At 60.3% G+C, this 230,686-nt stretch carries 198 protein-coding genes, 7 pseudogenes and 1 riboswitch (2 of these 206 cut by a window edge); of the genes and pseudogenes, 79 read left to right on the top strand and 126 right to left on the bottom strand.

The features are described from left to right. From truB to rimP, 5 genes are all read right to left on the bottom strand, one after another. Positions 1-429, bottom strand: partial view of a tRNA pseudouridine(55) synthase TruB gene (gene truB, locus PQR27_RS06920; RefSeq protein ID WP_408522969.1) — the 5' portion only. It extends 507 nt beyond the left edge of the window; the window shows 429 of its 936 coding nt (coding positions 1-429); its start codon is at positions 427-429; the stop codon falls past the left edge of the window. Between the two features lie 69 nt (positions 430-498). Next, positions 499-864, bottom strand: coding sequence for a 30S ribosome-binding factor RbfA (rbfA, locus tag PQR27_RS06915; RefSeq protein WP_408498823.1), 366 nt, complete (start codon positions 862-864; stop codon positions 499-501). A 203-nt stretch (positions 865-1,067) separates the two neighbouring features. Further along, positions 1,068-4,031, bottom strand: a complete 2,964-nt coding sequence (gene infB, locus PQR27_RS06910) for a translation initiation factor IF-2 (RefSeq protein WP_408522968.1) — start codon at positions 4,029-4,031, stop codon at positions 1,068-1,070. A gap of 94 nt (positions 4,032-4,125) precedes the next feature. After that, positions 4,126-5,601 carry a transcription termination factor NusA gene (gene nusA / locus PQR27_RS06905; RefSeq protein WP_408522967.1) on the bottom strand — a complete coding sequence of 492 codons (1,476 nt, stop codon included), beginning with the start codon at positions 5,599-5,601 and terminating at the stop codon, positions 4,126-4,128. Next, positions 5,598-6,056: a ribosome maturation factor RimP gene (rimP, locus tag PQR27_RS06900; RefSeq protein ID WP_028199738.1), complete on the bottom strand. Its 459-nt coding sequence runs from the start codon at positions 6,054-6,056 to the stop codon at positions 5,598-5,600. Before rimP ends, nusA begins: the two co-directional genes overlap by 4 nt. Positions 6,057-6,242: 186 nt before the next feature. Here rimP and PQR27_RS06895 point away from each other — a divergent pair, with 186 nt between their 5' ends. Further along, positions 6,243-6,590, top strand: a complete 348-nt coding sequence (locus PQR27_RS06895; protein WP_408522965.1) for a hypothetical protein — start codon at positions 6,243-6,245, stop codon at positions 6,588-6,590. Here PQR27_RS06895 and rluB read toward each other — a convergent pair. From rluB to PQR27_RS06875, 4 genes are all read right to left on the bottom strand, one after another. After that, positions 6,587-8,479, bottom strand: a complete 1,893-nt coding sequence (gene rluB, locus PQR27_RS06890) for a 23S rRNA pseudouridine(2605) synthase RluB (RefSeq protein ID WP_408522964.1) — start codon at positions 8,477-8,479, stop codon at positions 6,587-6,589. The two genes, PQR27_RS06895 and rluB, sit on opposite strands and share 4 nt — an antisense overlap. Positions 8,480-8,543: 64 nt before the next feature. Then, positions 8,544-9,584 carry an SMC-Scp complex subunit ScpB gene (scpB, locus tag PQR27_RS06885; protein WP_408522963.1) on the bottom strand — a complete coding sequence of 347 codons (1,041 nt, stop codon included), beginning with the start codon at positions 9,582-9,584 and terminating at the stop codon, positions 8,544-8,546. A 348-nt stretch (positions 9,585-9,932) separates the two neighbouring features. Beyond that, entirely contained in the window at positions 9,933-11,156 is a 1,224-nt protein-coding gene (locus tag PQR27_RS06880) for a pyridoxal phosphate-dependent aminotransferase (RefSeq protein ID WP_408522962.1), read from the bottom strand. A gap of 128 nt (positions 11,157-11,284) precedes the next feature. Further along, a complete protein-coding gene (locus tag PQR27_RS06875; protein ID WP_408522961.1) occupies positions 11,285-12,187 on the bottom strand; it encodes a LysR family transcriptional regulator in 903 nt (300 codons plus the stop codon). A 411-nt stretch (positions 12,188-12,598) separates the two neighbouring features. Here PQR27_RS06875 and PQR27_RS06870 point away from each other — a divergent pair. Continuing rightward, positions 12,599-12,994, top strand: a pseudogene (locus tag PQR27_RS06870) (transposase); the annotation flags it as partial. A gap of 296 nt (positions 12,995-13,290) precedes the next feature. After that, positions 13,291-13,542 carry a hypothetical protein gene (locus tag PQR27_RS06865; protein ID WP_408522960.1) on the top strand — a complete coding sequence of 84 codons (252 nt, stop codon included), beginning with the start codon at positions 13,291-13,293 and terminating at the stop codon, positions 13,540-13,542. Positions 13,543-13,874: 332 nt separating this feature from the next. Here PQR27_RS06865 and PQR27_RS06860 read toward each other — a convergent pair whose 3' ends face one another. Then, positions 13,875-14,198 carry a hypothetical protein gene (locus PQR27_RS06860; protein ID WP_408522959.1) on the bottom strand — a complete coding sequence of 108 codons (324 nt, stop codon included), beginning with the start codon at positions 14,196-14,198 and terminating at the stop codon, positions 13,875-13,877. A gap of 267 nt (positions 14,199-14,465) precedes the next feature. Here PQR27_RS06860 and PQR27_RS06855 point away from each other — a divergent pair, with 267 nt between their 5' ends. From PQR27_RS06855 to PQR27_RS06845, 3 genes are all read left to right on the top strand, one after another. After that, complete coding sequence (locus PQR27_RS06855) at positions 14,466-15,188, top strand: YdcF family protein (RefSeq protein ID WP_408522958.1); 723 nt, start codon at positions 14,466-14,468, stop codon at positions 15,186-15,188. 248 nt (positions 15,189-15,436) lie between these two features. After that, on the top strand, positions 15,437-15,676 hold the full coding sequence (locus PQR27_RS06850; protein ID WP_408522957.1) for a hypothetical protein: 240 nt from the start codon (positions 15,437-15,439) through the stop codon (positions 15,674-15,676). A gap of 233 nt (positions 15,677-15,909) precedes the next feature. Then, entirely contained in the window at positions 15,910-16,167 is a 258-nt protein-coding gene (locus tag PQR27_RS06845; RefSeq protein WP_007182306.1) for a hypothetical protein, read from the top strand. A gap of 164 nt (positions 16,168-16,331) precedes the next feature. Here the strand turns inward: PQR27_RS06845 and PQR27_RS06840 are convergent, their stop codons facing one another. Then, positions 16,332-16,622: a putative quinol monooxygenase gene (locus PQR27_RS06840; RefSeq protein ID WP_408522956.1), complete on the bottom strand. Its 291-nt coding sequence runs from the start codon at positions 16,620-16,622 to the stop codon at positions 16,332-16,334. A 578-nt stretch (positions 16,623-17,200) separates the two neighbouring features. On the opposite strand from PQR27_RS06840, the gene PQR27_RS06835 reads away from it, so the two are divergent. Next, positions 17,201-18,496, top strand: coding sequence for an EAL domain-containing protein (locus tag PQR27_RS06835; protein ID WP_408525430.1), 1,296 nt, complete (start codon positions 17,201-17,203; stop codon positions 18,494-18,496). Positions 18,497-18,547: 51 nt separating this feature from the next. On the opposite strand, the gene arfB is transcribed toward PQR27_RS06835, so the two are convergent. Next, a complete protein-coding gene (arfB, locus tag PQR27_RS06830; RefSeq protein WP_408522955.1) occupies positions 18,548-18,952 on the bottom strand; it encodes an alternative ribosome rescue aminoacyl-tRNA hydrolase ArfB in 405 nt (134 codons plus the stop codon). A 140-nt stretch (positions 18,953-19,092) separates the two neighbouring features. Here arfB and PQR27_RS06825 point away from each other — a divergent pair, with 140 nt between their 5' ends. After that, positions 19,093-19,752: a VC0807 family protein gene (locus PQR27_RS06825; protein ID WP_408522954.1), complete on the top strand. Its 660-nt coding sequence runs from the start codon at positions 19,093-19,095 to the stop codon at positions 19,750-19,752. 62 nt (positions 19,753-19,814) lie between these two features. Here the strand turns inward: PQR27_RS06825 and PQR27_RS06820 are convergent, their stop codons facing one another. Genes PQR27_RS06820 through recC form a run of 3 tightly spaced genes read right to left on the bottom strand, consistent with a single transcriptional unit; the run spans position 19,815 to position 28,992 of the window. Beyond that, positions 19,815-21,926, bottom strand: coding sequence for an AAA family ATPase (locus PQR27_RS06820; RefSeq protein ID WP_408522953.1), 2,112 nt, complete (start codon positions 21,924-21,926; stop codon positions 19,815-19,817). Then, positions 21,923-25,621, bottom strand: a complete 3,699-nt coding sequence (gene recB, locus PQR27_RS06815) for an exodeoxyribonuclease V subunit beta (protein WP_408522952.1) — start codon at positions 25,619-25,621, stop codon at positions 21,923-21,925. Before recB ends, PQR27_RS06820 begins: the two co-directional genes overlap by 4 nt. After that, the gene (gene recC, locus PQR27_RS06810) at positions 25,618-28,992 is read right to left on the bottom strand and encodes an exodeoxyribonuclease V subunit gamma (RefSeq protein ID WP_408522951.1); all 3,375 of its coding nucleotides are present in this window, start codon (positions 28,990-28,992) and stop codon (positions 25,618-25,620) included. Before recC ends, recB begins: the two co-directional genes overlap by 4 nt. A 201-nt stretch (positions 28,993-29,193) precedes the next feature. Here recC and PQR27_RS06805 point away from each other — a divergent pair, with 201 nt between their 5' ends. After that, positions 29,194-31,644 (top strand): FUSC family protein, encoded by a 2,451-nt coding sequence (locus PQR27_RS06805; protein ID WP_408522950.1) that lies wholly within the window; start codon positions 29,194-29,196, stop codon positions 31,642-31,644. Positions 31,645-31,685: 41 nt separating this feature from the next. Here PQR27_RS06805 and PQR27_RS06800 read toward each other — a convergent pair whose 3' ends face one another. Next, entirely contained in the window at positions 31,686-31,895 is a 210-nt protein-coding gene (locus tag PQR27_RS06800) for a hypothetical protein (RefSeq protein WP_408522949.1), read from the bottom strand. Positions 31,896-32,092: 197 nt separating this feature from the next. Next, complete coding sequence (locus PQR27_RS06795; protein ID WP_408522948.1) at positions 32,093-32,575, bottom strand: Lrp/AsnC family transcriptional regulator; 483 nt, start codon at positions 32,573-32,575, stop codon at positions 32,093-32,095. A gap of 137 nt (positions 32,576-32,712) precedes the next feature. On the opposite strand from PQR27_RS06795, the gene PQR27_RS06790 reads away from it, so the two are divergent. After that, positions 32,713-33,357, top strand: a complete 645-nt coding sequence (locus PQR27_RS06790) for a cysteine dioxygenase family protein (RefSeq protein ID WP_408522947.1) — start codon at positions 32,713-32,715, stop codon at positions 33,355-33,357. 69 nt (positions 33,358-33,426) lie between these two features. On the opposite strand, the gene PQR27_RS06785 is transcribed toward PQR27_RS06790, so the two are convergent. The 5 genes from PQR27_RS06785 to PQR27_RS06765 form a co-directional block, all read right to left on the bottom strand. Continuing rightward, positions 33,427-36,048, bottom strand: coding sequence for a mechanosensitive ion channel family protein (locus PQR27_RS06785; RefSeq protein WP_408522946.1), 2,622 nt, complete (start codon positions 36,046-36,048; stop codon positions 33,427-33,429). 189 nt (positions 36,049-36,237) lie between these two features. Continuing rightward, entirely contained in the window at positions 36,238-36,885 is a 648-nt protein-coding gene (locus PQR27_RS06780; protein WP_408522945.1) for an NAD(P)-dependent oxidoreductase, read from the bottom strand. Between the two features lie 164 nt (positions 36,886-37,049). Continuing rightward, positions 37,050-37,505 (bottom strand): Rrf2 family transcriptional regulator, encoded by a 456-nt coding sequence (locus PQR27_RS06775; RefSeq protein ID WP_408522944.1) that lies wholly within the window; start codon positions 37,503-37,505, stop codon positions 37,050-37,052. 86 nt (positions 37,506-37,591) lie between these two features. Further along, positions 37,592-38,071: a BCAL1086 family glycoprotein gene (locus PQR27_RS06770; RefSeq protein ID WP_408522943.1), complete on the bottom strand. Its 480-nt coding sequence runs from the start codon at positions 38,069-38,071 to the stop codon at positions 37,592-37,594. Continuing rightward, the gene (locus PQR27_RS06765) at positions 38,068-38,559 is read right to left on the bottom strand and encodes a GNAT family N-acetyltransferase (RefSeq protein ID WP_408522942.1); all 492 of its coding nucleotides are present in this window, start codon (positions 38,557-38,559) and stop codon (positions 38,068-38,070) included. Before PQR27_RS06765 ends, PQR27_RS06770 begins: the two co-directional genes overlap by 4 nt. A gap of 86 nt (positions 38,560-38,645) precedes the next feature. On the opposite strand from PQR27_RS06765, the gene PQR27_RS06760 reads away from it, so the two are divergent. Next, on the top strand, positions 38,646-39,227 hold the full coding sequence (locus tag PQR27_RS06760; protein ID WP_408522941.1) for a DJ-1/PfpI family protein: 582 nt from the start codon (positions 38,646-38,648) through the stop codon (positions 39,225-39,227). Between the two features lie 128 nt (positions 39,228-39,355). Beyond that, entirely contained in the window at positions 39,356-39,682 is a 327-nt protein-coding gene (locus tag PQR27_RS06755) for a hypothetical protein (RefSeq protein ID WP_408522940.1), read from the top strand. A gap of 14 nt (positions 39,683-39,696) precedes the next feature. On the opposite strand, the gene PQR27_RS06750 is transcribed toward PQR27_RS06755, so the two are convergent. After that, complete coding sequence (locus tag PQR27_RS06750; RefSeq protein ID WP_408522939.1) at positions 39,697-41,445, bottom strand: sensor histidine kinase; 1,749 nt, start codon at positions 41,443-41,445, stop codon at positions 39,697-39,699. 412 nt (positions 41,446-41,857) lie between these two features. Here PQR27_RS06750 and PQR27_RS06745 point away from each other — a divergent pair, with 412 nt between their 5' ends. Further along, a complete protein-coding gene (locus PQR27_RS06745; RefSeq protein ID WP_408522938.1) occupies positions 41,858-43,060 on the top strand; it encodes an ammonium transporter in 1,203 nt (400 codons plus the stop codon). Positions 43,061-43,084: 24 nt separating this feature from the next. On the opposite strand, the gene PQR27_RS06740 is transcribed toward PQR27_RS06745, so the two are convergent. Further along, positions 43,085-43,432 carry a putative PII-like signaling protein gene (locus PQR27_RS06740; protein WP_408522937.1) on the bottom strand — a complete coding sequence of 116 codons (348 nt, stop codon included), beginning with the start codon at positions 43,430-43,432 and terminating at the stop codon, positions 43,085-43,087. Positions 43,433-43,575: 143 nt separating this feature from the next. After that, positions 43,576-43,637: riboswitch (Fluoride riboswitch) on the top strand. Between the two features lie 77 nt (positions 43,638-43,714). Here PQR27_RS06740 and crcB point away from each other — a divergent pair. Beyond that, positions 43,715-44,095: a fluoride efflux transporter CrcB gene (crcB, locus tag PQR27_RS06735; protein ID WP_408522936.1), complete on the top strand. Its 381-nt coding sequence runs from the start codon at positions 43,715-43,717 to the stop codon at positions 44,093-44,095. A gap of 101 nt (positions 44,096-44,196) precedes the next feature. On the opposite strand, the gene PQR27_RS06730 is transcribed toward crcB, so the two are convergent. Further along, positions 44,197-45,063 carry an oxidoreductase gene (locus tag PQR27_RS06730; protein ID WP_408522935.1) on the bottom strand — a complete coding sequence of 289 codons (867 nt, stop codon included), beginning with the start codon at positions 45,061-45,063 and terminating at the stop codon, positions 44,197-44,199. 120 nt (positions 45,064-45,183) lie between these two features. Here PQR27_RS06730 and PQR27_RS06725 point away from each other — a divergent pair, with 120 nt between their 5' ends. Together PQR27_RS06725 and PQR27_RS06720 are read left to right on the top strand one after the other, a co-directional pair. Continuing rightward, positions 45,184-46,155: a LysR family transcriptional regulator gene (locus PQR27_RS06725; protein WP_408522934.1), complete on the top strand. Its 972-nt coding sequence runs from the start codon at positions 45,184-45,186 to the stop codon at positions 46,153-46,155. A 60-nt stretch (positions 46,156-46,215) separates the two neighbouring features. Continuing rightward, a complete protein-coding gene (locus PQR27_RS06720) occupies positions 46,216-47,409 on the top strand; it encodes a phytanoyl-CoA dioxygenase family protein (protein WP_408525429.1) in 1,194 nt (397 codons plus the stop codon). 4 nt (positions 47,410-47,413) lie between these two features. Here PQR27_RS06720 and PQR27_RS06715 read toward each other — a convergent pair whose 3' ends face one another. Together PQR27_RS06715 and PQR27_RS06710 are read right to left on the bottom strand one after the other, a co-directional pair. Then, the gene (locus PQR27_RS06715; RefSeq protein WP_408522933.1) at positions 47,414-47,698 is read right to left on the bottom strand and encodes a hypothetical protein; all 285 of its coding nucleotides are present in this window, start codon (positions 47,696-47,698) and stop codon (positions 47,414-47,416) included. A gap of 140 nt (positions 47,699-47,838) precedes the next feature. Beyond that, positions 47,839-48,177: a hypothetical protein gene (locus PQR27_RS06710; protein ID WP_408522932.1), complete on the bottom strand. Its 339-nt coding sequence runs from the start codon at positions 48,175-48,177 to the stop codon at positions 47,839-47,841. Between the two features lie 181 nt (positions 48,178-48,358). Between PQR27_RS06710 and PQR27_RS06705 the strand changes: the two genes are divergently transcribed. The 3 genes and pseudogenes from PQR27_RS06705 to PQR27_RS06695 all read left to right on the top strand — a co-directional run. Beyond that, positions 48,359-48,913, top strand: coding sequence for a fasciclin domain-containing protein (locus tag PQR27_RS06705; RefSeq protein ID WP_408525427.1), 555 nt, complete (start codon positions 48,359-48,361; stop codon positions 48,911-48,913). 225 nt (positions 48,914-49,138) lie between these two features. After that, complete coding sequence (locus PQR27_RS06700; protein WP_408522930.1) at positions 49,139-49,423, top strand: hypothetical protein; 285 nt, start codon at positions 49,139-49,141, stop codon at positions 49,421-49,423. An 18-nt stretch (positions 49,424-49,441) separates the two neighbouring features. Next, positions 49,442-49,600, top strand: a pseudogene (locus PQR27_RS06695) (DNA polymerase Y family protein); the annotation flags it as partial. A 25-nt stretch (positions 49,601-49,625) separates the two neighbouring features. Here PQR27_RS06695 and PQR27_RS06690 read toward each other — a convergent pair. From PQR27_RS06690 to pdxR, 4 genes and pseudogenes are all read right to left on the bottom strand, one after another. After that, positions 49,626-50,015, bottom strand: a pseudogene (locus PQR27_RS06690) (porin); the annotation flags it as partial. A 325-nt stretch (positions 50,016-50,340) separates the two neighbouring features. Continuing rightward, complete coding sequence (locus tag PQR27_RS06685) at positions 50,341-50,802, bottom strand: carboxymuconolactone decarboxylase family protein (RefSeq protein WP_408522929.1); 462 nt, start codon at positions 50,800-50,802, stop codon at positions 50,341-50,343. A gap of 9 nt (positions 50,803-50,811) precedes the next feature. Beyond that, positions 50,812-51,231, bottom strand: coding sequence for a cupin domain-containing protein (locus tag PQR27_RS06680; RefSeq protein WP_408522928.1), 420 nt, complete (start codon positions 51,229-51,231; stop codon positions 50,812-50,814). Positions 51,232-51,388: 157 nt separating this feature from the next. Next, positions 51,389-52,792 carry a MocR-like pyridoxine biosynthesis transcription factor PdxR gene (gene pdxR / locus PQR27_RS06675; RefSeq protein ID WP_408522927.1) on the bottom strand — a complete coding sequence of 468 codons (1,404 nt, stop codon included), beginning with the start codon at positions 52,790-52,792 and terminating at the stop codon, positions 51,389-51,391. A gap of 296 nt (positions 52,793-53,088) precedes the next feature. On the opposite strand from pdxR, the gene PQR27_RS06670 reads away from it, so the two are divergent. The 6 genes and pseudogenes from PQR27_RS06670 to PQR27_RS06645 all read left to right on the top strand — a co-directional run bounded on the left by PQR27_RS06670 (position 53,089) and on the right by PQR27_RS06645 (position 57,611). After that, positions 53,089-53,733, top strand: coding sequence for an HD domain-containing protein (locus tag PQR27_RS06670; RefSeq protein WP_408522926.1), 645 nt, complete (start codon positions 53,089-53,091; stop codon positions 53,731-53,733). A gap of 50 nt (positions 53,734-53,783) precedes the next feature. Further along, entirely contained in the window at positions 53,784-54,185 is a 402-nt protein-coding gene (locus PQR27_RS06665) for a LysR family transcriptional regulator (RefSeq protein WP_408522925.1), read from the top strand. Then, positions 54,109-54,297 (top strand): annotated as a pseudogene (locus PQR27_RS06660) (nitroreductase family protein); the annotation flags it as partial. The gene PQR27_RS06665 and the pseudogene PQR27_RS06660, both read left to right, overlap by 77 nt. A gap of 146 nt (positions 54,298-54,443) precedes the next feature. Then, the gene (locus PQR27_RS06655; protein ID WP_046564875.1) at positions 54,444-55,685 is read left to right on the top strand and encodes a tyrosine-type recombinase/integrase; all 1,242 of its coding nucleotides are present in this window, start codon (positions 54,444-54,446) and stop codon (positions 55,683-55,685) included. Next, on the top strand, positions 55,682-56,623 hold the full coding sequence (locus PQR27_RS06650) for a tyrosine-type recombinase/integrase (protein ID WP_408522924.1): 942 nt from the start codon (positions 55,682-55,684) through the stop codon (positions 56,621-56,623). Before PQR27_RS06655 ends, PQR27_RS06650 begins: the two co-directional genes overlap by 4 nt. Continuing rightward, the gene (locus PQR27_RS06645; protein WP_063500947.1) at positions 56,616-57,611 is read left to right on the top strand and encodes a tyrosine-type recombinase/integrase; all 996 of its coding nucleotides are present in this window, start codon (positions 56,616-56,618) and stop codon (positions 57,609-57,611) included. The genes PQR27_RS06650 and PQR27_RS06645 overlap by 8 nt, the downstream gene beginning before the upstream one ends. Positions 57,612-58,108: 497 nt before the next feature. Here PQR27_RS06645 and PQR27_RS06640 read toward each other — a convergent pair whose 3' ends face one another. The 3 genes from PQR27_RS06640 to PQR27_RS06630 all read right to left on the bottom strand — a co-directional run bounded on the left by PQR27_RS06640 (position 58,109) and on the right by PQR27_RS06630 (position 62,382). Continuing rightward, positions 58,109-59,236: a porin gene (locus PQR27_RS06640; protein WP_408522923.1), complete on the bottom strand. Its 1,128-nt coding sequence runs from the start codon at positions 59,234-59,236 to the stop codon at positions 58,109-58,111. A gap of 100 nt (positions 59,237-59,336) precedes the next feature. After that, positions 59,337-60,716, bottom strand: coding sequence for an MFS transporter (locus PQR27_RS06635; protein ID WP_408522922.1), 1,380 nt, complete (start codon positions 60,714-60,716; stop codon positions 59,337-59,339). A gap of 199 nt (positions 60,717-60,915) precedes the next feature. After that, positions 60,916-62,382 (bottom strand): amidase, encoded by a 1,467-nt coding sequence (locus PQR27_RS06630; RefSeq protein ID WP_408522920.1) that lies wholly within the window; start codon positions 62,380-62,382, stop codon positions 60,916-60,918. 313 nt (positions 62,383-62,695) lie between these two features. Between PQR27_RS06630 and PQR27_RS06625 the strand changes: the two genes are divergently transcribed. Next, the gene (locus PQR27_RS06625) at positions 62,696-63,613 is read left to right on the top strand and encodes a LysR family transcriptional regulator (protein WP_408522919.1); all 918 of its coding nucleotides are present in this window, start codon (positions 62,696-62,698) and stop codon (positions 63,611-63,613) included. A 152-nt stretch (positions 63,614-63,765) separates the two neighbouring features. Here the strand turns inward: PQR27_RS06625 and PQR27_RS06620 are convergent, their stop codons facing one another. The 9 genes from PQR27_RS06620 to catA all read right to left on the bottom strand — a co-directional run bounded on the left by PQR27_RS06620 (position 63,766) and on the right by catA (position 72,324). Further along, the gene (locus PQR27_RS06620; RefSeq protein WP_408522918.1) at positions 63,766-64,302 is read right to left on the bottom strand and encodes a carboxymuconolactone decarboxylase family protein; all 537 of its coding nucleotides are present in this window, start codon (positions 64,300-64,302) and stop codon (positions 63,766-63,768) included. Positions 64,303-64,487: 185 nt separating this feature from the next. Further along, positions 64,488-65,498: an MBL fold metallo-hydrolase gene (locus PQR27_RS06615; RefSeq protein WP_408522917.1), complete on the bottom strand. Its 1,011-nt coding sequence runs from the start codon at positions 65,496-65,498 to the stop codon at positions 64,488-64,490. Positions 65,499-65,606: 108 nt separating this feature from the next. Beyond that, on the bottom strand, positions 65,607-66,803 hold the full coding sequence (locus tag PQR27_RS06610) for an MFS transporter (RefSeq protein WP_408522916.1): 1,197 nt from the start codon (positions 66,801-66,803) through the stop codon (positions 65,607-65,609). Between the two features lie 269 nt (positions 66,804-67,072). Next, complete coding sequence (locus PQR27_RS06605; protein ID WP_408522915.1) at positions 67,073-67,471, bottom strand: RidA family protein; 399 nt, start codon at positions 67,469-67,471, stop codon at positions 67,073-67,075. Between the two features lie 118 nt (positions 67,472-67,589). Beyond that, positions 67,590-68,366, bottom strand: a complete 777-nt coding sequence (gene benD / locus PQR27_RS06600; RefSeq protein ID WP_408522914.1) for a benzoate diol dehydrogenase BenD — start codon at positions 68,364-68,366, stop codon at positions 67,590-67,592. After that, positions 68,363-69,385, bottom strand: coding sequence for a benzoate 1,2-dioxygenase electron transfer component BenC (gene benC, locus PQR27_RS06595; RefSeq protein WP_408522913.1), 1,023 nt, complete (start codon positions 69,383-69,385; stop codon positions 68,363-68,365). Before benC ends, benD begins: the two co-directional genes overlap by 4 nt. 39 nt (positions 69,386-69,424) lie before the next feature. After that, the gene (gene benB / locus PQR27_RS06590) at positions 69,425-69,913 is read right to left on the bottom strand and encodes a benzoate 1,2-dioxygenase small subunit (protein WP_408522912.1); all 489 of its coding nucleotides are present in this window, start codon (positions 69,911-69,913) and stop codon (positions 69,425-69,427) included. Further along, positions 69,910-71,268 carry a Rieske 2Fe-2S domain-containing protein gene (locus PQR27_RS06585; protein WP_408522911.1) on the bottom strand — a complete coding sequence of 453 codons (1,359 nt, stop codon included), beginning with the start codon at positions 71,266-71,268 and terminating at the stop codon, positions 69,910-69,912. Before PQR27_RS06585 ends, benB begins: the two co-directional genes overlap by 4 nt. 120 nt (positions 71,269-71,388) lie before the next feature. Beyond that, positions 71,389-72,324 carry a catechol 1,2-dioxygenase gene (gene catA, locus PQR27_RS06580; RefSeq protein WP_408522909.1) on the bottom strand — a complete coding sequence of 312 codons (936 nt, stop codon included), beginning with the start codon at positions 72,322-72,324 and terminating at the stop codon, positions 71,389-71,391. 175 nt (positions 72,325-72,499) lie between these two features. Between catA and PQR27_RS06575 the strand changes: the two genes are divergently transcribed. Beyond that, complete coding sequence (locus tag PQR27_RS06575) at positions 72,500-73,423, top strand: LysR family transcriptional regulator (protein ID WP_408522908.1); 924 nt, start codon at positions 72,500-72,502, stop codon at positions 73,421-73,423. Between the two features lie 50 nt (positions 73,424-73,473). Here the strand turns inward: PQR27_RS06575 and PQR27_RS06570 are convergent, their stop codons facing one another. The 3 genes from PQR27_RS06570 to PQR27_RS06560 are packed head-to-tail and all read right to left on the bottom strand — an operon-like array spanning position 73,474 to position 76,770. Further along, positions 73,474-74,136: a MarC family protein gene (locus PQR27_RS06570; RefSeq protein ID WP_408522907.1), complete on the bottom strand. Its 663-nt coding sequence runs from the start codon at positions 74,134-74,136 to the stop codon at positions 73,474-73,476. A gap of 25 nt (positions 74,137-74,161) precedes the next feature. Beyond that, a complete protein-coding gene (locus tag PQR27_RS06565) occupies positions 74,162-75,154 on the bottom strand; it encodes a CobW family GTP-binding protein (RefSeq protein WP_408522906.1) in 993 nt (330 codons plus the stop codon). Further along, positions 75,151-76,770: an amidohydrolase family protein gene (locus tag PQR27_RS06560; protein WP_408522905.1), complete on the bottom strand. Its 1,620-nt coding sequence runs from the start codon at positions 76,768-76,770 to the stop codon at positions 75,151-75,153. The genes PQR27_RS06565 and PQR27_RS06560 overlap by 4 nt, the downstream gene beginning before the upstream one ends. Positions 76,771-77,336: 566 nt before the next feature. Here PQR27_RS06560 and PQR27_RS06555 point away from each other — a divergent pair. From PQR27_RS06555 to PQR27_RS06545, 3 genes are all read left to right on the top strand, one after another. Continuing rightward, positions 77,337-78,626, top strand: a complete 1,290-nt coding sequence (locus PQR27_RS06555) for an MFS transporter (protein ID WP_408522904.1) — start codon at positions 77,337-77,339, stop codon at positions 78,624-78,626. 52 nt (positions 78,627-78,678) lie between these two features. Beyond that, positions 78,679-80,247 (top strand): PucR family transcriptional regulator, encoded by a 1,569-nt coding sequence (locus PQR27_RS06550; protein WP_408522903.1) that lies wholly within the window; start codon positions 78,679-78,681, stop codon positions 80,245-80,247. Positions 80,248-80,514: 267 nt separating this feature from the next. Then, entirely contained in the window at positions 80,515-81,933 is a 1,419-nt protein-coding gene (locus PQR27_RS06545; RefSeq protein ID WP_408522902.1) for an aspartate aminotransferase family protein, read from the top strand. Positions 81,934-81,975: 42 nt separating this feature from the next. Here PQR27_RS06545 and PQR27_RS06540 read toward each other — a convergent pair whose 3' ends face one another. The 4 genes from PQR27_RS06540 to PQR27_RS06525 form a co-directional block, all read right to left on the bottom strand. Then, positions 81,976-82,470 carry an Lrp/AsnC family transcriptional regulator gene (locus PQR27_RS06540; RefSeq protein WP_408522901.1) on the bottom strand — a complete coding sequence of 165 codons (495 nt, stop codon included), beginning with the start codon at positions 82,468-82,470 and terminating at the stop codon, positions 81,976-81,978. A gap of 48 nt (positions 82,471-82,518) precedes the next feature. Continuing rightward, on the bottom strand, positions 82,519-83,244 hold the full coding sequence (locus PQR27_RS06535; RefSeq protein WP_408522900.1) for a haloacid dehalogenase type II: 726 nt from the start codon (positions 83,242-83,244) through the stop codon (positions 82,519-82,521). Between the two features lie 100 nt (positions 83,245-83,344). After that, positions 83,345-84,070: a haloacid dehalogenase type II gene (locus PQR27_RS06530; protein ID WP_408522899.1), complete on the bottom strand. Its 726-nt coding sequence runs from the start codon at positions 84,068-84,070 to the stop codon at positions 83,345-83,347. Positions 84,071-84,453: 383 nt separating this feature from the next. Then, positions 84,454-84,951, bottom strand: coding sequence for a winged helix-turn-helix transcriptional regulator (locus PQR27_RS06525; protein WP_408522898.1), 498 nt, complete (start codon positions 84,949-84,951; stop codon positions 84,454-84,456). Positions 84,952-85,649: 698 nt separating this feature from the next. Here PQR27_RS06525 and PQR27_RS06520 point away from each other — a divergent pair. Next, positions 85,650-86,444, top strand: coding sequence for a cache domain-containing protein (locus PQR27_RS06520; protein ID WP_408522897.1), 795 nt, complete (start codon positions 85,650-85,652; stop codon positions 86,442-86,444). A gap of 278 nt (positions 86,445-86,722) precedes the next feature. Here the strand turns inward: PQR27_RS06520 and PQR27_RS06515 are convergent, their stop codons facing one another. From PQR27_RS06515 to andAc, 4 genes are read right to left on the bottom strand one after another with little or no spacing between them, the layout of a single operon-like run. After that, on the bottom strand, positions 86,723-87,925 hold the full coding sequence (locus PQR27_RS06515; protein ID WP_408522896.1) for an NAD(P)/FAD-dependent oxidoreductase: 1,203 nt from the start codon (positions 87,923-87,925) through the stop codon (positions 86,723-86,725). 3 nt (positions 87,926-87,928) lie between these two features. Continuing rightward, positions 87,929-88,255 (bottom strand): anthranilate 1,2-dioxygenase ferredoxin subunit AndAb, encoded by a 327-nt coding sequence (gene andAb / locus PQR27_RS06510; RefSeq protein WP_408522895.1) that lies wholly within the window; start codon positions 88,253-88,255, stop codon positions 87,929-87,931. A 12-nt stretch (positions 88,256-88,267) separates the two neighbouring features. Continuing rightward, complete coding sequence (gene andAd / locus PQR27_RS06505; RefSeq protein ID WP_408522894.1) at positions 88,268-88,741, bottom strand: anthranilate 1,2-dioxygenase small subunit AndAd; 474 nt, start codon at positions 88,739-88,741, stop codon at positions 88,268-88,270. An 18-nt stretch (positions 88,742-88,759) separates the two neighbouring features. Next, complete coding sequence (gene andAc, locus PQR27_RS06500; RefSeq protein ID WP_408522892.1) at positions 88,760-90,031, bottom strand: anthranilate 1,2-dioxygenase large subunit AndAc; 1,272 nt, start codon at positions 90,029-90,031, stop codon at positions 88,760-88,762. Between the two features lie 222 nt (positions 90,032-90,253). Between andAc and andR the strand changes: the two genes are divergently transcribed. Continuing rightward, on the top strand, positions 90,254-91,210 hold the full coding sequence (andR, locus tag PQR27_RS06495) for an anthranilate 1,2-dioxygenase regulatory protein AndR (RefSeq protein WP_408522890.1): 957 nt from the start codon (positions 90,254-90,256) through the stop codon (positions 91,208-91,210). Between the two features lie 130 nt (positions 91,211-91,340). Here andR and PQR27_RS06490 read toward each other — a convergent pair whose 3' ends face one another. After that, on the bottom strand, positions 91,341-91,841 hold the full coding sequence (locus PQR27_RS06490) for an Ohr family peroxiredoxin (protein ID WP_408522889.1): 501 nt from the start codon (positions 91,839-91,841) through the stop codon (positions 91,341-91,343). Between the two features lie 324 nt (positions 91,842-92,165). Between PQR27_RS06490 and PQR27_RS06485 the strand changes: the two genes are divergently transcribed. Further along, positions 92,166-93,440 carry an MFS transporter gene (locus PQR27_RS06485; protein ID WP_408522888.1) on the top strand — a complete coding sequence of 425 codons (1,275 nt, stop codon included), beginning with the start codon at positions 92,166-92,168 and terminating at the stop codon, positions 93,438-93,440. Positions 93,441-93,559: 119 nt separating this feature from the next. Further along, entirely contained in the window at positions 93,560-93,934 is a 375-nt protein-coding gene (locus tag PQR27_RS06480) for a cupin domain-containing protein (protein WP_408522887.1), read from the top strand. Positions 93,935-94,263: 329 nt separating this feature from the next. Here the strand turns inward: PQR27_RS06480 and PQR27_RS06475 are convergent, their stop codons facing one another. Next, entirely contained in the window at positions 94,264-95,142 is an 879-nt protein-coding gene (locus PQR27_RS06475; RefSeq protein ID WP_408522885.1) for a LysR family transcriptional regulator, read from the bottom strand. A gap of 318 nt (positions 95,143-95,460) precedes the next feature. Between PQR27_RS06475 and PQR27_RS06470 the strand changes: the two genes are divergently transcribed. From PQR27_RS06470 to PQR27_RS06460, 3 genes are read left to right on the top strand one after another with little or no spacing between them, the layout of a single operon-like run. After that, on the top strand, positions 95,461-95,979 hold the full coding sequence (locus tag PQR27_RS06470; RefSeq protein WP_408522884.1) for a flavin reductase family protein: 519 nt from the start codon (positions 95,461-95,463) through the stop codon (positions 95,977-95,979). A gap of 46 nt (positions 95,980-96,025) precedes the next feature. Next, a complete protein-coding gene (locus PQR27_RS06465) occupies positions 96,026-96,280 on the top strand; it encodes a CDGSH iron-sulfur domain-containing protein (protein ID WP_408522883.1) in 255 nt (84 codons plus the stop codon). Beyond that, positions 96,174-96,569 carry a CDGSH iron-sulfur domain-containing protein gene (locus PQR27_RS06460; RefSeq protein WP_408522882.1) on the top strand — a complete coding sequence of 132 codons (396 nt, stop codon included), beginning with the start codon at positions 96,174-96,176 and terminating at the stop codon, positions 96,567-96,569. Before PQR27_RS06465 ends, PQR27_RS06460 begins: the two co-directional genes overlap by 107 nt. A gap of 518 nt (positions 96,570-97,087) precedes the next feature. Here PQR27_RS06460 and PQR27_RS06455 read toward each other — a convergent pair. The 13 genes from PQR27_RS06455 to PQR27_RS06395 form a co-directional block, all read right to left on the bottom strand. Further along, positions 97,088-97,663 (bottom strand): NADPH-dependent FMN reductase, encoded by a 576-nt coding sequence (locus PQR27_RS06455; protein ID WP_408522881.1) that lies wholly within the window; start codon positions 97,661-97,663, stop codon positions 97,088-97,090. 27 nt (positions 97,664-97,690) lie between these two features. Continuing rightward, the gene (locus tag PQR27_RS06450; protein WP_408522880.1) at positions 97,691-98,266 is read right to left on the bottom strand and encodes a 4-hydroxylaminobenzoate lyase; all 576 of its coding nucleotides are present in this window, start codon (positions 98,264-98,266) and stop codon (positions 97,691-97,693) included. Continuing rightward, entirely contained in the window at positions 98,217-99,239 is a 1,023-nt protein-coding gene (locus tag PQR27_RS06445; protein WP_408522879.1) for an amidohydrolase family protein, read from the bottom strand. Before PQR27_RS06445 ends, PQR27_RS06450 begins: the two co-directional genes overlap by 50 nt. Positions 99,240-99,277: 38 nt before the next feature. Further along, positions 99,278-100,048: a 2-keto-4-pentenoate hydratase gene (locus PQR27_RS06440; protein ID WP_408522877.1), complete on the bottom strand. Its 771-nt coding sequence runs from the start codon at positions 100,046-100,048 to the stop codon at positions 99,278-99,280. Then, on the bottom strand, positions 100,045-101,088 hold the full coding sequence (gene dmpG / locus PQR27_RS06435; RefSeq protein WP_408522876.1) for a 4-hydroxy-2-oxovalerate aldolase: 1,044 nt from the start codon (positions 101,086-101,088) through the stop codon (positions 100,045-100,047). The genes PQR27_RS06440 and dmpG overlap by 4 nt, the downstream gene beginning before the upstream one ends. Before the next feature lie 12 nt (positions 101,089-101,100). Continuing rightward, the gene (locus tag PQR27_RS06430; RefSeq protein ID WP_408522875.1) at positions 101,101-102,042 is read right to left on the bottom strand and encodes an acetaldehyde dehydrogenase (acetylating); all 942 of its coding nucleotides are present in this window, start codon (positions 102,040-102,042) and stop codon (positions 101,101-101,103) included. Next, positions 102,042-102,863: a 2-keto-4-pentenoate hydratase gene (locus tag PQR27_RS06425; RefSeq protein WP_408522873.1), complete on the bottom strand. Its 822-nt coding sequence runs from the start codon at positions 102,861-102,863 to the stop codon at positions 102,042-102,044. The genes PQR27_RS06430 and PQR27_RS06425 overlap by 1 nt, the downstream gene beginning before the upstream one ends. Next, positions 102,863-104,353 carry a 2-hydroxymuconic semialdehyde dehydrogenase gene (locus tag PQR27_RS06420; protein WP_408522872.1) on the bottom strand — a complete coding sequence of 497 codons (1,491 nt, stop codon included), beginning with the start codon at positions 104,351-104,353 and terminating at the stop codon, positions 102,863-102,865. Before PQR27_RS06420 ends, PQR27_RS06425 begins: the two co-directional genes overlap by 1 nt. Before the next feature lie 123 nt (positions 104,354-104,476). Beyond that, a complete protein-coding gene (locus PQR27_RS06415) occupies positions 104,477-105,427 on the bottom strand; it encodes a LysR family transcriptional regulator (RefSeq protein ID WP_408522871.1) in 951 nt (316 codons plus the stop codon). Positions 105,428-105,592: 165 nt separating this feature from the next. Next, entirely contained in the window at positions 105,593-106,243 is a 651-nt protein-coding gene (locus PQR27_RS06410; protein WP_408522870.1) for a flavin reductase family protein, read from the bottom strand. 90 nt (positions 106,244-106,333) lie between these two features. After that, the gene (locus PQR27_RS06405; RefSeq protein ID WP_408522869.1) at positions 106,334-107,935 is read right to left on the bottom strand and encodes an MFS transporter; all 1,602 of its coding nucleotides are present in this window, start codon (positions 107,933-107,935) and stop codon (positions 106,334-106,336) included. A gap of 331 nt (positions 107,936-108,266) precedes the next feature. Beyond that, positions 108,267-108,818: a 3-hydroxyanthranilate 3,4-dioxygenase gene (locus PQR27_RS06400; RefSeq protein ID WP_408522868.1), complete on the bottom strand. Its 552-nt coding sequence runs from the start codon at positions 108,816-108,818 to the stop codon at positions 108,267-108,269. A gap of 38 nt (positions 108,819-108,856) precedes the next feature. Continuing rightward, the gene (locus tag PQR27_RS06395) at positions 108,857-109,282 is read right to left on the bottom strand and encodes a RidA family protein (protein ID WP_408525425.1); all 426 of its coding nucleotides are present in this window, start codon (positions 109,280-109,282) and stop codon (positions 108,857-108,859) included. Between the two features lie 444 nt (positions 109,283-109,726). On the opposite strand from PQR27_RS06395, the gene PQR27_RS06390 reads away from it, so the two are divergent. From PQR27_RS06390 to PQR27_RS06375, 4 genes are all read left to right on the top strand, one after another. Beyond that, on the top strand, positions 109,727-110,965 hold the full coding sequence (locus PQR27_RS06390; protein WP_408522867.1) for an MFS transporter: 1,239 nt from the start codon (positions 109,727-109,729) through the stop codon (positions 110,963-110,965). A 52-nt stretch (positions 110,966-111,017) separates the two neighbouring features. Further along, positions 111,018-112,097 (top strand): porin, encoded by a 1,080-nt coding sequence (locus tag PQR27_RS06385; RefSeq protein WP_408522866.1) that lies wholly within the window; start codon positions 111,018-111,020, stop codon positions 112,095-112,097. 191 nt (positions 112,098-112,288) lie between these two features. Then, positions 112,289-114,019: a GMC family oxidoreductase gene (locus tag PQR27_RS06380; RefSeq protein ID WP_408522865.1), complete on the top strand. Its 1,731-nt coding sequence runs from the start codon at positions 112,289-112,291 to the stop codon at positions 114,017-114,019. Between the two features lie 49 nt (positions 114,020-114,068). Beyond that, a complete protein-coding gene (locus PQR27_RS06375; RefSeq protein ID WP_408522864.1) occupies positions 114,069-115,544 on the top strand; it encodes an aldehyde dehydrogenase family protein in 1,476 nt (491 codons plus the stop codon). A gap of 516 nt (positions 115,545-116,060) precedes the next feature. Here the strand turns inward: PQR27_RS06375 and PQR27_RS06370 are convergent. The 3 genes from PQR27_RS06370 to PQR27_RS06360 all read right to left on the bottom strand — a co-directional run bounded on the left by PQR27_RS06370 (position 116,061) and on the right by PQR27_RS06360 (position 118,856). Further along, positions 116,061-116,204 carry an aldehyde dehydrogenase family protein gene (locus tag PQR27_RS06370; protein ID WP_408525424.1) on the bottom strand — a complete coding sequence of 48 codons (144 nt, stop codon included), beginning with the start codon at positions 116,202-116,204 and terminating at the stop codon, positions 116,061-116,063. A gap of 53 nt (positions 116,205-116,257) precedes the next feature. Then, a complete protein-coding gene (locus PQR27_RS06365) occupies positions 116,258-117,511 on the bottom strand; it encodes a serine hydrolase domain-containing protein (RefSeq protein WP_408522863.1) in 1,254 nt (417 codons plus the stop codon). A 421-nt stretch (positions 117,512-117,932) separates the two neighbouring features. Beyond that, positions 117,933-118,856 carry a LysR family transcriptional regulator gene (locus PQR27_RS06360; protein ID WP_408522862.1) on the bottom strand — a complete coding sequence of 308 codons (924 nt, stop codon included), beginning with the start codon at positions 118,854-118,856 and terminating at the stop codon, positions 117,933-117,935. A 432-nt stretch (positions 118,857-119,288) separates the two neighbouring features. On the opposite strand from PQR27_RS06360, the gene PQR27_RS06355 reads away from it, so the two are divergent. Together PQR27_RS06355 and PQR27_RS06350 are read left to right on the top strand one after the other, a co-directional pair. Next, entirely contained in the window at positions 119,289-119,999 is a 711-nt protein-coding gene (locus PQR27_RS06355; protein ID WP_408522861.1) for an SDR family NAD(P)-dependent oxidoreductase, read from the top strand. 202 nt (positions 120,000-120,201) lie between these two features. Further along, positions 120,202-121,608, top strand: coding sequence for an MFS transporter (locus tag PQR27_RS06350; RefSeq protein WP_408522860.1), 1,407 nt, complete (start codon positions 120,202-120,204; stop codon positions 121,606-121,608). Between the two features lie 471 nt (positions 121,609-122,079). Here PQR27_RS06350 and PQR27_RS06345 read toward each other — a convergent pair whose 3' ends face one another. After that, entirely contained in the window at positions 122,080-123,933 is a 1,854-nt protein-coding gene (locus tag PQR27_RS06345; RefSeq protein WP_408522859.1) for an ABC transporter transmembrane domain-containing protein, read from the bottom strand. Positions 123,934-124,167: 234 nt separating this feature from the next. Between PQR27_RS06345 and PQR27_RS06340 the strand changes: the two genes are divergently transcribed. Then, entirely contained in the window at positions 124,168-124,359 is a 192-nt protein-coding gene (locus PQR27_RS06340) for a hypothetical protein (RefSeq protein ID WP_408522858.1), read from the top strand. A 115-nt stretch (positions 124,360-124,474) separates the two neighbouring features. Here the strand turns inward: PQR27_RS06340 and PQR27_RS06335 are convergent, their stop codons facing one another. The 4 genes from PQR27_RS06335 to PQR27_RS06320 form a co-directional block, all read right to left on the bottom strand. Beyond that, complete coding sequence (locus tag PQR27_RS06335; protein ID WP_408522857.1) at positions 124,475-125,290, bottom strand: class I SAM-dependent methyltransferase; 816 nt, start codon at positions 125,288-125,290, stop codon at positions 124,475-124,477. Positions 125,291-125,781: 491 nt separating this feature from the next. Next, entirely contained in the window at positions 125,782-126,171 is a 390-nt protein-coding gene (locus PQR27_RS06330; RefSeq protein ID WP_408522856.1) for a VOC family protein, read from the bottom strand. 143 nt (positions 126,172-126,314) lie between these two features. Beyond that, positions 126,315-126,767, bottom strand: coding sequence for a GNAT family N-acetyltransferase (locus PQR27_RS06325; protein ID WP_408522855.1), 453 nt, complete (start codon positions 126,765-126,767; stop codon positions 126,315-126,317). Between the two features lie 1,316 nt (positions 126,768-128,083). Further along, positions 128,084-129,106 carry a LysR family transcriptional regulator gene (locus PQR27_RS06320; protein WP_408522854.1) on the bottom strand — a complete coding sequence of 341 codons (1,023 nt, stop codon included), beginning with the start codon at positions 129,104-129,106 and terminating at the stop codon, positions 128,084-128,086. Positions 129,107-129,128: 22 nt separating this feature from the next. Between PQR27_RS06320 and PQR27_RS06315 the strand changes: the two are divergent. The 3 genes and pseudogenes from PQR27_RS06315 to PQR27_RS06305 all read left to right on the top strand — a co-directional run bounded on the left by PQR27_RS06315 (position 129,129) and on the right by PQR27_RS06305 (position 132,699). Then, positions 129,129-129,839, top strand: a pseudogene (locus PQR27_RS06315) (SDR family NAD(P)-dependent oxidoreductase). A gap of 159 nt (positions 129,840-129,998) precedes the next feature. Next, entirely contained in the window at positions 129,999-130,406 is a 408-nt protein-coding gene (locus PQR27_RS06310) for a nuclear transport factor 2 family protein (protein WP_408522853.1), read from the top strand. A 535-nt stretch (positions 130,407-130,941) separates the two neighbouring features. Further along, positions 130,942-132,699: an FAD-dependent oxidoreductase gene (locus tag PQR27_RS06305; protein WP_408522852.1), complete on the top strand. Its 1,758-nt coding sequence runs from the start codon at positions 130,942-130,944 to the stop codon at positions 132,697-132,699. A 207-nt stretch (positions 132,700-132,906) separates the two neighbouring features. Here the strand turns inward: PQR27_RS06305 and PQR27_RS06300 are convergent, their stop codons facing one another. The 6 genes from PQR27_RS06300 to PQR27_RS06275 all read right to left on the bottom strand — a co-directional run bounded on the left by PQR27_RS06300 (position 132,907) and on the right by PQR27_RS06275 (position 137,724). Further along, complete coding sequence (locus PQR27_RS06300; protein WP_408522851.1) at positions 132,907-133,824, bottom strand: VOC family protein; 918 nt, start codon at positions 133,822-133,824, stop codon at positions 132,907-132,909. Further along, positions 133,817-134,293, bottom strand: a complete 477-nt coding sequence (locus PQR27_RS06295) for a DoxX family protein (protein WP_408522850.1) — start codon at positions 134,291-134,293, stop codon at positions 133,817-133,819. Before PQR27_RS06295 ends, PQR27_RS06300 begins: the two co-directional genes overlap by 8 nt. Position 134,294: 1 nt before the next feature. Then, positions 134,295-136,187, bottom strand: coding sequence for an amidohydrolase (locus tag PQR27_RS06290; protein WP_408522849.1), 1,893 nt, complete (start codon positions 136,185-136,187; stop codon positions 134,295-134,297). Beyond that, the gene (locus tag PQR27_RS06285; protein ID WP_408522848.1) at positions 136,184-136,474 is read right to left on the bottom strand and encodes a DUF1427 family protein; all 291 of its coding nucleotides are present in this window, start codon (positions 136,472-136,474) and stop codon (positions 136,184-136,186) included. Before PQR27_RS06285 ends, PQR27_RS06290 begins: the two co-directional genes overlap by 4 nt. A 192-nt stretch (positions 136,475-136,666) precedes the next feature. After that, positions 136,667-137,353 carry a hydrolase gene (locus tag PQR27_RS06280; RefSeq protein ID WP_408522847.1) on the bottom strand — a complete coding sequence of 229 codons (687 nt, stop codon included), beginning with the start codon at positions 137,351-137,353 and terminating at the stop codon, positions 136,667-136,669. A 29-nt stretch (positions 137,354-137,382) separates the two neighbouring features. Beyond that, complete coding sequence (locus PQR27_RS06275; RefSeq protein WP_408522846.1) at positions 137,383-137,724, bottom strand: carboxymuconolactone decarboxylase family protein; 342 nt, start codon at positions 137,722-137,724, stop codon at positions 137,383-137,385. A gap of 294 nt (positions 137,725-138,018) precedes the next feature. Here PQR27_RS06275 and PQR27_RS06270 point away from each other — a divergent pair, with 294 nt between their 5' ends. Continuing rightward, positions 138,019-138,774 (top strand): TrmB family transcriptional regulator, encoded by a 756-nt coding sequence (locus tag PQR27_RS06270; RefSeq protein WP_408522845.1) that lies wholly within the window; start codon positions 138,019-138,021, stop codon positions 138,772-138,774. 118 nt (positions 138,775-138,892) lie between these two features. Beyond that, entirely contained in the window at positions 138,893-139,192 is a 300-nt protein-coding gene (locus PQR27_RS06265; protein WP_408525423.1) for an AMP-binding enzyme, read from the top strand. Between the two features lie 138 nt (positions 139,193-139,330). On the opposite strand, the gene PQR27_RS06260 is transcribed toward PQR27_RS06265, so the two are convergent. Together PQR27_RS06260 and PQR27_RS06255 are read right to left on the bottom strand one after the other, a co-directional pair. Then, the gene (locus PQR27_RS06260; protein WP_408525422.1) at positions 139,331-139,855 is read right to left on the bottom strand and encodes a YceI family protein; all 525 of its coding nucleotides are present in this window, start codon (positions 139,853-139,855) and stop codon (positions 139,331-139,333) included. A 524-nt stretch (positions 139,856-140,379) separates the two neighbouring features. Continuing rightward, a complete protein-coding gene (locus PQR27_RS06255; protein WP_408522844.1) occupies positions 140,380-141,621 on the bottom strand; it encodes an MFS transporter in 1,242 nt (413 codons plus the stop codon). Between the two features lie 140 nt (positions 141,622-141,761). Here PQR27_RS06255 and PQR27_RS06250 point away from each other — a divergent pair. Further along, positions 141,762-142,043: pseudogene (locus PQR27_RS06250) on the top strand (LysR family transcriptional regulator); the annotation flags it as partial. A gap of 33 nt (positions 142,044-142,076) precedes the next feature. On the opposite strand, the gene PQR27_RS06245 reads toward PQR27_RS06250, so the two are convergent. From PQR27_RS06245 to PQR27_RS06220, 6 genes are all read right to left on the bottom strand, one after another. After that, on the bottom strand, positions 142,077-142,919 hold the full coding sequence (locus PQR27_RS06245) for an oxidoreductase (protein WP_408522843.1): 843 nt from the start codon (positions 142,917-142,919) through the stop codon (positions 142,077-142,079). 583 nt (positions 142,920-143,502) lie between these two features. Continuing rightward, positions 143,503-144,390, bottom strand: coding sequence for a LysR substrate-binding domain-containing protein (locus PQR27_RS06240; RefSeq protein WP_408522842.1), 888 nt, complete (start codon positions 144,388-144,390; stop codon positions 143,503-143,505). Positions 144,391-144,465: 75 nt separating this feature from the next. Beyond that, on the bottom strand, positions 144,466-145,443 hold the full coding sequence (locus tag PQR27_RS06235) for an LLM class oxidoreductase (RefSeq protein WP_408522841.1): 978 nt from the start codon (positions 145,441-145,443) through the stop codon (positions 144,466-144,468). A gap of 578 nt (positions 145,444-146,021) precedes the next feature. Continuing rightward, positions 146,022-147,125: a mandelate racemase/muconate lactonizing enzyme family protein gene (locus PQR27_RS06230; protein ID WP_408522840.1), complete on the bottom strand. Its 1,104-nt coding sequence runs from the start codon at positions 147,123-147,125 to the stop codon at positions 146,022-146,024. Between the two features lie 108 nt (positions 147,126-147,233). Next, on the bottom strand, positions 147,234-148,160 hold the full coding sequence (locus tag PQR27_RS06225) for a ketopantoate reductase family protein (protein WP_408522839.1): 927 nt from the start codon (positions 148,158-148,160) through the stop codon (positions 147,234-147,236). A 138-nt stretch (positions 148,161-148,298) separates the two neighbouring features. Beyond that, positions 148,299-148,979, bottom strand: coding sequence for a FadR/GntR family transcriptional regulator (locus tag PQR27_RS06220; protein ID WP_408522838.1), 681 nt, complete (start codon positions 148,977-148,979; stop codon positions 148,299-148,301). A gap of 181 nt (positions 148,980-149,160) precedes the next feature. Between PQR27_RS06220 and PQR27_RS06215 the strand changes: the two genes are divergently transcribed. Then, positions 149,161-150,276, top strand: coding sequence for an enolase C-terminal domain-like protein (locus PQR27_RS06215; protein ID WP_408522837.1), 1,116 nt, complete (start codon positions 149,161-149,163; stop codon positions 150,274-150,276). Positions 150,277-150,683: 407 nt separating this feature from the next. Further along, positions 150,684-152,027, top strand: coding sequence for an MFS transporter (locus PQR27_RS06210; RefSeq protein WP_408522836.1), 1,344 nt, complete (start codon positions 150,684-150,686; stop codon positions 152,025-152,027). 83 nt (positions 152,028-152,110) lie between these two features. Here the strand turns inward: PQR27_RS06210 and PQR27_RS06205 are convergent, their stop codons facing one another. From PQR27_RS06205 to PQR27_RS06180, 6 genes are all read right to left on the bottom strand, one after another. Continuing rightward, complete coding sequence (locus tag PQR27_RS06205) at positions 152,111-153,823, bottom strand: FAD-dependent oxidoreductase (RefSeq protein WP_408522835.1); 1,713 nt, start codon at positions 153,821-153,823, stop codon at positions 152,111-152,113. Between the two features lie 595 nt (positions 153,824-154,418). Next, positions 154,419-154,859, bottom strand: coding sequence for a DUF3331 domain-containing protein (locus tag PQR27_RS06200; protein ID WP_408525421.1), 441 nt, complete (start codon positions 154,857-154,859; stop codon positions 154,419-154,421). Between the two features lie 213 nt (positions 154,860-155,072). After that, the gene (locus PQR27_RS06195; RefSeq protein WP_408522834.1) at positions 155,073-156,128 is read right to left on the bottom strand and encodes a LysR family transcriptional regulator; all 1,056 of its coding nucleotides are present in this window, start codon (positions 156,126-156,128) and stop codon (positions 155,073-155,075) included. Positions 156,129-156,657: 529 nt separating this feature from the next. After that, entirely contained in the window at positions 156,658-158,313 is a 1,656-nt protein-coding gene (locus PQR27_RS06190; protein WP_408525420.1) for an MFS transporter, read from the bottom strand. A 260-nt stretch (positions 158,314-158,573) separates the two neighbouring features. Further along, positions 158,574-160,241, bottom strand: a complete 1,668-nt coding sequence (locus tag PQR27_RS06185) for a GMC family oxidoreductase (RefSeq protein ID WP_408522832.1) — start codon at positions 160,239-160,241, stop codon at positions 158,574-158,576. Between the two features lie 625 nt (positions 160,242-160,866). Further along, the gene (locus tag PQR27_RS06180; protein ID WP_408522831.1) at positions 160,867-161,784 is read right to left on the bottom strand and encodes a LysR family transcriptional regulator; all 918 of its coding nucleotides are present in this window, start codon (positions 161,782-161,784) and stop codon (positions 160,867-160,869) included. Between the two features lie 81 nt (positions 161,785-161,865). Here PQR27_RS06180 and PQR27_RS06175 point away from each other — a divergent pair, with 81 nt between their 5' ends. Continuing rightward, complete coding sequence (locus PQR27_RS06175) at positions 161,866-162,789, top strand: carbon-nitrogen hydrolase family protein (RefSeq protein ID WP_408522830.1); 924 nt, start codon at positions 161,866-161,868, stop codon at positions 162,787-162,789. A gap of 91 nt (positions 162,790-162,880) precedes the next feature. Further along, a complete protein-coding gene (locus PQR27_RS06170) occupies positions 162,881-163,264 on the top strand; it encodes a nuclear transport factor 2 family protein (RefSeq protein ID WP_408522829.1) in 384 nt (127 codons plus the stop codon). Between the two features lie 408 nt (positions 163,265-163,672). On the opposite strand, the gene PQR27_RS06165 is transcribed toward PQR27_RS06170, so the two are convergent. The 3 genes from PQR27_RS06165 to PQR27_RS06155 form a co-directional block, all read right to left on the bottom strand. Then, the gene (locus PQR27_RS06165; protein WP_408522828.1) at positions 163,673-164,098 is read right to left on the bottom strand and encodes an organic hydroperoxide resistance protein; all 426 of its coding nucleotides are present in this window, start codon (positions 164,096-164,098) and stop codon (positions 163,673-163,675) included. Between the two features lie 61 nt (positions 164,099-164,159). Continuing rightward, positions 164,160-164,870 carry an SDR family NAD(P)-dependent oxidoreductase gene (locus tag PQR27_RS06160; protein ID WP_408522827.1) on the bottom strand — a complete coding sequence of 237 codons (711 nt, stop codon included), beginning with the start codon at positions 164,868-164,870 and terminating at the stop codon, positions 164,160-164,162. Positions 164,871-165,097: 227 nt separating this feature from the next. After that, positions 165,098-165,949: a LysR substrate-binding domain-containing protein gene (locus tag PQR27_RS06155; RefSeq protein ID WP_408522826.1), complete on the bottom strand. Its 852-nt coding sequence runs from the start codon at positions 165,947-165,949 to the stop codon at positions 165,098-165,100. 114 nt (positions 165,950-166,063) lie between these two features. Here PQR27_RS06155 and PQR27_RS06150 point away from each other — a divergent pair, with 114 nt between their 5' ends. After that, on the top strand, positions 166,064-166,696 hold the full coding sequence (locus PQR27_RS06150) for an FMN-dependent NADH-azoreductase (protein ID WP_408522825.1): 633 nt from the start codon (positions 166,064-166,066) through the stop codon (positions 166,694-166,696). Between the two features lie 124 nt (positions 166,697-166,820). Next, on the top strand, positions 166,821-167,600 hold the full coding sequence (locus PQR27_RS06145) for an alpha/beta fold hydrolase (RefSeq protein ID WP_408522824.1): 780 nt from the start codon (positions 166,821-166,823) through the stop codon (positions 167,598-167,600). A 92-nt stretch (positions 167,601-167,692) separates the two neighbouring features. Here the strand turns inward: PQR27_RS06145 and PQR27_RS06140 are convergent, their stop codons facing one another. Further along, positions 167,693-168,652, bottom strand: coding sequence for a GlxA family transcriptional regulator (locus tag PQR27_RS06140; protein WP_408522823.1), 960 nt, complete (start codon positions 168,650-168,652; stop codon positions 167,693-167,695). Positions 168,653-168,760: 108 nt separating this feature from the next. Between PQR27_RS06140 and PQR27_RS06135 the strand changes: the two genes are divergently transcribed. From PQR27_RS06135 to PQR27_RS06090, 10 genes are all read left to right on the top strand, one after another. After that, positions 168,761-169,066: a putative quinol monooxygenase gene (locus PQR27_RS06135; RefSeq protein WP_408522822.1), complete on the top strand. Its 306-nt coding sequence runs from the start codon at positions 168,761-168,763 to the stop codon at positions 169,064-169,066. A 118-nt stretch (positions 169,067-169,184) separates the two neighbouring features. Next, complete coding sequence (locus tag PQR27_RS06130; protein WP_408522820.1) at positions 169,185-169,799, top strand: hypothetical protein; 615 nt, start codon at positions 169,185-169,187, stop codon at positions 169,797-169,799. A gap of 216 nt (positions 169,800-170,015) precedes the next feature. Next, positions 170,016-170,789 (top strand): alpha/beta fold hydrolase, encoded by a 774-nt coding sequence (locus tag PQR27_RS06125; RefSeq protein ID WP_408525419.1) that lies wholly within the window; start codon positions 170,016-170,018, stop codon positions 170,787-170,789. A gap of 57 nt (positions 170,790-170,846) precedes the next feature. Next, positions 170,847-171,440, top strand: coding sequence for a cytochrome b/b6 domain-containing protein (locus tag PQR27_RS06120; RefSeq protein ID WP_408522819.1), 594 nt, complete (start codon positions 170,847-170,849; stop codon positions 171,438-171,440). Positions 171,441-171,442: 2 nt separating this feature from the next. Further along, positions 171,443-172,234 carry a molybdopterin-dependent oxidoreductase gene (locus tag PQR27_RS06115; RefSeq protein WP_408522818.1) on the top strand — a complete coding sequence of 264 codons (792 nt, stop codon included), beginning with the start codon at positions 171,443-171,445 and terminating at the stop codon, positions 172,232-172,234. 595 nt (positions 172,235-172,829) lie between these two features. Then, entirely contained in the window at positions 172,830-173,711 is an 882-nt protein-coding gene (locus PQR27_RS06110; protein ID WP_408522817.1) for an alpha/beta fold hydrolase, read from the top strand. An 832-nt stretch (positions 173,712-174,543) separates the two neighbouring features. Further along, positions 174,544-175,380, top strand: coding sequence for an IclR family transcriptional regulator (locus tag PQR27_RS06105; protein ID WP_408522816.1), 837 nt, complete (start codon positions 174,544-174,546; stop codon positions 175,378-175,380). A gap of 356 nt (positions 175,381-175,736) precedes the next feature. After that, a complete protein-coding gene (locus PQR27_RS06100) occupies positions 175,737-177,146 on the top strand; it encodes an MdtA/MuxA family multidrug efflux RND transporter periplasmic adaptor subunit (protein ID WP_408522815.1) in 1,410 nt (469 codons plus the stop codon). Between the two features lie 18 nt (positions 177,147-177,164). After that, on the top strand, positions 177,165-180,314 hold the full coding sequence (locus PQR27_RS06095; protein WP_408522814.1) for an MdtB/MuxB family multidrug efflux RND transporter permease subunit: 3,150 nt from the start codon (positions 177,165-177,167) through the stop codon (positions 180,312-180,314). Between the two features lie 3 nt (positions 180,315-180,317). Further along, positions 180,318-183,638 (top strand): efflux RND transporter permease subunit, encoded by a 3,321-nt coding sequence (locus PQR27_RS06090; RefSeq protein WP_408522813.1) that lies wholly within the window; start codon positions 180,318-180,320, stop codon positions 183,636-183,638. Between the two features lie 748 nt (positions 183,639-184,386). On the opposite strand, the gene PQR27_RS06085 is transcribed toward PQR27_RS06090, so the two are convergent. From PQR27_RS06085 to PQR27_RS06075, 3 genes are all read right to left on the bottom strand, one after another. After that, on the bottom strand, positions 184,387-184,851 hold the full coding sequence (locus PQR27_RS06085) for a hypothetical protein (protein ID WP_408522812.1): 465 nt from the start codon (positions 184,849-184,851) through the stop codon (positions 184,387-184,389). An 88-nt stretch (positions 184,852-184,939) separates the two neighbouring features. Next, positions 184,940-185,503, bottom strand: coding sequence for a peroxiredoxin (locus PQR27_RS06080; RefSeq protein ID WP_408522811.1), 564 nt, complete (start codon positions 185,501-185,503; stop codon positions 184,940-184,942). 237 nt (positions 185,504-185,740) lie between these two features. Continuing rightward, positions 185,741-187,078, bottom strand: coding sequence for an EAL and HDOD domain-containing protein (locus tag PQR27_RS06075; RefSeq protein ID WP_408522810.1), 1,338 nt, complete (start codon positions 187,076-187,078; stop codon positions 185,741-185,743). Positions 187,079-187,377: 299 nt separating this feature from the next. On the opposite strand from PQR27_RS06075, the gene PQR27_RS06070 reads away from it, so the two are divergent. Further along, entirely contained in the window at positions 187,378-189,192 is a 1,815-nt protein-coding gene (locus PQR27_RS06070) for a putative bifunctional diguanylate cyclase/phosphodiesterase (protein WP_408522809.1), read from the top strand. Positions 189,193-189,283: 91 nt separating this feature from the next. After that, on the top strand, positions 189,284-190,741 hold the full coding sequence (locus PQR27_RS06065) for an HDOD domain-containing protein (RefSeq protein ID WP_408522808.1): 1,458 nt from the start codon (positions 189,284-189,286) through the stop codon (positions 190,739-190,741). 115 nt (positions 190,742-190,856) lie between these two features. Here the strand turns inward: PQR27_RS06065 and PQR27_RS06060 are convergent, their stop codons facing one another. Then, positions 190,857-192,227 (bottom strand): EAL and HDOD domain-containing protein, encoded by a 1,371-nt coding sequence (locus PQR27_RS06060; protein WP_408522807.1) that lies wholly within the window; start codon positions 192,225-192,227, stop codon positions 190,857-190,859. 293 nt (positions 192,228-192,520) lie between these two features. On the opposite strand from PQR27_RS06060, the gene PQR27_RS06055 reads away from it, so the two are divergent. Continuing rightward, entirely contained in the window at positions 192,521-193,279 is a 759-nt protein-coding gene (locus PQR27_RS06055) for an acetoacetate decarboxylase (RefSeq protein ID WP_408522806.1), read from the top strand. A gap of 76 nt (positions 193,280-193,355) precedes the next feature. Here PQR27_RS06055 and PQR27_RS06050 read toward each other — a convergent pair. The 11 genes and pseudogenes from PQR27_RS06050 to PQR27_RS06000 form a co-directional block, all read right to left on the bottom strand. Further along, positions 193,356-193,532, bottom strand: a pseudogene (locus PQR27_RS06050) (transporter substrate-binding domain-containing protein); the annotation flags it as partial. A gap of 159 nt (positions 193,533-193,691) precedes the next feature. Continuing rightward, complete coding sequence (gene astE / locus PQR27_RS06045) at positions 193,692-194,744, bottom strand: succinylglutamate desuccinylase (RefSeq protein ID WP_408522805.1); 1,053 nt, start codon at positions 194,742-194,744, stop codon at positions 193,692-193,694. Then, entirely contained in the window at positions 194,728-196,068 is a 1,341-nt protein-coding gene (gene astB / locus PQR27_RS06040; RefSeq protein ID WP_408522804.1) for an N-succinylarginine dihydrolase, read from the bottom strand. The genes astE and astB overlap by 17 nt, the downstream gene beginning before the upstream one ends. A 9-nt stretch (positions 196,069-196,077) precedes the next feature. After that, complete coding sequence (gene astD / locus PQR27_RS06035) at positions 196,078-197,541, bottom strand: succinylglutamate-semialdehyde dehydrogenase (RefSeq protein ID WP_408522803.1); 1,464 nt, start codon at positions 197,539-197,541, stop codon at positions 196,078-196,080. 2 nt (positions 197,542-197,543) lie between these two features. Continuing rightward, positions 197,544-198,575 carry an arginine N-succinyltransferase gene (gene astA / locus PQR27_RS06030; RefSeq protein ID WP_408522802.1) on the bottom strand — a complete coding sequence of 344 codons (1,032 nt, stop codon included), beginning with the start codon at positions 198,573-198,575 and terminating at the stop codon, positions 197,544-197,546. Continuing rightward, positions 198,572-199,630: an arginine/ornithine succinyltransferase subunit alpha gene (aruF, locus tag PQR27_RS06025; protein ID WP_408525418.1), complete on the bottom strand. Its 1,059-nt coding sequence runs from the start codon at positions 199,628-199,630 to the stop codon at positions 198,572-198,574. Before aruF ends, astA begins: the two co-directional genes overlap by 4 nt. A gap of 55 nt (positions 199,631-199,685) precedes the next feature. Next, positions 199,686-200,921 (bottom strand): aspartate aminotransferase family protein, encoded by a 1,236-nt coding sequence (locus PQR27_RS06020; RefSeq protein WP_408522801.1) that lies wholly within the window; start codon positions 200,919-200,921, stop codon positions 199,686-199,688. Between the two features lie 161 nt (positions 200,922-201,082). Further along, a complete protein-coding gene (locus PQR27_RS06015; RefSeq protein ID WP_408522800.1) occupies positions 201,083-202,132 on the bottom strand; it encodes a GlxA family transcriptional regulator in 1,050 nt (349 codons plus the stop codon). A gap of 34 nt (positions 202,133-202,166) precedes the next feature. Next, on the bottom strand, positions 202,167-202,958 hold the full coding sequence (locus PQR27_RS06010; protein ID WP_408522799.1) for an ABC transporter ATP-binding protein: 792 nt from the start codon (positions 202,956-202,958) through the stop codon (positions 202,167-202,169). A 78-nt stretch (positions 202,959-203,036) separates the two neighbouring features. Continuing rightward, entirely contained in the window at positions 203,037-203,750 is a 714-nt protein-coding gene (locus PQR27_RS06005) for an ABC transporter permease (RefSeq protein ID WP_408522798.1), read from the bottom strand. A gap of 6 nt (positions 203,751-203,756) precedes the next feature. Further along, positions 203,757-204,446: an ABC transporter permease gene (locus PQR27_RS06000; RefSeq protein ID WP_408522797.1), complete on the bottom strand. Its 690-nt coding sequence runs from the start codon at positions 204,444-204,446 to the stop codon at positions 203,757-203,759. Between the two features lie 659 nt (positions 204,447-205,105). Between PQR27_RS06000 and tnpA the strand changes: the two genes are divergently transcribed. The 3 genes from tnpA (at position 205,106) to tnpC (ending at position 207,450) form a co-directional block, all read left to right on the top strand. Beyond that, on the top strand, positions 205,106-205,498 hold the full coding sequence (tnpA, locus tag PQR27_RS05995) for an IS66-like element accessory protein TnpA (RefSeq protein ID WP_408522639.1): 393 nt from the start codon (positions 205,106-205,108) through the stop codon (positions 205,496-205,498). Continuing rightward, positions 205,495-205,830, top strand: a complete 336-nt coding sequence (gene tnpB, locus PQR27_RS05990; RefSeq protein WP_408522638.1) for an IS66 family insertion sequence element accessory protein TnpB — start codon at positions 205,495-205,497, stop codon at positions 205,828-205,830. The genes tnpA and tnpB overlap by 4 nt, the downstream gene beginning before the upstream one ends. A gap of 63 nt (positions 205,831-205,893) precedes the next feature. Further along, the gene (gene tnpC / locus PQR27_RS05985; protein ID WP_408522637.1) at positions 205,894-207,450 is read left to right on the top strand and encodes an IS66 family transposase; all 1,557 of its coding nucleotides are present in this window, start codon (positions 205,894-205,896) and stop codon (positions 207,448-207,450) included. A gap of 444 nt (positions 207,451-207,894) precedes the next feature. On the opposite strand, the gene PQR27_RS05980 is transcribed toward tnpC, so the two are convergent. The 3 genes from PQR27_RS05980 to PQR27_RS05970 all read right to left on the bottom strand — a co-directional run bounded on the left by PQR27_RS05980 (position 207,895) and on the right by PQR27_RS05970 (position 211,547). Continuing rightward, positions 207,895-208,848 (bottom strand): patatin-like phospholipase family protein, encoded by a 954-nt coding sequence (locus PQR27_RS05980; RefSeq protein ID WP_408522796.1) that lies wholly within the window; start codon positions 208,846-208,848, stop codon positions 207,895-207,897. A 21-nt stretch (positions 208,849-208,869) separates the two neighbouring features. Continuing rightward, on the bottom strand, positions 208,870-209,421 hold the full coding sequence (bamE, locus tag PQR27_RS05975) for an outer membrane protein assembly factor BamE domain-containing protein (protein WP_408522795.1): 552 nt from the start codon (positions 209,419-209,421) through the stop codon (positions 208,870-208,872). A gap of 524 nt (positions 209,422-209,945) precedes the next feature. Next, positions 209,946-211,547: a rhodanese-related sulfurtransferase gene (locus tag PQR27_RS05970; protein WP_408522794.1), complete on the bottom strand. Its 1,602-nt coding sequence runs from the start codon at positions 211,545-211,547 to the stop codon at positions 209,946-209,948. A gap of 940 nt (positions 211,548-212,487) precedes the next feature. Here PQR27_RS05970 and PQR27_RS05965 point away from each other — a divergent pair. Next, a complete protein-coding gene (locus PQR27_RS05965) occupies positions 212,488-213,483 on the top strand; it encodes an LLM class flavin-dependent oxidoreductase (protein WP_408522793.1) in 996 nt (331 codons plus the stop codon). Between the two features lie 50 nt (positions 213,484-213,533). Here PQR27_RS05965 and PQR27_RS05960 read toward each other — a convergent pair whose 3' ends face one another. Then, on the bottom strand, positions 213,534-214,604 hold the full coding sequence (locus PQR27_RS05960) for an alpha/beta fold hydrolase (RefSeq protein WP_408522792.1): 1,071 nt from the start codon (positions 214,602-214,604) through the stop codon (positions 213,534-213,536). A gap of 456 nt (positions 214,605-215,060) precedes the next feature. Between PQR27_RS05960 and glgC the strand changes: the two genes are divergently transcribed. From glgC to PQR27_RS05935, 5 genes are all read left to right on the top strand, one after another. Beyond that, a complete protein-coding gene (gene glgC, locus PQR27_RS05955; RefSeq protein ID WP_408522791.1) occupies positions 215,061-216,320 on the top strand; it encodes a glucose-1-phosphate adenylyltransferase in 1,260 nt (419 codons plus the stop codon). A 104-nt stretch (positions 216,321-216,424) separates the two neighbouring features. After that, a complete protein-coding gene (glgA, locus tag PQR27_RS05950; protein WP_408522790.1) occupies positions 216,425-217,885 on the top strand; it encodes a glycogen synthase GlgA in 1,461 nt (486 codons plus the stop codon). Between the two features lie 330 nt (positions 217,886-218,215). Then, entirely contained in the window at positions 218,216-219,082 is an 867-nt protein-coding gene (pdxY, locus tag PQR27_RS05945; RefSeq protein ID WP_408522789.1) for a pyridoxal kinase PdxY, read from the top strand. Between the two features lie 146 nt (positions 219,083-219,228). Continuing rightward, a complete protein-coding gene (locus PQR27_RS05940) occupies positions 219,229-219,690 on the top strand; it encodes a hypothetical protein (protein WP_408522788.1) in 462 nt (153 codons plus the stop codon). 555 nt (positions 219,691-220,245) lie between these two features. Beyond that, on the top strand, positions 220,246-221,397 hold the full coding sequence (locus PQR27_RS05935; protein WP_408522787.1) for a branched-chain amino acid ABC transporter substrate-binding protein: 1,152 nt from the start codon (positions 220,246-220,248) through the stop codon (positions 221,395-221,397). A 684-nt stretch (positions 221,398-222,081) separates the two neighbouring features. Here PQR27_RS05935 and PQR27_RS05930 read toward each other — a convergent pair. The 3 genes from PQR27_RS05930 to PQR27_RS05920 all read right to left on the bottom strand — a co-directional run bounded on the left by PQR27_RS05930 (position 222,082) and on the right by PQR27_RS05920 (position 226,942). After that, positions 222,082-223,968, bottom strand: a complete 1,887-nt coding sequence (locus PQR27_RS05930; protein ID WP_408522786.1) for a DUF3857 domain-containing transglutaminase family protein — start codon at positions 223,966-223,968, stop codon at positions 222,082-222,084. Between the two features lie 350 nt (positions 223,969-224,318). Further along, a protein-coding gene (locus PQR27_RS05925) for an IS3 family transposase (RefSeq protein ID WP_408522330.1) occupies positions 224,319-225,682 on the bottom strand; the annotation gives its coding sequence in 2 pieces (ribosomal slippage) (positions 224,319-225,220 and positions 225,220-225,682; 1,365 coding nt in all). Positions 225,683-226,276: 594 nt separating this feature from the next. Then, positions 226,277-226,942 carry a hypothetical protein gene (locus PQR27_RS05920; protein ID WP_408522785.1) on the bottom strand — a complete coding sequence of 222 codons (666 nt, stop codon included), beginning with the start codon at positions 226,940-226,942 and terminating at the stop codon, positions 226,277-226,279. 315 nt (positions 226,943-227,257) lie between these two features. On the opposite strand from PQR27_RS05920, the gene PQR27_RS05915 reads away from it, so the two are divergent. Continuing rightward, on the top strand, positions 227,258-227,395 hold the full coding sequence (locus tag PQR27_RS05915) for a hypothetical protein (protein ID WP_408522784.1): 138 nt from the start codon (positions 227,258-227,260) through the stop codon (positions 227,393-227,395). Between the two features lie 795 nt (positions 227,396-228,190). On the opposite strand, the gene hutG is transcribed toward PQR27_RS05915, so the two are convergent. The 3 genes in view from hutG to hutI are tightly spaced (at most 29 nt apart) and all read right to left on the bottom strand, a layout consistent with a single transcriptional unit that may run on beyond the window. Next, on the bottom strand, positions 228,191-229,012 hold the full coding sequence (hutG, locus tag PQR27_RS05910; RefSeq protein ID WP_408522783.1) for an N-formylglutamate deformylase: 822 nt from the start codon (positions 229,010-229,012) through the stop codon (positions 228,191-228,193). Between the two features lie 29 nt (positions 229,013-229,041). Continuing rightward, positions 229,042-230,439 carry a formimidoylglutamate deiminase gene (locus tag PQR27_RS05905; protein ID WP_408522782.1) on the bottom strand — a complete coding sequence of 466 codons (1,398 nt, stop codon included), beginning with the start codon at positions 230,437-230,439 and terminating at the stop codon, positions 229,042-229,044. Positions 230,440-230,448: 9 nt separating this feature from the next. Continuing rightward, on the bottom strand, positions 230,449-230,686 hold the final stretch of the coding sequence (gene hutI, locus PQR27_RS05900; RefSeq protein WP_408522781.1) for an imidazolonepropionase. It continues 986 nt past the right edge of the window; 238 of the gene's 1,224 nt are visible here — the last part of the coding sequence; its start codon lies beyond the right edge, outside the window — the gene reads right to left on this strand; it ends in the stop codon at positions 230,449-230,451.

Raw genomic sequence — 230,686 nt, 5'->3', positions numbered from 1 at the left:
CGCATACTCGTAGAGCGGCTTGCCGTCGCGCTTGAGCGCCGAATACATCGGCGGAATCTGGACGATGTCGCCGAGAAACTTCGCCAATGCCGCCTCGACGGCCATCTGATCGCACGTCACGTCGCGCGTATCGATCGCTTCACCTTCGGCGTCGCCCGTGGTCGTGCGAATGCCGAGGCGCATGGTCGCCTCGTAGGTCTTGTCGGCTTCGAGCAGGTCTTGCGAAAACTTGGTGGCTTCGCCGAAACACAGCGGCAGCAGGCCGGTGGCAAGCGGATCGAGCGTGCCCGTGTGGCCGGCCTTTTTAGCCAGATAGAGGCGCTTCGCGCGGATCAGTGCGTCGTTGCTCGACAGGCCAAGCGGCTTGTCGAGCAGCAGCACGCCGTCGAGCGCGCGACGCGGCACGCGGGGGCGTTGAGGTGCGGTCATGTCGGAAAGACAGTGTCTTCGATAGGTACGGAAAAGCGCGCGAGGAATGACGCAGTCAACAGCGCGCGCTCAGTCTTCTTTCGCGCGATTGGCGTTCGCCTCGTCGATCAGGCGCGACATTTCGACGGCACGTTCGATCGTCTGATCGTAATGGAAATGCAGCGTCGGCACGGTATGGATATGCAGGCGCTTGAACAGCTGATTGTGCAGATGGCCGGCAGCATGCTGAAGCGCTTCCAGCGTCTGTTGCGGGTCGCCGGTCAGCGTCGTGAAATAGACCTTCGCGTGCGCGTAGTCCGGCGTCAGTTCGACGCTCTGGATCGTGACGATGCCGATGCGCGGATCCTTGACCTCGCGCAGCAGCTCGGACAGGTCGCGCTGGATCTGATCGGCGATCTGCACGTTGCGGTTGGGAGAAGTACGTTTTTTAGGCATGGTGAATGGTGATCCGTTATGACGGATGGCAAAAGGTTGTGCGCAGGGTTGTGCGCCCGGCGCCGCGGCTCGCGTTATCGGAGCGGCATTAAAGCGGCTCGCTGACGGCGAGCGGAGCGTGACAAATACGCCGGCCAAAAAAACAACGGGCGGAGTGGGCGTTTAAGCCCGCTCCGCCCCTTATTCAAGCCGTGCCGCGTGTATTACAGCGAACGCGCGACTTCGGTGACCTCGAAGACTTCGAACTGATCGCCTTCGACGATATCGTTGAAGTTCTTGATCGACATACCGCACTCGAAGCCCTGACGGACTTCCTTGACGTCGTCCTTGAAGCGCTTGAGCGAATCGAGCTCGCCCGTGAAGATGACGACGTTGTTGCGCAGCACGCGCACCGACGACGAGCGCTTGACGAAACCGTCCGTGACCATACAGCCGGCCACCGCGCCGATCTTCGGTACCTTGAAGACCTGACGCACTTCGACCGTACCCGTCACGATTTCGCGCTTCTCCGGTGCCAGCATGCCCGACATCGCGGCCTTCACCTCATCCACTGCGTCATAGATGATGTTGTAGTAGCGAATATCGACGCCGTTGCTTTCCGCCAGCTTGCGAGCCTGGGCATCCGCACGGGTGTTGAAGCCGATGATGACCGCCTTCGAAGCCGTAGCCAGGTTGACGTCCGACTCGCTGATGCCACCCACGGCGCCGTGCACGATCTGCACGCGGACTTCGTCGGTCGACAGCTTGAGCAGCGATTGCACCAGAGCTTCCTGCGAACCTTGCACGTCGGCCTTGACGATGAGCGGCATGTACTGCACTTCGCCTTCGCCCATCTGTTCCAGCATATTCTCGAGCTTCGCGGCCTGTTGTTTGGCCAGCTTGACGTCGCGGAACTTGCCTTGACGGAACAACGCGACTTCACGCGCCTTGCGGTCGTCCGGCATGACGATGACTTCTTCGCCTGCTTGCGGGACTTCCGACAGACCTTGAATCTCAACCGGGATCGACGGGCCTGCCGACTTGGTCGGCTTGCCGGTTTCGTCGAGCATGGCTCGCACGCGACCGTAAGCGCTACCTGCCAGCACCACGTCGCCGCGATTCAACGTACCCGACTGGACCAGGATCGTTGCAACCGGACCCTTACCCTTATCGAGCTTCGCTTCGATGACCAGACCCTTGGCCGGCGCGTCGACCGGTGCCTTCAGTTCCAGCACTTCGGCTTGCAGCAGCACGTTTTCCAGCAGGTCGTCGATGCCCGCGCCGGTTTTAGCCGACACCGACACAAACGGCGAATCGCCACCGTATTCTTCCGGCACGACGCCTTCCGCGACGAGTTCCTGCTTCACGCGGTCCGGATTCGCATCCGGCTTGTCGATCTTGTTGATCGCAACGACGAGCGGCACGCCGCCTGCCTTCGCGTGGGCAATCGCTTCCTTCGTTTGCGGCATCACGCCGTCGTCGGCTGCGACCACCAGAATCACGATGTCGGTTGCCTTCGCACCGCGGGCACGCATGGCCGTAAAGGCCTCGTGACCCGGCGTGTCGAGGAACGTAATGACGCCGCGCGGCGTTTCGACGTGGTACGCGCCGATATGCTGCGTAATCCCGCCCGCTTCACCCGCTGCGACCTTGGCGCGGCGGATGTAGTCGAGCAGCGAGGTCTTGCCGTGGTCGACGTGGCCCATGACCGTGACGACCGGCGGACGCGGCAGCGCTTCTGCGTCGGAGATTTCGCCTTCGACCAGCATTGCTTCCGGATCGTCCAGCTTGGCCGCAACCGCGTGGTGACCCAGTTCCTCGACGATAATCATCGCCGTTTCCTGGTCCAGCATCTGGTTGATCGTGACCATCTGGCCGAGCTTCATCATCGACTTGATGACTTCCGAGGCCTTCACCGCCATCTTGTGCGCCAGATCGGCAACCGTAATGGTTTCCGGCACGTGCACTTCACGCACGATCGGTTCGGTCGGTGCCTGGAACGTGGTGTTCTGATCCTGATGCTTGCCGCGACCTTTCGGGCCACCGCGCCAGCCGCGATCGACACCGCCGCTCGTATCGCCACGCGTCTTGATGCCGCGGCGCTTCGCTGCGTCGTCCTGCCAGCCGCCCTTGCCACCGCCCGGCTTCTTCTTGTCACCAGCCGACGGCGCCGTGGTAGCAGCCGGAGCCGCAGCAGCCGGCTTCTTGGCTGCCGGACGTGCCGGTGCTTCACCCGCCGGACGCGCCGGCTTGTGCAGCGTGCCCTTGGCTTCTGCGGCCTTGGCCGGCTCGACGGGCTTCGGTGCCGGTTCCGGCGCTTTGACCTGCGCCTTGCGCGGCGTGTTCATCATTTCGCGAATCGCGCGTGCTTCGGCTTCAGCCGCCGCACGGCGCTTGCTGATTTCTGCCTGCTCGGCGCGCGTTTTCTCGGCAGCCTGACGCGCTGCGTCTTCCGCTTTCTTCGCGGCTTCGCGTTGCGCGGCGCGCTCTGCTGCCGCGCGCTCGTCGTCCTGCTCGCTTTCCTTGGCAACCGCCGGTTCCGCAGCCTTGGCGACGGCCGGTGCAGCCTTCGCAGCTGACGGTTGCGCAGCTTGCGCCGGTTTCGCAGCCTGAGCCTGCTCGCGAGCCGCTTCAGCCGCAGCTGCTGCGCGCTTCTTCGCCGCTTCTTCTTCCGCACGACGGCGCTCGGCTTCAGCAGCCTGCTCGCGCGCCTGACGTTCGGCTTCTTCGCGTTCGAGTTGTTCCTGGCGCGCCTTCAGCTCCTGAGCCTGCTTTTCGAGCAGCTCGGCCTCGTGACGAGCTTCCTCTTCACGGCGCTGCAGTTCGAGGTCGTCGACATCGGCCTCGGCCACATGATTCGATGCTTCCGCGCCTTCACCAACCGTTTCGTCGCGGCGGACGAAGGTGCGCTTCTTACGCACTTCGACCTGAATGGTGCGAGCTTTGCCCGTCGCGTCGGATTGCTTGATCTCCGACGTATGCCGTTTCGTCAGCGTGATCTTGCGCTTGTCCGCATCAGTCGAGCCGTGAGACTTGCGCAAGTGGTCGAGCAGACGCGCCTTGTCCGTTTCGGACAGGGTGTCGTCTTCGCTCGCTTTGGTGACGCCCGCCGCCTGCAGCTGCTCGAGCAGCACGCCTGCAGGCATTTTCAGTTCCGCGGCAAATTGGGCTACGTTGTTACTCGCCATTCATTCCTCTTAATGCAAGGACCGATTCCTTGCGGTTAGCATCGGGTCATGCGGCCTGACGGCCGCGTTCAATTTAGTGCGCCATGGTCATTTCTCACTGGAACCAGTGTTCACGTGCTTTCATGATCAACGCCTTAGCGGCATCCTCTTCCATTCCGGTCATCTCGACCAGTTCATCCACAGCCAGCTCGGCGAGTTCGTCGCGCGTCTGGATCTGATGTTCGGCAAGCCTGGCGAGCAGGTCGGCATCCATACCGTCCAGGCTCTTCAGGTCGAGTGCAACATTCTCGACCTTTTCTTCATTCGCGATCGCCAACGTCAACAACGCATCGCGCGAGCGATTACGCAGTTCGTGAACGGTGTCTTCGTCGAATGCCTCGATTTCGAGCATCTCGTTGAGCGGCACATAAGCGATCTCTTCGAGGCTCGTAAAGCCTTCGTCGATCAGGATGTCGGCAACTTCTTCATCGACATCGAGACGCGCCATGAACAGGTCACGCAGTACGCCGCGCTCCTGATTCTGCTTCTGCGCAGATTCGTCCGGCGTCATGATGTTGATCTGCCAGCCGGTCAACTCGCTGGCAAGACGCACGTTCTGGCCGCTGCGGCCGATCGCGACCGCCAGTTCGTTTTCGTCTACGACGACGTCCATCGAATGCTTTTCTTCATCGACGACGATCGACTGGACGGCTGCCGGCGCGAGCGCGCCGATCACAAACTGAGCGGGATCTTCCGACCATAGCACGATGTCGACGTTTTCGCCACCGAGCTCGTTACGCACTGCCTGCACGCGCGAACCGCGAATGCCGACGCAAGTGCCGATCGGATCGATGCGCTTGTCGTAAGCGACCACGCCGATCTTGGCGCGTACGCCCGGATCGCGCGCCGCTGCCTTGATTTCCAGCAGACCCTGTTCGATTTCCGGCACTTCCATTTCGAACAGCTTCATCAGGAATTCGGGCGCCGTACGCGACAGTTCGATCTGCGGACCGCGAGCGGTGCGATCGACCTTCGCAATATAGGCGCGCACGCGGTCGCCCACGCGCAGATTTTCCTTCGGAATCAGCTGGTCGCGGCGCAGCAGCGCTTCGACACGGCCGGTTTCGACGATGAAGTTGCCCTTGTCCAGGCGCTTCACCGAGCCGGTCATGATGTGCTCGCCGCGCTCGAGGAAGTCGTTCAGGATCTGCTCGCGTTCAGCGTCGCGCACCTTCTGCAGGATCACCTGCTTGGCGGCCTGCGCGCCGATACGGCCGAATTCGATCGACGGCACCGGTTCCTCGATGAACTCGTCGAGCTGGATTTCCGGCTTCTGCTCCCGCGCTTCGAACAGCAGGATTTCCTGATCCGGCTCTTGCAGGCCAGCTTCGTCCGGCACCACTTTCCAGCGGCGAAACGTTTCGTGCTCGCCGCTTTCACGGTCGATCTGGACGCGGATGTCCGCGTCTTCTTCGAAGAGTTTCTTGGAGGCCGAAGCGAGGGCCGCCTCGAGCGCGGCAAATACCACGTCTTTATCGACGTTCTTCTCGCGTGCCAGCGCATCCACCAGCATCAACACTTCGCGACTCATTGTTTGCGACTCCTAAAGTCAACTTTCGGAACGAGGCGTGCCTTATCGATATCCGCGACGGTGAAATCGAGCATCGCGGCGCCTTCCTTCCCTTCAAATTCCAGACCGATCGTCTCGCCTTGCGGAGCATGCAGAATGCCCCGGTACGATTTTCGTCCGTCCAATGGCTTTTTCAATGTGATTACCACTTCGCTGCCTGCGAAGCGTTCGAAATCCGCCAGTTTTTTCAGCGGGCGGTCGAGACCCGGCGACGATACTTCAAGCCGCTCGTAATCGATATTTTCGACCGTCAGAACGTGCTGGAGCTGACGCGTGACTTTCTCGCAGTCTTCGATCGCGATGCCGGCCGGCTGGTCGATATAAATACACAACATGCCGCGCCCAGTGCGCTCGAGATCGACGAGCTCGTAGCCGAGTCCCACGACCGTGGTTTCAATCAGTTCCGTCAGTTGCACAGTGCCCTCTAAGATGTTCGCGCGGCGAGACCTGCCGGGTTTGTCTGCAAACACCAATGCGGGCCGCGCGCCAAGCCGGCGCACGTTCGTGCTACCCGAGATGCCGAACCACTGAGAACTGAGCGGCAAAAAAAAATGGGCTAAACGCCCATCATCTTATTACCGGTGGTCGCACCTGAGCCGCACATGAAAAGCCGCACGCCCAGCGACTCCGCGATTGTAGCCATTTTTCGGGGCAAACGCAAACCGCAGAACGCCGTACGAAGCGCATTTCCGCTTGATTTCATGGGAATCTTCAACGATATGGCGGCGGTTTGGGCCTTTTGCAAGTCGGCTCGCGCCGCCTCCGACCCGCGCCGGACAAGCGGGACCAAGAACTTCTGCCCCTACTTTTTGCGCACGCCGCGGTTTATGCGTTACATGAAACCAGCGGCGCTCGTTAATCGATTCGATTCCAATGGCGGCCTCGCTGGCTCGTTCAAGAACGATCAGCGGGCAGATGTCACGCTGGCAAAGCCAGCCACAGCCGCTTAACGACCTCGGGAACGGCCACGTGGCGCGCCGCTGCCGCGATTGGCGCCGCCCGCATTCGGGGTGCCGCCACCGGCGCGGTTGGCATTGGCGCCGCGATTGCCGCCCGGCCCGCGGTTGCCGCCGCCGCTGCCCGGATTGGCGCCACTGCCGCCGACGCGCTTACCGCCGCCAGCCGCGCGATTTCCATTGCCCGACGGCGCACGATTGCCGTCGACGTCGCCACGGCCGCCGCGCGGACCACCCGCGCCGCCGGCGCCGCCGCCCATCGGGCCGCTGAAGCCGCCGCCGGCGCCACGGGCAGCGCCGCGATTGCCGTAGCCGCCACCAAAGCCGCCGCCCGAACCGCCGCCGCCGAAACCACCAGCGCCCGCCGCACCGCGTCGGCCTTGGCCGCGTGGCTGCTGCTGGTCGAAACGGCCGTGCGACATCAGCACCGGTTCACGGCTGATAAAGCCCATCGACGTCTGCATCGGGTCTGGCTGCTTACGCTCCGGCGCCTCTCTGCGGCCACCCTTCTCTTCTGTCGGCGCCTTCAGGCCGACCGACGCCATCAGCGCGCGCACCTGATTGTCTTCGAGTTCTTCCCAGCGGCCGCGCTTCAAGCCCTTCGGCAGGGAAATCGCGCCATGACGCGTACGGATCAGGCGGCTGACCATCAGGCCCGCCGCTTCAAACATACGACGCACTTCGCGATTACGCCCTTCGGCGAGTGCGACGTGATACCAATGATTGGTGCCTTCGCCGCCGCCGTCGCGGATACGCAGAAAATTCGCCGGGCCGTCTTCCAGCTCGACGCCGTGCAACAGTTTCTGGCGCATCCCTTCGGCCAGCTCACCGACCACGCGCACCGCGTATTCACGCTCGACGCTATAACGCGGATGCATGAAACGGTTGGCCAGATCGCCGGAGGTGGTCAGCATCAGCAGACCTTCCGTGTTGAAGTCGAGGCGGCCGACTGCGAGCCACTTCGCGGTCTTCATAGGCGGCAGCTTGTCGAACACCGACGGGCGGCCTTCCGGGTCAGCGTGGCTGACGATTTCGCCGGTCGGTTTGTGGTACAGCAGCACGCGCGGCGGTTTGTTGGCCAGCTTGCGCTTGACCGGCTTGCCGTTGATGCGAACCTGGTCGGTCGGCATGATGCGCTGGCCGATGTGAGCCGGCTCGCCATTCACCGACACCCGGCCGGCCACGATCAGCTCTTCCATATCACGGCGCGAGCCCATGCCGGCTTCGGCCAGCACCTTGTGCAGCTTCGGCGCGTCGTCGTCCGCTGCCAGCACGCGCTTGGGCGCCGCCGGCTTGCCACGGCGCAGCATCGGGGCGCGCACGCCGCCGGTGGTGCTGTTGTCCGCATCGAATGCGGGCGACGTGACGTAGGAAAACAGATCGTCCGGAGCCGCCTCAGTTGCAACAGCCACCGGCGCTTCGCCGCCGCGGCGATTCTGACGCTGCCCGCCTTCGCGCGGCTGACGCTCGCCACGCGCGCCGTCGCGCTGGCCTTCACGTTGGCCTTCACGCTGACCACCCTCGCGCTTCGCGCCGCCCGCATTGCGACGCGGCCCTTGGCCCTTGGCACCCGCGTCCTTGCGCGGCGTGCGCACCTGCGCGGCCACCTCGCCGTCCGGCGGCGTCTCGGTGACAACCGGCGCGCCCTGCGCTGGTGCGCCTTCCGCGCCCTTCGTCTTCGCTCCGGAACGGCGCCGCGCGATCAGGCTGCGCGGACCGCGACGCAGGCCGCGGCGCGGACGGTCTTCACCGTCTGCTTCCGTGGTCTGCGCCGGGCGCTCGCTCTCGCCTCCCGACGCTTGCGTGGTGCGCGCTTCGTCGGCGCGCGCCGACGGCACGGCGCGCTCGGATTCGGACGAATCGGTGTCGTGGGTATGTGTCAAAACAACCTCAAAATGTCAGGTCGCGCGCGCCCATTGCGGGCGCGGCAAAAAAAGTTCGGTTACGTCAGGCGCTGCGCGACTCGGGTTCGTCGTCGGTCAGAATGCCTGCGTCCTGAGCGGCATCGCGGCGATCTTCGTGATCGCCGTGCGCCGCCATGGTCGGGTTCGGCTCGGCGGCGTGCTCCGTATCGCGGAGTACGCCCGAGTCGTGCGCGGGTGTTGCCAGATCGGCCTGGGAGGCCGGATCTTGATTCATTGCAGGCTCGGCGGCGCCGACTTGCGGTTCAACGTGCTGCGGGTGGGCCGGTGCCGGCGCTGCATCTTCTTCAGCGATTTCCGTTCCTGCCGCCGCGTCGAACTCAACTCGGTTGCTATCGGCGTGACTCGCTGCATTCGCGAACTCGCCCGGCTCACCCTCGTCTGCCGCGGGCCCGACTTCCGGCCCCTCGCCATTCGCGCTTGCGGCGACGGATTCCACCGCCGCGGCATCTGCCTCGAGCGTGCCGCCTTCGTCCGCTATCAACGCCTGCACGGCCTCGACGTCGGCGAATTCGATCGCATGCTGGCCGAGCAACTCCGCATTCAGCTGCGCCGACGGATCGGCCAGCGGCGGCAATTCGTCGAGCGCCCTCAAACCGAGGTCGTCGAGAAACTGCCGGGTGGTCGCGTAAAGCGCCGGACGACCCGGCACGTCACGATGGCCGATCACTTCGATCCAGCCCCGATCCTCGAGTTGCTTCACGACCTGCGTGTTCACCGTGACGCCGCGAATCTCTTCGATATCGCCGCGTGTGACCGGTTGCCGGTACGCAATGATCGCCAGCGTCTCGAGCACCGCGCGCGAATATTTCGGCGGTTTCTCAGGATGCAAACGATCCAGGTACGAACGCATCGCGGGCTTGCTTTGAAAGCGCCAGCCCGACGCCAGCCCAACCAGTTCCACACCACGCCCGGACCAGTCCTGCTTAAGGTCTTCGAGCAATGTGCGTACAGTGTCTGCCGACACGCCGTCGGCAAAGAGCTTGCGCAGCTCGCCGAGCTTTAACGGCTCCTGCGCGCAGATCAAGGCAGTCTCGAGGACGATCTTCGCCTCTTGGGTATTCATGCAGCCAGGTCGACCTTATGAGTTAGGGTCAAAGAACCGGATCAAACAGACGATGTGGAACTGAAGACGCGCTCGCCCGATTCTGATCGGTCATATTGATGGGAGCACGCACCGGGGGGAGGCGAAACAGGCAATCGAGCCAAACCCAGCCGGACGGAGCAGCGATATTCCTGAAAGGAATCGCGTGACTGAGCGCCATATTACGCAAAAACAATCGGTGCGTAAAGTTGAAATCCCCGGCGCATTTTCCAGCCATGCCTTGACACGCCTGCCCAGGCACAAAAGCGGACGAAATCCGACCTTGATCCGCTCCTGTCAATCCGCCTTTGCCAGCCGCGCCACGTCGGTTCAACGCGCGCCGTGCTGTGCCAGGAACCGTTTCAGCCGCTCGACACCCGCGTCCAGCCGCGCCGTGTCGCAGGCGTAGCACCAACGCACGAAGCCTTCGCCCTGCGGGCCGAACGCGCTGCCCGGCGCCACGCCGAGACCCACTTCCCGCACCATCGCCTTGCAAAGTTCGAGACTGCGCGTCGCACCCGGCATCGAGAAAAACAGATACATCGCGCCGGGCGGCGCCTTCACGTCGATCCCCGGCAGCGCGGACAGCGCCCTCACCAGATGGTCGCGTGACGCCTTCAGATCGAGCACCAGTTCCTGCGTGAAGCGCTCGCCCTGCTCGACGGCCACAATGCCCGCCTGCTGCACGAATGCCGGCGCACACGAGGTGTTGTACTCCACCAGCTTGCCAAGATCGTCCATCAATCCGGCCGGCGCGACGATCCAGCCGAGGCGCCAGCCGGTCATCAGCCATGCCTTCGAGAACGAATTCACGCAGATCACGTGCTCATCGCGCGCGGCCAGATCGAGAAACGACGGTGCCGTGCGCGCTTGCGCGCCGCTCGTGGCGGGACTGGCGTCCGCATAATACAGGCGCTCGTAAACCTCGTCGGCGACGATCCAGATGCCGTGGCGGCGGCAATGCGCCAACACAGCGCGCTGCTCGTCGCGGCTCATCACCCAGCCGGTCGGATTGTTCGGCGAGTTGACGAGCAGCATTTTCGTGTCAGGCGTCAGCGCCGCCAGCAATTGCTCGAGATCGAGTTGCCAGCCGAGTTCACCATAGCCCAGCGCGATGGTTTCGACATGCGCACCGAGAATCTTCGGGATTTCGACCAGGTTGGGCCACAACGGCGTCACGGCAACGACGCGGTCGCCCGCGCCCACCACCAGTTGCGCCGCCAGCATCAACGCATTGACGCCCGCGCTCGTCACGGCGATCTGGTCCGGCGAGGTCGCCCCGTGCAGTCCGCTGACGTAGCCCGCAAGCGCCGCGCGCAACGGCGCAATGCCCAGGTTGTGGGTATAGAAGGTTGCGCCGGCGGCCAGCGCGGCGCTGGCCGCGTCGCGGATAAAAGCCGGCGTGACCCGGTCGGACTCGCCGAACCAGAACGGCAGCACGTCGTCGACGCCAAAGCCGGCATTGGCAACTTCACGAATCTGCGAAGGACGCAGCGCACGCACGGCATCGCGCGCATTCGGGACGGACGGCACAGGCAGATCCAATTCGCTCATCGAGATATCCACACGGGTGACGAGTCACAAAGGTGACGCAGGAAATCGCGACAGTTTAGCGTGCCGCCTGGTTCGGGGACGGCGAAGCTGCCGCCGACGCCCCCGCGCTGCCTGACAGCAAAGGGCGCTCAGTTCAGATCTTCGGCGCGTGCCGGCAATTGGCGGATCAGGCCCCACACCGCCTCCGCCGCCGGCGACAGCGAGCGGTCGCGCCGCCGCACCAGTTCGACCGTGCGCTCCGCGCGCGGCACCAGCGGCCGCGCCACCAGCGAGGCGTCCGCCGGCAAAGGCAACGCCAGCCAAGGCAGCACGCTCACGCCGACGCCCGCTTCGACGAGCCCAAAAACGGTCGCCGAATGCCCCAACTCCTGCACCACCGTGGCGCTTACGCCATGCTCCTGCATCACGGCGTCGATGATCGGCCGGCTGCCGGACGCATAGTCGAGCATGACGAGCCGCTGGCCCTCGAGATCCGTCCATGCAACCTGATCCCGCGCCGCCAGCGGGTGGTCGTCGCGCGAGACCACGCAAAACGAGTCGGTCATCAGCGACTCGCTGAGCAGGTCATCCGCTGAAAACGGGCCGATGATCACGCCAAAGTCGACTTCGCCCGACTTGACCTTGCGCACCACGTCGCTTTGCACGTCATCGCGCAAAACCATCGTGATGAATGGGAACTGCCGCCCGCACGCCGCCACCACGCCGGGCATCAGCCGGCAGGCGACGGTGGGGCTGGCGGCCACCACCACGCGTCCGCGGCGTTGCTCGCCGATTTCGCGGATCTCGCGCAACGCGTCGTCCAGATCCGTCAGCAGACGCGACACGCTCGACACCAGATTGCCCCCGACGTCCGTGAGTTGCACCTCGCGTGTGGTGCGGTCGATTAGCTTGAGACCGATTTCGCCTTCCAGTTCACGCACGCAACGGCTGACCGCCGATTGTGTCAGGCCGATTTCATCGCCTGCCCGGCTGAAGCTCTGTAGACGGGCAACCTCAATGAAAACCCTTAGCTGACGCAGCGTCACATTCATTTACCAGCCTCATCAATAACCGCATTTGATGCGCATTGTAGGGCTAAATGCCGCACCGAAGTGGTTTTCGATCAGCTCGCTGCAATGCAGCAATAAGGCGCAAACGCACGTTGGTCGGGCCTGATTGCACAAGATTGGTGATTGTCCCGATTTGCGAGATGGGTTTTTTGGATTCTTATACGCCCCTAGCTAGCGCCCGCGCTGGCCCGCTGTCATGGGGCTTTCTGGCGGTTGGACTTAACTTGGCACACTTCCTGCATTTAGATGCACACAAGGGTCGGCGCCATGACTTCTGACTGCATAGCAGAACCGTGGCAAGCCCGACCCTCCTTGGCACTCGCCTATCGAGTGCATGGAGAGTGCGCGGCGCGGGGCAGCGCACCGGAGTTAGCTTCGCTGAGGTGAAACATGATGCTGTTCGACGATTTGAGAGACAACGAGTGGGCGCTGGTCGAGGCGTTGTTCTGTGCGGAGCCAGCACGGAGCGAACGGCGCGGTCGGCCACGCGTGGAAGCACGCGCGGTTGTCAATGCCGTGCTTTGGGTGCTGTCGACCGGCGAAGGCTGGTCCAAGCTGCCCGGCCGCTATCCGTCACCGCCGACTTGCCGCCGTCGTTTCGACGAATGGCAAGCCGATGGTACGCTCGCCGAAATAGTTAAGCGACTGGGCACGAGCGGCCGCGAAATTTCGCTGCGCGGACGCATTGGCGCGACTGCCGCGAAGCCGCCGGCACCGCCGAGCCGCGACCGCCTGCGCGGCGCGTTCTGGACCAATCCGGAATCGTGGCGCGCGCCGGTCAAAATGGCCTGACGCAAATTGCTTTACTTCCGGGCGCCTGCGGGCGCCCGGCGTGTATCAGGGCCACCGTGCGCCGTCACTCGACGCCTGCCGGACCCGTTATGGGCACCGCATTCCCGCGCGCCCATCGTAGTCGTCCCGTTCCGCTTCCTTCACTGGACTGGCCCGCCCCGCTTCGGACAACCGGAGCGGCCGGCGGTTGGGATGAAACATCCATTTACCATTACTTACAGCGTGCTTTCGCTACTCGGCATACCGTATGAGTATGCAAACAGGCCGTGAATCCGGCTTGACGGGAGCTCAGCATGAAACCAATGTCACTGCTTCTGTGCGGCATTGTCGTTTCATTAATGGCCGCACCGGCGCTCGCTCAGGAGCGCCCGCAGGGCTGGAACTGGCGGCCAGATCGCACGGCCTCGGTTCAAGCCTCGCAAAGCGAAACGCGTAGACGCGACTTCACACCGCCAACGCCGCGCGGCGACTTGCGTGGCGATATTGCCAGTAACGTGCGTGCGCGGCCAGATCCGCAGCGCGAAGATCCGACCCGGCGACGCTAGATGTCAAGCACGCCGGGCATGCCTGGTGGACGCACGGCCGCATGCGCCGAGCCGCCCAGCGCGGCGAAAGTACGCATTGCGGTGCAAATTGAAGATCATTGAACGAATGGCCGCGATCCGGGGAACCACCTGCCATTGCATCAGTCTGATTTACGCCATTAGCACAGCGTGGCAGTAGTAATTCCGGTACGCCCGTATCCTCGTGATACGGGCTTTTTTTTGCGCGGACGGCAACCCCGGCACGCGCAGTACCCACGCGCGTTAGCGCGAGCGAAAAAATCACCACCGGCCGCATGAGGCGGCTGGAAAATCGGCGTGTCCGTCCAGCGAACCTACGGCCGCGCTTCGAGAGCGGCGGCAGGCCGCGCTTCGGCTGTAGCAACGACGTAGTCGTTCATTCGCTGCGCCGTCCAGCTCAACAGACGTTCGTCATGTGCAAGGCGGGCGAATTCGGCCCTACCTCGATCAGTCAGGACGGCGATGTCGACAGGTGCATGAAAACCCGGAGCCGGCGCGACAGTGCGCTGCCGAACGGTGTCCATCAAGCCGAGCGCGCGAAGATATTGGAATACGCCCGGACGTCTGGCCCATGGGACCTGGCGATATTGCGCCCGCCTCAGCGCTTCAAGTACCGCTTCGTTGGAATACGTGGTCATCTCACTTCTTTCTTAAAGTGCAGCCATGACACATCTCTGCCCAACACGTCACCGCGCCACCAGTGACGCGCGTAGCACCCGCCCGTGGCTGGAAGCCGGCTGCTGGAGTGCGGCCGTTTTCCGCCAGGTGCTGCCTGGTCTCTTTTTCCGGAACCCCCGTCTGAACGGCATGGTAGCGTTCTGTCTGCGAGCCCGACGATGCAACCGCTGCGGCGCGATAGCAAGCCCGTAGATTTGTCCCGAAAGACATACGTTACCCCATTTAAATTGATTCTATTCACTTTATTAGCGCTTTTTTTTGCAGTAATCGTGCTATGGAAGCGCGCCCGCCGCCCCCTGGTGATAGGCACGCTTGCCCTGTTCTGGCTACTCGCCGCCGGCTGGCTCACCGCGCCGTTGCTTGAACTGGCACAGCCATCCCGGCAGATCAGTACACCCCCCGCAATTTTCGCGCCGCGCACCGCGATCGTCATGCTGGGCGGGGGCACCGAATTTAACGACCAGGACATGCTCGTCCCGCCGCGCGATGTGATTGCACGCATCGACGCGAGCGCGCACTCCTATGCCGCCTGCAAACGCGCGGCGGCAACGTGCGAAGTGATCGTGAGCGGCGGCAATCCGCAGCGGCATCCCGCGACCGAAGCCGACACCTATCTGCCCTACCTGTTGCGCGAACAGGTGCCGCGCGCGGATATCGTGCTGGAAAATCGCAGCCGCACGACTTATGAGAACGCGCGCAATGTTTCAGCCATTGTCGGGGGCTCACGTTACGACTCCGTGATACTCGTCACTTCCGCGTATCACATGCCGCGTGCGCTGCTCGACTTCCACCGCTTCGGTATGGCGCCGCAACCGCTTATCTCGAGCGCGCGGCGCGCACGCCTTGGAATCCTGCCACGCTACGAGAATCTGAAGAGTGCGGAGGTCGCGCTGCACGAACTGATTGGGATTGCACAATTTCATGTCTATTGTGCACTCGGGTGGTTCTGACACTGCCGCGCGATGCCGATCGCGATTTATTTAGAGATGCGAATGTTTGCGGCACTACCCGCAACTCGCTCGAAGGTTATCCACGCGGCCACGAATGGCCGCGGTGGCGGCCACGCGTAACAAGATGTAACTAATTGTCATTGCGGTTACAAAAGATCCGCTGGAGCGGATATTGCTGGCTAGAATGCATTGTCTTTCCGACTGGACAGGCAAATACTCGGGTCCACAACCACTCTGCGGAGGTAACGATGAAGAAAGTGTCCCTGGCGATCCTGGTTTCCCTCAGTGCCGTAACGGGCGCGGCTTATGCGCAGGACAACGGCGTCATGATGAGCACCGATCCGGCCAAGGCCGCCGACGTCGAGCAACGTGCGCAAGATTTGCAAAACCGGCAACAGGCAATGGAAAGCGCGCCGGCCATGCCCGCCCACCATCACAAGGCAGCGCCGCACAAGAAGGCCGCCAAGCCGATGGCTGCCAGCTCGTAAGCTGCAGGCGCGCTCAGGTGCATCATCACCCCGCGCTTGGGGTGAAAAGCCGAAGCCGGCACCGCCGGTTTCGGCTTTTTTGTCGTCTAATGGATTCGCAGCGGATCGGCGAGGGGCGCGCAGAGGCGGCGCCCAAGGCACGCTGCGTCAGCCTGACGGTATGCTAAAGTCGCGCACCGACCGGCCCCGCCGGAATCCCCCTAACCCGTGCGCACCTTGGTGCGGAGGACAGCATGAGCAATATCCAGCTTGATATCGAATGGACTGAAGCAGCATCTCGCAAAATCGAAAAACTGATGCCGCGCGGCGGTCAGGAAGCGTTCCTTGCGCTGCCGCCCGTCGAGTGTCTGCCGATGGAAGGTGACGTGCTGTTTCTTGGCCCTGATGGCAAGCAGCAGCCATTCATTGTTGCGGAGCGCCAATATCATCATGATGGCGACGCCGACTGGACCATCATCCTGATTCTCGACGTGCCGCAAGCGACTCACTAAAGCTGGACGGCGAGCGCCGCGCTGATCGGATCCGGCCGGACGCTTCGCTCGCCTTTAGTGGCCTTTAAGTCGCCTTTCGTCACCCTTACTCGCCACTGCCCACCCTCGCGCGCCTCTGCGACGCGCCCAGAAGCGCAAGCAAAGACGCCTCGCCCCGTCACGAATCACGAAATCTTCGCCACGACGCGAATTTCCGCGTGCTCGATCCAGTCCACCGCCGCCTTCCTGTACGCCGCGATATGCGCGGACCGGGCGTGCGTCGCCAGCGCCTCCTGGCTTTCCCAACGCTCGACAAACACGAACCGGCGCGGCTCCTGAACGTCGCGATGCAGGTCGTACTGAAGCGCGCCCTGTTCCTTGCGTGTCGGCCCGACGATGCCTTCGAGCGCTTCACGCAATTGCTCTTCATAACCCGGCTTCGCGACCGAGATTGCCACCACCGCGATTTCCGCCATGCTTTGACCTCTGTTTTCAGGAAAAGCAGCAGCATACCTGCGGCCCGCCGGCCCTGCTGGCAGGCACGCGCGGGAGGAGAGAATCCGCGTCCGCCCGCGCCCGTCGCCCGATAAAAAACATGCTGCGACTGCGCAAAACGTCTGAGCACCGTCCTTGCCTGGAGTTTGGCGGGCGGCCACTTGCCGCCCTGCTACGCTCGGCTTCATACGGGCGATTGATTCCATCGGTTGCGCGTGAGGCCATCGCGTGCCAGAACAAGGCAAACCACGACGCGCGACGCCCCAGGCGCATTGTCCGATCGGCGCGCCGCCGTGGTTTTCCGCGCACCGAACCCTTGCCCGCGTCTGTGATAACCCGCACATTCATGCGAAGTCCGAACTGCTAGACTGGTTTTGACTCATTCGCCGGAGCCCAGCATGGCTGGCATTGCTCTCCGCGTTCCCGGGCTTTGCCCGCATCACCCTGCCGAGGTCTGGGTTGTGTACCCGTCGCGCGCAAAGTCTCGCGCAAAGTCTGTTTGCGCGCCCCGTCACCCGCTTGCTGTGATGCCCCTATGCCCGCTCTCATGCCCGCCCTTATGCCGACCGTCAGCGAATTGACCCTGAACGGTCTGCTCCCGCATCTGGTCCGGGACGAGTCCGGATGGACGGCGACGTGGCGCGCGCTGACGCTGCACAGCGTGTTCCAGCCGGTGCTGTCGGTCACGCATCAGTGCGTGGTCGGCTACGAGGGACTGTTGCGGGCATTCGATCCGGTTGGCTTGCCGGTGTCGCCCGAGGTGCTCTTCTCGGGCACCCGCTCGGCGGCCGACGCGCGCGAACTCGACCGCATCGCGCGTTGCCTGCATGTGGCGAATTTCATGGAGCAAGGCATCAGCACCGGCTGGCTATTTCTGAACACCCGCCCGCAGGTGTTCGAAACCGGCTGGCCGCAGCGCACCTTTATCGACGAATTGTCGGCGCACTTCGGCCTGCCGCAGGAGCGCATTGTGATCGAGGTGCTCGAGCAGCCCGCCGACGATGAATCCGCCGTCGCCAGCATGCTTGCGGCGTCTCAACCGCGCGACTTCCTGATCGCGATCGACGACTTCGGCACCGGCTTTTCGAATTTCGACCGGGTGTGGCGCTTTCGCCCCGACATCGTCAAGCTCGACCGCTCGCTGGTCGCGCGCGCCGGCAAGCGCGAAGGCGACGACTCGATGATCGGCCACCTGATCGCGATGCTGCATCAGTCCGGCACGCTGGTGCTGGCCGAAGGTGTTGAAACCGATGAAGAACTGATGATCCTGATGCAGGCCGACGTCGATTTCGTACAGGGTTTCTGGCTCGGCCAACCGAAGGGATCGGTCCAGGAAGCGTGCGCCAAAGTGCCGGCGATGGTCGAGTCGATGTGGAGCAGGTTCGCCGACTACGAACGCGCCCATGCGAGCCACGGCCGACTAGGCTTCGAAGGTTTCGCTGAAGCGGTGCTCGCCGCTGTGGAAACGTTCAGGACCACCGGCGATCTGCGCCAGGCCGCGCAGAACGTGTGGCATCTGCGCGAAGCGCGCCGGGTGTTCATCACCGACGGTCAGGGCGAACAGACCCAGCCGTCCGTGGCGGCCGCCTCGTTGCCGCCGCCGCCGTTGCGGCTCGCGCCGCTCTATTCCAACGCGCACAGCAACTGGTCGAGGCGTGCCTATTTCAAGCATGCGCTGGCCGCACCGGGCCGCGTTGCGATGATGGGGCCGCACTATTCGCTGGCCGACGGCGAAGACTGCTACACGGCCGCGATCGCGTTCGAGCATGGCGGTACGCATGTCCTGTGTGTCGACTTCGTGCCGACCCCAGCGCCGCCAACTGCGCGTCCGGCCGGCCGGGGCAGCAAGCGCTGAATCCGTAAGGCTCACCTGAGCGTGCTGACGTGTTGAGCCGTTGCCGCGCCTTTAATCGTCCACCCGGCCGCGGCCGGATTTGATCTCGCTGCGTCTGGCCTTGCCATCGAGCCGGCGCCGATTCGACGCACGCGTCGGCCGGGTTGCGACACGCGGCTTACGGGTGACGCTCACGCTTTCGATCAGTTCATCGAGCCGCGCCAGCGCCGCCGCGCGGTTCATCTCCTGCGTGCGATGTTCCTGTGCCTTGATGATCACGACCCCGTCGCGTGTAAGCCTGTGATCGGAAAGCGCGAGCAGGCGCATCTTCAACACCTCCGGCAACGACGAAGCCTGCACGTCGAAACGCAAATGAATAGCGCTTGAAACCTTGTTGACGTTCTGACCGCCCGCTCCTTGCGCGCGCACTGCTGTCAGTTCGATTTCGTTCGGCGGGATTGGATAACGGGATGTCATGACGCGGTAAAGGTCCAGGAAACGAAAGTGTACACAGAGCGCAACCGACTATCGGGCGCCTCCGCCGATGCGAAAAACTATTTGCAAACGTACGCTCAGTTCATCGATACTGCCGTTTTCCGCTTACAGCGTAAATTCAAATGAAGCTCCGCCCGGGTTTTGTGCTGGAACTGGCCGTCAACTTTCTGCTGCCGTGGCTCGCTTACCGGCTCGCGCTGCCTCACCTGGGCGAGACCGGCGCATTGATCGCCTCGGCCGTGCCGCCGATCATCTGGAGCCTGATCGAACTGGCACGTTTTCGCCGCGTCGACGCGCTGAGCGTGCTGGTGGTCGGCGGCATCGTACTCTCGGTCGCGGCGATGGCGTTGGGCGGCAGTCCGCGCATGCTGTTGCTGCGCGAATCGCTGGTGTCCGGCGCGGTGGGCGTGGTGTTTCTGCTCTCACTGCCCATGCGTCGTCCACTGATCTTCTATCTCGCGCGCGCCACGGTCGCCCGCGAAATGGAAGGCGGCGCTGCGCATTTCGAAGCGCTGTGGCGCGAACGTCCTGGCCTCGTCAGCGCGATGCGGATGATGACGCTGGTGTGGGGCGTCGGCCTGACTGGCGAAACGGCGCTGCGCGCGTGGATGGCTCTCACCTGGCCGATCGAGCGCTTCCTGGTTGTTTCGCCGTTCGTCGGCTACGGCATCTACGGCGGCTTGACGCTATGGACGCTGTGGTATCGCAAAACCATGCGCGGCCGGGTCGAGGCACGCGAACAGGCGGCCGCCGGCGCGGCACCCGCTCAGCAACCGGAATGACGCGGGCGGGCCGTGCGCGCGCCGTATGCGGACCGTATGCGCGCCACGCCGCCGCTACCCTCCTAATCGCCTCGCCACGCCAGGGCAATTCGCGCAGCCAGTCCTGAATCGCGCTGCGTGGGCGTTGCAATGGCCTGTGCCAGCACGCTGCGCGCGCCGATCACTTCGACGCGTTCGCGCGCGCGCGTAATCGCCGTGTACACGAGTTCACGCGATAAGACGCGGCTGAACGTCGACGGCAGCATCAACACGGCGTGCTCGAATTCCGAGCCTTGCGATTTGTGCACCGTCAGCGCGAACGCCGTGTCGTGTGGCGGGAGCGCCGCCGGCGACACCGCGCGCAGACCACCGTCGCCGGTACGGAAATACACTCGCAACGCGCCGCCCGCGCCCGGCAGCGCAATGCCAATGTCGCCATTGAACAGACCCAGCGCGTAATCGTTGCGCGTCACCATCACAGGACGGCCGGCGAACCACTGCGCGCCGACCGGCAGCGTCACGCCCGCCGAGCGACGCACCTGCGCAGCCATCAAGGTATTGAGCTGGTCGACACCACGCGGCCCGGAACGCGTTGCACACAGAACACGAAACCGGTTGAGCGCGTCGAATAACGGCAGCGGGTCAGGCGTCGCGGCCGCGAGCGCCGTGGCAAGCGCGTCGGCATACGGCGCGAAGCCCGTGGCAAGACGCGCGACGGTGCGCTCGGCGAGGCTCGCATGGGTGTCTTCGCGCAACGCCGCGGCGCAGGGTTCGGCGGGGTCGATGCGTAGAACGTCGAGCGCCGACTCGGCTGAGCCGTTGCGGATTGCGAGCGACAGGCGGCCGATTGGCGATTCGAGGCCGAAGCGATAGTTGCGTTCGAGCCAGACAACGCAATCGGCCAGCGGACTGCGGCGCACTTCCGCCGCCGCGCTTGTAGAGCGCTCATCGTCCGGCATGCCCATCAAGTCATCCGGCTCGCCGGCCTGCGCGAACAGATCGTCGGGCGGTGCGTCGTAATCTTGCGGCGCGTCAGCATACGCGAACAGGTCGTCAGGACGCTCGTCGAAGCCGCTCGCCGCACCCGGCAACGCTCGCGCGAGACGCGCCGCTTCGGTGCCGAGCGCGGCGGCAATCCGCTTCAATCCTGTTTGCGTGAAAGCCGGTTGCGCGCTGAGTTCGGCGAACACCGCGCCGGCCTCCACGGCCGCCAGTTGATCCTTGTCGCCCAGCATCACGAGACGCGTATGCGGTGCAATGGCGTCGAGCAGATGCGCGGCCATCGCGACGTCGATCATCGACGCCTCGTCGATCACGACGACGTCATACGGCAACGGATTGTCGCGGTGATGCCGGAAGCGGCCGCCCGGCCCGGAGCCAAGCAGACGATGCAACGTGTACGAGGTCTGCGGCAGCCGGGCGGCGAGTGCCGGCGGCAAGTCACCGGCGCGCGCGAGCAGCGCTTCCTGCATCCGCTGCGCCGCTTTGCCAGTGGGCGCCGCCAGTGCAATGCGCAAATCGGCGCGCGCATCCAGCAGGCAGGCCAGCACGCCCACCACCGTGGTGGTCTTGCCGGTGCCAGGACCGCCGCTGACGATCGTGAGCCGCCCCGACAACGCCATGACGGCCGCGACGCGTTGCCAGTCGATCTCGTCGTCTCGCGGCGGTCCGAAGTAGCGCAGCAGGCGCTCGTGCAGCGTGTGGGCATCGGCTTGGTCCGTATCTGGTGCGTGGCTGTCCGCCTGCCGCGTATCCGCACCCGTACTTGAACCTGCATGCGCGACCAGCGAGCGCGCGAGACGCCGCTCGTAGTCGTAATAGCGCGCAAGATAGAGCCGGCCTTGCCCATCGATCACCAGCGGCCGCAACGCGGCAGCGCTTTGCGAACCATCGCTCGCCATGCCGCTCGCGAACAGCACCGCGCGCACCTCGGCGGCCGACACATCGAAGCGTCGCGCCAGCGCGCGAAGCGGTATGCACACGTGGCCTTCCGCGGTTGCGCGACTCGCAGCGAAAGCAGCGCGCGAGGCCCATTTCACCGCTTCTGCCGACGCGCCGCCCCGCCGCGCCAGCGTACCGATGCGGCGCGCGAAACCTTCCGCGAGCGCGGTGCTGAAATCAGCCGGCGCGGGCGCGTTCACCTCGATTTCATCGAGTTCCGGCGGCATGGCCGGGATCTGATCGAACGTGCTCATGCCGCCCCTCCGATCATCGCGGCGTCGAGCAGCGCGACCAGTTCGAATGCCGGCCGGCGCATATGCACGCCAGCGGGGCCATCCGCGTCGCGCCACTGCGGACGCACGCCGCGCACGAACAGGTACAGATAGCCGCCAATGTGCGTGTCGTACGCATAATCGCGCACCCGTGTTTTCAGATAGCGATGCAGCGCGACCGTGTAGAGCAGCGCTTGCAGGTGATACGCGTGGCTCGCCATGGCCGCTTCCAGTGGCGCCGCGGCATAGTCGGCGGCGCCATCGCCCAAGTGGTTCGATTTCCAGTCGACGATCCAGAAACGTCCGTCGTGTTCGACGATCATGTCGATAAATCCTTTGACGAAACCACGCAACACGCCCGGTTCCAGCGCGACGTCGGGATAGCCGTGGTCCATCAGCAATTCGCGCAACGCCGGGAAATCGAGCGACGGCGCGGAGAACAGAAACTCGAGTTCGTTCAGCCGCCGCTGCGGATTCAGATTCGCGAGCGCCATGCCGGGCTGGAGTTCGGTTGTCACGACGTCCGCGATCAGGTTATGCATCATCGCCGGCAAGCGTGCCGCGAGCTCGGGCGCAGCCGGCGCCGGACGCTCGCGCAACGCGCCCCGGATGGCCTCCGGCCACGTAGCAGGATCGGTGAAATCCGCCAGCTCGAACATGCGGTGCAGACAGTCGCCCGCCGCGGCGCCGCGCGGAAACGCGAGAATGTCGTCCGCTGCGTAGGACGGCGCCTGCGGTGTCGGCAACGGCGCGGGGACGAGCGCGTCGGCGATCTCGTCGTGATCGGGCCGGACCTCTTCCACCGGCGTGTAAGCCTCTTCGGCTTTGCTGCCGGCGGCGATCAGGCCGCTGAAACTCGCCATGCGCCACTGGTCGCGCAATGGACGGCGATTGACCCGCGGTTGCATGCGCGCGCCGCTGTCCTGGAGACTTTCCAGCGGCACGCGCCGCCCGCTTTCCGGCAACGCATGCAATGCCACCGGGCCGCCCGCCAGCGCCTGCCAGCGCGCGGACAAGACGGCTTCGTCGGGCGGCTCGGTGAGCCACTCGTCGAAGCTGTGGCCGCTGCCGGCGACCAGCCAGTTCAGCACGCTGCGGCGCGACTCCCTGGTAGAGCGCGACGATAGATAGGTGCCCGCCACCAGATAGCAGCGATAGACCGCGCGCGTGAGCGCCACATACACGAGCCGCGCCCGCTCGGCCGCCTGTTCGCGCGCCGCGTAGCGCGACGCACGCTCGGCTTCGTCGTCATCGCAACCGTAGTGCAATACTGCCTCGCCCGTTTCATCGTGATATTCACGGGCATCCGGCAAACCGGACGATGGCGGCTCGCGCAGCGCGCCGTCGTTCAGGAACGGACAGAACACGACCGCGTATTCGAGCCCTTTCGATTTGTGGACGGTCACGATCTGCACCAGGTTGCGATCCGACTCGAGCCGCAGCTGCGCGTCTTCACCGCCGCCTTGCGTGCGTTGCGCGGCCAGCCAGCGCAAAGTGGGCGCAATCCCCGGTTGGGTGGCCGCGCGCGCCTGGACGAGTTCGGCCAGATGATTCACGTTGGTCAGACGACGCTCGCCGTCCACGCCCGCCACCAGCCGTTGGGCGACGCGCAGCTCGCGCATCAGCGTGCGCCACATCACGGCGAAGCCACGCTCGTGCCACAGCGTGCGATAGCGGGAAAAACGCTCGACCCAGCCCATTGCGTCAGCGGCGTGCGCGGGATCGTCAGTCGGCGACGGTGCGTCCGCGACCTGTTCGAGACGCCACAGCGCGGCGGCATCCATACCGAGCCAATCGGTGGCGAGCGCGGCGCGCAGGCGGCGCAGATCGCCCGGTGTATCGACCGCCGCCAGCACGCGCTCGATCTGCTCGGCGTCGAGCGTGGCGAACACCGAAGCCTGCGCGAGCTCGACACTGCCGACGCCCCACGCCGCCAGCACGCGTTTGATCAGGCTGCCCTGCTTATGCGTCTGCACGAGCACCGCGATATTGCCCGGCGCAAGCGGCGCGTCGCCGATCGTCACCGTGCCCTCGCGAGCGCCGCGCAACAGCCGCACGATCTCGGCGGCACACGCTTCGCTGGCGGCACGCTGCGCCTCGCGCCTGGTCAAGGCGGCGTCGCCTTGTGGCAAAGTCCAGATACGGAAATCGCCCGCACCGGCACCCGCATCGAGATCGACGAGTGGCGGGCGGCGCCGCTCTCCGGCACGCACCGGTTGATAGTCGAGTCCGTCGAGCACGAACGCCTGCGGGTTGGCTTCGAACAGCCGGTTGCAGGCCTCGACGATAGACGTGGTTGAGCGTTGATTGACGGCCAGCGTGTAACAGGCGGAAGCCGCCTCGCGCGCGGCCAGGTAGGTATGCAGATCTGCCGCGCGAAAACTGTAGATCGCCTGCTTCGGATCGCCGACCAGAAACAGCGGTCCGGCCGGCGCGAAGATGCGGCTGAAGATCGCGAACTGCAGCGGATCGGTATCCTGAAACTCGTCGATCAGCGCGGCCGGATAGCGCGTGCGCAACGCATCGGCAAGCCAGGGATTCGCCTCCAGCGCACGATACAGATTGGATAGCAGATCATCGAACGACACCACCCGGCGTGTGCGTTTGCGCGCCACCAGTTCGGCGGGCGCGTAGTCGAGCCAGGTCTCTACGAGCGCGAGCCAGCGCGCGCGTTGGGCGGCTTCCGCCGCGATCACTGCCGCCGCGAGTTCTTCGGCGTAGGCGAAGAACAGATGCTCGGGCGGTTCGAACTTGACCTTGGTCGCTTTCTTCAATGCCGAAGCGGTCAACTTCAACGCCGCGCGCGGTGGCGGCGCATGGCAATCGCCCTGAGCGAAATAAGCCGTCCACGCAGCGATCGCGGCGCTCACGTGATCCGGCTTGTGCGAGGTCTTGCTCAAACGGTCTTGCGCTTGCGCGAGCAGGCTGACGATCGCCTCGCGCTCCTTGTACCAGAGCTCACAGGCAGCGTCGAAACCCGCCTGCGGATCGGCGTTATTTCCACTCGCGTCGACACTGCCCCAGCGCAATTGCGCCAGCGGCTTTTTCAGGCGCCGCGCGAGTTGCGCGTCCAGCGACGCCGGACCGGCCCGTTTGGCAACCAGCCACGCAGCGAACGCGGGATGCGCGTGGGCCACCGGCTCTACCTGCTCACGCCAGAAATCGGCGGCCATTTCAAAGCGCAAGGCAGCGTCGTCGGCTTCCATTTCGAAGGCGAACGGCATGGCCGCCGCGAACGGCGCCTCCTGCAAGGCGCGCTGACAGAACGCGTGAATGGTGTGAATCGCAGCCTGGTCGAAAGTGCGCAGCGCGCGGCGCACCACCTTCAACGCGTCCGCCCGGTCGATACCCCGCTCCGGTGCGAGGGTCGTTTCGAAAAGGCGCTGGATGAACGGATCGCCGCCGTCGTCATCCATTTCAATGGCGCGGTGCAATTCGGCGAGTCGGCCGCGGATGCGCTCGTGCAACTCCGCGGTGGCGGCCTTCGTGAAGGTGACCACCAGAATCTGGTCCGCGTTCAGATTCTTTTCGAGCAACAGCCGCACGTACAGCGCGCAGATATTCCAGGTCTTGCCGGTTCCCGCCGACGCTTCGATCTGATTGACGCCGTCGAGCGAACAGGCGAAAACGTCAAGCTCCTCGGCGACGAGCGCGCGATGCTGAATGGCGCCGCTCATGGTGCACTCCGCAGATGCTGGACGAGCGGTTTGAAGACGATCGCGGCGAGGCTGCCGAACGGTTCGTCGAGCGTGAGCGGCGTGCCGCGCAGCGCGATGCGCAAGGCCGGGTCGTCGGACTCGCCGCGCACCCGGTCATTGATCCAGACACCTTGCGCAGCGGAGTCACTCTCACTGACTTTGGCCCACGCGCTCTTCGGGAAAAAGCGCAGCGGCAACCGGCGCCCCGCCCGGAACAGCGCGGCGAGCGGCGCGAGTTCATCGAGCGGCGCGGCGACCGGCGCGAGCTCGAAGCTCTCGCCGCTGCCATGCCAGACGGTGCGGCGCGAACCGTTCGGCTGCGCCGCGCAATAGACCAGGTGCGCGAGCCATGCGGACAGATAATCGCGTGCGGTAGGTTTGGCGTAGCGGAAAATCACCTGCCCCGTTTCGGTCAGCAAATTCAGGGTGCCGTGCAGTTGCAGCGGTGTTTCAGCCGCTTTGCGAAGCGCTGTGTCGTGCGTACCGAACAGCGTATCCGCGATTTCGGCACGATCGGGCCAGCGCGGCACGATATCAAGTACAAACGGCAAGCGCTCGACGCCCGAGGCCACTTCGCGGCGCACGCTATCCGCGAGCTGGCGCAGCGCGCCCAGTTCGCGCGCACGCCACACTGCCCCCGTCGCGCCGCCCGGCAGTTCGGGACTGGCGGCGGCAAGCCGGCGCACGCGCTCGAACATGTGGTCGTCGCCGATATCGCTGTCGAGCAGTACTGGCAGGAGACGCTCCGCTAGCGCATCGCGCCCCGCGTAGTCGAGCTCGAACGGCTCGGTATCGAGCAATTCGCCTTGCGCATCCGACAGCACGATCCCCAGGCGGTCGCGCAACAAAGCGCGCGCCGGGTGGCGCCAGAAGCGCACGAATTCGTCGAAGGCAACCGGCGCGGCGTCTTCAGCCGGCAACGGTTGATCGAAGAACGGCGCGGCCGGCGCATGCTGTGGCGCGGCCAGCAGGCTGGCCAGTTCCGCGCGATCGACGTCGTAGGTAAACAGATCTCGCTGCGACGAAAAATAGTCCGACGCGAATGCCTGCAACGGATGATCGACGACAAACGCGTGACGCGCCGTTTCGATCTCCGCGGGACTCGCCCCCTCGCCCGCCGACACCTGCGCGAGATAGTCGAGCAATTCGTCTACCAGCGCGGCCGGCGGCAGCGGTGCGTTGTCGCGGATACTGCGGCCCGTGTAGGCGATGAAGAGACGATCGCGCGCGGCCAGCAACAGGTCGAGGAACAGATTGCGCTCGTCGTCGCGGCGCTGCCGGTCGCCGGCTTTGCCGAACGCGGCCATCAGATCGAATTCGTCGGCGCGCGCGAGACTCGGCAGCACGCCGTCGTCCATGCCAAGCAGGCAGACGACACGATACGGCAGGCCGCGCAGACTGGTCAGCGAAGAAAACGTCACGCTGCCCCATGGCACGCCGCCACGCGCCGGATCGTCGAGCGCTTCGGTGAGCGCGCCGCGCACCACGGCGGCCGGCAGCACGACGTCCTGCGCGCCGGCGCGCATGGCGTCGCCCATCTTGTCGATTGCGTCACGCACGGCAGCCAGCGCATCGGCGAATTCGACGCCGCCATCGAAACACTGCGCGAGCGTGTCGAGCAACAACAATGTCCATTCGGACGGCGTTTGTTCGACCGCGCAGCGCTGCGCGAAGGACTCGATGTCGTCGACGAAACGCGACAGGCGGCCGAGCAATTCAGCACCGGAGCCGTCGGCACCTTCCACCGGCAGCCATGCGTCGACCGGCTCGCCGCCGTCCGGCATCGCGTAGCCAAGGTACAGGCGCGTGAGCGCATCGGCGAATGTATGACGCGCAACCGGCACGTGCTCGCCGAGCGGCTCGACCGGTGCCAGGCCGCGACGGGCGCCCGCTGCCGCGAGCCATTCCTGCGCGGCCTCGAGCGCGCTGGCGTCGATCCCGTAGCGCGCGGCAATTGCGTCGACACGCAGCCATTCGATCAGATCCGGCGCGCCCACGCTGCGCTCGGGCAACGCCAGCCAGTCGAGCAACAGACGCGCGACCGGATTGGCCTGCGACGGCGGCAAGCCGGTGATCCGATACGGAATGCGGCGCGTATCGCCAAACGGCGCAGTGCCGAATACCGCATCGATCAAAGGGCCGGCCGCCGCGAGATCGGACACGGCGACCAGCACGTCGGACGGCTGCAGATCGTCGAACTCGTCGAACCAGCCGAGCAGGCGGTCGTGCAGCACTTCGAGCTGCCGCGACAGGCTGTGGCACACGTGTACTTCGATACCGCGCTCGGTCGGCAGTTCGTCAGCTTCCGTTTCCGTGCGCAGATCGAGAATGCCGTTCTGCACGGCGGCGAGCCAGCTTGGCTCAGGGTTCCCGGTGAAGTCGCCGGTTTCGCCCGATGCAGCGCTCTCCGTCAACTCATGCAGCATATGCAGTTGCGCCTGGGTTTGACGGCCCCACTCGGCGAGCAGCGGATGACCGACCTCCTGATAGTCCCGTTGCCCTGCTGCATCAAGCGCTTCGACGCGCCCTTCGCTGACGATATCGAACCAGAACTCGCGGCACGGGTTCATCACATACAGGCGCACGTCGACCCAACGCGACAACTCGCGCAGCAGAGCGACATGCAGCGGCGGCATGGTCGGCAAGGCGAACACGCTGACCGCTTCGGGCCAATCTGCTTTGGCAATCGCCTCGAGATCGAGCGTGCGGATTTCTTCCAGAAAGCGGTACGCGGGCGGCAAGGCGGCAGCGGGCGTTTGCGCGTTGCCCGCCACTTCGGCGAGCACGCCGCGCCACAGCGCGGCTTGCCAACGCTCGTCTTCACGCGCGGCTTCGCTCGCCCCGATCAGGCGCGGACCGTTGTCGTCAACCGCGCCGCCTGCGAAGATCGAGCCGCCCTTCTGCCATTGCAGCAGCCATTCCGGGCGATACGTCAGATAGTGGTCGAGCACGGTGGCCACGCGCCGGGCCAGTTCGTAGCGCATCGACGCATCCGCCGCGTCGAGATACGTACGCAGACGCGCCGATGCATTCCACGGTAGCGCCGGGTCTTCATCTCCAAGCAGCCGGTAGCAGCGCCACACCAACCGGTCGGGTGCGAACGGCGAATGCTTCGGCACCTCGATCACACCGCCGATCTGCGCCCACAACCATTGCGCGAGGTAACCAAAATTGACATTCGCACAGATGCCCTGGCGCGCCGCGATATCGAGCTCGAGCCGGCGCCGCACCGCCGCGCTCGGGACGATGACAGGCTGCGCGCTCCAGGGGTTGGACGGCGCCTGCGCCAGGTCGTCAAGCAGCGCGCCGACAAGCGTTTCGTAGCGGTTCGAGTAGAAAAGTTGGAGCATGGGTCCCGGGAAAGCGTGCGGCGCGGGCGGAACGCTCAGGCCACGACAGACATTGAAGCGACAGCATAACAAACGCGCTCATCGCGCAGAACCTGGCCGAACGGATGAGGTCTGATCGGCCACAAAATCAGTTAGACTCGACGGCAGTTTGGGTCTGTCCCTTCACCGCGATTTTCCTTGTGAATAGAATCCAGGCAGTCGATGCGCTATTCGGTTGAGATAAAAAAATTCCTCTACAGCCAGTACTTTTATGGCGGCCTGCGCATCGCAGTCGGCGTGTCATTACCTGCCGTACTGTGCCTGATCGTGTTTCACGACCGGGAGCTCGGCTTCACGATCGCCACCGGCGCGCTCGGCGCGTGCGTGGTCGACATGCCGGGGCCGCTCAAGTACAAGCACAACGAAATGCTGGCCTGTACGGTCATCGGCTTCCTGTCCGCGCTCGCTACCGGCCTCGCCACGGTCAACGCGGTGACGCTATGGTGCACGGTCGTACCGCTGACCTTCCTGCTCTCGCTGATTGTCGTGTATGGCAACCGCTGGCCGCAGATCAGCTTCGCAACGCTGTTCATGATGATCGTGACGCTCGAGGAGCATTTCACGCCCATGCAGGCGCTCGTCAACGCGTCGTGGATTCTGGTGGGCGGCCTCTGGTACACCTACTGGTCGACCCTCGTGAGCCGCTGGATGATGCACCGCATCGAACAGCAGGCGCTGGCCGAAAGCGTGTTCGCGTGCGCCGACTATCTGCTCGCGCGCGCCTCGTTCTACGACCTCGATAACGATCTCGACGAGTGCTACCGCAATCTGGTCGACAAGCAGATCGCCGCCGTCGAGCGCCAGGACGCCGCCCGCGATATCGTGCTGCGCAATCTGCCGAAGCTGAAAACCGGCCGGCTCGAACCGCGCCGCGCCATGCTGTTCAACCTGTTCATCAATACGGTCGATCTACACGAACTGTTTGTCGGCGCGCATACCGATTACCCGCTGGTGCGCACCACGTTTGGCGGCTCCGACCTGCTGGTGTTCTATCGTGATCTGATTCGCAAATCCGCCGCCGATCTCGAGGAGATCGGACTCGCGGTGCTGCAGAACCAGGCGCCGCGTACGCGCGTCAACGTGAAGGCTGAATTGCGCGCTATCGAGTTCGAGATCGAGGTGATGCGCAAGCAGGACCTGCCGGTCAAAAACCCCGAGGCGTATTCGGCAATATCGGCTACGTTTCGCCGCATCTGGAGCGCGACGCGGCTCATCGACAAGATGCGCAAAAGTCTGTCCAGCGACGCCCGCGTCACAGAAACCGAACTGCGCCTCGATCAGGCGCTCAGCCGCTTTGTGTCGAGCCGGCGCGTGCCGTTCGGACAGATTTTTTCGAATCTGACCATGGCCTCGCCGAGTTTCCGCCACGCGCTGCGCGTGACGATCGCGGTCGCGGTCGGCTTCTGGCTCGGCCGTCTGCTGCCGCTCACCAACGCGTACTGGATCGTGATGACCACCGTCATCATTCTGAAGCCCGGCTATTCGCTAACCAAGCAGCGCAATGGGCAGCGGATTATCGGCACGCTGATCGGCTGCGCGGCAAGTATCGCGCTGATGATCTTCGTCAAGGAACCACACATCCTGCTGGTGGTGATGTTCGCTTCGATGGTGATGAGCTACAGCCTGCTGCTGTTCAATTACACGGCGAGCGTGGTGTTCACCTCGTCGTATGTGCTGCTGATGTTCCATCTGCTCGCGCCGGGCAGCATGCGCATCATCGGCGAGCGCGCGATCGACACGGTAGTGGGATGCGCGATAGCGATTGCGGCGAGCCATCTGTTCCCGTACTGGGAATACCGGTTGATGGGCAAGCTCGTCAACAACATGATCAACGCGACGCGGCAGTATCTGGAAGCGAGCTGGTGGTGGAGCGGCAAACCGGCCGCGGCGGTGGTCGCCACCGTGACCGAAGCCGGGGCGCGTGCGCCTGCCGCGGCCATGGCCGACCCGGCGATCGAATTCGCCACGCCGGCGCTTGCCGTGGCGAACGCAGGTGTCAACTCAAGTGTCACCTCAGGCGTCACCTCAGGCGCTGGCATCGCCGGCACCACCACCGTCAGCAACCCTACGGCCAAGCCGTCAGCCGGTACGTCCGCCGCGGCCGCAGCCGCCGCCACGGCCCTCGATCGCGACTACCGCTACCGGCTTGCGCGCAAGAACGTCCACGTGGCGTTCGCCAATCTGGGCCAGGCGTTTCAGCGCATGATGCTGGAACCGAGGGCGGCGCAAAAGTTCGTGCCGGAACTGAATGGTCTGCTGGTGCGAAGCCACTCGCTTGCCTCCCAGATTACGGCGGCCGCGCCATTGCTGCGCACATCCGCGCAACAGGGCGAAGGCGTCTCGCTGCAGGCGCTGCAACGCACGTTGACCGTGATCCGCGACAATCTCACCGAAGCCGAAGCCGGCAACGCGCCACCCGCCGACCACGGCGAGCAGGTCAAACAACTGACGCGCGAGCTGGATGCAATGGTGGTCGAAACGGAAAAGTCGCCCGACTATTCCGCGGACGCCGTGCACGACATGAAATTGCTCTCACACCAGTGCAAGCAGATGCTGACGGCGTCGGCGCAGATTCGCAAAGATGCGAGCGTGATCCGGCTACCGGAAGAATGACATCGCCAAGGCCGCAATAGGACCGCGACCTCTGACGCGTCTTATTGCGAAGCGCCGCTAGCAGGCGCTGCCGCGGTTGCCGCTGCGGCTGCGTCCGATGAAATCGACGGCGCTGGCGCATTCTGGCTGTCGAAATCGTGCTTTTCCTTGATGGCGTTATAGAAGAGCGTGGCGATGACCAGCAGCACCGCGACCACGATGAAAACGGCAATGCCAAAGGTCGGGTTCTTCTTGCGCGGCGGTTTGTTCATGAGGCGGGCCCGGTTCGCGAGGCAGTCGCGGATTGTGTCTGAAGGAAGGCGGCATTCTACGCTGAGTGAGCTTGCACACGGCTTGCAGTCAGCAGGAGGAGCGGTCATCGCCGAGGCGTAGCGGCACCCATGGCGGCTCCAATCAGCAAATGATCCGGCAGCAAATGCAACAAATGCCGCACCCGCCGCACCCGCCGTTAGCGCCCGTCCGCCACCGCCGCCGGCCGCACCGGCAGCGCCGTCGAATACTTGATCTGCTCCATCGCGAAGCTCGAACTCACGTCGTACAACGGCACGGCGCCGATCAACAGCTTGTAGACGCGATCGTAGTCGTCGATATCGGACACCACCACACGCAGCAGGTAGTCGGTCTCGCCGCTCATCCGGTACACCTCCACCACTTCCGGAATCTCCTGCACCGCGCGCGTAAAGGTCTGCGCCCACGCCTCGGTGTGCTGGTTGGTGCGCACGGCGACGAACACGGTTGTGCCCACACCGAGCTTGCGCGCGTCGCACAGTGCCACCTGGGCGCGAATCACGCCGGTCTCTTTCAGACGCTGAAGCCGCTTCCAGCAAGGTGTCTGCGACAGATTCACGCGTTGCGCCAGCTCGGCGATCGGCATGGTTGCGTCTTCCTGCAGCAATTCAAGCAGCTTCCGATCGATGATATCCATTCCCATCAGCCCACCCCCATAGGAAATTATTCTACTTTTTGCGACCTGAGGGGAATTATATGGAAACTCTTTCTCCAGGCAAACAGGTATAAATGTGGCTATCGAAAAATATCCAGAACGCAGTTACGTGCTGCGCAGCGACCATGAGCCAAGATCTCCGTTCAACCGCCCTCGACCGCTCCTTCGCCCAAGGCGCACACCCGGTTTGCCCGCACGAAGCGGCGTCGCACGCGTCACACAGCGCGCCCCTCGAACGCCTATGCAACACGCTCGACGCCATCTTCGAAGCCTGCGCGAAATTCCCCGAGCCGTCGGATTCCACCTTCTTCGCGCGCACCATGCGCGTCGCGCTCGCTGAAGCCGCGGCGAACCCCACGCTGCTGAGCGCGGCACAACGTGAAGGTTCAACCGAGAATTACCGGCGACATCTGCTGGCCGCCGACCCGCAGGGCCGCTACGCGATCGCCGCACTCGTCTGGCTGCCACACCAGGCGAGCCCCGTGCATGCGCACCATACGTGGTGCGGCTATGCCGTGCTGGACGGCACGCTGAGCGAAACGGTATTCGAATGGAATGACGCGCAGCGCTGCGCGAGCGCCACGCGCACGCAGGCGCGCAATGCCGGCGCGGTATCGTTTGTGCGCGGCGGCCGCAGCGGCATTCATCGGCTGGGCAATAGCAGCCAGCAGCCCGCCGTCTCGCTGCATATTTACGGCGTCCCGGGCGCACAGATCTCTACCCATGTGAATGACATCGTTCGCGCGGCCAACGCGCCCGCGCTCGCCTGAAATTCAATCGTCCGGCATGACCGTGCTCGCAAGGCCAATGGTCACTGCGCGTGTCGGCCGTTCGTTCAATCAGCTCTTGCCACCCGATTCGCCTGCCGTAGGAATCTGCGGCGGGATCGGCGCGGTTTGCCCGGTCGGCGGCGGCGCCGGACGCGGTTCGTGCGACACATCGCGCGCCACTGCGACGGCGGCCTGCGCGGCCCGCAACGAGGAGGCCGACCCGCCGCCATGCGCAGGCGTGGGGCCATGCGGGCTGAACCCCGGCAGGTCCTCGTCCGGTAAAGGCTCGCCTTCACTATCTTTCGACGACGTGTACACGCGCATCTGCGGCACCGGAATCTCGATGCCGGCTTCGTCCATCTTGCGCTTGAGCCGCAAATTGAAGGCCCGCGCCACGCTCCATTGCTGCAACGGCCGGGTCTTGATCTGCCCTTTCACGACCATCCAGTTCGGATCGAAACGGTCCAGCCCCCACACTTCGATCGGTCCGAGCATTTCGCGCTGGTAACGGAAGTCGGCCATCAGATCGGCGCCGACTTCGCGGATCAGTTGCGTAATCTGATCGACGTCGGTCGAGAACGACATCCGCACTTCGAACACCGCATACGCGAAATCGCGCGACAGGTTCTTGACGATCTTGATCTGCGAGAACGGAATGGCGTGGATGGCGCCCTGCCCGTCACGCAGCCGCACTGTGCGAATCGACAGATGTTCGACCGTGCCCGCATGCCCGCCGTCGACATCGATCCAGTCGCCGACCGAAATCGTATCTTCGATGATGATGAATAGGCCCGTGATCAGATCGGTCACGAGCGATTGCGCGCCGAAACCGATCGCGAGACCGATCACGCCCGCGCCGGCGAGCAGCGGCGTCACATTGATGCCGAGGTTCGCGGCGGTGACGATGCCCGCAATCGTCATGATCGTCACGAGCAACACGTTGCGCAGCAGCGGCAGCATCGTACGCGCGCGCATGCTCGGGCTGCGCGACTTGTTACGCGGGCCGCCCGGGTTGAGCGCCTCGGTGATCGCTGTGTCGACCAGAATCCACAGCAGCCAGGCAATGAATACCGTTGCGATGATCGCCGTCACCGCGTGGGCGATACCGCGCGCCGCGACGTTTTCTTCGACCACGGCCGCGAGCGACACCCCCCACAGGCGCGCCGCCAGTTCGAAGAAGAAGAGCCAGATAAAGAGCGTCAGCAAGGTGCCGCAAAAGCGCAGCAGGCGCGTGAGATACGGCGAACGGCGGCGTGCCCGCGCACTGCGTGGACGCGTCACGCGCAGCACGACGGCGGACAGGAAGAAAGCCAGCACCAGCAGCAGCGCGGTCACCACCGAAATCTGCAGCACGTTTTCGCTGGTGCCCGAACCGCCGAGCGTGGCAACGACCGATGCCGTGGCGAGCACCAGCACCGGCACGTGCCAGAGGGATGCGAGCACGTCGAAGGCGTCGGTCGCGGCCTTGTGGTTGGTGCGCTGCTCGTACGGCCGGTTGCGGATCAGGTGCGCGATGGGCCGGCGGAACGCCAATGCGAAATAGCCGGTGAGCACGGCCGCCGTCATGTTCGCCGCCGTCGAAATCAGCGCGGCGAGGTTCGATCCGAGTTGATGCGCGACGTCGTAATTCACGGCTGCATCGCCCAGTGCCCCGCATACGCCGACCACGAACAGCAGGCGCCGCGCGTAATCGATCAGCAGACGCACCGCGATCCGCCGATGGCCCGAGCCGAACAGCGAAAACATGATCAGGCAGATCGCCGAAAACACCGCGCCCGCGACGATCGCATAAGCCACCACCATGCCGAGCGTGCGGCCGAGCGCATCGGGCATGGCGCGCACGAACAGCAGCGCCGCGAGAAACGCGATGATCCACGGCCCGACCCGGCGCAGCGCGAAAATCAGCAATTCGCGCGTGGTGGGATTCGGGTGCAGTCCCATGACGATGCCAAAGCGCCGGTACAGCCGGTGTTGCAGGTAGATCAGCGCGCCGGCGCAGGCGCCCCAGCCGGCCAGCATGGCGAACATCGAGAAGAGGATGCGGCCGAAACTCTCGTGTCCCTGCCCCGAAATGATCGTGTAGAGCTCATTGCCGGCCGCGTTGAAGCGGCCGCCCCAATAGCGCACCGGCGTGCGGCCCTGATGCACGTCGGATTCGAACGACGCAATGCCCGACGCGATCGCGCCGAGCAGCCCCGGGCTCGGTTGCGCCGGCGCGGGGGGCGCCACGTTTTGCGAGACGTCGCGCAGCTTTTTCAGTTGGGCGACGAGCGCGGTGCGCTGCCGGTCGTTGTCCAGCGTGGCAATCACGCTGTCGAGTGAGCGCGCGAGTTCCGCCTGACTGGCCGGCGACGGCGCTGACGCCGCCTCGGCCGCCGAGGCGCCGGAGGCCGAAGCGGCAGGCGTCGCCGTGGCGCTGTTGATCAGGCTCTGTAATGCCGGGATGACCGGTGTGCCGGCGGCTTGCGCATTGGCCGGCAGCCATGCCGTGCCCACCAGCAGCACGAGGCAGAGGGTGGCCGCCCACGCGCCGAGCCACGCCGCGACGTGAGCGCGAACGGTGCGCCGGGCGTTGCGCCGGGCAGTGCATCCGGCATGATCAAAAGGAAGCTGAAAGGCGGCGCGAGTCGCCGGCTGCCCGCCGTTGAACGGCGCGGCCCCGGACTCACGCCGCAACGGGCATGACTGCATGGCGATCCGTGAGAAAACGGGAGACGCCAGTGTAGCCGCACTTGCACCGCAAGCGACCGAACATGCGTAACCGAATGTTAGGACGCTTGCGCACGCCGTGCGCTGCGAGACCGGCCCTCACACGCCGCAGCGCCCGCCAGGCGGCACGCGCCAGATGGCAGGCGCCACGCCAATCCGCCGCGCTCAAGCTCAATACGCGACCGTCGCGATCTGGCGGATGAAACGGCCCTGCTCGAGTTCGTCGACGAAGGCGATCGCGTAATCTTCGGCGGAAATACGGCTGTTGCCCCCGGCGTCGGCCAGCAGCGCGTTCGCGCCGGTGCGGAACGTGCCGGCGCGCTCGCCCGGCGCGATCAGCGCGGCCGGCGCAAAGCACGTCCAGTCGAGGTCGGTCACGCGGCGGTAGTCGTTGAACGCCTCGCGGTGCGCGAGCGCGATTGCCCTGTAGGCGTCAGGGAATCCCTCCGAGTCGACCAGTTGCCTGCCTGGCGCCACTTCGAGCGAACCCGCGCCGCCCACCACCACGAGGCGCTTCAGGCCTGCGGCGCGCACGCCGTCGATCAGCGCATGAGTGGCCGTGGCGAGCGCCGCGAGATCGTCCTGCGGCGGCGCGTAGGCGCTGGCCACCACATCGTGACCGCGCACCGCGGCGCTGACGCTCGCGGCGTCGAGCACGTCTGCCTTCGCCGCTTTCAGATTCGCCACATCGGTCGGCACGCGCGCCGGATTGCGCGCCAGCGCCGTCACCTGATGACCGCGCCGGGCCGCTTCCGTGGCGATGCGCGAGCCGATCATACCGGTAGCGCCGAACAAGGCGATTTTCAACTGTTTGCTCATTTCACTGCTCCTGTCATAGGCTTATATGTAACCGCATCGATTACATATAACGTGGAAAAAAGAGGGGCTAGGCCCCCGTCCGTTCGTTCGTTCGTTCGTTCATTATCTGGCGCATGTGTCGTCATGACTCCGCACACGCCTGCCATCCTGTTTTGTTTGCCGGCTTACCCGTGCGGACGCCGCTTGCGTTTGCGAGCCCGTTCCGCGCGCTCCAGATCCGCGGTGGCATCGGCAAGGGTGCGTGCAGCCAGCGACGCCTCCATAGCCTGTTGCGCCTCGTCGATGATACCGCGCAGCACGGTTTGAATATTACGCCCGACCATGCACGCCGGATTCGGCTCCTCGCGATGCAGCGCGAATAACTGCGCGTCATCCACTGCGTGATACACCTCGAGCAAGGTGATGGTATCCGGCGCCCGGGCAAGCAGCGCGCCGCCGCCCGCGCCGAGTTGCGAGGTGGTGAGGCCAGCCTCGGCCAGCATGGTCAATAGGCGCCGGATCAATGCGGGATTGGTGTTCACGCTCCCCGCGATCATCTCCGACGACAACGGCATGCCCTCCTGCAACGACAGCAGCGCGAGCACATGCACCGCAAACGCAAACCGGCTACTCGTATTCACAGCGAACCTGGCAACGACAATATGTAACCATGGTAATTACATTTAATCCGACTGTCAAACGACGGAACAGCAGACTGGCTGCTACATCACTTGTCCATCTGCTTTTGCGCGTCGCTGGACTCGCTCGATGTCGATGACGAAGTCGAAGCGTTGGCGGCCGACGCCGAATTCTGCGCAGACCACTCCTGCAGCTTGCGGCCCGCCGTCTCCAGGCTCTGCCCGGTCAGCGAAGCCGCCTTGCCGAGCTGCGCGTTGGTGGCGCTTGCCGCGCCTTGCAGATTGGCCTGGGCGGTCGAAGCGAGCGAGGCCGGGTCGATCGTAATCGACGGCCCCGAGGCAGCCGATTCGAGGTTCTGCTGCGCGGCGGCCTTGGTCGCATCGACCTGCTGGCCGACGTAGCTGGCCGCCTGATCGAGCTTCTGACCGGCAACTTGCGCGGCGTCGTTGAGCTTGCCGGCAACCTGCCCTGCCGACGCATCATTCTTCTGACATGCCGCAAGGCCGCCGAACACAAAGACGACCACAGCGGCACGGCGCAATAAAGGTGAACGGATAGATGAAATCATGATTGAGTGTGAGCCGCGCCAAGCGGCTTCCGCATACGAAAACGCGCCAATGATACGCCGTTGCGACACACGCTCTCCTCGGCGAGCTTCTGGAAGCCCGCGGACTCGAAGCTGCGGCGCGCGCTACGGCTGACCTCGGCGCTTAGCGCAGTGGCCCCGCCCAGCCGCGCCGCCGCTTCGAGCCGCGCCAGCAGTCCGGCCGCCAAGCCTTGCCGTGCATGGCCAGGAGCCACGTATAGCATCTCGACGTGATCGGCCGGATAGAGTTGCCCAAAGGCTACCGGCATGCCCTCGCACACCGCCACCAGCGTGAGGCCGCGCGCGAGCCGCGCAGCAAAGGCCTGCTCGTCGTCGGCGGCCGACGCCCATGCGGCGCGCGCCGCGGCGTCATAGTCAGCGGCTGCCAGCTGCGTGACGGCGGCTCGAAACAGCGCTGCAAGCGGCGCTGCATCGCCCGCTTCCATCCTGCGCCATGCAATACAGCTCATCGGTCCTCCGTCGCGGTTCTGTCAAACGCATTGGAGTAGACTGACTGGCCGTTCGATGTGTTCCGTTGATCAATTGGAGGCATGCGATGGCAGCAAAGAAGATCCTGTTCCTGACCGGCGACTTCGCCGAGGATTACGAAACAATGGTGCCGTTTCAGGCATTGCAGGCGGTCGGCCATGTGGTCGACGCGGTCTGCCCGAACAAGAAAGCCGGCGAGCGGATCAAGACCGCGATCCATGATTTCGAGGGCGACCAGACCTACACCGAAAAGCCCGGCCATCAATTCGAGCTCAATGCGTCTTTCGACAACGCCGATCCGCGCCAATACGACGCCCTGGCGATCGCTGGCGGCCGCGCGCCGGAATATCTGCGGCTGAACCCCAAGGTCATTGACCTCGTGCGGCAGTTCGCCGAAGCCGGCAAGCCGATCGCCGCAATCTGCCATGCCGCGCAACTGCTGGCCGCCGCCGATGTAATCCGCGGCAAGCGTATTTCCGCCTACCCGGCGTGCGCGCCCGAAGTGAAGCTGGCCGGTGGTGAGTACGCCGACATTCCAGTCGATGCCGCGATCACCGACGCCAATTTCGTCACGGCGCCCGCGTGGCCTGCTCATCCCGAATGGCTGCGGCAATTCCTCGTGCTGCTCGGCACCCGCATCGAACTCTGATCCGCCGGCGAGCGTCGTGTCCTCGCGACAATGCGCGCTCGCCCATTCCATCAGCATTTGAGAATAGTCCGATAGTTTGCTACGGAAGGCTTTCCTATAGTCGCAGGTTGACTTTGGAGCCTTTTTCGATGGAACTGACCGATTGGATCGTCATTCTCGCCGTCACGCTGATGGCCATTGCTTTTTTCTGTGCACGCACGCCGGTTAGCTGGTTGCGGGAAAACCGCGCGCGGCGTCGTGCGGGCACCCGTCTGCTGGTCCAGGCGGCCTGCGCCCTGTGGGCAGCGCTGCTGATTCTTGCGCGCGGCCTGTTCGGGTTCGAGGGCCTGCTAGGCCTGCGCCCGGGCCCAACGGAAGCGCTCACGGGCGTTGCGATTCTGATCGGTTGCGGCTGCTACTGGTCGGTTCGCGGAAGCAAGCTGCTCAAACCGCGGCGGCTCTTTAGGACTCACTGATTGCCACGCCGTGATTACCGCGCACTGATCCCGTGCGCCGCAGGGGCGGCATGCGCAGCCGCGTCGGCGTCCCGCTCAGATCCCGCTTCGCCGTCGCGCTGCTTGCGCGATTCATGAAGCGCGCGCACATCGCCCGATCCCGGCGCGGCATGCGTCTGAATGGCCGGTTGAGGCTTCAACACCCCGGCCTCGGGCAACGACAAATAGAACGTCGTGCCCACACCCTCTTTCGATTCTGCCCACACGCGCCCGCCATGCCGTTCCACCACGCGACGCACGAGCGCGAGACCGATTCCCTCGCCTGCCGCCACATTGCCATGCAGCCGCTGGAACGCGTTGAATAGCCGCGGCATGGCGACCGCCGGAATGCCCAGGCCGTTGTCCCGCACATAGAAAATCCGCAGCGAGTGCACACCGGGCGGCGCGGGCGTGGTGCCGATCTCGATCCGGCCTTCGCGCGAGGGGTCCAGATAATTGAGCGCGTTGCCGATCAGGTTCGCGAACACCTGCTCGAGCGCGGTCGGATCGCCCCACACCGCCGGCAGTTCATTGACAATGACGCGCGCGTGGCGCGCCCGGATCGAAACCTGCATCGCATCGACGACCCGCGGCACGATATCGTGCACTTCGACCTTCTGCTGCCGGTATTCGACGTGCCCCACGCGCGACAGGCGCAGCAACGCGTCGATGATGTGCGAAGCGCGCAACACGGCCGTCTGCAGATAATGCAGCGCCTCGCCGATATCCTCGTCGACCACCCGTTCGATGCGCTGCCGGGGCTCGGCCCCGAGCGACGACTGGCGCAACGCCACACGCAGTTCGTCGCAGGCACGATTCAGTTCTTTCGAAAACCCCTGCAGGTTCACCAGTGGCGCGCGCAGATCGTGCGACACGCTGTAGATGAACATTTCGTTTTCCTGGGTCTGTTGCCGCAAGGTCTCGTTGATACGCGCGAGTTCGCCGGCGCGGCGCGCGAGATCTGCCTGGAAGCGTGCCTGAATGCGTTCGGCCTCGAGCAGACGCCGGCTGGTGTCGTGCAAGGTCAGATCGAGCCGCGCGATTTCGTCGCGGCCGGCACCAATCGGCGCAAGCGGCTCATTGCCCGCGAGACGCCCGGCATTGTCCGACAGCAGTGCGAGACGACCCCGCACGCCGCGGGTAAATAACCAGACCGCGAACGCGACAAACAGCAAGGAGCCGAGCACCGCCGCGACCACCAGCATCTGTTGCCGTTCGCGGGCGATGTCCGCGGCATGTGTGCGCAGCGTATCGAGGCGCCGCTCTTCGGTCTGGAACGCCACCACCTGCTGCCGGAAGCGATCGAGCACGTCGGCGCCCGCCTGATCGCGAAAGCGCTCGACCAGGTCGCGCCGCCGGCCCGAATGCAACAGGTCCTGCACCCGGTCCGACCATTGGCGATACGCCTGCACCGCCTGGCGCACCTGCACCACGCGCTCGACCTGTGCGGGGTTATCCGCGACCAGTTCGGCGAGTTGATCGATACGCCGATCGACGTCCACCCATAACGCCAACGGCGTTGCGAAGTGCGTATCGTGGGCAAGTACCGCACCGCGCAGCCGCACGGTCTCACCCAGCACTGGTTCGAGAATCGCGGTGGTCTGGTGCAGCACGTCTTCGCTGTGAATGGCCCAATGCTCCGCTTGCGCCGCATCGGACTGCGCCTTGACCAGTCCGGACAGCAACGCCAGCTCGAAGAGCGCCGGTATGGCGATCAGCAAAAGCCCTTTGGTGGTCAGTCTCATGCGTGCGCGCTGGAGGTCGATGGCCCGGTGGATGAGGCATGGGGACGGCACATTATGTCGGCGTTTGCGCGGGAAGACAAAGACGGCGCACGGTGCGACGCAGCGATACCGTCGGAAGCAGGCAACATGCATCGTCAATGCGCATAGTCGTCAGGCTTTTGAATTTGAACGTAATTCAAATTTAATATTTCGCCCGAAATTGGACCGTCTATACCGACATGGGGCTCATATGCACTTTTATTGTGCTTGTACGAGCCGTTCGCGGTGCACAGGCGGCGGTTCATTCGCCCGATAACCCATTCGAAATATCCCATTCCGGTGCGACTTTGCACCTGATCAACGCGAGTCGGCACAACTTTGGCCCACTTCTTGCATTCACTGCCCGCTTTTTTGGCCTAAGCGGGAAACATTGATGGATAGCTTGAAAACCGGCACGGATACCCTCTTCCTCTTGCTGGGGGCCGCCATGGTGCTGGCCATGCACGCAGGCTTCGCGTTCCTTGAACTCGGCACGGTCCGTAAAAAGAATCAGGTCAACGCGCTGGTCAAGATTCTGGTGGACTTCTCCGTCTCCACGATCGCGTATTTCTTCATTGGCTACACCATCGCCTATGGCGTGCAATTCTTCGGCAATGCTGAATCGCTTGCCGCGCACAACGGCTATGCGCTGGTGCGCTTCTTCTTCCTGCTGACCTTTGCAGCAGCGATTCCGGCGATCGTCTCGGGCGGCATCGCCGAGCGCTCGAAATTCAATCCGCAGCTGTTCGCGACCTTCGTGCTGGTGGGCTTCATCTATCCGTTCTTCGAAGGGATCGCGTGGAACGACCGCTTCGGTATCCAGACATGGCTCGCGCACGTGTTCGGCGTCCCCTTTCACGACTTCGCCGGCTCGGTGGTGGTGCATGCGTTCGGCGGCTGGGTGGCATTGCCGGCCGTGCTGCTGCTCGGCGCGCGCCATGGCCGCTATCACCGCGACGGCGGCATCGCCGCGCATCCGCCGTCGAATATTCCGTTCCTCGCGCTGGGTGCGTGGGTGCTGGCGGTCGGCTGGTTTGGCTTTAACGTGATGAGCGCGCAGACCATCGACAAGATCAGCGGTCTCGTCGCCGTCAATTCGCTGATGGCGATGGTCGGCGGCACGCTGACGGCGTGGCTCGCGGGCCGCAACGACCCGGGCTTCACGTACAACGGCCCGCTCGCCGGACTGGTCGCGGTGTGCGCCGGCTCCGACGTGATGCATCCGCTCGGCGCGCTGGTGACGGGCGGCATCGCGGGCGCGCTGTTCGTCTACATGTTCACCTGCGTACAGAACCGCTGGCGCATCGACGACGTGCTCGGCGTGTGGCCCCTGCACGGTCTGTGCGGTGCATGGGGTGGACTGGCTGCGGGTATTTTCGGCGTGCGCGCGCTCGGCGGGCTGGGCGGCGTGTCGTTCGGCGCGCAGCTGGTCGGCACGCTGGGCGGCATCGCGGTGGCGTTGCTCGGCGGCACGCTGGTGTATGGGGCGATTCGCCTGACGGTGGGATTGCGGCTCGACCAGGAAGACGAATACAACGGCGCCGACCTGTCGATTCACAGGATTTCGGCGACGCCGGAGCGCGAAAGCATCGGTTGAGGCGTCAGCAGCAGAAACGCAGAATCAGCGCCGGGTAGGCGGTTTCGCGTCCCCTTCGCCGCCGAGCATGCCGAATTCGATGGGGCAACGCGTGCAGAACACCGGCACGCCGCCCTGTCGTACGGCTTCCATGAGCGCGTCGGCTTCCGCCTCGGTGACCGCAAAAATCACCTGCTGCGGTTGATCCGCCAGTTCGAAAAAGCGCGCCGCATGGTGCTCGCCCGCATGGCCAACGCCTTCGGCCGCCGCCACGACGGTCGCGCCGTGAATGCCCGCGTGCTTCGCGATCGACAACAACCACTCCACGACCAGTTGATGGCCATGGCGCCGGTTCTGCTCGGTATAGAAGGTGATCTGGTAACCCTTTAGCATGGCGGGCCTCCCGCGAAAACGGCAGCGAATCATCGCAGGCACTGTATTCAGTCTAGATCACGCCGGAACAGATGCAGAGCGCCGCAGGTCCGTTCGCGCGGCCCGCGCCCACCTGTCCCCACATGTGCTCGCCGGTGATAGACTTGTCAGTTGGAGATGGCATTCTCCATTAACCGCCCTTGTGGCTGATGATGCCTGCTTCGCCCGGATGACTGCGGACGCGGCGGCGCGTCCCGACTCAGCCCGGTTTGTCGATCTTTAGGCCTTGCAAGGGCACTTCGCATGTATCTGTCCATTCTTGCCGTCGGCATCGGCGGCGCCCTCGGTTCGCTATTCCGCTGGGTCCTCGGTATCCGTCTGAACGGCCTCTTCGCCGGCCTGCCGCTCGGCACCTTCGCTGCTAACGTCATTGCCGGCTACGTCATCGGCGTGGCGGTCGCGGGGTTCGCACGAGCGCCGCAAATCGCGCCCGAATGGCGGCTCTTCGTCATCACCGGCTTAATGGGCGGTCTGTCCACCTTCTCGACTTTTTCAGCGGAAGTCGTGCAACGCCTGCAGGACGGCCGGCTCGGCTGGGCGGCCGGCGAAATCGTCATTCACGTGGCGGCGTCGCTTCTCATGACCGTATTGGGGATTGCGACCGTCTCGTTGCTGTCGCGCTGAGTTTGCGGCCGTCCAGCCGCGACCAAACGAGCCGTCTGTTCGAGCAGACGAAGCAGTTCGATCCGCGCGTGTTCCAGACGGCCACTGTCTGATAAGCGGCTTCAGGACTGCTGCTCGGCGAAATCCGTCGATGCCGCCAACTTCCGCCAGGCTTCCGTTTCCTCGGTCACATAGGTGTTTTTCGCAGCGATGGCGGCCAGCGTGTCCGTGCCGAGCGGCAGGCGCAACGGCGGGGTCGGCGCATCGACCAGCGTAACCATCGCGGCCGCGAGCTTCTTCGGGTCGCCGGGCTGGTTGTGATTCATTTGCGCGGCGACGCGCCGAACCGCACCCGAGGTTTCGTCGTAGTCGTCGATCACGTCCGGCGCCACGATCAGCGACGACCCATCCAGAAAGTCCGTGCGGAAATAGCCGGGCTCGACCACCGTCGCATGAATGCCGAGCGGCTTCAGCTCCACTTGCAGCGCTTCGGTGATGCCTTCGACGGCGAACTTGGTCGACGAGTACACCCCAAATCCCGCCCCAGCGCGATAGCCGCCAATCGACGAAATGTTGATCACGTGGCCCGAGCGGTTCGCGCGCATCACCGGCAACACGGCACGCGTGACGTTCAGCAAGCCGAACACGTTCGTGTCGTACATGCGCCGGACGTCCTTGTCGGCCGATTCCTCCACCGCGCCCAGAAGGCCGAAGCCCGCGTTGTTGATCAGCACGTCGATGCGGCCGAATTTTTCCACCGCGGTCTCGACCGCCGCCCTGGCCTGTGCCTCGTCAGTCACGTCTAGCTCGACCGGTAGCAGAGCGGGCGAGTTGCCGAGACGCTCGATGATCGCCCCGACGTTGCGCCCCGCTGCCACGACCGCGTTACCGTCCGCGAGCGCTGCCTCGGCGATCAGCGCGCCAATGCCCCGCGACGCACCGGTGATGAACCATACCCGCCTGAAGCCGCCGTTCCGGATGTCAGCCATGATGTATCTCCTACGTGTGCTGTGAAAGTGATGCCATGGTACGAGGAGCGATTGACGCAAACTAGCCGTCCATTGCTAGACTAATAATCAATCTTTATTTGCGAATCAGAGGCGCCGTCGATGAACGAAATCCGTGCAATCGCCACTTTCGTACGCGCCGCGACGCTTGGGAGCCTGCGGCGCGCGGCAGTCGACCAGGGCATCTCGCCACAGGCCGCGAGCCATGCGGTGATGCAGCTGGAGAAGGAACTGGGCGTGCGGCTCTTTCATCGGACCACGCGCAAGCTGAGCCTGACAGAAGAAGGTCAGCGGCTTTTCGACAGCGTGAAGCCGGCGCTCGCCGTTTTCTCGTCCGCCCTCAACGAGGCCCGGCGCTCAAAGGAAGAGGTGGGCGGCCTGCTTCGCGTGAGCGCGCCGCGAGCGTTGGGGCTCCCGGTCCTGTGGCCCTACTTCGAGGAATTCGCGCGGTTGCACCCGGATGTGCAACTCGAAGCGCAATTCGACGACCACTTTACCGATCTCGTGACTGAACGCTCCGATGTGGGTTTCCGCGGCGGGCCGCCGCCTTCGGGCGGCTCGATTGCCCGCCGGCTCGTCCCCATTCAGCTGATCATTTGCGCATCGCCGGAATATATCGAGCGGCACGGCGCGCCGCGCACCATTGAGGAACTGAATCAGCACCGCTGCACGGGGTATCGGCGAGCCAACACCGGCAAGCTCGCATCGTGGCAGTTCCGGGTGGGCGACGAAATCGTCTATCGCGATGTGCCTCCCACGATCTGCGTGAACGACACGGAGATGGAAACGCAGGCGGTGCTATCGGGCCTCGGCATCGGCCAGCTGGGCAGCTTCAACGCCACGCCTCACATCAGAAGCGGCCGGCTCGTGCCGTTGCTGACGCAGCACGTCACCGAATACGGCACCATCTACATTTACTACGGACATCGAACTGAGCAGTCGCTACGCGTGAGAACTTTCATCGACTTCATGATCGAACGCGTAGCCGACAACAGGAACTTCTTCCTCGATCTGGCCGAGCTTCGCGTCGCGCGGCCGCCGCAACGCGGTCGCGCGGGAAGCAGACGCGCCTGACGTAGATTGTTGCGCACCCGCTGGAGGATTATTGTTGCGGTATCACTAGAAGGAGACGCCATGAGTGCTATTGAGCCGCGTCACGAAGATCGGGTACGTAATGGGTACCGCGAGCAGGATTGTTCGCTGCGGGAATTCGTCGCGGCACTTGAGCCTCGTCCGGAACGTGGCGGGCTGCGGTTTTCCAGTAATACAGTCGAGCATGTTCCGCTGTACGACTGCCGCGAACTGGGTGACGCCTTAGAAAATGCATCGCAGCGCGCGGACCTGCAGGCCGAATGGGCAAACGTATTGAACGCGGGCGCGGGGGTGCTGGTACTGAAGTGGGCTTACGCCGACACCGCACCGCTCGACGAGGCGACCAAGGTGTTTGAGTGGATCATCCGCGAGGAGCGGGAAGCAGGCGGCGCCGCGGCGGATCACTTCGCGAAGGCAGGCGCGAACGACCGGATCTGGAATGCGCAGGAAAAGCTTTGCCTGCGCGCTCCCGCGGTGTTCGCCAGCTACTTCGCGAATACCGCGCTTTGCGCCATCGCTGAAGCGTGGCTGGGTCCGCATTTCCAGATGACGTCGCAGGTCAACGTCGTCCGTCCCGGCGGACAGGCGCAACAGGCACACCGCGATTACCACCTTGGATTTCAAACCGTGGCGCAAGCCGAGCGCTATCCGGCACACGTTCACGCGATGTCCCCTTTCCTCACGCTGCAAGGCGCGATTGCTCACAGTGACATGCCAGTGGAAAGCGGGCCGACCAAGCTGCTACCTTTCTCGCAGCGCTATGCGGAGGGTTACCTTGCATGGCGTCGTCAGGACTTTCGCGACTACTTTGAAACGCATTATGTACAACTGCCGCTCGAAAAAGGCGATGCGCTGTTCTTCAATCCCGCGCTCTTTCACGCAGCCGGCTCGAACCGGACGGCCTCTGTTCAGCGCATGGCCAATCTCCTGCAGATTTCCTCGGCCTATGGCCGCGCGATGGAGTCGCTGAACCGCACGAAGATGTGCGAAGCGCTCTATCCGGTCCTGCTGGAACGAATGCGGTCGGAGAGCATCACGCGAGAAAATGCCGACGCGGTGATTGCATCGTGTGCCGAAGGCTATCCGTTTCCGACGAACCTCGACAGAGACCCGCCGCAGGGCGGCCTTGCACCGGAGAGCCAGCAGGATTTATTCCGTCGGGCGCTGACAGAATGGTGGAGCGCGGACAGATTCGTAGCCGCAATACGTGAGCAGGCTGCGCGGCGCGAGGCGTAGCGACTTACATCCGCGCGGGCAACAGCGACAGCGCCTGCTTGAGAAGCGCATGTGAGGCTGCAAACTCATTGCGTCCAGCCATGGTCAGAGCGGCGTGGCCCGTGCGCACGAACAGTTCGTCGTCGGATGTCGCTGCGACGTTCAAACCGGGACCAGGGTGGTCGTACCTGCGAAAGAACGCCAGCATCTCGAACGCGTCGAATCGCGAATCCTCGGGACCCGCCTTCGCCAGGATCTCGGCGGCTGCAGCCAGTTGTCGCGTGGTCTGGAGAAATTCAGAGCGGTTCATGACACCTGCCTCATAAGTCACCGTCGCCGAATGTTCGGGGGTTTGGCGCAAGGCATTTCCAATGCCGCCAACGGCGGTGATTGGACGAGGCGATTACGCTCCCGCGCGGGTGCCCCACTGCCCCACGCGATACTGTTCCGCTAAGTGGAAGAAAATACGACCGCCGCAACGTCGTCGATGTGCGCAAAGCTGCGAAAGAAGCGGTACGTTCGGCCGTCAATTTCGATCAGGTTCGCCCCGGCTCGCGTCACGTCGAGGATTTCGCTGGCAAGCGCTGCTGTAACCGTTCCACGCCGCTTCAGATCCTCTCGCGGCCCCGTTGCGTCGCCTATATACAGGGTGGCGGTCTCGCTGGTGTGACGCATGACCACCAGGCTCGCACCTGCGTCGAGCGACAACTCAAGATACTCTGCCAAAACGCGTAGCGCCTCCGACAAAGGTGCCTGCTGGCTGGCGTTCGCCCCGGATGCGTTTGTCATGTCTTTCTCCGTCGCGTTGAATGGCTCCTGACAGATAGTCTATCTGACAACGCCGCCTCCACCCTAGGTGGGGCGACTCGAAATTATCGTGGGCATCCAGCTTCGAATCCAGTCGCGCGTATTCCCCGTATATGCGGTCAGGGCCACGCAATCACGCATGGCAACTCAGGAGGAGTACGCAATGAAATACAGGACTCTCTTGGTGGCTGCCGCATTGTCGGCAGCTGTTTCGGGCGCCTTTGCCGCCGGCGGCACCGTCATGGTAGGCGGTCAGGCCATGTACCCGGCCAAAGACATCGTGGATAACGCGGTGAACTCGGCCGACCACACCACGCTCGTTACCGCGGTCAAAGCTGCAGGTCTCGTGGATACGTTAAAGAGCCCGGGCCCGTTCACCGTGTTTGCGCCGACGAATGAGGCCTTTGCCGCATTGCCGGCGGGCACGGTCGATACACTCGTGAAGCCTGAAAACAAGGCGATGTTGACCAGCATCCTGACGTACCACGTCATTCCCGGGCGCTACGACTTCCGCAAGCTCGACGAGGCCATCAAGGCGGGTGGCGGCAAGGCAGAACTGAAAACAGTCAATGGAGAGCCGCTGACGTTCACTGAAAACGGTCCGCACAACATCGTTGTAATGGACGCTGCTGGCCACACTGCCGACATATCGACCTACGACGTCACCCAGAGCAATGGCGTCATCATGGTAGTCGACAAGGTTCTGATGCCGAAATAGCCGAGCCGGCGCGCACCGTCAGCTGTTCGAATTCAGTCCGGCGGTGTCATTTTCGGTGACATGCCACGACTTACCAACATGCCTCGTGCCTGAATGCAGCATATGGCTGTCTGTTCAGGCCCCAGCAACTGATTGCGCTTCGCCGCTGCGCAATCAGCCAGCCGTTAGCGGTATATGAGAGTTCGACGCAGCTACGCCATGCGCCGAAATCGCTGGAGAAATAACATGGAAAAGTTAGCGTTAAAAGTTCTGATCGCCCGTGTCGCTGTCGCCTCACTCTGCGCCTGCGCTGCGACGTTTGCACAGGCTGGTGGCAATGGCAACGGTGGAAGTGGCGGTGGCGGCGCTCACGGTGCCGCGACCGCCGGGATGACGTACCACAGCGAACCTGTCTCGAGCCCATGGAACCGGGTTCCTGGTGACATGAGCAAGAGCGCCAACACGGCTCGCATGGATATGCCCAATATGACGCCTGACGACACCAATATGCCTGCAAAAACTGTGCAGTAAATGCCTGAAAGTTCGCTCACTGCGATTGCCATCGCAGTGAGCGAGCCGACATGGCGGGAAGAACATCTTGTGCGGCTCGTCGCGTTGCTCGTTGCACGACTCGGTGAAGAAAACGTTCTCCGGCCCGCACCCACCGCAGATTACCGCCCTGAGATTGCTAATCGATGGGTACCGGTCCAGTTCACCGGCCGGCGATTTCGCCTTAGAACATCTGCTTGATACCAGCCGTCACGCCAAACTGGTTCCCGCCTGCGACGGAATTCGCGCCCGTCGCGCCGCCGCTGACCGACAGATTGAGCTGCCCACCGTTGTCGATATAGCCGGCAGTCAGGTAGATCGAGGTACGCTTGGACAACTGGTAGATTCCGCGCACTGCTCCGAGCCACGCCTTGTTGTCACTGTGGCGGTAGTCCAGATAGTAGCCCTCGGCTGCCAGGTTCAAGGCCGGGCTATTGTCGTAGGAGACCCCTGCGAAATACTGGTTGCTACGCGGGGTTGCGAGCGCTCCATTGCGACGCGCCAGAACACCTGCGCCGATCCTGGCGCGGTCATCCTTCAGGTCGCTACTGGTAAGACATCCAAAGGCACCCGGCCACCACTCATTTCAAGGAGATCTGGGCCGCCACGACGAACCTAACACGCATAATGCAATATATTGCCGCATAAGTCGCCATATTATGCGGTTGTCCGGAAGGCGCGCCGGCATTTATGCCTTATATTGCATTTCTCGACACTTCAGAAACACGGATCGGCGCCGCAGCCATGTCGGCGCTGACATTGCCGATGGCGGTGTCCGCTAACCTCGCCGTCGCCTCGCTCCCCCGCTCATGCAGATCTTCCACACCCAGCTCGACTCAGGAACGCAAACGGTGAGCGCGGTCCCGAGATGAGTTCGACCTTCCTTAGCTCTTCCCCAATTAGTCGCTTTTTGCACGAGCGGCTTCAGGCGTGTTGCGGAAGCTGATGGCCAAGCGGTTGTAGGCGTTCATCAAGCCAATAGCCATTGTCAGGTCAGCCAGTTCCTTTTCGCTGAATACGTCGATTGCTACCTGAAAGGCTTGGTCCGACACGCCGGATTGGGCCACCCGCGTCACGGACTCGGTCCATGCCAGTGCCGCCTTTTCCTGATCGCTAAAGAGCGCTTGCGCCTCGTGCCACACCGGAACCAGAACGATCTTGTCGACCTTGACTCCCCTTCTAATCAAATCGCGAGTGTGCATGTCGATGCAATAGGCGCATCCATTGATCTGACTAACGCGCAGATAGACCAGATCGACGAGAACCTCGTCGAGTCCGGACCTCATGATGTAGCCATAGACACTTCCGAATGCTGCAACTCCGCCAGGCGAAGCTTTCTCATAGTTCAGTCGCTGTGTCATTTCGGACTCTTATTTGTCGGTAGTTGTAAGAGCCTTGTCATTGCTATCAACGACGAAGACTGCGAGTAATTTCGCCGGCTCAGTCTGGCTCGCATTGCTGCTGACCTGATGATGGGCTCCCGGTGCTTCAAAGAAGGATTCACCTGCGCTGTAGGTACGCGCCGGTTGCCCATTCACCTGGCTCACTACGCGGCCTGAAACGACGTAGGCATAGATGAAGGCCGAGTGAGCATGACGGTGCGGCAACGAAGCACCGCCCGGCGGATACGAAACCTCCACGGCAACGAGAGACTTGCCGGGAATGTTCGGAATGGCGTGTGAAAAATTGGGCTTCACGCTGTCGCCGGCGTTGTCTGCGGCAACAGACACATCAGCAAATGTGAGCCCGACGGCTACCAGCAAGGGCAGCAAAATGCGTGCGGTCTTCATAAGGAACTCCTTGATTGAACTGCGCAATTCTGCGCCTAACAAGGGTCACTAAAAAGAACCGAAAACGCACATTCGGAATGTACCATTAGCTTGCCGTTCATGCCGTTCATGGCCCGGTGCATGGTCCGGACGATATCGCCGGTGAACAAGCTAAGTACTATCGTGTCAATTCCACCAGCCGACGACAGTCGGCAGGCAGGCTGCGTTCATTCAGATTGGTCACGCCGAGCAGTAGTCCCTGCTGTCGGGGAGACTTCATGTACCACGGCGAGAGGGGGGCCGGCGCCAGGCCGAATCGCAGGGCTCGCGAAGCGATATCGATGTCTGATGCAGACTCAGGCAGCAAGGTCACGATGGCCATACCGGCAGTCGCCTGCACTTTCATTGAGTCCGACGCTGCCGCCTCCAGGCAACGAAGCAGAGCCTCCCGTCGCGCGGCATAGAGACGCTTCATACGGCGGAGATGACGAAGATAATGCCCCTCGCGCAGAAACTCGGTCACAGCGTGCTGCATGGAAGCCGCTGGGGCGGGCGTCAGGCACGCTGTGATGTCGCCGAATCGACGCGCCATTTCTAACGGGACCACCAGGAAGCCTAAACGAAGCGTCGGGCTGATGGTTTTGCTAAAACTGCCGATGTGCAATACCCGTCCGTCCTGATCGAGCGATGCAAGAGCGGGCGCTGCCCGCCCTTTCAACTGGAGCTCACTTAAGTAATCGTCCTCAATGATCCAGGCGTCGTTTCGTCGGGCCCAGGCGAGCAGCGCAAGCCGCCGGGGGAGCGACATTGCCACCCCGAGTGGAGCCTGCTGACCTGGTGTCACGACTGCGAGGGCTGCTCCTGCCGCACGCCGAATACCCGCATCGATATCGAGCCCATCCGCGTCGACTGGCACTGCTGTCACAGTCATGCCGGCCAGGCTGAGTGCGGTACGCGTGAGCGGAAAGCCGGGGTCCTCCATCCATGCTTCCATGCCTTCAAGGCGAAGCCCACGGATCGCGAGGTCGAGAGCACCAGAGAACCCTGCCGTTACAAAAACCTGGGAGGGATTGCATCGAAGGCCTCGTGCTACGCCAAGATAAGCCGCAATCTCCTTTCGCAAGTCCGGATCGCCACGGGGATCCGGGTATCCGACCGGAGCGGCCGCAGCTTGCCGAGCCCCACGCGTCAGGATGCGCGACCAAAGTTTGAAAGGAAAGGCGTCCTGGGCGGGCACGCCCAGTTGAAACGTTAAAGGAACCGTGCCGAAGTCATGGAAGAGATCCGGAAGAGGCGGTGCATCCGGTGACCATCTGGGTTCCGCAGGCAGGCTCGGGCGTTCGGCTACGCGAGTACCCGCCGCCCCCAAACCGATCGCGAATTGCTCGTCGATCAGACGCTCATAGGCCACACGCACGGTGCCCCGTGAAACGCCGAGCTGGGCGGCCAGATCCACCCAGGAAGGAAGTCGCGCGCCGGAGACAAGCTGCCCTGTCTCAATCGCATCTCGGATAGCGCAGTAGATCTGTGCGGACAGCGATGTGCTTCCGGAACGGTCGAGGCCAATGGGGAGGGTCGTCATATCTCCAATGGTACGTTCAAAATAACCAATCTTGGCACTGTTTTGTGACCCGAGAGAAGCGTATTTTTCTCCATGTGAATGGGCCGAACTGATCTGATGCGAGTTCTAGATGGTGCAGCCGTTCCAGATTGGAACAGCGCTCAGATTCGCTAGCTGGCATTTCCCGGCCTCGAATGAGTGGCATCATCAAAGTCAGTCTTCGGACGTGTGCTGCTCAACGGAGAGGACACGGGCGAAGCGGACGCCGGCCTGCTGCTGATAGAGTGACCACAAGCCAGATAACGGAGGATAAAGCCGTGGCAACGAGCGACATTTTCAACGTAAAGATCCCCGACAGCAAATTGGCACGCGAGGTGACGCAACTCATTCGCGACACCGAAAGCGAATTGCTGTTTTCCCACTCTACTCGCGTCTACTTTTGGGGAGCCCTGCTTGGGCAACGTAAAGGTCTGACGTTCGATCCGGAGTTACTCTACGTCGCAGCCATGTTCCATGATCTCGGCCTCACCTCGATCTATCAGGAAAGCCAGCTGCGCTTCGAGGTGGATGGCGCAAATGCCGCGCGCGATTTCCTGCGAAGCCATCAGATCTCCGAGGCAGACATAGAGAAAGTTTGGGCCGCCGTCGCTCTCCATACGACTCCGGGCATCCCAGAACACATGCATTCAGAGATCGCCCTGGTGCAGGCCGGAGCGGGAATGGACGTGGCCGGACGTGGCTTTGAGCAATTCACAGACAAACAACGCGAAGCGGTAATCTCCGCCTATCCTCGTGACACCGATTTTGCCCATCAGATGATCGATGCGTTTTATCACGGGATGAAGCATCGGCCTGGCAGCACATTTGGTACTTTCAACGATGATTTCCTTGCCTACAAGGATCAGAGCTTCCAGCGAGTGAACCTTTGCAGCATCATCCTGGACTCAAATTGGGAACGGTGATTTTTTCAGTGCAAATGGACCTGCCGGCGTCAAGACCGTAGTCATTCGCAATGAGAAATCTGGATTTGAATCTGCTCCGGGTATTTGACGCCATTATTCGAGAGCGGAATGTGCTTCGTGCCGGCGAAGTGATCTGCCTTAGTCCGTCAGCAGTCAGTCATGCGCTCTCGCGACTGCAGGCGTTGCTCAATGATGAGCTGTTTGTGCGGACGGTTGCAGGGATGGAGCCGACGATCCGGGCGCTGGAGATGGCGCCACTCGTGCGGGATGCGCTGGTCACGATCGAGCCTGCGGTCGAGCCAAAGCAATTCGACCCAGGTGTCACCGAGCGTCAATTCTGTATCGCCGCGACCGACTATATGACGGCGGTGGTATGCGGAACAGACCGCACGAAACTGCCGGTTATTCGACGCGCCCGTCGGTTTGATCTTCACGATCGATCGACGGCTTGAGAAGGGAAGCTGGCTTGATCTCGGCATGTTCATTCAGAACATAATGCTTGCGGCAAAAGCGCGAGGACTTGACACCTGCACTCAAGGGTTCCTTTCTCGTTTTTATGGGCTCGAGCCCATAATCACGAGTATGGTGTGGTAAAAAAAATGTCGCGGTGCCTCTTAATGACCCTGTATTGCCTGTCAGGTTGACGCGTCTATGGCGACATAATTTCAGGCTGATACTGATATTCCACTGATCAACATTGGGGGAATATCATGTTTGAGACTCTCTTTACGCGTCCGCATGTTCTTGCTGCCCACACGCTCGCACCCTGCGTGGAATCCAGGAAACGCTTCCTCGTACATTGTCAGGAACTGGGTTATCCGCCTAAGTCGATCCGCAAGATCGCGTGGGTCCTGCTGGTTTTTTCGCAGAGCATGGATCTGTCCCGCCCGCGGTTAATAACGCACGAGGAAATCGCGTTTGCGGTTGACCACCGGATTCGTCTCGTTCGAAGTGAGCGCACGAACGAGTCCCGCAGCTCGCGGCTTCTGTTCATCCATACCGCCACGGCCTGGCTGTGTTTTCTGGGGCGTCTGGAGGAACGGCATCCCACGAGAGAACCATTTGTTTGCTATGTCGAACACTACGTCGATTTCATGCGCGACCAGCGAGGACTCTCTCCTGCTACGATTTCAAACTGTCGTGATGAGATCGGTCATTTTCTGGCGATGGTCTGCCGCCCTGACAGGGCAATTGATGCTCTCACTATCCACGACGTCGACACCTACCTCGCGTACCAGGGCAACCATGGCTGGTCCAGAGTGTCATTGCACGCGCTTGCGAGCACGCTGCGCAATTTCTTCCGGTATGCAGAAGGACAAGGCTGGGCCACCAACGTTGCGTGCGGCATTGAAGCACCCGTGGTGTATAGGGAGGAGGGTTTGCCGCTCGGGCCAGATTGGGATGACGTGCAAAGATTCGTCGCCAGTTTTGTCGGCGACAGTGCGATCGATCTACGCAACCGTGCGATGATCATGCTGCTGGTTGTCTACGGACTGAGGCGCGGCGAGGTGGTACTGCTCCGTCTGGAGGATATAGACTGGTGCGGCGAGATCCTTCATGTCCATCGTCCCAAGCAGCGTTGCACACAGCAATATCCGCTGGTGGCAACAGTTGGGAATGCCATTCTGCGTTACTTGAAGGAGGCGCGTCCACGAAGCGCTCATCGTGAGCTGTTCCTGTCGGTTGAGGCGCCGATCCGACCGTTGTCACCTGCGCGCGTAAGCGACATTGTCCGATCGCGTCTCGCAGTGCTTGGCATCGACATCCCGCGGCGTGGCGCACATTGCCTGAGGCATGCCAATGCCCGGCACTTACTCGATGCTGGTTTTGCCCTGAAGGAGATCGGCGATCATCTCGGCCATCGCAGCGCTTCGTCGACGAGAACCTATGCGAAGGTTGACCTGAGCGGACTGAGGCGTGTGGCCGAAATCGATCTGGGGAGTTTGCTATGACGCTCTCCGAAGTTGTCGCCCAATACGTGAGCCACAAACGGGCGTTGGGCATGCGCTTTGATTCCGAAGCGGCCACGCTTGCCTCATTCTGCCGCCGGGTTGATGGCAACATTGATGTGACGTCGGTCACGCTCAGGCATGTACATGACTTCCTGACTGGCAACAGGCCGCTGACTAACCATTGGCGCAAGAGAAGGTCGGTACTTGACTGCCTGTTTCGTTTTGCCCTCTCGCGTGGGCATGTCTCGGCTTCTCCACTTTCTCCCTACAGTCCGGAATTGCCGCCACCGCTGATACCCTATATCTATTCGCAGCAGGAATTAAAGCACCTGCTCGACGTGGCTCCGGCGGCATGCAGTCCATACGGTCTGCTGGATGCATATGTTTTGCGTGCACTCATTCTGATTCTGTATGGCGCTTGCCTGCGCCATGGCGAAGCCTTGCGGCTAACCATGCAGGACGTCAATCTCGACGAAGCCGTCCTGCATGTGCACGAGAGCAAATTCTATAAATCGAGGCTGGTTCCGCTAGGCGCAGATCTGAATAGTGCGATGCGAACCTATGCCCGGCAACGCAACCAGAGATTTGGGCAGGCACCGGCTGCGCCGTTCTTCTGTTTCCGCGATGGTCGCCCTGTGACCCAGAAAGCTGTGTGCAAGGCCTTTCAGCGACAGCGCGCCCTGGCAAACATCCAACGCGAAGGCTGTGCGTCCTGCCAGCCGAGGCTGCATGATTTGCGGCACTCAGGCGCAGTGCACCGGCTAATCGCCTGGTATCGCGGTGGCGTGGAGTTGCAACTGTTGTTACCGCAACTGGCCACCTATCTCGGCCACATCGATCTCGCGAGCACCCAGCGCTACCTCACTCTGACGCCCGAGTTGCTGAATGAAGCGGGCACGCGCTTTGAAACTTACTTCCTTGAGGTGCATCATGAATAACTCATCTCTGCTGGGTCCGTGGATCCGGCGGTTCCTGATCGAGTATCTGGTGGGCGAACGTAACCTTGCCATCAATACGCAAAAAAGTTACCGCGACATGCTCATGCTGTTGCTTCCGTATCTGGCCGCCAAGGTCGACAAACGGATCGACCGCCTGAGCGTTGATGATCTCTCCGCGCAAATGGTCCGCCTGTTCCTGACGCACATGGAAGAACAGCGCCACTGTATGGTCAGCACACGAAATCAGCGGCTCGGCGGCATCCATGCGCTGGCTCGTTTCATCGGCGAACATGCACCGGAATACGTCGAATGGTGGGCACAGATTCATCTGATTCCCGTCAAGAGAACCAGTCGGCCGGAGATCAGCTACCTTAGCAGGCAGGAAATGGACGCCCTGCTCGCAGCCTCTGACATGAATACAGCACAGGGGCAGCGCGAACATGCGTTACTGCTCTTCATGTTTAATTCAGGAGCGCGTGCAAGCGAAGCCGCGCAGCTCAGGATTGGCGACATTGACTGGCACACGCGTTCGGCCAGCATCGTCGGCAAGGGGAACAAACATCGCCGCTGCCCGCTCTGGAAATCCACAATCGAGGCGTTGCGCTCACAGACTGAAGGCAGGGCCGCCGCCGAACCTGTGTTCCTCAACCGGTTCCACCAGACGATGACGCGCTCCGGCATTCATGCTCTGGTGAAGCGCTGCGCTATTCGTGCTGCAGCCAGCGCGCCGTCACTCGCCGGCAAGAATGTGCACCCACATGTGATTCGGCATACAACCGCTTCGCTACTACTGCAGGCCGGTGTCGACATCAATACGATACGCGGCTGGCTTGGGCACGTGTCGTTGGAGACGACCAACATCTATGCCGAGATCAACCTGGAAACAAAGGCGCGGGCGCTGGCGACATGCGAAGTGCAAGGCAATGCCGAAGTACAAAAACAATGGCGTGATCAGCCCGACCTGATGGCCTTCCTCCGCACCCTGTAGCCGAATAATATGTGCTGTTCGATTTCCGCAAAGACGCTGCCTTGGCCTCGTTGGTTATCGACCAGCACATTTTTTTTACCACACCATACTCGCTACCACGCTGTTATCCGTGCCAATCTGCCTCTCGCTCCGGAGGAGTTGGTGGTCTGCAGTATGGCCATGGGGTTCGGTGATCCGGATTGGGCAAAACGCCGCCCGCAAATGCCGAAGGCTTCCATCGAAGAGTTCGCCTCGCTCCACGGCTTCTGACCTTCTTGGCTGATGTATGGCAAGACGTCAACACCTGCGAAGGATCTCCATCGCAAGGTAAAGCGCCCGCTTAGAGAACAGCGTCACGCAAAGCGCGACGGTGGTCGTAAAGATCAGTCAGGCGGCAAGGCTGCCGGGCAACAATGGCAGCAGACAAACCACGGCTGACGGACGAGGTGCCGAGCGGATTATCCGCCAACGCGACAGCATTTATGAGCGGATGAATTCAACACCGCCGCCGTCGAGCCTTAGAAGAATTGCCGCATCCCTATCATGGCGCCAAGTTGATTCGCGCCACGATGTGGTGTCGTACCACCGCCCCCCGCACTAACCGTGTACGCGGCTTCCGCGCTATTCCAGAGGTAGCCGGCTTGCGCATACAGTGCCGTACGTTTGGAAAGCAAGTAGATACCGCGCACCGTGGATAGCGTTGCGCGAGTATCGTGTTGCGCATTGACAACCCGGATGACCTCGCCTTCAGCAATCACCGCAGGCGTGACCTGAAACGACACGCCACTGAAAAAGATATCGGAGCGAATATCCGGAGTTGGAGAATGAGCTTCAGTATTGCGATGAAGCCATCCGCCTTCGACTTTTATCTTGCCGACAATGACGTGAGCCGCAAGCAGCAGCCGGGAGTCGACATCAGTTGGCTGGTTGATTTGCTCAGGAGCCACACCATCAAAAAAGTTTGCGGCTGCTCCAGTACCCCCTCTCTGTTCGTCATACGATATCCCACCGCCGAACGTTGGCCCATCGTACTTGACCATCGCTGTCCACTGACGACATTGCGTAAATGCTCCGGGAACCGAGCCGGCGCATAGGCCTTGTCCAGGCGAATTACCCCCGACAGCGTCTCTGCCAAAAGAATAGGTCGCCCCGAGGGTGACGTCGTGAAACGTACCTTTGTATCCGATCGCATTGTCGCTACGCGCATTGGGAACATATGCATCCACGGACCCGACTCCATAGATAGCGGGACCCATGACATCGTTATCAAGAATCGTGTATAGGGTCGCTGTATTCTGACGCCCGAAAAACCAGGATCCCGTCGGGCCCGACAATCCAACCCACGCCTGGCGGCCAAATAGGCGTCCACCTTGATTGAGGTCCCCTGCTCTGGGATTGAACGAGTTCTCGAGATTGAACGTCGCCGAATAACCGTTACCCAGCGGTTCGGACCCACGCAATCCCCAGCGCGACGGAGTCGATCCCGTAATTGCCGGCATCCTTACAACGCTGCTGCCAGTGGCATTAGCATGCGTGACGTATTCCACACCCGTATCGACAATTCCATATAGCTGCACGCTTTGCGCAAAGCCCGAACAACTTACTAGACTCAACCCGCCAGCGAGCGTCGCCATCATTTTTTTCATTTCGTCTCCAACAACATACCCGGTCACTAATTAGCTATCCAAAGTATTTTTCACTTTAAATTGACAACCGGCACGATGCTTCAATCGGACGGATAGTTAGCTATTCAGAATCCGGCGTGAGTCTTTGCATGACTACATCTGAACTTATTTGTCGCTGTGCGATGTAATCTTTCAACAGTAGTGCCGCAGCGGCGATGAAGGCAGGAATCGCGAGCATGCCAAGAATCGATCCCAAGCCGCGTCCTGCCAGGGGCAGCGTTGCTCCGGCCATCGAACCGACGATGCCGCCGATGCGGCCTGTTCCTAACATCCATGCAACGCCGGACGCTCGTCCGTTGGTCGGATAGAATGCGGCGGCGATTGCCGGCATAGAAACCTGCGCACCGTTCAAACAGATACCTGCAATGAATATCAGCATGCCAATGTAGAAGACACCACTGCTAAGCTGCCCGATGCTCCAGAGGAAAACGCCGGTCAGCACGTAAGTCGCTGCGACAACTCGATGAGCATTGACGCGGTCCATCAGGTAGCCGCAGGCAACCGAACCAAGCCCGCCTCCAAGGGGAAACAGCGCAGTTATCAAGGATGCCTGTTTTAAGGTCATCCCACTGTCTTTCAACAAGGTCGGAAGCCAGTTGGTCAGCAGGAAGTAGACGAGTAGTCCCATAAAGTACGTAAGCCACAACAATAAGGTTCCTGCACGGAAATGTTTCGACAGGATCAACGCGACAGACGTGGATTTTTCACCGCCGGATTGTTCATGAAGTGTGAAGCGTTGCCCCGCCACCGTCGTGCCGGCGATCCGGCTGAGCACCGAATTGATGCGCGTGGCGGGCCATGACTTCGCAACCATGAATCGAACAGACTCCGGCAGAAAAACAAGGAGTGCAGCTGCAAGTACCAACGGTGTAACGCCGCCAACGAAAAATACACTTCTCCAGCCGGCTTCCGGAATGAGCAAAGCCGCTGCGAATCCGCCAGCGGAAGCTCCTACCGTAAATCCGCAAAACATCACGTTGACTAGAAGCCCTCTATGCTTTGCCGGCACATATTCTGAAATCATTGTCGTCGCATTCGGCATAGCCGCACCCAACCCAATGCCGCTAAAAAGACGTAACGTGGCAAGCACTTCGATCGAATGAGCCTGCATACAAGCAAGACTAAGTGCGCCAAACGCGAAAACCGCACCGACCAGAACACGTTTTCGACCGATCCGGTCCGCAAGGGGGCCAGCGATAAGCGCACCGATTACAGAGCCGATGAGGGCGGCACTCAATACAGGCCCGAGTTCGAGTCGAGTCAACCCCCACTCTTTGGCAAGCGCGGGTGCAACGAATCCGGCTGCTGCCGTATCGAAACCGTCAGCAGCAACGATAAGGAAACATAGCGCGAGAATGAGCCACTGATATGGAGAGAATTTTTGCCGGTCGATGAAATCTCGAACATCGAGCACTTCGGATAAAGAGGTTGACGACTGCATGATTAAGTCTCCTGATTGCTTGACAGTGTGTGCGTTGCCGATTGTGGGTACGTTGCCCACACTTAAACGCTTGTCAATGGCTGTGCACGAACCGAAGCACGACAGTCGTGCCTATCGGGCGCAATTGTGATTGCTGGCCGTTTGGTAGTCGCGGCCTAACGGCGGTTCAAACGTTTCAGCTAGTGCTTTGGCTGGATACTCAGGCAGCCTCGTAGTCGAGAGCGGATCGCATCTCGACATTGCGTTCGATGACTGACGCGGCTGTGATTAGTCGAAGTTCCCGAAAACTGTCGGCCACCAGTTGCACGCCTACGGGTAGCCCACCAGACAGACCGGTTGGGACACTGATTCCAGGAAGGCCGAGCGCCGCAGTCGCGATCATGGGACTCTGAGCGGCCACGAGCGCACGCATCTCATCGAGCGTTCCCAAGTCCGCACCCCACGGCTGTGGGAGGCTGCACGACACGGGCAGAAGCACAATTGGAAAGCGGCTGAGGAATTCGTTCCACTTGCGACGCAATTCATCGCGCCGTGCGATAGCCCAGACGTAGCCGCTGAGGTCGATTGTGGGCCCGCAATCCGCCATGTTATGGACCGACCGTTTGATATCGGGATCTCCGATCGCATCCACCGCCGCAATCATGCCAAAGCGGGACTCCGTCATTACAATTGACTGCCACACCTCGACGCACTGCTCAATTTCCGGGGGTAACGCCCATTCGACGATATAGCCAGCAGTTGCGAGCGCGGCGGCTGCCTGCTGGAGTGCTTCCTTAACTTCGGCACAAACCGTGGTTCCCGGGATCTCATCAACCAGGGCGACCTTAACCCGAACAGCATCGTCGGAGTGCTCCAGACGCGCCTGGACCCATGCTGGATCACGAGTATCACCGGCTACCATCGCCCGTAGTCCGAGCGCCACATCCCCTACCGAACGAGCGAGTGGGCCCTGTGCGGACATGGACTGAAGGCCATAAAATCGATGGCTGGTGGTCGGATGATAGGACGAGATACGGCCGGGAGTCGTGCGAAGGCCGACCACACCGTTGACGTACGCGGGATAGCGAATAGACCCGGCGATGTCGGTCCCATGCGCTATGGCACACATGCCTGTTGCTACCGATACACCGGCACCGCCGCTCGAGCCGCCCGAAGTAATGTCCGCGCGCCACGGGTTGAGCGTCCTACCGTGTAGTGGATTGTCGGTGAACCACCTGAAAGAAAAAGGTGGCACGTTCGTGCGGCCGATGATGTTTGCGCCCGCATTGCGAAGGCTCGTGACAACTGCGCTGTCCGCTGGCGCGACGCGTTCGGCGTAAGCGGGAACACCGTTCGTCGTTGCTTCACCGGCAACATCGACGTTGAGCTTTATTGTCAACGGCACGCCGTGCAGGATTCCAACCTTATGGGGCGCACTTCGGAGCAACTCGTCGCCCCGGTGCGCGGCCTCGAGCGCCCTCTTTCGGTCCGCATGGACGATGGCATTCAGTCGCGGGTTGATCAGGTCAATGCGCTGGTAAAAGGCCTGTACCACTTCGGCGCAGGAAACAGAACCTGCGCGAACCTGGGCAGCGATGTCGACAGCGCTCCAACGCCAGATCTCGCTTGGCAGCGCAGTAGTCGATGCCTCGGCTTGCATGGAAGTGTCGTTGTGGCTGGTTGACATGTTTTATCCAGTTTTACTTCGTTATACAGATTGATCTAAAAATGCCTTGCAACGTGGATTTCAATCGTATGAAGGTCAGCTTCAGGCGGAAGCGCCCTCCTCTTTGGCCCAACGCTTGCGAGTTGGAGGCTGTCGTTGCAAGCAACAAACCCATGTCCTGCAGAAGGTGCAGCTTGCCATCTACGAGTCCTGATACACGTCGGCTTTAGGAGCAAGTGATAAGTGCGTGTATTCTTGCACTCGCTAACTATCCACACAACAGGACGGCGGGATAAGGTATATCGAAATTCTTGATATCACTTGGAACAGGACTATGAGTACGCTCGATGCTGAATGGATTTGCGTTTTCGACGAGATATACAAGACGCTGAGCGTCACGAACGCCGCAGACAAGCTGGGCATGACCCAAGGCGCGGCCAGTACCGCGCTCAATCGCCTGCGCGCCTATTACGACGATCAGCTCTTTATCCGTACCTCGCGCGGCATGCTGCCGACCCCTCGCGCTGACGCGCTGCACCCCGTGCTGCACCGCGTGCGCGAAGACCTGGAGATCGCCCGCACAGGCGCGCCGGTTTTCGACCCGGCCATAGCCCACCGTACATTCCGGTTGTGCATGACGGACCTTGGTGAAATATCTCTGCTACCGCGGCTACTCAGCCGCCTGCAATCTTGCGCGCCTGGCATTTATATCGAAGCCGAGAAGATCAATTCCGAGAGTCCTCGACGGCTGGAAGACGGCACAGTCGACCTGGCGGTGGGTTACATGCCTCAACTGGATGCGGGCTTCTACCAACAATCGCTGTTCGAACAGGATTTCCAATGCATTGCGAGTCTTTCGCACCCCCGCATCGGAAAGCGACTTGGCAAGACGGCCTACAGCACCGAACGGCACGTAGAGGTCTCGAATCCGGGGACGGGGCACACCGCGATGGTCGACAAGGCGCTCGCGTCTGCTGGCGTTACGCGTGACGTTGTACTGCGGGTGCCAAGCTTTCTGGGGGTTGCCCAGATTGTGAGTGAGACAGAGCTTCTCGCGACGGTGCCGCGCTATTACGCACTGGCCATGTTATCGCGCGAAGCAATCCGTCATTTGGCGGTGCCATACGATCTGCCGCGCTACAGCGTGAAGCAGCATTGGCATGCGCGCTTCCATCGCGATCCCGGCAATGTCTGGCTGAGGCAAACCATCGCCGACCTTATGCCCTCTGCCGTGATGAGGTCGCCGGTATGATCTGCCGCCCGAAAGAATTCGCACCTGCGGCTTTGAGAGTCTTCGTTAAACTCTTCACGTCGCGCCTGGTTTCCGGCGCGAACTGAGGAAGGGACTTTTGATGAATCCCTTCACGGGTGCCTCCAGCCCCGTAGCGAGGGCTGCCTCTTGTATTAATCTGCGGCAGGGAAATCGAGGGTCGTGTCGTTGATACGATTGAACAGGTTGGTGAAAGCAATGCTTGCTACCGCCATTGTGACGTCGACAATTTGCGCATCGGTGACACCTGCTTCTTTGACTGCCGCCACCACATCGGCAGGAACCGTGCCGCTGGTGGTGATTAGATGTAACGTAAATCTGGCCAATGCATCATTGCGCGCATCGCCCGACGGCTGCGCCTGACGCAACGCCACCATGGCTTCGCGGCCCAGACCTATTTTCTTTCCCATCAGCGTGTGTGCGGCCAGACAATAGTCGCAGCCGGTAGTCTGGCTCACGACCAGCTTGACGACTTCGATATCCATAGCACTCAAGCTGCTTTTTTTTAGCGAGGCTTCCAGGTTCAATACCGCTTCCAGCGCGACCGGGCTATTGCCACCAATTCCAACATATGAATTGGGTACCTTTCCGACCGTACTCTTAACGGCGCTGAATAATTCGGCTGCACGACCTGTGGCTTCGGACAATGCAATCGTGTGGAGACGAGTCATGATGATTTCCTATACGTATTACGTCGGTTAAAATGAATCCGTGTCAATGTTTTGTTGTCGTGAGGGCAGCGATTTACGCATCGCCGTATCGGCGATCCGCGCCTCTACTCTGCAGAAACCAGCCAGTTGTTCGTTGGTAACGACAGCAAGCCGCCGAACATAACCAAGGGCTTCAGCGTTTTCTATTACAGGCCTTCGTAGACCATCTTGGTGAATTGACTGCCGTTGAACACAAAGTTTCCCCATTTGGCGTCGAAGGCTGCCGTCGGCTTGGCGGCGATAATTTCGTCCAGTGATTTGCCCTGCGATTTCAAGGTCGCGACGTTGTTGCGCACTGTGACCAACATGTCGCGGAATTCGATCAGTTGGGCGCGCGTACCCACTGCACCGTGGCCGGGAACGACGATGGTGTGGTCTGTCGTAAACGCGACCGCCTTGTTGGCCCATTGGATCGCCCCGTCGATGTTGCCGCCATCTTCATTGTCGATATACGGATAGATCCCGTTCCAGAACGTGTCGCCCAGCGCCAGCACATCCGCCTTTTTAAAGTAGACCCACAGATCACCGTCGGTATGTCCATGACCGAAGTTTTCCACTTCGATCTGCGTTCCCGCGAAGGTGAAGGTCCTTTTATTAGTGACAATCAGGGTCGGGCGCGCGCCTGCCGGCACCGGTTCGAAGGTCCAATTCCAGGCATTGACATGCGTGGTCTCGGTCAGATGCCTCAAGGTATTCTTGTGCGCAATGATGGTGGCGCCAGCTGCGTGCATCCATGCATTGCCATCGGTATGGTCCCAATGCCAATGCGTGTTCACCACGTATTTCAGCGGCGCGGGACTGATCCCGTTGAGAGCGGCTTGCAGTTTTTCTTGCGACTTACCAATGCCTGCATCAACCAGAAACATGCCTTCCTCGCCCGACAGAACGGTAATGTTGCCGCCGGAACCCATTAGCACGGTGATGTTTCCGCGCAGGGGTTCCACGACGATTTCCCCGTCGGCACGGCGTAAATAGCGGGCGCCTGCACCAGTATGAAAATAGTCGTCTGGCGTGGCGTCCTTTCCTGGCGAAGACTGACTGCCGGTGTCGGCGAAGGTTGCTGTAGAGGTCAACGGTGAACCGGCAGCAAGAGCGATCGATACAAACAACAGTCTGAAAACTACGCCAGATCTTGTTAGCTTCGCAAACGTATTCATGGTTATTCACTTCCGTTGAGCAGACTGAATCATCTGCATATATGGTCAAGTACGGGGACAGCAGGTGAACAGGCGGCAGGCTTCACGACTCCTGCCATCTGCCCAACCTCATCGAAGGCAGAGCCTGCAGGATTGCTGTCGATGTGCCACCAGCCAGCTACCGATCAATAGGGTCGAAAACAAGGCACCCGCAATGCAGACTCCTGCCCAGCCTGCCTTGTAATAAGCCACACTGGCCGTGCCTGAACCGATTGCGCCGCCAAAGAAATAGCAGGTCAGATAGATGGTCGTGATTCGGCTCCGCGCGTCCGGAGCGAGTGCGTAGACAACACCCTGGTTGGAGATGTGCATACCCTGCACGCCCACGTCCAAAAGCAGAACGCCAATTAGCAATAACGTCAGCGAGTGCGCGCCAAGGTAAATGAACACGAACGACGCCAGAATCGTGCTGCTAAAAAGTCCGGTCGCACGATGCTCGTGCCCGCGATCTGCCATACGCCCCGCCGAGCCGGCGGCAAGCGCACCGGCTGCACCGGCCAGACCAAACAGCCCGATCCTCGCCGCGGAGTAGTGGTACGGAGCGGCACTGAGAAGAAACGTCAATGCAGTCCAGAAGATGCTGAAGCAGGCGTAACCCAGAGCGCCATACAGCGAGCGCAGGCCGATCGTGGGATGTTGGCGCAGCAGCGTCAGCAGAGACCAAAGCAGCTGACGATAGCGCCAGGGTTGATTACTTCTTGGGTCTTGCGGCAATGCGCGCACAAGGCACAAGGTCAGAAGCAGGATCAAAACTGCAGCGACACCATAAACGATGCGCCAGCCCGCCAGTTGCGCGATGGTTCCGGAGGCTGTCCGCGCCAGCAGGATGCCGAGAAGCAAGCCGCTCATTACGGTGCCTACTACGCGTCCACGCTCGTTGTCGGATGCGAGCGAAGCGGCGAACGGAATCTGCAACTGTGCAGCGCACGAGGTGATACCGAGCAGCATACTTGCCGCAGCAAACAGCTTGAAGTCAGGACTCACCGCTACGGCGAGCAACGCGATCACCGTGAGCAGAAGCAAAGATACGATGAGTGTGCGCCGATTCAACACGTCGCCGAGTGGCACGATCAATAGCAGTCCACACGCGTAGCCGAGTTGGGTGAGCGTAACCAGGAAGCCAAGCCGGGTCGGACTATAACCGAAGCTACTCGCAATAGCGGCCAATAGCGGCTGTGAATAGTAGATGTTGGCGACAATGACGCCGGAGGCAAGCGCAAACAGTAGCGTCAACCCCCTCGTCAGGTCAGGCGTTCGGGCTGACATGAGCGTCCTTGTCACGAGTAGGATCCGCGTCAGGTGTGGCGGCGACTCTCACGCATTGGAACGGCCTCGATGCGCTTCGGAAAGGTACTCTTTTGAAACTAAGAAAACCATCGATTAGCTCTTGCACCGTCATCTCCTCAAGCCGGGGGTCGAGGAGATAGTGATTCTATTTGGCCTTAGCGTCCAAGACCGGTTTACTACTCAACCGATAAGCATTTCCTATAGTTGAGGCGTCATGCCACCGCGGCCGGCGCGCGCGGTCTCATGGGCTAATCAGGCAATACGGCAACCGCCTTGATTTCAACAATGTAGCCTGCCGAACCGCCAAGCATGTGCGCGCCCACCGCTGTCCAGGCCGGCAACGGGTGCGTAGTCAGGTATTGATCACGCACCTTCATGAACAATGGCAGGTCGCGCATGTCAGTGTGGTACGTGGTCAGGTCAACCACGTCGTTCAATGATGCACCTGCAGCCGCCAGAACCAGTTTGAGGTTTTCGAATGCCTGGATTATTTGTGCTTCGCGGCCCTCGACCAGTTGCATTGCCGTATCGCGTCCAATCTGGCCGGACACGTAAATCGTCTTGCCGACTTTGACTGCGGGGGCGTAATGAATTTTGTCGTACACCGCTTCCATGCCTGCAGGAATGATGGCTTCGCGTTTGGTCATGCGGACGTCTCCTGGGAAAGCGCAACGGGTGGCCCTTGCCCGTGCACAACGTACAAAGGCTCTTCCCGCCGCCGGTCTACTAATGTTTGTGAGTCAGTTGGCCGGCCAGAACTACGAATCAGCCTGTGTCGCCACCCGCTACGGGCAATACAGTGCCGGTGATATAACCTGCCTCATCCGACGCTAGAAACAGAATCGGTGCAGCCTGCTCGTCGATGCTGCCGTAGCGTTTGAGGAAGGTCGATTCGGTGACCTGCTTCACCGCTTCGCCCATCCAGACTTTTTCCTGCTCGCTGTCACCAGCGGTATTGCGCGGCACACGTCGCGGCGGCGCATCGGTCCCGCCCGGCGCTGTGGCAACCACGCGGATGTTGTGTTCTGCGTACTCCATCGCGAGCGATTGCGTAATCGCGTTGACACCGCCCTTGGCCGCCGAATACGGTACGCGCCGGATACCGCGTGTGGCATTCGAAGATACGTTGACGATGGTCCCGCCGCCGCGTTTAAGCAGGTACGGCAGGACTGCATGGCAGGCATACAGTGTCGGCATGAGGGAACGACGGATTTCCGCATCAATCTGTGCAGGCTCGAACTCGACGAAAGGACGCATACGAATCGCGCCGCCCACGCCATTGACCAGAATGTCGATGCCCCCAAAGGTGCGCGCGGCGAAGGCCATTGCCGACGCGGCGCCATCGTACGTCTCAAGGTCAGCGACAAACCCCGCCGTGTCCGCGCCGTGCGCTTCGGCAGCGACTTCCGACACGAAGTCGGCGCGGTCTACGAACAGCACCTTGCCGCCTTCCGCGGCTGCACGAAGCGCTACCGCGCGACCGATGCCCTGTGCTGCGCCGGTGACAACCATGACCTTGCCAGCAAATCGTTGCGTGCTCATGCGGTCCTCGGTGCTGCGTTAGGAGTGAACTTCTCGTAGTGGAAGCTGTTGGGCTTCACACCGTTGTCGTCGAAATGCTTACGCACTGCATCGACCATCGGTGGTGGCCCGCACAGGTACACGTCCACGTCACCATCATTGACGGCCTCCGCCGGCATGTGCTGCGTCACCCAACCCTTGCGGGGATGGGTCGAATCCGTGTCGGCCACGACGGTGCTGTAAGTGAAATTCGGCAACTTCGCGACGTAGGCTTCGATTGCGTCGACCTGCACGAGGTCGAGGTCTCGCGTTACGCCGTAAATCAGATGAACTTTTTGCCGCGAATTCGTGCGAGCCAGCACTTCAAGCATCGACAGGAACGGTGCCAGGCCTGTGCCGCCAGCGAGGAACAGCAACGGTCGCTCAACAGCGCGCAGATAGAAGCTGCCGAGCGGTCCGGTCAGTTCCACCTTGTTGCCTGCCTGTGCGGATTCGAGCCACGTGCTCATCACGCCACCAGAAATCTTCTTGATCAGAAAACTGATTTTCAATTCGCCCGGTGCTGACGAAAAAGAATATGAACGGTGCTGACCGCTGCCAGGAACGTCAATGTTGACGTACTGGCCCGGCAGGAATACTGGCGCGGTCGCCTCCACATCCAGTTCGAGCACGATGGCCGCGTCGTTGTGCGCTTCTACCTTTGATACGGTCGCGGCGAACTTGCTTTGCTCAGTCTTGCATGCAGTGGAAGATGCCGGCACCGCAATGACACAGTCGCTTTCTGGCACCATCTGGCAGGTGAGTACGAGACCGCCTTCCTTCTCATCCTCGGTCAGCGCATCTTCGATGTAATCGTCGCCAAGGTCGTAACTTCCGCTCTCGGCGCGGCACTTGCAGGTACCGCATACGCCGTCAGAGCAATCCATCGGCAGGTTGATTTTTGCGCGAAAGGCGGCATCGAGCACCTTTTCGCCCGCCTTGCATGTCACAAAACGGGTCACGCCGTCTTCAAAATTCAGTGCAATGTTGTAGCTGGACATCTTGCCTCCTGTACTTCCCATTTCCGCAGATGAGTGCACTCAAACGTGATAAATGTCGAGCACCTGGCGGATGTAGTCGTCCTTCAACACGATGCGCTTGTAGCAAATCAACAGCTCATCGTTGACTTTGCGCAGAGTGACGAACATCGTGCCGAAAAACTGATCGGTGGTTTTGTAGCGGTGGCTGAGCGTGTTGAAGTTGTAGCGCACGTCCACTTCGTTCTCGCGCTCGGCCAGCACTTCCACATTGGTGATGTTGTGACTGGTTCGCGGTTCAGGCATCGAGGCACTACTGCGTTCGGTCTTGATGCGGAACACACGGTCTTCCAGGCCACCACGGTCCGGGTAGTACATCAGCGAAATCTGACTCTCGTGGTCGTCGGTGAGCTGGTCGTCGTCATCCCACGCGGGCATCCAATAAGTGACGTCCTCGGTATAGCAGGCAAGCCAGTCGTCCCATGTTCGGTCGTCGAGCAGGCGCGCTTCGCGAAACAGCACGGCGCAAATTTTCTGGTAATCGAAGCTCATACCAGGGCCTCCCCTTGTTCCTTTTTGAGTGCGTCGCGCATCTGGTGCACCCAATATTCGTGTTGACACACAAACAGGCCTTCGTCTTCGCTTCGCTCGCCTGAGATGCGCGGCTTCAGACCCATACTTTTCGCGTTCGCATCGGGACCATCGACCCACAACGGCGCTCCGCGCGAAAGGTCGTTCCACATCGCAGTGGTACCGGCATAGCCAGCCTGGCAGGCGCGAAACTCTTCGAGGTCATCCGCGGTGCCCATACCCGAGACGTTAAAGAAGTCTTCGTACTGGCGGATGCGGGTAGCGCGGTCAGTTGCGCTCTCGCCCTTCGGAGCGAAACAGAAGATGCTGACTTCGGTCTTGTCCACGCTGATTGGACGTACGACGCGAATCTGCGTGCTGAACTGGTCCATCAGGAACACGTTTGGATACAGACAAAGATTCCGGGTCTGGTTGACGATGAAGTCCGCCTTCACGTCGCCAACGCGTGCCTTGATTTCGTCGCGGTATTGATAGACCGGCCGGACTTCCGGGTTCATCGTCTTGGTCCACAGCAGGATGTGGCCGTGGTCGAACCCGTACACGCCGGCTACCGATTTGCTCCAGCTGTTCGCATCCACGGCCTTGGTGCCCTCGACCTTGCGCCGGTCCATCGTCGCAGCGTAGTTCCAGTGCACGGTGCTGACGTGGTAGCCGTCGCAACCGTTCTCCATCTGCATCTTCCAGTTACCGTCGTAGATATATGATGAATTGCCGCGCAACACTTCCAACCCGTCCGGGGCCTGGTCGACAATCTGGTCGATGATGACCTTGGTCTCGCCGAGGTAGTCCTCCAGCGAAATCGCGTCCGCGTTGAGGCTGCCGAACAGGAAGCCGCGATAGCTCTGGAAGCGCGCGACTTTTTTCAGGTCGTGCGAACCGTTGGTATTGAATTGCACCGGGTATTCGGTAGTCTTCACATCTTTCACTTTCAACAGCTTGCCGGTGTTGGCGAAGCTCCAGCCGTGGAAAGGACACGTGAAGGTGCCTTTGTTGCCGTGCTTTTTACGGCACAGCATCGCGCCTTTGTGTGCGCAGGCGTTGATGACCGCGTGCAGTTCGCCGCTTTTGTCGCGAGTAATCACGACAGGCTGGCGGCCAATCCAGGTGGTGTAGTAGTCGTTGTTGTTGGGGATCTGGCTTTCATGCGCGAGATAGACCCAGTTGCTCTCGAAAATTTGGTTCATTTCGAGCTCGAACAAATCGGCATTCGTGAAGATGTCGCGGCGGCAACGGAATACACCGTTTTGCTTGTCGTCCTGAACGGCGGTGTGCAGCAGTTCATCAAGTTGCGAGGCTTTGTCGATAATGGCAGACATGAGTGCTCCCCCTACGCGTGCTCCAGGTTATGGGGCACGCGTATCGGTGTCGAAAGATTCTTGCGAAGGATTGAGCGGCAGCAGTGGTAGGACGTAGCGGCCGCGGTTAGCGTTTGGCGGCTAGGCGGCAGCAGACGCACGCAGGCGATGGACAAGCTGGTTATCCTTGCCCTGAATCAGCGGAGTCAACTGAATGTCGAACTCGATTTCCTTATACGTATCGGCCTTCATGCCCAGCGCGGTGCCGCCGGTCTTTTCGACCACGTGAGGAATCAGATCTTCGCGGGTGGCGTAGGCAAAGTCGTCCCAAATCAACGGGTCGCCCTCAATGTTGATTTGCGTCGTCAGCTTGCGGTACTTGTCGGTTGTGACGAAGAAGTGCACGTGCGCCGGACGATCGCCATGGCGGGCAAGCACATTTAACAACTGTTGAGTCGCACCATCCGGCGGACAGCCGTAGCCGACCGGCATGAGCGTACGGAACTCGTACTTGCCGTTGACATCGGTGCTGACCGCTCCGCGCAGGTTGAACTCGCTCTGCGCGCCGGTCGGGTCGAAGTGCGAATAAAAGCCTTTCGAGTTGGCGTGCCAACATTCGACCACTGCCCCTGCAACCGGCTTGCCATCTGGACCGGTTACCGTGCCGCGGATGACCAATGGGCCGGCATCCTCGTCCGGATTGATATCGATCTTCGATACGCCATCGCGCAACGGCGCACCGGCGACATACAGCGGACCTTCGATGGTACGCGGCGTACCGCCGGTGATTTCAGCCGCCTTGTCCTCCGCGTCCATGCGGATGTCGAGGTATTTCTCCAGACCAAGACCAGCAGCAAGCAGCGCGGCTTCGCCGTCCTGGCCGAGCTTGTTGAAGTAGTGAACGCCAGCCCAGATTTCGTCGGGCGTCATGTCGAGGTCGTCGATGGCCTTGAACAGGTCGCCCAGCAGGCGATTGACAATCTCCTTTGCGCGAGCACTGCCGTCCTGACTACCCACGTTGGCAGCAGCCCTCAGCAGGTCTTGCACTTCCTTCGTATCGAACACTTTGACGCTCATGTCTGCTCCTGAATCTCTATATTTTCTCTGGGGTAAACCCTTGATTTAGCGCCCAGTTGAATATGCCCGAGAGGTATAATGGGTGCTGAAACAGAGTGTGAATGCAGAATAATGGACGTCGGAAGGCCCCGTCCAACACTGATTTAGTATCGGTCTATATCCGCGAGGTATTGAAATGGAACTGCGGCATCTTCGCTATTTCGTCGCTGTAGCCGAGGAACGCAATTTCACGCGCGCGGCACAGCGGCTGAACATGGCCCAACCGCCGTTGAGCCGTCAGATACAGCAGCTTGAAGAGATTCTCGAGGTGCAGCTATTCCAGCGCGACTCGCGCCCGTTGAAGCTCACCGAGACAGGTAAGTTCTTCTATGCGCATGCCGTCCAGTTGCTGGCTCAAACGTCCGAACTCGAATCCATGACGCGGCGCGTGGGCAACATCGAGCGCAGCCTCTCTATCGGTTTCGTGGGCTCGACGTTGTACGGAATGCTGCCCAAAATTATCCGGCGCTTCCGCGATGAGAACACGACAGTCGAACTCAGCCTCCACGAGATGTCGACGATGGACCAGATTCGAGCGCTGAAGGACGGTCAGATTGATGTCGGGTTCGGCCGTATTCGGCACGAAGACGCAAACATTCGTCGGGTGATTCTGCGAGAGGAGAAGATGATTGTTGCCTTTCCGGAGGGCCATCCACTCTCACTGCTCAAGCCCGTGCTTGCTCTGAGCGACCTGGTCAACGAAACCCTGATTATTTTCCCTAAGGCGCCGCGCCCCAGTTTTGCAGACCAGGTGCTGTCGGCATTCGAAGACCGCGGTCTTAAGCCTCGCCGGATATATGAAGTACGGGAGTTGCAGATTGCGCTAGGCCTCGTAGCGGCGGGAGAAGGAATTTCGGTTGTTCCGAGTAGTGTGTACGGCCTGAAGCGAGACGACGTGAGTTACAAGGAACTGGACGATCCCACTCTGGTTTCTCCAATCATCATGAGCATGCGTGCGCTCGACGAATCGCGGGATATTCGAGAGATGCTTGAACTCATCTATCGGCTGTACGAGGAGGAAAGGATTCTTTATGCGCCTCGTAACGAGTTTGGGCGCTGATACCGGCTATACACCGGAGGGATGGCAGACTGCACCACACCGAAACCATCTCAATGCAGGTGAATGCTCTCGATCAATTCGGACACGCCCAGCCACAAAAGTTGGACCCCGATACAAAACAGCACAAAAGAAAAAAGACGCATGGCAATCTGCGTGCCGACTGTCCCGAGCAATCTCTCCACCCGTCCTGCATATCGTACGCAAAGAAAGATGCTTGAGCAAAGCAGCACAAGTCCAACACCCACGCCAACCAGATGAATCGGCTGAATCCCGGCGTGTGGCGAACCCGTTCCCAGGGCGACGGCAACGGCGATGGATCCAGGTCCAACAGTGATTGGCAGAGTGAGTGGATAAAACGCTTTCGCACGCAGAGACACGATACGTTCTGAATCGGCATCAGCCGTCGCACTTTCTTCCGATGGTGCCTGTAGCAGGGACCAACCTGCCATTGCGATCACGAAGCCTCCCGCGACCCGCAATACCGACTCCGATATGCCGAAGAACGACAACACGTATGCGCCAATTGACAGCGACGCAAGCAGAATCACGAAACCATTGATCGCGATGCGGCGGCCGAGCTCTGCGAGTTCCTGATCGCTCGCACCCCGCACCATGCTCAATATTATTAACGCCACAGCCGGCGGGTTGATAATCGGGAATAGCGTGCTCACGATTAACAGAACCGCCTTGACAAACTCGTTCAGCATTGACATGGTATTTATTGATTAAGGTATCAGACTACCGTTGCAGCGAACTCCAGCGTACAGGAGTATCCATCTGCACTTCTTCGAGTTCGTACATTGCACAGTCCCTGACTATGAAGATGGCGGCAAAATCCGCTGCATTCTGGCCCACGAGGCGACGCGGCGCCGCGAAAGTCGTGCCAACGCTTTGCAACAGGACGCGGTCATCGCCAGCAGGTCCCGCGACGATTGCTTTCATCCGTAGCAGCCGATCGCCCATCGCGCCCGAAATGTTCTCAAGCCAGTCGAGTGTTTCCTCCCAGTTCGGCTGGTGCGAAAATCGTGCGCAAAAGATTCTAATACGAGGATGGAGAAGCGCGCGTCGCTCAATCCCAGGGGTGATCGTCAATGACCCGTCGAGCGGCCTATCAACCTCCATCTCGCGAAACGCTTCGCGAGCGCGAGCGTCTATCGTTTCGGTATCCACAATACGCGCAAACGGATTGAGTTTCGTCACAATGGCCGCAGCGAGCTTCGTTCGTTGCGCATCGACGAGATCCGTCTTCGTAAGCACGATGGTATGTGCTGCACCCAGTTGGGCGGCGACGTTATTGAACTCTTCGGTTCCCAACGGCGGACGGCTGCAATCGTAGGTCGCAACAATGTGTACGCGCAAGCCCATGGCCGACAACGGATTCAATGCCTGAATGACCTGACCGGGTTTGGAGAGTCCGCTGCATTCCAGCACGATGCGTTCGAATGGCGGCATCGCGGCCTGCGCACGCGTCGCAACCAGGTCCTCGACTGTGGTCACAAGATCGTCGTTAAGTGAGCAGCACACGCAGCCGTTGCTTAGGGTCGCCATTTGCGTGCCGCGGGCCGACTCCGACAGCACCGCTCCGTCGATATTGATCGCGCCAACCTCATTGACGACGATGGCAGTCGACGCAGACGCGTCCGCCTCACGAAGCCATGCTTCGAGAAGCGAGGTTTTCCCGCTGCCGAGCATGCCAGCGAGCACCACAAATTGGGCAGGTTGTGCTTTCATGCCGACACCACCTTCGTTTTAGGGAACGGAGTCTCGCCGTTCTGCCAGGTTGCGGCGACCATCTCGCGAACATCCTCCAGCAATTGGGCAGTATCGAACACGACGCCCGACTTGATGGTCATCTCGAGTGAGCGCTGCTGTTCGAGTGAGCCTAGCTCGTCGTTCAGACGCATCGCACCTGTACCGTACAACAGTTTGAAATCGGTAAGAGGATTCTGGCCATGGACGAGAAGATCCGCGCGTCGTCCGACTTCGAGTACACCCGTATCCTGCTCGATACCCAGTAGTTCGGCAGCGTGTGATGTTCCCGCGCGCAACACTTCCAATGGCAAAAAGCCAGCCTCCTGAAGAAGCTCGAGTTCGCGCACGTAACCGAACCCATATATCTGGAACATGAAACCGGAATCGCTTCCGGCACAAACGCGGCCGCCGCGGTTCTTGTAGTCATTCAGGAAGTGCATCCAGATCCTGAAACTATCGCGCCATTCGACTTCGTTCCTGACCGACCAGCGATAGAAGTACGCGCCGTGCCCGCCGCGTTGCGGCTGGAAATATTCCCATGTGGTACGGTCCGTGTAGACGTCGTGCCATTCCGCGCGGCGCGCTCGCATCACATCGCGATTGCCGTCATAAACATTCATCGTTGGCACGAAAGTGTGCCCTGCTTCGAGGAAAGCATCGAGTACTTCGTCCCACTTCGCTGAGCCTGGCCGTGCGGCTTGAAGAAAGGTCTGGCCCGCCGTTGAGAAGCGAAGATATTCATCATTGTAGTTGTATTCGTCGGCGAAGGATTGCAGCGAGCGTCCATCGAACAACGCTTCCGGCAGACCATAGGAGTGCTCGGTGCTGGTCAGTCCCCAGCGTGCTGTCTTCAGCGCGTTCATGCTGCCTACTGACAACTGTGCGTGATGGCAACACGTACGCAGACCAAGCTTCTTGCATTCGTCGAGCGCGGCCTCCATGATCGCCGGCGGGGCGCCGAAGAATTTGACACCTTCTGCACCTTTGTCACGCGCTTTCCTTAGCCACTCACGGCCGTCTTCAGGACGGTAGATCGTCTTCAGATAATCATTGACTGCGGGAAAATAGACGTAGGGATACAGATTGGGCGCAGCTATCCGGTTCGCCTGCGCAGCGTCCTTCTGTTCGCGTGTCCAGGCAAGCCCGTTCATGCAACCCGCTTCCCTCACAGAAGTCACACCGTGTGCCAGCCAGAGCTTATAGATATAGTCCGCCGGCAACATCTCACCGTTCTCGCCATGAAACGGTGTACCAATATGCGCATGGCTGTCGATAAAGCCAGGCGTCACAAATTTTCCGACACAATCGAGTTCCAGCTCTCCCTGCGGAGGACGACCCTCATTGCTCAATGGCTTGCCGGGTACGCCAACCACTCTGATCTCGGCGATCCGGTCCCCTTCTATGACAATGTCAACCGGCCCAAACGGCGGTGCGCCTGTGCCATCTATTAGCGTGGCGCCGCGCAGCACGAGTCTGCGGAACGGACCGTCGCCGCGGTCTCGCGACGTCGATGCCCGCAATTGCTTTAATCCCTTCTTTGCGAAACCCGCGACCATTTCCTCGCCGACTTCGATATTCATCTCTGACGTGTTCATCTCGTATCCTCGCTGCAACGGCATCGTAGATGCCCAGACCTGATTCAAAACATCTGTTTTGCGCGTGCTGGCACGCCCGCGAAGCGGGCGTGCCACAGACGTATGCCACCAACGCAGTTTTGAGCCGCGTTCATCGTTTAGCCACTCGGCTTCGCGCGACACCGCGCGGCACGTAGGCATTCTGCAAAGCGACCAGATCGCTGGCCGAGGTCTGTTCTTTACTCACGAGGTCACCTCCAAAGGACGTGCCAATGGTAGGAACCCAGAAATCGGACTGATACCTACCTGAAGCAGGAAAAACTGAACAATTTTTCGTTGCAAACGACGAATAAGCCCGTCGCGGCAGTGGGCTTGCCTGAACATTTCCTCTGATGAAACGGGTCGCGGCAATTTAAATCAGATCGGACCGTTATCCTACTTCTGATACTAATATGACTGGTGTCTTTCCATTCTTAGGTAGATAGCCATGCGATTTGTGGCCGGGTTCAATGACCTCATGGACGCTCGTGATATCACGGCGCGCCTGAAACGATTGATGAAGCCAACAGAAAGCGTCAGGAGTGGAGATGAACACAGTAAATTTGACTTCAACATACCAGGAGCAACGCAGCGCACGGCGACGTGCAATCGTCGCGACCGTTCTCGGCAATGGCTTCGAGTGGTTCGATTTCATGGTGTATGGCTTTTTTGCCATCCACATCGCGAAGCTTTTCTTTCCCACTGGCGACGATCTATCGTCACTGATGCTCTCGGTGGCAACCTTCGGCGTTGGATTTCTGGTGCGCCCGTTCGGCGGCATCCTGATTGGAATCTACTCCGATCGCGCGGGCCGGAAAGCGGCGTTGTCGCTGACCATCCTCCTTATGTGTGCCGGGACCGCTCTCATTGGTCTCGCGCCAACGTACTCGCAGATCGGCGTCGCGGCGCCCTGTCTGATCGTCTTTGCACGGCTGCTGCAGGGCTTCTCGGCGGGCGGGGAAATGGGTACCGCAACCGCGTACCTGACGGAGCACGCGCCGAAGGGCAAGAAGGCCTATTACTCGAGCTGGATCCAGACCAGCATCGGCTTCGCGGTATTGCTCGGCGCGTGTTTCGGCACCGGCATCACGCTCGGTCTGTCGACTGCGGATGTCGAAAGCTGGGGTTGGCGCATTCCGTTTCTCTCGGGCCTGCTGATTGGACCGATTGGCTTCTACATTCGCCGCAATCTCGAGGAAACACCTGTTTTCCTGCACGCAACCGACAAGTCAAAGACACCTCTCGCAGATGTATTGCGCGATTACCCGTGGCAGGCGTTTGCAAGCTTCGCCATGGTCGTGCTCTGGACCGTGTGTATCTACGTGATCCTGTTTTACATGCCGACCTTTTCCGTGAAGGTGCTCAAGCTACAGCACTCCGCGTCCTTCATCGCTGCGATGGTTGGCGGCGGCGTAATTACGGTGTGCTCTCCTCTTACGGGTTGGCTGTCCGACAAAATCGGCCGCAAATTCCTGCTCGCTGGCTCCTCGGCAGCCATGCTTCTGCTCGCATGGCCGCTGTTCGGCATGATCGTCTCCGCTCCGTCGCTCGCCACTCTCTGCATCTTTCAGGCGGTCTTCGGCGTACTGATCGCAATCTACACCGGGCCGATTCTGGCCGCGCTGTCCGAGACCTTTCCGACAAAGGTCCTGTCGACCGGGCTCTCGGTCGCTTACAACCTCGCCGTGATGACCTTCGGTGGCTTCGCATCGCTGATCCTGACCTGGCTTATCAACAAGACGGGAACTGCAATGGCACCGGCCTTCTACGTCATCTTCGCTGCTGCCGTCAGCCTGCTCGGCGTCCTGTTTGGCTACCGCCAACCCGCCAATACATGACCCTGCGGCGGGACGACCTGGCGGCACGGCGTATCGTGCCGTTGGAGGCGTGATGAAACTCGACACCGCAATACGTGAAACGGTACTCCGCGAGGCCAGCGTCGTGGCCGGTGAGCGCGACCTCGATCGGGAGATTTCGTGGGTTCACATGGTGGACCATCCGGACATTGCCGACTGGGTGAAACCGGGCGAACTGCTGTTGACGACGGGATACAACTGGCCCAATGAAGAGGCCGCTTCTCGCGAACTGGTCAAAAAACTCAGCGAAATCGGACTGGCGGGCGTCGTGCTCGCTGTTCCTAATTTCAGGGAGCACTTCTCTGCTGAAGCCATTGCGGAAGCTGACCGTGTTGGACTCCCTTTGCTTGAGCTGCCTTGGGCCGTACAGTTCAGTCAGGTTACGCACGAGATCCTCGCCAAGATCATCAACTTCCAGAGCGAAATCATTGAGCGGTCGGAGCAGCTTCATCGAGCCTTGACCAATGCCGCAGTGTCGGCAAGCAGCCTGTCCGATATAGCGACTGCGCTCTGCAATCTTCTCGGGCGTGCAGTCACCTTCAGCGACACGTCGGGGCATGTACTTGGCGGCTCTGGCACCGCCGAAGATCTCGCGGCACTGGAACCTCAGTTACTGAGCGCCGTACGCGACGGCAACACGTCGGTTGAGCTCGCCAGTGCGGGGCGGCCGACCAGAGTCGCATTTCACGAAGCGGGCAGCGCTCTGCTCAGATTATGTCTTCCAGTACGACTGCACGACCATGCCGTTGCACTGATCTGGCTCGATCTCGACGATTCCGAACCGGACGAACTGGACTCGCGCGCCATCGAACATGCGAGCGTGGTTGCGGCACTCCATCTGATGCACCAGCAGCAATTGACCCAGCAGGAAGACAGGCTCGGCTATGCGCTGGTAGCAGGCCTGCTCGATGGCGAGTTCGACCCGTCGACCAGCGCGCTCGAAAGAGCAAGAGTGTCGGGATGGAGTCAATCGAAGCAGTATCGCGTCTGCCTCGTTCTGCTCGACGAGCCCATTCCGTTGACAGAAGAAGGGCTCGAGCGTCGGGAGCGGTTCGTCGATAACCTGAAGCGACAACTGCGCGCAAAACAGCTCCCTGTATTGCTCGCACTGTGGCTGAACCAGATCAAGTTCATTGTCCCGTCGGAAGCATCGCTTGACGCCCTGTGGGTCTCTGTATCTGACCGCCGCGCCGCCATGGCCGTCAGTCGCGTCCATAGCGGCGTAGCTGGCATGGCAGTTGGGGCTAAAGACGTCGACGCCCTGGTGTCGACTCTGCGACCCGGACGCCTTCATCACTTCGATGAAATTCTTTTTCCCCGAGCATTGATGGGCGATGCCGATGCACGGGACATGCTGGTGGAGCGGCTTGTCACCCCGCTGGCAGGCAACCGCCGCGGAGAGTCGCTGCTCGAAACTGTGTGCACGCTTGCCGACGAAGGCTTCCAGCTTGCCAACACTGCGAGAGCCCTCGGCATACACATCAGCACCCTGCGCTATCGGCTTGAACGAATAGAAACCATCCTGTCAGTTTCACTCGAAGACCCCAGTCTGCGATTCCAGTTGCAGGTCGCTTTGGCCTTGTACCGTCTCCGGGAAGATTGACCCGTCTTTTTCCTATGTCCAGGAGGAAGACAGTGTTTTTGCTTCAAGGTTAAATACGGAACGTGGGAGCGCAACAGCTCTTCCCCAGCACGATCTCAACGCTCTGCTAACGCTTCCTGTCGCGATGCTACCGACCGCAGAAAGTGCTGCAACGCCCAAATAATCAACACCGTTCTGCTTGCACATGTCCAGATTCGGCCGTGATTCTACTGCGTTCATTGCGTAGCATGACGTGCATAACGGTTCCATTTTCCAGGGAGGTACATCATGTCGATTGCGTCACTTATCGAGGCAGACCGCAAGCATTTGATTCATCCGGTAGTCAATTATCGCGCTCATGAAGAGCGTGGGGTCACCATTCTCGAGTCCGGTCGCGGCGCATGGCTTCGCGACGCGAACGGTAACGAACTGCTCGACGTGTTCGCCGGATTGTGGTGTGTCAATACCGGTTACGGGCAGGAAAGTATTGTCAAGGCTGCGGCGGAACAGATGAGCCGACTTCCGTATGCCACCGGATATTTTCACTTCGGTTCGGCGCCCGCTATCCAGCTGGCGGAACAACTCGTGGAACTTGCTCCCGCATCGCTGCAGCACGTTTACTTCTCCCTGGGAGGTTCGGACGCAGTCGATTCGGCGATCCGATTCATAACCCACTATTTCAACGCCACCGGCCGACCGTCGAAAAAACACATCATCGCATTGGAGCGCGGGTATCACGGTTCCTCCTCGACCGGGGCTGGTCTGACGGCCATCTCCAGCTTCCATCGCAACTTTGATGTCCCGTTGCGCATGCAACATCACATCTCCTCGCCCTACCCTTATCGAAGTGCAACGCCGAATGATCCCCTGGCGATTATCGCGGCATCGGTAGCAGCGCTCGAAGCAAAGGTAAGCGAACTAGGCGCAGAAAACGTCGCCGCATTTTTCTGCGAACCTGTCCAAGGTTCAGGCGGCGTCATTGTCCCGCCCAAGGGCTGGCTAAAGGCCATGCGCGAAGCATGCCGCAAGCTCGACATCCTGTTTGTCGCTGACGAGGTAATTACCGCCTTCGGTCGTACTGGACCGATGTTCGCCTGCGAATCGGAAGGTGTTGAACCCGATTTGATGACGGTCGCGAAGGGACTCACAGCAGGCTATGCGCCAATGGGTGCGGTTCTGATGTCCGACGAGGTGTATCAGGGTATTGCCGATGGTGGATCGCGCGCTGATGCGGTCGGACATGGTCAAACGTACTCGGCGCATCCGGTGAGCGCGGCGATCGGCCTCGAAGTTCTGCGCCTTTATCAAGAAGGGGGGTTGCTTGCGAACGGTGTCGCTCAGGCGGAGCACTTCGCGGCCGGCCTCGACGGCCTACTCGATCACCCTCTTGTCGGCGACTCACGTCATCGCGGTCTGCTCGGCGCGTTGGAACTCGTTTCCAACAAGGAGCACCGCACGCCATTCAATCCCTCACTGAATCTTGCGAACCGGATTTTCGAGGCAGCCTACCAGAACAAGATCATCTTCCGGGCCTTCGGCGACAACATTCTGGGATTTGCCCCTGCACTTTGCTATTCCCGGGACGAGGTCGACCTCATGACCGACCGGGTGCGCAAGACGCTTGACGACATCCTGGCGCAGGACGACGTGCGCGCGGCTCTGCGCAGCGCAGAGAAAGGGCGGGTTGGATTAACCAGAGAGCCATGAGGTGCACACATATCGAATCGACTTCATTTGTGTGGCCATGATCTAATCATCATCCGAAAGCAGTTTGTCGAGCGGCACAGCATGTTTGACGAAGGGCGTGCGGATAACGATGTAGCTAAAGTACTTCTCGATCCCAATGTTGCGGTCGAGGAGCTTTTCAACGACCTCCTGATAGTGCCCGATGTCCTTAACAAGGAATTTGAGCAAATAATCGTAGCCGCCGCTCACCAGATGACACTCGGTTATCTCGTCGAAGTCACGAAGGTTTGCCTCGAAACGCACGAAGTCTTCGCGGCGGTGGTCACGGAGCATGATCTCCGTGAAAACCGTGACCGTGGCGGTCAGTTTGGCTAGATTGACATAGGCACCATAGCCCGAAATGACACCCGCTGCCTCAAGACGCTTCACACGCTGCAAACAGGGGCTGGCTGAAAGCCCGACTGAAATGGCAAGGTTCGCATTCGTCATGTTGCCGTTCTTTTGCAATTCGGCAAGGATCTTGACATCGATCCGGTCGAGTTTCTGTCGATTGCTCATATCGTGCTTCGTCGGTGTCGGCTGCGATGTCAATCGAAGACCATCGTGCTATCCATTTGACAGCTGCTCATGGTGCGCTTTGACCAGCTGGGCCATACTCGTGAACTTAAACTCTACGGACGGTTCGACAAGCGTCCTTAATGTCGCGCCAAACCCGCGCTGCTCGAACCGTCGATGAATCCAGCAGGACCGAAGCCCGAGCTGCTGAGCAGGCTGATGATCATGATAGATGCTATCTGCGATGTGCAGGGTCTCGTCACTCTTTACGCCAATTGAAGACAGCACATCAAACAGATACTCGAAACTTCTGTGCGATGGCTTGTATGCGCCGACGTCCTCCGCGGTTACGATGGCATCGAATTCCACCGCGAGCCTGGCGTTGCTGGCTTTGAAACTCTCGTTATCGACGTTGGAGAGGATGACAAGCTTAAAGTATTTCTTCAGGTACTGAAGCGTACTCGCCGAATCCGGGAACGCCGGCCAGTCGCGTATTGAATGTCCGTAGGCAACGGCCTCGTCCCACGAATATCTGATGCCCCACTCTTCAGCCAATCTCTTGTAGACCACCTGCAAGAGCTGGTTATACGGCAGTTCCGGCGTTACCACCTGCTGATACGACTCATGCTGGGCGTGCGCTTCGAGGATCTGATCGCGCGTGAGGGGTTGCTCGAGACGCGTCGTGAGTTTTGACAGACCGGAGATTATCCCGGATTCCCAATCAATTAACGTGCCATAACAATCAAACGTCAGCGCCTTGAAATCGGTCAACTGCACAGCATCCTCCTTTAGATTTGCAACCCACCGAAGTCGCCAACGGAGAAAGCAACTGACGTGGCGGTTTCGTGTGCACCACGCCAGCGGCGTAACCAACCCTTTACTTGTTCAACAGCGCCTCCTGATGCGCCTTCGCGAGGTCCGCCATGCTGTCGAACCGGAAGTCGATCTTCGGCTGCAAGCCCGGGTTCATCGTAGCGCCAAAACCTGGCTGCGAGTGGCGGCGATAGATCCAGCACGATGCCAGACCAAAGTCGTTGGCAGGCTTGTGATCGTGAAAGAGGCTTTCCGCCGTGTGCAGGATCTTGTCTTTGCCGATGCCACGGTCGCCAAGCTTCTCGATCATATACTCGAAGTTACGCGGCGAGGGCTTGTACGAGCCAACGTCTTCCGCCGTGATGATCGCATCAAATTCGACCTGAAGCTTTGCGTTGCTGTAGGTGAAACTTTCGTTGTCGATGTTCGACAGGATGACCAGCTTGTAATATTTCTTGAGATATTGCAGTGCGCCCACGGTGTCCTCGAACGCAGGCCAGTTGCGAACAGATCGCCCGTACGCCACGCACTCTTCGTGCGTGAACGAAACGCCCCACTCTTCCGCCAGACGTTTGTACACGATGGGAAGCAAGTCCTGATATCGCTTCGCCGGGGTGTACTTCTGTTGCGACGACTCGTGACGGGCGTGAGCCTCCAGCACCTGATCGCGCGTCAGCGCCGGCTTCACGCGATCCAGCAGAGGGCGCAGCCCCTCAAAAATACCCGTTTCCCAGTCAATCAGCGTGCCGTAGCAGTCGAAAGTCAGTGTGTTGAAGTCGGTCAGTTCCACAGTCACTCCTGTCAATTGTTGGTGATGGAGAGCACAGTGTAGTCAGGCGTCCCAGCATCCAGAACCGATGTTTGTGTCTGCATCAGCAGCTTTTGTTGCGTTGCCACGAATCGGCGGCAGATTCTACTGGCTGCCGTCCGGCCGCGCCGAAGCCGCCGGAGTGGCTCGTCTCGCCCACGCTCGCAGCGGCAAGGCGGTGCGCCGCGTGAAGCCGGCAAGCACGGGCGCATCACGACCGCCTGTGCCTGCCGGGTAGTTCAGGCAGTGAGTCGACCCGCTCCCGTCTATCCTGGCGCCTGGATTGTGCCTTGGTCACTTTGCTGAGACCGTTCATTTCTAGCAGAGAACGGCTCAGCAGACTCAAGGAGCTCGAGATCATCAGCCTAACGTCGTCCGCTCCCCCGGACAGGCGGATCGCAGTCCGAAGAGACTGGCCCGACATCGTGACCACGTCTATGAGAAAGCCGCCAGCGGACCACATCGTCTGCGCCGGGCCCCTCCCTCACCCTCACGTCTGCGCCGCTTACCGCCTCGCCCGTCTCCCGATCGACAAAGCTCGATCGCACGGTGGCTCCCGTGCTGCGGTTCACGAATAACAGCGGCGGCCTGGAGGCACCCGAGACGCCCCATCGATCGCCGAGTTCGGCGAGCACAGGCATCAAGGCAGCCATGTCCTGCCCCTTCGCGGTCAGCGTATATTCGTATCGGTCCGGGCCTGACTGATAGAGTCGCCGCTCGAGGAGACCGACTCCCTCCAGATGCTTCAGCCGGTCGCTGAGCGCCGCGTTGGTCACGCCAACGGATCGACGGAAATCATCGTAGTGGCAGATACCAGCGAGAAGGTCGCGCAAAATCAGGAGCGCCCAGCGATCACCGATCACCGATCACTGAGAGCGCCCCGGCTATCGGGCATACCATCCCTTCGAAACTTTTTAAACGCATGAGTCGTTCTCTCTGCTTGGCTCTAATAATAAGAGTTAAGTACGATCCTGCATAGACTTTAGATTCGCTACAAGCGAACTACCGTCACGAACTGTCGATCGCCGACATCTATCCCTCTGGCGACATCAAGGCCGCTGGCTCTGGGCGAGCCGATGGTGCATTTCGGCGCCGGCACACGCTTACGGCTTTCGGTAACGATGACCGGTCGTTCGCAGAACGTAATCCCTATGAGAGGTAGCGTCGCGTGATGAGAGGACTGTAGCTGTCTTCCTCCGCAAGGCTAATGCAACAAAATCTCTGTTGCTGCGTTAGCCCGATTCCGTTTCGCCTCAATCGACGATTTCGACGCGAACAATTACCCTCGTCGCTCACCGCGGCATGAAGGGAACGGTCTAATGCTAGACACCAACGCAGCGCCGCCGCTATCACGTGACGACTATTTCCCATAGAGCGCCTGCTCGATTTGCATGAATACGCATAGGCGACTCGTATCGCTTGACGGGTATGGCCGGATGCCCGAGCCGTTCGCGGGGCGCTATACGCAGTCTATCTCTGCCTTTGGTATTCAATAATCGAATACACGTGCATCAACTTTTGATTTAGCGCCCCTGCCGCGCGCACTTAGAATTGTGCCCACTTGTGGGAGACCCTTGAAACACTGCACACAGTCAATAATCGGACTAACCAGAATCGTCAGCCAACCGTCACCCAGTTGACCTTTTTGCCGGATCGCCGTGGTGGTGAGTGGGAGATCTGGGACGCTTACCAGACCAGAGAAACGCGTCTCGACGAACGCAAGGCCGATCTGATACACGCGTCGGAGATTGCCTTGAGTGTCGTCAAAACCTTTGGTGATCAGGCGGCTTCCGGTTCAATTACGAAAGCGGAGGCCCAAACGCACGCAATGGATAACATCCGCAACATGAGGTACGGCGAAAATGGCTATTTCGTCATCCTCAATTCGGATCCGACCGTCCTGATGCATCCAACGCATCCGGAGATAAACGGCAATGCCGTCGCTGATGTCAAGGATCCGAATGGCACCCATCTGTACAAGGATATAGTCGCTGTCATCAAACGCGACAGCATGGGCTTTACAGCATTCGCGTTTCCGAGGCCGGGGGCGACTGACGCTTCGCCGAAAATCGGGTACAGCGTGAGCTATCAGCCGTGGGACTGGATTCTGAGCACGGCCGTCTATGTCGATGATATTGATGAGCAGGCGAACGAGCTGAAAGCTTCCGTTTCGATCTTCACGTTGGGCGCGTCCCGCGACGTCGGTGCAATAGAGCCTGTCGAGCAGACTCACACCGTGTCTGCCGTGTCTGCAAAACGTGCCAGCGGGACGACTACGCCAGTCCAGAAGCGGTCCGCACGGGCGCCCGCTCCAGTAACCAGGACCGCCGAGGCTAACGAATGGAGTAGCCTTTAGGCGCCCATCCTTATCGCAGGTAGTTGCGCGTTGCCAGTAGTGCACAACTAGCTGCAGCTCGCATCGGAACGCTGTGTCGTCAGGCCGATTGCAATACCCGCTCCCTCGCCCTCCGAATTCCCTACGCCACGCGTCAAGGCGTTGATCCCTCGGCGTGATCTGTTCGATGATCGTTGAATACCGCTTCAAGTACCGAATGAAGTTGATCCGGCTTTCAGCGTGGACTTTGAGTCGACGATTAGAGCCGGATCACTGTCGGGAGAACCACCGCTTACGAGCTATCGCGGGATCAGGGACCGCAACGACACGGACGGATCCGCCAGTTGCTGCACATCGAGCGAGCCGGCTTCGACGAGGCGCTTCAACGCCGCCATGTCGCGCCCGCTATTGACGGTGACGGCGGATTTCAGGTGCCCTTGAGGATCGAGTCCGAGCACAGCAAACGAACCTGCCGCGATATTGCCGCGGTGGACTATGGTGTAAGCCGGCTCGAAGAAGCCAAGCGATTGCACGTTGCAGTCGTACTGATCGGACCAGAGCCACGGGATCTCGCCATAGCGCTCGGACCCGCCAAGCATGTTGGCTGCCGCTATGGCCGGTTGCTTCTCCGCGACCTGCCACGATTCGACCCGCACATGTCGACCGAGACGAGGGATGAAATGCTGTGTCACTTCACCGGCGGCAAAAATGTCGGCATCGGATGTGCGGCAATATTCGTCCACGACGATGCCGTCAGCGACCTCGAGGCCCGCCGACTCCGCCAGCTCGGTATTCGGTACAACGCCGATCCCCGCCACAACCAGATCGGCCAGGACCGGGCCGCTGCTGGTATCCACAACCACACGCCCATCGTTGCGTTGCTGCACGCGTTCCACCTGCGCACCCAGGCGCAAATCGAGCCCGTGGTGTGTATGCAGCACACGCATGAATGCACTGACGACCGCCGGCATCGAACGTTTCAGCAGGCGGTCAGCCGGCTCCATCAACGTGACGCGGCATCCGCGACTGACTGCCGTCGCTGCAACTTCCAGCCCGATAAATCCTCCACCGATGATTACCACCTCCGCTTCCGGCACAAGACGTGCGCGCAGTGCGCGAGCGTCATCGAGCGTGCGCAGATAGTGCACCGCGGATCCTTCCAACCGTCGCACCCGCGAGCCGGTCGAGAGCAGCAGACGGTCATAGGTGATCTGCGAACCGTCGTCCAACCTCAATGTCTTTTCCTGGCGGTTAATCGACATTGCGCATACACCAAGCCGCATGTCGATTCGCTGGCTGTCGTAGTAATTCGCATCGCGCACGAACGCGTTCCGCTCATGTTGCTCGTCGAACAATGCATCCTTCGATAGCGACGGCCGGTCATAAGGTAAATGCGACTCCTCGCCTACGATGCTGATGCGTGCATCAGGCGCACGTTCACGCAGCGCCTCCGCGGCACGGCGCCCCGCTTGCCCTGCGCCGACAATCACGAAATTGTCCATGAGTCAGTGATCCCCCCGCGCGCCGATCTCCACTCGTCCGTTCGTCACACGAATCGGATACGTCCGCACGGGTTCGGTGATCGGTGCCGAACAGGGCCCGCCGGTGCGCAAATCGATCAAGCCCTGGTGAAGCGGGCATTCTATACACCCGTTTTCCACAAAACCTTCCGACAGGCGCGCGTGGCCATGCGAGCACAGATCGTGCAGTGCAAACCACTCACCGTCGACGCGAAACACCGCTACCGGTTGTTGATCAACGACCACCTGTGCCGGTTCGGCTTCGCTAAAATCCTCTTCGGTACCTACGTCCTGCCATCGAATGTCGCTCATTGCGGCCTCCCCTTAAATCGGCGTCGCGAGCAGGGTCTGCACGCGCGACGTGTCGTAAATCACCCGCTTGGCCGCATAGCGCCAGCCGCTGTCCGTGCGCACCACGTGGTCGAGATAACGACCCGCCTGATACACGAACGATTCGCCGTTCGTGAGGGTTTGGACGACTACGTAACTGCTTTCGGTCTGGACCTCGTCCGGCGATCCGCCGACAATCGTGAGACCCGACGTCATGTGCCGGTAACTGTGTTCTTCAAAAATGTTCGCGTTGCGCAGCGACACTACGCGATCGCGCAGCATCCGCTGGTTATTGCAATAGATGATGCCGACCGGCAGACCTGCATCTTCATTCTCGCGCGGCACTATTTCGTACAGGCACTCCTCGGTGAAAAATGTCGGCCACTCTTCAAGCCGGTCGTTGTCGAGGGCGTTGACATAGCGGCTCTGCAGCATGTGCAATTCAAACCACAGTTTCATTTGTTCCATTACCTGACACATCCTTCTTTAATAGCCCATCAGTTTCTGATAGCCGACCCAAAACTTACGGATCAGGCTTTCGGTGATCACCGTGTCCTGCTGGTCCGGATTCCCACGCGACATCTCGATCACCGAGGTCGCGTCCGCATCGCGCACTGTCCCGCGCTGCACCAGTTCGGTCGCCTCGGTATCTTCCATCGAGATATAACCGGCCGGCCCGACGAGATTTGCCTGCTTGATTCGCAGCGCGCGCATTTCGGGTGTGTCGTCCGTATAGCCAAAGAAATGGAAAATGAGCTCGAAACTGCCCGGCCCTTTAGGCAACAACTGCCGTGCAACGAGTGTGTTGTGAATCTGCTGGATCACCAGTTGCGGGAATATGGGCTGAATATGGTTTGTGGTGTCTTCCTCGAACTCCGACACCAGCGCGAGAATCGAATCGTCTTCGAGCGCGAAGCCTTCGTCGAACGATCGGATGTTCTGCTGCTTGTACGCAGCGGAGGTGTCCTCGCCAGTCTTTGTCACCGTGATGATGCTATGCAGGCCATGAGTCGCGTCCGGAATCGAGCGCGCTTTCATACCGACACGGAAGATGTTGAACGTCGTATGGAAAAGATGCAGCATACTCGCGTGATACGGGTCCTTTACGTTCTCGAAATACAGCTTCCAGTTCGATTTCGAGAACTGCCGGGTGCAACCAAGATACTCAATCGGCTTATAGAAGATGCGGTCGATCCACGGACGCATTTCCTTGCCGAGATATTCCGGCAAGGGAACGACCGCATCGCTGAAAGTGGCAAACACCAGGCCGCGGTAGCTCTCCACGCGCAGTTGCTTCAGGCTGTGCGCCTTAGGATCGAAATCAGCGGGCATACCAGCCATGTGCTTCTGGCCGCGCCGGAACGGCACGCCGAGCAAGTTGCCGTTCGTGTCGAAACTCCATTGGTGATACACGCAGGTATGCGAACTCGCATTGCCGCGCGCCTTGCGACACACAGAAGCGCCGCGATGCGCGCAGCGGTTGACCCACGCCGCAAGCTCGCCCTTGTCGGTGCGCGTGACGACTACCGGCGTGTCGCCCACAAAGGTACTTTTGTAATCGCCGGGGTTCGGTATTTCGGCTTCGAGGGCGACAAAATTCCACGTAGGACCGCGAAAGATGCGCGCCTGCTCGCGCTCATAGACGGCCTTCGAGCTAAAGACCTTGTACGGCACGCGCGAGCCGTCGTCGTGCGGAAAACTGACCCTGTCGTCGTCCCGCTGATTCATCGGACGCAGTGGCGCTTCAATGTGTTCCATGGCAGTCCCTCCATTGGTGGGTGTTTCGATGTAGACTGATTTTTGGAGCGTCAAAATAGTGCGTCTATCCGATACCTGCACGCAACCAGCAGCGCTATCCAATTTCGGCACTTTTTTTGCAAGACCCACAGTTCATACGGATAGCAGGCGCCGATCTGATGCAAACTCCGATGTCGTATCAGCAATCGCGTTATCCCTGGTTCTCCTTGAAGTGATGCATTCATGACTCCATTTGCATTTCGTGCAGACGCTTTACGCGCTTATCGGCTATTCGAGTCGAACGATCTTGACGAAACCCGTGAGCGGATTTCACGTGTGATGCAGCCTCACTTGCTGGTGCCGGCAGGTAGCCGGGTTGGACGCTCACACATGGACTTCGTAAAGCTGGGCGGCCTGGGACTGGGAACCATTGCGTTTGGTAGCGCGATGCGGGTCAACGTAGAAGCGGTCGACGGCTATCACCTGATGATGTTTTGTGTGGCCGGCCATGCCAAGGTACGCGTGAAGCGAGACATCGTGCACGTCGATCAGGACAACGGGATTCTCTGCGCGCCAGGACATCCCTTCGACGCGGTACTTTCACCGGATTGCGAGCAGTTTGTCCTGCGCATTGATCCCGCTGCGCTCAGTTTGTACACAGGTTCATCGAAATCCGTCTTCGCGCCCCATGTCCGCATCGACAGTCAGCTGTTGCGCAGTTGGCTGCAGCAACTCCACCTGGTGGCCAGCTCGCCCGATCTGCTCGAATCCGCGCGCAACAACCCGCGCGTCGCGACACAACTGGAGTGCTTGCTGCTGGAGCTCCTCGCGTCAGGCCACGCAAAGATGGAAGGGGATGTCGGCCGGTCGCGCCTGTCGCCCTTCTTTATTAAGCGCGTAGAGGAGTTCATCAACGAAAGTAGCGCCGAACCGCTTCGGCTCGCTGACATTGCGAACGCTGTGGGTCTGCCGGAGCGCACGCTTAGAGACGGCTTTCAGAAATTCCATGGTACAAGTCCGATGCAATATCTGCGGCAGGTTCGGCTTGAGCGCGCGCGCGAAGCACTGCGCAACGCGCCGCTCGATGCACGCGTATCCGATATCGCACTGGATTGCGGCTTCATGCATTTAGGCCGCTTTGCCATCGAATACAGGAACAAGTTCGGCGAATCACCATCGGAGACACTTAGAGACCGCTGACTGCCCGATCATTGGCAAACCGCCGGCACGAGAATAGCCGCATCAGCTCATCCTCATGGATATGCAACCTCGGTACGCGAGCTCAGAATTTTTTTTGCTCAAACTGCCCAAAATGGACAGCTGTGCACCCTCAGTCCTGCACAATAACAATGTGCTGTTCAATGCCTGTTCGCCCCATCTTTGCATACGGACAGATCGCCTCGGTGTCGGCCACGAGTTCTTTCGCGTCCGCCAGCGGAATACCCGGCAGCGTGACACGGAGCTCAAACACGATCTCAAAGAGCCCACCCCTGGGATCACGTCCAAACGTAACGTTAGCCACAATGCTTAGGTCGGCAGGCAGTCGAACGCGACGCTTCATGGCGACAAGGTTCAAAGCACCATGGAAACATGCGGCATATCCCGCGGCGAACAATTGCTCCGGGTTTGTGCCGCCGCCCCGTCCCCCGAGTTCTTTCGGCAAGCGAAGTTGCAGATCAAGCTCCCCGTCTGCGGAATGCGCATGTCCGGACGAACGTGCGTGCGATGCGTCACCGCCATATACGGTGACGGAGGTCGAATAAAGCGGGAGAAATTCACTGCCTTCATAAAGGTCAAGCAAAGACACGGCCGGCGCGCTGATTCGTTCCATTTCATCTCCTGATAGAGTTCGGGACACGTGCCTGGAACCACTGCAAACTACCTCAGGCCCGCAGCCGATGAACTGCTGAGTGGTAGCGTATTTTGAGCCGATACTTGCGTGCGCGCTATCCGATTTCGGCGCGCAAGTCGAACTGCCGTGGATAGTGCTTTCACGGCTCAATGTGTGTAACGAGACGCCAGAGTAGCCGGCCACCGTTCCGCGCTGGGAACATGGTGTTGCAGTAGATGGATTTTGTTCTCCAGCTTTTCGCATGATCATAGACACTATTCCAGCTCGCTGAAACGAGCCGACTATCGTAGCAAGGAGACAGGTGTGCAAACGGCCATCCCAACGCCAACTGGCTTTAACGACGCAGCAGAACTCGCCAGATTCCGGTGGGTGATTCTGTTTTTCGCGTGGGCTGGATTGATGCTTAGCACAGTCTGCCGCCTCGCCTGGGGTACGCTGGCACTGCCAGCCGGACAGTCACTGGGACTTCCCATTGCCGCCCTCGGCGTATTTGTCACGGCGTTTTATGCGGGCTACGTTCTCTCCAATGTCGTTGGTGGTGTCACGACCGATCGGATCGGTGGCCGCACGACGCTGTCAGTCTCCCTCCTCGGCCTCTCAGTCGCGACGTTCTGCTTCGGGTACACCCCCTCGCTAGCGGTGGGGCTCATTTTGCAATGCCTCATGGGACTCACTGCGGGCGCTGACTACGCGGCCGGGGTCAAGCTGGTTTCGACGTGGTTTGCGAGGCGCGAGCGCGGAAGAGCTGTCGGTCTGCTAATGAGCGCATCTTCCAGTGCGGTTATCGTGACCAACGCGGTGTTGCCTGGCGTTGTCGCAAACTTCGGCTGGCGCAACACCTATCAAGGACTGGGTATGTGTGCGCTGATACTTGCAATCCTCACTGCTGCGATCGTCCGCGACCATTCCGCGCCTCCAGATGCACAACTGCCGAAACGTGCTCCAGAGAGATCGCGGCTGACAAGCCTCTTCACCCGCAACTTCGTCTTGCTTTCGCTAGCCGGCTGCGGTGGGTTCTGGGGCACGCTCGGCTTTGCGTCATGGGCAATTTCGCTCATGGTGAAGGGGCACCATCTCGTTCCTGTGCAGGCGGGATACATTGTGGCGATCGCAGGGATTGCTGGACTTGTCAGCAAACCTTCGGTCGGCTGGCTCTCCGACAAACTGGGTGGACGCCGCAAGGCATTGACGGTCGCCTCGTTCCTCCTCTTCTTTGTAACCCTGCTGGCGTTTGGACAGCTTTCAGGCATTGACGCATTTCGACTCGCCGCTCCGTTTGTCGGCATTGGAGCGTTCGTCTATAGCCCGTTGCTGGTAACTCTGGTCGCCGAGCAGAGTGGCGTCAATCGAGCTGGATCGGCCGCCGGCATTGCGAATGCGATTTGGCAGTCGGGTTCGGCGCTGTCGCCGGCTGTCGTGGGTATTGTGTTTCAGGCTAGCCACTCTTTCCAGATGGCTTTCGCCACACTCGCCCTAGGCCCGCTGCTAGGCGCGATCTGCATGTTGTTTGTGAAAGAGCACGCCGGCGAACAATCGCCCGCCGGCCCGCATCGTACAGAGGGAATCGTCGCCGAATGAGTCCGCTTCGGCAGGTCATCGAAGCTCCCGCATAGTGCCTTCAGGTGCGACGTTTATGGTTCGGCGTCTAACCACCGCACATAGGAAAAAGACGCCACCATCATTAAGAGAGGACGGAAATGAACCACATTACCCATACCTTCGATACTCCGTGGAGATCGCATCAGATTGAAGGATCAAGCGGCTACGAATTCATCTTCAACATCCTGGGCACCGAATACACCGACGCCTACAACATCGATATTGCGAAGGTTGCTCCTGGTGGATATTCGCCACTGCATATTGATCAGGACAATCACGCGTTCTATATTCTCGAAGGCGAAGGCGAAATTGACATCGCCGACAGGTGTTATCAGGTCAAGACAGGCTCCGTCGTCCGGATTCCGCGTGGCGTGGTGCACGCTATCCGGAATGCTGGCGATAGCTGGCTGATGCTGCTCAGCATTTATGATCCGCCACGCATTCGCAAACAGAAAGCAGTGGAAGCCCCCTGAGACAATCAGTACGAGTCTTGTCAGTGCACGCGTGCGATACCAGTGGGTTGTCACACGCTTGCGCTGGGTATGTACATATGTCTCTCGAGACCGGCAGCGCTGGTCTCGCTTTAGCGCGCAGCAGCAAGTTCAGGCCAATACTTTGCGAACGGGCCCCCGCGGTCTTCGGTCTGCAGCGGCCACCACGTCTGGAAGGAATGGCGCAGGCCGATTGCGGCGACGCCCTGCGCGTTCCTCGGCAAGACGTCGGTCTGTCTTCTGGTATGGAGTGAGGAGGCAAGTGGACGGGCCCTGTCGAGGAACTGGGACCGCGCAAAGAAAATCCGGCGTTATTTATTCAAATGTGCGGCCAGAAAGTCGACGAAGGACCGTACTTTTGGCGACAGCGTTCGGTGCCGCGGAAAGACGGCGTTTATCTCCCGCTCCCCTCTCTCCCAATCTGGCATCACCCGGACCAATCTGCCATCGGCTATTTCTTGACGACACAGATAGTCAGGCAACCACGCCAATCCCGACCCCGCCAGCAAGACTGTCCGGAGCGTACCCGTGTCATTGGCAAAGAAGCGCGGATGGACGCCGACGGTCGACCACTCCTCAGCTCGACACAAACGCCACTCGCCCGGGCCATCGGCAATGTCGAGGAGAAAATGGGCCGGGAGGTCGTCCGGCGACTTGGGTGTGCCGCTTTCCCGGAGATACGCTGGAGTTGAAACCAGCATCAGCCGGGCGCTTCCCAGTCTCTTCGCAACCAGTCTGGAGTCTTCCAGAGCACCTGTGCGAATGACAACGTCCATTTCGTCCGTTAATGGCTCTATCTTGCTGCTGGTGAGCTCAAGGGATACCTGGACCTCCGGATAGGCAGCGAGATATTCGGGGACAAGCGGCGCGATCATAAACTGCCCGGGCGTCACCGGAGAGCTGACCCGCAGAAGGCCGCGTGGGGTCAGGCGCACCTGTCCGACCTTTTCCTCCGCTTCTTCTACCTCGCTGAGTATCTTCTTTGCAGACTCGGCAAACAGCAGGCCGGTATCCGTCAACGCCAACTTGCGATTGGAGCGGATAATCAGTGCTACCCCCAAATGCTCCTCAAGCCGCGACAGAGATCGGCTGACTGAAGATTTCGGCATCGCCAGCACGCGGGCTACCGAACTAAAGCTCATCAACTCGGAAAGTTTCGAAAATACGCGAATATCGATGAGTTCAATCATATGTCTCTGGATGCTCAACCGTTAAAGTCGACGTCGTTCCCGATTGCAACAAAATGCCTTTCGGTCGGCAAACCGCAGCTCATTACTTGTATATTGACTTGTAACGGTGACAATAAAATCTGTCAAACCAGCATCCCCAGCACTCTTTTGGAGCGCTGCCCCGTCGCTCGTATTCGTGTTCACTCACCCTGTTGTTCCCACCAGGGAACATGACGTTTCACGGATTCGTCTTGATATCCGGACTGGCGAGTGCAACGATAGGACTTAACCTGCGCATGCCAGTGCGCCCCCCCACAAACCGAACCCGCGAGGTTAGTGTTGAAGATCGATCCCGAAGAGTTCCGCAAAGGACTCCGAGCCTTCACGACGGGTGTCACCGTCGTTTCTATGCCTGACGGCCAAGGTGGCATGCACGCGATGACCGCAAGTTCCTTTGCGGCTGTTTCAGTCGACCCTCAACTAGTAGCGGTCAGCATCGCGAAGACCGCGAAATCGCACGCGCTTCTGTCAAGCGATAACTATTATGCAATTAACATCCTTGCTGAAAACCAGGGCTTTCACGGCCATTACTTCGCCGACAGAATACCCGAACGTTGGGATCCCCCGCATGAATGGATCGCGGACACACCCATACTCACCGGAACAATGGGCTGGTTTATATGCCGCCGCTGGGCTGCATACGAAGGCGGCGACCACACGATTCTGGTTGGCGAAGCACAGCACATTCACCGCACAGATGATCGACCGCTAGTCTGCAATCGGGGGACTTTCTATTCGCTGGGTCAGCCGGTGGAGACCGTCCATCCCGATCTGCAAGGCGACGGGAAATCCGCCTGATAACGGTCAAGAGACGTCATTTACCACGATAGAGCAAACATTCTCCATGACAAACAGGGTTCAGATAGTAGACAACGGTCCAATGCAACTGACGGGCGAATTCGAACTTGTCGATGACAACGGGCAGATCGTGCGCGCTCGCAAGATCTACACGTTGTGCCGATGTGGCCTATCAACGCGGCTACCGTTCTGTGATGCATCGCACGAAGCCGCGGGATTCTCAAGCGCCCCGCGAGCACCGCAAAGCGAAGTTGGACTCGATGCAGCGCCAACTTCGAATACGACCACTACTCCGCAATAATCAATTCTTACCTTGCACTATTATGTCAATCGTAAAAGGTCAAATCATGGACTCCGGTCCGCTTCACCTAGTCGGTGAGTTTGAAATCGTCGACGCGCTCGGCAACAGCTTCCCGACCAGTGGCATCTTTAGTCTCTGCCGATGCGGGCACTCGGAGAGCAAACCCTATTGCGACGGCAGACATCGGGCGCAACGATGGGCGGGATGCGCCGCTCCCACTGCGCTGCGTAGTACACAAGCTAACCCAACGGCTCCGAACGAACAGGCGGGCGATTCGACGCCAGGCTGAGGCCTTCCTGTACTCATTATCCGCAATCCGGTCGATGCAAACATAGAAAAAAGGCCCAGGGTGCACTGCTTTCTACGCCGCCGGATATCTTCCCCACATTTTCTCACTCGACAGACCGAACTCTTTCCAATGGCTTAACTTCAGAATATGCGGATTTTTGTTTGCGTTGCAGAACGCTGCAGACCACCGAAGTGCTAGCTCGAAACAGCGCGCCTGAAAGATCAGGAGTTAATTTGACTCTGCGTTGATACGACGACCCGAGGCCGACTTAAGATGTGAATTCACGATGTCTCCTCGCGCTCAATGCTAAAACGTGTGTCGAATTCCGACACTCACACCAGGTTGCTTGTCGGTTGCAGACGGACTGAATTTATTTGCCTTTAACTATTCCACCCGAAACCGCGCCAGGCAGACGACAATGTCCATGCACTGTCGGATCTCGCCTTTTTACCGTCCTGAAGTCTGCGCGATAGATTTGAAAAAAGGCGTGGCGAACTAACCGCCAAACGTCGTAGTGTCTATGTCAGGCGTGACGCCGTGCCTGCCAGCGCCTTGCCGACGGCCAGGAGCAGTCCTTCAGCGTTGGCATCTTTCATCCCGCCATTCTCCGTGAAAGCCTCGTGAGCCACGCTTAATGCGAAGGACTGCGGGATGACCAGCACGCCAAGTTTCTCGAGTACCGTGCGCATGCCCGTCTGGGATCTAACACCACCGAGCTGCCCCGGGGACGCCGAGACTAGTGCGGCAGCCTTTCCGGCAAACAGTGCCGTGCCCGGAGAACCGTCCGCACGGGGTCGGCTCACCCAGTCAATCGCATTCTTGAGTAGCGCCGTGTATCCACCGTTGTATTCTGGCGTCGCAATCAACAGTGCATCATGTTCCGCAACCAACTCCTGCAAACCCAGTACACCATCGGGAGACCCATGCTCCGTCTCTTCGTCCGCATCATAAAGCGGAAGTTTAAAGTCCGCGAGACGAATTGACTTGACGTCGGCTCCTGCTTCAATTGCGCCGCGAGTAGAAATATCAAGCACTTTCTGATTGAAAGAACCTCGGCGGCTGCTTCCGCTGAGGGCAAGGATCTTGATTGTCATTGATATTCGTTCCGTATTCCGTTGAGTTCACTGGCTGAGCAACGATGGAGGGGGTGCCTTATATTCAATCTTGCCGTCGGGTAGGAAGAACAGCATCAATGCCTTACCCTGCACGGTAGGGAAGTGCTCGCTGAGCGGCGGATAAACCACCCACCCGGCGCTGGCACCGCAAAAATTCGCGCCAGGATCGAGCGGAATGATCATGTCGATCTCTCCTGTCGTGTGACAGTGGTACTGCCCTTTTACGTCGCGCAACATGCCGCTCTCGACACTCATGTTTGCGGTGTCGAAGCCAGGTTCTGAAATACGGCCGCGCCGGTACTCGGGCCCTTCGATCTCCACGTAGGCAACCCAGCCCTCCTCCACACCAAGCTGCATCAGACTGGACAATCTCTCGAAGTTTTGCGTGCCTGCCCCGTAGTGTTTGTTCAGATACGTTGCCAGGTCTTCGTCGAGGGGCATTCCACGGATGGCGCCGCAGAGCCCATGGACGATGGTCAAAAACGCTTCCTTGTTCTCACCTTTGGGTAACATCACTGTCCCTCCATCAAAGTCAGGCAGCGGCAATGGTTTCATCTTCCAGATTAAAGAAATCTCGTGCATTTGCACTCGAAAGCCGGTGTTTTGCGTATTCGCCCAACCCGGCGTGCCTGTCGATCAGACGACCGATCTGCTGTTCGCCAAGCGGGAATGGGTAATCAGAGCCCAGCATCACACGCTCCGTGCCCATGACTTCGACAAGCATTCGCAACGCACCCTCGTCGAACACTGCACTATCGACCGAGAATCGGTCGATGTACGAAGAAGGCAGGTTCGGGCAATCTTCTCTAACGATGTCACGCTCACGCCACGCGTTGTCCACGCGGCCAAGCAGGAACGCAAAGCTGCCGCCCCCATGAGCGAAGCACAGCTTCAAAGTGCGCGGAATGCGCTCAAATGCACCTGACATGATCAGCGAGAGAATGCTCAGTTGCGTTTCCGCAGGCATTGCCACTAGCCACGGAAGCATCCATTTCTTCATACGGCCGTCAGTCATCATGTCCCACGGGTGAACGAGGACGGGGATTCCTTCATTTGCGCAGTGCGTAAGGAACTGAACGAGATCTTCGTCATCGAGGTCCCGTGGCCCGACGTGATTTCCGATCTGGACACCATGGTGGCCGGCCGCACGCGCCCGTGACGCCTCAGCGCAGGCGAGCTCAACGTCCTGCAGAGGCACCTGTGCAAGGGTCTTCAGTCGACGCGGCGAAAACGCGCAGAGTTCGAGCGCCCGGTCGTTCATGCGCCGAACCCAATCGAGCGCCACTTTCGCAGGATACCGATAAGCGAACATCACCGGAGTCGCGCACATGACCTGGATATCCAGTTCGAGCTTGTCCATCTCTTCGATGCGTCGCGCAGGATCCCACAGTGGCCGTGTTACAGGCCTGAATGGTCGATTGCCCACCATTATCATGCCGACCTCACCGTCCGCAGAGGGTGCGAGCCAAGGCGCATTGTTGGCGTCAAGCTTCGCGGCTTCTTCCTGAGTAATCAGCGGAAAAAAATGGGAATGTATGTCAATTCGTTTTGTCATAGTCTGGGTCCTCTAAACCGACTGTTCCGCTAAGCCAGTCACGCATTTCCGCGCGTCGTGAACTCTACGCGCCCCAACCCGGAAACCGAGCACTGAACATGTAAGCCGCTGGTGAGCGCCTCGGCCGCCGTCGCCGCCCCCGCCATCACGAGCGTTCCCGCTGGCAGCACGATTTCCGCATCGGCCGCCAGCCGGGAAGCCTGAACGATCGAGCGAAGCGGATTACCGAGAATGGCCCCCGTCGAGCCAATCTGCACTTGACGGCCGTCAAAGCGCATCAATACCCCCGCATTTCGCAGGTTGTCGAACCGGGTCGACCATGTTCCAACCACCAGACCAGAGGACGAACAGTTATCGGCGATGACGTCCTCAAGTGAGAACCTGAAGTTGCGGTATCTGGAATCGATGATCTCCATCGCTGGGGCCACCGCGTCCAGATAGGACAGTGCTTCGAGCGCGGTCAGTGGACCGGTGATATCGCGTCTCGTCAGGAAGCAGACTTCCGGCTCGACACGCGGGTGAATGAAGCGTCCGAGGTCGACCGGCGCCCCATCCTCCTCAAGCATCGAATCCGTTAGCCAACCCCAGATCAGGCTATCGACGCCCATCTGGACCATTTTTGCCCTGCTGGTGAAGCCCAGCTTCAGACCAATCGTGCGTTCACCACGTTGCCGCCGGCGTTCAATCGACGCACGTTGAATCTCGTAGGCCTCCTGCACGGAGAATGGCTCGTTTGCGCTTATCTGCTCGATTGCGATTGCGTTCAGTGCCGCGCTGTCAACTCGCTCCGCGGCCGATGCAATATTCATTGCTGCACCTCCGTAGCCTCTTCGCCCTGTCGAAGAAGATCAAGCGCGACGTCGACAATCATGTCTTCCTGCCCGCCTACCATGCGTCGCTTGCCTAGCTCGACCATGATGTCGAACGCCGAGAGGCCGTATTTCGCCGCAGCCGCTTCGGTGTGCCGCAGAAAGCTCGAGTACACGCCGGCGTAGCCAAGCGCCAGTGTTTCGCGGTCAACCCGAACCGGCCGTTCCTGAAGCGGACGGACGATATCGTCGGCCGCGTCGATCAGCTTCTTGACATCGCAGCCATGGTTCAGGCCCATCCGGTCCACCGCAGCGACGAACACCTCGAGCGGTGCGTTGCCCGCACCGGCACCCATGCCCGTCAACGACGCGTCGACGCGATCGCAGCCCTCTTCGAGCGCAACGATAGAATTCGCAACGCCTAGCGAAAGGTTGTGGTGGGCGTGAATACCTGTTTGAGTCGCTGGATCAAGCGTGTCCTTGAAAGCGCGGAAACGCTCGGCCACTTCGGTCATATTCAGAGCGCCGCCGGAATCGACCACGTAGACGCACTGAGCACCGTATCCTTCCATCAGCTTCGCCTGCCTTGCGAGAGAAACCGGATCGGTGCGGTGGGACATCATCAGGAAGCCGACGGTATCCATCCCGAGCTTGCGGGCATACTCAATATGTTGCTTCGAGATATCCGCCTCGGTGCAATGGGTTGCAATCCGGACGATGCGCGCACCGGCATCATATGCAGCCTGCAGATCGTGAATCGTGCCGATACCCGGAATGAGGAGTGTTGCTACCTTGGCGCGCCTGACTGCTCCTGCAACCGCTGCGATCCACTCCAGATCGGAATGGGCACCGAACCCATAATTGAAGCTGGAACCCGATAAACCATCACCGTGCGCAACTTCAATGCTGTCGACACCCGCATCGTCGAGCGCAGCGGCAATCGCAACTGCCTGTGCGATTGAATATTGATGACGGATAGCATGCATGCCATCACGAAGGGTCACGTCGGAAATGTATATTTTCTGATCATTGGTCGTCATGCTCTTCTCCGATCACGCGGCAAGCCGAGTGGCCGCGATCTGTTCCGCAGCACGCACTGCGGCTGATGTCATGATGTCGAGGTTTCCGGCATAGGACGGCAGGTAGTGCGCAGCGCCTTCAACTTCGATAAACACACTGACCTTCAAACCGAATTCCTGCGCTTGCCGCTCGCCGGCAAATTGAACGGGCAGCCTCACGCGGTCAAACTGCACCGTCTGCTTGAGGCGGTATCCTGGAACATAGGCCGCGACATCCTTGACCATCGCGTGCACCGATGCCTCAATCTCTTCACGATTCGCATCCTCGTCGACCAGGCAGTAGACCGTGTCGCGCATCATGAGCGGGGGTTCTGCAGGATTCAGAATAATGATTGCCTTACCAATCATTGCGCCGCCGACTGTTTCGATTGCGCGGGACGTCGTTTCCGTGAATTCGTCGATGTTGGCGCGTGTCCCGGGTCCGGCGGAACGGCTCGAAATCGAAGCGACGATTTCTGCGTAGGGTACGGACGTGACGCGTGATACTGCCTTCACGATCGGGATCGTCGCCTGTCCGCCACACGTCACCATATTGATGTTCGGTGCATCCAGATGTTCGTCGAGGTTCACTACCGGTACGACGAAAGGACCGATTGCCGCCGGCGTCAGATCGATGACCGTCACACCGTGCTTCGCGAGCACTTCAAAATGGCGATGATGCGCGCCTGCGGAAGTCGCATCGAAGGCGATCTTGATGCCCCTGAATTGCGGCATGGCAACGAGGCCGTCAATGCCCTCTGCCGTCGTCGCGACCTCAAGGCGAGCGGCACGCGCCAGGCCGTCTGAAGCAGGATCGATCCCCACCATGGCCGACATCCTGAGATGCTTTGCATGACGCAGAATCTTGATCATCAGGTCGGTACCGATGTTCCCCGAACCGATAACGGCGACGGGAATACGAGCGTTGTCTTTCATCAAAGAGCCTCTGACTGATTAGAGAACATGGCGCGGACCACACCGAGGCCTTCAATGTGTGCCGTGAACACGTCGCGAGGTTGAACAGTGACCATTGGACCGAGTGCGCCAGTCAAAACAATGTCTCCGGCGCGCAGCGGCGCACCAAAGCGGACCATTGTGTCCGCGAGCCAGATTGCCGCGTTCAGCGGATTTCCGAGGCACGCAGCACCGGCGCCGACGCTAACCTGTTCGCCCTTGCGCTCCATCAACATCCCGCATTCCACAATATCGAAGTCGCCCAGCTTCACCGGAGAAATTCCGAGAACGAACAATCCGCTGGAGGCGTTGTCGGCCACCGTATCGGCAAGACGAATGTGCCAATTCTCGATGCGACTGCCGACCACTTCAATCGCGGGCAGTGCATAAGCTGTCGCGCGCAGAACGTCCGCAACAGTGTGATGTTCCTGTAGCAGATCATGCTCGAGCACCAGGGCGATCTCGGCTTCCACCTTCGGCTGCTGCGTGAGCGCGAACGGGATCTCCTCACCATCGACGTACGCCATATTGTCGAACAGTGCGCCAAAGTCCGGCCGATCGACGCCGAGTTGTGCCTGCACCGCCTTCGAAGTCAAGCCGATTTTTCGGCCGACGATGCGCGAACCCGCTTGAACCTGCCGCTGAGTGTTGATCTGCTGAACGCGGTAAGCGTTCTCGAGCACATCACCGCCGAGTTCCTCGATTACGCCACGGATAGGCGCGACCGGTTGAAAAGGGTTGCTCCTCTGTGCATTCCAGAGCTTGTCGGCAACGGACTGCAATACATTGGCCGGGTTAGTCATCAGATCACCTTGATGCAAACATTGGTCAACTCAGAATAGAAGTCCATCGAATGACGCCCGCCTTCACGGCCGAATCCTGAGAGCTTGGCGCCCCCAAATGGCGTGCGTAGATCCCGAACGAACCATGCATTGACCCATACGATGCCGGTTTCGATCCGGCGTGCAACGCGATGCCCGCGCGCAAGATGTGAAGTCCACACGCTCGCGGCTAAACCGTATGCGCTGTTGTTCACTCTCTCGACAACCTCATCTTCACTATCGAACGGTGCGATGTGGCAGACCGGACCGAAGATTTCTTCCGTAACGGAGCGTGCGGTGTCTGCGAGCCCAGTCCAGATGGTCGGTTGGACAAAGGCGCCATCATCGCAGGCGTTGCCAAAAGCAGGCACGCCGCCGCCCGTGACAACCGTCGCGCCCTCTTCGACAGCAAGCCTGAAATAGCCGAGAACCTTGTCGCGATGTCCTTTTGAAATCAGTGGACCGGTCGTCGTTCCTTCCTCGTAGGGAGAACCGAGCTTGAGCGCCTCGGCTTTCTCCTTCAAGGCTGCAACAAAGCGGTCGAAGATCGGCCGCTCAACATACACTCGCTCCGAGCAGAGACAAACCTGTCCCGCGTTAGTGAAGCTGGAACGCATGACGCCATCCACCGCAGCGTCAAAATCCGCATCCGCAAAAACCACCGCCGCGTTCTTCCCCCCGAGCTCGAACGAGACGTTTTTTACGCCGTCCGCAACCGCCTTCATGATTGCGCTACCCGTCTTCGATTCGCCGGTGAACGTTATGGCGTCGATGTCGGGGTTACGCGTTAGCCACTCGCCGGCTGCATCGGCCCCGTGACCATGAATGAGATTGAACACGCCAGCCGGCAACTCGATGTCGCGCATGACTTCCGCGAGCAACGTCGCGGAGGTGGGCGTCTCTTCAGAAGGCTTCGCGACGACACAGTTACCCATCGCGAGCGCAGGCGCTACCTTCCAGGTGAACAGGAGCAGCGGAAGATTCCACGGCGAAATGATACCGACGACGCCAAGCGGTTTGCGTGTGACGTAGTTGATGTACTCGCTGCCCTCAGCACCCGACGTTTCGAAAAACTCGCTGCCTGAGGTTCGAATCAGGTCAGCGAAGGCGCGGAAGTTGGCAATGCCGCGCGCGATGTCGAGCGTGCGCGCCTGATTGATCGGGCGTCCAGTATCGGCGACCTCGGCAGCGACGAAATCGTCAAAACGTGCCTCGATGCCATCTGCAATCTTGTGCAGCCAGTCCGCACGTTGCGGCGCACTGAGCTTTCCCCACGGTCCCTTTTGTGCCTGCTTTGCGGCACGAACTGCGTTCTCGACAACAGCGCCATCTGCCTCGCAGACACGCGAAAGTTCGCGCCCATCAATCGGGCTCAGGTTCGCGAAGGTTTCAGTCGAATCAACGAATACGCCATCAACAAAGTGCCGCAGGCGAGTTGGTAAAGCAACCTGCGCGTAGGCCTTGGAATTCACTTGCACTCCTGCTATCTGTTTGACTTACAGACAGTGTAGGCAGGCTTTCTCTCGCTGGATAATCAAAGATCAGGCATCGGATATAAGGAAGTCGAATAGCAGACCGCTCCCGATGTATTTGCTTCAAGGTTTGGCGACGGCGCGCAGGCATTCAATAAAGGCTTCGCAGGTGGGGCTCAGCACTTTCTTCGAACGTACCGAATAGCCCACCGTTCCAAAGGATCCCGTCTCCCGGATATCGAGGATACGCAGCAAACCGGATCGCACGAACTGGGCCGCGGCGACATGAGGCATGACGCCAACCCGAGGCGCATCGAGAAGCAACCCGAGGTTCGTCAATACGGATAGCGATTCAACCAGATCCGAAGGCAATGACAGTCCCGCCGCTCGAAACATCTTCTCGACGGCAACTCGCAAAGGGGACTCCGTCGTCGGCAAGATCCATGGCATCGCTGCAAGATCCCGAAGAGACGTATTGGGAGCCCGGGCAATCTCGTGTCCGCTCCCCACTACAACTGCGAGGGAGTCTTCGAAGAGGGCATGATGCGTTAGAGGAAATGCGTCAGATAGCGGCAACTCTACTTCAGGGAGTCGACCTACTACGATATCGAGTTCACCGGTCGCGAGCGATGGAAACAATTGCGCCGTCGGCCCCTCCCTGACGGTAACCAGCACATCTGGAGAACGTTCCTTGAGCTTGGTGATGGCGGCGGGTAACAGATGAGCCGAGGCGGCAATGAGTGTTCCAACGACTATGTGGCCCGCGCCGCCGAACCGGAATTGATCAACCTCTTCGGTCATGTGCCGGAATTCGCCGAGCAGCGACTTTACCCGCCTGCCAACAATCCGCCCGAGATCAGTCGGTACGACGCCTCTATTGGACCGGGCAAACAAGGCGCCCTGAAAGCTCGCCTCCAGTTCCTGGATGACTTTGGTCACCGCGGGTTGGCTCAAGCGCATTTCATGCGCGGCATGCAGGATCGACCCCGTTTCGAGGACGCGATCGAAGATCAGCAGTTGACTTAGTTTCAGACTACGGCTCAATCCAATCTGACTAAGTCGGTGCTGTGGCATGACGGTAGAACCCTTGCTAGGATGCCTCTATGTTAACACTGGAACGAACGCCAGTCCGATCAAAGCAATCGTCCTATAGTAAAACTATCATCAGATGTTTTCCGCTTAGTCAGAATCTGGCACGGCACCGCCACGGGCCCTCATACTTACGCGACCAGCGTGCTCCTACTCGCGAGGCACACCGGCCGACGATAGATACGTCGGCACAGGCACGCGAATCCGGTCCGTAGTACGGCAGTAATTCGGGCCTCCAAGCCGGCCATACGGCTCGAACCTGTCGACACGGACCCGGAGCTTCTCCTCATCGATCAGGTCCTCGCGGAAATACATAGCAAGGATTTCGCCGAACACAACTGCTCTTTGGTGTGTAACGTCCAGAATCTTGAACAGGCGGCACTCCCACGAGATCGGCGCCTCCGCAATTCTCGGCACCTTCACCATGGTCGAAGACGCAAGCGTCAACCCGACCACCTCCGGTTCTGAAACGTGAGAGGGAAAGTCGCTACCGCATTGCACCGCGCGCTCCAGTATGGGTTCGTCCACCATGTTGACGACGAACTCTTCACGCTCCTTGATGTTCAGTAGCGTGTCCTTTTCCTCGCCCAATCGATGGCTTTCCTCGCCATAGCTAGCCACCGCAATCGCGAAAAGTGGCGGATCCTCGCCCATATAATTGAAGGCGCTGAATGGCGCGGCATTACACAAGCCATCGCGAGCCAGGCTCGTCACCAGGGCGATGGGCCGCGGACCAACGCTGCCGGTGATAAGCCAGTACTTCTGCATTTCCGTCAGGCCCGACATTGCAATATGAGTCACACTTTCCTCCGGTCCGCTGCTTCGCAACTACCTTTCGTCAACGCGTGCTCCCTACTGGAGTTGGTTGTCTGCCACATCTGGCCGCGAACATTATTCCGTGACATCGCTGCCTCTGGTTTCCCTCATGAAGAGCGCGCCGATCAGGACGGCAATGCCGCCAACAATGATTGCGTACCACAAGCCATAGTAGACATTCCCGGTCTTGACCGCGATTGCCGTCGACATGAACGGTGCCAACCCGCCAAATACGGCCGCTCCGATGTTATATGGAACAGAAATGGACGTGTAGCGGATTTTCGCCGGGAAGAGCTCGACGTAGTACGCAGACATCGGTCCGTAAGCCATGGCACCCCAGATCATCAGCAGCGCGATGAGCCCGAACATGAGCGGGCGGTTCACCCGCTTGATGTCAGTACTGGCTGGATACCCGGCGGCAGCGAGAGCCTTCTTGTATGCGGCCGGCTCGAAACCGCTTACCGCCACGTTACCAAAGCGAGTGACGAGCGTTCCATCCTGAGCCCCGGCCTCGACCTGATATGAAAGCCCGGCCTGAGTGAGGTAGTCGCGAGCGCGATCGCAACCCGAAACTGGCGTGCTGAACAACTCCGAGCTGCAGTTGTTCGCCGCCAACCGGATGGGCACGGCTTGCTGAAAAGCGACTAGTTCCGGGTTAACGGCCTTCGACAGGTTCGTATAGATAGGCAGAAACGTAAGCACTGCCAACGCGCATCCCGTCAGTATGACCCACTTCCGTCCAATCTTGTCCGAGAGCCATCCGAAAGTCACGTAAAGAGGAAGACTAAATACGAGCATGATTACGATGAAACCGTAAGCCTCGCCCGTTGGGACTTTGAGAGTCGTCGTCAGGAAATAGAGCGTGTAGAAATTGCACGTGTACCAGATCAACCCAACGGCAGCCTGTGCGCCAAAAAGAACCACGAGCATCGACCGTACATTCTGCCAGACAAGAAAACTGTCCTTCAAAGGAGATGCCGACAACCGGTGCTCAGCTTTCATCCTGGCGAATACGGGCGACTCCGACAATGTCGTCCGGATGTACGTCGAGATTGCAAGCAGGATAAGAGAGCTCAGGAAAGGCAGGCGCCAGCCCCACGAGGCGAAATCCTCCGTCGACACGAAGGCCTTGCAGACGAGCGTGACGCCAAGCGACAGCAGAAAGCCCAAAGTTGCGGTGGTCTGCAGGAAGCCGGTTGTGAATCCTCGACGATCGGCACGTGAATGCTCGGCGATGTAGGTTGCCGCACCGCCATATTCGCCGCCGAGCGCCAGTCCCTGCAGCATACGAAGCGAAACAAGCAGGATTGGTGAAGCCCAACCGATACTCTGAAACGACGGTAATGCTCCGATTCCGGCGGTTGATATCCCCATGACGACTATCGTCACCAGAAACGTGGCCTTACGGCCCGCCTTGTCGCCGAAACGGCCGAAAAGAACGGCCCCAAGCGGCCGGATGATAAAGCCAACGCCAAAGGTGGCGAGCGAAGCAAGATAGCCAGCCGTCGCGCTGCCAGCGGGAAAGAAGTGGCTACTGAAGAAAATAGCCAGGCTGCCGTACAGGAAGAAGTCGTACCATTCAAGCACCGTTCCCACGGACGCGCCGACCACTACCTTGATTTCCTCGCGCCGCGCAGTGCGAGTTGGCCGCGCATCGGCTAATGTCTCCGCAATCATCTAGTCTCCCGCCTCATCATGAAAATAAAATCGAATTACAGTCTGGCGGCACTTCGCCGCGACGCCTGCGCGGCATGGACGGACCGCAGAGGAGTCTTGCTGTAAGACCTCGATGAATCGAGTCTAGAGGGACAAAATCGCGCGCGATAATCAAACCTTCGGCAACCTGTATGCAAAACTGGAATATCAGCGCTTTAATCTGATCGTCGGACACCTCATATTCTGGACGTAAAAAAGCACCTGGCTCGTTGGAGCGACAGGTGCGAACAGTTCGATCGAATATCGGTGAGAAGCCGCCGGCAGATGGTCGCGCTGACCGGGCGCATCGCCTTCAGGCGGCTCCGAAGCGCGCGTGAGCTCCCCCTTCCCGCCCCGGATGGACAGTACCGCAATGGGGACACGTTCGCTTTTCCCGGGACTCGTAGAACGACGAAAAGAGCGGCGGGAGATCGTTCACAATGCTGTTCAACTGAACCTCCACGCGGTAGACCATGCCGTCGCAGTTTTCGCAGTACCACTCAAAGCCGTCCACCAGACCTGGCGCTCTTCGACGCTCGATCACCAGACAGGCGCTACCGGCTTCCGGACGCTGAGGTGAATGCCGCACGTGAGGAGGCAGGAGAAAGATATCTCCCTCCTTTAAATCGACACGTTCCCGCTTGCCGTCAACTATCAGGTTGAGATACGCGTTGCCAATGAGCTGGTAGAAGAATTCCTCATGGGGATCGTCGTGATAGTCGGTTCTGTGGTTTGGTCCTCCGACAACCGTCACTAGAATATCAGCGTCCTGATAGACCTGCTGATTTCCAACAGGCGGCCGGAGCAAATGGGCGTTGTCTTCGATCCATTTGCGAAAATTGAGTGGCTTTCCGTGCACCAACATTCCAGCATCTCCTAATGTTTTCGGTTGTGAGGGTCCACTCAGGTACGCGGCAGACAGGCAATCGCCTTTATCTCGATCGTGAGCAATGGATGGGGCAACTGATGCACCGCAACCGTCGTGCGTGCGGGGCCGGTTTCGTCAAAATACTCGCCATACACTTCGTTATACCCACCGAAATCGTTCATGTTGACGAGGAATGTCGTGATTTCTACCAGATTGGAAAGATCCGCACCTTGCGACTTGAGAATGTCTCTGATGTTTTCGATAACGGCGCGGGTTTGCTCACGAATGTCGACCTTCGATGTACCCATCGCGTCCGCCGATGCCCCGACGAACGAGTTATCCGGTCGGCGGGAACTCGTCCCGGAGACAAACAGCAGATCGCCGGCACGAACCACATGAGGAAACCGCCCGCGCGGTTTCGCCTTATCAGCCACCACCTGGCCCTGAATTTCCGTACTCATCAAATATTTTCTTCCGCGTAAGTTACCCGATCCGCGCTGCAAACGCACGAATAGCCTCTCGTCAGTCTAGTAAGACGAAGCGCCCATGAACAATCAATATTCGATCCATTGATATGCGTTTCTGGAATACCGGCATTCGGCACGCAATCGAACGTGGAAAGCAGGCCTGCATTCAGGCGCTAACTTTGTTCGGCCACGCGTAATCCGGAGACGTCAAATCGGGGGGGCGCCCTGAACATGCGCGAGTATTCACGGCTGAATTGTGAAAGGCTCTCAGTGAATCGATCCGCAAGGTGTGGCTCGCCGTAACTCGATCGTTCCACCGTAGCAACACGGTTTTGCTAACTATGATTTTCTTCCCGCCGCAGTTCCACGCAATCATGGATGCCAAGCCCTGCCACACAAAGGGGTCAACGTACGCAGAGTCATAGTTTGGAGACAGGTATGCAAACAGCACTTCCCACATCCACATCGCAAGCGTCGCCTGCCTTTGCTTCGCCTTTCCGGTGGATCGTCCTGCTTTTCGCATGGGCCGCCTTGGTACTCAGCACAGTTTGCCGACTTGCGTATGGCACGTTGGCGATATCGGTCGGTCAATCGCTTGCGCTGCCGCTCGCCGCATTAGGCGTATTCGTCACCGCGTTCCATGTTGGCTATGTGCTGTCAAACGTGGTCGGAGGCGTCACCACTGACCGCATCGGGGGGCGTGCCATGCTGTCGATATCTGTGCTCAGTCTCGCGGCTGCAACCTTCTGTTTCGGCTACACGACGTCGCTCATCGTCGGTCTGATCCTCCAGGTCATCATGGGCTTGACTGCTGGAGCCGACTACGCGTCTGGTGTCAAGCTAGTAACGCAATGGTTTGACAGACGCGAACGGGGGCGTGCGATCGGACTATTGATGACGGCATCCGCAATCGCGGTCATCACTACCAACGCGCTGCTGCCCACGATCGTAGAGAAGTTCGGCTGGCGCGACACATATCACGGCCTCGGCGTTGTCGTGCTCATTTTCGCGATCATCTGCGCAATCGTGGTTCGTGAAAGTCCCAACAGCAACGATACGGTACTCCCCACGCTGCAACACACGAAACCGCGCATGTCGGCACTATTCACTCGCAATTTCGTGTTGCTCGGGCTCGCGGGTTGCGGTGCCTTTTGGGGAACGCTCGGTTTTAGCACGTGGACCATTTCCCTGATGGTCAAAGGCCATAACATTTCCGCCGTTCAGGCCGGCTTTGTTTTGTCGATTGCAGGCATTGCGGGGCTGCTCAGCAATCCCGCTGTCGGCTGGTTGTCCGACCGACTCGGCGGGCGACGCAGGGCCCTGACTATTGCATCGCTCGGCTTCTTCTGCGTGATGCTGCTAGTTTTCGGGCAGCTGTCGAATCTGACCTCCTTGTTGATCGCGGCGCCGCTGATCGGCATTGGCGCTTTCATAGCTGCCCCTCTGCTGGTCACGCAGGTAGCCGAGCAAGGCGGACCGAAGATGGCTGGATCAGCCGCGGGAATCGCCAATGCAGTCTGGCAGTCTGGCTCAGCACTGTCTCCAGTCGTAGTGGGCGCGGCATTCCAGATGAGTCACTCGTTTTCGGTGGCATTTAGCGTGCTGGCCATCGGCCCACTGTTTGGTCTGGTCTGTATGCTTTTCATCAAGGAAAAAGAAAAGCCTTCAGGCGATTGACGCAGTGCTAACTAAAACCATTAACTTTCCACAGTTCAGGAGACGAAAGCAAATGAAGGCACGCTTGTATTCCGGCATCCTGCTCCTCGCGTCAACCGCTGCGACAGTCGCCCAAGCGCAAGGCAGCGTGACACTGTACGGCATTCTCGATACTGGCGTTCTCTATTCAAGCAACCAGGGCGGCCATAGCGCCGTCTCCCAGGCGAGCAGCATCAGCAGGGGCGACCGTTGGGGTCTGGTGGGCGTCGAAGATCTAGGCGGCGGCTTCAAGAGCATCTTCAGACTTGAAAGCGGTTTCTCCGTGAGCAACGGCACACTCGGGCAAAGCAGCGCCACTGCGCAACGCATCTTCGGCCGTTATGCTTATGTGGGCTTAGCCAACAGCCAGGTTCAGGTCATCGCCGGACGACAAACCGACTTCATGCTCGACTTCCTGCAGAACACGGCAAACCTGTGGTTCGGCACCGCACTGGAATTCCATCCGGCGATCAACCCGAACTTCTTCGGCAACAACGGCAGCAATCCGTCACTCGATCGGGTTGCCGGGGCCGAGGTAGACAATTCCGTCAAATTGACGTATTCGCCGCTGCAATCCGTGCGTCTCGGCGCGATGTACGGTTTTGGCGACGCGCCCGGCTTCGGGTCGCCGGGCAGCACGCAGAGCTATGGCGGTTCGTGGTCCAACCAGATGTTTTATGCCGCCGCCGCGTACGCAGCCCGCAAGGACAATCTCACATCCGGCACGCTAAAGACACTCGGTGTCGGAGGTACCGCAAAATTGGGCGCATTTACGCTCAACACGATGTACACAAAATCGAAATGGACGCTGACGGGCGATACGGCCGACATCGTCGACGCAGGCATTAATTACGCGCTTTCGTCTGCCGCCACGATTGGCCTCGCCTACACATATCTCGGCAAAAATCACGGTCCGTCCAACGTCTTTTACGCGAGCGTGCGCAATCAGTATGGCGTCGTCGGCAACTACTATCTCTCAAAGTCAACGGGTATCTACGCGGGTTACGTACTGCAGCACGCAAGTGGCCACAAGCCCGCGCAGATCTTCGGAAATTCGCCGAGTTCTTCTTCGACACAGGGTGTAGCGACACTCGGCATCTGGCATGCTTTCTAGCACACGCGCTACGCGTTGATCCAAATCGAACTACGGCCTCTGGCGGACGTTTTTCCAGACCCGGTCGCCGTACGCACGAAGGCAGTGTTGACCGTCAGGTCGTAGTTGGTGATATCGCCTTTCCATGGAAACTCCTTATAGGAGTCAGAGTGTTGTACTTCAGAGTTGAGAACTTGGAGCGAGACGAAACGATGATTATCGAGAAAAACAATGGTTCGGAAAGCGGTGCATTGCTTGACGCGCTGGAGGCGCAGGCGATCAGCGGATCAATCGGTCACAAACAGTTCGTCGCTGCGGCGGTGGCGTCGACGTCGATCCCCGCGGCCACGGCCGACGCTATGGCCGATCAGGCAATCGCGGTGGGGCAGAATCAGCGCAGGCAACAGGAATCGTTGCGCGAAAGTTACGACTACATCGTGTGCGGCGCGGGTTCGGCCGGTTCTGTTGTCGCGCGTCGTCTGGCTGAAGACCCGGGCGTGACAGTGTTGCTTCTTGAAGCAGGCGGAAGCGACGACCTGCCCAGCATCATCTTCGCAAGTTCGTATCCCGTCGTCCGTTTCCCTGAGCTGTTCTGGCAATTCGACGCGCAGCCGGAAGCGGATCTTAATGGTCGCCGCATGACCCAGTTGATGGGTAAAGCGTTGGGCGGCGGGAGCAGCGTGAATACCATGGTCTGGGCACGCGGTCACCAGGCGGATTTCGATAGGTGGGCAGAAATATCCGGCGATTCCGCGTGGAATTACGCCAATGCGCTGAGACTCTACCGCAAGGCAGAAGACTGGCAAGGCGTGCCCGACAGCGCGCGCCGTGGCACAGGTGGTCCGGTCTGGGTCCAGACCGCGCAGAATCCGTGCGCGCTCGCTCCGGCAATGCTCGAAGCGGCGGCCGCCGCGGGTATACCGACCTTCGACGACCACAACGGGGCGATGATGGAAGCGAGCGGCGGTGCCGCGCTTGCCAACCTGATCGTGAAAGACGGAAGGCGCAGGAATATGCCGACCAGTTATCTTTATCCTGTGATGAACCAGCCTAATCTCACGGTACTCACAGCGGCTCTGGTTCATCGCGTAAAAATCGCCGGTGCAAAAGCCACCGCCGTCGAATTCTCCTGGCGCGGCAAAACGGTTTGCGTGAACGCGTCGCGCGAAATCGTGCTGTCCATGGGTGCATTTAACACGCCGCGCACATTGATGCTTTCCGGCATCGGAGATGAAGTCGAATTGAGGCGCCTCGGTATAGAGCCGAAGATGCATCTTCCAGGCGTCGGAAAGAATTTTCAGGACCATAGCCTTGTCGGCTCATGCATGTGGGAGTCTCCCACACCCGTCGTGCCGAATAACAACAAAGCGGAGGCCACCTTCTTCTGGAAGAGCGACAGCCGTGCAAGCGCGCCCGACATACAGCCATTTTTGATCGAAGTGCCTCACCTGACAGAAAAGCACGTTTCCCACGCAGTACCTAACGCGTGGTCGCTGTCGCCATCCATCGTCCGGCCGCGTAGCCGTGGCCACCTGAAATTGCGCTCTGCCGATCCGATCGATGCCATCGACCTCTTCTGGAATCCACTTGGCGATCCGGAAGAAATGCGGATCCTCAAGTTTTCGACGGAACTCTGTCGCGACATTGGAAATTCACCGGCCATGCGTGCGTTCGTGAAACGCGAGGTATTGCCGGCGTCCGTCTACCAGTCCGATTTAGAGGGCTTCATACGTAATGGCGTGACATCGTATGGCCACGCAACGTGTACTGCGAAGATGGGCCGTGACGCGATGTCCGTCGTCGACGGCGATCTGAGGGTGTATGGCATAGCGAATCTACGCATCGCCGACGGCTCGATAATGCCCGAGATCACTACAGGCAACACGATGGCGCCATGCGTGCTCATCGGGGAAGTCGCGGCCGAAAAATTGCAGTCCGCGTGACTGCTGCATTCAATCAGTAACAATATCCAGAAACACCTGAGGAAATACCATGCTTAGATTAAAGCACCAGAACTGCCTGTTCATCAACGGACAATGGCAAGCCACGCCTGACGCCGATAACGTCATTAATCCTGCAACCGAAGAAGTCATCGCCAAAGTGCCACTCGGCAGTCCGCGCGACGCGCGCGATGCAATTGCGGCAGCCCGTGACGCTTTCGACAGAGGCACATGGCCGCGCCTGACAGGACGGCAGCGACAAGCAAAACTCCAGCAGTTTCTTGACGCCATTCACCGTCGTCGAGAAGAAATTTGCAGCCTGATCATCGCGGAAGCGGGATCCACCGTATCGCTTGCCCAGACGCTGCAATTCGGTATTCCCATGAAGCACGCGCAATTCATTGTCGATCATTGCGATCGCGAAGGGGTCACTGCAGTTCCGCCCGAAATTGTCATGGCGCCAGACGGCACGAAAGTTGTCGGCACCGCAACGGTAGTGCGCGAACCGCTCGGTGTCGTAGTCGCGATTACGCCTTATAACGTTCCATTCTTTCTTAATATCGGCAAGATCATTCCGGCGATGGCGGTGGGCTGCACGGTCGTCCTGAAACCCTCGCCATACACGCCGGTCGAAGCGCTCCTGCTCGGCGAGATCGCAGAAGAAGTTGGCCTCCCGATGGGTGTGCTTAACATCATCACCGGCGGCAAGGAAGTCGGCGAAGTACTCACCACCGATGAGCGCGTCGACATGGTGAGCTTCACCGGTTCAGACATTGTTGGAGAAGCGATACAGCGGCAGACTGCCGGCACACTTAAGCGCGTAGTGCTCGAACTCGGTGGCAAATCCGCGCTGATCGTGCGGCAGGACGCCGATCTCGACGCCGCGGTACAGGCGGGCGTACGCGGTTTCACGGCGCATTGCGGGCAAGGCTGCCAGTTGCTTACCCGCCACGTCGTGCACAACTCCATTCGAAAGACGTACGTCGAAAGAGTCGCCGCGACGGTGCGCGATCTGAAGATTGGCAACCCATCCGATCCCGCCGTCCAGATGGGACCGCTGATACGGGCAGCGCAGCGCACGCGTACAGAAGAGTATGTCGCCATCGCCGTCGCAGAAGGCGCGCGGCTCGTTACTGGCGGGAAGCGCCCCAGACACCTCGACAAGGGCTTCTTCCACGAACCGACGCTTTTCGATGACGTCCGTAACGATTTCCGTATTGCCCAGGAAGAGGTATTTGGTCCCGTTGGTTCGGTCATCGGCTTCGACACCGACGAGGAGGCGATAGGCATTGCCAACGACAGCCGGTTTGGTCTTAGCGGCGGCATCTACTCGGCCGACGTTGGGCGGGCGTATGAAATGGCTCTGAAGATTCGCACTGGCGGGCTATCGATTAACAACGGCCCCGGGACCATGTTGAGCGCGCCGCCGTTCGGTGGCATCCGGCGGTCGGGATACGGCCGTGAATTCGGCGTGGAGGGAATGAACGAGTTCACCTTTACCAAGACGATTTCGTTCAGAGCTGGATGACAATCGGGGGACGGCTGTTGCGCCGCTCAACAGCCGCCTTAAACCGACGTAAAAGTGTGACCGTTTCGGTAGTAATTGTGTCACCCATTGAAAGGCCGCGATAAACTGGCAAATCGCATCTCTGACGCATTGTCTTGTGTCGTTACAAAGCTTTCGCGGCGCACACCGCGCCGCGAAACATGATGACCGCCCGTGGGCGTCAGCCACTTTTCGATCAGCGAACGTAGCGACTTCTCTCTGCTTCTTATCCAATGCTCCTAATGCTTCTCACACCTTCCCCACCTCATTCGACCGATCGTACGACATCCGCGTCCAGAGGGTGTCCACATGGTGTTTGACTAGCCAAAAAAAACGTTGGCTCGCGGGCGACACTGCTGCCGATATCCTCCAACTACCGGTCTCGCCACGAAATGACATCTCGCGAAGTGCTATCCATATAGCGTACGTGGCTGGTGCGGGATTTTCCCTAACACCGGTGGCCGCAGTTTGTGATTTCGGCGGCGCGCTCACCAATGACTACGCAAGGGGCCATCGTATTGCCCGTCGTGACGCGCGGCATAGGGCTACCATAATTGCCGGTACGTTCCACGGAATGATCTGGCCGACCACGCCGATCGGTTCACGCCTCGCTATCAGATAGCCGTTCGGAATCCCGGACATCGATTGCCCAGCAGGTGCGAGGCAATCCATTCCTACTGCCAAAGGTGCGGACCTCAGGGCCCGCACTCCGTAATCGCGCTGTAGACCAGCGTGCGCAACTGACGACGCACCGGGTGCGCGCTCGACGGCAGGAGTTGAGTGAGGAACAGCACGATCAGGTCCTCGCGCGGATCGACCCAGAAGAATGTACTGGCCGCACCGCCCCAGAAAAAGTCACCCGCGCTGCCCGGAATCAGGGTGGCCGACGGCGTAATGGTGGTGGCAAAACCAAGTCCAAAACCGACCCCTTCGTAGCTGGCCTCGCTGAACATCGAGCGCGACAGGCGAGGCAGGTCGAGACCGCCCGGCAGATGGTTGGCGGTCATCAGTGCCAGTGTCCTGGGACCCAGCAGACGCACGCCATCGAGTTCGCCGCCCTGGAGCAGCATGCGCGCAAACCGCATGTAGTCGGTCGCGGTGGATACGAGGCCTCCGCCGCCGGAAACAAAAGTGGGGGGCTTGAGATAAGCGCTGACGCGGGAATCATCCTGCAGCGTAGGCCCTTGCGCGGATGCGATCTTCGAGCCGAGCGCACCGACGGCGTAGCACGCGCAGAAACGGGACACCTTGTCTTCCGGCACGTAGAAGGCCGTGTCGACCATGCCCAATGGATCGAAGATCCGTTCTTTCAGAAAGACCTCAAACGACGTTCCGCTGACCTTGCCCACGATATAACCGAGCACGTCAGTGGAGACTGAATAGTTCCACGCTTCGCCCGGCGAAAAATCGAGCGGCAGCGTGGCCAGCTTCTCGATCATCTCCTCCAGCGTGCCCTCGGTTGCAAGGTCGCCGATTCCCAGCTTGCGGTATGCTGCGTCGACGTTGGTGTTCTGTTGAAAGCCGTAGGTCAAGCCGGAGGTATGGCGCAACAGGTCGACCACGAGCATCGGGCGGCCGGGCGGACGCGTCTGGAAGCTTTCCATGAAGCCCCCCGCATGAACACCGAGCTTTTCCCACGCCGGGATGTACTTGCTGACGGGGTCGTCCAGAGCGATCTTGCACTCCTCGACCAACATCATGACCGCCACAGAGGTGATGGGCTTGGTCATCGAGTAGATACGGAAGATCGAATCCTCGGCTAGCGGCACCTGCCGCTCCCGGTCGGCGAGACCGAGTACCGAGTTCAACGCAAGTCCGCCACACCGCCATACCTGGATAAGGGCACCTGCCAGCTTGCCGGTGGCAACATAGTTGTCGTCGACGAAACGCTCGATCCGTTCCAGCCGTTCACACGACATCCCCTGCATTTCCTTGCCTCCCACACCCATGGCATCTCCTTCGTTGAAGGTGTATTCCCTATCCTCGCCCGACAAATGGCATGTTACTCGCGATGAGCGTCATAAACTGAATGTTCGCATCGAGCTACCTCAATTTGGTCAGGCCGGCACTTCAATGACCGGCCCAGTTCGACCCTGAGGAAACGGTGAACGTGCCGGGACATCAATGGCTGTTGCCGAAGTGCAATGGCCATTCCCTGATGAAGACACGCAGGCAGGTCGTCACGTGTGTTGAGGCCACAAATAATTTATCAAGTGGATATTTATCGCCTGCTTATGGATTTTCATGCGGGGTCAGCTTGCGATTAGCGCGCGAAAACTTGAATTCAACATACCAAAGACAAAGTTGTCACCCGCCCTATCCCCTTTCTACGGAGGTCAAGGATATGACCACGAGCACCGAAGTCGAAAGCTACACATTGTCCCAGTAAGGGGGCGATCCGATCGCATCGACAAGGAAAGCAGACACCTCGCGCACTTTTCGTGACCGCAATCTGTTCTCAGCCGAGAGAATCTGGATGTATAGCTCTTCAACGGACACGGAGATATCCCAGTCTGTCAGCAAGCTCACAAGCTTCCGATCTTTAAAGCTTGCCGGAGCGAACACCCAGCTTGGGAAGAGCACGATTCCGCGTCCTGCCAAAGCAGCAGCCACCAATACCTCGGCATTGTTGCTTCGCAATGGACCGCTTACGTCCTGCGGCTTAAAGGTCTCCTTGGACGAGCGCCTGAAATACCACTTCTGCGGTGCTTGCGGACCCTTGAACAAGAGGCAACTGTGCTGTAACAGATTATCCGGGGTTTGCGGGGTGCCGTGCAAAGCCAGGTATTCAGGACTCGCAGCAAGCAAGTATCGATGAGCACCCACAACCTTGCCTATTAGCCCCGAATCTATTAGTCGCCCTACACGTATCGTGATATCCACACCTTCCTGCACCGGATCAATGACACTATCCGTGAGAGTGAGTTCTACCGACAGGTCGGGATATCTGGCTTGCAACTCATTGACCAGATGGGCGATATGGAGCCTGCCAAGCCCCTCTGGCGCATTGATCTTTACTAGTCCCCGGATACCGGCGTCTCTGTGGGCGAGCTGATCGGCAGCGTTATCCAGCAGTTCCACAGCCTCACGTACTTGCGAATAGTAGCGCTGCCCCTGCTCGGTGAGCGTGACGGCACGCGTGCTCCTGTAAAAGAGTTGCTGTCCCAGTTCCCTTTCCAGAGACGCAATGAATCGTGACACCGACGAAGCGGGGACCTCGAAGTGTCGGGCTGTGGCCAGAAAACTCCCAGTCGTCGAGAGCATCAAAAAGTAACGTAAAGCCTGGACGTTCATGGCTGACTCATAGCGAAGAGGCGCCCCGTACCTCGGAGACGCCTAACAGGCGTAACGGCACCAGCGGGTCAGCCTGCCCGAGGGTCCGATCACTGGACTACTCCCGAACGCATTGCAGGCGGACCGCACGGCAAACCTGACCAAAAATGCTGTTTCGACAAAGATGATTTGCCGTAATGGCCAATTGTTGCAGATATCGCATCCGGCTACCATCGGTTCCACTGAGAGCCTATTCATCCGATACCGCGTTTGCGACGAGTGGAGCAAAAAAATCATGAATGTCGAGGGCGCGCCCTCTGATGAATTGACTCGTCATTCTGGCTCAGGAGCTTGCCTGCGCACGAGGCTTCTCGTTGCCACGTTCAATGGATGCCACGGAGCCATCGGTCCGATTGGCGTCAAAGCCAAACAACTATTTCTTTGGAGTAAAGCATGAGCACGTCACAAAAGGTTGTCGTCGTTACCGGCGCATCGCAAGGCATTGGTGCCGACATCGTCAAGGCATTTCGCAAGCTGGACTACCGCATTGTTGCGACCTCGCGTTCGATCGAACCCTCGGAAGATCCGAACATCCTGACGGTTGCCGGCGATATTGGCGATCCGCTGACCGCGCAAGGTGTCATTTCCGAAGGCGTCGCGAAGTTCGGCCGGATCGACACGCTGGTGAACAACGCCGGCATTTACATCGGCAAGCCTTTTACCGAAAACACCGCAGAAGACTACGCCGCGGTGATGAATGTGAATATGGCGGGCTTCTTTTACATCACGCAACTCGCCATCGCCGAAATGGAAAAGCATTCAAGCGGCCACGTGGTGAGCGTGACGGCCAGCATCGGTGACAATGCGATCAGCGGCATCTATTCGGTCCTGGCAGCCTTGACGAAGGGTGGTGTGAACGCCGCCACGAAGTCGCTGGCGATTGAGTACGCCAAGAAAGGGATTCGCGTGAATGCCGTCGCGCCAGGCGTTATCAAGACGCCGATGCACGCGCCGGAGACCCACGAAGCGCTGGGTGGCTTCCATCCGCTCGGCCGCATCGGCGAGATGAGCGATATCTCCAATGCTGTCCTGTATCTTGATTCGGCATCGTTCGTCACCGGAGAAATCCTGCACATCGACGGCGGCCAGAGCGCTGGTCGCTAAGCACCAGGTCTTTCCGGGCGCCGCTAGTCGGCGCCCTTTTCGGCCATCGCGAAGGGCGCCGCGCTCGCGGGTCCGAATGGCTGGTGATATGGCGGCTGGACGCCACCGGCGCTAGTGTCCCATCAGGTCGTTCCACTGCGGCAGCAGGACGATGCTCGTGGGATTCAGGCCGGACTTCTTCTGCGTCCCCATAGGAAACAATATGCGCACAACATCGAACCCGGCGTCGCACCAGCCGTCACTGGCGGTGCTGCTGGCAAGCAGCTTCGCCTTCATCATCGTCCAGTTGGACGTAACCATCGTCAACGTGGCGCTGCCCAAGATGGGCATGGAGCTGGGCGCCGGGGTCAGCACCCTGCAGTGGGTGGTCGACGCCTACACGCTGGGCTTCGCCGCCTTCCTGCTGTCAGCCGGCGTGATGGGCGAAAAATTCGGCTCCAAGCGTGCGTTCCTGACCGGCTTCGGCCTGTTCACGCTGGCGTCCATCGCCTGCGCCATGGCGCCGTCGGCCCTTGCACTGAACATGGCCCGCGCAGCGCAGGGCGTGGGCGCGGCGCTGCTCCTGCCCAGTTCGCTGGCCATCCTCAATTTCACCTATGCCCACGATAAGAAAATGCTGGCCAAGGCCATCGGCTGGTGGACGGCGGCCGGCGGTGTGTCGATCGCGGCCGGTCCCGTGATCGGCGGCCTGCTGTTATCGACGGCGGGCTGGCGCAGCATCTTCTGGGTCAACGTGCCGATCTGTGTGGCCGGCTTCGCGCTGACGTATTACGTCGTGCCACCTATGGTGAGGAAGGCACCATCGCGCCACTTCGACCTGCCGGGCCAGCTGCTGTCGGTGCTCGCGCTGATAGGCTTCATTGGCGCGGTAATCGAGGTGCAGGCACGGGGCCTTTCCAGCCTGGTGGTGCAAGGGGGCTTCGTGCTGGCCTTCGTCGCCGGCGCCGCCTTCCTCATTGTCGAGAGCCGCGTGCGCGCGCCGATGCTGCCGCTGACACTGTTCCATAGCACGCGTTTTTCGGGCGCCGTGGTGTTTGGCGTGCTGGGTAACTTCTGCTACTACGGCGTGATCTTCGTGCTCAGCTTCTACCTGCAAAAAGGGCGCGGCTATTCCGTGTTCGCGACAGGCCTGACCTTTTTGCCGCTGACAGGGACCGCGATCATTTCCAACATCGCCAGTGGGCGCCTGTCGGCGCGTACCGGACTGCGCGTGCCCATGGTGGTGGGCAGCCTGATCGCTTGCACCGGCTACGCGCTGCTTGGCACGCTCGGCATCTCGGACCACGCAACCTTCCTCGATATGCTGCCCGGCCTCGCGCTGATCCCCATCGGCATGGGACTGGCGGTGCCGGCGATGACGACGTCCATCCTATCGGGCGTGGAACGCCACCAGGCGGGGACCGCGTCGGCCGTGCTGAACACGGCGCGCCAGGTGGGCGGCGCGACCGGCGTCGCCATTTTCGGCGCCATTGTTGCCAGCAGCACCGGCGTAGACATCATGGGTGGTGTGCGCAGCACGATGGCGATCTCTGCCGTGCTCTTGCTGGCGTCTTCCGCTATCGCGTTCTGGAGCCGGGCCGGTTTGGCGCCGGCGGTACAGGCGAGCTGAACCGACATTGCCGCCACTGGCCAGCCTGGGCCTTATTCGCCCAAGGCCAGCGAGTTCCACCACGCATCTTGCCATTCCAACAACGCCGGCCAGCGTAGACCGGCGCATTAGTGTCGCGTGGAAGTTGCGCTATTCAGCATGAACGCGCGATACAGGACTAGAGCGAGAGATTGCGCGCTCCATCGTCACTACGGAAAGACATCAGTATTGCCGCGCTAGTGTCCGTTACCAGCCACTGGACAGACGCTCGAATGGCCGAGCGCGAGTGCATGCGAGTGTCCCTAGATGGCGGTACGCGTCCGTCGTCAACGACCAGTCTCGTCAATCAACGCCGCAGCGCACGATCCGCAGCGACACCCGCTCCGTCTCAAGACCTCGCATCAGTCGTAGTTGAAGAACGAATATCGCGAGTCCCCCGGGTTATTCAGTTCTTTTCGCGGTGATCGCACCCAACTTCGTATTGTCGTTAATTCACGCCAGCCCAACATGACCGTTCACAGCGCCTTGCTGCACCGTCTGCCCCAACTGCTCGCCGAACTGCAACGCAGCAAGCTGGGCATAGAGCGGCGAGTTCAAAAGGAGCTCGACGTGACGACCCTGCGCGACGATACGCCCCTGCTCCAGCACGACAATCCGATCGGCCTGCTGGACAGTCGCGAGGCGGTGTGCAATGACTAGTGTGGTGCGGTTCTGCGCGGCATTGTCCAGCGCCTTTTGCACCAGCCGTTCGCTGGCGGCATCGAGCGCACTGGTGGCTTCGTCCAGCAGCAGGATCGGTGGATTCTTCAGGATCGCGCGAGCGATCGCAATGCGCTGACGCTGTCCGCCAGACAGTCGCACGCCGCGCTCGCCAAGAAAGGTGTCGTAGCCTTGCGGCAGTTCTTCGATAAAGCCGGCCGCAGCGGCCATGTCGGCAGCCTGCTGCACTTGCGCAAGTGTGGCGTCGGGGGCGCCATAGCGGATGTTGTCGAGCACGCTCCCAGAAAAGATCACCGATTCCTGTAGCACCACGCCGATTTCCTTGCGCAACTCGATCAGCGGCACATCACGCGTTGGGACGCCGTTGATCAGAATGCGACCGGATTGCGGATCGTAAAAGCGCAGCAACAGTTGGAATAGCGTGGTCTTGCCCGCGCCGGACGGGCCGACCAACGCGACATGTTCGCCCGGACGGACATCGAGCGAGAGTGCTGAGAGCGCAGCAATGCCTGGGCGCGATGGATACGAGAAGTTGATGTTCTCGAAGCGGATGCCCTCGCCTCGCACAGGCAGCGTGACCGTGGTCTCGGCCTCCACCACCGGCGAGCGCGCCGCGAGTAATTGCAGCAGACGTTCGGTGGCGCCGGCAGCGCGCTGCAGATCGCCCCACACCTCGGCGACCGCTCCCACGGCGCCGGCCGTGAACACTGCGTAGAGGATGAACTGGGACAATTGGCCCGCCGTCATCCGTCCGGCCAGCACCGCCTGCGCCCCGAGCCACAGCACGAATACGATTGCGGTGAACACCAGCACGATCACCACGGCGGTCAGCCAGGCGCGCGCGCGGATGCGCGTGAGCGCGGTCTCAAAGGCTCCCTCCACCGCGCCGGCATACCGATGCGCCTCGAAGGGCTCCTGCGTATACGACTGTACGGTCGGCATGGCATTGAGCACCTCGCCCGCCAGCGCGCTCGTGTTCGCGATCTTGTCCTGGCTTGCGCGCGAGAGCCGCCGCACGCGCCGGCCGAAGATCACGATAGGCGCAACCACGATGACCAGCGTCGCGATGATGTAGCCGGACAGCACCGGGCTTGTCACCGCCAGCATTGCCACGCCACCCGTCAACAGGAAGAAGTTGCGCAATCCCAGCGACAGGCTGGTGCCCACCACCGTCTGGATCAACGTGGTGTCGGCGGTGAGCCGTGACAGCACCTCGCCGGTCTGCGTGGTCTCGAAGAACTGCGGGCTCATCCCCAGCACGTGACCGTAGACCGCACGTCGCAAGTCGGCCGTGACCCGCTCGCCCAGCCACGACACGAGGTAAAAGCGCAACGCCGTGGCGGCGGCCAGTACCAGCGAAACGACGAATAGCGCGAGGAAATAACGATCGATGTGCGCCCGGTCGCCCCCGGCAAAGCCACGATCGATCAGGTATTTGAACGCCACCGGCAACACCAGTGTGGCGCCCGCCGACGTCACCAGCGCAAGGAAGGCGAGCGCCCAGCGGCCGGCATAGGGACGCAGGAAGGGATACAACGCAAACAGAGGGCCTATTCGAGAAGGAGGTGAAGGTGGTGAAGCACGCGAAGACGGCGATAGCGGCGATGACGTAACAGCGTCTGGCATAGGGATTCCCAAGCGAATCGAATATTCTCCCGATTGTGCCAGTCCTGCGAATTCGAAGACGGTTCACGTCAAAGCCCGGCGCAGATCCATAAGTGCTTCTGTGTCCGCACTTATTGTTGTGAGGACTTCCACCCTATGCAGCTCCACGCCGCTCGACAGAGCGCTTCCACGCGCTTGCCGCGACAGTCCATCTGGATCAAGATCGAGTCCACTCATCCCCACCAGGCCATTCCCATGACAAACGACTCCGATCCAGACAAACTGAAAGGTCCAGGCGGGCTGACGTTGCGTCAGATCCACGAACAGGTGCAGAAGAGCGTCGAGCGCGACCGCGAAGAGCAGGCATCGCGCAACGCGATAGCTCCGCAGCGCAGCAGGTGGCAACGTTGGGTGCGTTACGTGTGGGGTCGCAGCGGGCGTCGCTAGGCGGCGAGCTTACCCCTGACTCTGCGGTGTAGGCGCTTCATTCGAGTTTTCGAGTGCAAGCTGACTCTTGATCTGTCACGACCCGCATTACCGTGACCGCGCTGGGCAGCATAGACTATCGACCCAGGAACCTTTTTGCCGAAAAAACCAGATCAGGGTGATAGGTTTTCATATAGTGCATAACCCTCGCCCTCAGCCCCCATTCTGGAACCGCATAGATCTGGTAGACCAGAATCGCCTCATTTGATATCTCGTATTTTTTCGAGAAATACAGCTGCAAAAAGGTGCTACCGGTCAAAATACCGCGGTACAGCTCTGCGAAGGGACGCTGGCATAAATAAGTCTTGTTATATCCTATGGCGAAGGGCACGAAATCTTTGGTTTTGCTGGCGAGATATGAGAACAAGGCCATGCTCACTTCTGGCCACTCGGGCCTGAATACGTCGTCGATCGCGATAACACCGTCATTGCTAACTACTGCTTCGGCAAGATTTAGATCGTTGAGGGCGACCTCGTGATGATGGCCCCCGTCAATATGAAAAAAACGAACCTTTCCGACCTTTCCTTCGATATCGTCGGGCGTCACGGCTGTAGAAGGCCGTTCGTCGATAAAAACGTCTTTCGCGTCCACACCAAACTTCGTTAAGTTTTGGGTGAAGACGTCCATATCGCCGCAACCCGAGATGTCAATATTGAACTCCTGGCTCCCGAAGATATCAATTGCGTAGCAGAGGCGCCCGTTGTTGCTGATCGCCATTGGGATGAATGACTTTCCGTGATGAACGCCAATTTCGGCCACGGCGCCAGTAATGCCATTGTCGAGTTGCGATTCGAGTAGTCTCGCGAATATCTCACCGTCACATCTTGCTAGCCACCCATCAACCTCTCTCCTTCGGACTCTGATGTATTCGTCGAGTATTTTACTGGTCATAATCGCCCCATTCCTTTCTAGTCGGTAATGTGCCGGGTGGGAATTCTCAATGGTTTGCCCTGCGCAATGAATTACAGCAACTGAATGCGGGAAAGTGGATGGCAATTATGGTGAATGGTAGTGCCTCGTCAGACGCCGTTTAACGTTTTGGCCGACCTCGTGGAGGTGTTGGCCGATTGTGTTGAATATTCGCTGAAATCTAATCTTCATCGTCCGGTTCAGCGGAAGCCGAGGGGCCACCGGAGGCCACACTCCATCGACATTTTCAAAGACAGACGAATGATGGCTGCACGCAGATCACGAAGAAGGGTCTCGACCGACTATGCGACTGACATGGTCCGCGCACGAAAGTCCGTTACTTGGGCAGGCGAGAGGTACGAATGTCCGTCCGACAGGATGGCGGAATGTCCATAGTTGGCCGCTTTTTGCCTCTACCCGGCCACGCGACTTCGAGAGGAACGATAAGCGAGATCCGCTTGCAGTACCGTGCATTACGAGGACCACGACGCGTTTTGCATAACCACCCGATACCCATCGGGGTCCGCGAACGTTCGGCCCAACACGTCCCAATACGGGTTATACGACATGACGCGAACGAATCCGTTGCTGACAAGCCGCTCACTCGCCGACTCCCACTCTTTACGGTCCGGAATATAAAACACCAACAAATCCTCATGGGTTGGAGAGGCCGCTACAGGGTGTTCGCGGCATTGAGTGAACTCGAAGTGATAGTCCATCCCGTGACGTCCGAGCATCACTCCGTCGAACCCCTGGTGATCCTGGAATCGCGCCAACACGTCCAGCTTGAGCCCTGCGCAATACATGTTTTCTGACCGGGAAATATCGCTCACCGGTCTGGCAATTCTGAGCTTTGCTTGCATCGAATGGTTATGTCGGGCGAGGGTTTAAGGTTTTCGAACACCTGATTCGCGAGGATACGTCGAACGAAAATCGTCGGCAATTTCCGCCGCCCTGTCGAACGACCGTTTGAGGCGAACCCGGTCCGATGGTAAACGGGCAATGATCAGACCAAGTGCTTAGCCATGAATACCCGCTTTAGGCCTTCCTCCTCGGCCCGGTGCGTCTCGGCATAACCGATGCGAGAGTAAAGCGCAATATTTTCCGTCATGGTCTCGTGAGTGTAGAGCCTGATGACGCGGTAGCCTGCCGCTCTGGCTGAGTGCTCAGCGTATTCCAGCAGGCTGCGGCCTATTCCTGTTCCCTTGGCGAAAGGTGCTACGGCTACGTTGTCCAGTAGCATCGCATCCTGCTCGGGGACGAGCACAAGAATGCCTTGTATGGTGCCGTCCAACTCGACAACATAGACGCTGCCCTTGCTGATCAAGACTTCATAGTCATCCGACATCGGTCCCGGCTGCCGGCCGATACGACAGATATAAGGCGAGTAGGCGTGTCGAACGATTTCCTCGATAGCTTGACGGTCGGCAAGAATGGCGGGACGGGGATCAGGATGCATTGTAGTGTTTCGCAAGTATTCGACTGAAGACGCAGTCGTGAAAATAGTAGCTCTTTCATGAGGCAAAGCACCGAATATGACCGTGGTACGCGCCCGCCACCACGTTACAACTGATGCCGGACTGGCTTGGTGCCTTGGCGAATGTTGCGGTCAACCCCACCGCATCCAGGGCTGAATTCACGGTCAACGTAATCCAGGCACATTTGAACAACACATTCAAACCGGCGATCTCCGCGTCCGCCTCGCTCGCAATGACCGACAAGCCCTCCGGCTCTCGGATTGACGCAACGATGATCGCTGGGTCAATGACACGACCGTCCTGAACCGACGGAGGAACTACCGCCGTCAACCAACGGTCTGCGCGCCGAGACTACTGCCGAATAAAGGCTGGCCCATCGTTCCAGATGGGCCATTTTTATGCGACCGCGATGTCGCCAAATTCGCAACAGGCCGGGCAGCACCTGACACCGTTAGCCCCGCTAACACACGGGTCTCGGCGTGGCATGCCAATTCCCAGATGAATACCCGATTGAAGGACTGCGAAGGCTATGTACGATCAAGATACGTGCGCGCATCCTTGCGCCGCGTGCGTGTTCCAGCCGTAGCATTGCCTGCGGCTTTTTTAGCTGTCGATTGCGTATAGGCTTGGCATGATGGTTGCGCCGTTCAACCTTACCTTTGCTTGCATCTCGAACGGGAGGAGCCATGTCTTACGAATCGTGTGCGCCGTATCGCGAATACGGCGTCGAGGTCTGCGTCACTACGTGCAAGAGCCTGTCGTTTCACGGCATGGGGCGCCGATATCGGGTTTCCTGGTCCATTTTTCCGCCCGACAATTTATCTCCGGCGATTGCAAGTTTTCCAGAGAGCGCTGAATTTTTGCATGGAGACGAGGCGTTCCGGTACGGCGAAAATCGAGCGCACACCTTTATCGATTGCGCGATATATCACCGTTCGAAGGATAGCTCTCCCGCCTGACGGCCGGGTCATCTTTCCCCTCCGCAACGCCGATAGGCTGTTAGCCTGCTATTCGGCAGCATCTCCGCTGCGTCCGCCAAAGTCGCAGCTTCAATTATTGCAAAGCCGGCTACACGCAACATTCCTCAAGTAATTTTCGCCACCTATTTCGCATGGATTGTCGACGATCCAGGCAGGGGGGCGAACGGATGTTCCTGGCCGAATTGCGCCCGACGGCAGAGGGCTCAGGACGACCCGTTGCTGACGGTCGCCCTTTGAGGCGCTCCAGGGCAGGTAACCGAGCGGACCGGACATTCATGCCGGCTTCCCGGCAACAGCAATTCGACCATTGCGAACCACTAGACCGAGATCGCTTTCAGTTCATCGGCAAGATAGGCAACAAGCGCGCGGGCGGCCGGCCTGGCGGCCCGCGCAGCTGGATAAACAGCGTTGACTTCAATTGGCTCGACCGCCCAGTCCGGCAACAGGGGGATGAGCCGACCATCGGACAGCTCGGCGCGGCACGCCCAGAACCCTGTTGCCAGAATCCCCAGGCCGGCAACGGCCGCAGCTGTGGTCCCTTCGTTCAGGGAGATTGTAAGACGTCCCTCTCCACGGCCCTTGATCCGACGTCCACCCTTCTCAAAGTGCCATCCTCGCACGTCGGCACCCGACGGCCCCATGATGAACGGATGGTCGGCCAGATCACCCGGCTCGACCGGTGTTCCCATCGTGGCCAGATAATCAGGGGAGGCGACTAGCATCTGGGGGCAACGCCCGAGCATCGTTGAGGTGGCATTCGAGTCCTTCAACTGTCCAAAGCGGAACGCCACATCCACGCCTTCAGCGATCAGATCCTGCCGGTCGTCGGCCATTCGCAGGTCAACGTGCAAAGCCGGATGCGCGCTCATAAACGGTCCTATCCGCGGGATAACCTCGCGGACCCCGAAACTGGTCGACAGGGCAACACGCAGGTGGCCCCGTAGCTCCGCCGTTCCTCGCGCAGCGTGATCTGCTTCATCAACTGCGGAGAGAATCGCTTCAACGCGGGTGAGGTAATCGGTTCCCGCTTCCGTTAACGTGACGGCCCGCGTGCTTCTCACGAATAGCGCAGCGCCGACTTCCTCCTCAAGTTCCGAAATGCGCCGCGATGCCGACGGTTGGCTTAAGCCCAATTCCCGGCCGGCTTTGGTGAAACTCGATGTGTGGGCAACCCGTACGAACAACTGGAGGGACGATAGTTTGTCATTCATTCGCATAGAGAATAACTGAAAGTCATCCAGCCATTCTACCGCTCTCGACGCAAATGAATCACTATTCGATTCAGGCAAGGATGAGGCGACAAACAGAGCCATCGGCTCAATCGGCATCAAGCCAGACATCTACGTTTTTCTGGAGTAAAGCATGAGCACGTCACAAAAGGTTGTCGTCGTTACCGGCGCATCGCAAGGCATTGGTGCCGACGTCGTCAAGGCGTTTCGCAAACTCGACTACCGCATTGTCGCAACCTCACGTTCGATCAAGCCATCGGAAGATCCGAACATCCTGACGATTGCCGGCGATATCGGCGATCCCGCAACCGCTCAACGTGTCATTTCCGAGGGTGTCGCAAAGTTCGGCCGGATCGACACGCTGGTGAATAACGCCGGCATTTACATTGGCAAACCTTTCACGGAAAACACCAGGGAAGACTACGCCGCTGTGGTGAATGTGAATATGTCGGGGTTCTACTACATCACGCAACTCGCCATCGCTGAAATGGAAAAGCATTCGAGCGGCCACGTGGTTAGTGTGACCGCGAGCGTCGTGGACTAGGCGATCAGCGGTGTGTATTCGGTACTGGCTGCGCTGACGAAGGGAGGTCTGAACGCCGCCACGAAGTCACTGGCGATTGAGTACGCCCAAAAAGGTATTCGCGTGAATGCCGTAGCACCGGGAGTCATCAAGACTCCAATGCACCCGTCGGAATATCACGACATGCTCGATGCCCTCCATCCGCTCGGCCGCATGGGCGAGACGAGCGATATCACCAACGCGGTCCTGTACCTTGATTCTGCACTGTTTGTGACGGGAGAAATCCTGCACGTCGACGGCGGCCAGAGTGCCGGCCGTTAGCCGAAGCATTATCAAGTGGATCGAAGGACCAGCGCACCTGTGCGTGTTAAAGCGCGCTCTGCGCGCAGACTCAGCTCGTCGGCCTCGGCGATCGCGAGACTGATGTATATGAGCTGTTTGCCGCAAGGGAATTCAATAACCTTTATAGAGGTGACTAAAATGGCATCTAGTGACATTCAGGAAATCAAGGCATTAAACGCAAAATACAACTTCTCGCTCGACGAGGGCAACGCTGATGCATGGGCAAGTTGCTTTACAGCCGACGGAGCCTTCAATGCTGCGATCGACGGAGCAAAGCCAAAAGGCACCGAGCAACTGGAGGCTTTCGTTCCTACGTGCATCGCAACGTTCGGGACTATGTATCACCTCACAACCAACGAAATTATTTCGGTCGACGGCGAAAATGCTCGTCAAAAATGCTATCTGCAATTCTTCACGAAAAAGGACGGTATTCTTGACGGCTACATTTGCGCCTATGACGATTGGCTCAAGCGCGAGAATGGCGATTGGAAGTACAGCCGTCGAGACGTGGCAACAAAAGACAAATTTACTCATCTGAAAGTTTGATGCAACACTCAACAAGCCAGGCGATTATCCACCAACGTGTCGCTCCGGATTCTTGGCGTGTTGTCGATTCACGGAATCCGACCGGCCGCTTCCCGGTGGCAAGCAGTCGCTCCACCGTCCGATAGCCGAGCGCAGCGAACGACGCTTGTTGGCCGACCTCTGCCTGACGCGGTTGGCTCGACCCTCTTCGGTCGTTAGCATCCTTGAGATATGAACGACGGCTCCCGGGGTACACCGACCGTCGAGTCGACGCTAATCGACGACATATGGGCTTCCAAAAAGCACCAGCAGCGAACGACGATAACCGACATCTCCGACCGTCCCGTTAATTAGCTGATTAACGGATTTTCCAATGAAAGTGCAACCGGGCGCGCCAGAAAGTCCACTTGTGCCGGTCGCTAGTGTCGCAAGGGCTCGGACATGAGCAAGAACAGGTTAGCTATTTGCGACACGTTGAGGGCTAACCTATCTTGTATTACTGGATGGCATTGACTACGTGGGTTATCCAGAAGATCGCATTGCTGAGAGGTTCGCGATGAACAGCGACGCAGGTTCGCCACCGGGCGGGCAGGAGAACCAGGCAGAAACCGATACTCATGGCGCCGACCGTTCTGCCTCGGCAGATGCGCAGACTCCATATAGCACCCCACGCTGGCATCAGATATTTCCGGTACTGACGGACCCAGAGATCGATCGGATAAAGCGATTTGGTGCGATGTGCAGCTACGCCGTCGGCGAATTTCTCTATCGCGTGGGTGGCATGAGTCCGGGCATGTTCGTCCTGTTGTCGGGCACGATTCGATACACCGCACGCGACGGACTCGGCCATCAACGTTTGCTGCGCTCTCAGGCGAAACGGGGTGAATTCACGTCCGACGTTGGCATGCTTTCAGGCAAGCCCGGGCTCGTCGATGCTGAGGTTATTGAAGACGTCAATGCGCTCGTCATTTCGCCGGATAAGCTGCGTGCGCTGATGATTGGCGAGGCAGAGCTCGGCGAAAGGATCATGCGCGCGCTGATTCTGAGGCGCGTCGCCGCAATCGAGCGTGGCCAGGGGGCGGTGCTCGTTGGCCCGCCCGACAACGAACGGCTCCTCGCGCTGCAACATTTCCTGCAACGCAATGCTTTCCCGCATATGACGCTTGACGAAGGCGGTGCCGATGCCATCGCATTGCTCGAGCGCATGACTCCCGGGCGCGATGACATGCCGCTCGTCGTCTGCCCGGATGGCGCCGTCCTGCGCAATCCGGACGAGGGCCAGCTCGCCTCGTGTCTGGGACTCGTGCCGGAATTCGATCCCGGGCATCTCTACGACGTCGCGATCGTCGGCGCCGGACCTGCCGGCCTGGCGGCAGCCGTCTATGCGGCATCCGAGGGCTTGTCGGTGGCCGTCTTCGATTGCCGCGCGCCGGGCGGCCAGGCCGGCACGAGCGCGCGGATCGAAAACTATCTGGGCTTTCCGACCGGTATATCGGGGCAAGCGCTAGCCGGCAGGGCATTTAACCAGGCGCAGAAATTCGGTGCGCACATCGCGATTCCGGTCGAAGTGAAGGCCTTGCATTGCAGCGCATACCCGCTCGAGGTCGAGCTTGCCAGTTCGCGGCGCATTGCGGCACGAACGGTGGTCATCGCGAGCGGCGCGGAGTATCGGCGTCCGGCAGTGAGCGGACTTGCGGGCTTCGAAGGTCGCGGTGTCTACTACTGGGCGACGTCGATCGAGGCCCGACTTTGCCGCGGCGAACCGGTGCTGCTGATCGGCGGTGGAAATTCAGCTGGGCAGGCCGTTGTGTTTCTCGCTTCGCATGCTGCCCACGTTCATGTCCTCGTCAGGGGCCAGGACGTCGAGCACAGCATGTCGCATTACCTGATCGAGCGTATTGCCTCGTTGCCGAACGTGACGATCCATACTGGCGCTGAGATCACAGCCTTCGAAGGCGATGAACGACTGGATTCTGTCTACTACCGGCGACGCGACGGTGGTCTCGAACGCTTGACGACGCATCACGTGTTCCTTTTTATCGGTGCCGACCCCAACACAAACTGGTTGCGCACGTGCAGTGTGTCGTTGGATCAGAAAGGATTTGTGTTGACGGGTACGGACCTCGAAACGGGAGTCACCAGGTCCATGCTCCCATTGCATACCAGTGCCGACGGTGTGTTTGCAATTGGCGATGTTCGATCGGGTTCGACCAAGCGCGTTGCAGGGGCCGTGGGGGAAGGGGCCGCCGTGGTCGCGGAGATTCACCGCTTTCTTGCCAGCCATAAGCCGTCTGCGATGGATTGCAAGGTTTGACCGCGTCCGATGTGACTACCATCCAGATTTAAGTTCGATGCCGACATAGTCCGCGTTTCTGCGCCTGCTACGCGAGAGCGCCGTATCCACGTAGCCCGCAATGGCGGCGAGCACGCTATCTTCAGATTTCATCGATCGTCTCCCGTGCCGGGGATGACAGCGCGTGGCCTCGCGACCGTCATGGCGCATCACCCCGGCGTCCCGCGTCTACTGCGCAACCGCATGAATCTCGGCGATATATCCACCCGGGAACTGCACGAGCGCGGCTTCGCGCCGATCCGAAGTGAACGGCGGGACCAGCACCGTGACGCCTGCCGCCTTCGCCTTCTGCAGCGTGTCAGCGAGATTCGTCACTTCATAGCCGGTCATCTCCCGGCCGAATGGCCATGGCAAGCGGCCGTCCGTCACCAGCACCGTCATCCTGCCGAATCCCGACTCGATCCGCACACGCCGGTACGTATCTCCCGGCCGGCCAATTTCGACGCCAGGCGCGTTGTGATCGTCGGACACAACTTTGCCATGCGAAAAAGCCACGAAGTTGCGAATCAATAGATTGGCGCGCTCCGGCGACACGTAGACCCGGTTCTCGGGCACCGTCTGCAAAGAATCATAGTTCGGCGCCTGGTTGTGCCAGTACAACTGCATGTTGACGCCGCCCGGCCAGGAGACGATCGCGTCACGTCCGATCGGATCGGGGAACGCCGCCACCGTGACGTCGGCGTGGTGCCGTCTGGCCGACTTGACGGCCGTGTCGATGTCGGTCACGAGATATCCCGTGCGCTCGCTACCGAACGGATACGGAACAGGCGTCTTGAAGCCGAACACCGACAACGTGCCGACCGGCGTGAAAACGAGTTGCGACATTGTCTTGCTCGACGTGGGTGTCACCTGAAAGACGCCCTGTTGCGACTTGTGGCCGCCGAAGGTTGCGACAAGACTATCGGTGAATTTGTCGAAGTCTTCAGGCGCTACATAGACATGGGTGGTGTCGTATTGCGGCCCCACAGCGAGCTGCGGCTCCGCAACGGGCTGTGGAATTTTCGGTGGTGTAGCCGACGCGACTGACGATGCAGCAAGACAGATGATGGAAAGCGCTGTCGCTGCCAGGGAACGAAGATTACGCATGATATTGAAAGTCCTTTGAGTTTTGCTGAACACCGGCACGGCCTGAGGAATTCTTGATGCCGGCAACGCATGTCGCCATGACGAGCGCGGCGATGAGTCCGAGATGCTCGAAGAAGCCGTTCAACGCGAAAACGTGCGCCTCGCCCGTCAGGTTCCAGAAGTCGTTCGCGACGAGCATCGCAACGGCCGTCAATGCGCCCAGCCCTCCCGTGCCCAGCCACACGAAGCGGTTGGCGATCACGCAGGCGGAGCCGCCCAGCTCGACGACAATCGCGAGTGCCGCCCACAGCCATCCCGGATGAAGTCCGAAATGCCGCTGTTCGAGCACGGCGCCATGAAAGTTCGCGAGCTTGGCCACACCTCCAGTCACATACGCGGACACGAGCGCCGCGCGTACCACCAGCGGCAGCCAGCGCTGCGCGAGCAACACAGCGATCCAGTGCGGATTCCTTGTTGCGTTTGTACTCATGTCAGACCGCCCAGCAGGCGCAGCCGAGCGCGCCCCAGAACGAGCGCACATCGGACGCCGGCGCGTTGTTCGACCAGGCGCGCGCATGGTCGTGGCCATGCACGGCACAACCATTCGAGCAGCCGCACGATAACGCCGCCATCTGCTGCAACGACGCCTCGCCCTCGCCCTTCGAGTCCTTCCATGCCGCGAACCCGCCAAAGCGGCGCACGGGTGACCAGTCGGGCATGGCCGGAGGTGGAGCGCTGTCGTCGAGATGAGCGAACGCCGCGCTGCCATACACAATGCGGCCGCCTACAATCGTCAGATCCGACACCGTGTGCGCGATCTCGTCGTCAGGGCAAGCGAAGAAGTCGCGATCGGGAACGATCAGGTCCGCGAGCTGGCCCACGGCGATCTGACCTTTCTTGCCTTCTTCGTTGGAGAACCAGGTGACCTTCTCGGTCCACATCCGCAGCGCCGTATCGCGGTCCAGACGATTACGCTGCGGATAGAGGCTCAGACCGCCGACCGTCTTGCCCGTCACGAGCCACGCAAGCGATACCCACGGGTTGTACGATGCGACGCGTGTCGCGTCCGTGCCCGCCGACGTTCGAACGTTCTTCTCGAGCATCCGCGCGATGGGCGGTGTCGCTTCGGCCGCCGCCGCGCCGTAGCGCTCGACGAAATACTCGCCCTGGTAGGCCATTCTGTGTTGCACCGCTACGCCTGCGCCGAGCGCCGCGATACGGTCCATCGATCGCTCGGAGATCGTCTCAGCATGGTCGAAGAACCAGTGGATACCATCGAGCGGAATGTCACGGTTGACCTTCTCGAAGACATCCAGCGCGCGGCTGATCGTCTCGTCGTAGGTTGCGTGCATGCGCCATGGCCAGCGGTTTTCGGCGAGCACGCGCACGACCTCTTCCAGTTCACCTTCCATCTGCGGCGGCATGTCCGGGCGCGGCTCGCGGAAGTCCTCGAAATCCGCTGCCGAGTACACCAGCATCTCGCCCGCACCGTTGTGCCGGAAGTAGTCGTCTCCCTGCTTGTACTTCGATGTCTTCGTCCAGTTCAGGAAGTCCTGCTTCTCTGCCTTCGGCTTCTGCGTGAACAGGTTGTAGGCGAGGCGCACCGTCATCTGCCCGTCGCTGGAAAGTTTTTCGATGACCTGGTAGTCCTCCGGATAGTTCTGGAAGCCGCCGCCCGCGTCGATCACACCTGTCACGCCGAGCCGGTTCAGCTCGCGCATGAAATGGCGCGTCGAATTGAGCTGATAGTCGAACGGCAGCTTTGGCCCCTTCGCCAGCGTCGCATACAGAATCGACGCATTCGGTTTGGCGAGCAGCAGCCCCGTCGGGTTACCGTCGCCGTCGCGCGTGATCTGTCCGCCGGGAGGCTCCGGCGTGTCTTTCGTGTAGCCGACCACGCGCAGTGCCGCAGCGTTCAGCAATGCCCGGTCATAAAGATGCAGGATAAAGACGGGCGTCTCGGGTGCGACGGCATTCAACTCCTCGATGGTGGGCAGCCGCTTCTCGACGAACTGGTGTTCAGTGAAGCCGCCCATCACGCGGACCCATTGCGGTGGCGGCGTAATTGCCACCTGACGCTTGAGCATGTTCATCGCATCGGCCAGCGACCGCACGCCGTCCCACCGCAGTTCCATATTGAAGTTCAAGCCGCCGCGCACGACGTGCGTATGGTTGTCGATAAGCCCCGGCAAAACGGAACGTCCCTTCAGATCGATGACCTTTGTCGCCGTACCGGCCAACGACATGACGTCGGCATTGTCGCCAACGGCCGTGAATTTCCCGTCCTTGATGGCGATCGCGCTCGCTGTCGGGTTCGCGCGATTCAGCGTCGTGAAACGGCCGTTGTGCAGAATCAGGTCGGGGGTCTTTGCCGAAGTATTCATGAGCGGGTCTCCTCGTTGCCAGCAATCTTGCGAGCAGTCATGACGCGAGAAATACCGTGCTGCAGTGCGCCGGATGCCGCGGTCGCCTCGTCCGGTGCGCGCGACATCGCTGCGTGAATGGCGGCAGAGAAATATTGCTTGCTGACGGGAACAAGCTGCTCTCCACCGAGAATGCCGAGCAACCCGACCAGCGCAACGAGCGGCGGGGCCGGCGACCGTACGCCAATCAGGTGGTAGATGACACCGACCAGAACGCCGGCACCTAGTGAAAACAGATAGAGTTTCATCGGTTAATCTCTCTTGCAGCTTGCTCACGACGGGATCGCTTGCGGTCGTTGCGACTCCAGCACGGTAAAGCGGCCATCAGGCAGATTCAGATCGGGGCTTTCTTAACTGGATATCATATGCACTCCTGATAGCCGGCGGCGCCTCGCCGCACGGCCGGAGTCATGAAATCAGTTGAGACAGTGCGTGGCCGACTACCTGGCCGGGACTGCGGGCACGATCTCGTGGGAACCGTTGGCGCGCTGCGGCGCCTTGTGCACCATCGTGTATGCGTAGTCAACACCCATTCCGTACGCACCAGAGTGTTCCCTGACGACGTTCATGACAGCGTCGTACGTGTCGCGACGCGCCCAGTCACGCTGCCATTCCAGCATCACCTGTTGCCACGTTACGGGCACGACGCCGGCCTGGATCATGCGCTTCATCGCATAGTCATGCCCGTCCTTCGACGTGCCACCCGAGGCGTCTTCGACCATGTAGATCTCGTAGTCGCCTTCCAGCATCGCGCTGAGTGCAAAGGTGTTGTTGCAAACCTCTGTCCACAGGCCGGAAACCACGATCTTCTTACGTCCATTCGCAGCCAGCGCGTCACGAACCTTCTGGTCGTCCCAGGAGTTCATCGACGTGCGTTCGAGCACCGGCTGACCGGGAAACACGTCGAGCAGTTCGGGGTAGGTAAAGCCCGAGAAGCTTTGCGATTCGACCGACGTAATGGTAGTGGGAATGCCGAATAGGTTCGCTGCCTTGGCGAGACCGACCACATTGTTCTTCAGGACCTGCCGATCAATGGATTGGACGCCGAATGCCATCTGCGGTTGTTGGTCGATGAAAAGCAGCTGGGAATTTTGCGGCGTCAGTACTTCAAGCTTTGGATTGCTCATGATGGGTTCCTTTCAGTGTGTATGGGTGATCAGGCTTGCTTCAGCTTGTCGATGGCATCCAGCACGTGCGTGCTGTACGTGATGGCAGCGCCGGCGTTCAGGTTGATCGCGACACCCAGTGCTTCTGCGATTTCCGCATCGGACACGCCGAGCTTGACGGCCTCTGCCGAATGAAAGGCGATGCAACCATCGCAGCGCGTGGTGACTGCGACGGCCAGCGCAATGAGCTCACGCGTCTTCGCGCCGAGATGGTTCGTATTGGCGCCCGCACCGGCGATGAGGCCAAAACCGCGAAGGGTGTCCGGCGTGCGTGTGGACAGTTCCTTGAGGCGGACATTGACGTCCTGAATCGTTTCTTTCCACTCAATCATGAGATGACTCCAATAGGGATGCATGGGAGCAGGCGCAGAGCAAGCCACTCAACCGGCCCACGGTTCGCCTCGCTTCGGATCGATGTGATTCATCGGCTCCGGGCGTCAACGAATTGACTGGGATGAATGCTAGTCGCGGCCGCGAAACGCGTCCTTGAAATACGTTCCGACCTTGCAATAAATTTGTTATCTATTTGATTATTATGGACTTTTAGTGTACTATCCAAGCGAACGAATCGGCATGTAACGACCATCACCCCCGCGTAACAGTGGGCGAACATGAGGTTGGCGAACATGAACCTTGTTGAGATGCTCCAGGCCGCCGGCATCGACGGAAACAAGGCCGACTTCTATCTGGCCTCGCTGGAACTCGGCGAGTCCACCGTCGCTTCGATCGCCCAGAAGGCGGGCATCGGCCGCACCAATGCCTATGAAGTGCTCGACCGGCTGCTCGCCGACGGACTCGTCGCGACCGTGCAGAAAGGCGCGCGCAGCTATGTAATTCCGCAGGATCCAATCGCACTGCTCCGGCGCATCGAGGCGCAGCGTCAGCTCGTTCAGGAAGTACTCCCGCGACTGCGCTCGATTCACAACTCGGCTGCTGGAAAACCGCGGGTGCGCTATTTCCCGGGTATCGAAGGGATCAAGACTGTGCTCAACGAACTGCTCGAATGTCAGAGTAAAGAGTTGCGCGCGGTGATGTCTAACAGCGAACTGTTTCAGACGCCGGGTTTTGAGGCCATCAGGGACATTGCGGTGCGACGCATCCGTGCGGGTATCAATCTGCGCGTGATCCGCTCGGGCCCCGGCGATACGCGCGATCTGTGGCAATCGTCGAAGCGCGATCTTCGTGAACTCCGTTTCGCGCCCGCCGATTTCGAAGTGGGTATCACGACCTATCTCTACGACGACACCGTGGCCTTCGTTTCATCGCGGGCCGAGCACTATGCGCTGTCCATTCAAAGCGCGGAGTTCTTTGCGTTCGAGTGCAGTCTGTTCGAAGTGCTATGGAGCACGAGCACGCCCGATCGGTCCGACAAACCCGCGTGAACCGCTTTCAGGCGCACCGGGGGTGCTGCGCCGTCGAGGTGCCTTGAATATTTAAATAGGACGGTAGCGCGACGGGTACAAAGCATATTCGTCAGAAAGCGCGCTATGGCAAAGTCAGCTGTGTCCGCTGCGTCTAAACCAGGCCGCATGCACTCGCCGCGCCCCCATTCCAGCAACGCCGGCGCTCGGCGCCGTCGATGCGGAACGTGGGTCACGCGTAAAGGCGTACATCGTTCTTGCCAGCGGATTCGACGCCAATGCGGAGACGGCCGACAGTATTCGTCAATTTGTGCGCGACGCGCATTCGCAATTTGATTACCCGAAGGTGATCGAATTCCTCGACGAACTGCCGAGTTCGCAATCGGGCAAGGTCAACCGGAAGGCACTTCGTGAAAGGTGCCCTATAACCGAATTCTGACGATCCTTGAAGTTCTGAACGCCCGAATAGTGTCGAGTCCGCACTCGATGACGGAAGACACTTCCCAACAATCCAACGCGAAGAATGGTTAAAGAAGGTGGCGGGCATCGGGTAAGTTTGTCGATGACCGCCCACTGCCTAGTCTGCCTTCACGCCTTCAACCTGGATCTGCAAGCGAGTCAGTGTCTTGAAGCCATAGTTAGTGCCCCAGCTTACGCCGTAGTCGGCGCGGTCGAATTGCGCGCTGGCTTCCGCACCACACACCTCCCGCTTGATCAGCGGGTTGATGAAGCACTTGAAGGAATCAATCTTCAACGTCAGCGGCCTGGTTACCCCGTGAAACGTGAAATCGCCCGAGACTTCGATCGGCGTGTCGCCGTCGAACCGGAACGCACTGCCTTTGAACGTCGCAGTCGGATACTTGCTGACATCGAAAAATTCCTCCGACTTCACGCGCGTGTCGAGTTGCGCATTACCGGTGTCGATCGACGCCGTATCAATCGATACGTCGATTGTGCCAGTCTTCGCAGTGCGATCAACTGTCACGACGCCGTTGCTTTTCGTGAACTTCCCCCGCCAGATCGAAATGCCACCAAAATGGTCCGATTCGAAGCTAGGATAGGTGTGCCGAGGGTCAAGGTTGTAGGTCGTTGAGGTCGCCATGGCTGACCCCGCGATCAGCGCAAGAACCGCAGATACAATCACGTGCTTGTTCAAATCAGACTCCTTGTGTGTAGGTAATGGGCCGCTTACCGGCCGCTGCTGAGAACGTGACACTCGCCCAACGAAACTGCGCCTGACTGCAGCTACTTCGTCAGGCTCCTCATTCAATGTGAACTCACCTGCATTGAGAATATGTGTCTCAGCTTTCGACAAATCCCGCTGATAAGCTGCAACCTCCCGAACTGGAAGGATGGGTCGTAGTTTCCCCAGATAGCGAGCGTGGGTGGGTGGTGCTCTCCTGGCCATGTGGTTAGGCGCCGCTGCGCAATTAACACCGGAACTTCCGCTCGACAACGGCTTTGATTACCTCAGGATCGCTAACGAATATTCCCCGTGAAGTTCTAACCATATCCGTTCATGTGATCATGCTAACCGTGTAACTATACGACGACAAGTGAACAGGTTACTTATTCTATGTCTATCCACGCAACAATGTCGCCGGGTCACCCGGGGAAGTCTCTACGTCAGGTTAGTGCTCCTGTTAGGGCTTTGTCGTTCACGGCCAGCGCCATAATGGCAGCGACAAGTGCTAACGCGATAGACGTACACCACAGCGCGTCGTACCGACCTGATTTGTCAAAGACGATTCCTCCTGCCACGGCGCCTAATGCACCTCCGATTGCGTGCCCTGCGGACAGCAACCCCATCGACAACCCGAGGACGCGGATCCCCACGCTTCGAACCAGAAGCGCTGCAGTGACCGGTACGGTTGAATAGTCGAAAAGTCCGAATAGCACGGCAAACAGTATCAATCGCGGATAGCTGAGGTCCACGAACATCAACAGCAAGAAACACAATACCCTTGCCACGTAGATGCCGGCGAGCAGAGCGGGTCGGTTGACACGATCAGACAGCCATCCAGCGCCGATCATTCCGACGAGGTTAACTCCGGAAAGGACGCCGTATGCGGTTGCGCTTGGAATCGGTCCAAATCCACACAATGAAGCGAACGGGAGGAAGTGCGTCTCGATGACTCCACTTGTTGTAAACCCGCAGATCAGGTAGCTCCAAAACAGGAGCTGAAACGTTCTGCTCCGTACCATCAATCCAAGTCGATCGACAATGGTATCTTGTGGGATCGAACCATCTCTCGACCTCCTTCTGTAAGAGGCCATCGGTTGTGTTCCAGGACGCACAAGAAGCAGAACTAGCGGACATAAGGCAAGACTCGCGATGCCAAGCGCCGCAAAGCCCATCCGCCACGAACCCCCAGCCATTGAGGCGGCCAGGAATGGGAGAAGTGCTACCTGCCCAGCGGTTGAACCCGAGGTTCCGATCCCGGTGGCCAATCCCCGATTTTCAGTAAAGCGCATCGCAATAGCGGTTGCCACAACATGTTGTGCAATGATTCCAAAGCCCAGCCCTCCGATCAAGCTGAAGCTCACAGCGAGCAACCAGGTCTGGCTGGGGCTGGAAATTAGTGTGACCGACAACATGCCCAATCCAAGGATCAGAAGCCCCAATGACAAGAGTCGCCGTGGTCCGTATCGATCGATGGCGTTACCCGCAAACGGGGCAACAACCGCAATCATCAACAGGGCCGCGGCAGCAATAGACGAAGTGAACGAGCGGCTCCAGCCGAATTGGGTTTTCCAGATCGGCATCGACAGGGACAGCGCGCCTCGAGAGGAAAAAGACACCGCAAGCGCCGTGAATCCAATGAGCACTACCAGCCAGTTCTGCGAAAATCGTCGCCCGGGAGTCATCGTGTATTAGATCCTTGTAATGTGACGCCCCTGGTTAGCCATCCCGGTCGAATCGATTCGATTTCTCTGACTACAGGCTACCAGGACGAATAGGCACCGGCATCGTCTCACCCTCACCCCACTGCGTCGACGACGGCGGCACCGCAGCGGCCGCTCGCCTTGGAGTAAGCAAGGCCGCAATGAGCCAGCGCATCGCAGAACTGGGGCGAACTGCGGGCGTCGCACTGACGCTACGTACCACCCGCAGCGTACGACTCACCCAAGCCGGGCAGCGGCTCGTCGACAACAGTCATCTGGAGTAAGAGCACACTACGACGAGCTTTGCGACGGTACGGGAGATGGCGGGCGTTGCGCCCGGGTTGATCTGGGCAACCGCACCTGTGGCGTCCGCGCGGCAGCAGTTGCTGCTGAAAATTTCTGCGTCTCCGTGGGCCATAACGCCCTCCGCTAAAGTTTCAAGAGAACCCAGTGGATTTCGAAACGGATTCCCATGTGTCAATTTCGCGCCTCAGTGCAGATATTTTTTCGCGAACCACGCTTAACGCATCTTCACCCAGCACGAGGTGGACCGGCGGGTCAACCTCGTCGATCAGGTTCAGCAGGACCGTTGCCGCCTTCGCCGGATCTCCTGGTTGCTTCCCATCTTTCGCCATACGGGCTCGGCGGATCGGCGCAAACACCGGATCGTAGTCTTCGATGTTGTGCTCCGTGCGCACCATCGATCTGCCCGCCCAATCTGTTCGAAACGCGCCCGGCGCAACTGCCGTCACCTTGATACCGAAACTACGCACTTCCTGCTCGAGGGATTCTGATATCCCTTCAAGTGCGAACTTGCTACCGCAGTAGTACGAGATGCCGGGAAATGTTACGAGCCCCGCCATCGATGTGATATTGATAATGTGACCAGTGCGTCGTATTCGCATCGATGGGAGCACAGCCTTGATCATCGCGACTGCGCCGAACACGTTCACATCAAATTGACGACGCAGTTCATCGAGCGGTGATTCCTCGAGGATTCCTTCATGACCGTATCCTGCACTATTCACGAGAACGTCGATCGGGCCGACGCGCTCGGCGACTTCTTTTATCGTGGCATCGACTGAATTGAAATCAGACACATCCAGGAGCACGCTGTGAGCGTGACTTGCATGCAATCCGTCAAACTCAACTTTCGCAGAATCGTTTCTTACAGTACCAATCACAACGTTGCCGGCAGCCAATGCTGCTTCTGCCAAAGCGCGACCAAAGCCGGAACTCGCACCGGTAATCAAAAAAACGCGCTGGGCGGCTTTGCTCATGATTGAAACCTCGCTTTGGGTAATCTACGAAATGCTGGATCCAGCAGCCAATCTGGTAACAAATAGGGTGCCAGGTACGAAGGATTCGTCTGCGCCAGGCGAAGGTTTTGCGACGGTTGCCATCATCGCGGATGTATTCTTCGAAATTCTGACGCCCCATATAGCCGCGCCCGTATGTTCGGATTGTTGACGCATCACGTACAAAGCAGCTTAGCAATGTTTCCAGAACGCGTAAGCGGTTTGTGACGATAAGGGTATCGTGAAAATAGATACCTTCGAGCCGAAGCTCGATCAGACACGATGTCGCGTTTAACGCTTCTTTGCCCAATGGTCCTGCACCACACATCCGATCAGCAATGCGCCGGCAATGAAGAAGACCGAGTGCATGCCAAAGTGAACGCCAATCAGGCCACCAATCAGTGGGCCGACAACCTGTCCTGCGTACTGTCGACATGTTCGCCAGCAAAACCATAGTCGCTGTCGTCAGGAGTGACGGCGATTGCGCTGTAGTTTAGTGCCGCTAAAGCGAATTACCCATGGGGTAATGACTTGCCCACCTGGAGGCGAAATTGGACGTTGTCCGCTACGCTGCCGCCATCAAAGGTCCGAACTCCGAGCGCGAGACTTCGACGAAAGCGCGCATGGCGCTCGAAATATAAGCGTCGTGCCGTCGGACGAAAAGCGTCTCGACACGTGCTTTTTCAGGCGAGATCTCATGGATGGCAATGATGTCCTGCTGCGCTGCTGCCGCGACCACGCCCCGTGGCAGCAGCGTGACCCCGATACCGGCCGCCACACACGCTATGATTGCGTCCAGCGAGCGGAACTCGAGCAGCGTCGTCACGAGAATCCCCATCTCTGCAAGCAGCGCTTCCAGACGCTGGTGATATGCACACCCTGCGCGGAACACAATCGTCATCATGTCGGGGGCCGACGTCAAATGCTCAAGCGAGTGTATGGTACGCGGTGTCACAAGCACCAGTTCTTCATGGAAAATCGTCTCGCTGTGAAGCTCTGGGTGATCGAACGGACCGGCTATGAACGCCCCATCCAGACGACATTCCGCGACATCCACCGCGAGGCTGCAGCTTGTTCCAGTCGTCAGCGACAGTCTGACCTGCGGATACGACCGCGCGAAGTTACTCACTATCGGCGAGAGCCGCAGCGCCGCATTGGTTTCCAGGGTTCCCAACGCCAGGGAGCCGCATGGCGGGCCGTCGTCCATGGCCGCCAGACGGGCGTCTGCGACAAGCTTGGCAATTCGCGCCGCGTAGGGAAGCATGCGCTGGCCCGCCGGGGTCATGCTCACACCCCGGACATGCCGCCGAAAAAGCGCGACGCCAACTTCTCTTTCCAGTGAACGAATCCTGGCCGTGACGCTGGACTGGACAGTATGCAACTCTACGGCCGCCCTGTTCATGCTCCCATGGCGAGCGACCGCTTCAAATGCCTTGAGATCGGCAACATCCATAACACTGTCCTATCGAAAAAAAACGCCTGTTTCAGCGGTAGCCGAATTGCGAATGCTGCGGGATCGTTCGTCCGATCATAGTGCACCCAAGGCCGGAAAACGCGGCACGATATAAGTGGCAAGCTCGTCGAGCACCGCCTCCGCGGGCCGGCTTCCGAACTTCAAGTTGAGTAGTACATGGTTCGCGCCGGCTCGCTCGAGCGCCTCCAGATGCCGCATCAACCAACTTCGACCCAGGCGGTGGCCGTTATGGATCGGCGTGGGCGATACGTCCGGATCGGCGACCAGATCGATCTTGTAGGGCAACGCAAACGGCTTGAACGTACCGGGCGAGACGGCGTCGACTGTGTCGTGCCATTGCCGGATCAGCTCCACCTGGAAGTCCAAGGGTCGTAGATAGGTAATCCAGCCGTCCGCTTTGCTTGCGATCCAATCGACCGATTGCTGGCTGTTACCGGTGACGATTAACGGCACCCGGGCCGAAATGGGCTTGGGCACGGGGTCGGCACCGTATAGCGTGCCATAGCGGCTCTCGAATTCCGGATATGTGTTACCCCAAACCGCGTTCAGATATTCCACTTGCTCGCGGAACAGGACACCGCGCTCTTCGCGGTCGACACCGAACGCCGGAAATTCCACCGGGCGGTCGCCCGAGGCGATGCCGAGCACCAGGCGGCCGCCGGTGAGCTGGTCGATGCTGGCTGCCGCCTTGGCGGTGTGCAACGGATGGCGCAATGGCAGCACGATAGCTGCGGGAAACAGGGCAATGGACTCAGTCTGGCCGGCCACATATCCAAGCCACGTCCAGGGATCGTAGATTTGCCCCAGATCGCCAAAGGTCGGATCGCGCAGTGGCACGTCGCGTACGCCAAGCGCGGCGAACCCCACCTGCTCGGCCTTGCGAGCAAGCGGGATCTGATCGCGCATGGTTGGCGCATCGCCGGGATATGACTCGATTGCGAACGTCAGGCCAAGTGTCAGGCGGCCGCGCGCGAACATACGCGAAAAGCCGGCATTGGCCTGCGGCGCGGCATGGGGCGACGGTGTCAGCATGACAGACACCGTGGTGAGGAGGTGAGCTGGGCCGGGCGGAACGGACGCGCGGCGAATGCGGGTGGCTTATCCGGCAGGTCGTCGGCCGAGCGGCCGGCGCTGCTGCCACAAGTCGTCGCCACGGAAGCGTATTGCGGGTTAGTGTTCATCTGAATTGCCTGATAATCTCGAGAGATACCATGACGTTTCGGTCGTGATTGGGATGCCCCGTATTCTGAACGACCTTCGACGCGAAATTATTGCGGTCCGTGGCAATTCAATTGTTCCTGTGTGTCAACCATGCGTCAGCGCCGCGCATGTTTTGCACAGCGGACGGACACCACTGCCCCGTCTACTCCTTGGGCGCTGTCACCGACATTGCATCCCCACGGTGTACGCGGGGCGGGTGCAAAGATCTGCGTCAAGCCGATCCGATCCGTCGGCCTGGTTGGGGCGCCGCGTCCGTGGTTGCCTTGGCGAGCAACAATTTAGGCACCCTGATGATCAGGCTCGTCCATTGCCGGTTGCCATCGCGGAATCGCGAAACCTCGTTCCGCAATCAGCGCAACCAGCATAGACGCGAGCCAAACACTCCCCTTTTACGCCACGCGATATTCGCGGATGACGTCGGGATTCGGTTCAAGGCCTAGTCCAGGACGTTGAGGGACCGCGATCGCCCCGTCCCGCGGGATGATGGCGTCACTGTAGAGCTGTGCCTCGAGATCCAGGCATCGCCATTCAACAAGGGCACCTGCGCCGCCCAGCGCCGCGCTCGCATGCACGCTCGCGAGCAACCCCGGGCCGTCATAAAAGGAATGGACCGCCACTTCAACATTGTTGGCATTTGCCATCGCAAATACCTTCTTCAATTCCGTGATGCCCCCCATTTTGGCGGGGCTCGGCTGAATGAAATCGACGGCCTTCGCCTCAAGCAGGTGCTGGAAATCCATTAGCGTCGATGCGTTCTCGCCGGCAGCAATCGGAATGCCTCCTTCGCGGCGCACCTGCGCGAGCCCCGAATAGTTTTCCGGAGGCCAGACAGGTTCTTCGAGCCAACGGAGATTGAATTGCCGGAGCTTGTTCGCCATGTCGAGTCCTTCGCGCACGGACCATGCACAGTTGACGTCGACGGTAATCTCTATGTCATCGCCGGCTGCTTCGCGAGCAGCACGGATGCAGTCGATATTGACTTCGTGCAGTTTGAGATGGCGAAAACCATTCTTCAGCGCACGCTCAACGTGTTCTTTCACCAGCGCGGGATCGGAATAGCGGATCAAGCTCGCGTAGCACCGCAGGGACGTCGCCTCGGTACCGCCGAGCAGTGCGTGCACTGGCTGATTCGCCACCTTGCCCGCGATATCCCAAAGCGCGATATCGATCGCGGACAGTCCGAAGATAACGCCCCCGCTGCGCCCGAAGATATGAAACTGCTTCTGCAGGTCAAGCATCAGCTTCTCCACCAGTGCTGCGTCGCGACCCACCAGCGCCGGCGCCAGGATCGAGTCGATCGCGGCCCTGGCAGTTGGAATGCCTGCGAAACCGAATGTTTCGCCCCACCCCACTACCCCCGTATCGGTTACGACTTTGACAATCAGCGAATCGACCGTCGGCAGTCCTTTCCCGCCCCACGATCCAATTTCCAACCGGCCCTCGCCGGCAAGGGGAATCCGCAATTGAATCGACTCAACGCTGGCGATCTTCACGATGTTCGTGCCCTCATGTTCTCGAACGATGGCCGCACCCACCGCCGCGAGGCGGGGGCGCCGATCGATCTGGTGAATTACGGCCTTGCCTTGCTCGTCTCGCCTGGGTCAGGTCTTTGCATGCCCATTGACGTACGGCGACAGCGCATTGCTGATCAAGGTGTTGACGGGCACGGAGACATCTACCTCTCTTGCCAGCGACACCACGCCGCCACCGAGCCAGGGCAGTTCAAGCCGGTTGCCCTTTTCCAGGTCGTGGAACATCGAAGAGGTCATCGTGTAGGGAAGGTTGTCGACCAGTTCCATGCATTGGTCGGCATAGTCTTCTGGCAGCGCAACACCGTGTGCGCGCCCCACCAGCACACCCTCCGCGATAACGGAGCGAAGCACACCCCGGCTGCCCTCACTCTCGCGAATCGGCCCGATTGTCAGGTGAGTGAGGCAAGTCATGGAGGACAGTCCGACCAGGAAGACGTATTTCTCCCAGAGCACTCGCGCGATATTGTCGGACAGCGTCGCCTCGACGCCTGCGGCGGCGAAGCTGCGAACCAACTCCTCCGTGCGCGCACGTTTGTGGCCGTCGTATTCACCGAGCTTGATACGCTGCAGGGCGCCAACTTGCTTGATCACGCCAGGGCGACCAATGGATGTCGCCACATAGCCCACGCCGCCGATGACGTTTTCCTCGCCAAACTCGCGCCGCAAAACGTAGTCCTTGATCACACCGTTCTGCAGCGAGAGCACCGCAGTACCCGGGCCAGCGATCTTCTTCAGGTCGCGTGCAATATCTTCCAGGTCCCACATTTTGACGGCGATGATAATGAGGTCGGGTTGATCCAACGACAGAATGTCATCGGTCGCCTTCACTTTCGCAGAGGCGTTATTGCCAAGGTCGTTTTCAATGTGGAGACCCGTTTCCTGCATGGCCTTCAGGTGTGCGCCACGCGCCACGAATGTCACATCATGGCCGGCTTGTACCAGCTTCAGGCCATAAAACCCACCCACGCCACCTGAGCCAATCACTGCAATTTTCATGTCTTCGCCCTCCAAATTGGGTACCCAATTAATCAATTGGTTCATTCTCCCTGAACCAATCTGGAGTGTCAAACAAAAAATCGACTTACTGCGCGGGACAGAGGCGAGGTGTCCGGGGAGCCGCCGGGCCGCGGGCCGTCACGGATGCAGCAAAGCCGAGGTGATGTATTGCAAATGCTCGCGTGCGGCACCGTATGCAGCCGCCGAGTCGCGGCTGCGTATCGCGGCCAGTATTTTGTCGTGCTCCTTGCGCGAGGCAGCACGACGCTCGGCGGTCAGGAACCGCTGGCGAATGCTGCCCCACTCCGCCTGCGCATCGGCCGTCATGAAGGCTTCATACGCGCTGATCAATAGCGGATTGTGCGTGGCCATGGCAATCGCGCGGTGGAAGCCTTCGTCCGCTACCTCGTACGCGTCGAAGTTGTCCGCGCGATGGTAGCGCCGGGCGCACTCGCCGAGCCGCTCCAGATCGAGCGTCGTGCAGTTCATGGCCGCGAGGCTCGCGAGATTGGGCTCGAACGCGAATCGGGCCTCGACGATCTGCTTCGGACTGACGTCGAGAGCTTCCGCTTGCGCGCGCGCCGGGGCTGCACGCGCCGCCGCGCCCCCGGCGGTCTGCTTGACGAGATAGGTGCCACTGCCGACCTTGCGCATGACACGGCCCTCGATCTCCATGACGGACAAGGCTTTGCGGATCACGTTACGCGACACTCCCAACTGTTCCGCCAAAACGCGCTCGGTCGGCAGCTTCGCTCCGGCTGTAGTACCGGTGTCCAGCAGATGACTGCGCACCATTTCGACGTTTACATCGTTCTTCACGTTGTGTGCACTCCAAAGCGCGGATTGATCGACGGCTGCCTCTGAGTCGATCGAGGTGGGTCACGGGCAAATTGTATTGGGTACCCAATATTGGGGATATCCCGAATTGGTTAAATTATGGTTACCATTTGGTTCGGTATGGTTTATAACTTTACCACCGTGACCTACATGGAGAAATGACGTGACTGCTGGTTCCTCTTCTGGCGTTCAGCCTGTTTTACATATCTCAGCCATTCGCACCCGTTATGTAAAGGTGCCCATGCGCTTTCCGTTGGGCACCAGCGCGGCCAGAATGACAGCCGCACCGTTGCTGTTGGTGGATCTGGAAACCAGGGAAGGGGTGGTGGGCCGTAGCTATCTCTTCTGCTACCGCGAGAGCGGAGCTAAGGCCATCGCGGAAGTCATGAAGGAAGCCGCGGGGCTGATCGACGGCATGCCGGTGGCGCCTGCCAGGATTGGCGAGCTACTTGGACGGCGCTACGCTCTGCTTGGCGTGACGGGCGTAGTGCGGATGGCCCTCGCCGCTATCGACATTGCGTCGTGGGATGCCCTGGCGGTGGCGGCCAACATGCCCCTCGCCACGTTTTTGGGCGGAAGCCTCGACCCAATTCGTACCTATAACAGCGACGGGCTGGGAATGATGTCGGCGAAAGAGGCGGCGGAAGAGGCCGTCAAGTTGCTCGAACCAGGCTTCGATGCGGTGAAGCTGCGGCTTGGCCACCCCAATCCTGCTACCGATCTTGATGTGACGAAGGCTGTGCGCGCTGCGATTGGCGAGTCCGTCGAACTGATGGTGGACTATAACCAGGCGCTGACGGTACCCGATGCGATCCGGCGCGGGCTCGAGCTGCGGGATATGAACATCTACTGGCTGGAAGAGCAGATTCGCCACAACGATCTGCAAGGCTACGCAGCGATCGCGAGCGAATTGACTACCCCGATCCAGCTCGGCGAAAACCTCGATGGCCCGGAGGCCGTATACGATGCCGTGGTGGCGAAAGCCGCCGACTACCTCATGCTGGACGTGGGGCGCATCGGTGGAGTAAGCGGATGGCTGCGTGGCGCCGCCATTGCAGCCGCGCGAGGCATCCCGGTGTCGTCGCATTTATTCCCCGAAATCAGCGTGCATTTGCTTGCCGCAACACCCACCGTCCACTGGCTCGAATACACGAGCTGGGCCGATGCGATCCTCGAAGAGCCGCTACAGGTTTCGAACGGATACCTCACGCCGCCGAATAAGCCAGGGCTGGGGCTGCAGTGGTCGAAGGAAGGCATCGAGCGTTGTCGCGCGGATTGAAGGGTACGCTTATCTCCCGCCGGCATGCAGTCCGTTTTATCCCGGCCGTGAAAACACGTTGTTTTTAGCGCAGCTTGAGAATCGCCTGACCGGGCCGGAGAACTCCGGCCGGCCGGCATGTGTGCCCAGCTGTAGCAGCGCTGCACTATCGTTGAGCGGATTCTTGAGTGACGCTTGTATTTTCAACGACTTCCCAGGTTTTCATCAGAACATTATTCTGCAATCCTCATAAATAAATTTAACCGTTAATTTGATTCGAATCGCCTCAATCCGTTCGATGCGCCGGCAATGTGGCGTGGGCGGTTGCTGGTGACGTCGATCCGTCTGTACTTGCGAATCCTGAAATGCCGCACCGGCAGAGCGACCTGCACGGCAGCGAAATTGAAAATGAGTCACTGGAGACAACTATGCATGACGAGAATCCCCTGGCCTCGGCGTTGAGAAAGATCAATCGCCGCTACATTCCACTGCTTTTTGCGTGTTTCGTCATAGCGTGGCTCGATCGTGTCAACGTAGGTTTCGCCGCACTCACGATGAGCCGGGACCTTGGCCTGTCATCAACGGCCTTTGGGATTGGCGCGGGTATTTTCTTCGTAACTTACGTGATTCTCGAAGTACCCGCTAACGTCATGCTCGAACGTTTCGGCGCGCGGCGCTGGTTCGCGTTGCTCATGCTAGGCTGGGGACTTGCGTCAGGCGCCATGATATTCGTGCAAGGAGAGAAATCCCTTTACGTGGCGCGTTTGATTTTAGGTGCCGCCGAGGCGGGATTCGCTCCCGGCGTGTTTTACTATTTGTCTCTTTGGGTGCCACCCGAAGCGCGGGGCCGCATGATTGCCGGCTTCCTCGTGGCAATGCCTGTAGCCAGTGTGATCGGTGCCCCGTTGTCGGGGCTGCTGATGCAACTGGACGGCATTGGAGGCCTGCACGGGTGGCAATGGATGTTTCTCATCGAGACACTACCGGCCCTTGCGCTCACACCTTTTGTTCTCCGTGTACTCTGCGACCGGCCTGAACAAGCCACATGGTTGACCGATGCGGAGCGAGAGGCGTTGAGTCGCAGTCTGGTGACCGATAGCGCAGCCGTTTCTTCGGGTCATGCTGGTGTGTTGAGTACCATGCGAAACCCGCTGGTGCTGGCCTTAGGCGTTGTCTATTTCGGTGTGGTCGGCCTTAACTACGAGTTGAGCTTCTTTTTACCGCAAATTGTTCACCAGTTTGGCTTATCGATCGTCCAGACAGGGTTCGTCGCCGCAATTCCGTTTTTTTTAGCCGGCATCGGCATGACCTGGTGGGGACGCCGATCCGACCGATTGGGCGAACGTCGTTTTCACCTGGTGATGCCGTTGGTATTAGCCGTGGCAGGACTGGCCGGCTCCACGGTCACGGATCTGCCCGTGCTTCGCCTGGTGCTGCTCTGCATTGCCGCCTTCGGGGTGTTTTCCGCGCTGCCGATTTTCTGGACACTACCGGCGGCCCTCTTTCCCGTCAGTGCGGTGGCGGCGGGTATTGCGGTCATAAATTCAGTAGGTAGTGTGTCGGGATTCGTCGACTCGTATGCAATCGGTGCAATCAAGGATGCGACCGGCTCCTTTGCAGGTGGAATGCAACTTGTTGCGGGATTCGGCGCCATTGCAATCTGCATACTGATTCTAATCACACGCAATACTGCGTGGGCTGGGACGGGAGACAAACAGACGAAGTGCGCCACGCGGTCAGAAGTGACGCCGGAAATTCCGACCGGTCGATAAGTGGAATGGCCGGGGCCTGGATCGATGCCACGCATGCCCGCCGGTCGGCATAGGGGCGACAAGAGCCCTGATCGAGTGCTTCCTTAACGTTCGGCCGTCAATAGCGCATGTACTTCGGACACTACGGCGGCCCCTTCCCCGACTGCGGATGCGACACGCTTAATCGACGTCGAGCGCACGTCGCCGATTGCAAAAACGCCTGGAACACTCGTCCGGAACGCGAAATGGGCGGCCGCCGACTCCGTCGAACCAGCACGGCCGGTTATGACAAAACCTTTGTCATCAACCTCCACTCCACATCCCCGTAACCAGCCAGTGGCGGGGTCAGCGCCAGTAAAAAGGAAGAGATGCCGAGTCGAGATTCGTGTGCGACTTCCCGCCGAACAGAAAAGAATCTCCGTCAGGCTGTCCTCGTCAGACGCGACAGACTCGATGACAGAATTGCCATGAATTGTCACGTTGGCGAACGAGTTCACGCGATCGATCAGATATCTTGACATGGTTTCACGCAAACTCTCGCGTCGAATCAGCACGTGTACGTGTGCTGCATAGCTCGCCAGGAAGACGATTGCCTGTCCAGCGGAATTCCCCCCTCCCACAAGCACGATTTCTGAACCTTGACAAAGGCGACCCTCGATCGACGACGCCCAATAGTAGACGCCCCGAATCTCAGGCTCATTGAGACCCCTGATCTGCGGGCGACGATAGGCGGCGCCAGATGCTATAACGACCGTCTTTGCACGTGCGCACCGACCGTCGCGGAGTTCAACCCTCAAGGGCGATTCCGTGCAGTGCAGTTTTGCCACTTCGGTAGGTATGACTATTTCCGCCCCAAATTTAACTGCCTGCTCAAATGCGCGGCTAACGAGAACGTGACCGGAGATGCCGGTGGGAAACCCGAAATAATTCTCGATCCTTGTGCTTGCGCCGGCCTGTCCGCCAAACCCCTTTGAATCGAAAACCAGCACTGATAATCCTTCTGATGCAGCGTACACGGCTGCAGCAAGTCCGGCCGGACCAGCGCCAACAATGACAACGTCGTACGTGTCATCTTCATCGAAGCCGCAGAGGAGACCCAGCTTCGACGCGAGCTGTGTTTCATCGGGATTGTGCAGGATAGAGCCATCAACCAGCACGGCCAGCGGCATCTGTCCTTCCACACACTGCGTTTTCGAAAGGAAGTCGCGAGCCTCATCGTCAGTGGCTGGATCAACGATCCGATGCGGATGATTAGTGCGCCGTAACATATCTGCAAGGACGACGAGTTTCGGATCGGCTGAAGATCCGACCAGGATCGGGCCACTACCATCCTGAATCAATCCGACGCGTCGGAGAATGAACGCGCGCATGATCTCTGAGCCGAGCTGAGCTTCCGCAATCAATAGCGACCGGAGTTGGTCAGGCGCGATGAGGAACGCGTCGACGTCAGTGATGGCGATCGCATCAACAAGGTATGGCTTGCCGCTGAGGGTTGCTGTCTCTCCGAGAAAGTGCCCCTCACCGACCTCCTGGAAAAGGTGAGACTGCCCGAACCCGTTTCTCACGATCAAATGTACCGTTCCGCGGGTCAAGATCCTCATGCCTTCGCTCTGCTCTCCCGCGCGAAACATGACATCGCCGGCCTTCCAGTGCTCCGTCGTCCCGAAGCGAGCCGCCTTGGCGACCCGCGCTTCGGTCAAACGGGGATACATCTGATACCGACGCCGCTCAATCTGGGTGCGCTGCGCTGCCTCAACGGTTTTGTAGTCTTCAGGCGTGACACGGTCTCCCGGCAATACACCGCTTTTCAATGTCATGGGAGTGTCTTTGCCATCAGCGGATGGGGGGCGATGAGGCAGCGGGCTATTTTCGCCACCGTTCGAATTTGAGCTCATGGTCACGGTCACACTTGAATGCAGGCTGCACGATAATCGGAAGCGACTTCTACATCGACCACCAACGTTTCGCGCCGCAGCTCGCCGCTGGTCGCAAACACACATTACCCGACACACCCGTTTGGCGTTGACGCGTATGATGCACCACGACACGCGAACCCAGGTGCGCGAGTTCCCCAGGCGCGTGCGCGACGTTCTCGGGACAATGAGCAGGCATGTGGCCTGGATCGATCCGCCTAGCCACATACGGATAGTACCTCGGCGCGTAATAAGCCGTACGTTGCCGACTGGATCGATCCCATCGCCCTGCCGGCGATCATCGACGAGTGTGGTCGTTACCTCAGTCGGCTGTCGGGCTTGGTCTACGCGAAATACGCCGACGCCTTGCGCAGGATCTCATTGACCTGGCACAGTTCACGATTGACAGCCGCAGACTCAGCGAGGCGCGGCAGCAAGAACATCTGAAATGGGTGCCGGGAAACGATAAGGTACGCTTATTCCGTCTGCCCACTATCAACTAGTCATTCTCAACGCCGCAAACCATGACTTCGCGAGGAATATCCGCCGGACTCGCGCACGCACCAACGATCACAGAAGTCAAAATCATCTCGCTCGCGTTTAATGGCGCGTCCTTACCCGATCGCCTCGGGCGATAAACAGACTGCCCTTTAAGTATGCGTTCCCCGCTGACCGCACAACGCCCGCTTTTCGGGGCGCCTCCCATCCACCACACCTGTTCCGCATAGTTGAGCGATGTCGGGTCGTGCCACGACAAAGATACCGTCGAGGCTGACAGGCGTTCGAGAATTCGAATAGTTGCACATGTGCCTCTCGCATTTCGCGCTGTCCGTTTGACTTCGTCCCTGCTTGCCCCTGACGGCAGGGACGTGCGGCGACGAATCTGATCAAAATATTCGTCGCAATCGCTCGGCGTTAGTTCCGAGCAACTGTTTAGCATCGCAAGAGTCTGCGCCCATGGATCCAGCCGAAATACGTGTTTCATCTTGAGCTCACTATCGAAAGTGGGGCGGGGGCTCTCACGAGCCGCGCCGCCAAATCTCACCGCAACACACATCAACTAGAAAACACAACGACGCTCCAGCATCAGCACGCCAGCCTACTGCCCCCAATCAGGAACGCCCGCGCAAGAGTCAGTAGCTTGCTGCCCACTTTACCGCTTGGCATCGACCAGATCGGTCTGCCGGTCCACGACTTTCCCCTGATCAGTTGATACTCTTTCGTCCAGGCCCAAGACCGCAGCTAGCATGTGATCTACGTTGTGGCCAAAGGATTGTGAAGTCGTCGCCATCTTATTGGAGATGTTTCGGGGAGCCGAGCGGAAAAACTCGGTGCAGAAGTCGACGAAGTTCCTGAGCTTCACAGGAAGAAGTTCACGGTGCGAGTAGAAAAGACATATCTCCACGCCACTTTCGGATGTGGAGCACCGGGGCAGGATGTGTGTGAGGTGCCCGTTGGCAATGTCTTCACAAACCATAGCTTCGGGTAACGTCGCGATGCCGGTCCCCGTAAGCGCCGCCGCCCGAAGCAGCACTTCGTTACCATCCATGGAGGAAACTGGAAGCACACTTACTCTCTTCCCGTTTTCCAGCACATCAATGAATTGCGTACCCTTCTGCCTCGATGCGGGGTCCAGCAAAAGGAAATGATTGGCCAACTCCGAAGCAGCCTTGGGTGTCCCGAATTGCTTAAGATAGCCAGATGCCGCAACGAAAACGTGAGGTGATCGGGACAACGTACGGCGAATTACTACAGACTGCTCTACAAGATGAGGCGGAAGAATTGCCATATCGAAATGGCCGTCATACAGATTCACCGCGCCCTCCTGAACGGAAACCATGAGGTTCACATTGGGGGCGAAAGCGCGATAGTTCGACACAAATCGGGAGAAGGTCTTGCTTACTAACATCGGGTGGACAACGAGTCGCAACCTTCCGCTGTCAATCTCACGCTCTTGCGTAACGCGACGATTCGCTTCGTCCAGTTCTTCGAGGAGACGGCGGCAACTTAGATAGTACGACTGTGCCGCATCTGTCAACGAGACTGATCGGGTTGTCCTATACAGGACCCGCGTCTGGATACTCGCTTCGAGTTTGGCGATGGTTTTGGAGATCGAGCACGGAGTCACGCCCAGTGACGCGGCAGCCTTGCTAAAACTTCGATGCTGTGCGACTGCAACGAACGTCCGCAACATGTTTAACTGGTCCATCTCCTACCTCGCTGGTAAACTCAAAAAGCGAACTACCCCCTGTGACTGGAACTGCCGCGGATCCAAAAAGCCGGCGGCTGCCATCATCGCGGATGCACCCATCGAAAATCCGACAGACCAAATAACGGTGTTCGTTCGTTAGGATTGTTGACGTATCACGTAGGAAAGCAGCTTAGCAATGTTTCCAGAACGCATACACGATATGTGGCGATAGGGATATCGTGAACATCGATAGCCGACAATTGACGACGACGCGTTGAACAGGCTGCTCAATTGTCGGTGGCCAGGCAATGTGAGGGCGTTGCGCAGCGTGCTTCGCGCGTGGCCGCACTCGGCGATTCCGATGGTGAAATCCGTGCCGAACATCTGCCCTCGGAACTGGTCCAGCAGGTCAAATCCGCCCTTGTGTGATCCGTGCGCACCTTCTCCGCAAGCTTCGCTTATCGGCTTATCCCCGCATCTTTGCCGCCGGTTAGCACACCCAGAGTGCGCGGACGTTGAGCGAGAATCTACCCTCCGTAAAACATCGTCAATCCTCTGCGTAGATATCCGAATTCCTGGTCTCTTTCATAAACAGCATGCCGATTAGGAACGCCGCCAGCGCAATCACAACGGGGTACCACAGCCCCGAATAGATATTGCCCTTCGCCGCAACGATCGCGAATGCCGTCGCGGGCAGAAAGCCGCCGAACCACCCGTTGCCGATGTGAAATGGCAGCGACATCGACGTGTACCGGACCCGTGGCGGAAACATTTCTACCAGCATCGCCGCAATTGGCCCGTACACCATCGTCACGAGAATCACGAGGACCGCCAGCACCGCCACGGTCATCGACCAATTCATTTGCGACTTATCAGCCTTGGCGGGATAGCCAGCTTCTTTTAACGCCGTACCGAGCATGGTCTCGAACGCCTTCGCCTTGGCCCTTGCGTCGGGAGCCTTACCGTCATACGCTTCGATCACCCTGTCGCCGACCTTTATCTGCGCCTGCGTGCCTGCCGGCGTCGCCACGTTCGTGTAGTTCAGACCCGCCTTTGACAGCGCGCTTTTCGCTATATCGCAGGAACTAGTGAACTTCGAGGTGCCAACTGGGTTGAACTGGAACGAGCATTCGTCCGGATTCGCACTCACTACGATAGGCGACTTTTGTGTGGCGGCTTCGAGGGCCGGGTTGGCATAGTGTGCTAATGCTTTGTAGAGCGGGAAGTAGCTGAACGCAGCGATCAGGAAGCCGGCCATGATGATCGGTTTGCGGCCGATCCGGTCAGACAGCGAGCCGAAGAGCAGGAAAAACGGCGTGCCGATCACCAGCGCTATCGCAACCAGAATGTTTGCAATCGTTCCCTCCACCTTCAGCGTCTGTGTAAGGAAGAACAGCGCGTAGAACTGCCCCGTATACCACACCACAGCCTCGCCGGCAGACGCGGCCAGCGCGAGAAGTACAAGCCTCAGGTTCTTCCATTGACCGAACGCTTCGGTCAGCGGCGCCTTTGAAGTCTTGCCCTCAGCTTTCATACGCTCAAACACCGGCGACTCATGCAGTTGGAGCCGGATCCACACCGACACGCCGAGCAGAATGATCGATCCGATGAATGGCACACGCCACCCCCAGACCCCGAACGCATCTTCCCCCATCAGTGTGCGCACGCCGACGGTCACCAGCAGCGACAGAAACAGGCCGAGCGTGGCGGTGGTCTGGATCCACGCGGTGTAGAAGCCACGCCGGCCGGCCGGTGCATGTTCCGCGACATACGTTGCCGCGCCCCCGTACTCACCGCCGATCGCTAGACCCTGCAGCATCCGCATTCCGATGAAGATGACAGGTGACGCAATGCCAATCGAAGCATAGCCAGGCAGCAAGCCAACCACAAAGGTCGACAGACCCATGATCACAATCGTTGCAAGGAACGTATACTTGCGCCCGACCATATCGCCAAGCCGCCCAAACACAATAGCGCCGAAAGGCCTTATCGCGAAGCCGGCAGCGAAGCCAAGCAGAGTGACAATGAAACTTGCTGTCGGATTGACGCCAGAGAAGAAGCTTTTGCTGATGAAGACCGCCAGCCAGCCAGCCAGGTAGAAGTCATACCATTCAAAAACGGTACCGAGCGAGGAGGCGAAGATCACCCGCTTCTCTTCCTGCGTCATCGGCGCGTGCGACGTTTGCGTGCCAACCAAATCCATATACTGTCTCCAATTCTGATATATCCAGGCGGTACGCCCCACAGAGGCGTTCCGTGGAACGATTTACGGCAAAGCCAGAAGAACTCCTACTCAGTTGAACAAGGCGAATCAGCTTGGTTCCCCCGGCTGCGGGATTCGTCGAATATCTGCAATGTCAACACGTACGAAATCGAGCATAGCGATACCGTCAAGCGGCCCCTCCGCTTCTTTATCGCGGTTTTACTGTTGCTTATCGTTGACTGCTCACACCGAAACCGAGATTAAATGCCTGCCTGAATCCAATGCGCGGCTTTCTCTGCGATCATCATCGTCGGGGCACTCGTATTTCCGCTAGTGATCGTCGGCATGACGCTCGCGTCGACAACCCGGAGCCCAGCAATGCCGCGAACACGAAGATGGCTGTCCAGCACAACGTTGGGATCGGCAAGACTTCCCATCCTGACTGTGCCAACTGGATGGAATATCGTCGTTCCAATATCGCCCGCCAGCTTGGTCAGTTCCGCATCCGAATCGTATTGGCGACCTGGTTTGTACTCTTCAGGCAGATATCTGGCGAGTGCCGGCTGTTGCGCAATGCGTCTTGTCAGGCGCAGCGAATCGACTGCAACTTTCTGGTCTTCCGGCGTACTCAGATAGTTTGGCGATATGGCTGGCGCGTCTTCAAAGTTCGCACTCTTGACGAGCACCGTGCCCCGGCTGGTGGGATTGATATTGCAGACACTTGCCGTGAAAGCCGGGAACGTGTGCAGCGGCTGGCCGAATGCTTCGAGACTCAGCGGCTGAACGTGATACTCGAGATTCGCGTGCTTCTGCGACGGATCGCTTTTTGCAAAAACACCGAGTTGCGATGGCGCCATGCTCATCGGTCCAGAACGGCGCAGCGCATATTCCAGACCAATCCTCGCTTTACCGGCCATGGTGGAAGCGAGGACGTTCAATGTTTTGGCGTGTTGAACTTTCCAGACCGCGCGCACCTGTAAATGATCTTGCAAGTTCGCACCGACACCCGGTGTATGTTGCACGACGTCGATACCGACCTTCTTCAAGTGAGAGGAAAGACCGATGCCCGACTGCTGCAGGATAGTCGGCGAACCGATCGCGCCCGCGCTCAAGATGACCTCCCGCGCCGCCCTGACATTGACAAGCTCACCTTTACGCACTATCTCAGCACCCGAACAGCGCAGCGAGCCGTCGGGACCACGATCGATGATCAGCCTTTTGACCTGCGCATGCGTCCAGATTGTCAGATTGGCGCGCACGTCCTTAATGGGTCGAAGAAAAGCTTTGGAGGTATTCCAACGCCACCCGCCCTTCTGATTGACATCGAAATAGCTGACACCGAGATTGTCGCCCGTATTGAAGTCGTCAACGAGCGGAATGCCTGTCTCCTGCGCTGCGAGTGCGAACGCGTCGAGGATATCCCACCGCAGCCGCTGCTTCTCGACGCGCCACTCGCCTGCGCTTGCGTGAACTTTAGCAATGGCATCGGCGCGCCCGTTAAGCGTCTTTCGGACTTCGGGATCTAGTTTGTAGTAACTTTCATGAGCCATGAAGTCCTTGAGGGAGTTTGCCCACGTCCACTCAGGATTGTTTGCCATGACCGCCCAACTATCGTAGTCACGCGCCTGACCCCGCATGTAGATCATTCCATTGATGCTGGATGATCCGCCCAGCGTCTTACCTCGCGGGTAGATGAGTTGTCGGCCGTTGAGTCCCTTGACCGGCTCGGTACGAAATCGCCAGTCGGTGCGCGGATTGTCGATGCAGTACAGATAGCCAACCGGTACGTGAACCCAGAAATAATCATCGGGTCCGCCGGCCTCAACCAGAAGCACAGTTTTTGTCTTGTCAGCACTGAGACGATTTGCGAGCAGGCTGCCGGCCGAGCCGGCGCCAACTACGATGTAGTCAAATTTCGACATATTCATATTTCTACATGTCCAGATAGAACGGCGCCCGTTTTCGACGCCAGAGGGAATCCGCACTCGTAACCAACTGTTTCTTCGCGCAGAAGATCGCATCTTCATCACCGTCTGCGCTCACATGAGAAAAAGTACTTTTTCCACCTTTTAAAACGTCGCGGATAAAGAAAAGAAAGGCGTGTATTTGCCTTCACATTTACCTTCGCTTTTACCGACGAGAACTTGATTGTTCCGGCTGTTGTGGCGGTCTAACTGCGTCTCCTCAATCGCCGCCCTGCACGGCAGTAGGAGCTAATTAGCCAACACCGCCCAAACGCCACAGATTGTCTGCTCCCAGCCGGCGGACTGATGCGCTCCTGATCCGCTTTGATCTCGCGCTATTGCGAAGTGTGGGACCGACTGAGTGCAATGGTCTGTGACCGACGTTGAGCGAGAGCGTAGTCGGAAGACTGCACAGGCATCCAATGAGAAATCATTAAGCTTGAAATAAGGAATTCTTATAAAGCTCTGACTACCCGATGGATCAAATGCACTCGCCCGATTTCGGCACATTTGTTCCAAACTGGAAGAACTGATATTCCGGCGACGAACTGCTTACGATGCACCCGTCACATATGCTTATTCAATCTCGCTATCCCGCGTTGCCGAACGACTCCATAACCGCGTCCCGGACCGCTGCTACAGCGGTGTCGCGCATCCTGACCGTGCGCCATCCGATCTCGATTGGATATCTCGGCAAAGCGAGTGGACAGCTTAGAAAGCGCAACCCCGTCAATCGGGATATTGCGAGCGCAGCGTGCCTTGGTATTGTCGCGACGGCATCCGATCCGTGGAGCAAATACGGTAAAGCAGCAAAGTGAGTCGTTGAAGCACAAATCAGCCTCTTTCTTCCGATGCTCGCAAGAGCTTCGTCAACAATACCCACTACGCCGCCGGACGACACGAGGACATGCGGTCGCGCCACGTACTCGTCGAGCGTCAACTGCGCGTGTAAGTCAGGAAGCGATTTGGCGTCCGCCAGACATGCATACTCTCCCTCGCCGAGCACCAGTCGACTCAGCCCACGAGACGACAATCCTCCTGCGGCAATAGCGAGGTCCATCTCCCGATTGAGCAGCGCATTGGCAACAATGTGACTGTGGGTTTGCCTGAAGATCAACCGTAGGCCCGGTGCTTTTTTTGCCGCGGCGTCCATCACCCGGTGCCCTACCGCCATTTCAAAGTCGTCGGACAGTCCGATCGACACCGACCGGCCACGATAGTCGTTCGTATCGTCTGCTGTCATCGCCAATGACTGGCGGCATCGGTCGAGCGCCTCGGTGATGACCGGTTTCAATTCATCCGCTCGAGCGGTCGGCGCCAGCCCGCGCCCCGTTCGCGTGAACAGAGGTTCCCTATAAACCACACGCAGCCTTCTCAGCGCCGAACTGACTGCAGACTGCGTGAGGTCGAGCCGAATCGCGGCTCTCCCTGCGCCGCCTTCCTCATAAAGGGCTTCGAAGACCTTCAACAGGTTGAGGTCCATCTCGACGATATCAATTTGGTTCATATCACTTATAGAGGGCACGCAGTTGCTTCATTCTATCGGTCTGCCATGATCAAAACATTCTTTGCAACAGTGGAGTAGGCAATGCCCAAAACGAACGTCGCCGCACTGCAAATCGGTTCGTCCCCGTCTGGCAAGTCCGATACACTTGCGCAGATCCTACGGTATGAGCAACGGATCATCGAGTCCGGCGCGAGTCTGGTTGTCATGCCCGAAGCGCTACTGGGTGGATATCCAAAGGGTGAAATTTTCGGTACGCGACTTGGTTACCGACTGGCCGAGGGGCGCGAGGCGTTCGCACGGTACTACGCGAATGCTCTTGACGTCCCGGGTGCGGAGACCGACGCCCTGGCTGACCTGTCCCGGCGAACCAACGCAAGTCTGGTTGTCGGTGTCATCGAACGGGCAGGTAGCACGCTTTTCTGTACGGCACTGTTTTTTGATCCACAGAACGGCATGGTCGCGAAGCACAGGAAGTTGATGCCAACAGGCACGGAGAGACTCATTTGGGCGCAAGGGGACGGTTCGACTCTGCCGATCGTCGAGACGTCAGCCGGTCGCGTGGGAGCAGCGATCTGCTGGGAGAACCATATGCCTCTTCTCCGCACGGCGATGTACGCCAAGAATGTGGAGATCTGGTGTGCGCCGACTGTCGATGAGCGCGACTTGTGGCAAGCCTCGATGCGTCATATCGCGCACGAAGGCCGGTGCTTCGTAGTGAGCGCCTGCCAGGTCCAACCGACGCCGCGCGCTTTGGGCGTGGATGTGCCTGGTTGGGACAACGATCGTCCACTCATCCGAGGGGGTAGCGTTATTGTCGGGCCGCTCGGAGAAATCCTTGCCGGTCCGCTCGTCGGCGAGCCTGGACTCCTTGTCGCCAGCGTCGACACTGAGGAACTCGTACGCGCACGCTACGATTTCGATGTGGTTGGCCACTACGCACGCCCCGATGTCTTTTCGCTCCATGTCGATGCGCGTGCGAGACGGAGCGTCGAATTCCAGACTTGACGCTTTGGCTATAGCCGGAACTTCGCCAAGGCAACCTTGATTCATCGCGATTTGTTTTGGACTCTTAATGCCTGAAACCAGGAGAGCCTGTATGTCTATCGGGAAAATGCCGGTGCTTGTCGAAGCCGTCGATCTATATTTTCAAGCGCTGCACGAGTGCGATCTGGAAAAATTTGACCGGGTCTTCCACTCGAGCTGTAGCTTGTTTGACACAGACGATGGAAAACTAACTGTCGTCCCGATTGCCGATTACCGCCGCGTCATCGCTGAACGTGTGTCGCCAATGAGCAAGGGGCAACCGCGTGACGACGTTTTGATCTCCGCGGATTTTCTGTCAGCCGATACTTCGGTTACCAAAGTTCGCCTGCGTATCCACGACAAGGTTTTCATCGATCACTTGAACTGGGCGTATGTCGACGGTGCCTTCATGATTGTGGCCAAATTGTGGCACGACATATCGACGGTCCCCGCATAACTGTATTTGTTCGCGCCATAAAAAAAGGGCAAATGGGTACTGGCTCGCTCGTGTCGATCACCCCCCGCTTGCTTTTGTTCCTTTTGCGGCATGAAGGGAGTCTCCTCCTACCCTGCCCTTCTCTTGTCGCGGCGCACGCTCTTGAACGTGCGCTTTTTTTTTACTGCGCACAAGTAGTCGTAATATCCGACAAGCGGAAGGCTTTGCGCTCACGAAGTGTTGTCTGCTTGACCATCGCGATATGAGTAACAATGGCGCAGAAAATTTGTGACCGGAGGTCCCTGCTGGCCGAAACGCTGTACGCTCGCATCGCACGTAACCGTGCGGCAAGATCGCCTCGTAAGCAGAACAGTCCTGCAGGTCGCCAATCACCACGACGACCTGCTGCTGATCGAACAGGATTGCGGCTTAGACGAGTGTAAGTGTCACGTCTATGTTGTTCCGCGTTGCGTTCGAATAGGGGCACACAATATGCGCCTTGTTGACGAGGTCCTGAGCCGCTTCGTGTGCCATGCCCGGCAACGATATCTTCAACTCGACTTCGACGCCGAACCCATTCGGAATGGGGCCGATGCCCACAGTTCCATTGACCGACACATCGGCCGGAATAGCAATTTTGTCGCGCGCGGCAACGAATTGCATCGCACCGATAAAACACGCGCTGTATCCGGCGGCAAAAAGCTCTTCGGGGTTTGTGCCTTTCTCGCCCTTTCCACCCAATCCTTTCGGTCTCGTCAGCTTCAGGTCCAGTCCGCCTTCTGGTGCCACGGCGCGCCCTTCCCGGCCTCCAGTCGCCTCGGCGTGAGCACGGTAGAGAACATTTTCGATCGACATGTCAGCTCCTTATTCGATGAATCAGATAACGGGCGCAGCCACTAGCGCCCCGGGTGATGCTTTAGTGCCCAGCGCTCTGGCCGCCGTCGACGTGCAGGATCTCCCCGGTCACGAACGGCGCCGCATCCAGATACAGGATCGCGTTGACGATGTCGCTCATCTCGCCCATGTGACCCATCGGGTGCAGTGCGCCGAGTGCCGCGTGCGTTTCAGGCGCATGCATCGGCGACTTGATGATGCCGGGGGCAACCGCGTTCGCACGGATGCCGGATTTCGCGTATTCGATGGCAAGGGACTTCGTAGCCGCGTTCAGACCGCCCTTCGTCAGCGATGCCAGCACCGACGGCACACCGTTGATGGCGTGGTCGACCAGGCTGGTCGTGATGCTGACCACATGGCCGCTCCTGTTCCTCTCCATTTCAGCGATCGCCAACTGCGTGATGTAGAAGAACCCATTCAGATTTACGCCTGTCACCGCGGCGTAGTCTTCAGCGCTATAACCGGTAAACGGCTTGGCGATAAAGATACCGGCGTTGTTGATCAGCGTGTCAATGCGGCCGAAGCGCGCCACGCCCTCGGAAATCACGCGATGGGCCGTCGCCGGGTCGGCGATGTCACCCGCCACCGTCACGATGTTGGGATCGTCCGACGGCTTGATGCTGCGTGCCGTTGCAACGATGCGATAGTCAAGTTTGCGGAATGCCTTGACGGTCTCTGCGCCAATGCCTTGTGATGCACCAGTAACGACTACGACCTTTTGCGACGTGCTCATGGAAAGCCTCATATTTTGAATTGGGCTTCTCTTGCCCACCGGGCCGGCGGCTCCGATGCGTGCCTAATCTAGGTGTATTTATGCTCCGGACAAATACCCGTCACGGACAAACTATTTTTCTCGAGCGGAACAAATCGGATCGCAGCTCGACGATTCATGGGCTGGCGTGGGTCGAGAGAAGGCTGGGATTCCTTATCATTGGCAGGCCGCCACGCGCCCGCTCTGCGTCATCCTTTGTTCGCGAATGCCAGCACGATGGCGTTACCCAGTTCGTCGGCGACCCCCGCCGACGCACCCGGCACCGCGAACATTGTGAACTCGACATCCGGCAAAGCCGGCAGGCCGGCATCCGGCGGGACCACGTGCAAGCCGTGCACGAGTTGCGTCTGCACAACCGGCGTCACCGCAAAGCCGGCCTGCGCTGCTGCGCACAGACCTGCGCCGCTCGAGCACACCAGCGCGATGCGGTAGTCGATGCCGGCCCGGGCGAGTGCAGCCAGTGCAGCCTCACGATACGGGCACGGTTCTGGCAGCAGCGCGAGCGGCACCGGAGCACCAGGCGTAAGCGATGCCCACTCCGCGCCGGCCCACACGAGCGGCTCGCGCCAGAGCACCCGCCCAGAGCGGGCGCCCTCGCAGCGACCGCCGATCACCATGTCGAGTTCGGCCTGATCCATCGCATGCAGCAGCTCGGCCGGAATGCCAACCCTCACGCTGAATTCGATGCGCGGGTAGCGCACCGCGAACGCCTGCATGACGTTCATCAGCCTTACATTGGCGAGGTCTTCGGAAAGGCCGACACGGATCGCGCCTTCGCTCGGTCCGCGCGACAGCTGCGCCTGCGCATCATGATTGAGCGCGAGGATGGCGCGTGCGTAACCCAGCAGCAGCTCGCCGTCCGCCGTTAGTGTGACCGAGCGCGTAGTGCGCGAGAGCAGGTCGCGGCCAGTCTGTTTTTCCAGACGCCGCAGATGCGCGCTGACGGCAGACTGCGTCAGATTGAGACGGGCTGCGGCGTGCGTAAAGCCGCCTTCCTGAACCACGGCCACGAAAGATCGCAGCAGGACGGTATCGAACATGGGATAGTCCTTCTTATACAGTGCGAATTCAACTGAATACGACGATGATACTTCGTTTATATTTTGAATCGAAATATGTTCTGATGGCGGCTTCAACACACCTGGAGTCTTCCCATGCCTACATTGCTGCATATCGAATCATCGCCACGTAAGAGGCGGTCTGCGTCGCTAGACGTCGCACGCGCGTATCTGGACGCTTATCGCCACGCTCGTCCGGATCATCGGATCGACGTGCTCGATCTGTGGTCAGTCGAGATGCCGGAGTTCGACGGCGACGCCCTCGACGCCAAATATGCGGACCTGAGCGGCACACCGCTCAGCGAAGCCCAGCAGCAGGCGTGGACGGCCATTCGAGAACTCGCGCAGCGAATGCATGACGCCGATACGTTGCTGTTCTCCGTTCCATTGTGGAATTTTTCCATTCCCTACAAGCTCAAGCATTTCATCGACGTCGTGTCGCAGCGCGGCATTTTGTTCTCATTCGATGAGCGTGGACTGCAGGGCCTGCTGAAAGACAAGAAAGCGGTGGTCATCTATGCGCGAGGCCTCGACTATTCAGTGGGCTCGAGCACACCCGCCCATTCGTTCGATTTTCAGCGACCGTTCATGGAAGCGTGGCTGCGATCCGTCGGCGTGACCGAGGTCAAATCGATTGTCGTCGAGAAAACCCTCCTTGGGCCCGAACTCGACCACGCGGCGAGACAGGCTGCACGCGAGCAGGCAGTGGCACTTGCCCAGTCGACTTAAGTCGGCAAACGAAATATTGTGCGGCGCATGCGGCACATCACTGTGCCTGAAGCGATGTGATGAGCAATGTGGTACTCGACTACGTGACGCCGCCTCCATTCCCACTTTTTAACGAGGCACTATTTTGAATACGTTGCTCAAGAAAGGATTGTTTTCACTCGCCATCGCCGGTGGCCTGCTATCCACTGCCACTGCGCAGGCCGCGTCAGATCCGGATCTCGCAGGCAAGAACGTTGTCCTGGTACATGGAGCCTTCGCGGACGGATCGAGCTGGAACAAGGTCATTCCTCTCCTCGAAGCAAAAGGCCTGCACGTGACGTCCGTGCAAAACCCACTGACGTCCCTCGGCGATGACGTTTCGGCCACGACCCGCGCAATAGACCGGCAAAGCGGTCCGGTGGTGCTGGTCGGCCATTCGTGGGCAGGGTCCGTCATCACGGACGCGGGTAACAACGACAAGGTCAAGGCACTCGTGTATGTCGCAGCGTTTGCACCCGACAGCGGACAATCGGCCGACGACATTCAGAAAGGGCTGCCGGCGCCTTCGTGGGCGGCCGAGCTGCACAAGGACGCCGCGGGTTTCCTGACGCTGTCCGATAAGGCGATGGTCGAAAATTTTGCGCCCGATGTTTCCCACGCACAAGCGCTTGTGCTCGCTGCGACGCAAGGGCCGTGGTATTCGGGTTGTCTCGCCGAAAAGATTGGTCACGCGGCGTGGCATGACAAGCCGTCCTGGTATGTTGTTTCGACGAAGGACCAAATCGTCCCTACCAGCTTCCAGATGAAATTGGCGAAACAGATCGGTGCTACGGCCGTCGATGTCGATGCAAGTCACGTACCGATGCTATCGAAACCTCAAGAGGTCGCCGCTGCGATCATCTCGGCAGCACGTCAGGCAAAGTAGCATCACCCGCCGCATTGGTCGGGCGCTGCTGCGCCCGCTCTTTTCACGCTCCAAGGTGCGCTGTGCAAATAGAAAGTTCCGGCCATGGCGACTCAAGCCCCCCGCAACTCACGTACTCCCTTACCTATCCGCCGCCGCAGCAACGTTCGCAAGGTGTGGCCGTCCGCATACCCGACCTGTTCCGCAATGCGATCAACGGTGAGCTTGCTCGTTTTGAGCAGATGGACTGCGCGCTCGATCCGTAAATCCTGAATGTACTCGACGGGTGTTTTACCGAGCACCGCGTTCAGACGTCGCGTCAACGTCCGCTTGCTGGTTGCCAATACGTCGGCGACAACGTCGAGCGAGATTGTCGTGTCGAGGTGTTCGCGCACCCAACGGTCGAAACGCTCGACGAGCGGGTCCGAATGGGAAAGATGATCGGAGATCGCATACGCGGACTGCGACAGCCGCGTATCGAATACGAGGTACCTGGCCACGAGCGCGGCAAGCTCAGGGCTGTTGTTGCGGATCAACCAGAGTGCAAGGTCGAGGTGACTCAGGGCCGCCCCTGCCGTTATGGCACTGCCGCTGGGAACGACAATCCGGTGCGCATCGAGGTGCACGTTCGGGTAGCGCTGCCGGAATAGCGGCGAAAGCCACCAGGTGGTCGTGGCTTCGTAACCGTCGAGCAAGCCGCTTTCAGCCAGCACGAACGTACCCGTACATGCGGCTGCAATGCGCGCGCCGCCACTTCGCCACGAGCGCAAAGCACCAAGCGCATCGACCACATCATCCCGCCCGAGTGCGGGCACAAGCGCCTCGGGCGTCGTGCGGTTGAGCGCGGGCAAGATGACCCAATCCGGCGCAGGAGCGTCGGGCACCTCGCGCACGGGCACTTGCATCCCCAGTTCGGTATGTACCTGGGGCCGCATTCCTACCACGGTGATGTCGAAGCCCGCCGTGGCCACCCCCGTCGTGCGCGCAAGGCTGTTGGCCATCGTCAGGCTATCGAGCACAGTGGCGAGCCCCGTATCGAATACCCCCTCGAGCACGAGGACAAAAATTCGCATGGCAGAATTGATACCAAGATTGTCGATTTGGACAGTATTCCTTAGCGCACTCTGTTTGTACAGTGTCGTTCACCGTATGAGCCCTCACGCGGACATTGGAGAACAACGATGATCAAGCACGCCTTGTTTGTCCGACTTGAAGCCAAACCGGGAAAGGAACAGGCGGTAGCAGACTTTCTCGCCGTCGGCCTTGAAATGGCAGGCCTTGAGGCGACCACGCCGATCTGGTTTGCCCTCAAGTTGTCGCCGACGACGTTCGGCATCTTCGACGCCTTTGCGAGTGAAGAGGATCGCCAGGCACATCTGCACGGAAGTATTGCCAACGCCCTGGCGGCGCACGCCGACGACATGCTGGCTAGCCCCCCGTCGATCGAACCGATCGACGTCCTGGGTATGAAGAATCAACAGGTCTGACCCGTTCGCGCCCTGGCAGCGCACAAATCCTGCCGCCGGAGGGCTGCCTCCGGCAACCGTGGCGTCTGCCAGCGTCTGGCGTCCCGATTCAATCGTATTCATGTAGATGGAGTAACTCGTGTCGATTCACTACAAACTAGGTGCCTTGTTCGCTGCCCTTGCGTTTTCTAGCGTGTCATTTGCGCAAGCGCCTGACGTCAAACCGGAACGGATTCGTGGCGATATCGTGTCATTCAAAGGCGAGATACTGACCGTGCACCGGAACAGCGGCGACACCGTGGCGATCGATGTCAAGCCAGACGTTGGGGTGTCGGCTTTCAAGGCCGCCAGGCTGTCCGACGCAAAAGTCGGTTCGTACGTGGGGACGCCCGCGCTCACGGGCAGCGATGGGAAATTGACGGCCACTTCGATGATCGTTTTTCCGGAGGCGGCACGCGGCACGGCCGAAGGGCATTTCGCTTATGACTTCGGTCCCAACAGCACGATGACGAATGCAAACGTGGTGTCGGTTGTCACCGGCACCAGTGGCCGTGAACTGCATATGTCATACAAAGGCGGCACCAGCACGGTGACAGTGCCGGAAAACGTGCCCGTCGTGACGCCGGTTCCGGTGAGCAAAGCGGATCTGGTGGCTGGGAAGAAGGTGTTCCTCGTGGTGACACCGGGTGCGAGCGGCGTTTATGACGCGCACGTGCTGTTCGTCGAAAAGGACGGCGTGGTGCCGCAGTTCTGATAGGCGATGTCGGTTCAGCGACGGAGATCATGGAACGCCCCCCATTCGCGTCAGACGCGGGTTCGGCCACGGCACCGGTCTGATATCGCGCTGGAAATTGCGGATGACTACGACAGCGACTGCAAGTCGCCTCATGCTGCCGACATTGCGGTCTTATTTTCCATTCATTCAACTATCCTAATCGATTGTTGCATTTCCATTATTCAAGGATTCACCATGCGTTTTTCGACGTTACGATCCGGCGCCGCCCAAGCCGCTGCTGCACTCTGCCTGCTTACCACTGCCGCTGCGCCTGCTTTTGCCGCACCTGTTAAAAACATCGTGGTGGTCCACGGCGCATTCGCCGATGCAGCAGGCTGGCGCCCCGTCTACAACATTCTGACGAAGGACGGTTACCACGTCACACTGGTGCAACAACCCCTGACGTCGTTTAACGACGACGTGAATGCCACAAAACGCGTGCTCAATAGTCTCGACGGTCCGTGCGTACTTGTCGGTCACAGCTATGCTGGCGCGATCATCAGTGAAGCCGGGAACGACGACCACGTGAAGTCGCTGGTCTATATCGCAGCGCATGCCCTCGACGCCGGTGAAACCATTGGCGAAAACGGCAAGAAGTACCCGGGTGGCCCACTATCCATCGTCGGAACTCCGGACAATTTTGTTTACCTGAAACCGGCCGACTATCCGTTGCAGTTCGCACCCGACCTGCCTCGCGCGCAGGCCGAGTTCGAAGCCCACGCGCAGATACCGCTTGCAGCGTCTGAGTTCTCGGCGCAGGTTTCCGATCCCGCATGGAAGGCAAAACCGAGCTGGTATATGGTCGCGAAAGCCGACAAGATTATCAATCCGGAGCTCGAACGCATGTATGCAGCGCGTGCCCACGCGACTACGGTCGAAATCAGCGGCGCAAGTCATGCGGTGTTTGAATCCCATCCGCGGGAAGTTGCTGCGCTGATCGAACAGGCGGCACAGCAATCTGACCAGTGAGCAATTGTTCTTCCGGCGTTTGCAACGATGGGCAGCCGCATCAGCCACGAGATCGCTTTGAGCCACGCAACGATTCAACCCGCCTGGGTCCGTATCACACACTGGATTAATGCTCTCGCTGTCGTCCTGATGGTGATGAGCGGCTGGCAGGTCTACGACGCCTCGCCGATCTTTCCAGTCTTGCGATTTCCTTCTGCCATCACGTTGGGCGGCTGGCTCGGCGGCGCCTTGCTGTGGCACTTCGCGCTCATGTGGTTGCTGGTGGCGAATTTCGTCGTCTATCTCGGACTCAATATCGTTTCGGGAAGGCTGCGCCGCAAGCTGCTGCCGATCAGCTTCGGGTCACTTGCAACCGATCTCGTCGCCGCGCTGCGTGGCACGCTCGGGCATGAAGACCTCACACACTACAACTCGGTACAGAAATTTGCCTATTTGTTCGTCATCGTCGATATCGTGTTTGTGGTCCTATCGGGACTGGCGATATGGAAGTCGGTGCAGTTCCCGCTGCTGCGCACGTTGATGGGCGGGTACGACAATGCGCGTGTCGTGCATTTTGTTGCAATGAGCGTGCTGGTTGCGTTCTTCGTCGTGCACGTCGTCATGGTCGCACTGGTGCCGCGCTCGCTGCTTCTGATGATTCGTGGACGATAACCATGACTCTTCGAAAAAGGGCCCAGAAGCCCGATGCGTTTTGTTCGTCCCGCGCTGAATCCATCATCAAGGATGCGCGCAACGAACTGACAAATCCGGCGCGCCGGCTGCTCGGAAAACGCGTTCTCACGCTTGGCGGCATTGCGCTGCTGTCAGGCTGCGATTTGTCCAATGACAAGTCTGTGAACACCATGCTGCGCAGAATGTCGCTCTTCAACGACAACGTGCAAGCCCTGCTGTTCAATCCGAACGAGATGGCACCGACCTACCCGGAGTCGATGATTACCCGGCCGTTTCCGTTCAACGCGTTTTACGGCGTCGACGATGTGCCCGAAGTCGACGCCGCTACCTACCGGCTCCAGGTGGGTGGCCTCGCGAATGGCAAACGGCTCTGGACGCTCGACGAACTGCGCGCGTTGCCACAGGAAAGCCAGATTACGCGTCATATCTGCATCGAAGGATGGAGTGCGATCGGCCGATGGGGCGGCGTGCGCTTCTCCAGTTTCCTGAAGCATTCGGGCGCCGACCTCACAGCGAAGTACGTGTCGCTGCACTGCGCGGACAATTACTGGACCGGTATCGACATGCCGACCGCACTGCATGCACAGACGTTGCTCACGCTAACCTACGACGGCCAGGTTCTGCCACCGAAATACGGCTTCCCGATGAAGCTGCGCATTCCGACCAAGCTCGGCTACAAGAACCCGAAGCACATTGTGGCGATCAGTGTGACGAATGAATACCCCGGTGGTTACTGGGAGAATCAGGGCTACAACTGGTTCGGTGGCTCCTGAACGGCGCCAGCTCGCCGGCTGCATCGTTGACGCCCTTGTGCACACTCCCCACTTCAACAATCGGATCCACTCGTTGCGATCTCTTTGCAGATTCACTGGGGGGAGCGTTCAACAGATGCCAGATACGACGAGTTCGAATGCGTCAAGCGCCACCACTCTTCATCTGGAGGCCCGGGCGAAAATTGCGTCGAGTGCATCTTCACCGCACGCCGACTGGTTTTATGTGTTGGCGGAACCTGCAACCTTCCTCGTGTTAACGCTGCTTATGGGAACTGGCGACGTTATTTCGTTCGGACTGGAAATAAAATTGCCAATTCAACTGACGGTGTCATGTGCCGCTGAGAGTCCGAGTTGACAGAACCAACTTGTCCTACGCGAGCGCGAGGATAAAGGCTCCCATGGCAGTATTGATACCAAAATTGTCGATAGAGAGAGTTCTCCAGCGCACCCTGTTTGTATAGTCTTACTCGCTGAATGACCTCTCACGCGGACTCCGGAGAACAACGGAAAAATCTATTGCACGTTTTCTGACGTTCGTTGCAAGACGCGTAGAGCCGTCAATCCCCCCAACCAGAAGCAAGCCTGGAGTACACAGATGAGCGAGCATGCCCACGTAGATGGCGTTTATCCCTTCCCGGCTGTAATGCAGACGCGGACGATCGAAACCAACGGTACATCCATCCATGTGCGGGTCGGCGGTCATGGGCCAGCGGTCGTCATGCTGCACGGCTTCGGCACAACGGGCGACATGTGGGGTCATCTGGCGAGCGCACTCATCGAGGACCACATGATTGTCGCGCCCGACCTGCGTGGGTTGGGCCTCTCGTCGAAGCCTGATGGCGGCTACGACAAGAAGAATCAGGCGGCGGACGTGGTGGGCGTCCTAGACGCCCTGGGTGTGCGTACGGCCGAATTGGTGACGCACGACATCGGCATCATGGTCGGCTTCGCAGTCGCCGCCAGCCACCCCGAGCGCGTGAGCCGATGGGTGGCGATCGATGCGCCGCTGCCCGGCGTCGGCCCCTGGGATCAGATCACACAGGATCCGGCCATGTGGCACTTTGGCTTCGGTGGTCGGGACATGGAGCGCCTGGTCGCCGGCCGCGAGCGCATCTATCTCGACCGCTTCTGGAACGACCTTTCCCGGGACCCGAAGCGGTTTGATGAAGCCAAGCGCCAGCATTATGCGGCGCTCTATGCGCAACCCGGCGCAATGCGAGCGGGCTTTGCCCAGTTCCTGGCGTTCAGCCAGGATGTGACCGACAACAGGGCGTTCCTTGCGCAGGGCAAGCTTCAGATGCCGGTCCTGGCCTTGGGTGGCGAAGCTACGTTCGGCCCTATGATCGGCGCGGTGATGCGGTGTGTCGCCGATAACGTCGAAGATGTGATCATCCCGGATTGCGGGCACTGGATCACGGAAGAACAGCCAGCCGCGACGACAAAACTTGTCGTCGACTTCCTGCATCGCCGTTCGTGAGTTAGCTAGCGTTACGTAGCGCGGCGCCGTGCGGCTGGGTCCAGCCGGCGCCGCGGCGCCTCGACTAGCAGTGGGCACTTCGTCAGAATTCTGCGGGTGCTTCGCAGCGTCCTTCCAGGCGGGCACACTCAGTTGCTGTGCCAGGTCCTCACCTATCTGCCAACGCTCAATCGCTCTTCTTCAGTCAGTCCGACGTCAACTCTGCCGTTGACCATGCGCGCCACCAGCTTTGGCTGCACTCCGACGAGCGTAGACGGCGCGACATCACGGGACAAATCGCCAGGTATGCAAAAAAGCATCGAGTACCCTTATAGCCATTGCCATGTTGGATGATGCAGCGCAATACCTGTTTCGCCATTGGAGCCGACTTTGTTGTCTGTTTTCGGCTCGAAAATGAACGGTGCAAACTTTGTTGTGCTTCAATAGCACAAAAAAAAGGCGTCACGTTGCCGTGACGCCTTAAAAAGTTCTAGCCATTCCGAGGGCCGTGCTAGAACCTGAGAGACGGGATTCGAAAGAGTGGCCGGCGATGCGCGCACATGCGGCGCGAACTGGTGACAGATATTACGCGGACCAGCGAACAGTTTGTAATGTCAATTAACTGAACCTGAAAGCGTCTTCCGAAATGAGATTCCATTTTTTATGGTTATGCTGACTAAGTCAAGCAAAATCTGGAGGCGCGTGATTCGGCGGCAAAATATTCCGATACAATGAATCTTCAGATGAAAAATGGACTGCATGCCCCAGTTTGGGGCCCACCGGCAGCCCTCTGCTGGTAGGTCGCCGGCAGCGCGTGAACTCATAAATTGAAATGAAGTTCCAAAAAAACGACATGAACCGACCTACGCCCCCACGAACTGCTACCGATTCTCTCAAAGATAGAGACGGCTCAGGTGACGAAGTCACCGCTCTCGCACGCGGCCTGACGGTCCTGCGCTCAATTGCTGCGGCCGACGCGCCGCTCAGCAATCGCGAGTTGACAGAGTTGACCGGCATTCCCAAGCCCACCGTCTCGCGAATTACCGCAACGCTCGTCGGTGCAGGCTTCCTGTTCCGTCTGCCCGACAGCGAGCGCTTTGTGCTGACCTCGTCGGTGCTGGAATTGAGCAACGGCTTCCTGCGCAACTTCGACATCCGGGCACGCGCGCGGCCATTCCTGATCGAGCTTGCCGAACGCACGGCGCTGTCGGTGCATCTGGCCGTGCGCGATCGCCTCGACATGGTGGTGATCGACGCGATCCGGCCGCGTTCGGCGGTGCTGGTCTCGCGCCTCGAGATTGGCTCGCGCATGAACCTGAGCCGCACCGCGGTCGGTCGCGCCTATCTCGCGGCGCTCGCCGAACCGGAGCGCGAAAAACTCCTGATCGGCTTGCAGGCCGCGGAAGGCGACGACTGGGGCTATGTCAGCAACCGGCTCGAAAATGCCTTGCAGGAAACCCATGAACAAGGCTTCGCCATTGCCACGGGCGAATGGTACGACGGCCTGAACGCGATCGCGGCCGGCTTCATCGGCCCGTCGGGCGAACGCTATGCGGTCAATTGCGGCGGCTCCGCCAACCAGTGCCCGCGCGACTGGCTGATATCGCGCGCCGCGCCGGCCTTGCTCGAATGCATCGCGAAAATTGTCCTCGAGATCGGCGGCACGCCCGGGTTGCGCCTCGACAACTGAGCGGCTATTCATCCCGTCTCCCTTCAACTGTCCGCCCATCCTGTAACTTTCGTAATCAAAGGAAAAATACGCGGGTGGACTGTTACAGAGCCCGCGACGTACGATCACGCATTCCCGTTGCGGCGCGCTCGCGCGGGTTGCCGTTCTTCCGTTGTTTAACGGCCCGGCCGACCTGTCATGCTGCCGTGTTGCGTTAACATCTCTGTCCCACGCCTCCGGTAGCATCGCGCTGAACCCGCGCGGCGCTACTGCTGTCGAAACCGCCTGTTATGCCGCTTGCGCGTCGATCCGTCGAACTGGAGAAGCGGGTCGGTCGCACAGCGGCTCACATCCAAGCCAGCCACCAGACCGAACCGATGGACGAACAACAAAAGCATTCGGAAACCTCACGCCCGGCCGCTCCGGCTTCCCAGCCGGCGGACACCTCCAGGCGCAGCACTGGCGTCCACGCAGACGTCCCGGTTACATCGAAGCGGCACCGCGGCCGCAATATTGCGCTGATCGTCGCGGCATTGGTCATCCTTGGCGTTGTGCTGTGGCGTTGGCATCCGTGGGGCGGTCCGGCCAGTGGCGCGAGCGCGGCCTCCGGTGCCAGCGGCGCGAAAAGCGGCCGCGCGGGCCGCGGCGGTGCCGGCGCCCTCGCCAACCTGGCGCAACCCGTGCACGTGGCAGCCGCCACGCAGGGCGAGATGCCGGTCGTGCTGACCGCGCTCGGCACGGTCACGCCGCTTGCCAACGTCACCGTGCTGCCGCAGTTGAGCGGCGTGCTGCAGGACGTGTATTTCAAGGAAGGACAGATGGTCAAGAAGGGCGACGTGCTCGCCCAGATCGACCCGCGCCCCTATCAGATATCGCTCGACAACGCGCAAGGCACGCTCGCGCGCGACGAGGCGCTGCTGCAAACCGCCCGCCTCGATCTCAAGCGCTATCAGACACTGCTCTCGCAAGACTCGATCGCCAGCCAGCAAGTCGATACGCAGGCGTCCCTCGTGCGCCAATATGAAGGCACGGTGAAATCCGACAAGGCCAACATCGACACCTTCAAGCTCGACCTCGTCTACGCGCGCATCACGGCGCCGGTGTCGGGCCGGGTCGGTCTGCGCCAGGTCGATCCGGGCAATTACGTCACGCCGAGCCTGACCAACGGCATCGTGGTGATTACGCAGTTGCAGCCGATCAGCGTGATCTTCACGACCTCCGAAGACAACCTGCAGCAGATCCTGCAGCAGACCCAAACGGGCGGGAAGCTGTCGGTCACCGCGTACGATCGCAGCAACACCACCTCGCTCGAAGGCGGCATGCTCGAAACGCTGGATAACCAGATCGACACCACCACCGGCACGGTGAAGCTGCGCGCGATCTTCCAGAATACGAAGAACATGCTGTTCCCGAATCAGTTCGTCAACACGCGCCTGCTGGTCGATACGATCGAGGACGCGGTGATCGTGCCGACGCCGGCCGTGCTGAACGGCTCGATGGGCCAGTTCGTCTACGTCGTGAAGCCGGATAACACGGTGACGGTGCGTCCGGTCAAGATCGGCCCGGTCGACGGCGAACGCACCAGCATCAAGTCCGGCCTGCAAGTGGGCGAGCGCGTCGTGATCGACGGTTCGGACCGGCTCAAGGAAGGCGCGAAGATCACGATCCCGGCTGACAAGCCGCGCGGCGCCTCGGGCGCCCGTGGGGCAAGCGGCGCGGCGGCGGCATCGGGCGCGTCCGGAGCGCGCGGGCATCACGGCAAACACGCGGCGCAAGCCTCGCAATAAAGGCACGGCAACTACCGCATGAATCCATCCCGCGCCTTTATTCTGCGTCCTGTCGGCACTGCCCTGCTGATGGCGGCGATCATGCTGGTCGGTCTCGTCGCGCTGCGCTTTCTGCCGCTCTCCGCGCTGCCCGAGGTCGACTATCCGACCATTCAGGTGCAGACCTTCTATCCGGGCGCGAGCCCTGACGTGATGACTTCGTCGGTCACCGCGCCGCTCGAACGGCAGTTCGGGCAGATGCCGTCGCTGAACCAGATGTCGTCGCAAAGCTCGGCCGGCTCGTCGATCATCACGCTGCAGTTCAGCCTCGATCTGCCGCTCGACATCGCCGAGCAGGAAGTGCAGGCCGCGATCAATGCAGCGGGCAACCTGCTGCCATCCGACCTGCCCGCGCCGCCGATCTACGCGAAGGTCAATCCGGCCGACGCGCCGATCATCACGCTCGCCATCACCTCGAAAACGCTGCCGCTCACGCAGGTGCAGGATCTGGCCGACACGCGCCTTGCGCAGAAGATCTCGCAGGTAGCGGGCGTGGGTCTCGTGAGCCTGTCGGGCGGTCAGCGTCCGGCTGTGCGGATTCAGGCGAATCCGCGCGCGCTCGCTGCATACGGACTGAATCTGGACGATCTGCGCACCACCATTTCGAACCTGAACGTCAACACGCCGAAGGGCAACTTCGACGGCCCGACGCGCAACTACACGATCAACGCGAACGATCAGCTGACCGACGCCAACGCGTACAGGAGCGCCGTGGTCGCCTACAAGAACGGCCGCCCGGTGATGCTGACAGACGTCGCGACCATTGTGCAGGGCGCGGAGAACACCAAGCTCGGCGCGTGGGTCAACAACACGCCGGCCATCATTCTGAACGTACAGCGCCAGCCGGGCGCGAACGTGATCCAGGTGGTCGACAGCATCAAGGCGCTGCTGCCGCAACTGCAGCAGTCGCTGCCCGCCGCGCTCGAAGTCGAAGTGGTCACCGACCGCACCACCACGATCCGCGCGTCGGTGCGCGACGTGCAGTTCGAACTGCTGATGTCCGTGGTGCTGGTGGTGCTGGTGATGTATCTGTTCCTTGCCAACATCTACGCGACCATCATTCCGAGTCTGTCCGTGCCGCTGTCGCTGATCGGCACGCTGGCCGTGATGTACCTGTGCGGGTTCTCGCTGGACAACCTGTCGCTGATGGCGTTGACGATCGCCACCGGCTTCGTGGTCGACGACGCCATCGTGATGATCGAGAATATCGCGCGTTACGTGGAAGAAGGCGAATCGGCGCTGGAAGCCGCGTTGAAGGGATCGAAACAGATCGGCTTCACGATCATTTCGCTGACGGTCTCGCTGATCGCCGTGCTGATTCCGCTGCTCTTCATGGGCGACGTGGTCGGCCGCCTGTTCCACGAATTCGCGATCACACTGGCGGTGACGATCGTGATCTCGGCAGTGGTCTCGCTCACGCTCGTGCCGATGCTGTGCGCGAAGCTGCTGCGCCACACGCCGCCGCCTGAAAGCCATCGCTTCGAAGCCAAAGCCCACGCCGCCATCGACTGGATCATTGCCCGCTACGCTGTCGCGCTCACATGGGTGCTGAACCGTCAGCGCGCCACGCTGTTCGTCGCGGTGCTCACGCTGGTGTTGACGGCGGTGCTGTACATTTTCATTCCGAAGGGCTTCTTTCCGGTGCAGGACACCGGTGTGATCCAGGCGATCACGCAGGCGCCGCAGTCGGTCTCGTATGCGTCAATGGCCGAGCGTCAGCAGGAACTCGCCGCGCAGATCCTGAAGAACCCGGACGTGGAGAGCCTGACCTCGTTCATCGGCGTGGACGGCAGCAATATCACGCTGAACAGCGGCCGCATGCTGATCAATCTGAAGCCGCGCGACGACCGCAGCAACACCGCGAGCGACGTGATCCGCCAGTTGCAGCAGGACGTGGCGCACATTCCGGGCGCCTCGCTGTATATGCAGCCTGTGCAGGATCTGACGATCGATTCCACGGTCAGCCCGACGCAGTACCAGTTCATGCTGACCGACCCGAACATCAGCGAATTCACCACGTGGGTGCCGAAGCTGGTCGACCGGCTGAAGCAGTCGCCGGAACTGGCGGATGTGGCAACGGATTTGCAGGACAACGGCCAGTCGGTCTACATCGAAATCGATCGCGCCACCGCGTCGCGTTATGGCATCACGCCGGCTACCGTGGATAGCGCGCTGTATGATGCCTTCGGCCAGCGCATCATCTCGACCATCTTCACGCAATCGAACCAGTACCGCGTGATTCTGGAAGCGCAGCCGCAGATGCAGCACTACACCGAGTCGCTGAACTCGATCTATCTGCCCTCTTCTACGTCGACGGGCGGCCAGGTGCCGTTGTCGTCGATTGCGAAGTTCATCGAGAAGCCCGCGCCGCTGCTGGTCACGCACCTGAGCCAGTTCCCGGCCACCACCGTGTCGTTCAACCTCGCGCCGGGTTCGTCGCTCGGCGCGGCGGTGAAAGCGATCGATCAGGCGGAGAAGGACATCGGCTTGCCGGCATCGTTTCAGACGCGCTTCCAGGGCGCGGCGCTGGCGTTCCAGGCGTCGTTGTCGAATGAACTGTTCCTGATTCTGGCGGCGATCGTCACGATGTATATCGTGCTCGGCGTGCTGTACGAAAGCTTCATCCACCCGATCACGATTCTGTCGACGCTGCCCTCGGCGGGTCTGGGTGCGTTGCTGGCGTTGCTGATCACCGGGCACGATCTCGACATCATCGGCATTATCGGTATCGTGCTGCTGATCGGTATCGTGAAGAAGAACGCCATCATGATGATCGACTTCGCGCTGTACGCCGAACGCGAGGAAGGCAAGGCGCCGCGCGAAGCGATTTACCAGGCGTGCCTGCTGCGTTTCCGGCCGATCCTGATGACCACGCTCGCCGCCCTGCTCGGCGCGCTGCCACTGATGCTCGGCACCGGCGCCGGCTCGGAACTGCGCCGTCCGCTCGGTATCGCGATTGCCGGCGGTCTGATCGTCAGCCAGTTGCTCACGCTGTTCACCACGCCGGTGATCTATCTCGGCTTCGATGCGCTCGCCCGCCGTGCGCGTGAGCGCTTCAATCGCGGCGATTCTTCCCGACGCGGCCCACCGCCCGGTGCAACGCCGCCCGCCACCGATGCAGGGAACTGAGCGATGAATCTGTCGCGCCCGTTTATCTCCCGCCCGGTCGCCACCACGCTGCTGGCGATCGGCATCGCGTTGTCCGGCATTTTCGCGTTCACCAAGCTGCCCGTGGCGCCGCTGCCGCAGGTCGATTTCCCGACTATTTCGGTGCAGGCCACCCTGCCGGGCGCGAGTCCGGACACGGTCGCCACCAGCGTCGCAAGTCCGCTCGAGCGGCATCTCGGCTCGATCGCCGACGTGACCGAGATGACCTCGCAAAGCTCGGTCGGCTCCACCCGCATCACCATGCAGTTCGGCCTGAATCGCGACATCGACGGCGCCGCGCGCGACGTGCAGGCGGCCATCAACGCCGCCCGTGCCGACCTGCCGACGAGCCTGCGCAGCAACCCGACTTACCACAAGGTGAATCCAGCCGACGCGCCGATCCTGATTCTGGCGCTCACATCGAAAACACTGACCGCCGGACAGTTATATGACTCCGCGGCCACCGTACTGCAACAGTCGCTGTCGCAGGTCGACGGCGTCGGCGAAGTGGATGTCAGCGGTTCAGCCAACCCGGCCGTGCGCGTCGAGCTGGAACCGAACGCGCTGTCCCACTACGGCATCGGTCTCGAGGACGTACGCGCGGCACTCGCCGCGGCCAACGCGAACAGCCCGAAAGGTTCGATCGAGTTCGGCCCGAACCGCGTGCAGATCTATACCAACGACCAGGCGAGCAAAGCGGCGCAGTATAAAGATCTGGTCATCGCCTATCGCAACGGCGCGGCGGTGAAACTTTCCGATGTATCGGAAGTGGTCGATTCGGTCGAAGATCTGCGCAACCTCGGCCTCTTCAACGGCAAGCGTTCGGTGCTGGTGATTCTGTACCGGCAACCTGGCGCGAACATCATCGATACCATCGACCGCGTGACCGCGATGCTGCCGCAGTTGCATGCGTCGCTGCCCGCCGACGTCGACATCGCGCCGGCCTCCGACCGCTCCACGACAATCCGCGCCTCGCTGAAAGACACCGAGCGCACGCTGATGATCGCGGTGGCGCTGGTGGTGATGGTGGTGTTCCTGTTCCTGCGCAACTGGCGCGCCACGCTGATTCCGAGCGTCGCCGTACCGATCTCGATCATCGGCACGTTCGGTGCGATGTATATGCTGGGCTTTTCGATCGACAACCTCTCGCTGATGGCGTTGACGATCGCAACCGGTTTCGTGGTCGACGACGCGATCGTGGTGCTGGAGAACATCTCACGGCATATCGAGAACGGCGTGCCGCGCATGAAGGCCGCGTTCCTCGGCGCGCGCGAAGTCGGCTTCACGGTGCTGTCGATCAGCATTTCGCTGGTCGCCGTGTTCCTGCCGATTCTGCTGATGGGCGGCATTGTCGGGCGGCTGTTCCGCGAGTTCGCGCTGACACTCTCGCTGGCGATCGGCGTCTCGCTGATCGTCTCGCTCACCTTGACGCCGATGATGTGCTCGCGCCTGCTGCGCGAGCCGCACGAACAGAAAGAAGAAGGCCGCTTCGGGCGTTGGCTCGAACGCGGCTTCGCCTCGATGCAGCGCGGCTATGAACGCACGCTCGGCTGGGCGCTGCTGCATCCGCGCCTGATCGTGACGATTCTGCTCGCCACCATCGGCCTGAATATCTGGCTGTACATCATCGTGCCGAAGGGCTTCTTTCCGCAGCAGGACACCGGCCGTCTGATCGGCGGCATCCAGGCCGACCAGAGCACCTCGTTCCAGGCGATGAAAGGCAAGTTCGCGCAAATGATGGAGATCGTCGGCAAGAATCCGGCGGTGGACAGCGTGGCCGGTTTCACCGGCGGCCGGCAGACCAACTCCGGCTTCATGTTCGTTTCGCTGAAACCGAAGAGCGAGCGCAAGTTATCCGCCGATCAGGTGATCCAGCAACTGCGCGCGCCGCTTGGCGACGTGGCCGGCGCGCGCACTTTCCTGCAAGCGGTGCAGGACATCCGCGTTGGCGGGCGGCAATCGAACGCGCAGTATCAGTTCACACTGCTGGCCGATTCCACACCCGACCTGTACCTGTGGGGACCGAAGCTCACTGAAGCGCTGCAGGCGCGGCCCGAACTGGCCGACGTGAATTCCGACCAGCAGCAGGGCGGCCTCGAAGCGATGGTCACGATCGACCGGGCGACCGCCGCGCGCCTTGGCATCAAGCCTGCGCAGATCGACAACACCTTGTACGACGCGTTCGGCCAGCGTCAGGTATCGACGATTTACAACCCGCTGAACCAGTACCACGTGATCATGGAAGTAGCGCCGAAGTACTGGCAGAGTCCGGACATGCTGAACCAGATTTACGTCAGCACCTCGGGCGGCAGCGCGAGCGGCGCGCAGACCACCAACGCGCCGGCCGGCACGGTGACGGCAACGGCAAGCACCCCAACTTCTACTTCGACCAGCGCGTCGGCGGGCGGCACGGCCGGCACGACGGCTTCGAGTGTGGCGAGCATTGCGGCCGATTCCGCGCGCAACCAGGCGATCAATTCGATTGCGGCGAGTGGCAAGTCGAGTGCGTCTTCGGGCGCGGCGGTATCGACCGCGAAGGAGACGATGGTGCCGTTGTCGGCGATCGCGAGCTTTGGGCCGGGGAACACGCCGTTGTCGGTGAATCACCAGAGCCAGTTCGTGGCCTCGACGATTTCGTTCAACCTGCCGCCGGGTGTGTCCTTATCGACGGCGACGCAGGCGATCTACGACACGATGGCGCAGATCGGCATGCCGGCGACGATACACGGCAGTTTCCAGGGCACTGCGCAGGCGTTCCAGCAATCCATGTCCGACCAGCCGATCCTGATTCTGGCCGCGCTGGCGGCGGTGTATATCGTGCTGGGGATGTTGTATGAGAGTTATATCCACCCGCTGACGATTTTGTCCACGTTGCCCTCCGCTGGCGTGGGGGCGTTGCTGGCGTTGCTGCTGTTCAAGACCGAGTTCAGCATCATTGCGTTGATCGGGGTGATCTTGCTGATCGGCATTGTGAAGAAGAACGCGATCATGATGGTGGACTTCGCGATTGAAGCCTCCCGGCATGGGTTGTCGTCGAGGGACGCGATTCATCAGGCCTGTTTGCTGCGGTTCCGACCGATCATGATGACGACCTGTGCAGCGCTGCTTGGGGCTTTGCCGTTGGCGTTCGGGCGAGGAGAAGGGGCTGAGCTTCGCGCTCCTTTGGGGATCGCTATTGTGGGCGGGTTGATTGTTAGTCAGATGCTGACTCTTTACACCACGCCGGTGGTTTATCTTTATATGGATCGGATTCGGGTCAAATGGGAATCCGGGAAGGGTCGGCGAGCTGGAATCGCTCCTTCCTGATTTTTTTGCCTTTGGCGGCGGCATTTCGTTGTGCCTGCGGCGTTGGCCTTTCCTTGTGTTCTTGCTGGTTTATTAGCGTTCCCCCTGTGCGGGGGGGGGGCACCTACTTTTCTTTGCCGCCGCAAAGAAAAGTAGGCAAAAGAAAGCGGCTCAAACCGCCAACTCTTAAGTGGGTCCCCTGGCTTGGAGGGGCTGGTGGCGCGATAAACGGATCACACCTCGGTCCATAAGCGCCAGTGACACAGCCGTCATCCGCTCCCACTCCGCACTGCGTGCGTCGCGGTTGGGTTCACCAGGGAAACCGGGGGCTTCGGTTGTTTGTGGTGGGGGCCATCGGCTTCGCCTCGGCGAGGCGCTGAAAAGCACCAATGGTTTTGGAGGTGCTCGTGCCAGCACCAAAGTCAGCGAGTCAGCGCATTGGGCGAATCGCATACGTAAAACCCGGCGGCCGGTTTGATGAAGTACTGCCTCGGCGCGCGCAGCGCCGCCGGAAGTATGACGGCCTGGTCACTCAGGCAGGCAGGTGCGCAGGCCCAATCTCTACGGAGCCACGATCCCCTCCAAGCCAGGGGACCCGCTTAAAAATTAGCGGTTTGAGCCGCTTTCTTTTGCCTACTTTTCTTTGCGGCAGGCAAAGAAAAGTAGGTGCCCCCCGCACAGGGGGAACACTAATAAACCAATAAGAAAGCAAGGAAAGGCCAAAGAGGCAAGCACAAGGAAATGCCGCCGCCAAAGGCAAAAAAAAAACCTACAACTTCTGCCCGATGGCAAGCAAAAAAACCCGCTCCCACTGCTTAGCCTGCCGCGCGCCCAGCATGGGCAAAACCCACACCTGATGCTTGGCATCCTTAACAGTCAAAGCCACTTTCCACTGACCACCAAGGCCCTGCGCCTCAACCCCTACCAGGTCAGCAAAAATATAAAACCCTTGCTCGCCGCCCAGGCGAATCTCACATAACCGCTTACCGGCAGCGAGCCTAACTGACCCCCAGTCGCCTTTAACCTCATGGGTCCAATCGCCGTCGCGGATATTAGCGGCCACCTCCTGCCGACGTCGCCACCAATACACCACCCCAGCAATCAAAAGCGCGCCGACAAGCACAGCAACACCAACCGCAACCCCCAACCCAAACGCCGCCTGCAAGGCATAAAAACCCCGCACTGCGCCATACACCACAGCGATCAACGCAATCAAAGCAACCACAATCGGCATGGCAAGCTCGCAAGACAGAAAATGTCAGCCCAGCATGGGCAACGCCACATTCCAGCGGCAAAAATAACAGCCGCGCAGCGCCCCGCCCTTACTGCGGCTTATGCGTCGCCGCCCAATCCTTCACCGCCTTCAGCGTGTTCTCGACATGCTTCTCCGGCGACAAACTCGTGTACTCGTAAATGATCTTGCCATCCGGCGCGATCACATACGACACACGATTGGCCATCGAGCTATGCATCGGCAGGCCGGCGTCATATTCGCCAATCACCTTCGAGTCGGCATCCGCCGCCACCGGGAACTTGCTGCGGCATTCGCTCACCGAAAACTTCGTCAACGTGTCGATGTTATCGTGCGACACACCAATCACCGTCGCACCATATTTCTTGTACTCATCAACTGCCTCGGCAAATTCGTGCGCCTCGATCGTGCATCCCTTCGTGAAAGCCGCCGGGTAGAAATACACCACCACTGGCCCTTTCTTCAGCTCGTCGGTAAGCGAATAGGTATAGGTCTTGCCGCCCAACGAAGCCTGCGCGGTAAAAGCCGGCGCCGTGTCGCCCGGCTTCAGCGTCGCCGAGGCCGTCAGCGAATACGCCGTGAATCCCACCGACAAAACAGCAGCGAGCGCCGCCGATATGAAATTCCTCTTCATCTGCATCACCTCCACGCGTTAGTGCACACCGTTCGTGCAATCAATCCCGGCGGTCGCCAGTTGAACGCCAGCCGCTCTCCATTCGCTATTGGACCACGTTCGGAAGATATACGTAGGAAACTGCGGAAAGGATGCGCAGATAGGCCCGCGGGCGGAAACCACGCGGGATGTCCCGGCGTTGCGCCAGGCCATCCCCGATATCCGATAAGCCCAAACCGGCGCCTCGAGCGTGAAAGCTCAGGTAGCCGCTGCCTCGATATGCGCGCCGAACCACGCCGCTGCGGACAGGTTCAACTCGGCCAGCACCTCGGGCGTGAGCCGGTCGAAGCCGACCGGCGCATCAGGCCCGGCGGCGATCTGCGCGGCATCAGCACCCTCGCCGGCCGCTTCGGCAATGCGCAGCAAGGTGCCCAGCGCCCCGCTGCGCGAAACGATCGCCTGACGGATCTGCGGCGCGAGACCCAGCTTCTCGAGCACCGTCGCCGGCGAGCTGCCGAGCACGATGTGGATCAGCGAAAAAATGCCGGTCATGAAGGCGGCATCGGCAAAATCGTCGTCGGACGGGCATAGCCGGTTCGCGGCCAGTTCCATGAAGCGCGAACGCGTACCGGCCAGCTCCACCAGCGGGTCGGCGCGCCACGGCAGATCGCCCGCGTCGGCGTACAGCAGCAGTTGCGTCCAGCGCGCGATTTGCCGCGTGCCGGTGGCGAGAATGGCCTCGCGCAACGACGCAATATTGCGCCCGAGACCAAACGCACTCGAGTTGACGAGCCGCAGCAGTTGTACGACCACGCTCGGATTCAGCTTGAGCTCCGCTTCGAGTTCGATAATGCCGGCATCGCGCGAAAGCAGCGCCAGCAAACGCAGCAATCCCGGACGCGGCGAGCGGTTGCGCGGCGCGGCCAGTACCTGCGGCCGCGCAAAAAAGTACCCCTGGAACAGATCGAAGCCGAGCTCGCGAGCCAGCTCGAAGTCTTCGCGAGTCTCGACCTTTTCGGCAATCAGCGTCTTGCCGTGATCGCGCAGCATCGACGCCAGCCCGGGAAGCACCGCGCGATCGGTCTGCAGGAAATCGATCTTGACGATATCGGCGTGCGGCAACGCGGCGGTCAGTTCACCGGACAGTTCACTGACGTCATCGAGTGCCACCTGAAAGCCGGCGCGGCGCAACTCGGTCAGTCGGCGGGCCAGTTGCGCATCGATTTGCACCGTCTCGAGGATTTCGAGCACGAAGCGCTCCGGCGGCATCAGGTGGACGATGTCGTTAAAGAGCAGCGCGCGATCGATATTGACGAAGCCTCGGTGCGGCCCAAGGACCGCCGCCACACCGATTCCGCCGATCGCGCGCGCTACGACCTGCGCCGTCGCCTGGGCGTCGTCGGTGACTTCGGCGTAGTTGTGCGCGCCGGCCCGGAACAGCAATTCGTAGGCATTGAGCGCCCCGTCGCGATCGAGAATCGGCTGGCGGCCCAAATAGACGAATTGCGCCTGAAATGCTGGATCAATGCCATCGGCGCATGGGTCACGTACCTCGATGTGCCCGGGGGTGGCCCTGACAAAGTGACGTTCAGACATGGATCATCGGTGCAAGTATTCGGGGAGGCTAGGCAGCGGCGTCACGGCCAGCACTGCACAACGGGTTTGTCGTATTAACGGTCGCGAAGCCGTCGCACTTTAACTGAATCGCTTCCGCGACGGTAGCGAACCGCGCAGGCCCTGTGTTAGCGGCGGTTTTTTTCAGCCGCCGCTAAAGATTTTCCGGCACGGGTCGTTATCTTGTTCTGATGGGGCGGCCTGATACCTCTCGGCCGCCCAGATACGGCGGACAGCGAGCCGCCCCGCCTGCAGACGAATACAGGTTGCCAGCGACAAACATGGAAGCGAACAGGATCACCGCGCCCCGCCGGGGCTCCTTGCGCACGGTCATTGAGCGGATTCGTGCGTTCGGCCGGCGCGCGGACGGCAAACCGCAGTTCGGCTCAAGCCGCACGGCGCAACTGGAACAGGTGGTCGGCGCCGTCGACCTGCTGGCGCACGTCGATAGCGACCTGCGCTTCCTCTATGTGTCCGACGCCAGCCTGCGCTTCATCGGCTATCACCGCGAGTACCTCGAGACCATCACGCTGCACGATCTCGTCGCACCCGCCGATGTGCCGCGCCTCGACGGCTTGCTCGCGCGCGCCATCGCGTCGGGCAATGTCGAGAAGTCGACGCTCGGCCTTATCAAGTCGCTGACCTACCCGATCACCGTCGAGCTGCGCGTGGTACGCAACAGCCATGACGGCGTCGACGGCTTCGCGATCGCCGGCTTCGACGTATCGGCCTGGCGCGCGGCCGAGGAACGTCTGACCCAGGCGCTGCATCTGGACCGCCTCACCAACCTGGCCAACCAGTCGGCGCTGATCCCCGCGCTGATCGACGCGCAACAGCAGGCCGACACGCATGGCACGCCCGTCGCCCTGCTGCTGCTCGATATCGACGACTATCAGCGCGTGAACCGCGCGCTCGGCTACGACGCCGGCGACGAGATGCTGCGCGACACCGCACGGCGCCTGTTGAATATGACGAGCCCGAGCGAGATGGTGGCGCGCGTGGCCAGCGACGAGTTCGCGATCCTCGTGAAGGCCGCGGCCAACCGCACCGACGCCGCAGCTGCCGCCGAAACGCTGGCCCGGCGCCTGCTGACCGCGATCCAGCAGCCGTATGTATTCAGCGGCCAGCAGGTGCACCTGTCGGCGAGCATCGGCATTGCGCTCTACCCCGACGTGCGTCACGTCAACGACACCGCCGCGCACGATACGCACCTGCTGCGCTGGGCCGATCATGCCCTGCTGCAGGCCAAGGCGGCCGGCGGCAACACGCTCGCTTTCTATGTTCCGGACGACAACCCGGCCGATGCCGAGCGCCTGAAACTGGAAGCGGACCTCTACGACGGGGTTCGCAACGGCGAGTTCTCGCTGCACTTCCAGCCGATCACCAGCAGCCGCACGCACGGCGTAGTCGGCGTGGAAGCGTTGATCCGCTGGCTGCACCCGGTGCATGGCCTGGTTCCGCCGTCGATGTTCATTCCGCTCGCGGAATCGATCGGGCTCATCAACTTCCTCGGCAACTGGGTGTTGAAGGTTGCCTGCATGCAGTTGATCCAGTGGGATGCCCAGGGCATCTCGCTGCAATACGTGGCTGTGAACGTGTCGCCGCAGCAGTTTCGCGATCCGCGCTTCAAGGATTCGGTGCGCGAGGCGATCGAATTGACCGGTATCGATCCGCGCCGCCTCGTGTTCGAGATCACCGAAAGCCTGCTGATGCACGACCCGGCGCACGCCAAGGGTTTGCTCGAAGAACTGACCGCGATGGGCATACGTTTCGCGGTCGACGATTTCGGCACCGGCTACTCGAGCCTCGCGTACCTGCAACGGTTCCCGCTGGCGAAGCTCAAGATCGACCGGAGTTTTGTCGAGAATCTGCTAACCTCCCGGAACGATCAGGCAATCGTTAGCGCAGTGGTTGGTCTCGCGCAAACGCTCGATCTCGAGCTGGTCGCCGAGGGCGTCGAAACGGAAGCACAACGCACCCTGCTCACCGAGATGGGATGTGACCATATACAGGGATGGCTCGTCTGCAAGGCGTTGCCTTCCGACGAACTCGCGCGGCGTTTCGAAGCGCGCACGCTTCACTTGCACACCGCATAGCGATGCAAGCACGGCGCTTGCACAGCGGAAGAAGCCGGTTTCATGCCGGCGTGGCACTCATTGGAACATGTATGGCTTTTGCGGGACTCACATGGTAAAGGCGGCGGTGCTCGACAGGCTCTGGTCGCGGATGAGCGAGCGCGGCGATTTCCCCATGCTGTCGCAGTCGCTGCGCACCACCATGACGGCGATGAACAACGACGACCTCGATTTCACCGGCCTGGTCCAGGTGGTGTTGTCGGATTTCGCCTTGACGCAAAAAGTGCTGCGGCTTGCCAACTCGGCCATGTACATGGCGTTCGGCGGCAATATCACCACCGTGTCGCGCGCGCTGATGGTGCTCGGCATGGATGCGGTCGGCCATCTGGTGGTCGGCCTGAAGATCGTCGATCACTTTCATCACAGCGCGCCGCGCCGTATCGATGCGAAACTGGAACTGAACCGCACGCTGCTATCGGGCTGCGTCGCGCGTAAGCTGACTGAGCGCGGCGATCTGCGCGCCGGCGAAGAAGCCGTGGTCTGCACGCTGATGCGGCAGATCGGCAAGCTACTGGTGGTGTTCTATCTCGACGCCGAGTGGGACCAGATCCGCCGTCATATCGAAACCGGCACGCTCGAAACCGAGGCGTGCGTGCTGGTGCTCGGCGTCACATTCGACGAAATCGGCGCCGAAGCCGCGGTGCGCTGGCGCTTGCCCGACATGATCCGCTCCGGCATGGGCGAGTTCGACCCGCAGGATACCGAGCAGCCACGCCAGGTTCAGTGGCTACGCGCCATCACCAATTATTCGACGGCGGTCGCCGACGTGCTGACCACCCAGAACATGCCGGACTGGGAGCGCGAGGCACGCATTGCCGAACTGGCGCAGGAATATAGCGGCGCGCTGAACACCGATCCGGAGGTGCTGCTCGATATGAGCGTCGCGCTCGCCCGCGAAGAAGGCGGCGACGGCGTGATGCGCGAAATCGTCGAGTTGCGCGCCAACGCGGATGCGATTGCGCGCGAGGCGCTCAACCCGGAAGCGCGGATCGGCGTGGGGGTTGAAGATCTGCGCGGCCTGCCCGACGGCAGTCCGCTCGCGCCCGCGCTGGCCATGGCATCGGAAACCGTGCTGGCCGCACTGGGCTTCGCGCGCACGGTGGTGTTCGTCAAGCACAGCAACGGCACGTTCAAGGCCCGCCTCGGACTCGGTCCAAAGATCGACGCCGCGCTGCCACGGCTGACCTTCAACACCGCATTCGAACCCGACGTGTTTCATCTCGCGATCGCGAACTCGGTGGGCATCTTCATCGAGAATGCGCGCGATCCGAAAATGGTCGCGCGGCTGCCCGAATGGTTCCGCCGCTCGTTCGACGACGCCCGCGCCTTCGTGCTGCTGCCGGTGGTCGACGAAAGCGATCAGACGGTGGCACTGTTATATGGCGACTGGTCGCACACCCAGGAGCCTCGCAGGATTTCACAGAAGGAAATGGGTGCGCTAAATGAACTGGCCAAGGAGTTAGGCCGTTTTTTTGGCCTGGGGCAAATGCGGGAAATGGAGACGATGTGAAGGCCTGGCGTGATCGTTGATCGCGTTGCTTCACTCCCGCTGATTTTGCATTTGCCCTAAGTTCAGGTTGCCGAGGCCGGCATGCGCAGCATGCCGCGGCTTCCTGGGACCTGCCTCAATCCTCAATCCTCTCCAACCCCTCCGCACTCCGATCCGCGACCCCGGCCCACGCGCCCGCCGCCAACCCGAGCTGCGCGATGTCTTCCACCGTCAACGGCTGCAAGCGCGCACAAAGCGTCTCGATCTCATCCCACGCCCCGCACTCCAGCGCTTCCACCGTTGCAAGCAGCAAACCCAGCATGCCCTCGCGATGCAGAATCGCCGCCTGGATCGGCCGCGACAACGTCAGCACATTCAACGTCCTTTCAAGCGAACCACCGAACACTGCATCGACAAACGAAAACACGCCGGTTAGAAACGCCGCATCCGCTTCATCGCGGCCAGCTTCAGGCAAGCGCTCGATCGCCAGTTCCATGAAACGCGCCCGGGTCGCCGCCAGTTGCAGCAGAGGGTCGTCCTCGAGCGCAACCTTGCGGCCGTCCGCATACAACAGCAATTGCGTCCAGCGCGCGATCCGATTCGTGCCGGTCGCGTTGATCGCGTCGCGCAGCGTGGTCACCTTATGGCCCACCGCAAGGCCGCTCGAATTCGCGAGCTTCATCAGATGCATCACCAGTACCGGATTCAGCTTGAGTTCGGCTTCGAGCTGCGCGACGGTCGGCTCGCCCGAAAGCAACTGCAGCAGGTTCAGCAACGCATGCCGCGGCGCGCTGACGCGCCGGCTCGTCGAGGTCTGCGCGCGCGCGAAGAAATAGCCCTGGAAACGGTCGAAGCCGAGTCCGTGCGCGGTTTCGAAATCGGCCTGTGCGTCGATGCCCAGCGCAATCAACAGCTTGCCCGCCGACTTGAGCACGCTCGCGAGCTTGGCCAACAAAGCGGCCGGCGTACGCGTGAAATCGATCTTGACGGCCTCCGCGTACGGCAGCAGCCGGGCAAAGGTCTCATTGGGCTGCGTCACTTCGTCGAGTACGAAGCGATAGCGCCGCCCATGCAATTGCACGATGCGCGCAACGAGCGCCTCGTCGACCTCGATGGCCGGCGATATTTCGAGCATGAAGCGCTCGGCGGGCAGACGCAGAATCGAATCGTCGAACAGCATCTCGCGGTTCACGTCCACGTAGGCCGGGTGCCCCGTGAGCGCGCCGCGCACATTGCCATCGATCAATCCGCGCACGATGGCTCGCGTCACCCGTTGCTCCGGAGTGGGCGCGCGGCCCGGCAGAACATCGGCGCTCGCGGCTGCACCGGAGAGCGGCGCCAATGCGTCCTGCTCCTCGACCGGCAGCACCGGCGCACGTACCTTGATCTCATAGCCGCACAGCATGCCGTCCCGATTCAGGATCGGTTGACGTGCAAAACTTGCGTTCAGTTGCGCATCGTCCGTGGCGTCCGCCTGGCCCGGATTTTCGATTGCGATGGTGGTCATTCAGTCCCCCGCTAAGCGCCACCTCGGCGCTCACTGCTGTATTTTGTGGTGTTCACCGCGCGCGTCCCTACCCCGAGGGCCGCGGCGCCAGATGGCGCCTGCTCTGCGGGCGCCTGCACCGTGCCAGGCGATTTTAGCGCAGCGCGCCACGCCCGGACATGGCCGTGCAGCAATATCTCCAAATAATTGGGAAGCCGTGTCGCTGAAACCTGCGAGGGAATCGACGATACTGTTGTGCAATGCAGAAGCGTTCCACCCGTTTTACTCCCGTGCTTAATCACCAAGGAAAAACCATGGACGTCAAAAGCGTGTTGTCCAATGCCTTCGCGATGCCGATCACGAACCCGGCGTTTCCGATGGGCCCGTACCGGTTCATCAACCGCGAATTTCTGATCATCACCTACCGCACCGATCCGGACAAACTGCGGGCGGTCGTGCCAGAGCCTCTGGAAATCGGCGAGCCGCTGGTGCATTACGAATTCATTCGCATGCCGGATTCGACCGGTTTCGGCGACTACACCGAAAGCGGCCAGGTGATTCCGGTCTCATTCAACGGCGTTGCGGGCGGTTACACGCTGGCGATGTATCTGGACGACCATCCGCCGATCGCCGGCGGCCGCGAGTTGTGGGGGTTCCCGAAGAAGCTCGCCAGGCCGGTGCTCGAAGTGCACACCGACACCATGGTCGGCACGCTCGACTACGGCCCAGTGCGGATCGCCACCGGCACGATGGGCTACAAGCACCGCCAGCTCGATCTGGCGCAGCAGAAAAAGCGTCTGGAGACGCCGAACTTCCTGCTCAAGGTGATCCCGCATGTGGACGGCACGCCGCGCATCTGCGAACTGGTGCGCTACTACCTGCAGGACATCGATCTGAAAGGCGCATGGACCGGTCCGGCCTCGCTGGAACTGGCGCCGCATGCACTCGCGCCGGTCGCGGAATTGCCGGTGCTCGAAATCGTCGAGGCGCGGCACCTGCTTGCCGACCTCACGCTCGGTCTCGGTGAAGTGGTATTCGATTATCTGGACCAGCCCGAGGCCAAGGCACGCTGATTCACCTTGGTCGCTCAGCCCAATATGCAAACGGCCGCATCAGCGGCCGTTTGCATCAGTCAACGCTCACTGCGATTTATTTCAACACCACCTTCACGTCGAAGTACTTCGCGGCGAAGCGGTCGATCGTGCCATCCGCCTTCAGTTCCTTGAGTGCCTGGTTCAGCGCATCCTTCAGCGCCTTGTCGCCCTTGCGGATGCCAAAGCCCACGCCCGCGCCGAGCAGCTTCTCGTCGGTGACGGCCGGGCCGGCGGCGATTGTACAGACTTCGCAAAGCACGCCAGGCGGGCGGCACGAGACACACTCAGGCCGTCGTGCGACCGCCATGCACAGCAAAGGTGCAAATTCGTGTCGCGTTCAGGCAAGGGGATTTGAATGAGAGTCGGCGGCGAAGCGTAAGACAGTGGCCGTCTAAACGAGCGTGGACAGGGTGTCCTGAGTGGTCTCGACGACCAGCAGTCCGGCGCGCAAACCCGGCTTGACCGTCGGGTTGGGGAACACGATCCGTTCTTCGTCGTGACGCACGGTGTAGCGATAGTCGCCGTCGCGTGCAAGCAAGGTGTCTTTCGCAAACGGCGTGAAGTTCGGGACGTCGGCTGCCACCAGCAATTCAAATGCTTCGCTTTGCTTGGTGAGCTGGTCGATGACCGTAAACACGCGCGGCATCGCAGCGTGCGCTGCGCCGCTCGTGCCGGCCAGCAGATCGCGCAGGGCTTCGTCAGCGCCGCTAAAGCGCGTCAGATCGTTCTGCCCGAACGGACGCACCTTGCCGAGTTCGAGCGTGCAGGCTTCGGCGCCGCAGGCCTCGGCGGTGAAGTGCGAATAGGTGGTGCCCTTGGTGGTGTGCAACAGCACCGCGCTGATGCGCGCCTCGCCGAGCCACTCGAACATCGCGCGCGAAAACGGCTTGCCGGTATGCGGCAGCAATGCGAACCGCTCGAAGGCCGAGGCGCGAATCGCCGTATGCATGTCGATGTGCCAGCGCGCGCCGACTTCAGTCGAAGCAGCGGCGAAGAACCGGATTGCCGCCTGCTCCAACGCGGCGGCACGCGGCGCTTCATGACTGTGCGGCACCTGCGTGTGACGTCCGCTGAAGAGGCGGTTCAGATCGTCGTCACGATAACGGCAGGCGTCGCGCATGGCGTCGACGTTGCCGAGGATCACCAGCAGGCGGCACGTTAGCGCGGCATTGCCGTTGGCGATATCGCGCACGAGCCGCGACAGCAATTCGATCGGCGCGGTTTCGTCGCCATGCACGCCGGCCGAGGCCAGCACGCTGCGCGCGCCCTCTTCCTGCGTGGCGGGCTCGATTTGCAGCACGCCGTCGTCGAGCCACGACCAGCGCACGCCATTGGCGCACGTCCCCTGTGTAGCCTGCAACGCGGGCCGTGAGCCCGCCAGCGTGTACGCCAGAAAATCGCCCAGCATCGAATCGCTCATGCCGCGCTCAACGCTGGAAGTCATACAGCGAACCCAGACCGAGAATCTGCGTCAACTCGTCGAGCGCGGTGCGCGACTCGGCGAGCAATTGCGGATCGGTCAGATCGGCGGGCGCAAGACGATCGCGATAATGCTTTTCGATCCATGTATCGAGGCGGCCGAACAACTGATCGTTGATCCACACGCCCGGCGTGACCGCCGCGCGCTCGGCTTCGCTCAGTACGACCCGCAGACGCAGGCATGCCGGACCACCGCCGTTTTTCATGCTTTCGCGCAGATCGAATACGAGCACGTCGTCGATCGGACCAGTGTGCGAGGTCAGTTCGTCAAGGTATGCGGCCACGCGCGGATTCTCGCGGCACTCCTGCGGCACCACCAGTACCTGCTTGCCGTCGGGGCGCGTCAGCAACTGGCTGTTGAACAGATACGACGTCACGGCATCGGCCACGCTCACCTGAGCGTCCGGCACTTCGATTACGTTGAACTCGGATTTCAGCGTCGAGAGCTTCGTGCGCAGTTCGTCGTACACCGCCTTCTGTTCGACAAACGCCAGTTGATGGCAGAACAGCGTGTTGCGATTGCCGACCGCGATCACGTCGTTATGGAACACGCCCGCGTCGATCACGTCGGGGCTCTGCTGCGCATACACCGTGGCCGCTTCTTCCAGGCCATGACGGTGCGCGACCGCGCGGCTCGCCTCGAAGGTTTGACGCGCGGGGAAACGCTTCGGCTCCGGTCCACGGCGATATTCGCTGCGGCCATAGACGAAGAATTCGACGCCACGTGTGCCGTATTCCGCGCAAAAACGCGTGTGATTCGCCGCGCCTTCGTCGCCGAGCGCGGGGGTGCCGGGCAAGGCTTCATGCACCGCGAAACGGCTGTCGTCGCTGAACATGGCGCGCAACGTGCGGCGGGTGGATTCGTGTTCGATCGCGCGATGCAGCTTGCTGCACAGATTGGCCGGCGTGAAATGCACGCGGCCGTCGTGCGTATCGGCCGACGGGCTCACCGTTGCCGCATTCGCCGTCCACATGGCCGACGCGGAACTCGCCGCGGACAGCAACTCGGGTGCGTCTTTGGCGACCCGCGCGATGACCGTGGCGTCGTCGCCCGAAAAACCGAGTTCGCGCAGCAGGCGCATCGACGGCCGCTCCTGCGGCGGCAACACGCCTTGATGAAAGCCGAGATCGGCCAATTGCTTCATCTTGCGAAGGCCTTGTTTGGCCGCCGCTTTCGGATTCGCAATCGACTTGTCGTTACTCTGCGACGCGACGTTGCCGAACGAGAGCCCCGCGTAATTGTGGGTCGGGCCGACCAGGCCGTCGAAATTGGCTTCAGTGGCTTGCATCGTCGATCCTTAGAATTGAAGGCCCGGCGAGACGCTCGCGGGCATTTGCAGTTGCGCGCTTTCGACGGAAGCCATCGGATACGCGCAGTAGTCGGCGGCATAGTAAGCGCTCGGCCGGTGATTGCCCGAACGCCCCGGCCCGCCGAACGGCGCACCGGAGGACGCGCCGTTGGTCGGCCGGTTCCAGTTGACGATGCCCGCGCGAATGGTGCGCTGGAAATGCGTCCACAGTGCTTCGTCGTCGGCGAGCAGGCCGGCGGACAGACCGAACTCGGTGTCGTTCGCGCGTTCGATCGCTTCGTTGAAGGTGCCGTAGCGGACGATCTGTGCCAGCGGTCCGAAGTGTTCCTCGTCAGGCAGATCCTGCACGCCGGTCACGTCGAGAATCGCCGGCGTGACGAAGCCGAGCTGCGGATCGCGTTGCTCCATCGTCAGCAGCGATTTCGCGCCGTCGGCGAGCAGGCGCTCCTGTGCGGCGACCAGACGCGCAGCCGCCCGCGCCGAGATCACCGCGCCCATGAACGGCTGCGGATCGGCGTTGTATTCACCCACGCTGATGCGCGAGGTGACGTCGCTCAGGCGTTCGATAAAGCGGTCGCCGAAGGCATCGTTCGGCACGAAAATACGGCGCGCGCACGTGCAACGCTGTCCCGCCGACAGAAACGCCGACTGAATGGTATGGTGCACGGCCGCGTCGAGATCGGCCACCGGCCCGATGACGAGCGGATTGTTGCCGCCCATCTCCAGCGCCAGCACGATCTCCGGCCGCCCGCCGAACTGCTTGTGCAGCAATGTTCCGGTATCCGAACTACCGGTGAAGAACAAGCCGTCGATCTGCCGATGATTCGCAAGCGCAATGCCGGTTTCCTTCTCGCCTTGCACGAGATTCAGCACGCCCGCCGGCAAGCCCGCGTCGCGCCAGATTTCGACCGTCACGCGTGCCACGCCCGGCGCGAGTTCAGAGGGCTTGAACACCACCGCGTTACCGGCGATCAGCGCCGGCACGATATGCCCGTTGGGCAAATGGCCGGGGAAGTTATACGGGCCGAACACTGCCACCACGCCATGCGGACGGTGCCGCAGCACCGCCGTGCCGTCGGCCATCGCCGAGCGCTTTTCGCCGGTGCGCTCGTTATAGGCCTGAATCGAAATCTCGACCTTGGCCGCCATCGAGGCGGCTTCGGTGCGCGCTTCCCATAGCGGCTTGCCGGTTTCGCGGCCAATCGCTTCGGCAAGCGCTTCCTTGCGTTCGGTCACGAGCGCAGCGAAGCGGCGCACCACGCCACAACGCTCGTCGAGGCTCAACGCCGACCACGTCGAAAACGCACGGCGTGCGCTGCGCACCGCGCGATCGACGTCGTCCGCCGAGGCGCTCCTGCCTTCCCAAACCGTCGCCCCCGTACCCGGGTTGCGCGACGCGAATGCGGGTCCTGTGCCGGCGGCCCATTCGCCGTCGATGAAAAGCTCGCTCATGATCATCCTTGTTTGTGTTTTTGCGGCAGCACCCGCACCAGGTCGCCTGCCTTCACGTCGAGTGCGGCCGCTTCAGCAGCGCTCAGCACGAACACGCCGTCTTGCGGCACGCCCGCTGTCACGCCCACCCGAAAGTCGCCGAGCGACGTATTCGATACCATCGACTTCGGCCCATCCGCCGGTCCATTCAAGGTGCCAATCTCGACCCGCACCAGCACGCTTTCGCGCACCGTGCGCAAGTCGGCGATATGGCATTCCAGCACCGGACCCGCGTCGAAGATATCGACGTGGTTCTCATAACGCAGCCCTTCCGCTTCGAGCATGCGGCGCGCCGGAATCGTGTCGCTATGCGTGAGGCCGACGCATTCCTGCGCTTCTTCCGGCAACAACTCGACATACACCGGATAGCGCGGCATCAACTCGGCGAGAAACGCCTTGCGGCCGTGCGAACTCAGATAGTCCGCGGCATTGAAGTCGATCTGATAGAAATGCGAGCCGACCGCGCGCCAGAACGGCGAGGTGCCGTTGGCGTCGAAGTGGCCACGCAATTCCGCGCACAGACGCTGCGGAAAGCGCTCGCGAAACTGCGCGAGGAACATGAAGCGCGAACGCGACAGCAAACCGCCCACGCCGCTCGTCCGGTAGCGCGGGCTCAGGAACAGCGAACACACTTCGGCATAACCCGTCAGGTCATGCGAGATATTCAGCGCACGCATGCGCGTCCAGATGCCGAGGTCCTGGCTCGCGTGCACAACCGTGCTCACGCGATAGTTGTAAAACGGCTGCTCCAGACCCACTGAGGTTTCGATGCCGCATACGCCGGCCACGTCGCCGGTCTCGGTGTCTTCCATCACGAAGAAATAACCGGCTTCATGCGGCGCGGCCTTGTCTTCCATCGTGCGGCGCGCGCGTTCGACGCGTGCCGCGAGCGCATCGCGGTCCGGCTTGAAAGTGGTGAGACCGGGGCCGGTTTCCTGGGCAAGCGCCATCAGCGCGTCCACATCGCCCCGTTGCACAACGCGAACGACGATCATTGTGCGTCTCCCGATTGTTCTGCCACAGAGGGCTGGTGCAGCGGCACGCAGCGCACGGCGTCGCCCTCTTCCACGCCGAGCGCGGCACGCGCCGCGTGCGGCAACGCGGCGCCTGCTTGTTTGCCTTCGGCCAGGTTGCCGAGCACGCAGCGGAATTCACCGTCGGCGCCGTTGTGCGCGATCAGATACGCCGCGCCTTGCGCGGCCGCCGCGGCCTCATGCACCACGCGCGTTTCATTGCGCGTGACGCAGGCGCTGCGATCCACTTGCGCGGTCAATACCGGACCTGCGTCGAAGATATCGATGTAACGATCGGTCTCGAAGCCTTCTTCGAGGTGAATCTCGTAGGCCAGCAACGCCTTCGAATCCGGCTCGCCGAGCACACGCTGTGCCGCTTCCGGCAGCAGCGGCACATAGATGGGATAAGTCGGCATGACTTCGGCGATGAAGGTGCGGCTGCGGCCGCCCGATTCGATTTCGATGTCCGCGAAGTTGCGGCCGAAGAACTTGCGCCCCACCGCCTCCCAGAACGGCGACACGCCGGAATCGTCGGTGACGCCGAGCAGCAGCGAGAACACCTCGGACGTAAAGCGTTTGCGATTGGCGGCGATATACATCATCCGCGCGCGCGACATCAGATGCGCGGCCGCCTCGCCGCGCAGCGACGGGTCGATGTAATAGCCCGCCAGCCGGCTCTTGCCGGTCAGTTCATGCGACATGGTCAGCGCGTGAATCTTGCGGTTCACATGCAGTTCGCGCGACGCATGGATCAGCGCGTCGTTGCGAAACGCGTAGAACGGATCCGAATAGCCGGCCGCGGCGACGATACTCGCCGTGCCCATCAGCTTGCCGCTTTGCGCGTCTTCGAGTACGAACAGATAGAACTCCTCGCCCGGAAAATCGGCATCCGCGCGAAACGAGTCTTCCGACAACGCGACGCGCGCTTCGAGCGCACGCCTGTCGTGCGGCAACGAATGCAGTACCGGTTGCGCGGTGCGCGCCATGTGTTCGAGCGCATCGAGATCGGCGAGGCGGCCGGGGCGTACGAAGAGCATCATCGTTCCTGTTGAATGTGACGCATGGATGAGTGCCGTAACCGGGTGCAGCCGATCAGTGCGACGCCGCTTCGGTTTTCGCGCCGACGATTTCTTCGATCGCCTTCGCCAGACGCGTGAAGCCTTCGTTCATATCGTCGAGCGGCATGATCAGCGACGGCACGAAACGCAGTACGTCCGGTCCCGCCATCAGCATGACCACGCCGTGCGCACCCGCCGCGGTGACGAAATCTTTTGCGCGGCCCTTGAAGGCGTCGGTCAATTCCGCGCCGATCAGCAGACCCTTGCCGCGCACTTCCTTGAACAGGCCAAAGCGTTCGTTCAGTTTCGCCAGATGCCCCTTCAGCGCTTCGCTGCGAGCGCGCACGCCTTCGAGCACCTTCGGGTCGCTGACCAGCTCGACCACCTTCTCGGCGATGGCCGCGCCCAGCGGATTGCCGCCGTACGTCGTGCCATGCACGCCGACCTTGAAATGCGCGGCCAGTTCGTTGGTGGTGAGCATCGCGCCGATCGGGAAACCGTTGCCGAGCGCCTTCGCGGTGGTCAGGATGTCAGGCGTCACGCCCGTGTCCTGGTACGCGTAGAAGTAGCCGCTGCGGCCCACGCCTGTTTGCACCTCGTCGAAAATCAGTAGTGCGCCATGTTGATCGCAGGCTTCGCGCAGCGCCTTCAGGAACGCCGGGTCGGCGGGAATCACGCCGCCCTCGCCCTGGATCGGCTCGACGATCACCGCACAGGTTTGCGCGCCGATGGCTTTTTTCGCCGCTTCGATATCGTTGTACGGCAGGTGGGTGATGCCGGCCGGCACTGGACCGAAGCCTTCCGAGTACTTCGGCTGGCCGCCGACGCTCACGGTAAAGAACGTGCGGCCATGGAACGATTGCGTGAACGAGATGATTTCGACTTTATCCGCACCATGGCGCTCGAACGCGACGCGGCGCGCCAGTTTGAGTGCGGCCTCATTCGCTTCCGCACCGGAATTGGCGAAGAACGCGCGGTCGGCGAAGGTCAGGTCTTCGAGACGTCTGGCCAGACGCAGCACCGGCTCATTGGTATAGCCATTGCCGATGTGCCACAGCTTGCCGCCCTGTTCGTGCAGCACTTTCAGCAGTTCAGGATGCGCATGACCGAGCGCGGTGACGGCGATACCGCCGGCGAAGTCGATATAGTCGCGGCCTTGCGTATCCCAGACACGCGAGCCGAGACCGCGATCCGGCACGAAGGGCGCGGGCGAAAACACCGGCACCATGACTTCGTCGAAGGTCTGGCGTGTCACGTTCAGGTCGTTCATGGCAAATCCTCGTTACAGGTGAGAGGTAATACACGTAGTGTAGGAAACCGCACGCGATACGTCTTGCGCATACGCGACGCTTTCTATGAGCTTCCGGGCGGGTTTGAGACATGTGCGCCGCGAATGCCGCGCTTTCCATGCTTCCCGCCCATTCGTGGTGCTTATTCCGCCTGATCGGGCCGTTCGATCAACGCACCGGGGCGCGGCTCACTGGCCGCGGCACCCGTCGCGCCGGTCTGCTTGTCGATCCAGTTACGACGATCCTCGCGTGGTGTGACACCAAAGCGTTCACGGTACGCATTCGAAAAGTGCGCCGCCGACGAAAATCCGCACGCGAGGCTGATCTGCACCACCGATTTGCTGGTGCGCTGCAATTGCGTGCGCGCTTTTGAAAGCCGCAGACCGAGATAGTATTTGGACGGCATCGAGCCGAGATACTGGCGAAACAGGCGCTCCAGTTGCCGGCGCGACACGCCGACGAGGCCCGCGATTTCGTCGGTGGTGAGCGGGTCTTCGATATTCGCTTCCATCAGCAGAAGCGCATCGTTCAGACGCGGATGGCGCTCGCCCGGCGCGGTGACGAACGGAATGCGCTGGCGCTCTTCACCCGCGCGCAGCACGCCGACGCCGAGCGTATCGGCGATCCGGTCCGCGAGTTCCGGACCGTGCTCGCGGCCGATCATCGCCAGCATGAAGTCGACCGTGGCCTGACCGCCCGCGCAGGTGGCGCGATCGCGGTCGATTTCGAAAATCTGCTGCGTGACGATCGAGCGCTCGAACTGCTCGGAGAACTGCTGATAGGTTTCCCAGTTGACGCTCACGCGATAGCCGGACAACTGCCCCGCCATGGCCAGCCACCAGACGCCGTGATGAATGCCGGTGACGAGCGGCGTACGCTGACCGACGCGCGAAAGGCTCGCGAGAAACAGACGGTAGTCCGCGAATTGCTGGAACCGCTCGCTGACGATGATCAGCCAGTCGCACGAGATCGCGTCGCCGAAAGCGGCATCGGCCGGCCAATGCGCGCCGCCCGCGAGCGGCACTGCGCGGCCGTCCCACGAGCAGACCTGCACGCGGTAGAGCGCGCGGCCGTCGATTTCATTGGCGAGATTGAGGGCGTCGACGATCGGCCCGACGCCCGACATCGACACCGGTGGCAACGCAACGATTGCGACCTGTGTGGTACGAGCCGGGCTGGACGTGCGGGCCATTGCTGATGAGTAAGACGCGCAGGCGAGCCGCGCGTTACTTCAGACTGCCGGACAGGAACTGCTTGAGGCGTTCGCTGCGCGGCGTGGTCAGCACGTCTGCGGGCAAGCCTTCTTCTTCAGTGCGGCCCTGGTGCAGGAACATCACATGATTCGACACGTTGCGCGCGAAACCCATTTCGTGCGTGACGACGATCATCGTGCGGCCTTCTTCGGCGAGCTTCTGCATGACCTTCAGCACTTCACCGACCAATTCCGGGTCGAGCGCGGAAGTGGGTTCGTCGAATAGCATCACGTCCGGGTTCATCGCCAACGCGCGCGCGATCGCCACGCGCTGCTGCTGGCCACCCGACAGATGCGACGGATACTGTTTTTCCAGACGCGGCGCGAGGCCGACTTTCTCCAGATATTCGCGCGCGCGGTCTTCAGCTTCACGACGGGACATGCCGAGCACATGAATCGGTGCTTCGACGATGTTCTCGATCACGTTCATGTGCGCCCACAAGTTGAAGTGCTGGAACACCATCGCGAGCTTGGTGCGAATGCGTTGCAGCTGCTTGTGATCGGCGACTTCGAGATTGCCGGCGCGGTCGGTTTTCGTCTTGACCGTTTCGCCGTCGACGACGATCTGCCCGGCGTTTGGCCGCTCGAGAAAGTTGATGCAGCGCAGGAAGGTGCTCTTGCCCGATCCGCTCGCGCCGATGATGCTGATCACGTCACCCTTGTTTGCGTTCAGCGAGACGCCCTTGAGCACTTCATTGTCGCCGTAGCGCTTGTGGATGTCCTGAACGGCGAGCTTGCAAGCTTCGGTTTGAGTCGTGTGGAGCAAGATGCTCTCCCTGTGAAAATACGGATCAATCTTCGTCACGGCGCGCGAGGCGCGCCGCGCATTGCAAACACAGCGCGCTCAATGCGTGCGCACCGCCAGGTAACCCAGCCAGTGACGCTCGGCGCGCCGGAACAAGGCCACCAGCACGAACGACACCACCAGGTAAATCAGCGCCGCGAGGCCGAACGCGTCGAACGACTGATAGGTGGCCGAATTCGCGTCGCGCGCCACCTTCAGGATGTCCGGCACCGTGGCCGTGAAGGCGACCGTGGTGGCGTGCAGCATCAGGATGACTTCGTTACTGTACAACGGCAGCGCCCGTCGCAGCGCGGACGGTATCACAATGCGGCGATACATCGTCAACCAGCTCATGCCGTAGGCACGCGCCGCTTCCACTTCGCCGTGCGAGGTCGAGCGGATCGCGCCGGCGAAAATCTCGGTGGTGTACGCGCAGGTATTGAGCGCAAAGGCCAGGATCGCGCAGTGAAAACCGCTGCGGAAGAATGCGTCGAGCAGTTCGTGCGAGCGTACGAATTCGAGGCTGTACATGCCGGTATAGATCAACAGCAGTTGCACGTACAGCGGTGTACCGCGGAACACGTAGGTGTAGAGGCGCACGGGCGTCGACAGCCAGCGCTTCTTCGAGACGCGCGCCACGGCAAGCGGAATCGCCATGAAAAAGCCGATCCCGATCGATGCCACCAGCAGCCAGAGCGTGACGGCGAGACCGGAGATACGCTGACCGTCCCAGTACAGGAAGGCGCGCCAGAATTGGTTGAGGATATCGATCATGATCTGTTAGAGCTCCGCGTGCCGCACGCCGATCGAATAGCGCCGTTCCATCCAGATCAGCACGAGATTCGACGCGGTGGTGATCGCCAGATAGATCAGCGCGGCGACCAGGATGAAGAAGAACATGTTGAAGGTGCTCTTGCCGGCGTCCTGCGCGGCTTTGACGACGTCGGCGAGACCGATGATCGACACCAGCGCAGTGGCTTTGACCAGCACCTGCCAGTTGTTGCCGATGCCCGGCAGGGCGAAGCGCATCATTTGCGGAAACAGGATGCGTGTGAAGACGCGCGCGCCGCTCATCCCGTATGCGCTGCCTGCTTCGAGCTGGCCGCGCGGCACGCTGAGAAACGCGCCGCGGAAGGTTTCGGTGAAATACGCGCCGTAGATGAAGCCGAGCGTCAGCACGCCGGCGACGAACGGATCGATATCGAACTGCGGCAGATTGAGCGCGTCGGTGAGATTGTTGACGGCGATCTGGATGCTGTAGAAGAGCAGCAGCATCAGGACGAGATCCGGCACTGAGCGGATCAACGTTGTGTAGCCGGTGGCTATGGCGCGCAGTGGCCGGTTAAAGGAGAGTTTCGCCGCGGCGCCTGCCAGGCCGAGCAGCACAGAGGTTGCCAGTGACAGGACCGACAGTTCGATCGTCTGGATCGTGCCGGCCAGCAATACCGGACCAAAGCCGTAAAGGAACACGGGAGTCTCCATCCAGGTTTTTTATCGAGTAGGGCCGGCGTTGAGGCGCCGGACTCAGCTTGCATGGCGCGGAGTCTCGCAAGTGAAAATTATTTGCTCAAATAGAAAGGATGGGATTGTTGCTGTGCAGCAATTGGCTGTTTGCGATGGATTGGGGCTTCGCGGCGCGGGTTTGCGGGGGATCGTGGTTTGCAAGCCGGGGGTTTGTTTGCCGGCGGCGCCGCGATTTAGCAAGTTTTGAGTCGCTTTTTTGATAGGCCCGGCGGGCAGGAGCTATTGTTTTTGCCTTTGGCGGCGGCATTGTTTTGCTGCATGCCTACGGCGTTGGTTGTTTCTCTTGCTTTTGGTCTATTAGCGTTCCCCCTGTGCGGGGGGGCACCTACTTTTCTTTGCCGGCCGCAAAGAAAAGTAGGCAAAAGAAAGCGGCTCACACCGCCAACTCTTAAGTGGGTCCCCTGGCTTGGAGGGGCTGGTGGTGCGATAAACGGATCACACCTCGGTCCATCAGGGTCTGTGACACAGCCGTCATCCGCTCCCACTCCGCACTACGTGCGTCGCGGATGGGTCCACCGTAAGGGTCCGGTGAAGTCATATTGAAATCTGTCGTCTGTGCATAGGAGCATCGTGTCCATCAAAAACGTGATGGAGACGTGTACACGATGGCGGACAATGATCGGATTGATGATGGAGTGGTACCGGCAATAGAGCGCCGCAAACACAGCAGGGAATTCAAGGAGATGGTGGTGCGGGCGGCGATGCAACCGCACGTGTCCATCGCCGCGGTGGCGCTGCATTACCGCCTGAACGCGAATCTGCTGCGCCGGTGGGTGGTGGCCGCGCGACAGCGTACGAGTGGCCAGCCGGCTGCGGACGAAGCGCAGCCGCCACCGGCGGCGGCATTCGTGCCGCTACAACTGCAAACGCCAGCCGTCGCGACTGATCGGGGTGAGATCAGGATCGAGGTGCGCCGCGGCGGGGCCATGATGACGCTCTACTGGCCGCTGTCGGCGGCCGGCGATTGCGCGGCATGGTTACAGGGATGGCTGCGATGATCCGCATCGACGCTATCTGGCTGGCGACCGAACCCGTGGACATGCGCGTGGGCGCCGATACACTGCTCGCGCGCGTGGTCAAGGTGTTCGGCGCGGTGCGCCCACACCATGCCTATCTGTTTGCCAACCGGCATTCAACACGAATGAAGGTGCTGGTCTACGATGGCCTGGGGATCTGGCTGGCCACCCGGCGCCTGAATCGCGGGCGCTTCGTCTGGAGCAACGGCGAGCAGTGCGTTTCACTGCCGCTGAATGAGGAACAGTTACGGGCACTGGTCACGGGACTGCCGTGGCGCACACTGGCAAGCGATCACGCCATTACCGTGGTGTGAGGCCAACGCGGACGTTAACAGTTCCGCTTTCTGATGCGTGGCGTGTCTGGCAGACTCGGTGTCATGGACCTGCCCGATCTCACCACGCTCAGCCCCGACCAGCTTCGCACATTGGCCGCGCAGCTGGCCGTCCAGCTCGCGCACAGGGAACGCGAAGTCGGTGAGAAGGAACGGGAGCTGCAGTATCGGCAAACCCGCATCGACCAGCTCACGCATGAGCTCTCGATCATCAAACGGCAACAGTTTGGCAAACGCAGCGAGCAGCTCAATACGGAGCAGATGAGCCTGCTCGACGAGGCGATCGATACGGATCTGGCGGCCATCGAAGCCGAGCTTGAGCAGCTTCGGCCTGAGACGCCCGGGCGCAAATCACGTCAACGTCCCCGACGCGCCGCGTTGCCGGCGCACCTGCCACGCACCGACATTCATCATGATCCCGATACCACGACGTGCAACTGCGGCTGCGCGCTTGAGCGTATAGGCGAAGACATCAGCGAGAAGCTTGACTACACGCCGGGCGTGTTCACAGTCGAGCGGCATATCCGCGGCAAGTGGGTGTGCCGTCAATGCGAGACGCTGACGCAGGCACCCGTGCCTGCACACGTTATCGACAAGGGCATTCCCACGGCCGCGCTGTTGGCCTGGGTGCTGGTGTCGAAATTCTCCGATCATCTGCCGCTGTACCGGGTTGAGCGCATTTGCGCCCGCGCGGGGCTGGCGATCCCGCAGTCGACGCTGGGTGACTGGGTGGGCGTGTGCGGCGTGCGACTGCAGCCGCTGGTTGACGCTTTGCGCGAACACCTTCTGCGTGAGCTTGTGCTGCATGCTGATGAAACACCTGTGCAGATGCTCAGTCCGGGCAAAGGCAAGACGCACCGCGCGTATCTCTGGGCGTATGCCACGACGCAATACTGCTCGCTCAAGGCGGTGATATACGACTTCGCTGACAGCCGCGCTGGCGAGCATGCGCGCGCATTCCTGGGCGACTGGCAGGGCAAGCTGGTGTGCGACGACTATAGCGGCTACAAGAAAAGCTTCACCCGGGGCGTCACGGAAATCGGCTGTGCCGCGCACGCGCGGCGCGCGTTCTTCGACCTGGATGTGAACCATCAGAGCGAAATCGCCGGGCAGGCGCTGAAGTACTTCGGCACGCTGTACGAGATCGAAGATGAAGCGGCCGCACTTGATCCCGATGCACGGCGTGCGCTGCGGCAGGCCCGTTCGAGACCGGTGATGGATGCCCTGCATGCTTGGATGAGTGCGCAGCGGCGCCTGGTTCCAGAAGGCTCGGCGATCGCGAAAGCCCTCGACTACAGCCTCAATCGCTGGGAGGCGCTCACGCGCTATCTAGACGATGGACATGTGCCGATGTGCAACAACTGGATTGAGAACCAGATCCGTCCCTGGGCGACAGGGAGAAAAAACTGGTTGTTTGCCGGCTCACTTCGCGCCGGCAAACGTGCCGCTGCCATCATGAGCCTGATCCGTTCGGCACAACTGAACGGGCATGACCCGCACGCCTATTTGAAGGACGTGCTCATGCGCCTGCCAACACATCGCGCCGCTGACATCGACGAGTTGCTGCCTCATCGATGGAAACCTTCCGCACGCGCTCTATAGATTCCGCGCGCGCCAGGCAAGGTGCCTTCACCGGCTGCTTACGGTCCACCAGGGAAACCGGGGGCTTCGCTCGCGCGTAGCGGGAGCCATCGGCTTCGCCTCGGCGAGGCGCCGAAACACACCAGTGGTTTGATGAAGTACCGCCCCGGCGCGCGCAGCGCCGCCGGAAGCATGACGGCCTGGTCACTCACGCCGGCAGGTGCGGGAGCACAATCTCTACGGAGCCACGACACCCTCCAAGCCAGGGAACCCGCTTAAAAATTAGCGGTTTGAGCCGCTTTCTTTTGCCTACTTTTCTTTGCGGCGGCAAAGAAAAGTAGGTGCCCCCCCGCACAGGGGGAACGCTAATAAACCAAAAGCAAAAGAAACAACCAACGCCGTAGGCACGACCAAAACAATGCCGCCGCCAAAGGCAAAAACCCCATCAAGCGCTACGCGCAAACCCTACTCGATCCCCAATCGAGCCCGAATAGCAGGCAACATATATTCAACCGCAGCGCGGCCCTCCTCAATCGCCGGTGCCGCCCGATGAAAATCAAAAATCCCCATTCCCCCAAGCCGCGGCTGAATCAAAATATCCGCCGGCTCGCCTGCAAGGCGACTCCGCGTAATCCGCACTTGCATGATATCGATGCTCTGCGCAATCGAACTCAACATCGACGGCACCCGGGCACTCGGTGCAGGCGGCACCCGCACATCATCGGAAGCCCGCGCCTCAGGAGGCGCCAGCCACCGTGGCCACGGCTTGCCGTTGCGCCGCAGGGCAACCGGCGGCGGCGCCGTCGGGTCAATTGCCGGCGTATCGACCACCGCCCCGCCGAAATCGCGGCCGTTCAGAATGTCGTTGTTCAGGTCGACAGCAATCACGCAATCTGCCCGCATCCCGCGCGCCACCGACACCGGCACCGGATTGCTCAAGCCGCCATCCACCAGCCACACGCCGTTGTGCCACACCGGTGTGAAAATCCCCGGAATCGCAATCGATGCCCGCACCGCATCAACCACACTGCCATCCTGCAACCAGCTCTCGCGCCCGGAATCGAGTTCGGTGGCGACCGCTGCGAACGGCATGTTCAGTTGCGCAATCGAACGGCCATTGAATTTGTCCGCGAAGAGCTGGATCACCTTGCGACCACCCAGCAAGCCGCCCGACAAACGCAGATCGAGCAGCCGTACCACCGTCTGCCACGTGAGCCGCGACACCCACTCCTCAAGCCAGTCCAGATCGCCGTTCGCGTATACCGCACCGACCAGCGCGCCAATCGACGTGCCGCATATCACATCCGGCTTGATGCCCGCATCGTGCAGCGCGCGAATCGCGCCGATATGCGCCCACCCACGTGCGGCACCGCCCCCCAACACCAGCCCGATACGGCTGTATCGACGTCGACGTATCATGTGTTCCCCGCTTTTTATCGACTATCGCCCGCGAATCACATCTGAGCGCGATGTCGTGTACACCTTGTGGTACTCGTCGAAGTGCACGTTGAAAATGCCCTCTTCCGTCACGCCGCCCTCGCGCCACTTCCAGCTCCAGACGGTTTCCGGCTTCAACGGAAATACCGCGACCTGCCCAGGCTTGCCGAGCAGGCGCCGCACTTCCTCCTCGGTCATGCCCATGCGAATCTTCGCGAAGTTGGCAGCGGTCAGCACCTGCGTGATGGCCTGCAATTTACCGTCACGATCGATATCGACCATGTACGTGTTCATCCCTTGTGGACCGCGCGGATATTCAAAACGTTTCGAGCCGTCGGTAAACGTGTGCTCGGTTTCCGGCTTGCCCATCTGCTTGCGGATTTGCGCCTCGGTCGTGACGCCCGGCGTCATGTCCTTGAGTAACAGCGCATCCGGCTTGATGGCGTTGAAAATATCCTTGAGTTTCTGCACGGCGTGGTCGCTCTGTTGGTCGTCGCAGCCAGTCAGTGCAACGCACGCGGCCAGCAAGGCGACAGTAAGCAATTTGAGGCTCACAGCGAGTTTCCTGTATGGACGCAAGCGAACAATTCGCACGCATCCCGTTGTGTAGGGTGTCCACCAGCGGGACTCCCTTCGGGCGAGCTACAGGATAACTGCGTGCGCCAAAAACCGCGAGCGCCGACGCGCCCAAAGCGGGAGAGCGTCGGGAGGTAAGACATGCGGTGGATGGAGAAGGTAGCGGAAAAACCAGCGAGCGACGGCGCTAAAAGCAAAAAGGCGACGCTGTGCAAAGCGTCGCCGAGTCGGTCGATACGGTCAACCGGGAAAGTGAAGGCGGCCAAGAGAACCGCCTGAAGCGAGGCACCCCGGACGACGCGCAGCGGCCCGGTTCCGGGCAAAGCGGAAAGAGGCCTTGACCTCTGACCTTGCGCCGTCGCCGGAATGGCGAACCGCTGCTTGTGTGGCCGCCCTGGTCCCTCGATAAGCCTTCCAAGTGCAGTTAATCTAAACGCATTGCACGCTTTAGACGAGAGCGCGTTTACACCGAATCGGCAGATGATTTCGTGGCCGAACATCGGTCAGATCACACGGAAACCGTGCGTGCCGTCACGCGCAAGTTGCGCGACGAGGCCGTACTCCCATTCCAGATATGCGTTCATCGCCTCACGCGGATTGTCGGTGCCCTCATACGGGCGCCGGTAGCGGTCGATACGCGGCGAAGCCAGACGTGATTCACCGCTTTCGACAGGCAAGCCCGCTTCGATCCACGCGTTCGTCCCACCGCTTAGCACCTGCACCGGTTTGCCGGTCAATGCTGCCAGTTCGGGTGCGGCAAAGCGCGCGAGCAGACTGCTGCCGCAGGTGAGCACGTAACGCCTGGCATCGGGAAGCTTGCGCACCGCCTCGCCGAGCAGCGCGCGCACTGCGTACCACGCACCCGGAATATGACGCTTCACATAGGTTGCGCTCGTCGTGAAATCCAGCACGACGGTACCTGTCGACTGCAACAGCGTCGCCAGTTCGGCCGGTGTGATCTCATCGGCGGTGGGCGGTGTGGGCGCATAGCGAGCGGCCGGCGCGCTGCCCTGTTCGCTGAAATCGGCCACCGCCAGACCGTCGACGACATACACCTCCACATTCATCTGCGCGAGCCACGATGCGCTCATATTCGCCCGCACGCCGTCGTTGTCCGCGAGGATCACGCGCGCGCCGCGCACCGGCGCGAACATGTCGGTTTCCTGCACGAGCTGGCCGCCTGACGCGTTGCGAAACCCAGGCACATGCCCCGCTTCGTACTCCTCGGGTGTACGCACGTCGAAGCGATAGACGGTGCGCACCGCTTCGCCAGCCCAGCGACGCGCTTCGTCGCGCGACGTGCGGCCCACTTGTGCGCGGTCCGCCACGGCACGCGCGGCGGTCGCAGCGGCGAGTCGGGCCTGGTCGTCGATGCTCGGATCGAAGCGGCGCGAACTGCCATGGGCGAGCGCCTGCCCGGCCAGAGTCCAGCCGATCGTGCCATTGCGCAGCGCCGCGACGGGATTGGGCACACCCGCATTGATGAGCGACTGCGCGCCGATGATGCTGCGCGTGCGCCCCGCGCAATTGACGATGATGCGGGTCGCCGGGTCCGGCGCGAGTTGCCGCGCGCGCAGCACCAGTTCCGCGCCCGGCACGCTGATGCTGCCGGGAATATTCATGGTCTGGTATTCGTCGAAGCGGCGTGCATCGAGCACCACCACATCGGCCTCACGATCGAGCATGGCCTGCACCTGCGGCGCTTCGAGCGACGGCGTATGCCGCTCGCTTTCCACCAGTTCGCCAAAGGCCTTGCTCGGCACGTTGACGTCCTGAAACAGTTCGCCGCCGGCATCGCGCCAGCCCTGCAGACCGCCTTCGAGCAGTGCGACATTGGTATAGCCCAGCTCGCCCAGACGACGTGCAGCGCGTTCAGCGAATCCTTCGCCGGCATCGAATACGACGACCGGCACCGTGAGGCGTGGCAAGCGCACTGGCGCTTCCAGTTCGAGCTTCGATAACGACAGGTTGGCCGCAAAAAGCGGATGACTGCGAGCATGCGGATCTTCCTCGCGCACGTCGATGAGCGCGATTTCATCGTGGTCGAGCAGCGCCCGGCGCACGTCTTCGAATGATCGGGTACGGAATTCTTCAGCGACACTCATGAGAGTGATGGCTCCTTCTACACGTTCTGGATATCCGATGTGATGCGGTTCGAATAGGCAGAGGTGAGGTTCTTGCGATTTGCGGTTACCGCTGCGCGGTGGGGCGTGCTATTTATAAGCCTACGCAATTTCCGCGCCTTCAGTGGGGGAATGCGGTTTTTTTTGCCTTTGGCGGCGGCATTGTTTTGGTTGTGCCTACGGCGTTTGGTGTTTTCTTTTCTTATTGGTTTATTAGCGTTCCCCCTATGCGGGGGGGCACCTACTTTTCTTTGCCGGCCGCAAAGAAAAGTAGGCAAAAGAAAGCGGCTCAAACCGCCAACATTTAAGTGGGTCCCGTGGCTTGGAGGGGCTGGTGGTGCGATTAACGGATCACACCTCGGTCCATAAGCGCCTGTGACACAGCCGTCATCCGCTCCCACTCCGCACTTCGTGCGTCGCGGATGGGTCTGCCAGGGAAACCAGGGGCTTCGTTTGTGCGCGGTGGGGGCCGTCGGCTTCGCCTCGGCGAGGCGCCGAAATATACCGATGGTTTTGTGAAGTACCGCCCCGGCGCGCGCAGCGCCGCCGGAGGTATGACGGCCTGGTCACTCAGGCCAGAAGGTGCGCAGGCCCATTCTCTACGGAGCCACGACACCCTCCAAGCCAGGGGACCCACTTAAGAGTTGGCGGTTTGAGCCGCTTTCTTTTGCCTACTTTTCTTTGCGGCAGGCCGGCAAAGAAAAGTAGGTGCCCCCCCGCACAGGGGGAACGCTAATAAACCAATAAGAAGAGAAACAACCAAACGCCGTGAGCACACACCAAATAATGCCGCCGCAAAAGGCAAAAAAACCCCTAATCCCTTCCACAAACGTGGACATCCCCGCTGGATAAGCACAAAACCCAAACCTCAGCCAAAATGCCCCATCGCGCGAAAGCGCAAAAAACAGCGTATGAACAGACAATGATTCCCTTCTCGGTCCTCGACCTATCCCCCGTCACCGCAGGCGCCACCCCAGCAAATGCGTTCAAAAACACCCTGGACCTCGCGCAGCACGCAGAAAACTGGAACTATCACCGCTACTGGCTAGCGGAACACCACAACATGACCGGCATCGCGAGCGCGGCCACCTCCGTGGTGATCGGCTACGTCGCCGGCGGCACGCAAAAAATCCGCGTGGGCTCCGGCGGCATCATGCTCCCCAATCACGCTCCGCTCGTCATCGCGGAACAGTTCGGTACCCTCGCCTCGCTCTATCCGGACCGGATCGACCTGGGTCTCGGCCGTGCCCCAGGCACGGATCAAAGCACCGCCCGCGCGCTGCGCCGCGATCTGCAAAATAGCGCGGAGTCGTTCCCCGATGACGTCGTCGAGTTGCAACGCTATTTCGCCGATCCTGTGCCCGGTCAGCGCATTCGCGCAGTCCCCGGCGCGGGTCTGCATGTGCCGCTGTGGCTGCTCGGGTCGTCGCTCTTCAGCGCGCAACTCGCTGCGGCGCTCGGGCTGCCGTTCGCGTTCGCGTCGCACTTCGCGCCCGATCACATGCTCACGGCGCTGCGGCTCTATCGCGCACAATTCCGGCCGTCGGCAGCGCTCGATAAACCGTATGCCATGGTCGGCGTCAATCTGTTCGCGGCCGATACCACCGAACAGGCACACAGCCTCTTCACCTCGCTGCAGCAGCAATTCATCAATCTGCGGCGCGGTACGCCCGGCCTGTTGCAGCCGCCGGTCGAACGGCTCGAAGCCTCGGAGATGGAGTTGAACGGCGTCGCGCATTCGCTTGCATGCACGGTGCTCGGCGATCGCGATACCGTACGCGAAGGGCTGCTGTCGGTCATCGAACAGACCGGCGCGGATGAACTGATGCTCACCGCGCAAATCTACGATCACGCCGCCCGGCTGCGGTCGTTCGAAATCGCCGCACAGGTGCGCGAGGAACTGATCGGCGGCAAGTAACAAAAAGGGCGGCCAGTGGCCGCCCTGCTTCTTGCGGGTGAATTCACCACTCAGTGGTTTGCGGGCACCGCCGCCAGGCCGTCGAGCAGCGCCTTATGAAACGCTTGCGGATCCTGTATCTGTGGCGCGTGCCCCAAAGCGGCGAATTCGACGAGCGTGGCGTGCGGAATCGCCTTCGCGGCAGCTTTGCCCAATTCAGGGTAATGGCCGATCTTCGCCCGCACCTCCGGTGGCGAAACATCCTTGCCGATCGCAGTCGTGTCCTTCTGGCCAATCAGCAGCAATGTAGGCATGGTCAGATGACCCAGCTCATACACCACCGGCTGCGTGTAAATCATGTCGTCCAGCAGTGCGGAATTCCACGCCACAATCTGTTTGCCGGAACCACGGTACATGGCCGCCAGCATTTGCACCCACGGCTCATAGTCCGCGCGCCACTGGCCGGCGTAGTACGTCGTCTGCTCGTAGCGGCGGATGCTGTCAGCAGTGGTCTTCGACTCGCGCTCATACCACTGGTCGACCGATAGCGACGGCACACCTTTCGCCTTCCAGTCCTCGAGACCGATCGGGTCGACCAGCACCAGTTGCTGCGTCTCATGCGGATACATCAGCGCATAGCGGATCGCGAGCATGCCGCCGGTCGAATGGCCGATCATGGTCGCGTTGGTCACGCCCAGCGATTCGAGCAGCGCGTGCGTATTGCGCGCCAGTTGCTGAAAGCTGTATTGGTAATGCTCCGGCTTGCTCGATTTGCAAAAGCCGATCTGATCCGGCGCAATCACACGATAGCCAGCGTCGCTCAATTGATGAATCGTCGCGTCCCACGTCGCCGCGCAGAAGTTCTTGCCGTGCAGCAGCACAGCGGTGCGGCCATTCGGATGCTCCGGCTCGATATCCATGTACGCCATGTGCAACGCCACGCCCTGCGAGATGAAGTCGTACCGCTCGACCGGCGCGGGGTAGTTGAAACCCTGCAACTCGGGGCCGTACGCCGGACCGCCTGTGTCGGCAGCGGCTGACCTGCCCGTGACGCTGGCCGTGGTCTCGGCGAAAACACCCGGCGACGCTGCAAGCACGCAGGCGCTCAGGATGGCAGACAACGAACGGCGGGAAAGACTCATTGATGGTTTTCTTGCAAAAAGAAAGCAAAGGGAAGCTGCGGACATCCAGACGGCAGCCGGGCAGCACGCCCGCCCCGTCCAGCAGCCGCCGATTCTACGACGCGCCGCCGAACCTTGCTGCCGCCTGGGCACCGCATGGCGGCAGCGGCCGAATGGGCCTGGCGCGGTACCCGGCGGCAGTTGGCGGCAGCCGGCGACACGCCGTGGCACGCATATTGCGAAGCCTGACCGCTCGCGCTATGTGTCGTGGCGCACGGATGTCCGCCATTTGAGGGTTGATTGTGGACAAGATGGGCGCGCGTGCGCCAGCCGCGCAATTCAGATTAACCGCCCGTGCCAAATCGGTGCTAGAACTAGCAGACGGAGCCGCGAAGACGGACCCGCCTGGCAGCACGAAGCAATCGCGGACAGCAAACGGACAACACCATCCGGGGCATATAAACCAAGGAGACAGACATGGAAACTCCGGCAAGCCTGAACGATCTGCAACGCACGACCCTCGCCATTGTCCTCGCCGGTGGCCGCGGCACACGGCTCGGGCCGCTCACCAACAAACGCGTCAAGCCGGCGGTGCACTTCGGCGGCAAATACCGGATCATCGATTTCGCGCTGTCCAATTGTCTGAACTCTGGCATCCGTCGCATCGCGGTGGTCACGCAGTACAAGGCGCACTCACTGCTGCGCCATTTGCAGCGCGGCTGGAGCTTCCTGCGTGGCGAATTCGGCGAATTCATCGACCTGTGGCCGGCACAGCAACGCGTGGAAGGCGCCCACTGGTATCGCGGCACCGCGGATGCGGTGTTCCAGAACCTCGACATCATCCGCTCGATCCGGCCGAAATACGTGGTGGTGCTGGCGGGCGACCACATCTACAAGATGGACTACACGCGGATGATCGCCGATCACGCGGAAAGCGGCGCGGACTGCACGGTGGGCTGTATCGAGGTGGCGCGCATGGACGCGGTGGCCTTCGGCGTGATGCACGTCGATGAAAACCGCCGCGTGACCGGCTTTGTCGAAAAGCCCGCCGATCCGCCCTGCATTCCGGGCCGTCCCGATACGGCGCTCGCCAGTATGGGCATCTATGTATTCAGCGCGGACTACCTCTATTCGCTGCTCGAAGAGAACATTTCCAGTGTCGACACGGATCACGACTTCGGTAAGGACATCCTGCCGCGCGTGGTCACGCAAGGCACGGCGATCGCGCATCCGTTCAGCATGTCGTGCGTATCCTCGGACCCGAACGTGGAGCCCTACTGGCGCGATGTCGGCACGATCGACGCCTACTGGGCGGCCAATCTCGACCTCGCCTCCACCATTCCGACGCTTGATCTCTACGACCGCAACTGGCCGATCTGGACGTATCAGGAGCAATTGCCGCCGGCCAAGTTCGTGCGCGACCTGAAGGGCCTCCAGGGCACCGGCAATAACCTGATCGTTTGCGGCGGCTGCGTGATATCCGGGTCGCAGATTTCCCACTCGGTGCTGTCGTCGAATGTGAAAGTGAATTCGTTCTGTCATATCAGTGAGGCAGTCTTGTTGCCGCAGGTTACCGTGGCGCCCAGTTGCCGGCTGCAGAAAGTCGTGATCGACCGCGGCTGTAACATCCCGGAGGGCACGGTGATCGGCGAGGATCCGGTACTGGACGCCGAGCGCTTTTATCGCACGGACGACGGCGTCGTGCTGGTCACGCGCGAGGCGCTCAACCAGAAGTAGACCCATCCGGCCGTCAGTAAGCGGGGAAGGCGTTGGCGCGCCTTCGCCCGCGCCTGCCGGCGCCCTTGCGGAATCCGCCACTCAACAGCAATGAGCCAGAGCCCATGACGATTCGCGCCCTGCACGTCGCAAGCGAGCTGTATCCCCTCCTCAAGACGGGCGGTCTCGCCGACGTCGCGGGCGCGCTGCCGCCCGCGCTGATCGAGCGCGGCGCCGATGTGCGGGTGCTGCTGCCCGGCTTTCCAGCGGTGGTGGCCGGTCTCGCCAACCTGCGCACGGTGGCGCAACTGGGCCGCCGCTTCGATTCGCCGGGGGTGACGCTCGAACAGGGCACGCTGCCGTCCAACGGGCTGGTCGTCTACGTGATCCGTGCCGGCACGCTCTACGACCGGCCCGGCAACCCCTATCTGAACGACGAACACGTGCCGTACGGCGACAACGCGCAGCGTTTCGCCCTGCTCGGCTGGGTCGCCGCACAACTGGCGCAGCAGCTCGATCCGGCGTGGTCGCCGCAGATCGTTCACGCGCACGACTGGCATGCGGGGCTCGCGCCCGCCTATCTGAAAGCGGCCGAGCGCCAGCATGGCCGCCCGGTGGCGCATAGCGTCTTCACGGTACATAACCTCGCGTATCAGGGTATTTTTCCCGCCCAGCAATTCGGTCAACTGGCGCTGCCGGACGACTTCTTCAGCATGCACGGCATCGAGTTCTATGGGCAGTTGTCGTTTCTCAAGGCGGGGCTTTACTACAGCGACCGCATCACCACTGTCAGCCCCACCTATGCGCACGAAATCCAGACTCTCGCCCAGGGCGGTGGGCTCGACGCCTTGCTGCGCCATCGCTCGCACGATCTGAGCGGCATCCTGAACGGCGTCGATTACACGGTATGGTGTCCGGGCACCGACGCCCTGCTCCACGACCATTACACCGCCACCCGCCTCGCCGGCAAACTGGCGTGCAAGGAAGCGCTGCAAAAGCACTTCGGCCTCGCGCAAAAAAGCGACGCACTGCTGTTCGGCGTGGTGAGCCGCCTCACCGAACAGAAGGGACTCGACCTGCTGCTCGAGGCCGTACCCGAAATCGTCAAACGCGGTGGCCAACTGGTGGTGTTCGGCACCGGTGACCCGGCGCTCGAAAACGGTTTGAAACGGGTCGCGCATACGCATCCGGACTCGGTAGCGGTCGAACTGGGATTCGACGAAACGCTGGCGCATACCATCATTGCCGGCAGCGACGTGATCGCGGTGCCGTCGCGCTTCGAACCGTGCGGGCTGACTCAGCTCTACGCGCTGGCCTATGGCTCGCTGCCGCTCGTGCATTGCGTCGGCGGTCTGGCCGACACGGTGGTCGACGCATCGCTCGAAAATCTCGCCGACGATCTTGCCACCGGCTTCGTGTTCGAACGCTTCGAACCGAAGGGTCTCACCGCCGCGATCCGCCGCGCCTTCGCACTCTACGACCGCCGCACCGAATGGAAAGCCACGCAACGGCGCGCGATGCGCCAGGACTTCGGTTGGGGCGCCTCGGCGGAACGCTATCTCGCGCTGTATCGCGAACTCGTCTGATTGCATTTGCAAGTGCCGGCGCGATGGCACCAGAGCCGGCTAATCCGCGCTCACGCCTGGCATCTTCGCGCGGCCGGCGGTCCCGCTGAGCACCGCCCCGCACCACCTTGGGGCTCGATTCGTTTGATGGGTAGATGCAACAACACAGGGCCGGATCAACTCGGCCGCGGCAAACTCATGTATTGTTTCTTCACTATGCAGGCCGCGCATTTTCCTTGCGTCGTCTGAAGCAGTCATGCCGCAGCAGGCGCCCGGCTGAGGCCGGTCCGTCACCGCGGCGCACCCTTTCCGTTCACTCATCGCGCATGAAGGCTTGCGCGGGCGCAAACCATGACGAAGAACGTTCTGAGTATCCAGTCACATGTCGTTTTTGGGCATGCCGGCAATAGCGCGGCGGTGTTTCCAATGCGCCGTCTCGGCGTCAACGTCTGGCCGCTCAATACCGTGCAGTTCTCGAACCACACGCAATACGGCCATTGGACCGGTAGCGCGATCGACGCATCGCAGATGGAAGAGCTGGTCGAAGGAATCGGCGCGATCGGCATGCTGCCGCGTTGCGATGCGGTTCTGTCCGGCTATCTGGGCACTCCCGAGCAGGCTCAGTCGGTGCTGGAGATCGTCAAGGCCGTGAAGGCCGCCAATCCGCGCGCGTGGTACTTCTGCGACCCCGTCATGGGGGCCGCGAGCGGCTGCAACGTCGAACCGGGCATCCAGGAGTTTCTCGTGCGCACCATGCCGGAGATGGCTGACGCAATGGCGCCGAACCATACCGAACTGCAACGGCTGGCGGGCCGCGAGATCGAGACTCTGGAAGAGGCCGTCACGGCCTGCCGCGAGTTGATCGCCCGTGGGCCGAAGCTGGTGCTGGTCAAGCATCTGCTCGACCGCAACAGCCCTGCCGACCGCTTCAACATGCTGGTCGTCACCGAGCGCGAAGCATGGATGGGTCAGCGTCCGCTCTATCCGTTCGCACGCCAACCGGTCGGCGTCGGCGATCTGACGAGCGCGGTGTTTGTCGCCCGCACGTTGCTCGGCGATTCGATCCGGGCGGCCTTCGAGCACACGCTGGCCGCCGTGAACGCGGTAGTCAAGGCAACCTGGCAAGCCGGACGCTACGAACTGGAACTGGTGGCGGCGCAGAACGAAATCGCCCAGCCGCGCGAGTGGTTCGACGCCTGGGTGGCCGAAACGGCGTAGCTGGCGGGAGCGCCCACGCGCGGCGGCCGGCGCACGCTCCGCGTGCCTGTCAGCCGGCCGTCCTATAATGCGTGCCGCGTGGGCCAGGTGGCCGCCAGCCCGCAGCGCATTTTTCAGGCACCCGGCATTTAGCAGACGAGGCATTGATGGACGGTTATATCCGCAGCGAGCGGGAAGAATATTTTGAGCAGTTGTGCATCAGCGTCGACGCGGACGAGACGCATGAGCAGGAAGCGATCGAATACTTCGAGAACCAGTTCAACGAAGCGGACTTCGATCCCGCGCAGTGGCTCGATATCGCGCTCTACTACTCACCGGCGGTCGCGCGCGGCATTGTCGATATGGTGACGCCTGATGACAAGACGCGCAGCAATATCGCCGAAGTGATCGCCGATAACCTCGATATCTCCTACGGCGAAGACGAATGCCAGCAGTTCGCCGAGACGATCGAATTCGCGCTGAACAACGGCGTGCCGGTCGACCTCGATCTGGTTCTCGACGGCTGCCAGCGCGCAATAGACGATCTCGACACCTGGGCCGACGACGATACCAAGGCACCGCTACTGCGTCTGCGTGAAGAACTGCTACGTCAGCAAGGCGAGCATTGAAGGCCGTGCGTTAGCTTGCCGTTAGCCTGCTGATGGTTGTTGATGGTTAAAAGACGCATGTTTATCGGCGGCTGATTATCGGCGGCTGTTTATAGGCGCATTCGCGAGTCTCATCCCGCGGTGCGCCGAGCTATTGCACAACTCGCGCGCCCGCGCCGGTTGCCATAGGGGTTTCCCATCGCCCCTGATTCACACTCCTCGCCCCGCTTTTTTTGGCCTCCTTGCGGCGCCCGCGGTTCTTAAGCATGTGCAGCAATCCGCACCGGCGCGCAAGCACTGACAGGCCGCCGGGGAATGCGCTGCGCCGTCTATGCCGAAATGCTCATTCAAAGCGCCGTGAACTGCCAAGACGGCTGCAAATTGGCTTTCTATATTCGCGCCAGATAAATCGTTGCGCGCGCCAATGCGTGTATTCCAGCATTGTTTATGGTGACCGAACATCCGTAGTCTTGATGCCACGCGCAATGCGAACTGAGGCCTGTGCCTTTGCGCGTCGATCCAGCGTTACTGCCTTGCTGCTTTCACAACCTGAAACTGTCGATGGAGAGAGAGACCATGAGTCTTCGTAACACGCTGAAACCACTTGCTCTGATTGCCGGCGCCGTCTTCGCGATTGCGCCGCTGGCCAGTTTCGCTGACGACTTACCCGTGAAGATTGGCTTTGCCGCGCCGATGACGGGCGCCAACGCCGGCTACGGCAAAGATCTGGAAAACGGCGTACGGCTCGCGGTCGAGGAAGCCAACGCGCAGAAGATCAAGATCGGCGACAAGGTCGCGCAATTCCAGCTCGTCTCGGAGGACGACCAGGCTGACCCTCGCATTGGCGTGCAGGCCGCGCAGAAGCTGGTTGATCAGGGTGTATCGGCGGTGGTCGGCCACTTCAATTCCGGCACGACGATTCCTGCCTCGCAGATATACGAACAGGCTGGCATTCCAGTGATCGACCCGGCCGCGACCAATCCGATCATTACCGGGCGTGGCTTCGCGAACACCTTCATGGTGATTTCCACCGATGCGCAGAACGCCGGCAATGCGGGCGTGTATGCCGTTGAGGTGACGAAGGCTAAACGCATTGCGATCATCGACGACCGTACTGCGTTCGGCCAGGGCGAGGCAGACGAGTTCGAGAAGGCTGTGAAGGCGCACGGCGGCACCATTGTGACGCGTGAATACACTGACAATCACGCGGTGGATTTCAGCACGCAGTTGACCAAGATCAAGTCGACCAATGCGGATCTGATTTTCTTCGGCGGACTGGACACGCAGGCTGCGGGCTTTGCGAAGCGCATGAAGCAGTTGGGGATGAACGCCCAACTGGTGGGCGGCGGTGGCGTGATGGATCCTGAATTTATCAAGCTTGCCGGCGATTCCGCTGAGGGTGTGATGGCGTGGGAGTATGGGCGGCCGTTGGCCCAGCTGCCTGGCGGGAAGGATTTTTCAGCCAGGTTCAAGAAACGGTTTGGTGTGGATATTCTGTCGTATGCGCCGTTTGGATATGACGGGGCCTGGGCGGCGATTAAGGCTATGCAGCAGGCCAAGTCCAGTTCGCCGGCGGTTTATCGGCCTGTGCTGAAGGCTATTGATTTTGACGGGGTGACCGGGAAAATTTCCTTTGATAGCACTGGGGCGTTGAAGAGTGGGTCTTCGACCCTGTACCAGGTTAAGGGCGGGAATTGGGTTCCTGTTGTTACCAAGAGTGGCACGTAAGGTTTGCGCGTAGCGCTGGATGGGGTTTTTGCCTTTTCCGGCGGCATTATTTTGGTTGTGCCTACGGCGGTTGGTGCTTCTTTTCTTATTGGTTTATTAGCGTTCCCCCTGTGCGGGGGGGCACCTACTTTTCTTTGCCGCCGCAAAGAAAAGTAGGCAAAAGAAAGCGGCTCACACCGCCAATTCTTAAGCGGGTCCCCTAGCTTGGAGGGTGTCGTGGCTCCGTAGAGAATGGGCCTGCGCACCTTCTGGCCGGAGTGACCAGGCCGTCATACCTCCGGCGGCGCTGCGCGCGCCGGGGCGGTACTTCACAAAACCATCGGTATATTTCGGCGCCTCGCCGAGGCGAAGCCAATGGCCCCCACCGCGCGCAAACGAAGCCCCTGGTTTCCCTGGTGGACCCATCCGCGACGCACGTAGTGCGGAGTGGGAGCGAATGACGGCTGTGTCACAGATCGTTATGGACCGAGGTGTGATCCGTTAATCGGACCACCAGCCCCTCCAAGCCAGGGGACCCACTTAAATGTTGGCGGTTTGAGCCGCTTTCTTTTGCCTACTTTTCTTTGCGGCGGCAAAGAAAAGTAGGTGCCCCCCCGCACAGGGGGAACGCTAATAAACCAATAACAAAAGAAACAACCAACGCCGTAGGCACAACCACAAATGCCGCCACCAAAGACAAAACCACTATCTACTTCTAACAACAACCTCAGAGTCGAGATCCCTCTCGATCCGAACCAACTCCCCCCTCACGCGAGTGAACTGTTCCGCAGAACACATCTGATGCCCAAACGAGGCCCGCAGGTGCCGCCTAACCTGCAGTATCCTCAGAACAGGATCAAACACATACCGCGAGGAAAAATCAAAAACCCCATCCTTCACCGCCGCATCAGGCGGCAAATCCACCACTCGCGCAAAAGCTGGCAACCTCATCTCCAGGGTCTCATCGAACTCCCCTCCAATACATGCCCACGGCTGTGTCCTCACCGGCTCTGCCAGCCAGGCCTGCACCTGGCTCCCCATCCCGCCCGACAAACTCGTCAAGGCCGGCACCGCCGTCGTCCCATCGGTCCAGATAAAATGTTCCACCCTGCCCTGCATCGAAGTGGAAAACGCACCCTCCATCGCAGTTACATCACCAGTGCGCACTTGCGCCGTCCCATGCAGTCCCGTCTGCAACAGACGATTCCCCGCAATCTGCTGCGTGCGCTGCCGGGTCGCCCGCCGGAACATGTTGCGCTCCAACTCGGCTGTCCAGCCGGCATCCTCGACACGGTAGGCGTAATTCGCCGTGCCACTTTCTTCGATGTCAATCTGCAGGCGCGCAGTCCGCTCGCGCAATTGAGTGGCCGGTGTCCGCGACAGCATGCCGTCATCGACCAGCAACACCGGCCGATCCATTACGCTCGGCGGTAAATAGCCAAAAGCCACTCCGCCCGCGGTCGTGTCGGCGTATATCGACAAATCAGGAATCCAGATGATTGCGTGATTGATCGCACTATCGCCATACCCTGGCACGTCCGGCAAACTATAGTAGGGGCCAAGATTGAGCAGCACGGCTTCGCTGCGGATGCCGACCGCCGCCAATAGCGCGCTGTACAGCGCAACATGATCCTTGCAGTCGCCATAACGGTTGCGCAGGATGTCGATCGCCTTGTGCGGGATCGCCGCCGTCTCGCCAAGAAACAACGCCACATAGCGAATATTCAAACGCATCCAGTTGTACAGCGCCTGCGCCTTCGCGCGCGCGTCGGTCGCCTGGCCGGTCAGACTCTGCGCGAGCTGGACGATCGCAGGATCGCTCATGGTTGCGTCGACCGCAGGTCCGCGATAACGCGCGGCGAAGCTCGAAAAGTCGGGCACCGTCGACACCATCAGGCGGTCGCCCCAATTCGCATATCCAACCGCACCCACTTCGAGCGGCGCGTAGGGGCCGTGCTGGTAGTCGAATTCGTAGCGGGTTCGGCCGTTTTCGGTGACGGGCGGTTGCGCGACGTAGCCGCGCGCGTCGGCATAGAGCGGCACGTCCGCGGGAAGATCGAAGATCAGACGCTGCATCTCGACGGGCTCGCGGGTCGGCTCGACCAGGTACGCGAAAGTGCCGGCCTGCAAGGCTCGCGTGCGGGTCTTTCGAAACGCCAGATGCACGCGCGCGCCAGGCTCGACGCCCGGAAAGATCACCGTGCGCAACACACCGTCTTCGAAACTCGGCGCACCCGCGGAGCGCGGCTCCTGCACGTCGCGGATCGCCTCGGGACCGACCGGGTGCGCGACGCCGTTCCGATCGATCGTTTCCGCCGTCAGCAATTGCACCTGCTCGATATCCTTGTTGAACCACACATAGCGCTGCGCGATATCATCGACGCCGCTTGTGGTGTTGGCCCGCAGGATCGTGTCGTCGTGTTCCTCGATCGAGCCGTCTCTCTGGATCACGAAAAAGTGAACGTCGCGCTCCATCGTCGAAGGCGCGAGGTCGTCGGCGGAGGTGCTGTCTTCGGCACGCGCTGAACCGAGCGAGCAGGCGACCCACGCTAACGCAGCGGCCAGTCTGATGAACGCGCCGCAACGCGTCATGCGAGGCGCGCCCGTTGCGCGAGTGCCTGCGGCTGTGTGGCGGCGATTTTCCCCAAGATGCACCTCGGCTGAGTCCGTATTCTGGTTTTAACACATTGGCGGCTGGCGCGGTTTTGCGGTTTCTGCCGATGTCATTTTTCGATTGAGCGCCGGCGTGGTGGTATTTAATCTGTGCGCCTACGGCGTTTTCCTTGTTCTGGCTTTTTGGGCCTTTCCTTGCATTCTTATTGGTTTATTAGCGTTCCCCCTGTGCGGGGGGGGCACCTACTTTTCTTTGCCTGCCGCAAAGAAAAGTAGGCAAAAGAAAGCGGCTCCAATGAACTGACCCCGCAAAGTTGGACAGTTTGCGTTCAGGTTTGAGAGGGCTGGGTTCTGTACATCACAGGACTCAGCCCGTTTAGTTTCAGCTTGATGCGTGTGTGGTTGTAGTAGTGAATGTATTGTCTGATGCCAGCCTTCAACTCGTCGATACTTTCAAACCTGCTCAGCCGGAAGAACTCCGCCTTGAGCGTGCCAAAGAAGCTTTCCATTGCCGCATTGTCGTAGCAGTTTGCCTTGCGCGACATGCTCTGCGTCAGGCCGTGTTGATCCAGCAGCCGTCGATAAGCAGGCATCTGGTACTGCCAGCCTTGGTCCGAATGCAGCAGCGGGGTCTCCTGAGGACCAAGCTTTGCCAGCGCTTTTTTCAGCATGCCGCTGACCAGATCGAAGACCGGTCGCGTGTTCATCTGATAAGCCACGATCTCGCCGTTATACAGATCCATGACCGGTGACAGATACAGCTTCTGCCCCAGCACGTTGAACTCCGTCACGTCCGTCACCCACTTCTGATTGGGCTGCTGTGCGCTGAACTCGCGGTTTAACAGGTTCGGCGCAATACGCCCGACTTCGCCGCGCCATGAGCGGTATTTCTTTGCGCGCACCAGCGATTTCAGTTTCAGTTGTCCCATCAGACGTTGCACCGTCTTGTGGTTCACGCTCTGGCCCGCCTGCCGGATCGCCGCCGTGATGCGCCGGTAGCCATAACGGCCCTTGTGGCGTTCATACACAGTCTTGATGCGGGTTTTGAGGTCCTTGTGCCGCTCACCGGCATCCGGCACGCTCAACTGGTAGTAGAACGTGCTGCGCGCCAGACCCGCTGCCTTGAGCAAAGCGGGCATCGGATGGTGCTGCCGGAGCTCCTGCACTATTTGCGCTTTTTCTTTTGCGCGCCCTGCTTCTTCGCCTGAAGCAGGGCATCGAGCTTTTTTAGATAGGCCACCTCCGCGCGCAGGTACTCGTTTTCCTTGAGCAACTGCTCACGCGTGCGCTTATCTGGCGCACTGACTTCGGTTGGCTTTTCAGGAACTGGCTGGGTCATTGTTTTGCGGCGCCCTCGTGGACGAGGCGCCAGTGCGTCGATACCGCCATCATGATACCGGCGTTCCCATTGCGCTATGCAGCCCGGACTGCGGATGTCGAACACCGCAGCCACCTGCCGGTATGGCAAATTCTTCTGCCACATGTGCATGAGTACCGACATCCTGAACTGCGCGTCATAGTGACTGAATTTCTTGCGCAGTCCGTCCCGTCCATGTTGCTCGTAGGCCGCAATCCAGAGCTGCAAAACCGAGCGGCTCACTCCGTACCGCTTTGCAAGTACCTCGACACCAGCCGAACCGGTCACGTACTGCTTCACCAGTTTCAGCTTTAACTGCTCACTGTACTTGGCCATGAAAAACACCCCAAAGGTTGGATCGGTGTCCAACTTTTGGGGTGCAGTTCACAACCGCTAATTTTTAAGCGGCTCCCCTGGCTTGGAGGGGATCGTGGCCCCGTAGAGATTGGGCCTGCGCACCTTCTGACCTGTGTGACAAGGCCGTCATGCTTCCGGCGGCGCTGCGCGCGCCGATGCGGTACTTCATCAAACCACTGGTGTGTTTCGGCGCCTCGCCGAGGCGAAGCCGATGGCCCCCCGACCACGCACAAACGAAGCACCCGGTTTCCGTAGTGGACCCAACCGCGACGCACGTAGTGCGGAGTGGGAGCGGATGACGGCTGTGTCACGGGCGGTTACCGACCGAGGTGTGATCCGTTAATCGGACCACCAGCCCCTCCAAGCCAGGGGAGCCGCTTAAAAGTTAGCGGTGTGAGCCGCTTTCTTTTGCCTACTTTTCTTTGCGGCGGCAAAGAAAAGTAGGTGCCCCCCCGCACAGGGGAACACTAATAAACCAGCAAGAAAACAAGGAAAGGCCAACGCCGCAGGCACAAGGAAATGCCGCCGCAAAAGGCAAAAAAACTACCCACCGCTACGCGCAACAAAACCCCATTATTCATTCTCCCCAATCTGCCCAAGCAGTGCCTGCAACTTCTCCACATGCCTTAACAACAAATGCCGATGTTTTTCAATCTGCTCTAGCCGACCCACGAGGTCGGCCTGAATCGGGTTGTCCAGATCGGCGGCGGCAATCACCTCTTCCACTTTGGCGCGCATCGACACCAACTCCACCGGCGCATGATTCAAATGCCGCTCGAAGCGCCGCACATCCTGAATCGCCAGATCGCGGACCTTCCGAAAGTGCGCCTGCCGCCGATGTGCCTCAGCATCGAGTATTTCCTCTTCCACTCGCCTCGCCGGCCCCGTCTGGCCAAAAATCGGCTCCGGTGGCCGCAGCACCGTTTTCTTCCGCACTGGATGCGCCGTGCCACGAAAACGCGCGAGCGGTTGTTCGTTGTCAATCGCCTCGCGCGCGTTGGCGGGAATATCCTGCTCGACATGCGCCGTGTTCATCCAGCCATTCGGCAAACCCGTGACCGCCTCGATACCGCGCACGAACTCCTCGCTGAATTCGCGCTGACCGGACAGCATCAACTTCAGGTAGCTCGCGGAAAAAGTCATCATGCGCGCGAGACGGGTCGCCGCGCCGACCTCGCGGGTCAGTAGCACCAGGTTCGCTCGCCAGATCGGCAGCAGCAATTCGTCGGAATCTTCCATCGCTGGGTCTTCCATCTTTTTTGCCCCATGTCTCGATGACGTATTCACACGCGTCATCGTTCTGAAAGGGTAGCCGCTTCACTGTATGGCGCGCAATGCCGATGCGCACTTCTGGCGGCAGTCGACGTGTCGAAATTACACGCGATCACGCATTGTCAACACAGTAAAACGGGGTACGAAGGTGCATGTTCGCATAGACACAACCATCCGCCACGCGTTCATGCGCGGACGCACGATGTGTGGCATCCTTGCGAACTTTGCGGCACGCCCCGTGCTGTTTCGTTAGTACCACCACGTTGATTTAAGGATTTTGTAATGAAGAAAGTTATCCTCGCCATCGCCGCCACCGTCGCTGCCCTTAGCGCGATCGCTCCTGCGCAAGCGAATGAACACCACCACACCGAATGCCATAAAGTGCGCGTCCATCACCACTGGGAACGCCACTGCCACTAACCGTGGCGCACGCCTCTGGGCGAGCATCGAAAAGCCCCGCTACACGCGGGGCTTTTTTCTGCGCGTCCGGATCAAGGAGGACCCCAACGGCGCACGATGTCTCTACGTTCGTCGCGAATGCGACAGCACGCAATCACGGACACATGCTGTTACACCTTTGTGGCGCGAGTAACCGACAGACAACCTCGCGGAACGCGAATCGAACGAACGAAATAGCGACGACAAGCAAGTAAAAGGGAAAGTGAAACGACTGCGAAACACTGAGCGCCGACAACTGCGATTCAGCGACTGCGTACGAGACGAGACGAGACGAGACGAGACGAGACGAGACGAGACGAGACGAGACGAGACGGCAGAGTATACCGGGAGCGCTGGAGGTGCCGGAATGCGCAGCAGGCGATCGGCGAGTCGCACACCTTCGTGCAATGGTGATCACCGCCCGAGCAGGCCACACGCATCAAACCCCAGATCGGTTCGCTGAAGTACCGCGTCGGCGCGCGCAGCGCCGCCGGAGGAATGACGGCCTGGTCACTCACGCTGGGAGGTGCGCAGGCTCAATCTCTACGGAGCCACGATCCCCTCCAGGCCAGGGGAGCCGCTTAAAAGTTAGCGGTGTGAGCCGCTTTCTTTTGCCTACTTTTCTTTGCGGCGGCGCCCCGAAGGAAGTCCACTTGGTGGGCAAAGAAAAGTAGGTGCCGCCCCGCACAGGGGCAACACTAATAAACCAATAAAACCGCAAGGAAAGGCCAAAGAACTCAGAACAGGAAAACGCCACCGCCAAAGGCAAAAAAAACCTCACTCAGCCAAAACCCGCTCCAAAGCCGCTCTAACCAACTCCTCAATCAAAGGCTCAACCTTGGCAGCCAGCAATTCATCATACCCATAAGGCATCTGCTCCTGCATATAAGTAACCTGCGCCAACTCGAGCTGCACAGCATGCACTCCACCCTCAGGCCGCCCATACTCGCGGGTGATATACCCGCCTTTAAACCGTCCATTGGACACAGCAGAATACCCACCATGCCGCTCCGCCATAGCGGCCAACTCTTCCCCAAGTCCAGCGACAGCACTCACCCCATTAGAAGTACCGAAGTTAAAATCCGGCAACCGCCCTTCAAAAAACCGCGGTACGTGCGAGCGAATCGAATGCGCTTCCCACAACAGCACCTTACCGTGCGTCGCCTTCAGCGCGGCAATCTCACTCGCCAGCGCCTCGTGATAAGGCTTCCAGTACAAATCACGCCGCCGCGCAACTTCCGCCTCATCCGGCAGATGTCCATCCAGATACAGCGGTTCCTTATCGAACGTATCGACAGGCAACAAGCCAGTCGTATCCTGCCCGGGATACAGATTCGCACCATCAGGCGGACGATTCAGATCGATCACATATCGCGCGTAGGTGGGTGCCAGAATCGACGCGCCCATGCGTTTCGCAAACGCATAGAGCCGATCGAGATGCCAGTCGCAGTCGTCGGTGCGTTGCGCGACCGGCGTCATCGTCGCGGCGATGTCGGCGGGAATTTGCGTGCCCAGATGCGGGATCGAGATGAGCAGCGGCAGGCTTCCGCGATGTAGCGAGAAAACCGGCGGTGCGGGTTCAGCAGACGAAGCAGTCATGTCAGTCCGGAATCAATGGAATCGAAGGATCACTTCAGCAATTCAGCGAGCGCCGCACGATAGCGCGCATAGGCACCCTCTTCGTCGCGATGCCGGCGGTTATCGACGACCTTGTCGCCGCCCGCGTAGACGTCGCGAATCGGCGTCTCGCCATGCTCACAGAATACAACGCCCGACAACCAGGCGTTGGGCGCGTGCTCGGCGATGCTCGAATGATCCGCATCGAGCACCAGCCAGTCAGCACGCAGGCCGGCCTGCAACGCGCCCACCGCGCGGCCCGTCGCATGCGCGCCGCCATCGAGCGCGGCATCGAACAGACGGTCGGCCACATGCGTGGCCTGCGCGGACACCAGCACATTGCGCTGACGGCGCGTGAGACGCTGGCCGTATTCGAGCAAACGCAATTCCGCGCGCCAGTCGACGCCGATGTGGCTATCCGAGCCGACACCGATGCGCCCTCGCGCGTCGAGATAATCCTGTGCCGGGAAAATGCCGTCGCCGAGATTGGCCTCGGTGGTCAGACACAAACCGGCGACCGCGCCGCTCCTCGCGAGCGCGAGCGTTTCATTCGCATCGACATGGGTCGCGTGCACGAGGCACCAGCGGCTATCCACGTCGAAGCGATCGAGCAACCATTGCACCGGGCGCGCACCTTCGGTTTCGAGGCACGCGTCGACCTCAGCGGTCTGCTCGGCGATATGGATATGCACCGGCGCGCCTGCATCGATGCCGCCCAGCAGCGCGCGCAACGAATCGGCCGACACCGCGCGCAGCGAATGAGGCGCCACGCCATAGCGCAACGCCGCGCTTTCCGGGCGCGCCGCGCGTACCGTGCCGAGCAGATCGAGCAGGTTGTCCGGCGTATTGATGAAGCGCTGCTGATCTTCACGCGGGGCACGCGAACCAAAACCGCTGTACTGATACAGCACCGGCAGCATGGTCATGCCGATGCCGCTCGCCGACGCGGCATCCACGACACGCTGCGCCAGTTCCGCCTGATTCGCGTAGCGGCTGCCATCCGGCGTGTGATGCACGTAGTGAAATTCGCAGACGGATGTATAGCCCGCCTTCAGCATTTCGATGTACAGCCATTGCGCGACGGCAGCGAGTCCTTCAGGCGTGATGCGCGCGGCAAAGCGGTACATCAGATCGCGCCAGCTCCAGAAATTGTCGGTAGCCCCTGTGCCAGATGCGGCGCGATACTCGGTGAGACCGGCCATGGCGCGCTGAAAAGCATGCGAATGAAGGTTCGGCATGCCAGGCAATACCGGACCGGCGGCTTTCGGCACACCGGCAGGCACCGCTGCCATATCGGGCGTCACCGCCGTAAGCGTGCCTGCAGCGTCCCACTCCAGCAGCACATTGCGGCGCCAGCCACCGGGCAGGTACGCGTGGTCGGCGAATAGCGATTGCTTCGTTTGCGTCATCTTCAGGCCTTAGCTCAATTCACGGCGCGTATAAACCGTTTCGCCCGCACGCACGACTCGCGCGCACAACGGACGTCCAATCCAGTAAGCCAGCTCGGCCAGCGAATCGACCGACCACACCGCGAAATCCGCCGCGCGCCCTGCTGCCAGCGCGCCATGCGTATCCGCCTTGCCGAGCGCGCGCGCCGCGTGAACCGTCACGCCTTGCAGCACTTCGGGCACCGTCATGCGGAATAGCGTGGTCGCC

It is taken from the genome of Paraburkholderia fungorum (assembly GCF_046027215.1).
In the GTDB taxonomy this organism is placed as follows: Bacteria; Pseudomonadota; Gammaproteobacteria; order Burkholderiales; family Burkholderiaceae; genus Paraburkholderia; species Paraburkholderia fungorum_D.
Note: the sequence above shows the minus strand (reverse complement) of the source record. Positions and strands in the feature narration are given on the sequence as shown.

Excerpts from the sequence above, each read along its gene's own strand:
- rbfA (WP_408498823.1), bottom strand. The coding sequence starts at position 864 with ATGCCTAAAAAACGTACTTCTCCCAACCGCAACGTGCAGATCGCCGAT.
- infB (WP_408522968.1), bottom strand. The coding sequence starts at position 4,031 with ATGGCGAGTAACAACGTAGCCCAATTTGCCGCGGAACTGAAAATGCCT.
- nusA (WP_408522967.1), bottom strand. The coding sequence starts at position 5,601 with ATGAGTCGCGAAGTGTTGATGCTGGTGGATGCGCTGGCACGCGAGAAG.
- PQR27_RS06895 (WP_408522965.1), top strand. The coding sequence starts at position 6,243 with ATGAAAAGCCGCACGCCCAGCGACTCCGCGATTGTAGCCATTTTTCGG.
- scpB (WP_408522963.1), bottom strand. The coding sequence starts at position 9,584 with ATGAATACCCAAGAGGCGAAGATCGTCCTCGAGACTGCCTTGATCTGC.
- PQR27_RS06880 (WP_408522962.1), bottom strand. The coding sequence starts at position 11,156 with ATGAGCGAATTGGATCTGCCTGTGCCGTCCGTCCCGAATGCGCGCGAT.
- PQR27_RS06875 (WP_408522961.1), bottom strand. The coding sequence starts at position 12,187 with ATGAATGTGACGCTGCGTCAGCTAAGGGTTTTCATTGAGGTTGCCCGT.
- PQR27_RS06865 (WP_408522960.1), top strand. The coding sequence starts at position 13,291 with ATGAAACCAATGTCACTGCTTCTGTGCGGCATTGTCGTTTCATTAATG.
- PQR27_RS06860 (WP_408522959.1), bottom strand. The coding sequence starts at position 14,198 with ATGACCACGTATTCCAACGAAGCGGTACTTGAAGCGCTGAGGCGGGCG.
- PQR27_RS06850 (WP_408522957.1), top strand. The coding sequence starts at position 15,437 with ATGAAGAAAGTGTCCCTGGCGATCCTGGTTTCCCTCAGTGCCGTAACG.
- PQR27_RS06845 (WP_007182306.1), top strand. The coding sequence starts at position 15,910 with ATGAGCAATATCCAGCTTGATATCGAATGGACTGAAGCAGCATCTCGC.
- PQR27_RS06840 (WP_408522956.1), bottom strand. The coding sequence starts at position 16,622 with ATGGCGGAAATCGCGGTGGTGGCAATCTCGGTCGCGAAGCCGGGTTAT.
- PQR27_RS06835 (WP_408525430.1), top strand. The coding sequence starts at position 17,201 with ATGCCGACCGTCAGCGAATTGACCCTGAACGGTCTGCTCCCGCATCTG.
- arfB (WP_408522955.1), bottom strand. The coding sequence starts at position 18,952 with ATGACATCCCGTTATCCAATCCCGCCGAACGAAATCGAACTGACAGCA.
- PQR27_RS06825 (WP_408522954.1), top strand. The coding sequence starts at position 19,093 with ATGAAGCTCCGCCCGGGTTTTGTGCTGGAACTGGCCGTCAACTTTCTG.
- PQR27_RS06820 (WP_408522953.1), bottom strand. The coding sequence starts at position 21,926 with ATGAGCACGTTCGATCAGATCCCGGCCATGCCGCCGGAACTCGATGAA.
- recB (WP_408522952.1), bottom strand. The coding sequence starts at position 25,621 with ATGAGCGGCGCCATTCAGCATCGCGCGCTCGTCGCCGAGGAGCTTGAC.
- recC (WP_408522951.1), bottom strand. The coding sequence starts at position 28,992 with ATGCTCCAACTTTTCTACTCGAACCGCTACGAAACGCTTGTCGGCGCG.
- PQR27_RS06805 (WP_408522950.1), top strand. The coding sequence starts at position 29,194 with ATGCGCTATTCGGTTGAGATAAAAAAATTCCTCTACAGCCAGTACTTT.
- PQR27_RS06800 (WP_408522949.1), bottom strand. The coding sequence starts at position 31,895 with ATGAACAAACCGCCGCGCAAGAAGAACCCGACCTTTGGCATTGCCGTT.
- PQR27_RS06795 (WP_408522948.1), bottom strand. The coding sequence starts at position 32,575 with ATGGGAATGGATATCATCGATCGGAAGCTGCTTGAATTGCTGCAGGAA.
- PQR27_RS06790 (WP_408522947.1), top strand. The coding sequence starts at position 32,713 with ATGAGCCAAGATCTCCGTTCAACCGCCCTCGACCGCTCCTTCGCCCAA.
- PQR27_RS06785 (WP_408522946.1), bottom strand. The coding sequence starts at position 36,048 with ATGCAGTCATGCCCGTTGCGGCGTGAGTCCGGGGCCGCGCCGTTCAAC.
- PQR27_RS06780 (WP_408522945.1), bottom strand. The coding sequence starts at position 36,885 with ATGAGCAAACAGTTGAAAATCGCCTTGTTCGGCGCTACCGGTATGATC.
- PQR27_RS06770 (WP_408522943.1), bottom strand. The coding sequence starts at position 38,071 with ATGATTTCATCTATCCGTTCACCTTTATTGCGCCGTGCCGCTGTGGTC.
- PQR27_RS06765 (WP_408522942.1), bottom strand. The coding sequence starts at position 38,559 with ATGAGCTGTATTGCATGGCGCAGGATGGAAGCGGGCGATGCAGCGCCG.
- PQR27_RS06760 (WP_408522941.1), top strand. The coding sequence starts at position 38,646 with ATGGCAGCAAAGAAGATCCTGTTCCTGACCGGCGACTTCGCCGAGGAT.
- PQR27_RS06755 (WP_408522940.1), top strand. The coding sequence starts at position 39,356 with ATGGAACTGACCGATTGGATCGTCATTCTCGCCGTCACGCTGATGGCC.
- PQR27_RS06750 (WP_408522939.1), bottom strand. The coding sequence starts at position 41,445 with ATGAGACTGACCACCAAAGGGCTTTTGCTGATCGCCATACCGGCGCTC.
- PQR27_RS06745 (WP_408522938.1), top strand. The coding sequence starts at position 41,858 with ATGGATAGCTTGAAAACCGGCACGGATACCCTCTTCCTCTTGCTGGGG.
- PQR27_RS06740 (WP_408522937.1), bottom strand. The coding sequence starts at position 43,432 with ATGCTAAAGGGTTACCAGATCACCTTCTATACCGAGCAGAACCGGCGC.
- crcB (WP_408522936.1), top strand. The coding sequence starts at position 43,715 with ATGTATCTGTCCATTCTTGCCGTCGGCATCGGCGGCGCCCTCGGTTCG.
- PQR27_RS06730 (WP_408522935.1), bottom strand. The coding sequence starts at position 45,063 with ATGGCTGACATCCGGAACGGCGGCTTCAGGCGGGTATGGTTCATCACC.
- PQR27_RS06725 (WP_408522934.1), top strand. The coding sequence starts at position 45,184 with ATGAACGAAATCCGTGCAATCGCCACTTTCGTACGCGCCGCGACGCTT.
- PQR27_RS06720 (WP_408525429.1), top strand. The coding sequence starts at position 46,216 with ATGAGTGCTATTGAGCCGCGTCACGAAGATCGGGTACGTAATGGGTAC.
- PQR27_RS06715 (WP_408522933.1), bottom strand. The coding sequence starts at position 47,698 with ATGAACCGCTCTGAATTTCTCCAGACCACGCGACAACTGGCTGCAGCC.
- PQR27_RS06710 (WP_408522932.1), bottom strand. The coding sequence starts at position 48,177 with ATGACAAACGCATCCGGGGCGAACGCCAGCCAGCAGGCACCTTTGTCG.
- PQR27_RS06705 (WP_408525427.1), top strand. The coding sequence starts at position 48,359 with ATGAAATACAGGACTCTCTTGGTGGCTGCCGCATTGTCGGCAGCTGTT.
- PQR27_RS06700 (WP_408522930.1), top strand. The coding sequence starts at position 49,139 with ATGGAAAAGTTAGCGTTAAAAGTTCTGATCGCCCGTGTCGCTGTCGCC.
- PQR27_RS06685 (WP_408522929.1), bottom strand. The coding sequence starts at position 50,802 with ATGACACAGCGACTGAACTATGAGAAAGCTTCGCCTGGCGGAGTTGCA.
- PQR27_RS06680 (WP_408522928.1), bottom strand. The coding sequence starts at position 51,231 with ATGAAGACCGCACGCATTTTGCTGCCCTTGCTGGTAGCCGTCGGGCTC.
- pdxR (WP_408522927.1), bottom strand. The coding sequence starts at position 52,792 with ATGACGACCCTCCCCATTGGCCTCGACCGTTCCGGAAGCACATCGCTG.
- PQR27_RS06665 (WP_408522925.1), top strand. The coding sequence starts at position 53,784 with ATGAGAAATCTGGATTTGAATCTGCTCCGGGTATTTGACGCCATTATT.
- PQR27_RS06655 (WP_046564875.1), top strand. The coding sequence starts at position 54,444 with ATGTTTGAGACTCTCTTTACGCGTCCGCATGTTCTTGCTGCCCACACG.
- PQR27_RS06650 (WP_408522924.1), top strand. The coding sequence starts at position 55,682 with ATGACGCTCTCCGAAGTTGTCGCCCAATACGTGAGCCACAAACGGGCG.
- PQR27_RS06645 (WP_063500947.1), top strand. The coding sequence starts at position 56,616 with ATGAATAACTCATCTCTGCTGGGTCCGTGGATCCGGCGGTTCCTGATC.
- PQR27_RS06640 (WP_408522923.1), bottom strand. The coding sequence starts at position 59,236 with ATGAAAAAAATGATGGCGACGCTCGCTGGCGGGTTGAGTCTAGTAAGT.
- PQR27_RS06635 (WP_408522922.1), bottom strand. The coding sequence starts at position 60,716 with ATGCAGTCGTCAACCTCTTTATCCGAAGTGCTCGATGTTCGAGATTTC.
- PQR27_RS06630 (WP_408522920.1), bottom strand. The coding sequence starts at position 62,382 with ATGTCAACCAGCCACAACGACACTTCCATGCAAGCCGAGGCATCGACT.
- PQR27_RS06625 (WP_408522919.1), top strand. The coding sequence starts at position 62,696 with ATGAGTACGCTCGATGCTGAATGGATTTGCGTTTTCGACGAGATATAC.
- PQR27_RS06620 (WP_408522918.1), bottom strand. The coding sequence starts at position 64,302 with ATGACTCGTCTCCACACGATTGCATTGTCCGAAGCCACAGGTCGTGCA.
- PQR27_RS06615 (WP_408522917.1), bottom strand. The coding sequence starts at position 65,498 with ATGAATACGTTTGCGAAGCTAACAAGATCTGGCGTAGTTTTCAGACTG.
- PQR27_RS06610 (WP_408522916.1), bottom strand. The coding sequence starts at position 66,803 with ATGTCAGCCCGAACGCCTGACCTGACGAGGGGGTTGACGCTACTGTTT.
- PQR27_RS06605 (WP_408522915.1), bottom strand. The coding sequence starts at position 67,471 with ATGACCAAACGCGAAGCCATCATTCCTGCAGGCATGGAAGCGGTGTAC.
- benD (WP_408522914.1), bottom strand. The coding sequence starts at position 68,366 with ATGAGCACGCAACGATTTGCTGGCAAGGTCATGGTTGTCACCGGCGCA.
- benC (WP_408522913.1), bottom strand. The coding sequence starts at position 69,385 with ATGTCCAGCTACAACATTGCACTGAATTTTGAAGACGGCGTGACCCGT.
- benB (WP_408522912.1), bottom strand. The coding sequence starts at position 69,913 with ATGAGCTTCGATTACCAGAAAATTTGCGCCGTGCTGTTTCGCGAAGCG.
- PQR27_RS06585 (WP_408522911.1), bottom strand. The coding sequence starts at position 71,268 with ATGTCTGCCATTATCGACAAAGCCTCGCAACTTGATGAACTGCTGCAC.
- catA (WP_408522909.1), bottom strand. The coding sequence starts at position 72,324 with ATGAGCGTCAAAGTGTTCGATACGAAGGAAGTGCAAGACCTGCTGAGG.
- PQR27_RS06575 (WP_408522908.1), top strand. The coding sequence starts at position 72,500 with ATGGAACTGCGGCATCTTCGCTATTTCGTCGCTGTAGCCGAGGAACGC.
- PQR27_RS06570 (WP_408522907.1), bottom strand. The coding sequence starts at position 74,136 with ATGTCAATGCTGAACGAGTTTGTCAAGGCGGTTCTGTTAATCGTGAGC.
- PQR27_RS06565 (WP_408522906.1), bottom strand. The coding sequence starts at position 75,154 with ATGAAAGCACAACCTGCCCAATTTGTGGTGCTCGCTGGCATGCTCGGC.
- PQR27_RS06560 (WP_408522905.1), bottom strand. The coding sequence starts at position 76,770 with ATGAACACGTCAGAGATGAATATCGAAGTCGGCGAGGAAATGGTCGCG.
- PQR27_RS06555 (WP_408522904.1), top strand. The coding sequence starts at position 77,337 with ATGAACACAGTAAATTTGACTTCAACATACCAGGAGCAACGCAGCGCA.
- PQR27_RS06550 (WP_408522903.1), top strand. The coding sequence starts at position 78,679 with ATGAAACTCGACACCGCAATACGTGAAACGGTACTCCGCGAGGCCAGC.
- PQR27_RS06545 (WP_408522902.1), top strand. The coding sequence starts at position 80,515 with ATGTCGATTGCGTCACTTATCGAGGCAGACCGCAAGCATTTGATTCAT.
- PQR27_RS06540 (WP_408522901.1), bottom strand. The coding sequence starts at position 82,470 with ATGAGCAATCGACAGAAACTCGACCGGATCGATGTCAAGATCCTTGCC.
- PQR27_RS06515 (WP_408522896.1), bottom strand. The coding sequence starts at position 87,925 with ATGGACAATTTCGTGATTGTCGGCGCAGGGCAAGCGGGGCGCCGTGCC.
- andAb (WP_408522895.1), bottom strand. The coding sequence starts at position 88,255 with ATGAGCGACATTCGATGGCAGGACGTAGGTACCGAAGAGGATTTTAGC.
- andAd (WP_408522894.1), bottom strand. The coding sequence starts at position 88,741 with ATGGAACAAATGAAACTGTGGTTTGAATTGCACATGCTGCAGAGCCGC.
- andAc (WP_408522892.1), bottom strand. The coding sequence starts at position 90,031 with ATGGAACACATTGAAGCGCCACTGCGTCCGATGAATCAGCGGGACGAC.
- andR (WP_408522890.1), top strand. The coding sequence starts at position 90,254 with ATGACTCCATTTGCATTTCGTGCAGACGCTTTACGCGCTTATCGGCTA.
- PQR27_RS06490 (WP_408522889.1), bottom strand. The coding sequence starts at position 91,841 with ATGGAACGAATCAGCGCGCCGGCCGTGTCTTTGCTTGACCTTTATGAA.
- PQR27_RS06480 (WP_408522887.1), top strand. The coding sequence starts at position 93,560 with ATGAACCACATTACCCATACCTTCGATACTCCGTGGAGATCGCATCAG.
- PQR27_RS06475 (WP_408522885.1), bottom strand. The coding sequence starts at position 95,142 with ATGATTGAACTCATCGATATTCGCGTATTTTCGAAACTTTCCGAGTTG.
- PQR27_RS06465 (WP_408522883.1), top strand. The coding sequence starts at position 96,026 with ATGACAAACAGGGTTCAGATAGTAGACAACGGTCCAATGCAACTGACG.
- PQR27_RS06460 (WP_408522882.1), top strand. The coding sequence starts at position 96,174 with ATGCATCGCACGAAGCCGCGGGATTCTCAAGCGCCCCGCGAGCACCGC.
- PQR27_RS06455 (WP_408522881.1), bottom strand. The coding sequence starts at position 97,663 with ATGACAATCAAGATCCTTGCCCTCAGCGGAAGCAGCCGCCGAGGTTCT.
- PQR27_RS06450 (WP_408522880.1), bottom strand. The coding sequence starts at position 98,266 with ATGCACGAGATTTCTTTAATCTGGAAGATGAAACCATTGCCGCTGCCT.
- PQR27_RS06445 (WP_408522879.1), bottom strand. The coding sequence starts at position 99,239 with ATGACAAAACGAATTGACATACATTCCCATTTTTTTCCGCTGATTACT.
- PQR27_RS06440 (WP_408522877.1), bottom strand. The coding sequence starts at position 100,048 with ATGAATATTGCATCGGCCGCGGAGCGAGTTGACAGCGCGGCACTGAAC.
- dmpG (WP_408522876.1), bottom strand. The coding sequence starts at position 101,088 with ATGACGACCAATGATCAGAAAATATACATTTCCGACGTGACCCTTCGT.
- PQR27_RS06430 (WP_408522875.1), bottom strand. The coding sequence starts at position 102,042 with ATGAAAGACAACGCTCGTATTCCCGTCGCCGTTATCGGTTCGGGGAAC.
- PQR27_RS06425 (WP_408522873.1), bottom strand. The coding sequence starts at position 102,863 with ATGACTAACCCGGCCAATGTATTGCAGTCCGTTGCCGACAAGCTCTGG.
- PQR27_RS06415 (WP_408522871.1), bottom strand. The coding sequence starts at position 105,427 with ATGCCACAGCACCGACTTAGTCAGATTGGATTGAGCCGTAGTCTGAAA.
- PQR27_RS06405 (WP_408522869.1), bottom strand. The coding sequence starts at position 107,935 with ATGATTGCGGAGACATTAGCCGATGCGCGGCCAACTCGCACTGCGCGG.
- PQR27_RS06400 (WP_408522868.1), bottom strand. The coding sequence starts at position 108,818 with ATGTTGGTGCACGGAAAGCCACTCAATTTTCGCAAATGGATCGAAGAC.
- PQR27_RS06395 (WP_408525425.1), bottom strand. The coding sequence starts at position 109,282 with ATGAGTACGGAAATTCAGGGCCAGGTGGTGGCTGATAAGGCGAAACCG.
- PQR27_RS06390 (WP_408522867.1), top strand. The coding sequence starts at position 109,727 with ATGCAAACAGCACTTCCCACATCCACATCGCAAGCGTCGCCTGCCTTT.
- PQR27_RS06385 (WP_408522866.1), top strand. The coding sequence starts at position 111,018 with ATGAAGGCACGCTTGTATTCCGGCATCCTGCTCCTCGCGTCAACCGCT.
- PQR27_RS06380 (WP_408522865.1), top strand. The coding sequence starts at position 112,289 with ATGATTATCGAGAAAAACAATGGTTCGGAAAGCGGTGCATTGCTTGAC.
- PQR27_RS06375 (WP_408522864.1), top strand. The coding sequence starts at position 114,069 with ATGCTTAGATTAAAGCACCAGAACTGCCTGTTCATCAACGGACAATGG.
- PQR27_RS06370 (WP_408525424.1), bottom strand. The coding sequence starts at position 116,204 with ATGTCCGGGATTCCGAACGGCTATCTGATAGCGAGGCGTGAACCGATC.
- PQR27_RS06365 (WP_408522863.1), bottom strand. The coding sequence starts at position 117,511 with ATGGGTGTGGGAGGCAAGGAAATGCAGGGGATGTCGTGTGAACGGCTG.
- PQR27_RS06360 (WP_408522862.1), bottom strand. The coding sequence starts at position 118,856 with ATGAACGTCCAGGCTTTACGTTACTTTTTGATGCTCTCGACGACTGGG.
- PQR27_RS06355 (WP_408522861.1), top strand. The coding sequence starts at position 119,289 with ATGAGCACGTCACAAAAGGTTGTCGTCGTTACCGGCGCATCGCAAGGC.
- PQR27_RS06350 (WP_408522860.1), top strand. The coding sequence starts at position 120,202 with ATGCGCACAACATCGAACCCGGCGTCGCACCAGCCGTCACTGGCGGTG.
- PQR27_RS06345 (WP_408522859.1), bottom strand. The coding sequence starts at position 123,933 with ATGCCAGACGCTGTTACGTCATCGCCGCTATCGCCGTCTTCGCGTGCT.
- PQR27_RS06340 (WP_408522858.1), top strand. The coding sequence starts at position 124,168 with ATGACAAACGACTCCGATCCAGACAAACTGAAAGGTCCAGGCGGGCTG.
- PQR27_RS06335 (WP_408522857.1), bottom strand. The coding sequence starts at position 125,290 with ATGACCAGTAAAATACTCGACGAATACATCAGAGTCCGAAGGAGAGAG.
- PQR27_RS06330 (WP_408522856.1), bottom strand. The coding sequence starts at position 126,171 with ATGCAAGCAAAGCTCAGAATTGCCAGACCGGTGAGCGATATTTCCCGG.
- PQR27_RS06325 (WP_408522855.1), bottom strand. The coding sequence starts at position 126,767 with ATGCATCCTGATCCCCGTCCCGCCATTCTTGCCGACCGTCAAGCTATC.
- PQR27_RS06320 (WP_408522854.1), bottom strand. The coding sequence starts at position 129,106 with ATGTCTGGCTTGATGCCGATTGAGCCGATGGCTCTGTTTGTCGCCTCA.
- PQR27_RS06310 (WP_408522853.1), top strand. The coding sequence starts at position 129,999 with ATGGCATCTAGTGACATTCAGGAAATCAAGGCATTAAACGCAAAATAC.
- PQR27_RS06305 (WP_408522852.1), top strand. The coding sequence starts at position 130,942 with ATGAACAGCGACGCAGGTTCGCCACCGGGCGGGCAGGAGAACCAGGCA.
- PQR27_RS06300 (WP_408522851.1), bottom strand. The coding sequence starts at position 133,824 with ATGCGTAATCTTCGTTCCCTGGCAGCGACAGCGCTTTCCATCATCTGT.
- PQR27_RS06295 (WP_408522850.1), bottom strand. The coding sequence starts at position 134,293 with ATGAGTACAAACGCAACAAGGAATCCGCACTGGATCGCTGTGTTGCTC.
- PQR27_RS06290 (WP_408522849.1), bottom strand. The coding sequence starts at position 136,187 with ATGAATACTTCGGCAAAGACCCCCGACCTGATTCTGCACAACGGCCGT.
- PQR27_RS06285 (WP_408522848.1), bottom strand. The coding sequence starts at position 136,474 with ATGAAACTCTATCTGTTTTCACTAGGTGCCGGCGTTCTGGTCGGTGTC.
- PQR27_RS06280 (WP_408522847.1), bottom strand. The coding sequence starts at position 137,353 with ATGAGCAATCCAAAGCTTGAAGTACTGACGCCGCAAAATTCCCAGCTG.
- PQR27_RS06275 (WP_408522846.1), bottom strand. The coding sequence starts at position 137,724 with ATGATTGAGTGGAAAGAAACGATTCAGGACGTCAATGTCCGCCTCAAG.
- PQR27_RS06270 (WP_408522845.1), top strand. The coding sequence starts at position 138,019 with ATGAACCTTGTTGAGATGCTCCAGGCCGCCGGCATCGACGGAAACAAG.
- PQR27_RS06260 (WP_408525422.1), bottom strand. The coding sequence starts at position 139,855 with ATGGCGACCTCAACGACCTACAACCTTGACCCTCGGCACACCTATCCT.
- PQR27_RS06255 (WP_408522844.1), bottom strand. The coding sequence starts at position 141,621 with ATGACTCCCGGGCGACGATTTTCGCAGAACTGGCTGGTAGTGCTCATT.
- PQR27_RS06245 (WP_408522843.1), bottom strand. The coding sequence starts at position 142,919 with ATGAGCAAAGCCGCCCAGCGCGTTTTTTTGATTACCGGTGCGAGTTCC.
- PQR27_RS06240 (WP_408522842.1), bottom strand. The coding sequence starts at position 144,390 with ATGGATGTTGCCGATCTCAAGGCATTTGAAGCGGTCGCTCGCCATGGG.
- PQR27_RS06235 (WP_408522841.1), bottom strand. The coding sequence starts at position 145,443 with ATGCTGACACCGTCGCCCCATGCCGCGCCGCAGGCCAATGCCGGCTTT.
- PQR27_RS06225 (WP_408522839.1), bottom strand. The coding sequence starts at position 148,160 with ATGAAAATTGCAGTGATTGGCTCAGGTGGCGTGGGTGGGTTTTATGGC.
- PQR27_RS06210 (WP_408522836.1), top strand. The coding sequence starts at position 150,684 with ATGCATGACGAGAATCCCCTGGCCTCGGCGTTGAGAAAGATCAATCGC.
- PQR27_RS06205 (WP_408522835.1), bottom strand. The coding sequence starts at position 153,823 with ATGACATTGAAAAGCGGTGTATTGCCGGGAGACCGTGTCACGCCTGAA.
- PQR27_RS06200 (WP_408525421.1), bottom strand. The coding sequence starts at position 154,859 with ATGCTAAACAGTTGCTCGGAACTAACGCCGAGCGATTGCGACGAATAT.
- PQR27_RS06195 (WP_408522834.1), bottom strand. The coding sequence starts at position 156,128 with ATGGACCAGTTAAACATGTTGCGGACGTTCGTTGCAGTCGCACAGCAT.
- PQR27_RS06190 (WP_408525420.1), bottom strand. The coding sequence starts at position 158,313 with ATGGATTTGGTTGGCACGCAAACGTCGCACGCGCCGATGACGCAGGAA.
- PQR27_RS06185 (WP_408522832.1), bottom strand. The coding sequence starts at position 160,241 with ATGAATATGTCGAAATTTGACTACATCGTAGTTGGCGCCGGCTCGGCC.
- PQR27_RS06180 (WP_408522831.1), bottom strand. The coding sequence starts at position 161,784 with ATGAACCAAATTGATATCGTCGAGATGGACCTCAACCTGTTGAAGGTC.
- PQR27_RS06175 (WP_408522830.1), top strand. The coding sequence starts at position 161,866 with ATGCCCAAAACGAACGTCGCCGCACTGCAAATCGGTTCGTCCCCGTCT.
- PQR27_RS06170 (WP_408522829.1), top strand. The coding sequence starts at position 162,881 with ATGTCTATCGGGAAAATGCCGGTGCTTGTCGAAGCCGTCGATCTATAT.
- PQR27_RS06165 (WP_408522828.1), bottom strand. The coding sequence starts at position 164,098 with ATGTCGATCGAAAATGTTCTCTACCGTGCTCACGCCGAGGCGACTGGA.
- PQR27_RS06160 (WP_408522827.1), bottom strand. The coding sequence starts at position 164,870 with ATGAGCACGTCGCAAAAGGTCGTAGTCGTTACTGGTGCATCACAAGGC.
- PQR27_RS06155 (WP_408522826.1), bottom strand. The coding sequence starts at position 165,949 with ATGTTCGATACCGTCCTGCTGCGATCTTTCGTGGCCGTGGTTCAGGAA.
- PQR27_RS06150 (WP_408522825.1), top strand. The coding sequence starts at position 166,064 with ATGCCTACATTGCTGCATATCGAATCATCGCCACGTAAGAGGCGGTCT.
- PQR27_RS06140 (WP_408522823.1), bottom strand. The coding sequence starts at position 168,652 with ATGCGAATTTTTGTCCTCGTGCTCGAGGGGGTATTCGATACGGGGCTC.
- PQR27_RS06135 (WP_408522822.1), top strand. The coding sequence starts at position 168,761 with ATGATCAAGCACGCCTTGTTTGTCCGACTTGAAGCCAAACCGGGAAAG.
- PQR27_RS06125 (WP_408525419.1), top strand. The coding sequence starts at position 170,016 with ATGCGTTTTTCGACGTTACGATCCGGCGCCGCCCAAGCCGCTGCTGCA.
- PQR27_RS06115 (WP_408522818.1), top strand. The coding sequence starts at position 171,443 with ATGACTCTTCGAAAAAGGGCCCAGAAGCCCGATGCGTTTTGTTCGTCC.
- PQR27_RS06110 (WP_408522817.1), top strand. The coding sequence starts at position 172,830 with ATGAGCGAGCATGCCCACGTAGATGGCGTTTATCCCTTCCCGGCTGTA.
- PQR27_RS06105 (WP_408522816.1), top strand. The coding sequence starts at position 174,544 with ATGAACCGACCTACGCCCCCACGAACTGCTACCGATTCTCTCAAAGAT.
- PQR27_RS06100 (WP_408522815.1), top strand. The coding sequence starts at position 175,737 with ATGGACGAACAACAAAAGCATTCGGAAACCTCACGCCCGGCCGCTCCG.
- PQR27_RS06095 (WP_408522814.1), top strand. The coding sequence starts at position 177,165 with ATGAATCCATCCCGCGCCTTTATTCTGCGTCCTGTCGGCACTGCCCTG.
- PQR27_RS06090 (WP_408522813.1), top strand. The coding sequence starts at position 180,318 with ATGAATCTGTCGCGCCCGTTTATCTCCCGCCCGGTCGCCACCACGCTG.
- PQR27_RS06085 (WP_408522812.1), bottom strand. The coding sequence starts at position 184,851 with ATGCCGATTGTGGTTGCTTTGATTGCGTTGATCGCTGTGGTGTATGGC.
- PQR27_RS06080 (WP_408522811.1), bottom strand. The coding sequence starts at position 185,503 with ATGAAGAGGAATTTCATATCGGCGGCGCTCGCTGCTGTTTTGTCGGTG.
- PQR27_RS06075 (WP_408522810.1), bottom strand. The coding sequence starts at position 187,078 with ATGTCTGAACGTCACTTTGTCAGGGCCACCCCCGGGCACATCGAGGTA.
- PQR27_RS06070 (WP_408522809.1), top strand. The coding sequence starts at position 187,378 with ATGGAAGCGAACAGGATCACCGCGCCCCGCCGGGGCTCCTTGCGCACG.
- PQR27_RS06065 (WP_408522808.1), top strand. The coding sequence starts at position 189,284 with ATGGTAAAGGCGGCGGTGCTCGACAGGCTCTGGTCGCGGATGAGCGAG.
- PQR27_RS06060 (WP_408522807.1), bottom strand. The coding sequence starts at position 192,227 with ATGACCACCATCGCAATCGAAAATCCGGGCCAGGCGGACGCCACGGAC.
- PQR27_RS06055 (WP_408522806.1), top strand. The coding sequence starts at position 192,521 with ATGGACGTCAAAAGCGTGTTGTCCAATGCCTTCGCGATGCCGATCACG.
- astE (WP_408522805.1), bottom strand. The coding sequence starts at position 194,744 with ATGACTTCCAGCGTTGAGCGCGGCATGAGCGATTCGATGCTGGGCGAT.
- astB (WP_408522804.1), bottom strand. The coding sequence starts at position 196,068 with ATGCAAGCCACTGAAGCCAATTTCGACGGCCTGGTCGGCCCGACCCAC.
- astD (WP_408522803.1), bottom strand. The coding sequence starts at position 197,541 with ATGAGCGAGCTTTTCATCGACGGCGAATGGGCCGCCGGCACAGGACCC.
- astA (WP_408522802.1), bottom strand. The coding sequence starts at position 198,575 with ATGATCGTCGTTCGCGTTGTGCAACGGGGCGATGTGGACGCGCTGATG.
- aruF (WP_408525418.1), bottom strand. The coding sequence starts at position 199,630 with ATGCTCTTCGTACGCCCCGGCCGCCTCGCCGATCTCGATGCGCTCGAA.
- PQR27_RS06020 (WP_408522801.1), bottom strand. The coding sequence starts at position 200,921 with ATGAACGACCTGAACGTGACACGCCAGACCTTCGACGAAGTCATGGTG.
- PQR27_RS06015 (WP_408522800.1), bottom strand. The coding sequence starts at position 202,132 with ATGGCCCGCACGTCCAGCCCGGCTCGTACCACACAGGTCGCAATCGTT.
- PQR27_RS06005 (WP_408522798.1), bottom strand. The coding sequence starts at position 203,750 with ATGATCGATATCCTCAACCAATTCTGGCGCGCCTTCCTGTACTGGGAC.
- tnpA (WP_408522639.1), top strand. The coding sequence starts at position 205,106 with ATGGCGGACAATGATCGGATTGATGATGGAGTGGTACCGGCAATAGAG.
- tnpB (WP_408522638.1), top strand. The coding sequence starts at position 205,495 with ATGATCCGCATCGACGCTATCTGGCTGGCGACCGAACCCGTGGACATG.
- tnpC (WP_408522637.1), top strand. The coding sequence starts at position 205,894 with ATGGACCTGCCCGATCTCACCACGCTCAGCCCCGACCAGCTTCGCACA.
- PQR27_RS05980 (WP_408522796.1), bottom strand. The coding sequence starts at position 208,848 with ATGATACGTCGACGTCGATACAGCCGTATCGGGCTGGTGTTGGGGGGC.
- PQR27_RS05970 (WP_408522794.1), bottom strand. The coding sequence starts at position 211,547 with ATGAGTGTCGCTGAAGAATTCCGTACCCGATCATTCGAAGACGTGCGC.
- PQR27_RS05965 (WP_408522793.1), top strand. The coding sequence starts at position 212,488 with ATGATTCCCTTCTCGGTCCTCGACCTATCCCCCGTCACCGCAGGCGCC.
- PQR27_RS05960 (WP_408522792.1), bottom strand. The coding sequence starts at position 214,604 with ATGAGTCTTTCCCGCCGTTCGTTGTCTGCCATCCTGAGCGCCTGCGTG.
- glgC (WP_408522791.1), top strand. The coding sequence starts at position 215,061 with ATGGAAACTCCGGCAAGCCTGAACGATCTGCAACGCACGACCCTCGCC.
- glgA (WP_408522790.1), top strand. The coding sequence starts at position 216,425 with ATGACGATTCGCGCCCTGCACGTCGCAAGCGAGCTGTATCCCCTCCTC.
- pdxY (WP_408522789.1), top strand. The coding sequence starts at position 218,216 with ATGACGAAGAACGTTCTGAGTATCCAGTCACATGTCGTTTTTGGGCAT.
- PQR27_RS05940 (WP_408522788.1), top strand. The coding sequence starts at position 219,229 with ATGGACGGTTATATCCGCAGCGAGCGGGAAGAATATTTTGAGCAGTTG.
- PQR27_RS05935 (WP_408522787.1), top strand. The coding sequence starts at position 220,246 with ATGAGTCTTCGTAACACGCTGAAACCACTTGCTCTGATTGCCGGCGCC.
- PQR27_RS05930 (WP_408522786.1), bottom strand. The coding sequence starts at position 223,968 with ATGACGCGTTGCGGCGCGTTCATCAGACTGGCCGCTGCGTTAGCGTGG.
- PQR27_RS05920 (WP_408522785.1), bottom strand. The coding sequence starts at position 226,942 with ATGGAAGATTCCGACGAATTGCTGCTGCCGATCTGGCGAGCGAACCTG.
- PQR27_RS05915 (WP_408522784.1), top strand. The coding sequence starts at position 227,258 with ATGAAGAAAGTTATCCTCGCCATCGCCGCCACCGTCGCTGCCCTTAGC.
- hutG (WP_408522783.1), bottom strand. The coding sequence starts at position 229,012 with ATGACTGCTTCGTCTGCTGAACCCGCACCGCCGGTTTTCTCGCTACAT.
- PQR27_RS05905 (WP_408522782.1), bottom strand. The coding sequence starts at position 230,439 with ATGACGCAAACGAAGCAATCGCTATTCGCCGACCACGCGTACCTGCCC.